Source organism: Paenibacillus beijingensis, assembly GCF_000961095.1.
Taxonomy (GTDB): domain Bacteria; phylum Bacillota; class Bacilli; order Paenibacillales; family Paenibacillaceae; genus Paenibacillus_O; species Paenibacillus_O beijingensis.
On the sequence record NZ_CP011058.1, the window covers coordinates 4,790,001 to 5,020,686 of the forward strand.

The following is a 230,686-nucleotide window of genomic DNA, read 5'->3' on the forward strand; positions in this document are numbered from 1 at the left end:
CAGTAAACGGCGGCCGTAACTATAACGGTCCTAAGGTAGCGAAATTCCTTGTCAGGTAAATTCTGACCCGCACGAATGGCGTAACGACTTGGGCGCTGTCTCAACGAGAGATCCGGTGAAATTTTAATACCTGTGAAGATGCAGGTTACCCGCGACAAGACGGAAAGACCCCATGGAGCTTTACTGCAGCTTGATATTGGACTTGGGTACGATCTGTACAGGATAGGTGGGAGCCTAGGAAGCCGGAGCGCCAGCTTCGGTGGAGGCGCCGTTGGGATACCACCCTGATCGTACTTGAGTTCTAACCCGCTACCGTGAAACCGGTAGGGGGACCGTGTCAGGCGGGCAGTTTGACTGGGGCGGTCGCCTCCTAAAATGTAACGGAGGCGCCCCAAGGTTCCCTCAGAATGGTTGGAAATCATTCGCAGAGTGCAAAGGCATAAGGGAGCTTGACTGCGAGACCTACAAGTCGAGCAGGGACGAAAGTCGGGCTTAGTGATCCGGTGGTACCGAATGGAAGGGCCATCGCTCAACGGATAAAAGCTACCCTGGGGATAACAGGCTTATCTCCCCCAAGAGTCCACATCGACGGGGAGGTTTGGCACCTCGATGTCGGCTCATCGCATCCTGGGGCTGAAGTAGGTCCCAAGGGTTGGGCTGTTCGCCCATTAAAGCGGTACGCGAGCTGGGTTCAGAACGTCGTGAGACAGTTCGGTCCCTATCTGTCGTGGGCGTAGGAAATTTGAGAGGAGCTGTCCTTAGTACGAGAGGACCGGGATGGACGTACCGCTGGTGTACCAGTTGTTCCGCCAGGAGCACCGCTGGGTAGCCAAGTACGGACGGGATAAGCGCTGAAAGCATCTAAGCGTGAAGCCCCCCTCAAGATGAGATTTCCCAGTATGTAAGACCCCTGGAAGACGACCAGGTGGATAGGTTCGAGGTGGAAGCACGGCAACGTGTGCAGCTGACGAATACTAATCGGTCGAGGGCTTATCCTAAATGGTTTTCCAAGTGAGGGAAACCGCAAGGCATATGAATCAGCTAAGGTAACACAAGCAATCTTTCGCATCCGGTTTTCAAGGTGTAAACCTTCATGTTCCGAAGAGGAACCCGTTTGGTGGCGATGGCGGAAGGGAACCACGCGTACCCATCCCGAACACGACCGTTAAGCCTTCCAGCGCCGATGGTACTTGGACCGCAGGGTCCTGGGAGAGTAGGACGTCGCCAAGCACGAGGAACCCGCTGCATTCGCAGCGGGTTTTTTGTTGTATAGGAAGTTATGCGAATCTAAGAATTGTGGATAGAGCGCATCGCTGGCAGCGGTCGAGTCGAAGGTACAGCCTGCGCGGACGGAATGGATGAATGTCCTTTGAGAGCTAACGACTAGTTAGAACTTCAATAGGGTCATTTTCATTAAAATAGCGGCAATGGCAGCCATTAAGAATTAACCCGGCATCGATCGACTCCCTCATCCAGAACGAATCGAACCGGGGAGTCCAACTGAGCCTAGCTTTACGTCGTAATAAATGGGGGAGGGATAGCAGAAAAGAAGGCAATTCGATGTGGCAGATAAGTCATGGTGGATGCCCGTGCGGACGACCTCGGGGAGTGCTCCTTTGCAGCTTGCCGAAGCAACTGCCGGAAGCTCTCACCCGACGCGGCGCGCCCTTGCTGCCGAGCGGATTACCTGCCGGTATGACGCGCAGCAAATGCATTTTGCCTCGTGCAGGATGCTTATTTTTGTTCTTGTTCGTTTTTTAATGCACGACAATGGTACAATCCAGTAATTTTGGTCGCATTTGCTTTACAAAGCGGACCTTTTTATCGCTAATACTACCTCCATAAACAAGCAAAGGGGTGGAAAGGATTCGAAAAACTTAAAGGATTAACGATGCAGATTGTACCGATTCAAACGGCTGAGCCGACGAATCTCCAACAATTCGTTGTCGGTTAACGGCTGGACATCTGCAGCGGCGAGATTCTCGAGCAATTGCTCCCGCGAGCTTGCGCCAGGTACCGCCGCGGCTACTGCGGGATGAGATAGCGAATAGCGGATCGCCAGCTGGGACAAGCTGCGTCCGTCTTGCACGAAGCGCTGCATTTCACTGTGAAGGCGAAGCAGTTCCTCCGGGTCATAATCCAAGTATCCTTTTGCCGCTTTCCTGCTATCCGTTAGCGCTCCGCTTGCTACAGGACCACGGGCGATCACGCTGATTCCGTGCTGTTCAAGCAAAGGGAGCACTTCTTCTTCCGCACGCCGGTCCACAATGCTGTATTGATTCATGACGCTCACCATCGAAGAGCGTTTGACATATTCGCGGATGACGTTTGGCCGAATCGATGAAATGCCGTAGTAACGGATTAAACCTTCTTGTTTTAGCTCCTCGAACGCTTCGATTGTTTCATCGATAGGATCATCTATCGTGCCTCCGTGCAGCTGATACAGGTCAATGTAGTCCGTTCCCAGTCTCGCAAGGCTTCCTTTTACCGACGACTTAATATACGCCTTGCTGGGATCCCAAATCCAGCCTTCTTTGCCGGGGATGCGGCGGTTTCCCACTTTCGTCGCAATGACAACATCCTCACGGCGTCCCTGGATCGCTTTGCCGACGAGTTCCTCATTCCGGCCCTCGTCGTATAGATCGGACGTATCAAGCAGGTTTACACCCCTATGAAGTGCTTCATGGATGATGGAAACGGCTTTGCTTTCTTCCGTTCCTATCGACAAACAGCCAAGACCGATCTCACTAACAAACAACTCCGATGAGCCTAACCGGTTCATTCTCAAGCGAGAAGCATCCCCTCTCTTATCATGCAGTCCTTTCTCTATTATGGTTACTGCGGGGGGGAAATGCAAATGTGCGGCATAAGGACGATCATCAAAAGAAGCCAAAGCTGTCTTTCCTTTCAAAGGAAAAGGCAGCTTTTTACATGAAACGAACAGATCAGGGAGGAATAAGGGCATTCTGCAAAGAATGTAATTCTGAGCAATGATTACAATGGTTTGCAGGAAGTATAACGTTCATCGAAAAGGAGTCAGTTATGGATCAACTTCGTTTTCCGATCGGTCATTATGAGCCGGCCCGGCATTTGTCGAACGAATTGAAGGAGCAGTGGATAACGGATATCGAAACGCTGCCGATGAAGCTTCTCGAGGCGCTGGACGGGTTGTCGGAGGAACAATTGAATACGCCTTATAGAGAAGGGGGCTGGACTGTAAGACAGGTCGTGCATCATATGGCGGACAGCCATATGAACAGCTTTACCCGTTTCAAGCTGGCATTGACGGAAGACAACCCTGTTATTAAGCCATACTATGAGGACCGCTGGGCGGAGCTGGACGATACGGTCAAAGCGCCGATCGCGATTTCGCTCCGTCTGCTAGAGAGTCTTCACGCCAGATGGGGCATCTTGCTGCGGTCGTTGAGCACAGCGGATTTTGCCAGGACATTCGTCCACCCGCAAAGCGGGGAAACGAATTCGCTCGAGTATTATTTAGGTATGTACTCCTGGCACGGAAGGCATCATATGGCGCATATTACATCGTTGCGCAGACGGAAAGGCTGGATATAATTCTGTACGATTCGTTTTGACTTTCGGCTGGCGGAGATGATATATTTATTTGGCTAATTTTTAATTTTGTCTCCCGTGGGAAAGGAACGTGTAATTTGTCGACATCAGAGGAAACGAAACCAAAGCTGCTGCCAACGAAAATCTGGAAATGCCGTAATGCGGAATGTAAAGCATGGGTCCGGGAAGAATTTGCTGTTGAATCGCAAGTATGCCCCCTCTGCAAAGGGCCGATGCTTCGCAGCATGCGTCATCTGCCGGCTGTACAAAACAAAGCAAAATCACAGCCGAGAAAGAAAAAAGACGAGTTTTGAGCGCGCAATCGGATGTGCAGCTGCAACGACCCCGTTTCCGGGGTTTTTTTATTTTTTGGCATCATCATTCGCTTCTGGTCGGCTGACACATATTAAACATTCATGAAGCGCTGTTCGAGCTTCATTTTCTTCCAGACGAGGATTGAAACGATCCATGCCAGGATGAACAATCCAACGAGCACATACCCCATCATACTGAAATCAATGTCGCTTATCCATCGGAAAAACGGCGACTGCAAGTTGAGCTTGTCTGCGGCAACCTGAATCAGCTCCACGACTCCAATGACTAAAGCGGCAGCCACCGAAATCGCCGTAACGGTAATGTTGTAGTACATTTTGCGCAGCGGTGTCATAAACGCCCAGTCATACGCTTTGGACATCAAGAAGCCGTCTGCCGTATCCATTAAGCTCATACCGGCCGCAAATAAGATCGGCAGCGATAATATACCGGCAAGGGGGACGGATGCCTGAGCGGCTGTGGCGGAAACTGCGAGCAGACCGATTTCGGTCGCCGTATCAAAGCCCAGGCCGAACAGAAAGCCGAGCGGGTAAACGTGCCAGCTGCGTCCGATGAAACGAAACAGCGGACGGAACAGCCTCGCAAACAAACCTCGTGATTCCAGCAAATGATTTAATTGCTCCGTATCCAGCTTCTCGACCCGCATCTGACGGAACATCCGCAGAAGTTGAATCAAAATCGCCAAATTTAACAGCCCGATCAAGATCAAGAACAGTCCGGATACGCTCATTCCGATCACGCCTCCGATATCCTGCATGAGAGGCATTTCGTTTTGAATCCACTTAATCGACAGCGCGATGCCGAGCACGAGCAGAAAAACGACCGATGAATGACCGAGCGAGAAATAAAAGCCGACGCCGAGCGGATTGCGTTTCTGCTCCGTAAGCTTGCGCACCGTATTATCGATTGCCGCAATATGATCGGCGTCGAAGGCGTGCCGAAGGCCGTATGTATAAGCAAGCAGCCCAAGTCCCCAAAAAGCGGCGCTGCTTGAGGCGGCATATGCAAGTCCGGCAACACCGATCACATGCAGCATGACAATGACGATCGGATAACCGATCCAAGACGAACGGGGATAAGACGGCTTTTTTTCCATAAAATAAAAATCCTCCTCAACAATATGAACATCGAAATCATGGTTGTTACGATCTTATAAAAATGTAGCACCATAATTTGATCTGGTCAATTGGTATGTCAATTATGAGCGGTTCACTGTTTTTTGCAGCCGTATTTTGATATAATGATTCAATATCTTTTACAAAAACTTATCAATTCCTGTATTGACTAACGAAGAAGGAGTCTAATATGATCCGCTCATTTAGCAAGCCGTCTTATAACCGGACCCTTTATTATGCCGCCTTTATTGTGCTGCTGCTGAAGCTGACGCTATTGCGGTATTTTTTATTTAAGGGCGTACTTCCGCTGCCTTTATTGGCGGACGCTTTATCGATTCTGATTCCGCTCAGTCTGCTGGAGCTGATTGTTCCTTCCAAATGGAAAGGACCGGTATATTGGGTTTTCAATGCTATTTTCTCGCTGCTGCTCTTTGCGATTACGCTTTATTTCCACCATTTTTCTTCCGTCCCAACCTATACGGCTTTGGGGGAAATCAAGCAAGTGTTCGCCATCCGGGCGAGTGTCAAATCGACCATTTCGCCGACGGATTTTCTGTTTTTTGTGGATATCGTCCTTATTGCAATGTATTGGATCATACGTAAAATCCGCGGCATCCGCGTTCCGGGCCGCAGACCGATTCGAAAATCGGCAGTTGCCGCAACGGTTGTCGTCGCTTTGCTCGGGTCAGGCTGGCTGATTATGCGGAACCAGTCCATTACGAACGAGCTGGCGCTCGCGGAAACGATCGGCGTCTTCGATTATCAGGTCACTGCCGTAATCAAAGCGAAGCAGGAAGCGAAGGAAATCGCATCCGGTAACATTAACGAGACGATTGGAGAAATCAATCAGCTGAGGTCTTCGTATGCTTATCAGAACGCTTCCAACAAAGCTCCTCTTTTTTTCGGCGCAACAAAGGGGAAAAATTTAATCATTGTCCAATTGGAAGCATTTCAAAACTTCCCGGTTCACTTGAAGCTGGATGGCAAAGAGATTACGCCAAATTTGAACAAGCTTGCGGACGAAGGCTTTTACTTCCCGCATATTTTCCAGCAGATCGGGCAGGGCAATACATCGGATGCCGAATTTATGTCGAATACATCCATTTATCCGACCGGAACGATTGCCATGTCTACGGGATACGGAAATCGGAATCTGCCCAGTTTGCCGAAATTGCTGGAGCAGGAAAACTATGTGACGAACACGTTTCATATTAACAGTGTCGGGTTCTGGGACCGGATCAAGATGTATCCTGCGCTCGGATTTAACAAATACTACGATAAGCCTTATTACAACAATGATCACTTTAACGATTTTGGCGCTTCGGACGAGGAGCTGTATCGCGTTGCGGTGGAGAAGATGTCGGAGCATAAACGTCAAAACCAATCCTTCTACGCCCAGATCGTTACAACCTCCGGCCATTTTCCGTTCCAAGTGCCGGAAGACCGCAAGCAAATTACGATCCCCGATTCGCTTGAGGGAACGGAGCTTGGCAATTATTTTACCGCGGTAAATTATACGGATTATGCGGTAGGCAAGCTGATTGAACGGTTAAAAGCAGCGAATTTGTGGGAGGATACGACGCTTGTATTATACGGGGACCATTTCGGTCTTCAGCCGCAGGACATCGATCCTCAAGAAGCGAAACGAACGCTTGGCATCACGTACGATCCCCGCATCACCCGCTTTAATATCCCGCTAATTATTCATACGGCGGGATCGAAGAGCGGCCAAGTGGTCAACCAGGTTGGAGGGCAGGTCGATATTATGCCTACAGTGGCCAATCTGATGGGCATTTCGCTTAAGGAAAAGCAATATACCGCATTCGGGCAAGACCTGCTGAATATCGACCGCAATGTAATCGGCATGCGGTATTATTTGCCGACAGGTTCGTTTTTTAACAACGACATTTTGTTTGTGCCCGGCAACGGCTTCGAAGACGGATCGGCGATTTCGCTGAAGACGCTTCAGCCGGTTGCGGACTTTTCCAAATACCGGTCGGATTACGACTACGTGCTCAAATTAATGAATCTATCCGACAAATATGTTAAGCTTCTGCCCAAACGGTGAGAGGCTGTAAGTGTACGATAAACCCCCGGATTCCTAACACGGAAGCCGGGGGTTTTGCGTTTAGCCGGGCATCGGGATTCGAATGCAGTAACGATCGATTTACGTTTACAATTTGTTTGGACTCGCCGCTAGGCGATGAACTAATTTTGTCCGCTGGTCTCTTAGCCGCCCTTACCATTTGGCAGCAACAAAATTACTATAGTAAGAAGAAATATTAAGTTGAGGTGAACCCATGACGAAAATCGTACGTTATGCGGCATTAACTTTTGATGACGGCCCATCTCCTTACACGTCAAAAATATTGAAAATTTTAAAAAAGTATGATATTCGGGCCACTTTTTTTGTAGTGGGCCAAGAGCTTCATAAGTATCCCAAGACGATAGCGCGAATGTTCCGGGAGGGGCATGTCATCGGCAACCATACGTGGGACCATCCCAATCTTACGAAGCTGCATCGAAGCGAAATGGAAAGTCAAATGATCGCCGCCGATGCCGAGATCGCAAAGTTGACTGGATATAGGCCCGGATTGTTCCGTCCGCCAAGCGGTTACAGCAATGAAGAGGTACTGGCTGTCGTTCATGCTTTGGGAATGACAAGCGTCCTTTGGAACGTGGACTCCCGGGATTGGGATTTATCGGACTATGTACCGATCCATGCGCGTATCCTGGACCAATTGAAGCCGCAAAGTCTAATCCTGCTGCATGACGGGGATGCGTTCGGCTGCGGACCGCGCGAAGCCGTACTCGAATCGCTGCCGGTTCTGATCGAATCGCTTTTCAGCCTTGAGTATCGATTTGTAACCGTGCCCGAGTTTCACAAACTCGTTTGTACGATTGAACGCCACGAAGTTTAATCCGGAATAAAAATATGAACGCAACGGATGCGAAAGGGTGAACAGCATGATTGATATAACTCCGGAGCTGCTTGCTTTTGCAGGAGAGCTGGGCCGAAATTCAGACTGCCGCTATTTGATCTGTCCGGAATGCGATGACGCACAGCAAATGATCGCGAGGCAGCACTCCGGCTTGGAAATCATGAATACGAGTCTAAAAGAGGCTAGCTCATCAATGGGACCGGAGCTGATGAACGAATCTGTAATTCTCTGTTCCGGCTTGATCACGATGCCCGGGAAGCTTTTCCACCTGAAAAAATTGATGGATAAGGTGCCTCTATGCATCGTTACCGAACCGGACAGCAATAAATCGCCGAAGCAGTTCGAACGATGGCTTTTATCCGAACGGCTCAACGTGGAATTTACCGGATATACCGGTCCGAATACGTTGACGGCGGTCATTGGAAACTCCCGCTTCGACAAAGGCTCCGGCAATTCCCATTTCAAGGTCGTCGCCTTGTTATGCGCCTACAACGAAGCCGACATCATTGAACATACCCTCCGGTATTTGCTCCATCAAGGGATTTATGTTTATGTGCTGGAAAATTGGTCACTCGACTCAACCTGGGAAAAGATTCAACCTTTTATAAACTATCCTCACTTCATCGGGTGTGAAAGATTTCCGCAAAAGGGTCCGGATCCTACCTTTAACTGGTTGAAAATTTTGGAAAGAAAAAAAGAATTGAGCCAATCTCTGCGTGCCGACTGGTTTATTCACTATGATATCGATGAAATCCGCATGTCGCCTTGGCCTCAGCTCAATCTGATGGAAGCGATCCGTTACGTGGATCAAATGGGTTTTAACGCGATCGATCATACCGTTTTGGAATTTCAACCGGTAGATAACGGGTTCACGGGTGTAGTCGATTTCGGAACGTATTTTAAATACTTTGAATTCGGTAAAAGGACCGACCATTTTCAACAAGTCAAAGCGTGGAAGAACACAGGGAAAGAAATCGAGCTTGTATGGGGGGGGCACAACGTTTCCTTCGATGACCGCAAGGTTTGTCCTTACAAATTCATAATGAGGCATTATCCGGTTCGCTCGCAGGCGCATGGAGAACGTAAAGTGTTTATCGACCGCCAGCCGAGATGGAATCCGGAAGAGCGGGCCACGAACCATCACACCCATTATGACCATATTGATATTGGGCATTCTTTTGTGCGCAGTCCGGAGGAGTTGAAAATTTTTCATCCGAAAACATTTTTTACGAAATACTTGGCAGAGCGCTTAACCGGCATCAATATTTCGACCTGAATGTACAACAAACGGATGATGCTGCTGGAACGAAGATAATTACCAAAATAATGCAGCGAAAAGAAGGCCGAAGGAATGAATCGATTCCAACGGCCTTTTCAATGCGACCGCAGATCCCGGCATCCGGCAGTTTCTGAACATCATGATCCAGAAAAGGTCGGTTTCCAGGAGGCTGCGGCATCTATCCCCTCACACTATGCTGCTGTATATTCGCGAATACGAATAGATTTCCTGTTCGATGGTGGGAATCATGAAATTGGATAAATTGGCTTTGAAGTGGTTCAACAACGAAGGATCCGACACCAACTGCTTCATTCGAGCAGCCAAAGCGTTGGCATCTCCTAATCGGAACGTATAACCGTTATAGCCATCCTTTATTTTTTCAGCCATCCCCCCGACATTGGAAACCAAAGCGGGAATGCCGCTTGCGAGCGCTTCGTGGAGGGTCAGCGGATAATTCTCGTACCAGATGGAGGGGACGATGGCTGCATCCACCTGCTGATAGATTTCACTTAGATCGTTTTCGGTGTACTTGCCGCAAAATTCGATCCTGGAATCGGCGGCAGCCATGCGGTGAATATGTTCGGTATAACCCGGATCCCCGGTCCCGTATATTTTGATTCTCATTCGGTTTGAATCGATTTGTTTGGCAGCTTCGATAATCAAGTGAACACCCTTATGAGAAGTCAGAGAACCTCCATAGAAAAAGGTGATCGTGTCATTGTGACCGTACACTCTATGATTTCGTTTAATTTTTCGGTAGCTCATGCCGTGATGGATGACTTGTACGGGAATCTGAAACTCCTTCTGCAGCATAGCCGCTACAAATTCCGAAGGAGCCAGAAGAAAACGGGCTGACGCCATGATGCTTCTCGCGGCCGCGAGCCGCTCCCGAACTCCGGGAATATGGCAATGTGTTTCGCAGGCTCTTCCTTCTTCAGGGCCTTCACAAAGAAGCTGATTCGGCCGTAACATGATGCCCCTAACGCATTGCAAGTAAAAATCGGTTATCGTCACGATATAAGGGATATTTAATTTCATGCAGGCTTGCACGAAGCCCGCAACCCTCATCGGATGACCAACATGCACCAAATCGGGGTTTTCACGGGCAAGAATGGTCTGAGCGAATGCAAATACTTGCTCGTCTTGGAGATGAACATGGCTGTCGGGAGGGACGTTCCGGTGACGGAAAGCGAGTACCGGCACTCCTTCATACACATATTCCTTGGATAAAATCTCCGCATCAGCAGTGGGGAAGGTATCCGGATTGTGTAAGCTGTACGTGATGACTTTGACCTTATTGCCGTTTTTTTGAACCATTTTTACCGTGTTCAATATAAACTTTTCCGTGCCGTAATATCCTTCCGGAAAAAACTGATGCACCAAATACAGTATTTTCATCTTTCACCCCTCACTGACCGATTTGATCATATGGTGGATACCGTTACTCTTATACGGGATCGTTCGTCAAATAATTGGAAACCAAGTGGCGGCCAATGTTCTCGGCGAACGCTTTAAATAAACAATACTTGACTTCCTCTAACAGAAACGGGTTGACCGTTTCGTACACATTGTTTAAATAATTGGACATCATTAACATAAACTCTTTTATCGAGATCAGCAGGTCATGATGTTTGGGAACATTTGCAGTTTCCTGAATGGAACCCACATAGGAGTAGAAGGGATCATCCGCATATGGATGTTTAAACAGCTCAAAATCAGCATGCCGATTTTCAATCGCACGATCTATAAAACCCAAGGTCTCATGCAGTAAATCCCTAACTGTGCAGTAGGGATAAAGGGTGCCGTATAATTCATCCGCAAGTGCGGATAGAATGCAGTAGCTCTTCACGATTTGGCCTGCAAGCTCTCGATCGTCAAGCGGCTCAGCAAGGGGATAATTGTCAAATATTTTCGCCAGCGCCAATGTGTTAGCGCATCCGCGCTTTAAATAGTAGGATGCCGGGCGGTTGTGAGAGTGAATGATCCGGGTTTTGCCGAGCAGGGCAAGCTTATGGCCGTCCTTAATTAAGCGTAATCCGAGATCCAGGTCCTCTGCGTAATCAAGTTGAAATTGATATTGCATAAAGATGTCTTTACGGATTAAGCACCCGTTGTTCATCAACTGCGCGTTTACCCGCAGGTTATCGTAAGTCTGATGTTCCGGCAGCATCAAGATTTTGTCCGTCTCGAGTATGCCCAAATAATTAAAGTGGTGCCAGGATATGATTCTGTAATAGAGATCAGCGTCTTCCCTCATGGTCTCGGCGCAGGAAACAGCAGCGGCGCCATGAATTTCAGATTCCTCATACAACTGGTAGATCCATTGATCGGTCGGCGGAAGAGCGTCCTGAGTCATAAAGAGCAAATAATCCGCGTCCGTGCTGTGTCCGGCACCAACATTTCTGGCAAAGCTATGACTAAACTGATCGGGAGGGATGCTGATGACTTTGGCGTTATAATCGAGTGCAATCGGTATCGTTTCGTCCGTGCTTCCGGAATCGACAACAACGATCTCAATCCGCCTGAAAGGCTTTTGCTTGACTAGCATTTGCATCAGCTGGCGAAATTCAGCTCCGGCGTTTAAGGTCGGGATGACGACGGTTATCGCTCTATCCCATGCGGAGCTTATATATTTCCAATCTGAGCCGAAATGGCCGACCTCGGGCAATTGTAAGTCAGGGATAGTGCTCACTGTATTTTCCTGCGAAGGGACCGGCTGCTGCGGGATCACGACGGATTCCGTGTTTGAGAGCGCTTTTCGCTTTTTCAAACGCGATCGAATTCTCTTTCGTCTTCGAATCCCCAACATTTTTCCTCGTCCGTACTTCTTTGCCTTTCCCTTTGCTCTCCTCGTTCCCTTTCGTTTAACTCTTAGTAACTTTAATTTAGAGGATCGTCGTGTTTTCTTTTTTAACGTTTTCGAACGATTCCGCATTGGCCGCTTCAACGATATCCTCCTCCTTCTTGCGTCTTACTGCGCCTTTGATCGCTCGGCGAACCTTAAGTCATAACTAAGGATATGTAACGGGTGGCATAAACACACGGGCGCATACCGCTGCCGGCGAAAAATTGGCGTTTGTACCAGGGGCAGGCAAAATGGTTAGGGGTCCAGAACGGGGGCATGAAAAAAGAATAATATAAGAATAGACAAGATCATGGAGAGGAAATGGCGGTGAATCATTGGAACCGGTCGGTTTAATTCCTTGCGCGGGAAAAGGGAGCAGACTGTCGCTGCCCTTCTCCAAAGAGTTATTTCCAAATGTCCACACAACTTCTTACAGCCCCATTCTGATGTATACCATTAACGCAATGAAAGAAGCAGGCATCCGGCATCTTGTCATCACGGTTAATCCTGACAAGTCGGATATCATCAAGTTTTTGGGAAACGGAAGCAAATGGGGGGTCACACTATCCTATTGCGTTCATGCGCAGCCGCGTTCCCTTCCGGAGTCGATTGATGAAGCCTATCATTTGATCGTGGATAAAACGGTTGCGTTTGCCATGCCGGATACGTATGTTCAGCCGGCAAATTTTCTGCGGAAATTGGTAATATCTCACCGGGAAGATCCGACTCGTGAAGTAACGCTGGGATGTTTTCAGACCGATAATCCGTCCAAGTTCGGAATGGTGGATTTTGTTGAAGACAGCGGGAAGGTACTCGCGGTTTATGATAAGCCGGCATCGTCAACCTTGCAATGGATGTGGGGAGCAATGGTTTGGAATCCTTCCTTCGCAGAGTCCATCCATCAATTTGTTAAACAAAAAAACGCCGGAAACAGCAGCTCAAAGGAACTGATTTTAAGCGATGCGCTGGCATCCCTGATCGAGCAAAGAAAAGTGAATGCTCATCGTTTCCATCATGGCAGGTACCGGGATTTGGGGACGTACGATGAAATCCGGTTATGGAGCAAGAACGAGTAACATAAGGGAGGGAGAGCAATGGGGGTGGACGGATACTATGTCCGCACTTTGGATTGGGCGATCGAAACGGGCGTGGCGAATCATTATAAGGAAATCTACCCGGAGCATACGATGCGATTATTGAAGCCGAAATCGGTTGAGCCGTTGCATCAAGCTTTTACTTATAACGATCTCGGCAATTTTCCGCCGTCCTTTGCTGCACTCATCCCTAACGGCCGTCTATGGGGACAGCACGCCGCTGTAATCACTCCGAATAATAAGCTGTTAAATGACGTCTCTCTCGAATGGCAATCGGTTGTTGACCCGCAGCGACATCCCGTATTTCAGCAAGGGCAGCTGCCGCCTGCAACCTACACCGGGGGAACCGTCGCCGCATTGGCTTTTGTCGGAGCTCAAAGCTATTATCACTGGTTTGTCGATGTATTGCCCCGGATTCATTTACTTAGAGAGAGCGGAGTATACGTAGACAAATATGTCATTAACACGCATTTGCCGTTTCAATATGAAACGTTGGCCAAGATGGGCATAACGAGAGATAAAATCATCGAAACGACCGGAAATCACAACTTTCATTTACAAGCGGAAAAGTTGATTGTCACCTCGATCCCGAATCATTTGCGGTACCCGAAGTGGGTGGTCAATTTTATAAGAGGAGAGTTTTTTGAAAATCATCCGATCCAAACCTCATCCGAGTTTGAGCGGATTTACGTCAGCCGCGACGATGCCAATTACCGGAAAGTTGTCAATGAAGACGAGGTCATGAATGTGCTCGCCGGATACGGCTTCCGAAAGGTCGTGCTGTCTCATTTGTCGCTGGATGAGAAAAGAAACATATTCGCCTCGGCCAAATACGTCGTTTCGGCACTCGGTTCCGGCCTGATCCATCTTCTTTTCTGCAGTCCGAAGACGAAAGTAATCGAATTTTTGCCGCCTAACTTCGTTGATATTTGTTTTTGGAGAATGAGCAACTTTTTGAAGCTCGACTATTATTATTTAATGGCAGAAGGCGCGGGATTCCACGGTGTTCCGAACTTTAATGAAATGATGGAAATGGGAGCACTCGGAGTCGTGGAGAATCTGGCCGTTGATATTCATAAATTCACCCGGTTATTGGAACGGGCCGGGCTGTAGCTCAGCCGGCCGGCAGGGGCTGTCTCGGAAGGCATTGGGCCTTGGGGGGACAGTCTCTTTCTTTGCGTTGTTTTCATGTTCCTTTTAACAACGTTAAGTTGAAAAAGCGGGTGAAATCTTTTATAGTCAAATGTAGTCCGAACATGCAGTTGAACAGGATGCAGCATGAATGATGACAAGGAATCCGAAGGAGGAAATACAGTGGCAAACCAACAACAACTGCTCGTATTCGCCGGCTCGTATGCCGAAAGGGAGAACAGCGGCGTTTATGTATACCGTTTAAACGAGGAGACGCTGGAACTGGATTTATTGGACGAGGTATCGGGATTGAAAAATCCTACGTTTCTGAATGTGGATGCTTCCTCAGGCTACCTGTATTCGATCGCGGAAGGCACGTCGGCCGAGGGCGGAAAGACAGGAGAAGCGGTAGCGTTCCTCTTCGATGCGGCGCAGGGGAAACTGACCCGTGTGAATGAAAACACGACGACAGCTTCACCGACCTGCCACATTCAGCGCGACCCGTTGGATCGTTATCTGATTGTAGTCAGCTACCATGGCGGCATGGTCGGCCTTATGGAGATCGAAGAAGGCGGGCGTATCGGACGTCAGCTCGATGTGCAGCAGCACGAAGGTCACAGCGTACATAAACGACAGGATTGTCCTCACCCTCATTCCACTTTTTTCAGCCCCGACGGGCGCTACTTGTTCGTTCAGGACTTGGGACTGGATATTATCCGCACGTATACGCTTGATAGGGAAAATAATAAACTAGTGCCGCATCGCGATAACCGAATCCATGCGGGCGCAGGTCCGCGCCATCTTACGTTTCATCCGAACGGCCAGTTTGCATTTGTAATCAATGAGCTTGATAGTACAATATCTTCACTCCGTTTCGATGCCGATACCGGCGCGCTGAACGAAATCGGCTCGGTTTCCACACTTCCCGACGGCTTCGACGGTGAAAATACGTGCGCCGAAGTGGTCATAAGCAAAGACGGCAGGTTTCTGTACGGCTCCAACCGCGGCCATGACAGCCTGGTCGTGTTCGCCGTCGACGGGGATACCGGGGCGCTGTCGCCCATTCAGCATGTCACGTCCGGAGGCGGTCATCCGCGTCATTTCGCGCTTGCGCCAAGCGGCCGCCTGATCGTTGCGGCAAACAAAGATACGAATAATATTGCTTTGTTCCGGGTTGATCCGGAAAGCGGCCGTCTTGAATATACGGGCCGCAGCACCGAAGTCTCCCAGCCGGTATGCGTTCAGCCTGTTTATGTGCCGGTATCGTAATCGAAAGCTTGAATCATCCGAAACAATCGGCAGCTCCCGTAAGTGGGGGCTGCCGATTGTTTTTTATTTTTTGTGAATAAAGATGACAGTATTTTTATGCACAAAAACTTTTATTTTGACATAATGACATAATTTTGGACGATCCGTTTGTCTTCATGTCTAATGCCTGCAAGCAGATAAAAGTGTAATATGTTAACAAAAGAGACATGAACAGCACTTTATATTAGAATACCTGCCATGAATCATACATAAAGAAACGGATGAATGGCGCAATGTTGCGAAAATTCGGATGAAACGGCAATGGGGGAATGATGATGGCTCTGGCAGCAAGATCGGTTTCCGAAATCGTATTGGAAGATATCAGTATGAAATATGAAACGGCTTCTTCGGATGTGCTGGCCGTTCAGCAGGTAAGCATGAATATCGCAAAAGGAGAATTCATTTCGCTGCTGGGACCGTCCGGTTGCGGCAAAACGACGCTGCTGCGGTTAATGGCAGACCTGCTGGCGCCAAGCAGCGGAAAGTTGAGTGTGGCGGGAGGAACGGCCAAAGAGGCGCGGCTGGCCCAAAAATACGGCATCGTGTTTCAAAGTCCGGTGCTGTACGACTGGCGCAAGGTCAAACATAACGTCACTCTGCCGCTTGAGCTGAAAGGCGTGAGTAAGAAACAGCGTGACAAACGGGCCGATGAACTGCTTGAGCTGGTCGGGCTGAAGGCGTTCGGCGATAAATATCCGTGGCAGCTTAGCGGAGGCATGCAGCAGCGGGTTTCGATTGCAAGAGCGCTTGCAATGGAGCCGGAAATACTATTGATGGACGAGCCTTTCTCCGCTTTGGATGAATTTTCGCGGGAACGGCTCAATGAAGAATTGCTGACGGTTTGGAGCAAAGTAGGAAGCACTGTCGTTTTCGTAACGCACAGTATTTCGGAGGCCGTTTTTCTCTCCGACCGCGTATTCGTTCTCTCGCCCCATCCCGGAAGATTATCCGCCGTTGTGGACATTCCGCTTCCGCGTCCCCGCAACAAAGAAATGCGCAATACTCCTCAATTTTTCGAGCTGATCGCGGATATCCGCAGCCGGTTTGAAGGGGTGTAGCCAATGAGGGGACAACGAGTATTGGCAAACAGCAGATTGCTTTCAGCGGCGCTATGGATCGTTGGTCTGTTCCTGTTGTGGGAGCTCATCTCGTGGATATTGCTTCACGTGGTGCATGCGACGCTAGCCCAGTCCAAGCTGCCTTATCTTCATGAAGTGCTGCGCGCTTTCGGAATGAACGGGCAAACGCTCCTTAAGGAAGGGGGCGTCACCTTTATGAATGCCGGTATGGGCTTCTTGCTCGGCGCCGCCGCCGGCGTGCTGCTCGCGGTATTAATGAGCGTCTCGAACTGGATCGAACAGCTGGCGTTTCCTTATGCCGTAGCTTCTCAAATGATCCCGATTTTAGGACTGGCACCGATATTGTACGGCATCGTGCGGGATGAACAAATCGCCCGCATTCTTATCGCCGCTTATATTACGTTCTTTCCGGTATCGCTCAACATGCTCCGCGGGCTCCGGAGCGTACATCCATCCGCTTATGAGCTTATGCGCGCGCATGCGGCTAAGCCGTGGGAAGTATATTTAAAACTTAAGCTTCCGGCCGCTTTGCCCGGATTGTTCGGCGGCTTGAAAATCGCGGCGCCTCTTGCCGTGACGGGAGCCATATTGGTGGAGTTAATGGGCGCCCAGCATGGAATCGGCGTCATGATGCTCCGCAATCTGTATTATGGCCCGTCGCACGCCTACCTGTTCTGGTGCACCGTTCTGCTCGGCGCGCTGCTTGGCCTGCTCAGCTACGGTCTGATCGGAATGGCAGAAAGGCTGTTAACGCCGTGGCAGCCCGCTTTCCGACGCAAAGGAGGTGAACGCTGATGAAAGGCAACAGCGTTACCAGCGCCGATATCCGTACAGCTTCCGGAGCCGGCGGGGTCGGTTCAAGCCCTATGCCTGCCAAAAGCGCGGCAGACCGGAGTATGAAGCCTGAACGAAGGCAGCGGCGTTCCTTCAAAGCCGCACTGCGGATCGCGCTACCGGTGCTTGCGGGTCTGCTGTTCGTGGCGTTATGGGAGTTGAAATTGTTCCATTCGTTGTTCAATTTGAGAACCTACCAGCTTCCGCTCCCTTCGGCGATTGCACAAGCGATGGCGGACAACCGCAGTCTGCTTGCTTCTTACACGGGTTATACGCTTTCGGAAGCGGTGCTCGGCATGCTTGCGGGATCCGCCATCGGCTTCATTGTCGCCTTGTGCGCTACCGCTTGGCCCCGTTGGGGGGCGGGAAGCTTACTCATCGTCGCTTCATTCAACGCCGTACCGATTGTGGCGCTTGCACCGATTATGAATCTGTGGTTTGGAGACGGCATCGGTTCTAGGATTGCGATTGTCACGGTTGCCACGATGGCCGCAATGGCCGTCAATGCTCATAAAGGAATGACGATGGTCGATCCGCTTGCGCTTGATTTCATGAAATCATGTGCGGCTACCAAGCTCGAGGTGTTCCGGTATTTGCGGATACCGGCCAGCCTTCCTTATGTATTCACAGCGCTGAAAATCAATACGACCGCCGGAATGATCGGAGCGATTGTCGGAGAGTTTTTCTACTCGTCGCGAGGACTCGGCTACTTGCTCTCCAACTCAATCAAAGTAGCGAAAATGCCGATCGGCTGGTCCTGTATTACGACGGCTGCGATTGTTGGAATTTTGTTTTATTTGTTCATGGAATTTCTTGAACGTCGGCTCGTAAAGCGCCATGTTTAAGACCATTCCAATCTGACTGCGCCACAGCCGGCTCAAGCGAACAGACGAATGATTCGTTTCGCTGCTGCCGTTTGCATACCCGCCTCATGAATGTAACATACGCTGTGTTTATTTTTTGTACCCACCAATCTGTGAGGGAGAGAGAGAAGCGATGGAGAAAAAGAATAAGCGTTACCGCGGGGGTTTGCTGCTTGCAGCCGGAATGCTCTTGATGAGCACGCTGGCTGCATGCTCGGGAGGGAACAACGGTAATGCCGGAGGAGCGACGAGTAACACTGCCGGTACGGAACAGAGCTCAGGCACTACGCAAACAGCCGAGCCGGTCAAAATCAAGCTGCAGTTAAAGTGGGTGCCGCAGGCACAGTTCGCGGGATATTATGTCGCGATGGATAAAGGGTATTACAAGGACGAAGGTTTGGATGTGGAGATTGTTCCCGGAGGTCCGGATATCGTACCGGAGCAGCAGGTTGCAAACGGCGCGGCAGACATCGGAATCGATTGGGTGGCAAGCTTGCTTGCCCATCAGGAGCAAGGGCTCCCGCTGATCGAAATTGCGCAAATCTATCAGAAGAGCGGTCTGGTGCTCGTATCGAAGAAGGAGGCTGGAATCAACACTCCAGCCGATTTGAAAGGCAAGAAGGTGGGCAACTGGATGGGCGGCAACGAATTCGAGGCGCTCGCTCTATTCGACAAGTACAAGCTGGACCAAAATAAAGATTTGAGCTTCGTCAAGCAAGGGTTCACGATGGACCAGTTCCTGAACGGCGAACTCGATGCCGCTTCCGCCATGACGTACAACGAATATCAGGTTGTGCTGGAGCAAGGTATTCCGGCAAGCGATTTGTCGGTGATCGACATGAACAATGAAGGAGTTGCAATGCTTGAAGATAACTTGTTTGCCAATAAGGATTGGCTGGCGAACAACAAAGAAACAGCGGCCAAATTTGTTCGGGCATCGCTCAAGGGCTGGAAAGATGCCATTGCGGATCATGAAGCCGCAGTCGACAGCGTGATGAAGGTTGCCGAACAAGGCAGCACAACCCGAGATCATCAGGTGAAGATGATGGAGGAAGTAGCCAAACTCGTCGCACCGGAAGGATTCGACACCTCCAAGCTCGGTATGATCGACGACGCAAAGTTCAAGCAGACGGCGGATATCGCGCTTCAATTCGGGGTCATTAAGGAAGCGGCCAATCTGAGCGAAGCCTATACGAACGAAATTGTAGAAATGGCCGCTAAGTAGCGGAATGCAGAATTGGGGCGGTCGGGAGTCGACGAAGGCGGTAATGAGCCGATTCGTCTTCCCGTACTGCCCCTTTATACTCGGAAACTTTGGCAAGAAGGATTGGACAAGCATACGGTAAGCGAACGATGATGTGAAGCGTACAATGATGAGAGCGAATCATGATAAGAACGGCGATTAGACACCCGAAATTTTGACGCTGTCGATGAACGGTGCCGGCTGCAGCAGTTGATAAGCGCGCAACGCTACTCCGAGGGCGAGCCGTTTCTCCGGCGTCATATAGTCCTCGCCCAGCAGCTCCGCGATTTTATCCAGCCGGTAGTAGAGAGACTGGCGCACGATGAACAGCCTCTGGGCTGCCGCCTGTTTCGAACCGTCGCAATCGAGCAGCGCTTTCAGCGTCAACAGCAGTTCGCTGCCCCGGGTTTCATCATGGTCGATCAGCGGGCCCAGATGCTGCCGGACGAACTGCTGCAGCAGTTTTCCATCATTTAGTCCGGCCAGCAGCTGATATACGCCTAACTCATCGTACAGTAGAACCGGTTCGCCGAAGCTTGGAAACAGGGACAACGCCTGTTCGGCCTCCAAATAGCTTTGCCGTGCGTTATTCAGGCCGATCGTGAAACCGCCGGCTCCGATTAGCAGCTTGAACTGCTTCGGCAGCTCGCCCGAATGGGAATGTTGGAATGAACCTAGCGCGCTTTTCAACCGGGGTGCGGAACCGCTGCTGGCCTTCGTGTCAAACGCAATGATAGCAATCCTGTTTTGGTGAAGTGTCATAAAGGGCTGGAAAAAATGCTTCTCCAGGTCCGACCGCACCATGTGCGATAAGTGAAGGCGGAGGGAGTCCCAATCCGAATCGGCCGTATCGGGCTTCCCTTCGAACCGGTTGGCGATTTCGATGATACACGTGTAATAATGTGTTGAATCCCAACGTTTGTAATCCGTCCCCGTCAGCGCCCGAATACTCTTTTCATCCTGAGCTCTGCCTCCGATCAGCTCTCCAACCCAGGCGTGCTCGGAAAACAGCTTCCTCTCTTCCATGTAGCGGGTGCGCAGCAGCTCTTGGGCAATCGACAAGGAAGCGGAGTCGGCTAGCATCAGGTCGTATTCAGTGGGCTGCTGGTCGGTGATCATGAGCAATAATGCCCATGTTTGATCATACGCGCCGATTGGTTTCGTAACGGCGTAACGGCCGTCATCGATTTGAGTACACCATATTTGAGCGTTTCCATCCTCCTCTTGAGAGTTGTACCGCTCATCGGCATATGCGCTCCATACCGACTGTTCTTGCGGATATAGCGGCGGGTAACTGATCGTTTTTCCCGTTAACGGACGAAAGAGCAGCTGCGCCCCGGTGCTCTCATGCAGCAGTTTCAGGACGTTCAACGTTCCGTGGAGACCGAGGGTATGGCGATGAAATTCACGGGATAAGCTTTCGAGCTCCCGCAGACGGAGATGCTGGCGGTTAACGAGAAGCGAATGCAAATCGTGTGTAATATCGACATAACGGACGGTAGAGGGGAACAAGATGACGGGAAAGCCGTGTTCGTCAGCCAGCTGCTTCAATTCATTTTCAACCGCATTGAAATAAGGGCCGACCTCGATGCAAAGGCAGGAAGCGTTCTGACGGATCAGCTTTTCCGCAAATGCCGACCATAATTCAGGACTAGAGCGGAGACCGATGCCGGTCGTCAATATCATTTCACCGCCGTGAATAAGCGTTTCGAAATCGGTAACTTCCAAAATATGAACCCAGCGAATAGGGCGGATCAAGCCGCTTTCACCCGCAACTACGACAGCATTGCGGAATAAAGGCCTGGACAGCGCCTCCTGTACGGTTAAATTATATTCCGTATCGATACGAATCCCTCGCTTTCTAGATAACACGCCGAAATGAAGACAGCGAAGACAAACTCTTTGTTAGTTAATATATCATAGATTGCGGGTAAGCTTCACTCTTTAAACTTGGGATTCCAAACAAATTTTCCAGAAAGTATTCATATTAGTTAAAAAATTTAGTATTATACGTTATGTAATCTGACATTGGCCTCGGAATGCAAGGGGCTTGCGTCATCGCAAACGTTCAGATTTCATCGGTCGGGACGGAGATGCTACAGCAGACCAGTGCGATAACTTGGTCATAACGGCTGCGTTGTTAATGTCTAGCGATACGAAAGGGAGGTTGTGTAACGATGTCCAAAATCATCCGAAACGGAACGGTTGTGACAGCGACGGATACGTTTGCCGCCGATATTATCATTGAAAACGGGGTTATTTCGAGCATTGGCACCGGGCTGGAAACGCCGGCGGGAGCCGAAGTGATCGATGCTTCGGGCTGTTACGTCTTTCCCGGCGGTATCGATCCTCATACTCATTTGGATATGCCGTTTGGCGGAACCGTTACAGCCGACGATTTCGAGAGCGGCACGATCGCGGCCGCGTTCGGCGGGACAACGACGATCATCGATTTCTGTTTGACCAGCCGCGGCAAACCGCTCTCCACTGCAGTGGAGACCTGGCATGCGAAAGCCGAAGGCAAAGCGGTTATCGATTATGGTTTCCATCTTATGGTCAGCGAGATAACCGAAGACGTGCTGGAAGAACTGCCGGATATTATGGATGAGGAAGGCATTACTTCCCTTAAGGTGTTCATGGCATACAAAAATGTATTTCAAGCGGATGACGGCACTTTGTTCAAAACGCTGCTTTTGGCCAAAGAGCAGGGAGCACTTGTCATGGTCCATGCGGAGAATGGAGACGTCATCGATTTTCTGGTTGAAAAAGCGCTCGAGGAAGGCAATACCGATCCGATCTACCACGCGCTGACCCGGCCGCCTGAACTGGAAGGCGAAGCGACGGGAAGAGCCGCCTATTTGACGGAGCTTGCCGACTCCCAGCTGTACGTCGTCCATGTGACGTGCGCCGAGGCGGTTCGCAAAATCGAGGAAGCGCGCCGGAAAGGCGTGCGGGTCTATGGGGAAACGTGTCCGCAGTACTTGACGCTCGACCAGTCTTATTTGGATAAGCCGAATTTCGAAGGAGCCAAATACGTCTGGTCCCCGCCGCTGCGGGAAAAGTGGAATCAGGACGCGCTTTGGGGCGCCCTGTGGAACGGACAGCTGCAGACGATCGGCTCCGATCAATGCTCCTTCAATTTTAAGGGACAAAAAGAACTCGGAAGAGGGGACTTCTCGAAAATTCCGAACGGCGGTCCGACAATTGAAGACCGCTTCACCATTTTGTACTCGGAAGGCGTTGCGAAAGGAAAGATATCGTTGAACAAATTTGTGGATATCATATCTACGACGAGCGCGAAACTGTTCGGGCTTTATCCCCGCAAAGGAACGATTGCGGTCGGCTGCGACGCGGATATCGTCATCTTTGATCCCCATATTAAACGAACGCTGTCTGCTGGTACGCATCATATGAAAGTGGATTACAACGCGTTCGAAGGGATGTCCGTTACCGGAGAACCGGTATCGGTGCTCATACGCGGCGAATTTGTCATTCGCGACAAGCAGTTTGTCGGCTCGCCGGGCTCCGGACAATATCTACACCGCGGAAGATTTCCGCAAAGCGGCAAGCTGCCGGGCAAAAAGCCTGCGGCCAACAGTTTGATTTAACGATAACCCGAGACAAAAATCGGCTGCATACGTGCAAGCGGCCTCCGGCATTTTCGATGCCGGAGGCCGCTTGTTTACGTTCACGGGTTGAGTTTTTTGCCGGAATCATTCGGAAGTTTCCGTTAGAAAGCGGCCGCTCCGGAAGCCGGTAACGAGCTTTTGACAATGAAATTCCGTGACATTCAATTATTTGTTATAATGATGCTAATAATTCTGGCTTGCCCCAAACGGGAAGGTGAAATGATGGAACAGCCGGTTCGTACGATTGAAGATTGTGAACTAAGCTGCAACGGTTCGGAGACGGATTTGAATCAAATTAGAGCCGCGATGATCGATGATCAGTCAGCGGTGCAGGTCGCGGATTGGTTCAAAGCATTCAGCGATCCGACTCGTGTCAAGCTGATCGGCGCATTGCTGCAAAAAGAGCTTTGCGTTCACGATCTTACCGTATTGCTCGATATGGGACAATCCGCAGTTTCCCATCAGCTGCGTTACTTGCGCAATATGCGGATCGTAAAACGAAGGAAAGCGGGCAAGACGGTTTACTATTCGCTGGACGATACGCATATTGAACAAATTTTTGTCCAAACGCTGCAGCATACGAAACATGATTGAGGAATCGTTTGAAAGATATCCGACATGACAAAGAATGGACTAAACTGCTGAGCGCTGCGCTTTGCAGTTTTTTTTATATCGGTTTCTCATGCAGTTTGGTACAGTGCCGCCGCCGGGAAGCAAGACGTATATAACGGAACTGTTCATGCGTGATTCTTAACAATCTCTTAGTTACTTTTTTTCATTTAACTGGGGTATAGTAAGTATAAATGATTGCATAGGCGAATCAATCATCCATGAGAGAAGCGGTGAGCATGTACAGAGACCCTAAAATAATCATTTTGTATGCGAGCTACGGCGACGGGCACCTCCAGGTTGCTAAAGCGTTGAAGCGACGGCTCGAGCTGACGGGATGCCGACAAGTTCAAATGATTGATTTGATGGCGGCTGCGCATCCGGTGCTGGATGCGTTAACGAAATTTACGTATTTGAAATGCTCCGTTTTCTTTCCAAGTCTGTATGGGTGGAGCTACCAGTTGTCTAACAAACCGGGGATGGCCGGATGGCTGACGAGTCGGCTTCATTCCTTATGCATACGTGCAATGCGGCAAATCGTTAAACGGGAAATGCCGGATGCGGTCATTCAGACTTACCCCATGCTTGCAATGTCCGAGCTGCGGGGCAGATCCGGCGCAGCCGTTCCGACGTTTACGGTCGTAACCGATTTTGTTTATCACGGGAACTGGATTCATCCTGAAACGGACCGGTATTTCGTCGCGACGTCCGATCTGAAAGCAGCGATGGTTCAAGGCGGAGTCCGGAGCGAGCGTATCGAAGTGACAGGCATTCCGATCCGCGACTCCTTCAAATATCGCGTTCCGAACGAGTCGATATATGCCCGCTACAACTTGCAGCCGAGCCGCAGCTATGTGCTTATTATGGCGGGAGCTTACGGCGTGTTTACAAATATAAAAAAAATGGTACATCAATTATCGGCAATCGAAGGTACGGAATTGCTGCTCGTATGCGGGAGAAACGAAACGCTGCTGCGGCGGATGCAAACCGACTGCGCGCCGCTGCCAAACGTCCGGGTGTTCGGTTATGTCGAGCAAATCCAGGAGCTGATGTCGGTCGCTTCCTGTATCGTAACGAAAGCGGGCGGCGTCACGTTGTCGGAATCGCTGGCCATGCTGCTGCCGGTTATTATTTACCGCCCGGTGCCGGGCCAGGAGAAAGGGAATGCCGATTATTTACGGCAGGAAGGGAGCGCCTTAATCGTTAACGATTTGCCCGCTCTTAAAGAATCGGTAGCAACGATCGTTTCGCAGCGAAGCAGAAATAAGCAGGACCCATTCGCGGAATCGGCACCTGCAACCCGTGCGGCTGAGCGGGTTGTCAGCGAAGTACTGCGTTTTGTAAGGAACCGTGTCTCCCAGCAGAGCGATATGACATCATTTCATAGAAAAGAAAGGCATACCTGGCATGAAACATACGAGTAACCTTTATTCACCTGAATTTATACGGAACGGTATCGTTCTATTTCTTACGGAATTTGTGAAAGGCGCTTTTCTCGTTTCTTTCTTCCCCGTATATGCCGTCAATTCGCTCGGCTTGTCGCTCGCTGAAGTCGGGACGGTCGTGTCCGTGTTTTATTTGGCAGACAATCTGTTCAAATGTATTGCGGGATACTTGGTCAACCGGTTTTCCGTCTCATTGATCGTAAACGGCGGTTTTTTCCTCTCCATGTTCGGTATAGCCGCCCTGATGAACGTGCACAGCTTGCCGCTGCTCATTATTGCATCCGCTTTAATCGGCATCGGAGGCTCACCTGTTTGGATTGTCCTTCTCAGTCAAGTGCAGGATGGACAGCGCGCTTCACAAATGGGAGTTCTATATTTGTTCTGGATAGCGGGGCTTGGCGCGGGGCCGGTTCTTATCAATTTTGTCATGGACAGAAGCATGAACTTATCGACTCTGCTCCTTTTTGTGATCTGGGGAGCGGGATGGCTGCTTGCCTCCAGGATCAGAAATGCGGACATGATCAGCCCGGTTTCATTGCCCGTCCAAGCGGCGATATTATGGAAAAGATTGCGGAAGATGCGTTTTCTTCTTCCGGGTATGATCATTCAAACGACGGCCGCCGGGATGCTGGTGCCGGTCATTTCCGGATTTGCAACCCGGCATATCGGGCTCACTCATTCCGAGTTTTCACTCCTGATGATTGTCGGCGGAGCCTGCATCGGAATTTGTCTGATTCCATTCGGGAAATGGTCGGACAGACGCGGAGGAAAGTGGTTTTTGGTGGGCGGCAGCGCCATCTTCTCGATCGTATTGTTGTCTTTGACGTTTGTTTCCACCTTGAAATCAGCCATTGCCGCCTCTGCTTTGCTCGGCATATCTTATGCCGCGGTATTGCCGGCATGGAATGCGCTGCTCGCCGGTTATGTACCGAAAAGACTGACGGGAACGGCGTGGGGATTGTTTTCGGCAATTGAAGGGCTCGGGGTTATGATCGGCCCCATTATCGGGGGAATACTGGCTGACAGGTATAATGAGAAATTCCCTTTTTTTGCAAGCTCGCTGTTGTTTATCGTTCTAAGCGTCATTTACATGATGTCGCCGTCGACTCGCTTTGCTCACAATCGAAGGCTTAATATTTGAAAGCCAATAATGAAGGCAGACCATCATAATAGGATCTATAATAATGCGGCGATCGCTACCCTATATATAAGGGGGGCGGTCTTTTTTTTACCACAGATAGAATTTATAAATTTCGCACTTGCGAAAATCAAATTCTATCTTGGCGATAAAACCTACCTTTAAACGCGGTCGCTCATCCCTGAGAGGCCTCGAAAGAGGTTTTCTCATGATCCCATGTGGATGAATCCGATCGTAGTCCTTATTGGATATAGTCTATAATACCCAAACTTTATATTACTATTGTAGTATTATTTTTTTACTGGTATTATCTTATTCGATAATCCAAAAGAACTATAAGGAACAAGATTCGTCGAGCATTAATCGGTTTCTGTCATTGAAGCGGTTGTCAGCGTCTGCACGATCTGCTCCCTTTGGATCAATCAACATACGATAATGGGGGGTTACTGAAAAATGAAACTAAACGTTCGCTTAGTCAAATGGAATTTCCGATCGGTCAGAAGCAGATTGATTCTGACGTTTGCGGTCATTTTAATCGTGCCGAGTTTGAGCATCGGTTTATTTTCTTACAATTCGGCGAAACAAACCGTGGATAACCAAATGAAACGGGCGGCTGTTGAAAATGTTCACCTGCTCAATCAAATGATCACGGGAATGATGGAAATTCATATGAAACAGGTCGATTTCTTGTCCCAAACCGTAACAGCCGAAGCGATCGGGCTCAAACAAGGGGACGAGGATCCGAATTTAAGAGAATTGCTGGATCGGTATAAACGACTTCACCCGGAGCTGGAAAATGTTTTTATCGGAGCCGATAACGGGGGAATTATGACGTCTCCGATCGTTAAGCTCCCGCCTGATTTTGATTCCAGAAAAAGATCCTGGTATATCGAAGCGATGGAAAACAAAGGTCAGGTCATTATTTCCGAACCGTACATATCGCAGTCGACAAACAATGTCGTCGTATCCGTTGCAAAGGTTGTCAATGACGGTCATGGCGTCGTCGCATTTAATATTAACCTGAAGGCGCTCAGCGACTTGGTAAAAGAAGTGAAAATAGGGAAACAGGGGTATGTTGCTTTAATTGACGCACAGCGCAAATATTTGGCTCATCCAACTTTGAAGCCGGGCGAACCGGCTCCCGCAGGAACAGTCATTGACGGAATTTTCGCTTCCGCTTCAGGAGCCCTTGATTTTGTAAATCCATATACCGGCTTAAAAAATAAAAATGTATTTACAACAAATGAGCTTACCGGCTGGAAGCTGTCGGCCGTGTGGTTAATGGATGAAGTAACGCAGGAAGCAGCCCCTATTTATAAACGTACCGTTCTCGTAATTGGAGTCGCTCTGCTAGCAGGGGCAGTCTTTGTATTTTTTATTATTCGTTCCATCATTGTCCCGCTGCGTAAATTAATTGACATGTCGCGCAAAATTAGCGAAGGTTATTTAAATGAAAGGGTGAACGTCCGCTCGAAAGACGAATTTGGTGACCTTGGCGCAAGCTTCAATCAGATGACGGAATCGCTCCGAACCGTGTTGCTTGAAGTAAGCGATACATCCAATCAATTGGCCGCTTCTTCGCAGCAGCTGACAGCAAGCGCGGATCAATCGTCCAAAGCGACTGAACATATTGCGGATAGCATGGAAAAGATCGCGGACGGAGCGAATGAACAGGCTCAAACGGTCGAGCAAAGCGCCGAAACGATCCAAGTCATGTCGGCGAAAATCAAGGACATTGCATTACGGGCACAATCGGTTGCCGATACCTCATCGATAGCTTCGGAAAAATCGTCGGAAGGCGCCCGCGCAATTCAGAACGCGATTGGACAAATGAGTTCGATAAACGGTTCTGTCAACGGGCTTGCTCAAGTGATTACACAGTTGGCCGCTGCATCTCAAGAGATTGGGCAAATTACGACCGCGATTACGCAAATCGCTCAGCAAACGAATTTGCTCTCGCTTAACGCCTCGATAGAAGCTGCCAGAGCGGGTGAGCAGGGCCGCGGATTTGCGATTGTAGCCAATGAAGTGAAGAAGCTCTCCGAGCAATCCTCTAATTCGGCCGAACAAATTGCGGAATTAATTGAATCGATTCGCGATGAGATCGATAAAGCCCAGCAATCGATGCAAACGGCAGCAAAGGAGGTCGGCGTTGGAATGGAAGTCGTTCATTCGGCAGGCAGTTTATTTTCGGAGATTGAACGTTTCGTTGATGATGTTGGCAGTCAAGTGCGGGAGGTTTCGGAAGCGACACAGCACATCTCGGACGGTACGCAACAAGTGGTGCAATCCATTCAAGCCATCTCTGCCGTTGCACAAACATCGGCGTCCGGAACCCAAAATGTATCCGCCGCCGCAGAAGAGCAGCTCGCCTCAATGGAAGAAATTACAGCCTCCTCCTCAGCCCTTACCCAAATGGCAGGAGAATTGCAAGAAATCGTCGACAAATTCAAGCTGTAGCACTTTATTGATATTGACCGGAGTGACCTGGATCCGACTATTGATTTCAAGCGCCCGAATGGGCGCTTTTTTTTCACGGTTAACTTTACACATACGTAATGGTTGTCATGATAACGTCGATTCCCTAATAACATTGAAGAATGAAGCGGCCCGGATGATCCGGCAATGATCATTTCTTTATTTGGGAGGCTGTGACTGCGATGCTATACGATTGTATTATTGTCGGAGGGGGGCCAGCGGGCTTAAACGCGGCTCTCGTGCTAGGCAGGGCGAAGCGGCAGGTGCTTCTGTTCGATGACAATAAGCCGCGAAATGCCGTAACGAAGCATTCTCACGGATTTATTACCCGTGACGGCATCAGTCCGGCGGGCTTTCGGGATATCGCCCATTCGGAAATCGGCAGTTACCCGTCCGTACATATCCGGAATGAACGGATTACGCGCATTCGATCGTCGAATAAAAACTTTTTTGAGGCGTACACCGGGGCGGGGGAGACGTTCACCGCCCGCAAGATTATGCTGGCGACGGGACTTAAAGAAATTTTACCGGATGTAAACGGCATTCATCATTTCTATGGCCGAAGCTTGTTTAATTGCGCTTATTGCGACGGCTGGGAGCTGCGGGACAAACCGCTCGTTGTGATCGGGGAGAACGCGCATCTGTTTCATTTGGCCAAAACGGTTTCGAACTGGAGCCGGGATGTCGTTGCCTGTTCGAACGGATACCGGCCGCTGACATCCGAACAGAGCAGCATGCTGCTGCGAAAAGGGATACGGGTGATCGAGCATCGAATTGCGGCACTGGAAGGGAAAGACGGACGATTGAAACGGATCGTATTTTTCAATAACGAGAAGCTGGAACGTGAAGGCGGGTTCGTGTCTCCGCAATGGACGCAGGCTTCTTCCTTGGGAGAGGAGCTTGGATGTTCCCTGAGCGCCAGAGGCGGAATTCAGACCGATGAATTCGGGAGAACAACGGTACAAGGCGTCTATGCTAGCGGAGATACTTCGATTATCGCTCCATCGCAGCTCATTATCGCAGCGGCGGAAGGAAGCAGGGCGGCGATGGGCGTCAATGCCGATTTGATTCAGGACGAATTCGAACCGGAAGGTTATTTGTAAACCGGTCGAAGTCGTCTTTTTCTTTAGCTGATTATATTGCGTTATTTACAAACCGATGGTCGGTTTGTATAATAGTGATAACCGACAGAAATCAGCAATGATTTGATCCACCAAATAAGGAGCCATTATGAAAAGAGAACAAAAACGGGAGCAGACGCTGCAATTGTTGCTCGATACGACCAAAACGCTCATCAGCGAAAAAGGATGTACGCAAACGACGCTCAGCGATATTATGCAGCAGTCGGGGCTGTCTAAAGGCGCAATATTCCATTATGTCAGCAGCAAGGACGAACTGTTCTCCCTCGTTCTCAAAGCTGCAGTGGACGAGACAAACAACCGGTTTTTCGATGCGGTGCATCTCGGGGAGAAGGAATTTGACGCCCCGATGCAGGAGATTGCCAAGGGCATCTCCATTCTGGGCGATGCGGGCGATGTCACCAATCTCATCCTGATGTATTTGATCAGCAAGAGCGACCAGCCGGCAGTTAAAGAAGTATTGAATCATTTTTATGAGCATTCGGTTCGTACGTCGAAGAAGTGGATTGCAACCGGCCAACAGCACGGAATCATTCCGCCTCATATAAATGCCGACCAAACGGCAGAGCTGTTCGTTCTGCTGTCTTACGGCCTGCGGGTACGGGCGGCAATGAATTCCGAGTCCGCCTTTGGCATTTCCGACTTTGTCGGATTTATTACCGGAATACTGCAGCCAGGCGGCAAGGACAAGGAAAACAGCGCGAATAGCTGAATGCTGTACAAATGGATTGAACAAGAGGAGATGTGATTTCGATGGCCCCGTTTATTATGCTGGCCGGTTCGTTTTTGCTGTTCCGGTCGCTTGGATGGATTGGCTTGCCGTTTTTCGATCGTTGGATATTCGATCTGCAGCTTGCGGTTGCGTGCATGTTTGTGCTGACAGCGTCGGCCCACTGGGGAAAAAGACGTCCGGACTTGATCAGGATGGTGCCGCGGTCGTTTCCGAAGCCGGGTTTGATCGTCACGCTGACAGGGTGGCTGGAGCTGATCGGCGCCGCCGGCATTGTAATTCCTGCTGTTTCGCAGCTAGCCGCCATTGGTCTTTCGCTCTTGCTTCTCGCCATGTTTCCCGCGAACATTCGGGCCGCCCGGGAAGGAATCGCGATTGCCGGCAAGCCTGCTACGCCGATTGGACTCCGCACCATTCTGCAAATTGTTTTTTTGACCGCGATATTGCTTGCGGGTTTTTCATCGAACGTTTAATCGAATAAGCATAGGAAAAACAATTAGTTTACATAACTATAGGAATGTTAACTTATTTTCTTAAATCGCTAAAAAATCGACGTGCGCCATACGGATGAGATCAACTGCATCCCGGATGGCGTCTTTTTGTTTCTAAAACTTAGTCACACCTCGCCCGGCAAGTTCTTTTGTCAATATCATGTGAGATATTTGGGCTAAAATCACCCTTTTTCACGGGTTGAGACTATTATTCCAATTAAATGTAAGAAAAATTATCTTCATTTGTTATTAAAAAATGTCGGATTTTCTAATTCCGCGTAGGATGCCTGTTATCTTGAATCTAGTAGTTCAAGCGGCAGGAGGGGGCCACACCATGATCTCATTTAAAAATGTGGACAAGCATTACGGCAGTTTTCACGTGTTGCAAAATATTAATCTCACGATTGAACAGGGAGAAGTCGTTGTTGTCATCGGTCCTTCCGGTTCCGGCAAAAGTACGATGCTTCGCTGCATTAACCGATTGGAAACGATCACCAGCGGTTCGTTATCGGTAGGCGGGGTTGAAGTCAATGACAAGAAAACGGACATTAACCGGCTGCGGGCGGACATTGGAATGGTTTTTCAACATTTTAACTTGTATCCGCACATGAAAGTGATCGACAATATTACGCTTGCGCCGGTTAAAGTGCTTGGCAAATCGAAACTTGAAGCGGTCGAAACGGCGGAGTTCTATTTGAACAAAGTCGGCATCGGCAATAAAGCGAACGCTTATCCGTCCGAGCTCTCCGGAGGCCAGCAGCAGCGCGTCGCGATCGCACGCGGGCTGGCGATGAAGCCGAAGGTAATGCTCTTTGACGAACCGACTTCCGCGCTCGATCCGGAAATGGTCGGCGAAGTGCTGGACGTCATGAAGACGCTGGCGCGGGAAGGGATGACGATGGTTGTTGTCACCCACGAGATGGGCTTTGCCCGCGAAGTGGCCGACCGGGTCATCTTTATGGATCACGGTCAAATCGTAGAGGAAGCAGCACCGGCTGAGTTTTTTGCGAATCCGCGTGAAGAGCGGGCCCGCACATTCTTAAGCCGTCTGTTATAAAAAAATCATTTTATTGGAGAGGGGTATTACGAATGGTAAAAAGATCGAAATGGTGGATCACAGGATTAGTCGGATTGATGTTCATTCTGGCATTGGCCGGATGCGGGGCGAAAGAATCGAATTCCGGTTCGACTGCATCGGAGGCGACAAACTCAACGTCGGGAGCAGGAAGCGAAGGGGAATCCTCCGGAAGCCAAACGCTTGATGCGATTAAAAAGCGGGATAAACTGGTTGTCGGCGTGAAGTACGATACCCGCCTCTTTGGTCTGAAAGATCCGGCCTCCGGCAACGTGGAAGGCTTCGATATTGACATTGCCAAAGCGCTTGCGAAGAAGGTTCTGGGCGATGAAACCAAGCTTGAGCTGAAGGAAGTGACGTCCAAGACGCGGATCCCGATGCTGAAAAACGGCGACATCGACGCCATCATCGCGACGATGACCATTACCGAAGAGCGCAAGGAGCAGGTCGAGTTCTCCGATGTTTATTTTAAAGCCGGACAATCTCTGCTCGTTAAAAAAGGAAGCCCGATTACCGGACTGCCGGACGTGAAGAAAGGCGTCAAAGTACTGGCGGTTAAAGGTTCCACGTCTGTCGACAACATTAAAGAAAAAGCACCTGAAGCGACGGTTCTTCAATTCGAAACGTATCTCGATGCATTCAACGCGCTCAAAGCCGGTCAAGGCGAAGTGCTGACGACCGATAACGCCATCCTGCTCGGACTGAGCAGCCAGGATTCGAACTACGTGCTTGTTGGTGATACTTTCACCGACGAACCGTACGGCATTGCCGTCGTTAAAGGCGATACGGGCTTTGCGAAAACGATCAACGATTTGCTGGCTGAAATGAAAGCGGACGGTTCCTATGCCGAAATCTACAAAAAATGGTTCAATGAGGAACCAAAAATTTAAGCCATAAAGGAAGCTAACCGACGGGATGAGCCGTGTATGCGGCTCATCTTCGTCCATATAAGGGGATAAGTTAAGGCAAGGGGGCGTAGGCCATGTTGGATTTCTCGATACTTACGGATTATTGGGGCACGTTCATGTTGGGGTTCTGGAATACCGTTAAGGCTAGCGTCATTGCGCTTGCGGCAAGTCTGCTGCTCGGTACGATCGTTGCCGTGTGCCGGATTTCGGTCTTTGCTCCGCTTCGTTGGATCAGTACGGCATTTACGGAATTTGTCCGCAACATTCCGCTATTGTTAATCGTTCTTCTGATGTATTTGGGTTTTAGGCTGCCGGGCTTTGCGGCCGGAGTGACGGGACTGAGCATTTATACCGCTGCCTTTATCGCCGAGGCGATTCGCGCCGGCATTCAGTCGATCCCGAAAGGGCAGAGCGAAGCGGCGCGCGCGACGGGGCTGACTTATTTGCAGACGATGCGTTTCGTCGTGCTTCCGCAAGCGTTCAAAATCGTCATTCCCCCGCTCGGCAACCAGTTTTTGAACCTGGTGAAAAACTCTTCGATTCTTGCTGTTGTCGCCGGCATGGACATTATGTACTACGCCGATATTATTTCAACGGATACCTTTGTCGTGTTCAGCGTTTATATTTTTGTCGCCTGCTTCTATCTGCTGCTGACGATCCCGCTTAGTGCAGCGATCAGCTACTTGGAACGCCGGCTGCATACAAGCCGATAAGCTTATGCTTACGAAGTGGTTTTGCCTCCGGCAAAGCCTAAGTCGATGCTTACGAAGTGGTTTTGCCTCCGGCAAAACTTTAGGAGGGGTCAACAGATGAATTTTAGCGATGCTTTTTCACCGTCGAATTTGAAATTTCTGGCTGAAGGCTTCCTGGTGACGCTGGAAGTCGCATTTATTGCCATTATACTCAGTTTTATTGTCGGTTGCGTCGTCGGCACGCTCCGTTATACGAAGTTGAAAGTGGTATCGCCGATTCTCGGCGTATGTGTACAGATTATCCGCAATTTGCCGCTGCTGCTTGTTTTGTTCTTTACCTTTTTTGCATTGCCGGAAATCGGAATTAAGATGGGCGTCTTTACGTCCGCCGTTGTGGCGCTTACCATTTTCGAGGGGGCGATGATCGCCGAAATCGTCCGCAGCGGACTGAACTCGATCCCAAAGGGCCAGATTGAAGCGGGCCGCGCATCCGGCCTCAGTTATACGCAAACGTTATGGCACATTGTTCTCCCGCAAGCGTTAAGACGAATGGTGCCTCCGCTCGTCAGCCAGTTCATCTCGTTGCTGAAAGACACGTCGCTTGCCGTAATCATCTCGCTGCCGGAGCTGATGCACAATGTGCAGATTGTCAGCGCACAGCACCCGAATATCGTTTTCCCGATCCTCATACTGGCAGCAGTTGCTTATTTCACGGTGAACTACATCCTTTCGATCATTTCCAAACGGTTTGAATCGAAGTTTGTTTAAGCGGTGCCATTGTAATGGATAGGCCCGCTTGGATGAGAAGAAGTTGCAAAGTTACCGGAAATCATTAGACTTGAATCTAAGCCTGTATAGGCTGGGCTTCCTTCTAAAAATATGATCCGGAGTGGAGACGCCGTGCAGCGACTGCATAAGTACAAATTCATCCAGATTCTCATCGTTGGCCTGTGCACAGCAGTAGCCGGCGAGGTGAAAATAACGCCGTTTGGCGCAGAGTTGTTTCGCATCGGACTTGGAGCCCCCGTTTTTTTGCTGTTTTTGCTCTACAGACGCAGCTTGAATGTAGTCGTGACCGGAATCGTGACCGGAGCCGCGGTCATCCTGTACCGGATGCTCTTGCTCTGGCTGAATCAACCCGAAGCTTTTTCATTGCTTGATGGGTTCCGTATTCATGCCGCCGGAGGATTGTATTATGTCGTTTACGGCTCGCTCTTTTTTTTCATTAAGAACAGACTGAATGATTATCAGCCGCTTGTGCTCGGCTTTGTTGTCGCAGCGATCGATTGCCTGGCAAACATTGCCGAATTGTCCGGTCGTGCATTTATTTATCAGGCAGGCTATTCACACCGGTCTGCGGGCATCATGATCGCGCTTGTCGCCATCGTCCGCAGTTTCTTCATCATCGGTCTCTTCAGCAGCATCTCCATCAGTCGGATGAGAACGATACAGGCGGAGCAGGAGAAACGGATGGAGCAAATGCTGCAAATTTTTGCCGGATTGTACGGCGAGGCGTTTTATTTGCGGAAATCGATGGATACGATCGAACGGGTTACCGCAAACAGCTATGAGCTGTATGAGCAGCTGAAGAGCGACCAGCTGAACGGATATGGGCAGACGGCGCTGCGCATCACTCAACAATTCCATGAAGTGAAAAAAGATTCGCAGCGGATTCTTGCCGGTCTGCTCAAGCTGTTCGACACGGAAGTTGTAACCGAAATGAGTCTGAAGGAAATTATCCACTATGTCGTGAAAGCGAACAGCGAATATGGTAATATGCTTAACAAGGATGTCTCGATCTTCAAAGACATTGACGTCAATTATGAAACCTCATCCTACATTCCGCTCTTGACGGTGCTTAATAATTTGGTCGCCAATGCAATTGAAGCGATTAAGATTAAAGGCTTTGTCAGTCTTAAAGTGTATGAAAAGGATGACCTGACGTTCTTCATCGTCACCGATAACGGGCGGGGAATCGCCGAACAGGACGCGGAGCTTGTGTTTGAGCCGGGTTTTACGACGAAGTTTAATGACAAAGGTATCGCATCGACCGGCATCGGGTTGTCCCATGTAAAGGATATTGTCCGGTCCTTTGAAGGAAGCATTCAACTGACCACGCAGAAGTCGGGGATTAACTCGACCGAATTTACGGTTAGCTTACCCACGAATAAGATTAGAAAGAGAGGGTAGGCCATTGGCGATCTCGTTTTGTATTGTGGATGACGACGCGGCCAGCAGAAGGATGCTGGAAAATATTATCGAGGACAGTGGCATCGGCAAAGTGACCGGCGTCGCATCTGGCGGGGTGGAAGGTGCGGAAGTCATCTTTTACTTGAAACCGGATGTCGTGCTGATCGACCTGCTGATGCCCGATCAAGACGGAATCGAGACGATCGCGCAACTAAACCAGCGCGGTTTTATTGGCAAGTATGTCATGATTTCGCAAATTGAAAACAAAGAGATGGTTGCAAGAGCTTATCAGCAGGGAATCGAATATTTCATCCAGAAGCCGATAAATAGGGTCGAGGTTGAAGCCGTGCTGCGGAAAGTGTGCGAGCGCTGGAAGCTGGACCGCTACATATCGGAAATTAAGATGTCATTTGCCAAGCTGGACATGATCCAGGAACAACCGCCGGAGCCCGAACAGAAAAAGGATGTCCGCGATATCGTTAACGTGATTTTGATGGATATGGGCATTGTCGGTGAAACCGGGAGCAAAGACATTTTGTTTATGATGGAATATTTGATCAAAGAGAAAGGGACTTTTCTCCCGTTGAAAGAATTGTACGAGGTTGCGGCTCAATCGTACAAATCGGTGCCAAACGAGATTCAGAAGGAATCGAGAGCGATCGAGCAGCGGATCAGGCGGACCGTTATGGTCGCGCTGACGAATCTTGCTTCAATCGGACTGACGGATTACAGCAATCCTAAATTTGAATATTATGCGCCGCTGTACTTTGATTTTCAGGACGTCAGGCTGAAGATGAAAGAAATGGAAGATGAAGATCAGACGGGGAAAGGCAAGGTAAACATTAAGAAATTTTTGCAAGTGCTCTATTTTGAAACGTTGAACAAGTTTAATAATTAATATTAATGATGCAGATACGGGCCGGAAGGCTCTTTTTTGTGCATAGGGGAGCAGTCGGATGGACGCTGTAAATGAATCTTAGAGTCCTCCCATTTTCATCCATAATGAATTGGGAGGAGGGGTACGATGAATATTGTTAGGCTGCGTTTTAGCGCTTTTGGGCTAACGGTGCTGTTGGGGCTTGCTTTTTTAATGGTTGGATTTTATGTTGAATTTGGACAAATAAGACGATTCGATGCTGCTGGAAGTGCTTTTGTCGCCCGTTTTGAATGTCCTGTCATGACAGCGGTTATGAAAGGGCTCACGTTTATCGGTTCGCCTGCGATGACTCTCCTATTGACGGTTGCTGCTTCGTTGTTCCTTTATTTTGCGGCAGGTCACCGCAGGGAAACGATTTTCTTTATTACCGTGGTAGCTGGAGCTTTATTATTAAATCCGTTTATGAAAAATTTGTTTCACCGGGAAAGGCCCAATACGAATCGTCTAATCGAGGTAACCGGCTTGAGCTTCCCGAGCGGGCATTCGATGGCGGCGTTTGCGCTGTACGGAACGCTTTGCTATCTGCTGTGGCGTAACGTGAGCCATGCGGCGGGAAGAACGCTGCTGATCGCTTCCGGACTATTTATGACCGCAGGAATCGGGATCAGCCGGATTTATTTGGGCGTCCATTATCCGAGCGATGTGCTCGGCGGCTATTTGGCGACAGCTGCCTGGTTATGTCTTTCGATTTGCATGTTCAATAAAAGGCTTAGCCGCCCGTAATGAATACGAAGACGGCTTCCCTGTTCGATCAGGGAAGCCGTCTTTTTACTTACGCGTCTTTCGGAATAAGATCGAAAATTTTGCCTGTTTCCAATGCTTCAATAAATTTGAGCAGCCACCGGTAATAGCTTATCGCCTGGTTGATTTTCGACTCATCGGCTTCGATCATGGCAAGAAACTTTTCATGGCCTTCATATTCCGTTTTCAATCGATTGATTTCCTTAAGCGATTTTGACAGCTCGCTCATATTTCCGTCCACTGCTTTGCGCCATTTAATCGAGAAATAATCTTTAAAGTTTTGATACCAGTCGGGCTCTACCTCGTATAAATCTTTCCGCGAACCTTTTCCCCAAACTTTATCGATCATTTTCAAATCCATTAACGTCCGGACGCCGGTGCTCATCGACGTTTTGCTCATGCCCATTGATTTACTGAGCTCATCGAGCGTTACCGGGCCGTCACTAAAGTACATATAACCATATAAATGTCCGATAGATAGCGTAATTCCGTATAAATCCATATTTTTGCTTATCGAATCGATAACACGATCACGGTTTTTTTGTATTTTCGCAATTTCTTCTTCGGCTAAGCCTTCGAAATCGTTCATAATTTCCCTCCTGAGGAATATCGGCTGCTTCAGTCCTAACCTTCAACCCGTATTGTAAACAATTCAACCAGTGGAGTAAAGAAGTTGAATGAACTGAATTATGGAGGAAAACGGAGTATTCTATTCATAAAGTACGTAAAGTAAAAACTTTATAAACGTTTTGTACGGATTATGGTCTTTGACTCCTAAATAAGGAAAAGGTTAAACTGTTTCAAGCGAGTCGGCCGGGACAAGATAGCAGAAAAAGTTGGATATCAAAAGCAAATAAAGAAGGAGGTCACAATGACAATTATCGAGGTTAAACAACTGACGAAAGTTTTCGGTCATGACCCCAAGCGTGCAATCCCGCTGTTGAATCAAGGGATGTCGAAAGAGAACATATTTAAAGATATGAAATTGACTGTCGGTGTCAATAAAGCCGATTTCACAATTGAACAAGGTGAGATCTTTGTTATTATGGGCTTGTCCGGGAGCGGAAAATCAACGCTTGTCCGCTTGCTTAACCGTCTCATTGAACCTACTGCCGGCCAAGTGCTGTTTAAAGGCAAGGATGTATTGAAAATGAACCAGGAGCAGCTGCGGCAGTTCAGACGGAAAAATATTGGGATGGTGTTCCAAAAGTTTGCGCTGTTCCCGCATCGTACGGTGTTGGAAAATGCCGCATACGGTCTTGAGGTTCAAGGGATGGGTAAGAAAGAAAGAACTGAAATGGCCATGAACGCCCTTAAGCTTGTCGGCTTGGATGGCTGGGAAAACAGCCGCCCCGATCAGCTAAGCGGCGGGATGCAGCAGCGGGTCGGCATCGCAAGAGGCCTTGCCAACGATCCGGACATTCTGCTCATGGATGAAGCGTTTAGCGCCCTTGACCCGCTAATCCGCAAAGATATGCAGTCGGAGCTGCTTGAAATGCAATCAACAATGAAAAAAACGATCGTATTCATTACGCATGATTTGGACGAAGCGCTGCGAATCGGCGACCGTATTGCGCTGATGAAAGACGGGGCCATCGTGCAAATCGGCACGCCCGAAGAAATCTTGATTCAGCCGGCAAACAAATATGTGGAACGTTTCGTCGAGGACGTGGACTTGTCCAAGGTGCTCACGGCGGCTCATATTATGCGGAAGCCTGAAACGATAACGCCGGAGCGCGGTCCGAGGGTTGCGCTGTCGCTTATGCGCGCAAGCGGCGTATCAAGTCTGTACGTCACCAATAAAGAAAAGAAGCTGCTTGGCGTCGTGACGGCGGAAGGGGCATCCGAAGCGATTAAACACGATCAGCCGCTTGAGGCTGTTATTCAGCGCGATGTGCCGCAGGTACAGCAAGGCACTTTGCTGAACGAACTGTTCGAGATGATGTCCGAAACGAAGCTTCCGGTAGCCGTCGTCGATGAAAGCGGCAAGCTTAAAGGAATCATTATTAAAGGTGCCGTACTGTCCGCGCTTGCGGGCAATACGGAGTTGGAAGCAGGTGCTCAGCGATGAATATACCGAAGCTGCCGTTAGGAGATTGGATTGAATCGGTTGAAGCGTGGTTAACAAGTCACTTTGGAGGCTTGTTTGATATTATACGCACGATCATCGGATCGATGGTAAACGGAATCGAGGACATTTTGACCGCTGCCCCGGCGATTGTAGTCATGGTCATCATTGCGGCATTGGCGTATTGGGTCGGCCGCTGGAGAATCGCGCTGTTCGCGTTTATCGGACTGTTTTTGATCGATAATTTAGGGTTTTGGGATCCGTCTATGCAATCGCTGGCGCTTGTGCTGACGGCGTCCATTCTTGCCATTGTGATCGGTGTGCCGACCGGAATCTGGTGCGCACGCAACAATGCCGTACGCAATGTCGTAACGGTCGTGCTTGATTTCATGCAGACGATGCCGGCATTCGTTTATTTGCTGCCGGCGGTCTCGTTCTTTTCGCTTGGCGTCGTGCCGGGTGTCATCGCTTCTATTATTTTCGCGATTCCGCCGACGATCCGCTTAACCAATCTCGGTATCCGGCAGGTGCCGGAAGAGCTGGTGGAAGCGGCCGATTCCTTCGGCTCCACGCCGCGTCAGAAGCTGTTTAAGCTGCAGCTTCCGATTGCGATGCCGACGATTATGGCCGGCATTAACCAGACGATTATGTTATCGCTGTCCATGGTTGTCATCTCTTCGATGATCGGGGCGCAAGGTGTTGGTGCTTATGTATACAGGGCCGTGACGCAAGCCAAAACGGGCATCGGCTTTGAAGCCGGCCTGGCCATAGTTGTGCTGGCGATCTTGTTGGATCGCTTGACGCAGCATGCATTCAAGAAAAAACATCAATAGAGGGGTGCACCTATTTTGAAAAAGTGGATGTTGTTATTCAGTATCGTATTGATTGCCGTAATGGCGGGTTGTTCGAACGGAGGCGGCAACAAGTCGGTTAAGCTGGCTTATGTCGCCTGGGATTCGGAAATTGCCAGTACGAATGTCGTGAAGGAAGTATTGGAATCGAAGCTCGGCTATCAAGTGGAAATGCTGCAGGTTGACGCCGGGCCGATGTGGGCGGGTATTGCCGACGGAAGCGCCGATGGGATGGTAGCGGCTTGGCTTCCAAGCACTCATGCGTCTTATTTGCAAAAATATCAGTCGAAAGTAGAAGATTTAGGTGCCAATCTGGAAGGGACAAAGATCGGCCTTACCGTACCTGCTTATATGAATATCAGCTCGATTGACGATTTGAACAAGCCGGACGTCGCAAAATCGCTCCAAAACCAAATTATAGGCATTGAGCCGGGCGCCGGTATTATGATGGCATCGGAAAAAGCGCTCAATGATTACGCTCTGAAAGGTTATACACTGTTGGAGAGTTCTTCGGCCGCCATGGCGCAGGAAATGCAAAAGGCTTATGACGCCAAGAAGCCGATCGTTGTAACAGGGTGGACCCCGCATTGGATGTTCGCCAAGATGGATCTGAAATATTTGGCCGATCCGAAGGGCGTTTATGGCGGCGACGAGCAAATCCACACGATCGTTCGTAAAGGACTCGAAGAAGACGAAGCGGCTGCTTATCAATTTTTGGATCAGTTCAGATGGACTGCAGCCGATATGCAAAGCGTAATGTCGGCCATCCAAGACGGAAAGACGCCGGAAGATGCGGCTAAAGATTGGGTAAACAGCAATCCGGACAAAGTGAACGAATGGATTAAAGGAATCAAGAGCGAATAGCAAATTCGCTTTAAAAAGGCAAGAGATCAAGCAGTCTGGCACCCGCCAAAAGGTGTCGGGCTGTTTTGTTTTTTGCTGAACCGAATTTTCGTCGTATTTAAGTTAACATAACTATAAAGATGTAAACTTAAAAATCAAATTCCGCGATAATTGAGAGCAAAAAAAACAGCCGATCAAACCCTAAAGGTTCTGACGGCCGTTTCATTCACCCAACTATCGATTTAATATACTTTTCTCTAATACGGCATTTTTATCTCCGTATACTTTGACGATATGTGTTTCTCCCCAGGCGCATAATGAATCTAAAATGCTTTTAAGGCTCCATCCATATTCGCTAAGCTCATATTCGACTTTAGGAGGGACCTGATTATAGGTAATCCGGTTAATGACACCGTCATTTTCGAGTTCCCGCAGCTGCTGTGTTAACATTTTTTGCGTGATGCCGGGCATGACGCGTTTTAGCTCGCTCGTACGTTTTTTGCCGTGAGTCAAATGGCACAGAATAACGCATTTCCACTTGCCGCCGATCACTTCCAAAGTCGCCTCGACCGAAATATTGTACTTTTTCACCATGATGCCCCTTTCAAATTCATTATAGGAACGATTATGCGCATATAGAACTTTGAAGCCTGTACTTTCAAAACGAATTTATAACATCCATCATAACATGTACCCGCCAGTTTGACGATCATTATTGCTCACAACATGTGGCTCCAATCAGTTAACATAACAATAATAATGTAAACTAAAATAACGAAACCTGCTGAAAACGAAGAGTGGCAAACAAGTGTTCTGGTGTGGGAAATAACTTTTTCTTTTTATTAAAAAAAGCTAACAATCCGGCTCAAAAGGAGGCTGGCTTGTTAGCTTCAATAACTTTTCATACTATCCGCAGCGGTAAACGGGTCCATTATGTTACGCCTTCCGGACCATGGAGTAAACGGAATGCGGGATGAAACATGCTTCCGGTACACGATGAGCGGCAAAGATCGATATTGGCTGCGGATATACGGAAAGTAGGAAGCTGTTTTTTTGTATTTTCCGCCAGTCAGCAGTTGGTGGGATTTCACATTATCCTTCAACTGAAGAGTTAAGAGCAGCGTAATGATTTGTCTAATTGCAGGATCCGATACCGGACACATCACTTCGATCCGGCGGGATAAATTCCGGGTCATCCAATCCGCGCTTGAGAGCCAGACCTCGTCATTTCCGCCGTTTTTGAAATAATAAAGGCGTGAATGTTCCAGAAAACGATCGACGATGCTTCGTACCTTAATGTTTTCGCTTTGTCCGGGAATTCCGGGGCATAAACAGCAGATGCCGCGTACAATCAGCTCAATTTGAACGCCGGCGCCCGATGCTTCATAAAGCTTATCGATCATAGCCGGATCGGAGAGCGAATTCATTTTGGCGATGATTTTAGCGGGAAGACCGGCGGCGGCGTTCTTCATTTCACGCTCGATGAGACTGTAAACCGTATCCCGCAAATCGGTTGGCGAAACGGCTAACATTTTCGATTTAAGGTGCGTTCTGAAATCCGATATTTCATTGAACAGATTGGCGACGTCGTCGGCAATGACGGCATGCGCTGTAAACAAGCCTATATCCGTGTAAAGCTTTGCGGATTGTCCGTTATAATTGCCGGTTGAAAGATGAGCATACTTTTTCAACCCGTCCGGTTCACGGCGCTCGATAAGCGTCATTTTCGCATGAATTTTTAACCCGATCCATCCATGAATGACACGGCATCCCGCTTTTTCCAATTTTTTGGCCCACGCGATGTTACGCTCTTCATCAAACCTGGCTTTAAGTTCAACGATAACGGTCACATCTTTTCCGTTCCCGGCGGCAAGAACCAATGAGCGGACGATTCTCGATTGCTTGCTGACGCGGTAAAGCGTCATTTTGATACTGGAAACGGCCGGGTCGCCGGCCGCTTGTTCGATAAAATCATCAAATGCGTCAAACGATTCAAAAGGGTGAAACACGGCGACATCCCGCTGCTGCAAAACGGAGAAAATAGATTGCTTCTTTAGCTCCACCGGATAAACCGCTTTATGCTTCGGATATTTGAAATGGTCAAATCCCGGTAACGATTGCGAAAATTTCATTAAAAAGCTCAGATCGACGGGTCCGTTGATCACTGCAATGTTGCCCTCAACGTTCAAGTGCTCTGTCAATAAGCGATATGCGTGCGGATGAATATCTTGTTCCACCTCGAGCCGCACCGGCGCACCGCGTTTTCTGCGCCGCAATTTCCGTTCCACTTCTACGAGTAAATCTTCCGCATCCTGTTCTTCCAATGATAGTTCGGAATCCCGTATAATCCGAAACAGCCGCACGTCCGCAACCGTTTGTTCGTTGAAAAAGACCGAAATATGCGCTTTTATTAACGTCTCTAGCATCAGGAACGTATGGCCAAGCGTGCTGCTAACGGGTGACAGTTCAAAATAACGCCCTAATTCGTCCGGAAATTCAATTAAAGCCATCTTAAATTCATCTGGTGACTCCGTATTCGCCGGCCTCAGAACGACCGAAAAATATAAGCGGTTGGATAAAAGAAGCGGCAACGACTCTTTTTCCGTAATTAGAACGGGTTGAATAGCGGGAAACACTTTGCGATAAAAAAAAGTGTCCGCTTCTTGCTTCTGAGCATCCGTCAAATCTTCGTATGACGCAAATGTGACTCTATAGGAAGCCAGCCGGTCCAAAACTTGACGAAGCGTTGCATATTGCTGGTTCACAAGCCGTTCCGTTCTGCGGATGATTCTCTTTAACACTCCGGCAGGCGAATAGCCGCTGAAATCCATTGCAGTGATGCCGTTTATCATGTCATTGCGGATCCCGGCGACGCGCACGCTCATAAATTCATCCAGATTGCTCGATACGATGGCCAAAAATTTCGCCCGTTCCAATAGCGGGGTGTGTTCATTTTGCGCTTCACCAAGAACCCGCCGGTTAAATTCAAGCCAGCTTAAATCGCGGTTGATATATTTGCAGCTTGCCATTATTTTCGAAACAATAAACGCCCGAATTTTTTAAACAAATTAAACGTCACGCTTGGACGGAAGCTAATCGTTTCGACAGGCTTGTCTTTCTCTGGTATTTCCATAGCTAAGTTCCTCCTTCATCGAAAAACACTCGCCTTCACCCTCGTGAAAGCGAGGTTAATGGCTTCGTTACAGAGCCTCTTCGACTGCTTTCGTTACTCCTTGCGTCATCCGGTTTTTTACGATCATTTCTCCGGCCTGATGCCCAACTTTACGGCCAACGGAATCGCCAAGCATTCCGCCTACAATGGAACCGATAATCGTACCGACACCGGGCATGATCGATGTTCCCAAAATGGCACCGTACTCGATACCGGCCATAACGCCGAGTGCGCCCGTCACATTTTCCGACGTGTTGACCGCATATTGCGATTTATCCATTTGTCCGCTTCTTAAACTTTGGGTGTCTTTGAATTGGGAGACGCCTCCGGAAATGAGTCCGCCCCAAAGAGAACCTCCTTGGAACATTCCTTGAATCATGCTTGTTCACCGCCTTATCGGATTGATATGAGTTGTTCCCTTATCAAGTATGCCCTTGTTCGCTGCAGATTTATCTTTCGTCTCTTCTGTTAATTTTTACCGTTTGTACGACTTGATTCCAGACTTTAACCTGTCGTTCACATCAAATATGCACGCTGTCCCTTTGACGGCCAATGTTCGCAGCGCCTTTCTTGCTTCCGGTGATAAGGCAATAATGGCACCCGCAACAGCTGCAATAATGCCGATCCGAGATTTAAACATCATTTGACCTCCATGATTTTGGTAGTTGCTGCCTATTTCGTTAGTTACATTATTTAAAAATAACGGAGATTTATTCATTGATCTGCATTTGCTTATTCGTTTAGTGCAACGTGCCATTTCGCGCATAAAAAAGATGCGTATGAAGAATAGTAATTGCATTGAACTGATTTGGAGGAGCTGTCATATGATGCTGCAGGAAAAGCAAAGATTCCTCCGAGTATTGCCGGGTCGAATACGCATCGAAATTTCCGGATTAAAGGGGAATCCAAATACGGCCCGAATGGTGCGGGATCGTCTGTCATCTGTCGCTGGGATACGCCGTATTGTTCCTTGCAGCGTGACGGGGCGCGTTTTGATCGAATACGATGAGAGCACGGTTGAAATTCAGGCTATCATCCACACGATTCAAAAGGTAGAAAGATTCGTTCAGGAAGGCGATCCCGATTCTCAAGCCGGACAAACAGCCGCCGCTCCCGCAGCTCATGTCCCTGCAGCAGCAGCAGTAAAAGAAGCTGCAGCCGCCTCAGAGTGGTTAGAGGAGCAGGATTTGAGGGATCAATTGGGTCCGGTAGTTTCTTTGGATACCCGACCCCCGAGAGAGAAAGTGCCGCTTCCGCTTGCGGCAGCGATGGGCGGGGTTGCCTTTTTAGGGGCAAAACGGCTGTTTTACGGTCCATCATCTTTGGCTGCCAGTCCGGTACCTTTTTATATGTCGGGCTTGCTGTCGGTTGTTACCGGCTATCCATTTTTAAGACGGGGCTTTGAATCCTTTTCACAGACAAAAAAATGGAATTCGGATTTGGTGCTCGGAACGTCGGCTTTAGCGCTTGCTTTAGTAAGGGAAAATTTGGTTGTTCTTGCGGGACTTAGCATTCTTCAATATATGAACTGGAAACGAAGCCGGCTGGCGATTGGACCGGGAGACGAAAATATGCTTTCTCCGGAAATACAGAGCTACAGCGAGAAAGCGGCCAAATGGGGACTGATCGGAGGAGCCGCAACGTGGGCAATTACCCGCAACCCGCTTAAAGGCATTGCGGTATTGCTTGCCGCGAATCCCCGTCCGGCTACAATACCTGCACAGTACGCGTGGCGGCAGGCCGAAGTCGTCTCCCATGAACGAAACTTGGCTGTCCCTTCGAACGGCTCGCTGCCGCAATTGGCCAGGACAAATACGATCCTCATTGAAGATGCGTCAATGCTGCTTCATGAAGAGGATAGCACGGATTCTCTTACCTGTATCACTAAAGAAGAGGATGAAGAGAGGTTAATCTGTTGTGCCGCTTCATTAATGAAGAACACCGATCATCCGTGGAAGAATGAAGTATGGGATCATGCGGTTCGGACATGCCGAACAATTCGGTCGGCCTTTCATGTTACTGAGGTAGAGGACGGACTAACGGGCGAAATTAACGAAATGCCCGTATTCGTCGGAAGTGCCGCTTGTCTCCAGCGGAACGGCATCTCTTGCGATACCTATTTAATCGATGCCAAGCGGTTGGAACGGAAAGGGTTCAAAGTGCTGTTTGTCGCCAAAGCGGGTCACAAACCTGAACCGTGCTTTGGTTTTATTGCGCGAAAAGAGGCATCCGTTTTAAACGACCTGGGGAAAAAGCTGTCTTTGTTTGTGGAGAAAGGTTACCGCATTGGCGTGCTGCAAAACGAAAACGAAGTTAGTAAGGCGTGCTTGGAGAAGAACGGGTTTGAGACAAGCTGGCTGGAGCTTCAGCCGGGTGAAATGATCGAACGGCTTGCCGGGATGAGGCAGCAGGGGGAAGGAGCGCTTATCGTTGCCGGCTTTGAGCGAAGCCCTTTAAACGAGTATTTGGCGGAAGCGGGCATTCCTTCCATCCATGAGGATCAAATCCCGGATATATTGGAAACAAAGCAATATGCGATGCAAGTGGACCGAACCGTCAACGAGCATTTCCAAATTACGAAAGGATGGAACTTAATCGGTTCCGCATTGGCATCGATCGGTACGTTAAGCGCACCGGTAGTCAATTTGGCTGCGGATGCGTTATCGCTCGTTTTTCTGACCAGATCCAAAAAGGCAGCCGAAACGGCTTGCCCGGCCATCCCGGCAACAAGCTTGCAGGAGGTGGCCGCTTCGAGCGACAAACCGGCATGGCATGCCTTTACCGGCGAACAGCTGGCCAGCCGCTTTCAGGTTGACGCGCTGGGTGGAATTCCGGTATCCCGGATCTCCCAGCTTCAAAGCGTTCACGGTAAGAACGTATTGGAAGGCAAAAAGCCTGTCCCATGGCTCGTGACATATCTCGGCCAGTTTAAGGAATTTACAACCCTTATTCTGCTAGGGACAACTTCGTTAGCGTTATTTACCGGCGGTATTTTTGATGGCATCGCAATGGGGGCAATCTTGCTTGCCAACGCCGCGATTAGCACGATTCAAGAGCGGAAAGCGGAGAAGGTCGTCCAGTCTTTAAATCAATTTCAACCGCCATTCTGCAGAGTCGTGCGCGATGGCGCTGAATATGAAATTTCCGCAGCGGAGCTCGTTCCCGGCGATCTTGTCCGTTTCGAGGCGGGCGACCGAGTGCCGGCCGACATCCGGATTGTGCAGGCTTGGAACCTTCGCGCCAGCGAAGCGGCCTTAACCGGGGAATCGCTCCCGATTGAGAAAAACGCGGCGTCGCTCGAAGAGCATTGCCCGCTTTCGGATCGGACGAACATGCTTTATATGGGCACCGATATCTGCGGCGGCAAAGGCGAAGGTATCGTTGTTAACACCGGGATGACGACCGAAATGGGTCATCTTGTTTCGCTGTTGAAACAGGAGGAAAAAGAGGTCACACCTCTGCAAGAAAAGGTAACCTCCATAAGCAAAACGTTTGTAAAAGGCGCTTTGGCCGCCGGAGCGATCGTTTTTGTTACCGGCTTGCTTCGCGGCGTTCCGATAAACCAAATGGTATCGACTTCGATTGCACTCGCGGCTTCTGCCATTCCGGAAGGGCTTCCGGTGACGATTACAATTGCGCTGAGCGCAGGTATTTTCCGTATGGCCAAAAAGAAAACGCTTGTCCGGAAACTGTCCGCACTTGAAACGCTGGGGAGAACAACAATCATCTGCACGGATAAGACCGGAACGCTCACTCAAAACGAGATGATGGTCCGGACCGTCGCTACCGTCAATAGAGCATGGACGGTTACCGGCAATGGGTACGAGCCTGTCGGAGAAATTCAAGAGGTAACACCGGAAGCAGCTGCAGCACTGGCCGCGGAGTTACAACCGGAAGCCGGAAGTGACGATCCGCTGTTTAATCGCGATTTGAAACGGATGCTCGAAATAGGCGCACTCTGCAACAACAGCAAGCTCGAGCAGGAAGACGGAAGATGGATCATCAAAGGGGATCCGACGGAAGGGGCACTGCTGACGCTTGCAGCCAAAAACGGGATCTGGCTGCAAAACTTGACCGGTTGGCACAGAAGCAAGGAAGTGCCGTTCGACTCCAGTACCGGAAAAATGAGCGTTGTTTGTCACGATCAAGCGGCCGACAGCAGCTGTTACATGTTTACGAAAGGCGGGGTGGAGGCCGTACTTCGCCGCTGCAGCCGCTATCAGGCGAATGGCGAGCTGTTCGAATTGACTGAAGAGCATAAAAAGCAAATATTGCTGCAAAACGAGCAATTTTCTTCCGAAGCGCTGCGGGTGCTTGCATTCGCCTACCGTCCCGTGGATAGGGGAGATGCCGAAAGCTGCATTGACGAAGAGGATCTGATTTACGTCGGAATGGTAGGAATGGCCGATCCGCCGAAACCGGCGGTTGAAGAAGGGATCCGGAGTGCGCTTGCGCTGGGGGTAAAGCCGGTCATGATTACCGGAGATCACCCAATTACGGCCATTGCGATCGGTAAACAAATCGGCATCTACGATGGTACGCAGCAAGTATTATCCGGTCATGAACTCGACCGGATAAGTGACGAAGAACTGATTGATATCGTGGAGAGCGTATCGATCTTTGCGAGGGTAACGCCTGAGCATAAGCTGCGCATCGTGAATGCTTTTCAGAAGCGGGGTCATGTCGTCGCGATGACCGGGGACGGCGTAAACGATACGCCGGCGATCAAACAGGCCGATGTCGGCATCGCAATGGGCAAAACGGGAACAGAAGTGACCAAAGAAGCGGCGGATATGGTGCTGCAGCACGATCATTTCGGCTCCATTGTGGATGGGGTTAAAGAGGGCCGCACGATCATCGGCAACATCCGCAAAGCGCTTGGATGCTTGCTCACCGGCAACCTTGCCGAAATTATCGTGACCAGCGCGGCCGTAATGATCGGCCTGCCGATCCCGCTTGTGCCCGTGCAAATCTTATTGATGAATTTGTTGACCGATGCGCTGCCGGCGATGGTTCTCGCCGTCAATCCCGGTAACAAGAGCGGCATCACGGAAAAGACCGATATCGTGGACAGCGGTTTGTACCGAAAGGTCGTCGTACGCGGCGTCATGCTTGGACTCGGTTCGCTCGGACTGTTTGCGGCCAGCCTGGCGGCCGGAGCTCCTGTCCAAGTCGCGCAAAGTGTCGCTTTCGCCACTCTTGTTGCGGGCCAGCTGATTCAAACTTTTTCATGGAGGCAGGAGGGGAATGGACAAAGCGCGCGCGAATGGACCAAGGACCGCTTCTTGATCGGCGCGCTCAGCCTGTCATGGCTTGCGCTGCTCTCGGCTCTTTATGTTCCGCCGTTAGCAACGTTCTTCCACACGGCGCCGTTGTCGCTTGTCCATTGGGTTCCGGTATTGGCGGTAGCCGGCTCGGTCTCCTTGTTTTCCAAACCGGTTCTGGCATTTCTGTCACGAAAAAAGGTTACGGCTCCAAAATTGCAACTTACCGGGGCAGCGGCATAAGCCGCTGTTCCGGTCCCATATCGTATGCGGCTGGAGGCTGATTCCATGATCGTCAAACATTTCGAAAAAATTATTGTAGGCGCTGCACTTGCGGCAGCGGCTACGACACTGCTGCCAATTGCAAAATCAACGATGCGTCCATTGCTGGCAGCCGGATGGGAAGCGGGGGAAGGGCTTATGAACCGCACCCGGTCAATCGTTCAAATTGCAAAAGAAGAAATCGAAGATATTGTGGCAGAGGCGCAGTTCGAACGAATGAAAAAACAGCTCGATCAAGACATTGCATCATCAGAGCAAGGAGATCGATAGAATGGAAGAGAAGTCCGTAGATTATCATCTGCAGCAGGCAACCGTTCACCTCGAAGCTGCATTGTCAAAAAGCATCAGCCATGTGATTGATCATCAGCAAGATAAAAAAATGATCGGCGGCAAATGGGAGCAGTTTTTGGGCCAATTTATCGGATTGGTCCGTGAAAAAGGGAAGCAATCCAAGGTGAACGTCCTATCATGGATTACATTTCCGCGTTTACGGTAAGCATGTTCAGAGACAGTCGATTTCCAGGCTGTCTTTTTTCGCGTTCCTGGATTTAAGTTGACATAACTATATTAATGTAAACTTAAAACATAAAAAATTGGCTTAAACCGAGTCCTGGGAAAATAATAAGCAAGAGAATTTCGGAAAGCAAAGAACCCCGCACAAACAAGAGGAGAATGACGGCTGTAAAATCATCATTTGATAATCGTCGTTTCCTTTTCTTGTTAGTCGCTTGAGATATGCCCAAATTAATTCGTTCCGCAAGAGCATACCGTGCCCCGAATTGGTGCGGCTTAAATGCGCTTTCGATACGAGTCGCGCCGATTGCCGTAAGTTGATATCACAACTACTATAATAAACTGGGAGGCTGATTCATTTGCTGCCTTCCACGAGCAATTGAGGAACCCTCTTTGACGCAAAACCAAAGGAAAATAAAGGGGATTTAGATACTTTCGTGAATACTTCAATAATGAAATGATTTGTGAAGTTCGTAAAAAAGACGTTATCTGAAACATCCGCTTTTTTTAAAATCCATATATTCAGTCACCTAAAACTTAGTTGGTGGTGTATTTAAATGAAGAAGATCGCTGTTGTTGATCTCTATTTTCCAAGTGAAAATGAAGGTGGACAAAAGAAAATACCAGTAAGTGACTTTTCAACACCAATTAAGTTCGAAGATGATCCAGAGTATGAATTTGGTGCATGGAGTATGGTAATCGAATTACATAATAAACCTAACTATTCAAGAGAAACTACTGCAGACATGTATTTTCTTTTTTGTGATTCTAAAGAAGTACCTAATCATTTATTAGAAGTAGGCAAAGATTTTATATTATTAAATAGTAAAACAGTAGCTAAAGGGAAAATAATATCTATTAAAGAATAAAGAGACTATTTTTTTAGTTAACTCGAAGAAGGAGGATGCATCAGATAACACCGTATTCCCGCTGCGGGCTGACGCCCTTGGTCCGGCCGAAGTTGAAAAGCAGGGAAGCGGAATCAGCCGGACAACCCTGTGAGCCTAAGTCTGAAGACCCGTTCCCGTTGGTCACTTAAGGCTCTCGGGTTCGTGAATACAAGAACGTTATGCGAAATTATTGCATTGGAGAAAAAGAAATGAAAACAGTACCTGGTAACAAGAAGAAAATTCGAGGATGGAAAAGACAACTTAGAAGTGTAGAACAGTGGAAGCAACAAAATCTTGAGTTAGATATTGAACATCTTCTTAAGCATAATCGCGATTACGTTAAGATTTGGATTGATCCTTGGTACAGATTAATAAGAAGGAACCCACCGGTATGGCTCTCAAGAATAATGCTAAAAGCATTAGTTGAGATATATCATAGTTGGAATAAAACACTTATTAGTCTTGGAGAACCTTATTACCTGAGAATATGGCTTTTTGACCCTAACTTTATTAATTCTCAAGTTGTTGTTGCAATTAGAGATTGTCTGGATTTTTATAAATTCAATGAGGGTATAAACGCTAAATCGTTTCCCCAAGAAAAATATCAACTAGAACAGTTAACAGATTTTCATTGGAAGCAGTGTATTGATGAGACAATATATTTTAAGAACATTGATGAATTAGAAGAGGAGTTTATCACCAAGTTAACAAAGAAGGCATATGCAATCGAAGAAACTACCATTGATAATAAACCCGACACAATGTACAAGATATATGAAGGTGAAATATGGGAAGGAAGCATAAAGACTTTGTAAGTAAATTCGTGATGGCAATAACATCGCATAACACCGTATTCACGCTGCGGAGCTGACGCTCCTTGGTCTGCAGAGGTAATAAGCAGAGAAGATAATTCAGCAGACAACCCTGCACTGGCTAAGTCCGTCGGACCCGGCGCTATCGCGCCTTAAGCCAGTGAGGGTTCGTGAATACAAAACGTTATGTGAAACCGCCAATAAAAGGAGAAACAAATGACAAGAGAACAATTTAATCTCATGAGTTTTTTAGAGGGTTATGTTAGAAATTATAGAAAATTAAATCTCCATCAAGCAACTAATCGCTCAATGTTTACCAAAAGAGAGATTGATTATTTTGCGAATTTAGGAGAAATGCTTGGTCTATTTTCATTTGTAGAAGATACAAAACCTAATTTGGATTATGGTAGATCACGGCCGATGGACTTGTCGTGGTGGAAATGGGATGAAAGAATTGACAAAGAGAATTATTTATATGTTGTTTTACATCTTGAACGAGAGAATCTATCTAGGAAAGATATTGAAACAATTGATAAATTATTTTGTGCGACAGAAGAGTATTATCTACCACATTATGTAATAGGAATTCAAAATGTTGAAACTAAAGAGAGAATAAATTATCTCAATAAATTGGTAGAAGAAAGAAATTTGAAACAAGGATCTGAAGTTCTTATGATCTATCGCTATTATGATGAAGTGAATAGTTTAGATAGGATAGAAGCTTATCATTTCAATGAACTAAGTAAGATCATAAATAATAGAAATGCCATATCGATAGTTGATAATACTGGATATTGGTGCATGGCTTTTGAAGAAGAATATGAAACATGGAAGTGATTTTAAGGAATATTCGAAGATGTAGCGGCATCACATAACACTGTATTCCCGCTGCGTCGCTGACGCTCCTTGGTCTGCCCGAAGATAAATCGGAGAGGTTGGGTCAGGCAGATAATCCTGCGAGGCTAAGTCTGACGACCCGTTCGCTAACGCTCACTTAAGCCTCTCGGATTCGGGAATACAAGAACGTTATACGCAATACCCCATAACAAATAAAAACCATAATTCTCTTGGGGGAATATAAATGAAGATTTTGAAAGCCATTAAGTACATAAAAAATAAGAGTACTCTAAAGGATGGATTTCAGTTAGAAGAACCAAATTTGTTTGTCCAATGGGAGTTGGTCCCTGAGGAATTGGTTCAATTATTTAAAAGTATGCCATTAAAGAAAGTCACCAATGAATATTTTACTATTGAATGTATCTCGCTTGGTGGGCTACCTCATAAGCTTGGTTTTCATTTTTACAGTCAATCCCCAAATAGATTATACATGCTGGAGTTTTTTAGGGAATCATACCCTGATTATATAGAGTCTTTCAGGGAATTTCAGGAGCATTTTGAAAACACATTTGGTAAACCAACTAAACAATATCCTATAAATTCAGAAGGATTTCCTTCATTTGAATGGAGAATTGGGAAGAGTATACAAATTCGGCATTATATTATGGATCGGTTTGGATTAGAAGAACGATTATTCATACAGCGGGCGATATAGGGTATCTTGAGGCAATCTCAGAGAAGCGGGGTACTGCGTATAACACCGTATTCACGCTGCGGAGCTGACGCTCCTTGGTTCGCCCGAAGCAATGGCAGAGATGTTAGATCAGGCGAACAACCCTGCACCACCTAACCGCATCGCGGCCGGGACTAACGTCCCTTAAGGTGGTGAGGGTTCGTGAATACAACAACGTTATCTGAAATACTCGCAAGAGACATAAAAATTATAAGAAACAGGTGGGTAAAGCTGGATATACGTGAGCTTATTCCAAAACATAAGAAAGACTTTGAAAGCATTGAAAAACTAAAGACACTTGACTTAGAAGAACTGAAACTAATTTTACCTGAGCTCTTGGAATGGTTACAGGATATGAACTGGCCAATCGCACGTGAGATACAAACAATACTACTTCATTTTCCTGAAGACTTAACCCCTCATATTAGGAGAATATTCAGAACTAGCGATGGGGAATGGAAGTATTGGATATTGTATTCCCTATTAACGGATCTACCAAAACATATATTAATTGATCTTAAACCTGACTTAGAAAGAATTAATAATTATCCAACAGAGGATGAAAAAAGTTCAGATCTAAAATATATAGTAGAAGACTTATTACAAAGACTTGAGTAGGATAAATCGATGAAGGCGAGTACTTCAGATAACACCGTATTCCCGCTGCGTCGCTGACGCTCCTTGGTCTGCCGGTAGATAATTCGGGGAGGTGAAGTCAGACAGACAATCCTGCGAGGCTAAGTCTGTCGACTCGTTCGCTGACGCTCACTTAAGCCTCTCGGATTTGGGAATACAAGAACGTTATATGAAATCACACAATAGAATAGAAAGGAAGCTAAAAACAAATGAATACATTTCCTATCGTACACCTTACACTACAAAAATTAAAAGAAAGACAAAGCGAGAAGAACTTTTTAAGAGTTCAAGTAGATCAAGGTAATGAACTAAATACCATTTGTAAATTTAATGAGCCTGCTGAAGAGTCTGAATTTAGTTTGTTTACTAAGGAAACTAATCTAGTACTTCCACCAGACTATATTGATTTTTTGAAGCTACATAATGGTGGAATTCTCTACTCTTTAGACGACGATTTGGGTGGGGGAATAGAACTGTTTTCTATTGAAGAAATTATTGAGAATTATGAAGACTATAGAGATGATTTATTAGAATCGTTTTATCCTATAGGTATTGAGAATGGAGAAGAATTACTTTTAATCAACTCTGCAGAGTGTGATCCTTTGTGTAGAAACAAGAATTATTTGTATTGGTCAGATGTGTTGGATTTGGAGGATCCAATTAATTTGAATAGTAATTTTGAAATATGGTTAGATCGATTAGTGATGGCTCAAGGAAACAAGTTTTGGTATTGGAATATTTATACGGCTGAGACTTACTATAAGACACATAAGGGCGTTTGATTGTTATTCAAAGAAGAGTGTGACTTCATATAACACCGTATTCACGCTGCGTCGCTAACGCTCCTTGGTTCGCCCGAGGCAATTGCAGTGATGTAAGATCAGGCGAACAACCCTCCTGCACTGGCTAAGTCTAACGACCCGGTCGCTATCACTCCCTTAAGCCAGTGAGGGTTCGTGAATACAACAACGTTATGTGAAATTCCCGAATTACCGATAATAGATGTAATAAATCTTAAAAGAAAGTGATGGTGTTCGTACATGGGAGCCTGGGGATATGGAAACTTCGAAAACGATATAGTATTAGATTGGGTAGAAGACCTCTTAGATACTCAAGATTTGAGATTAATTTCTGAATCGATCAATACAGTACTTGACGATAGTTATTTAGATGCAGCTACTGCATCAATAGCTGTTGGAGCAATAGAAATATTGGCTGCAATGCAAAATAGACCGGGAACAGAAGATTATGATGATGAACTTGAAGATTGGATAAACCAACATAAAGGGCAGGGGACTAATCTCCTAGTAACAGCTAATGAAGCACTTGGAAAAATACTAACAATATCAGAACTTAAAGAATTATGGCAGGAATCTGAAAATTATGAGGACTGGGTAAAGACTATTAAGGAATTAGAAGAAAGATTAATTTTGTGAGGTAATCATTAATTTCTTAAGGAGCAATTATATGAACTCTCAATCACTTCTTGAACTTAAAAGATTATCACAGTTTGTAAATAAACTAAGAGATTTCAAAATAATTATTAATGATTCGGAAGTAGGCATAATAAAAGATGGAAATATAAAAGAGATCCGTTTAGAACCAGGTGAATACGAGATATATTTAAAAATTGATTGGTGTCGAAGTAATAAATATAGATTTACAATAAGTGAGAATGAAAAAATTAAATTGGAATGTGGAAGTCCATTAACAGGATCAAGAATTATTATTCCATTTTTGATTTTCTTTTATATTTCTATTGGAAAGAACCGATATCTATATATTAAAAAGAATAATGATTAACATTTCTTAGAGGGTTCGAAGAAGAGGTGGCATCAGCTAACACCGTATTCACGCTGCGGCGCATTCGCGCCTTGGTCCGCCAGGAAATGGGGGTACCTGTATGGAAAGAAGGCATGAAGTCTTGTTTGAGCAGTTGAATACATACCGGGGAGAGCTACTGGAAATTGTTGAAAATTTATCCGAGGCGGATGCAGAGACGAAGAAAGCAGTATTGATCAGATTGATGATGATAGTTCTAAAATACATTATGGTTCATATGACTTAACTGGTGAGTTTACAGAAATGATTCAATCAAATCAGATTGATCGGGATTATAGTAAAGACTTCAACGATTTTGATAACTCACGAATTTTTCAACGAATGGATGGATTCAATTGGAAGCAAAATATGCAGATATATGGGACAAAGAACGGATGATACGCATAATATAGGATCACAAGGATTAGTTAACATGGAGATAGCGATTAAGAATAGATTAAGAGTTCGAACAATTCAATTATATGGTGGAGAAGAGAAATTTTTAAATAACGGTAATAGAGAAACTTTTAGTGATTGAAGATTCGAAGAAGGCAGTAACTGCGCATAACACCGTATTAACGCTGCGTCGCTAACGCTCCTTAGATCAGGCGAACAACCCTGCACCACCTAACCGCATCGCGGCCGGCACTGACGTGCCTTAAGGTGGTAAGGGTTCTAACTGACACATCTCGTAGCTAACCGAGTCGGCTCGCCTTTAAGTCATGGGTGTCAAAGATACGAAACCGTTAGGCGAAAAAAATTGAACTGTAAGAAAAGTGCTTAGTAAGTGGTGTGAATATGTTTGTATTAATATCAGCAATAATATTCTCTACTTTAATTGGAATTGTAATTCTTTTTCAACTTGCGTTAGCAGCAGGAATGCCTTGGGGAAGTTATGCAATGGGGGGGAAGTTTCCCGGAAAATATCCGCCAGCTATGCGTTTAGCCTCTATAATTCAGGTCCTTATTCTGACATTAATAGCCTCAATAGTGCTAAGTAAATCAGGTCTAATATTTTCTGATTGGTATTCGTTTACAAAATTAGCTATCTGGTTTGTTGTTTCTTTTTCGGTGATTGCTACAATACTGAACTTAATTACAAGGAGCGTATTAGAAAGAAGAATTTGGGCACCTGTATCTTTGTTGCTGCTCATTACAAGTATTATTGTAGCTATCGGATAGTTTGAGGAAGCATATTCAGACAAACTGAGCTGGTATTTTCGGTTCAAAAAACTGCGTGAAATACATATTTCACGCAGTTTGCGTTTTAACCGCATTTTTCATATGATAGAAGGACAAATGCCCAAGCTTTTTGAAGCGATTTGGGGAGGAATTGGATGACAGGCTACAATCATGACATTCTCGAGCACTATGAAACGGAGCTGCAGCTGTTTACGATTTGGATGAAAAACCAGGGAATGACGAAATCGACGGAGCAGGCTTATTTGGCGGATACGTGCCAATATTTACGGAGCATCTATCCAACCGAGCTGAGTCAGACGGGAAAAATACATATGATGCGGTTTTTGTCGCTCATGCGTGAGAACGGTTCGGGCGATGAAGCGCGGAACCGGAAGCTGTCGTCGCTGAGAGCTTTTTATAAATCGCTCATTGAAATGGAGCACTTGAACGTAAATCCCGCCGCTTTGACGGCCAAGTCAAAGATGACCAAAAACCGGATTCCCGTATACTTGGAAGATCACGAACTGGAATTATTGTTTCAGTCGATTGAAGGAAAATATAAGTACCGGAACATGACCATTTTGCTGCTAATGGCGTATGCCGGCCTGCGGGTGGGGGAAGTGCACCGGCTGAACGTACAGGACTTCCAGCCCAGTGGTTCGATTCATGTGCTCGGAAAAGGGCGAAAGTGGCGCATCATACCGCTGCCTGCACCGTTAAGCGCCATTTTGCGCCAAGCGCTGGAAGAACGCATCGTCCCGAAACAGAGCAAGGAGCATGCGTTCTTCGTTTCCCAATTCGGACGGAGACTGTCGATCCGGATGATTCAGACGATTGCCGATGAAACACTGGCTCGTCTGAAAGATAAGGTTCCGACACTTGCTTTGAAGAAATTGTCCAGCCATAAGCTGCGGCACTCGTTCGCCACCATGCAAATCCGCAGCGGTACCGACATCCGTACGCTGCAGGAGCTGCTCGGCCATGCGAGCATCGAGACGACGCAAATTTACACGCATGTGGACAATAAGCAGCTTCAAGGAGCGATGAACAATATTTCAGACAAAATCCCGAGCGGTTTGGAGAGATAGGAAATATGCCAATCTCACTTATATTCGATATGCAAAATGCCAACCAATTCTTCCAGGAGAAGTTAATTGCTAATATTAATAATGGTAAAGGTGCCCTCTATCCTCATGTCATCGAGGTTTTCAGTGGGTTGAAACAAGCGGGTCATTCTATCTTTATCGCAAGTAATGGGGAAATCGAGTACCTGCAAGCCATCGTAAGATATTTCCGTTTGGATGGTTGGGTGGTAGAAACCTTTAGCATCCAACAAATACATAGTCAAAATAAGGCAGATTTAGTTTGCCATATTCTACAAAAATATAATATCAAAAATGCTGCAGTTATTGGCGACAGGTTGTCTGATATAAATGCAGCAAAGAACAATGGTTTGATGGCAATTGGCTGTCGCTTTAATTTTGCACAAGAAAACGAGCTTATGATTCGCCCGAGTGTTAACTCTCAGCAGCTATCCGATCGATCTCGTCGGAGGGATAAACGTGTGCTCCACTTTTGTTAGATTTTGCAATTGCAGCCATCGCTAATGCTACTTTTTTGGCTTCGATCGCTCTATAAGGACGTAACTTTCCAACCATAAATAGATTTAGTACACGTGCGGCCTTTATCATCAACTTTTCTCCCAAACGGAATTGCTGCCGCTCCCCTAACAACAGCGAAGGACGAAAAATATGAAGGGCAGGAAGCCGCAGCTTTTTAATGGATTCTTCCACTTCGCCTTTGACACGGTTATAAAATATAGCAGAGTCAGGATTGGAGCCTAATGCCGTGACAATAAGATATTGTTCCGAATGAAATTGCTCAGCCAATTTACCCGCTTCAACAGGGTATACATAGTCCACTTTTCGGAATGCCTCTTTTGTCTTTGCTTGCTTCATCGTGGTACCTAAACAGCAAAATACGTCCGATCCATGAAATAAATGCGAATGCTGATCTAAACGATCAAAATCCGCGATGTGCTCTTCGCACTTCGGATCATGGAGACCTGAAGAACGGCGTACCAATAAATGAATCTTTTCATAGTTATTTTGTTGAAATAGTACTTTTGCCAATTCTTTCCCGATCAGACCGGTAGCTCCTATCAAGACGGCGGACTTTTTGCGCATTTCTATTATTGAGCCCCTTTCTTATGAATGCGTTAAAATCGATGCTTAAAAATAAATATCATACAAAGTATTTCGAAGTCATACGTAATCGAATCCGATACAAGTGAAGGGAGACGCGGTTGCCTGCGTCTCCCTTGCAAGTTCAATTTCCTTTACATGTGATGAACCGGCCACATCAGCTTGGCAGGTTCAACTTTCGGCACTAGCCCTTCCTCTGCAGCCCTGTTAAGCAGCGCGCTGATCGCCGCATAACCGCTGTCCCCGAGATTGGCCGTAAACTCGTTTACATACAGATTGATATGAGCTTGCGCCACTTCGGGCGATAGCTCCTGTGCATGGTTCATAATATACGCCTGTGACGCTTCGGGATGCTTCCAAGCGTATTCGACGGACGCGGTAGTCCACTTGGCGATGCTCGCCAGATCAAGCGTGCGGCGTGCAATGATCGCTCCGAGCGGAATCGGCAGCCCGGTATCCGATTCCCACCAGCTGCCTAAATCCGTCAGCATATGAAGTCCATAAGCAGGATATGTGAATCGCGCCTCGTGAATGACAAGTCCGGCATCGATCGATCCGTCGCGGACAGCGGGCATGATTTGATGAAACGGCATGACTACAATGTCTCCGACGCCTCCGGGAACGTTGCGTGCCGCCCACAGTCGGAACAGTAAATAGGCGGTCGAACGCTCGCTAGGTACGGCTACCCTTTTTCCTGAAAGAGCTGACGGGTCCATGTTGCTAGTAGCGTTCCCCGATGTAAGCACGAGGGGGCCGCAGCCTCTGCCAAGCGCGCCTCCGCAAGGCAGCAGCGCATAATCGTCCAATACCCACGGCAAGGCGGCGTACGATATTTTGAGCACGTCAAAATCGTTGTGACTGACGGCCATATGGTTCGTCTTGTCAATATCGGCATACGTAACGTTAAGCTCCGGCGCACCGGGGAGCAGCCCGTTGACCCAGGCGTGAAATACAAACGTGTCGTTCGGGCAAGGAGAAAAAGCGATGTTCATTACAGCACCTCCGTTAGTACGGCGCTGGCGGCCTCAAGTGCTTCCAGCGCTTCTTTAATCCGCCATGCGGAGCGGTCGCGCGGCCCGATTGCATTTGAAATCGTCCGGATCTCCAACACCGGCAATCCGAACAACAAAGCAGCCGAAGCGACGCCGAATCCTTCCATCGCTTCCGCTGCCGCTCCGGGAACTAAAGCGGCCAATCGTTCCGCCGTCTCGCTTGTACCGGTCACCGTCGACAAGGTGAGGACCGGCCCGGTATGAACGGACATGCCGGCTGCTTCCAGTGCTCCAGCCAGGCGGGATAGCCGCAAATGATCGGTTTCAATTTGGGAGAAACCGAATCCGAGCTTGTCCACACTTGTGAAGCCTTCCGGCGTCTCCGCGCCAAGATCGGCCGCAACGATCGCGTCTGCGACAACGATCGACCCGATTTCCGCAATACCGGGAAATCCGCCGGCGATGCCCGCGCTTATGACGAGATCATACCGGGAGCCGGCGAGTGCCGCAGCCGTTCGGGCTGCAGCCGCAGCCGGTCCGACTCCGGCAATCCGAACGTCAAACCGATCGCTGCCGCGAAGGCCGCGCAATACGGCGTTTTGTTCCGCCTCGACGGCGGTCATGATAAGCATGCGCGGCTTATCCGGCGACGCGGGCGAAGAATTGGCTGCTATGTTCGCTTCTTCATTGAAGGTTTCATTCCTGATCATCATCTGCTACCGCCGTTTCATTTATTTTCCCTATTAATGTTATCCAGTATATCACTCATTATGGCTTCTGCTCCAGTACACGATAGGATCGGCCGCGATGAAACGAAATTTCAGACATGAATCTCCGATTTCTCTCATATCCTTCATAAGCAAGGTTGATAGAACGAGCAGGAGGGATTGATAGAATGAAGGACAAACCTTACCGGCCGTCGCCCAAAATAAGTGTGTCTAAGCTGTTTTGGTTTCATTTCGTATTTGCGTTCAGCTCGACGATTATCGTTTTGCATTTGCTGCATGCGCAGCTTTCGCCGCTCGGGACTTCGAATCCGCCTGCCCAATCGTTAACGGACGAAACGAATTTGTCCCCGGCAGGTTTAAAAGAACCCGTTGTGTATCCCCCCGTGAAAAAGGACAAGCCCCCCGGTTCAGCAGCTTTTACCTCGAAAAGTGTTACGGAGGGCAAGAGGCCGAATGCCAGGTCCGTTCAAAACAAAGCCGCTTCATCATCTATCCACACGGCTAAACACCTGTTTCTTCGTGTGAAAGCATCTGCTTCAGTGATCCGCTTTGAACCGAGACGCTCTTCACCGGAGCTGCTGCATACGGAAGCCGGCGATTGGTTCCCTGTTGTAACGCAGCAGAAAGGATGGATCAAAGTCAGACTGAATGCGAAGCAGTTTGGATGGATCGCAGCGGGAAGCGCCGAAACCGTCCAACTTGAGGAGAAAAGCCAGTCTTTATCCGTACCTGCAGGAGCCACCCTCTATTCAGGTCCCGATCTAACTTTTAGCTGTACGAAAGCGCTTGAGGCTTCCTTGTATGTGCCGGAACAAGTGAGCGGACAATGGATCAAGCTGTATAATCGCGACGGCCGCAGTTTATGGGTGCAAGCCGAAGATGTCCATTGGAGGTACGGAAAACCATCGCAGCAAGTTGGATCAAGGGAGAGGGCTGGCGGCGAAATTAGACTTGTGAGCACCGCTGCCGTGAAACCGTTGACCGGCAAAACGATCGTCGTTGATGCCGGTCACGGCGGCAAAGACTCGGGTGCAAAAGGCAAAAAAATTGAAGTCTACGAGAGCAAGGTGAATTTGGCAGCGGCGGTGGCGTTAAAGAACAAACTGAAAGCAGCCGGCGCAAATGTAATCATGACGCGAACCTCCAATGACGAATCGATTTCGCTGGCCAAAAGAGTCGATATTTCCAACCGGAATAGGGCGGACCTGTTCGTCAGCATTCACCAAAATATGTTCGCAAATGACCCTGATATATCTGGAACGAGAACCTTTTACAGCGATCCAGCGGATAAAAGACTGGCAGAAACGATTGAGCACTCCATACTGAAATCTCTTCAGAGTGAAGAGAAAGCGAATGTGAAAAAGGATCCGCTCTATGTGCTGCGTAATAACCTCCGACCGGCCGTTTTAATCGAGGGCTGCTTTCTTTCCAACCCTGCGGAGCTTACCGCCAGCTTAACAACCGCTTATCATGACAAGCTGGCCAGCGGTATTTATGAAGGCATTAAGGCGTATTATCAAAAGCAGACAAGGAATACGTTATAAAGAGGGCAGTTTTCTGACCTGATTTTGGATATTTTTCTTGTTATAAACCGAAATCATCAAAACCAAGCAGCCATTAAATGCGGAAACAAGCCAAAAATCGGAGTAATCAGGAGAAAAATTAAGAATGGCGATGAAATAGAGGTCCTTATCTCTTGTCAGTCATAAAAATAAATGATTACGCCCATCTTAGGCCTGACATATCCCTTTACAAAGTATGGCGGTCGGCGTAATATTCAACATGAATCGAATGCGATTCGCCGCTGAATTTCCATTAGGAAAGCGGGGGAACCAACGATGAAAGGCTTCTGACATGTTGCCGTTTCATCCGGGGTGAATCCTGAAGGAACAACGTATCGGTCGTTGGTTCTTCGGGTAGGGCGACTCTCACCGTCCGAATCCGGCAGCTAACCTCGCAAGCGTAGAGAATGCCGTTATGCTGTTCGGGCAAGGCGTTCTGCAGGAGAGAGGATGATGCAGCTTGTGATGATGACGGCCGCTGGGAAATCCTCTGCGGTCTTTTTTTGTGCTCTCATTTGGCTATGCAAATCCAATAAATCTGTCTTTATCGCTGAATCCTTTTTGCAACGCAGGAGCGGGGGAACCGAGCGGATTTTCCGTGTGAGCGGAATCCATGGGGTGAATCCTTAGGGCTGCATTGACCTTGACGAAAGTAGGTTTATGCAGCTCCAAGGAAGGGCGACTCTGACGCCCGAATCCGGCAGCTAACCTCGTAAGCGTATTTTAGAGAGGCAACTATTGATCGTGAACGTTCGACACGGTTTGTTTTCACTGTGCCTGGAAGCCGCGAGAAGAGTTCCTCTTCCGTCGCGGCTTCTTTTTTGCGGCTTGTTTTCAGACCAGAATTGGAAGGGGTAACAGTGTGAACCAACAGGATTATATATTGGTGTCGGCTCCTAATGCTGCAGGGGAAGAATTCCTCAAACAATTGAGCCGAAGAGGAATTCCGACGGCCGTGATGGTAAATAACCAGACCGAGTATGAGCGGATATGCAGTCTAGGCGCAGACCGTGTTATTAGGGTGAATACGGCCGACAAAGATTCGTGGAAGGAGTTCGCTCCGATTGCGGTCGCAAAAATATATTTATTCGAAAAAAGCTTGAACTTGTGCTGCCGCTATGCTCAGATGTGCCGGAGCTGGACGAAAAAACCGATCTATGTCATTACCGGCAGTCACGATCCCCGCCTTCATTATAAGAAAGCGGGCGTGAACAAAGTAATTCATACGATCAAAAACGATATTTCAACGCTCATTGCCGATCATTTTCCGCCCAAACCGTAAACGGAACCCGTTAACGTCTTGTAATCCCTCGGTCAATTAAGGTCGTTATCCAACATAGACGGCATCGTGCCGATGTAAATCGACTCGGGACGGAAAATCCGGTTGATTGCCGCTTGTTCGAGCAAGTGGGCCGTCCAGCCGACCGTTCTGCCTGCTGTAAATGTAGGCGTGAACAGATCCGGACTTAGATTGATTGCACGCATAATCGCCGCCGCATAAAACTCTACATTCGTGAATAACCGGCGGCCTGGCTTATATTCTTCGAGCAAGCGAATGGCCGTATCTTCCACATAGATTGCCAGATCGAAGGATGGATCGTCGCCGGTCAGCTCCATCGTGACGGCCCGCAGCGCCTGCGCGCGCGGATCCTTCGTTTTGTATATGCGGTGTCCGAAGCCCATCAGGCGGCCGCCGTTATCGAGCACATTCCTCATCCACGGCTCCGCATTGCTCTTGCTGCCGATCGACTCCAGCATGGCAATGACTTCATAGGGGGCGCCTCCATGCAAAGGGCCTTTCATCGCTCCGATCGCTCCGCTCACAGCCGCACACATATCCGATTGAGTGGACACGATGACACGGGAAGCAAACGTCGAAGCGTTCATGCCATGTTCCATCCCCAAAATAAGATACGCTTCAAGCGCCTTCGCATGTGAACGCTCCGGCTTCCGGCCGTTGAGCATATAAAGATAATTCGCCGCATGATCAAGATTCGCATCAGGCTGCAGCGCCGGCAAACCGGCTATACGCCGCGCCCGGTAAGCGATCATCGTCGGCAGCATCGCCGTTAACCGTTCCGCTTGCGCAAGCGAAGGCGGCCATGCGCTGCCTTCGGCTTCTGCAAGCGCCGCTACCGCCGTTTGCAGCGCGCTCATTACCGGAATTGAAGCCGGAAGAAGCTCCAGAATCCGGCAAATATAGTCCGGCAAGTTTCGATAGTGTGACATCCGTTTTTTTAACGCCGTCAGTTCGTCTTCTTGCGGAAAGCGGCCATGCCAAAGCAAAAATGCCGTTTCTTCAAAACTCTTCGAAACCGCAAGCTCCTGCGCCGGATAACCGCGATACACCAGATGCCCCAATTCGCCGTCCACCAATCCAATTTCCGTATAAGCCGCTATTACGCCTTCCAAACCCGTTACGCTTGCCATATATATTCACTCCTCAATCGAGATCGGTCTCACAAGAGCCTAGATATGAGTATAGTTCGAAACAATGATATTGTTAATTTATTGTTTTTATTCAAGGCTATAAATATTTATTATCACCTTGAATGTTGCGATTCCACGCGATTATGATATAGTAGCAAAAGGTATTTTAATTGCGAAGAAACTGGTGACCGGTATGTATCATTTATCGCAACTAAAAATTGAAACTGTTAAACCGTGACCTTAACCGTCACGGTTTTTTTGTTTCCTTTGACCAATTTTTCTGTAGGAGGCAATCTTTCATGGGGGCATCAAACAAACAATCGGCATTGGCGATCTGGATCAGCCTGATCAGCAATATTGTGCTGACTGTGCTGAAACTGAGCGTAGGTCTGCTTCTCGGAAGCCAGGTGCTGATTGCGGACGGGGTACATAACGCAGGAGATATTTTTGCAACGGCAACCGCACTTATATCGATGAATATATCCAAACGACCGGCGGATGAAGACCATCCATACGGCCATGGCAAGGCGGAAGTGATCGGGGCTGCAATAGTCGCAATCGTATTGGTACTGGCCGGCGTTTATATGGGATATCATTCGGTCATGGCTTTGATGGAAGAACCGCATCACGCAACGCTTCCCGTCCTGATTGCGGCCGCGGTTTCCCTGATTTGGAAGCAGGTGCTGTATGTGTATACGATGCGTATCGGCAAACGGACGGGGAGCAGCGGCCTGATCGCAACGGCATACGATCATCTTGCCGACGTATATGCGTCGCTGGCGGCAGTCATCGGGATCGGACTTGCGATGATCGGCGACCGCTACGATATCCATCTATTAAAGTACGGCGATCCGATTGCCGGCATTCTAGTTGCTTACTTTGTCATCAAACTGGCGGTTCATATGGGCCGCAATTCGATCGACGTACTGATGGAGAAAAATATCGATGATGAACAAATGAACGAGATTGTGAATCTCGTCCTTTCCGTTCCGCAAGTCAAGCGGATCGACCGGATCCGCGCGCGCGAACACGGCTTTTATATTATGGTGGATGTAAGGGTGGGCATCCCGGCGGTGCTGAGCATCCAGCAGGGCCACGATATTTCCCGTCAGATCAAACAGAAGGTTATGGATCGAATCGGAAACGTGGAAGAAGTGCTGGTGCATTTAAATCCATGGTATCCGGATGAAGCAACCTGACTTAAGTTGCAATCGCAGCCTGCTTCATCCGGAGCCGCTGCCGGCTTCGGACGGATGGATTTGTTCCACGCCCGTTCATCCTTCGAATGAACCTGGCAGTGAGTTTCTCATTGGAACCGGGAATCCTCCTCTTCTGTTCGATAAAATTCTTTCGTAAAACGGATCCATTCCCGCGCAGCAAACGATAAATAACCGTCCTTCGGCCAAATCATCGCAATATGCCACAGAATGACGGGATCGGTTAACGGCACCGTACAGACGCGGGCCGGATTAAGCGATTTGCAAATGGATTCCGGAAGCAGCGAGATCCCCACGTTTGCCGCCGTCATTTCATAGATAAAATCCCATTGGGCGCTTTCCAGCAGCACCTTCGGTTTAAAGCCGAGACGTGCGCATTCTTCGGAAATTTTAACATGGAGCGCGAAATCTTCCCGGTACATAATGAACGATTCATGCTCGAGCTCGGCAAGCGTCAGCTTGCTTTTGTCCGCCAGCGGATGGGTAGGATGCAGGACAACACGCAAGCTTTCTTTAATTACGGGAAAGAAATTAAAGCGGTCATCGCGTGTCGGCAGCAGTACGATTCCGACATCAACTTCGCCGCTCGCCACCTCGCTTTCCACTTTTAGTGCACCTTCTTCAACAAGCCGTATCGTCAAATTCGGATAGCTGGCCATAAAGCGGCCCATCACTCTCGGGAATACGGCCGAACTGATCATCGGCGGCAGTCCGATGCGAACCAATCCTTTGCGGAAGTTTGTAACGTCCTCAAGCTCCGACTGCAAATTTTTGAACAACCGGACAATATCCTGCGATTGCGATACAATCGCCTGCCCGGCATCGGTCAGCTTCACTTTTTTTCCGGAACGGACAAATAACGTCGTGCCCAGCTCGTCCTCCAAATTTTTGATCATCTTGCTGATCGTCGGCTGAGTAATGTGCAGCGCTTCAGCCGCTTTCGTAAAACTTTCATGCCTGACCACTTCCAATACATACTCGAGATGCCGGATTTCCATCAGAGATCTCCTTTCCATAGATAACTGGAATGTGCGTGATTCTAATTATTCATTTTACCTATGATAACATACAGGTGTAAAATAGATGTAGAAAGGAGTCACGTTTCATGCTGAAAACATTTCTGAAAGGCGTTTTACAGGTCATTTTTTTCATCGTTGTATTCTGGCTGATGAACGGACTATCGGAATTGCTTCATTTGAAAGTCCCCGGCAGTATTCTCGGCTTGGTCCTCGTGTTCCTCTTGCTGCAATTTAAAATCATTAAAGTGGAATGGATCGATTTGGGCGCCACATGGCTGCTCGCCGAAATGCTGCTGTTCTTCATACCCCCGGCAACGGGCCTGATCCAGTTTCAAGATTTGCTGCTGCAGAATGGTCTCAGCATACTGCTCGTTATCGTTTCGACGACGCTTATCGTCATGCTGGCCGCCGGCATTTTGTCACAGCTTATTTCACACCAGAGGGAGCGGAAAAACGGATGATGACCGGAATACTGTTTGTACTGCTCACCGTGGCCATTTATTGGGGTTCGAAAAAATTGTACCGTTACAAACCAAATGTGCTTCTGTCGCCGCTGCTTATTACGCCGGCCGTCGTTATCTGCATACTTGGCTTCGGACATATCCCTTATTCCAGCTATGACGCAGGCGGTCGCTGGCTTGGAAAAATGATCGGCCCGGCGACGATCGCACTGGCTGTGCCCATGTACAAAAATGCCGCCATGCTGAAAAAGTATGCGCTGGAAATTGTTGCAGGCGTGCTTGGAGGATGGATAATCGGCGTTGCCTCGGCATTAATCATCAGCCGCTTGTTGAATTTGGACACCAGCCTGATCGATTCGCTGCTGCTTCGCTCTACGACGACTCCAATCGCCATTGCGATTACGAATATGATCGGCGGAATATCGACCTTGACGGCTGTTTTTGTTATTGTGACCGGCATTCTCGGCTCGATCCTCGGCCCGATGATGATCCGTGCGGCCCGCATCCGCAGCGATGTGGCCAAAGGCATTCTTATGGGAAGCAGCGCGCATGCGGCCGGCACGCATAAAGCGTTTGAATTTGGCGCGATATCGGGCGCCATAGCCAGCATCGCGATGATATTGACGGCATTCGTCTCGCTAGCGTTCGTGCCGTGGGTGATGACGCACTTCTAGGCAAAAGGAACACCTTCTTGAATCGGTTATTCATCCGATTTAAGAAGGTGTTTTTTTGTCCTATCCCGAATACATTAAGTCATGTCAGGGAGAAGATAAGGAGAGCAGACGATGAAACGTATAGGGAATGAATGGAGTCCGCAAGTACAAGCCTATTTGGAACGAATCGGATTCGACGGCGCTTTGGACGGCAGCGCTGAAACCCTTGCCCTTCTTCAGGAAAGGCATCTTTATTCCGTTCCATATGAAAATCTCGATATTTTGCGACGTATACCGCTCTCTTTGGAGGTTGACCATCTTCTCGACAAAATCGTGATGCGTCGCCGGGGCGGCTACTGCTTCGAGTTGAACGCCTTGTTCGGCTGGCTGCTGCGCGAGCTTGGGTTTCCCGTTACCGATTTGTTCGCCCGGTTCTGGCGTGATGAGCCCGATACCCCGCCTAAGAGGCGCCATCATGTGCTGAAGGTGAAAGCCGGAGATCACGACTATTTGTGCGACGTGGGCGTGGGCGGCGTAATTCCGCGGCGGCCGGTCTTGATTACCGTAAACACGGAGCAGCAGCAGGGGAGCGAGCGGTACCGGCTCGAACGCGACCCGATGTTCGGACTGATGCTGTGCGAGTGGAAGCGCGGCGTTTGGAGCCGGATCTATTCCTTTACTGATGAACCGCAGCTGGCCAAAGACTTCCTGATGGCGACATACTGGTGCGAGAACGCTCCTGATTCTATTTTTATGAAAGACCTCATGGTATCGCTTCTTACCCCTGAAGGACGAAAAACGATTGCCGGACGCGAATTCCGCACCTTCAGCCCCGAAGGCGTACATACGTTTACTCCGCGAACCGAAGATGAATATGAGAATGCCCTGCAATCCTATTTCGGCATCAGCCTGCGTATCGGATCGTGAGTCTGAGCGATCCGGTTCCAAGCTCAGTCGGAACCCGGGTCATTTTTGCTTGTTCTTTAATCGATATGCGCGGCGTTGAATGCTTAAATAATCATTTTCAATACTCGTATCATACCACTTCTCGTGATACAGATATCCTCCGATCGGCTCATTTTCACACAACGCATTCATCGCATCGGTGAGCTGGATTTCCTGGCCTTCTCCGGGATTGATTTCGTTCAAATAATCAAATATAGCCGGCGTAAAAATATATCTGCCCATGACGACCAAATTGGACGGCGGATTCGTCTTCGGTTTTTCGACAATGCGGTTTATTTGCACCGTACGCGAAGAAGAGTAACCGCCGATATCCGCAACACCGTAATGGGAAAGCCTCTCCTCAGGGACGACCTGCAATCCGACAACGGAAGTTCGGCATTTCTCATACAGCGAAATGAGCGGCAGCAGGGGCGAGGGCTGCTCTAAACTTACCTGATCCGGAAGCAGAACGGCAAAAGCATCGCCGGCCGCAAATGTGCTGGCAAGATGAACCGCGCTGCCGAGCCCAAGCGCCTCTGATTGACGTACATAATGGATTTGCACGGGCGGTGGAGCGATTTTTGGCAGCCAATACGTTTTATTGTGCTTGGTCAAAAACGATTCCAGTTCCATCGAGCGGTCGAAATAATCCATAATGCTCGTTTTGCTGCGGGATAAAATAATCAGTATTTCTTTTATCCCTGCCCCGATCGCCTCTTGTACGACATAATCGATTACAGGACGGCCGCTAATCGGGAACATTTCTTTAGGAACCGCTTTAGTTACGGGCAAATTGCGTGTTCCGTATCCGGCGGCTGGAATAATCGCTTTCGTAATCAAAGGTCCACCTTCTTCGAAAGATTTGATTTCTTATTTGGTAGTATATGAAACGAATGTCGCCCGAAGATTGTACTCTATTCATATTTTCGAACGAAAAAAGCCCGTTTTTATTCGCCTTTCTATTATAGGGATTTGGATTAGGATAGTCGCACTGACCCTTCTCTTCTCTTGTTCATACACTAGATAATAGAATCGATGGAGGGTGATTGATCTATGAAACTATGTGTAGTGGGCGCGGGTTATGTGGGACTTACGACTGCTGCCGTATTATCCGAGCTTGGCCATACGGTCTATTGTATGGACTTGGATGATGGAAAGGTGCAGCGGCTGAACCGGGGGATTGTGCCGATCTATGAACCGGGTCTGGATGAGATGATCCGAAGAAACGCGGAACGAAATTCGCTTTTTTTCGATACGGATATTATCGGGGCGATGAAGCAATGTCCCGTCATTATCATCGCCGTCGGTACGCCATCAGCGAAAGACGGAAGGGCGGATATGGTTTATTTGAACGGTGTTCTCGACGAACTTTGTCAAGCGATTGAAAGCCACAAAACGATTATCGTGAAAAGCACCGTACCGCCGGGAACATCCGATTGGCTTGAGAGGGTGCTGATCGAGAGAGGTGTGCCCGAAGGCCGGTTCGACATCGTTATGAATCCAGAATTTTTGCGGGAAGGGACGGCAATTCACGATACGATTCATCCGGATCGGATCGTGATCGGGGCAAAGAGCGAAGCCGCCGCGTTAACGGTGAAAAACTTGTACGCATCCATTCAAACCGTCTTCCTGCTGACGGACCGCACGGGAGCAGAGATGATCAAATATGCTTCCAACGCCTTCCTGGCTACAAAAATCTCCTTTATCAACGAAATCTCCCGGATATGCGAAGCTTACGGTACGGACGTAATGAACGTTGCCGCAGGCATCGGGCTGGACACCCGGATCGGATCAAGGTTTTTGCAGGCGGGACTTGGCTACGGTGGTTCTTGTCTGCCGAAAGATGTACGGGCCCTAAACCATGCCGCAGACACGAAAAAGGTCAAACTCAAGCTGTTGGAAGCTGTGGAGCAGATCAACCGGTCACAAGTGGACGTTTATATGAATAAGTTATTCCAAACGTTAGGCAATTCCTCCGATAAACGGACGATTGCCGTTCTAGGAGCAACTTTCAAAGAGAACACCGACGATATCCGGTATTCCCAAGCGATAGCGCTTATGGACAAATTGGTCCGTAAAGGCTGCCATGTGCATGCATATGACCCGATCGTATCGCCTAAACTGCTGTCGGTTGACTGGTACGAAACGCCGTACGATGCCGTTAATGGCGCCGATGCGGTCGTGATCGCCACGAATTGGGGAGAATTCGCCCAACTGGATTGGAACAAGATTCGCGATTTGATGGCCGGGGATATCGTGCTTGACGGGCGCAACGGGATCGACAAATCCTCGATTGAAATGACGGGACTTCGGTATGTTGGAGTTGGTCGGGGATGAACATTCTCGTTACAGGAGCAGGCGGCTTTATCGGCTCGCATTTGTGCGAGCATTTGCTGATTGATCCCCGGAACACCGTCATCGGACTCGATGACTTCGTTCGTGAAGAGCTGAAAACGATCGGTACACGAAATATTGCGCTTCTACTCGGTCACCCTCGTTTCCGGCTGATCAAAGCCAATATGCTGAGTACGGATTGGTTGTCTATATTGCAGCATGTGGATGCGGTTTATCATTTGGCCGGCATCCCTGGCGTCCGGGCCAGTTGGGGAAGCGACTTTAAACATTATGTTGGGTCCAATATTATGGCAACCCAGCAGCTGCTTGAAGCGTGCCGTATGGTGAAAATCCGAACGTTTGTATATGCTTCCACATCGTCGGTCTACGGCGAACAAAAGGGGAAAGTGTCGGAAGATGCTTCTTTAACACCGCTTTCACCTTACGGCGTAAGCAAACTGACGGGCGAGTATTTATGCCATGTGTATCGGAAAAATTATCAGGTTCCTGTGATCATTTTGCGTTACTTCACCGTCTACGGTCCGCGTCAGCGGTCGGATATGGCCTTTCATCGCTTTATTAAGCAGCTGCTGGCTTCGCAGCCCGTCACCTTGATCGGAGACGGCTCGCAAACAAGAGACTTTACGTATGTCAGCGATTGCGCCTCGGCAACCGCTTCTGTTCTCGGCCGCAGCGATCTCGTCGGTGAAACGATCAATATCGGAGGCAAAGAACGGGCATCTATTTCCAAAGTCATTGAAACGTTGGAAACTATTGCAGGCTTGAAAGCGGATATCGTCAAAGCCGGTGAAATGCACGGTGAGCCGATGCATACGTGGGCGGACATCTCGAAAGCGCAGCGGCTGCTCGGCTATTCGCCGAAAGTCGGATTAACAGAAGGTTTGCAACGGCAGCTTCAGCACTTTTCCGAGTTTATCTAGGGTTTGTACTGAACCGCATGGGATCAGATCGTGAAACGGGGCTTTAAAATAACAGTTTTCTATTTCCGCGCAATGCGCGGATTTTTTTATGCCAAAACAACAATCGCCGTATTTTCCGCAAGAAGTGCATCCACTGCCTTCGAAGCGGATGCGGCGCCGCTTAGTTGACAGCGGCGACATACTTGCGATACCGTAGACAACAGAAAGCGCAGCGGCAGCATGCCGCTGCCGGCAAAACCATTTGTTATCGTGCATTCATGATGAGTGCCGATTCTTTGGTCATTCGAATTGGCTACGACAGAAAGAGAGGGATTGTATTGATCCGATTTGGTGTTATCGGAACGAACCGCATTACGGATGAATTTATTTCGGCCGGTAAGCACATTGCCGATTTCGCTGTGACGGCCGTTTATTCCCGAACGGCAGAGAGAGCCGCCGAGTTTGCTGCCAAGCACGATATCGCCCATACGTATTCAAGTATCGAAGAGATGGCGGGCAGCGGCGAAATCGATGCCGTCTATATCGCCAGTCCGAATTCCTTTCACGCACAGCAAGCCGTTATCTGCATGAATTACGGCCTGCACGTATTATGTGAAAAACCGATCGCGTCTAACATGGCCGAACTTCAGTCGATGATTGAAGCCGCGCAAACAAACGGCGTCCTGCTCATGGAAGCGATGAAAAACACGTATCTCCCGGGTCTTATCAACCTGCGTGAGCATTTGCCCAAGATCGGAACCGTGCGTCGTTACTTCGCGAGCTACTGTCAATATTCCTCCCGCTATGATGCCTATAAAGCCGGAACTGTGTTGAATGCGTTCAATCCTGTTTTCTCCAACGGAGCATTGATGGATATCGGCATTTACTGCCTGTACCCGCTGATCTACTTGTTCGGGAATCCGTCCCGGGTTCAAGCAACCGGGCTTATGCTGGAATCCGGCGTGGACGGACAGGGCAGCATATTGGCGTCTTACCCGGATATGGATGCCCTCATCATCTATTCAAAAATTACCGATTCCCATCTTCCGTCCGAAATTCAGGGAGAGGAAGGAAGCATTGTCATAAACCGTATCAACAATCCGACTGCAATCGAAATCCGTTACCGGGACGGACGCGTCGAAGATATTTCGGAACCGGCGGACAAGCCGGCGATGTTTTACGAGATTGAAGGCTTCATGGAACTGATCCGTAGCGGCAAGCTGCAATCGCCTGTCAACTCGCATCCGAATTCGCTTGGGTCGATGGAAATGATGGTCGAGGCACGCAAGCAATTCGGACTTGTCTATCCGGCCGATACTAAAGCGGAGGAAACTGCTGCGAATTGAATATTTAAGCGCAGCAGCTTCCCGGCGTATGCCGGGAAGCTTTTTTTGCTGCGGAATGAATGGAATTCCAAAGACATATTGGAACAAGCCCGTTCATATGACAAAATAGAAGCGTCTATTTAATTGCTGATGCCGAATCTTGACCGGGTAAGGAGGCCGTCATGTTCCGCTACGTTCCCGTGTGGATCAGTTCGATTCATCATCTGAAGCGTTGGAATAATCTGATTGTCAACCGGATTGATGTCCGGCGAGCGTCCGTACCGAAGATCCGGACTTTCCTCCGCTACAAGCCGCTTCCATATTATTCGAGAGGAGATCTGACCTTGAACGAACGGGAGCTCAAGTATAAAGCTGAAGTTCTAGCAGAAGGGACTTTAATGTGCTGCTATAATTTGGATGAAAAACTGGCATTCTCTATCCCCTATAAGGATATTAAAGCTTTGGAACGTTACCCGTATGGGGACATCGACTGGATTCGAATCAAGAGCGGCAAAGCGACGATGACATACGATTTATTAATGGCGTTCGGCGGCAGCGGACTTGCACCCGCTAACCGGGCTGTTCGAACAGATGAAATGTATGACATCTTAAAGAGAGGGGGCAATTAGATGGATTGCAGAATCGGTTGCGCAGCTTGCTGCATCGCCATTTCGATTTCATCTCCCATTCCGGGAATGCCGGAGGGCAAGCCCGCCGGAGTCCGCTGTATTCAGCTGACCGAACATAACAGCTGCAAGCTGTTCGGAAGGCCGGAAAGGCCGGCTGTCTGCAGCGCTCTTTCAGCTTCAGAAGAAATGTGCGGCCAAACGAACGAACAAGCGTTGAAGATTTTGACGGAGATGGAGCGAATGACAAATCCGAACAAATAAATGACAGATTCAACAAAAACATTATGCCTATGAATGTGCAACAAAGATCATGTTTCTGAAACTGGAAACATGATCTTTTTTTAACGACGGCTGAAAGCGTATTCTCAATTCTTTTTAGAAATTAACCCTATTTTTACATATCAATTAGGTGAGAATTGTCTTTTATTATGCTGGTTTATTCTGTAAAATAAATGATGAACGAGGACGAATGTCCCGGTTCAAAAGTGACATAAGGACATGAAGCATTAAAAACGGATTTTTTTGCAATAGCAGCAGAGCAAATATGACAAAAGTTGATTAATCATTACAAATTTTTCGGATTTGGAGGAATTATATGATAGACGTAGAACTATTGAATATAGAATATACATAATAGCTTGATTTATAAAGAATAAGAGGGACGCATCAATGCAAAACTCGATGTTTTTTAAAAGTGTCATTAGTTCCGACTCGATTTATGATTCAATCGAACTATTAGGTAGATTTTTGAAAATGTCGATCGGATGCGAGCATATTTGCCTGCTGCTAATGAATGACACCCAATCGCACAAGCCGGCTTCTTATTCGTTTAATATCCACGAAACGGATGTCTCCCGGTTCAAGCAAATTGCAAGCAAAACGGATTTTTTTTCGAACGTGCCGGAAGGAATATGCTTTGATGTCGGAAAGACCGTCGAACCTGTGAGATCCGTCCTGTCCTTGACAGCGTTCCATTCGATTTATCCTTTCCATATCAATCGAAATTCCGCCTACGGCGCGCTCATTTTCTGTTTCCGTTCAGAAAGGAGACTGACAGAAGATCAGCTGCGGATATGCCGGATCATTAAAATCCATATGGAGCAATTAATCGAAAAGATTCATTTTCGAAAACAAGTATTGAAGCAGCAGTCCTATGAAACGTTATTTAATACGCTTCGAATGAAAGACAGCTTCACCGTCAGTCATTGTTACAATGTCGCTTTTTACTCGGCTTTGCTCGGATCGAAAGCCGGCGTCAGCGAAACCGAGCTGGAACAGTTAAAACTGGCTGCATTGCTGCACGATATCGGCAAAATTGCGATTCCCGATTCGATTCTGCTCAAGCCGGACCGATTGACGGATGAAGAGTTTGATGTTATTCGGCAGCATCCGATCGTCGGATATGAACTGTTGAAGGATTTGCCGGATGTAAAGTCGATTCTTCCCATCGTAAGATGGCATCATGAACGAATTGACGGTCTCGGTTATCCCGACGGGCTTAGCGGAGATTCCATTCCGCTGCTGGTCCGCATCGTTAGTTTGGCCGACGCGTTTGATGCGATGACATCGACACGGGTATACCGTGATTCATTGTCCGTCCATGAGGTTCGCAAACAACTTCTCATCAACGCAAACAAGCAATTTGATGAACATCTGGTTCGGATCTTTCTCGATACCATCGATGAATATATGATTATGGACAGGTTCAATCGAGATGACTGAAAGAGGGTTGAAAACAGAATTGGGTAAGAGAATTCTCATCGTTGACGACGAACCAGACAACATACACATTCTTCGAATTTTTTTGGCTTCATTGCAGTATGAGATCTTTGTTGCCGAATCGGGAACGGAAGCGCTGGCAGCTGTCAAGGTAATCACACCGGATCTCATCTTATTGGATGTGATGATGCCGGACATGTCGGGGTTTGATATCTGCAAGCAATTGATAAGCATGGCTGATTTCGATATTCCTATCATTTTTCTGTCCGCTAACGTGCAAAAGAAAGATATTATGAAGGGCCTGCAGCTGGGAGCTTTCGATTATCTCACCAAGCCTTATGACCTTGATTTGCTTGAAATGAAAGTGTCGATTGCGCTGAATCAACAGAAGAAGCTGGCGAACTTGCAGCAGGATAATAAGCTTCTTGCGGAATTGGCTTATGTAGATGCCTTAACAGGCTTATATAACCGTACCTACTTGGATGTTATGATTCAAAAAATTAACGAAGGCGACAAAACCTTTAAATCCGCGATGATGATTGATATGGATCATTTTAAAGCGATTAACGACACGTTCGGCCATATCATCGGAGATCAGGTGCTGAAAGATATAGCCAACATCATTTTTTCTCAAATATCGGTCAATCAGGATATGGCTTTCCGGTATGGAGGAGACGAATTTTTAGTATTGCTGCACGATGAACAAACTTCCGTTGAAGTAGCCCATTCCATTATTAAAGCGGTCGATGAGATAAAGGTTGGCAGCGAGCCCGGCAAACAATTACACGTTTCCGTAAGTATCGGCGTGACCCATAATGTGAACCGCCAGACTTTACTACAGATGATATCGCAGGCAGATTGTGCGCTGCTTGGGGCCAAAAACAACGGCCGAAATCGGGTAACGGTTTACTAAATTATGACGAATGGGTGATGAGGACGATGATGGAGTTGAAAAGTTTCAAGAAGTTGTTTCAAATGACGAAAGTGATCAACTCACAATTTGAGCTATCCGAAATTTTGCAGGTTTTTGTCGATGCGATTGCAAGCGAAATTACGCAGGCCGATTTGGTCGGTTTTTTTCTGGAACAGCCGGATGGAACGTTCAAAGGCTATAAGGGCAACAAGCTGCCGGTTGATATTACGGAGCTGCTCATTGATCCCTCGAAGGATCCTTTCGTCCGCGACATTTTACAGAGAAGAGCCAGCGATTATATTGCAGACACGAATGTCGACACACGGCTTGATGCGGAGAAGAAAAATTTACTCAAAATTAAATCGATCCTTGGTATACCGGTTATCGTGAACGATCAAATTTTCGGTCTTGTGTTCGTTCATGATTTCGGCAAACCGATGAATTTGACGCTAGAGCAAATCGAAGTGACGGAAGCATTCGTTAATATGGCAAGCGTCGCGATCCGCAATATTCAAATGTTCGAGCATTCGCAGCAGCTTCTGGAGAAGCAGCAGCTGCTGCTGGACGCGACGAATGCCATGTCCAAAACGTTGTCGGTGCGCGATGTTTTGGAAACGTCCTTTCATTTTTTGCAGAGGGCGAGCGGAGCAGAAGATATTGGCATTCATTTATACAATGAAAATGAACGCACTCTTGAACCGTTTCATCTATCCTCCATCAATTTAAGGGAGGAAGATTGGAAACAAAAGCATCGCGATGAGATTAAATTAAAGATCGACGATGACAGACTCCTTTACGAAGTGATCACGGAGAAAAAGGCGGTTGCCGTTCCGGACGTTTATGCCGATCCCCGTCCGAATCATGCCGCTCTTGCCAAGTTTGATATCCAAAGCATGATGGTTATTCCTTTGGTAGCTAAAAGCAGCGTTTTTGGCATCATCGTCATCCCCTCCATGCATAAGCGGGCGGTATATGAAGAGGGCAAAATCGAATTTTGTAAATCTTTTGCCGACGTAACGGCGACCGCACTCTCGAATGCCATGCATACCGAAAATTTAGATCATTCAGTCAACGAGCGTTCCATGGAACTGCAGCAGGCCAATTTCAAGCTGGAAGGCTTGGTGAAAGAGCTTGAATATTTAAACGAGCTTAAGAACGATTTCATCGCGACTCTTTCCCATGAACTTCGTACCCCGATTACTGCGGTGAAAGGTTCGGTCGATATTTTACGCAAAGAAGTGATCGGCGAACTGAACCAGCCGCAGAAGGACCTGCTGGATACGGCGGTAAAGTCTATTGAACGGCTGCTGAATCAGGTGAATGAACTGCTTGATTTCGCCAAGATGGAAACCGGGAAATTTGAATTGAGTTACACCGAAGTCGATTTCAAAGATCTTATTACGGAAGCGGAGCATATCGTTCATTCTCTAATCAATAAAAAGAAGCTGGAATTAACGGTTGAAGTGGATCCGTCTTCGGAAACGGTGCTGAAAGTCGACCGGGAACGGATTTTGCAAATATTGCTCAATTTGCTGTCCAATTCCATTAAGTTCACGCCTCAAAAAGGGAATATCATCATTAAAGCTCATTCTACCGACAAGGAATTGACCATAGAAGTGTGCGACAACGGAATCGGAATTCCGGTGGAAAAACAAAAACATATTTTCACGAAATTTTATCAGGTTAACAACCAAATCAACGGGACTGGGCTTGGGCTGGCCATTTCCAAGCAGCTCATCGAAATGCATGGAGGCCGCATCTGGTTCGAGAGCGGCGAAGGGCAAGGTTCGACATTCAAATTCACTTTACCTAAAGGAGGAAGTGTGTAATGAGAGCGATTGAAGCCGGCTTGCGTTTTTTAGTCCAAGAGGGGGTAAGTTATATATTCGGCATTCCAGCCGGATCCATCAATGCTCTTTACGATTGTTTAAATGATATGCCCCAGCTGCAGCCGATCGTGGCGAAACACGAAAATAGCTCCGGCTATGCGGCAACGGCTTATACAAGAATAACCGGTATTCCGTCCGTTTGTGTCGCCTCCAGCGGACCCGGCGCAACCAATCTGGTCACTCCGTGCGCCAATGCCTGGAAAGAAAAGCTTCCCGTTCTATTTATTACCGGCTCGGTACCGTCCACGAAAGTTGGAAGAGGCGGAGCGCAAGAGCTTCAAGCCGATGCGATCTTCGCTCCGATCACAAAGCTGAGCAAAACGGTTCAGCACGCATCCGAGCTCCCGGCCGTTTTTGCCGAAGCATTTGCCACGGCGATCAGCGGCGTTCCCGGTCCGGTTCACTTGACGATTCCGATCGATATTCAAATGACCGATATCGGAGATCCCGAAATTCCTGTTTTACCCGAAATCCAGCCGATTGAACCGAACGCAGAGCAGGTGCAGGCAGCTGGCGAGCGGATTATAACTGCGGGCCAAAGAGGTGCTCTACTGCTCGGACACGGCGCGAAATCTTCACCCGAGACCATTTTGCGCTTTGCGGAGCAAACCGGTTGGATGGTTGCGACAACGCCGCGCGGAAAAGGGGCTTTTCCGGAAGATCATCCGCTTTCGTTAGGCGTATACGGACTGTCGGCCAATGAAAAAGCGATCTCGTATTTACACGGCGACCAGCACGATGTGCTTATGGTTGTCGGCTCGACTCTTGGTGAATTGGCGACAAGCAACTGGGATTCAAGACTCGTGGCAGGTAAACAGCTGATCCATATCGATTACGATCAGCGGGAGCTTGGCAAGTGCTATCCAACCGAATTCCCTGTTCATGGAGACATTGAACTTGTCCTGAGCCAGTTGCTGGCGCAGCTTTCGGACGCAAGCAGCAACGGCAAGGTTACGGAGGGGATTTCGTTACCGAACGATGCGGCACTCGGCCACACAGAAGTTGCGGCAACGAAGGAACCAAGCGCTGTAGAGTGGAATACCCTCGCGGCGATTCGGCAATTAAGCGCAAGCGCGCCGGACAACACACGATTTTATATCGATATCGGCGAATTTATGACCTATTCCATTCAAAATCTCGTGATCAAAAAAGACCAAAAATTTGATATCGATATTAATTTCGGCGGCATGGGGTCCGGAATCGGAGGGGCGATCGGTGCCAAGTTGGCGGAGCCGTCCAGACCGCTGTTGTGCATCACCGGCGACGGATGCTTCTTCATGCATGGAATGGAAGTGCTGTCGGCGAAGGAATACGGATTGCCAATCGTATTTGCCGTCATTAACAACGCCCGTCTCGGCATGGTTTATCATGGACATATGCTGCAGTATAAAAGGTGTCTCTCCGACTTCGAACAGAAGCGGGTAAGCATTGCCGGCATGGCCGGCGCTCTTGGAATCCGCCACGTTGAGGTCAAGTCGGTCGATCAACTGCAGCCGGAGCAAATGAACGAATGGTTCTCTTATGGGGAGCCTGTCGTCGTCGAGATCATTGTCGACGGCAATGAAGTGCCGCCGATGGGGGAAAGGGTCAAATTTTTGCAAGGCGCGACGTATTAAAAACGTTTTAGAGTTTATAGTTTACAAATATGTAACTTTATTGTTAGAATAAGTTACATAAACTGCATCCTCAAGACGGTTGGTCGTCAGAAGTATCCCTTCTCCCATCCCGGCATGTCGATATGAAGGATGCAGCAAGAGGTGAGACAAGCTTTGATTTACGACAAAGACACGATTTACGTCATCGGCGATGCGCAGACTTCCGTCAACAATCCGATCACGCAGCAATACAGCGCATTTTTTATCGGTCTCGTCGTGGATACAACGAATCATAAGATTGTGGACGCGGGCTGCGCGTCGACAATACCGCTGACATCCGAGTTTGTTCGCTCTATTTTTACCGGACAAAGCATCCTGTCATTCGAACAGGTAGCCGGGGAAATTAGACGAAGGTATCACGGTTCGTCTCAGAAGGCGCTTATCGTCGCTTTTAAAGACGCGTTAAAAAAATATAAACAAGTCCTGAACACCCGCGAAGATTGCGAAACCGACACTCCGCGGACAGGATAAAGCTGCTTTGTTTATCAGTATGGAAACATACGCGTAAATAAAACCCAGCAAATGATTACTATGGCGGCCGCCTGCGGCTGCAAAGTATCGTTTGCTGGGTTTTTTGCGTTACCAATCAGACGAATGGAGGATTTGTCATGAAGCTTTACATTTCCGTTGACATGGAAGGGATTACCGGACTGATCGATTCTACTTTTGTCGACTCCAACAAATACAATTATACCCGCGGTCAGCGAATTATGACGGCCGAGGCCAACCATGTCATTGAGACGGCGTTTTGGGAAGGGTGCAAAGAGGTGGTCGTAAACGACAGCCATTCCAAAATGAACAATCTCATCATCGAGGAGCTGCATCCGGAAACGCAGCTGATTTCGGGTGACGTGAAACCTTTGTCGATGGTGCAGGGACTCGATTCAAGCTTTGCCGGAGCGGCTTTCCTCGGCTACCATTCACGGGCGGCCAGAAAGGGCGTGCTCAGCCATACGATGATCTTCGGGGTGCGCAATATGTATATCAACGATACGGCCGTCGGCGAGCTCGGGTTCAATGCATTCGTGGCCGGATATTACGGCGTGCCCGTTCTGTTAGTAGCGGGGGACGACGAGACTGCTGCGGAAGCCGAGGAATTGATCCCGGGCGTAACGACAGCCATCGTCAAAAAAGCGATCTCCCGCACTTCGGCGCTCTGCCTGACACCGGAGAAAAGTGGACAGCTGCTGCGGGAGAAAGCGAAAGAGGCACTTGCTTCCCGCCTGAAGGTCAAGCCTCTTACACCCCCGGATAATCCGGTGCTTACGATTGAATTTGCCAACTATGGACAAGCCGAATGGGCGCATTTGATGCCGGGCACGGAGATTGAACAAGGCGCCCCAATTGTTTCATTCCAAGCCAAAAACATTGTTGAAGCGTATCAAGCGATGCTGGTCATGACAGAGCTGGCGATGAGAACTTCATTTTGTTAAAAGGGTGATGGGATGGCACAGTACATATTGAAACGATTTTTCTCCATGCTTGTGACATTGTGGCTCATCGTAACGATCACCTTCGTCCTGATGCACGCCGTACCGGGCTCCCCGTTCGATCGCGACGGCAAGGAAGCCAGTCAGGCTGTAATCCAGAACATGATGGCTTTTTATCATTTGGACCAACCGCTGTACGTGCAGTATTTGCTTTACTTAAAATCGCTGTTGACGTTCGATCTCGGTCCTTCGATCGCCCACTACCCTGACAGCGTGGGCAGCATGATCGAACGCGGTTTCCCGGTATCGTTTCAGCTCGGAATCGTTTCGGTCCTGATCGCCATCATAACGGGAATTGCGCTCGGAACGGTGGCGGCGCTGCGCCAAAACGGCTTGATCGATTATGTCGCCATGGTGCTGGCGGTGATCGGAATTGCCGTCCCAAGCTTTGTGATCGCGCCTCTGTTGATCAAATACGTCGCGGTCGAATGGAAGCTGCTGCCGGTCGCCACCTGGGGAACATGGAAGCATGTTATTTTGCCGGCGGTCGCTTTGTCTACCGGACCGATCGCTACGATCGCCCGCTTGACGCGCGCCAACCTGATCGAGGTTCTGACGCAGGATTATATCGAAACGGCGAGGGCGAAGGGCTTGTCGCCGGCAACGATCGTGTTCAAGCATGCGCTGCGCAACGCGGTGCTGCCGGTCGTCACGCTGCTCGGCGCCTTGCTCGCCAATGTGCTGACAGGCAGCTTTGTCATTGAGAAGATTTTCGCGATTCCCGGGATGGGAAAATATTTTGTGGACGGCATCAACAACCGCGATTATGCGGTCATTATGGGAACGACCGTATTTTACAGCGCACTGCTCGTCTTCATGATGTTCCTAGTCGATATCGTCTACGGCCTGATTGATCCGCGCATCAAGCTGCACAGGAAGGAGGCGTGATCATGTCTGTTCCCGATCATTTGTTTGTTCCCATGGCGAAAAGTCCGGGACATTCGGAACAGATTGTCCGTCCGCGTTTGTCATTATGGCAGCAGGCGCGAATTCATCTGTTCAGAAACAAACTGGCGATGGCGGGGCTTGTTATTATTATCGCGCTTGCGCTTCTTGCGATATTCGGGCCATTGCTTACCACCCAAAGTTTCGCTAAGCAGGAGCTGCTGAACGGTAACCAAGCGCCGTCGGCCAACCACTGGTTCGGCACCGATGAGCTCGGCCGCGACGTGTTTGCCCGGATCCTGTTCGGCTCGCGCATCTCGCTCACCGTTGGGGTCGTCGCCGCGCTCATCGATTTTTTGATCGGCGTCATGTACGGAGGCATTGCCGGATATTTCGGTGGCCGGATCGACAACATCATGATGCGGTTTGTCGATATTTTGTACGGCATTCCGTATTTGCTCGTCGTCATCCTGCTGATGGTTGTCATGGGCCCCGGACTATTTACCATCATCGTCGCTTTGATCGCGACCGGCTGGATCGGCATGGCCCGCCTCGTCCGCGGTCAGGTGCTTCAGCTCAAATCATCCGAGTACGTCATGGCCGCGCGAACGCTTGGTGCAAGCTCCTGGTATATTATCCGCAAGCATATGCTGCCAAACGCAATCGGCGTCATTATTGTACAGGTTACGTTCTCCGTTCCGTCGGCGATATTCGCGGAAGCGTTTCTCAGTTTTCTCGGTCTCGGCATTCAGCCGCCGCTGGCGAGCTGGGGAACGATGGCGAACGATGCGCTGCCGACGATCCTTTCCGGCAAGTGGTGGCGGCTGTTTTTTCCGGCCCTGTTTATTTCGCTCACGATGCTGGCGTTTAACCTGCTCGGCGACGGTCTGCTGAATGCGTTTAATCCGAAACAGAGGAGGTAAAGCGATGACGGTTCCTAATGAGCGGCAATCATCGGACATTCTGCTGGACGTTAGCGACCTGCATGTTTCATTTGCCGCTTACGCCGGCGAAGTCCAGGCGGTGCGCGGCGCCGGCTTTACGCTGCGGCGGGGCGAAACGATTGCGATCGTAGGCGAATCCGGCAGCGGCAAAAGCGTTACCGCGCGCAGTGTGATGCGGCTGCTGCCCCCGTCCATCGCGAAGATCAAGAAGGGGAGCATCCGCTATAAAGAAAAGGAGCTGACGGCTTTATCGGAAAAAGAGATGCGGAAGCTGAGAGGGTCTGAAATTTCGATTATTTTTCAGGATGCGATGACGGCGCTTAACCCGACGGTCACGATCGGCGAACAACTGATAGAAGGTATCGTCCGTCATGAAAACATTACACGGGCGGATGCCCGCAAGCGGGCGGTCGACATGCTTCAGCTCGTCGGCATTCGCGACCCCGAGACCCGGCTGAAGCAGCATCTGCATCAATTCAGCGGCGGAATGAGGCAGCGGATCATGATTGCGATTGCGGCAATCGGCAATCCGTCCGTAATCATTGCCGACGAACCGACGACCGCGCTCGACGTCACGATACAGGCGCAAATTCTCGATCTGTTCAAATTGCTGCAGCAAAAAACCGGCGTCTCCATCATTATGATCACCCATGATCTTGGAGTTGTCGCCAGCATTGCGGACCGGGTCAACGTCATGTATGCCGGCAAAATTGTGGAATCCGGACCCGTGAGGGACATATTCCGCAACCCGCAGCATTCCTATACGAGAGCTCTACTGGCCGCGATGCCGCGTCTTGACCGGGACCGCAGCATCCCGCTGCAGGCGATACCGGGTACGCCGCCGGATCTGTTCGCGCCGCCCCAGGGGTGCGCTTTTGCGGCAAGATGCCCGAATGCGATGGAAGTATGCGGCGTTGCGCAACCGGAAACGACGCAATTGCCGGGAGGTCACGAAGTGGATTGCTGGCTTCAAGACCCGCGCGCCAAGCAGGTGATTCCGCCGCTCATCAAGACGATCAGCGAGACGGCTGTTTCAATAGACAAATAATCGATAGAAGAGGGAGAGGGTTTTATGAAAAGATGGTCGGCTTTGCTACTGGTCTGTATCGTGTTGACCGTAATGGCGCTCGCCGGGTGCAGCAGTTCCGGAACGGACGGCGCCAAGAAGGAAGAAGGGTCCAAAATTCTGCTCTACAACAACACGCGGGAGCCTACTTCCCTCGATCCGCCGATCGGGTTTGACATGGTCTCCTATGACATTCTAAACAACGCGATGGAAGGCTTGACGCGCCTTGGCAAAGATCAGTCGCCGGAACCCGCAATGGCGAAAGAATGGAAAGTGTCCGATGACGGAAAAACCTATACGTTTACGCTGCGGGACGGCATTAAATGGTCGAACGGCGACCCTGTAACGGCATCCGATTTCGAGTTCGCATGGAAACGGATGCTCGATCCGAAAACGGCATCGCCTGCCGCTTCGCTCGCATACGTCATCGAAGGTTCCGAAGCATTTAACTCCGACAAAGGCAATGCGGATGGCGTAAAAGTGAAAGCCGTCGACGACAAAACGTTCGAAGTCACCTTGGCGAAGCCGGCTCCGTGGCTGCTCAGCATGATTGCCAACCCGCCATTTTTCCCGGTACCGAAAGCGACCGTTGAGAAAAACGACAAATGGGCCAGCGAAGCATCCACGTTTCTAAGCAACGGCCCTTTCAAAATTACCGAGTGGAACCACGACTCCGATGTGAAGATGGTCAAGAACGATCAGTATTGGGATGCAGCGAATGTGAAGCTTGACGGCGTTACGTTCAAAATGATCAACGACAGCAATACGGAATACCAGCTGTTCCAAAGCGGAGAGCTGCACATTCAAGGCGTCATTCCTCCTGAGATGAGCGAACAGCTGTTTGCGGACGGCAAAGTTACGGTAGAGGACTCGGCAGGAACGTATTTCTACCGCTTTAACACGACGATGCCTCCGTTTGACAATGCCAACATCCGCAAAGCATTTTCGATGGCCGTAGACAGACAGAAACTGGTCGATCTCGTTGTCAAACAGAAACAAAAAATTGCCGACGGATTTGTTTCGTACGGCTTGAAAGATGCTGCAGGCGACGATTTCCGAAGCGCAGGGGGCGAGCTCGTGACGTTTGATGCAGCCGGGGCGAAGAGCTTGCTGGAGAAGGGAATGGCCGAAGCCGGTTATTCGACGCTTCCGCAAGTCACATTAACGTATAACACGAACGACCTGCACCAAAAAATTGCCGAGACTCTGCAAGCGATGTTTAAGGACAACCTCGGGGTTGACGTGAAATTGTCCGGTATCGAAGGGAAGGTGCTGACCGCCGAGCAGAAGAAGCTGCAACTGCAATTCTCCCGTTCCTCATGGCTGCCGGATTTTGCCGACCCGATCAACTTCCTTGACATCTTCGAAAGCGGCAGCCCGAACAACCGGACAGGCTGGAGCAATAAAGAGTACGACAAGCTGATTAACGACGCTTATTCGGAACCGGATGAAACGAAACGTTTCCAATTGTTGCACGATGCCGAAAAAATATTACTGGATGAAGCGCCGATTATGCCTCTCTATTTCTATAACTCCGCTTATTTGCAAAGCGACAAATTGGAAGGGGTCGTCCGTCATCCGTATGGATACATTGACTTCAAATGGGCTGACTTGAAATAATCATGTTGTTCAAAGGGGGGCATGCATTCGACTCTGAGAATGCTCCTCCCCTTTTTTCCTTTACAAAGGAGGGGGCTCGTTGCCAACCGGTATTAGTATGGATAGCGTCAAACCGCATGCGTTAGTTCCGGGCGATACGATCGGCATAACGGCTCCAGCCAGCTGGGGCGACCGGGAAAAAACGGAGGCTGCGGCGGCCTATTTGGAACAGTTGGGCTTATCGGTCAAATTTGGCGAAACGCTTTCCAGGCGGTACGGTTATTTGGCCGGAACAGACGAGGAGCGGGCGCAGGAGTTAAATGCCATGTTTGCCGACCCCGACATCAAAGCGATTATTTGCGCTCGCGGCGGCTACGGAACCGGACGGATCGCGGATCTGCTCGATTATGACTGCATTCGGGCCAATCCGAAAATATTTTGGGGCTACAGCGACATTACATTTCTGCATACCGCAATCCGGAGCCGGACCGGACTCGTTACGTTTCACGGCCCGATGATCATTTGCCTTACGGACAAAGATATCCATCCGCTTACGCTTAAAAGCTTCGACCAGCTTATTCGGCCGGATAGGATGGTTTATACAGAAAAGATCTCGCCGCTGCATACGCTTGTTGAAGGGGAAGCCCGCGGCCCGATCGTCGGCGGAAATCTTTCACTGCTCGTAAGCACGCTCGGAACGCCGTATGAACTCGACACAAAGGACGCACTTCTGTTTATTGAAGACATCGATGAAGAACCGTACCGCGTGGACCGGATGTTAAACCAGCTGCGTCAGGCCGGAAAACTGTCCGATGCGGCGGGCATTCTCGTCTGCGACTTTCATAACTGCGAGCCGAAGAAGCGAGAAGCTTCCTTGACGCTCACACAGGTGCTGGAGCATCATATCGCTGCAGCCGGCAAGCCGGCGCTCGCAGGATTCAAAATCGGCCACGGTTCGCCCAATATAACCATACCGATCGGCGTCATGGCCGACATGAACACGAATGAAAAGAAGCTGGAGTGTCTTGAACTTGCAGTAGCAGATTAAGGAGGCATCATGAATGAGAATTCAACATATCGAAGCGATGCGACAATCGACTCCGCTGACGAAGGCTTTCAAAACGGCGCTGCGGACCGTTCATCAAACCGAGTCGATCATAGTACGGATAACAACGGATGACGGCAGGGTTGGATTTGGCGAAGCGCCCGCTACCGTCGTTATAACGGGAGACAGTCTGGACAGCATTCAGTCCGCTATCGTCAATATCTTTACGCCGCTGTTAATCGGCCAAAACCTGCTCGCTTACGAACAGATCATTCAGTCCGTTCATCTCGCGATGTTCGGCAGCAGCAGCGCAAAAGCGGCGGTCGATATGGCCGTTTACGATTTGGTGGCGCAGTACAGCGGGATGCCGCTGTATCAATTCTTAGGCGGCTACCGCGATCAGATTGAAACGGACTTTACCGTCAGCATCAATTCTCCGAAAGAGATGGGGGAAGATGCCGTCCGGTTTGTGGAAGCGGGATTCAATGTACTGAAGATCAAAGTCGGAAAGGATCCGATCGACGAAGATATCCGGCGGATTCAAGAGATTCGCCGCCGCGTCGGAGACGAGGTGAAAATCAGGCTGGATGCCAACCAGGGCTGGCAGGTTAAGGAAGCCGTAAAATCGATCCGGCGCATGGAGGATATGGGACTCAATATCGAGCTGGTGGAACAGCCGGTCAAAGCGGAGGATCTGGAAGGATTGAAGGCCGTTACGGATGCGGTCGAAACGCTTATCATGGCGGACGAAAGCGTATTTTCTCCAAGACATGCGCTGCAATTGCTGCAGCTGCGAGCGGCCGATTTGATCAATATTAAGCTGATGAAGTCAGGCGGCATTTACAAAGCGCAGCTCATTAATCAGATGGCGGAAGAGTACGGTGTCGAGTGCATGGTCGGGAGCATGATCGAATCCCGTGTTGCCGTAACGGCTGCCGCTCACTTTGCCGCAAGCAAAAAAAACATTACGCGATTTGATTTTGACGCCCCGTTAATGATGCTCCACGATATCGTCGTCGGCGGCGTGAAATACGACGGTCGGATCATGACATTTCCGCAGGAAGCAGGTCTTGGCATTCAAGACGTGCACTGTGAAGGCGGAGTGGGGGCGTTATCATGAACAGACTCCGACAAATGACGGTTGCAGTCTCGGTCGCCACGGTGTGGACGGAACCGGATTCCCCGCGCCGGTTGGATGAACCCGCTCTTGGACAGCCTGCACAGATCGCCGAATGGCTGAGCGCCATGACCATCGATGATAAACTGGATTTGTATAACGGAAATCGGGTCCAGACGCAAATTCTTTATGGAACCGATGTGCTGGCAGCAGGCGAACGAGACGGCTGGGTAAAGGTATTTGTGCCGGAGCAAGCAACCCGCAAACAATCGTCAGGTTATCCCGGCTGGGTGCCAAAGCGGCAGCTTATGGAAAGGAATGATGGGCCGGCCACTGAGACATGGGCGGTGGTCGTCTCAAATCGGGCGCCGCTGTCGTTTCAAAAATCACCGAATCGGGGATTCGAGCTCAGTTTCCTGACCCGGCTTCCCGTCCTGAAAATATCGGGGGATAAGGTTATCGTCCATACTCCGCACGGTGCGGCATTTTTGAATAAAGAACATGTCCGGATCCACGACAAAGAGCGTGCCTCAATTGATCCGCCTCAGGGTCATCCGGGGATACAGATCGTGCGGCAAGGACTTCGTTTTCTCGGTCTTCCATACCTATGGGGAGGGATGTCATCATTCGGTTATGACTGCTCGGGTTTTGCATACAACATGCTGAAATCGCAAGGAATTGTCATCCCCCGTGACGCTTCCGATCAAGCTGAGCAGGGAAATCTCGTTGAACGAAGCCGCCTTGAACCGGGAGATCTGCTCTTTTTCGCCTACGAAGAAGGAAAAGGCCGCGTGCATCACGTCGGAATTTATGCGGGCGACAACCGGATGCTGCATTCTCCCGATTCAAAGGGCTGCGTCGAAATCGTCGAATTAAACGGTTATAAGCTGGAGCGCGAGCATTGCGTTTCACGAAGATATTGGACTCCACAAAAAGCTTGAGCAATCAGGCTTTTTGTCTATTGGTTCAACCTCGCACCCACCCGTCGGGTGTATTCAGTTCCCGGATCACTTTTGCGGGAGCTCCGGCCACAACGACGTTTTCCGGGACGTCTTTTATAACAATGCTGCCTGCGGCTACAACCGAATTTTTCCCGATCGTCACGCCCGCCAAAATGGTGCATCTCGTCCCAATCCATACGTTATCGCCGATGATGACGGGCTTCTTGAGATCATGGTACATTACATCTGCATCCAGTCGATGATAGTCGCTGTCCATAATACTCGTTCGCGGGCCGATCCTCACATCGTTGCCGATCCGGATTTCTGTCGTAGCCGCGATGCCGCAGCCCGCATTAATGAACACGTTGTGGCCAAACAGCAGCTTCGCTCCTTTATCGACTGTAAGCTGACTTGCCCATGGCCTTCCGATCATCGAAAATTGCCTGCCGATGACAAGCTCTCCATAATCGTTCACGTACACTTTTCCTCGGACCGAAGGGGCATCCTTCAGCGAATATCCGCGTTTGCCGAATGTCGACAACCCTTTTATTTTCGATGTTAAGTGTAAAAGTTTCTTTTTTGCGCTCATCCGGCAAGCCTCCTCGATATTGTTGATGTTCCTTTGCTGCAGAAGCGATGCATCGATGCTTTCAAGCCATAAAGAGAATCGTCAAAGTTTCCTATGTATCTAACGATTGCAATAAGTCCAGGTGTCTTATAAGCAATTCGATAAGAGCAATATAACACATATATTATTCGTTTTGAATAATAAAATTCGGGGATATAATACCTATATTGACAAAAAGCGAACTTTTTACTTCTCTTTTAATCGCGGTAAAATTGCCCTATACTAAAATTGTCAATCTATTCATTCGTTCATAGCAGCTTAACTTACGAAGTGGTTTTGCTGAAACAAACCTTTAGGAGGCTGAACATGAACTACCGTACGCTTGGCAAAACAGGGCTTCAAGTGTCCGAGATCGGCTACGGCGCTTGGGGGATTGGAAAAACGGCTTGGATCGGCGCGACTGATGATGAATCGATCAGAGCTCTGAACCGGTCCATTGAGCTTGGACTTAATTTTATCGACACGGCACTCGGATATGGAGACGGTCACAGCGAGAGGCTTGTCGGACAAGTTGTTCGCGAACATTCGGAGCCGATCTATGTCGCCACGAAAATTCCGCCCAAAAACATGCAGTGGCCGGCCCGAGCCGGCGTTCCGGCCGAAGAGACGTTCCCTCAGGAACATATCATTCGCTGCACCGAGCAAAGTCTGCGCAATCTTGGACTTGAGACGATTGACGTTCAGCAGTTTCATGTCTGGTCTGATGAATGGATGGACAGCGGCGATTGGCTGGAAGGAGTCCGCAAGCTGAAGGAGCAGGGGAAAATACGTCATTTCGGTGTATCCATCAACGATCATCAGCCGGAGAGCGCAATCAAGCTGGTCGAGAGCGGCCTGGTTGATTCCGTACAAGTCATTTACAACATTTTTGATCAAAGCCCTGAAGATGCGCTGCTTCCGGCTTGCGAGAAACATAACGTAGGCGTCATCGTGCGCGTTGCGCTCGATGAAGGCGGATTGACGGGCCGGATCACCCCCGAGACGACTTTTGATGCTAACGACTTCCGCAACAACTACTTCCGTGGAGACCGGAAGAGAGAAGTATTCGAACGTGTCCAGCGTATCGTAGCGGATCTGGATTCCGATATTAAGAATGCTCCGGAAATCGCTCTCCGATATGTGCTTAGCCATCCGGCCGTCACAACGGTTATTCCGGGCATGCGCTCGGTACAAAATGTGGAGCGGAACATGGCGGTAGGGGACGGCAAAGGATTGCCGTCCGAACAAACAGCCAAGCTGAAACAGCACCGTTGGATACGGGATTATTATCGGGGCTAAGATTGTCTTCTCCCGCATGCTAATCAATACTCGCTGTTCCATAAATGGCCGCATCGCTGCGGCTTTTTTCTTGTTTATTTCAGATATCGATCAAAGAAAGCGACTGTATTTTCATTGATGATCCGGTGATGCTTTAGAGGGGATACTTTGTCAATGAAAGCAAGGTAAGGACTCCATAAATAGTAGTCAGAGAAGCTCATATGCCGTGCCTTGTGCACGGTAACGATTTGCGCATGCTCGTAAATTTTCTTTCTTCTATCGGAAATGACTAATGTCAGCTCGTTAAACTGTTCCTGCGTCATGCCTAATTGATTAAGAACCTCCATGGGAGGCGGCGGCTCGGTGAGTCCCTCTTCCCATCGGTCGTTGTCCGTGTTCATATACAGAAGCGGCTTGCGAAGGCCATCCATTGGAAATTGGCTGCCGAACAGCGTCCCGTCCATATTGATGCCGGCTTTGATCCGGTCTTCAAGAAGCAGCAATTGCACCGCTTCCGCTCCGCCGAATGAATGACCCATAACTCCCATCCGAGAAAGATCCAGCTTGCCGGTTAACAGCCCGTTAGGATCCAGTTGATTGATCATCAGCAATTGGCTGATGACAAACCTGGAATCGGGAACCCAAATGTCCCGAATCATACGATCGGAACTTGCCACATCGATCATGTTCGGGATACTGCTTGCGCTAAGAGCAACGCGTCCATCCGGAAACACGGTTGCAATGGCACTGTACGAATGGTCGATCCCGACGACGATATAGCCATGGCTGGCCAATTCTTCCACCTGAAACGTGCCCGTTTCACGCATTCCCGGAAAGCCATGCAGAAATAAAACAACGGGGTACTTGCTTTCCTGCCCGGAAACGGCTGGACCGATATAGGCATTCGTTTTTACAAGCTGCAGATAGGAAAATAAAAAATCAGGGATCCCATACTGTTTCGATAACGCCTTGGCCATTTCAGGCAATCCGTTAATGTAAGGTGCACGCTGCGCGTTCTGTTGGGATATGACAGCCGGATACCAGATCGTAATCATCAATTCTCTCCGATCATTCGGAGAGTCTGTCTCTATCTCTTGCCTAGAGTCGTCAATAAGGTGGTACGATATCTTCCCGACTGAATAAGGACCCGAGGGAGAAACAAAACCGAAAACGGGAAGAGCGAACGGAATCAGTAGGGCTACAATAAGATACAATCCCGCTATCAGGCCTATCAACACTTTGGCGATCGCAAAGCGAGTGAATCTTCTGACTGCGGAGGCTCTGCGAAGAAATAGGATAATTAGATTCAATAAAGGAAGCCCATACACGGGCATCATCTGCCACCGTGCTCCTTCGAAAATCAGATGGAAGAGCAGTGAACCCGCGGAACAGGCAGCCAATATCCAAGCCAACCATTTGAGAAGCTTTTGATGCAGCATTGTGTACACAAACGTAAAAGCACTAATGACAACGAAAATGATTTCTCCCGATCTCATCGATCACCTTCCGTTCTGCCCATGATCCAGCAAGCGCTCCTATTTTTCAACTTCTTGTTTTCGTTTATTATTGTAAACGACCAATATTAACGTGAACGCAGAAAAATGTTAATTTTTCCAAATTTCTTTATAACGAACGATGAGCAATCAACTAAAGTTACCTTAGGAATAGGCGTCTATTGGCATCTAATCAAGACTCAGTGATTTGGAAGGAAAAGCTTCGATTGAAATCTTTAATTATTTTACCTAACGATGACTGCAACCTTCCATCTTCTGCATTAAGACGAGCGAAGCTGTATTTCATTGCTGACTGGGAACCGCAAGAGCCGATTCTGGCTTCTTGCGGTTTATCTATTTGGCGCCGCAGGGATTCCCTGCGGTTTTTTTATGTTTCATTTACGATGATAAGGAGAGTTGGAATGACACAAGTAAACACAAGCTTTCTTGCGAATGGGCAGCATTCACGTTGACGATTGGGAAGGATAAGCTGGCTGCTGATCCCCTCTGTTCCATAAGTCAAAGTCGCGTAAACCGCGGCTTTGACTAAGTCTTCCGATCAAGCATGATGCATTCATCATTGACAAAGTCGACATTCCGCGGATTCGACTATTTGGTCGTGCACAAGAACAAAAGAAACACTTCAAAGCGCGTCAGATTAAAGACACCAATAAATGATATATTTGTTGACATAATAAGATTATAAAAATATTATATATTTAACGTCTATATAAAGACATTACGCTATATGGATATTAAAGTTTTGACTCTTTTAAAGGTCAGGAGTGGTAACGTGCATCACGTTCAGTTTTTTTTCAATGGAAAATCAAGAAGAAGTGCCAGCGGGGAGACGTTTTTTACATATAGCCCAAGTACCGGAGAGGTTGTTGCGGAGGTAGCTAAAGGAGCAAGGGAAGACGCACGATTGGCCGTTGAAGGGGCCGTTCAATGCAAAGAGGCCATGGCCAGGCTATCCGTGTGGGATCGTTCTTTATTGTTAAAGAGGATTGCGGATCAATTGGAGAAGAGAAAAGAAGAAGTCGCGTATGCCGTCGCTCTCGAACAAGGGAAGCCTTACAATACGGAGGCGCTTGGCGAGGTAACCAGGGCTGTCGAGGGGTTTGCCAACGCTTCGGAACATATCAAATGGTTTGAAACCTCGGTGATCAATGTGAAAGATCCGACAAAACGGGTGTTTAGCATTCGGCAGCCCAAAGGAGTCTACGGGGTGATCACGCCTTGGAATTTTCCGATAAACATCCCTGTTGAATACATAGCACCTGCGTTAGCTGCGGGAAATGCTGTCGTATGGCTCCCTGCTCCTTCCGTTTCATACTCCGCATGGAAGCTGATGGAGTGCATCATTGATGCAGATCTTCCTTCGGGTGCTGTCAATTTTATTACCGGACCGGGAAGCGAAGCGGGAGATGGAATTGTCATTCATCCCGAAGTAAATGGCATCGGTTTCACCGGTAGCACCAAAACCGGGAACATCATTTCCCAAAGAGGCGCCGGCAAACATATGATCTTGGAGCTTGGAGGGAACGGCCCGACGATTATTGCTGACGATGCCGAGCTTAATGAACAAAATCTGACGGCGATCGCCTCGTCCTGCTTTTCCAATGCCGGCCAAATTTGTACGGCTGCCGGCAGAATTATTGTCCATCAAGCTCGTGAGTATGAGGTGGTATCATTTTTAGCCCGCTATGCGCAATCCCTTATCGTCGGCGAATCATTTGATCAGAAGATTAATATGGGCCCTATGCATAATGAAGATAATTGCAGCAAACTTGATACTCACATTGCCGATGCTGTGAATAGGGGGGCGGAAGTCGTTTTTGGAGGAAGGAGATTGGAAAATTTCAAGACCCGGTTATTTTATCAGCCTACGGTTCTTCGAAATGTCCATCCCGATTCTCTGGCAAATTGCGAGGAATCGTTCGGCCCCCTTGCTCCGGTAGTCTCTTTCTCCAATGACAGGGAATTGAAAGAAATCGTCAGCAAAAGCAGCTTAGGGTTAAGTTCAGCCATCTTTACGTCAAATATCAACAAGGCCTTTAATCTGGCTGAATCGATGAAAACAGGCATCGTTAATATTAATGACCGCAGCAATTACTGGGAGCTGCATATCCCTTTCGGCGGGATTTCCGGCGGCAGCAGCGGAAGAGGAAGACTGGGGGGGATGAAGGTTCTAGAAGAGATGACAGATTTAAAAACGATTACTTTTACTATACAGAACTAGAGGATGGATTACACAAAAAATGTGGAGGTATTTCAAATGAGACTTCAAGAAAAAGTTGCCGTTATTACCGGAGCGGGTTCAGGAATTGGGCGCAGTACATCGGTGCTCTTCGCACAACAAGGCGCAAAAGTTGCCGTTGCGGATGTCAATTCTCAAGCAGCGGAAGAGACGGTTGGAATAATAAGAGAAGCGGGTGGGGAAGCGGTACCTGTTCGTGTTGATGTCAGCAAGGAAGACTCGGTCAAGGAAATGTTCAATACCGCCGTCCAACATTTTGGCAAGCTGGATATTGTGTTTAACAATGCCGGCGTTCCAATGACTCCGCATCCGATAGAGGAAATTACGGAGGAATTATACGACCGGATTTTCAATGTCAATGTGAAAGGCGTTATCTTTGGCTGCAAACACGCTGTTCCTTTTTTTAAGAAACAAGGCTACGGCGGCGTCATCATAAATACGGCTTCGACAGTAGCGAGCAGTCCGAAACCCGGATTAAATGTGTATGCCGCTTCAAAAAATGCGGTCATCACATTAACCAAGTCCTTCGCGCTGGATTTGGCGGACAGCCAAATTCGTGTAGTCGGAATTAGCCCCGCAGCTGTAGATTCCCCGATGTTTGCCGGATTTATCGGCGATCGCGATGAAGCAGAAGCGAAAAAAAGCTATATTTCTACCATTCCGTTAGGCAGACTTGTTCAACCGGACGACATTGCAAACGCCGCCCTTTATCTGGCCTCCGATGAAGCTTCGCTCGTTACCGGCATTGTGCTGAACGTTTGCGGAGGAAGAAGCGTATAACTAATTGCAATTTTCTCAAGGGAAGGAAGAAAAATATGAAAGTGAGCGAATTGCCTACCCCGGCTTTTATAATTGACCTTGATCGCTTGCAGTTTAATATTGGTCTTATGGCCGATATCGCCAAGAAGAATGGGATAAAACTAAGGCCACACATTAAGACGCACAAGATGCCCGTTATCGCAAAAATGCAGATGGATATGGGAGCCGTTGGTGTAACGTGCGCAAAAGTGACCGAGGCTGAGGTGATGGTAAGAGCGGGAATAAAAGATATATTAATTGCTTTTCCGGTAGTCGGGGATTATCAAGTACGAAAAATCGGAGAGCTGATCGATGCAGGGTGCACAATAACGGTTGCTTTCGACAGCGCATACGGCGCTCAAAAGCTTCATAAACAGGCGATACGGAAAGGGAAGATGATCGATTTATATATGATTATAAATACGGGAGCAGATCGCGACGGTGTGAAGCCTGGTGAAGCGGCGCTGCATTTGGCCGAGCAAACGAGGGATTTGAGCAACGTTCGTATAAAGGGAATTATGACCCATGAGGGACATGTCTACAAGGCCAATGATTTAAATCAACTACGAGAGATCGTCCTAAATGCAGGACATCAGATGGTGGAAACCGCAGCGTTATTAAGAATGCATGGATATCCGGTACAGGAAGTAAGCATGGGGTCAACGCCCGCCTGCCGTGCGGGCATCGCCGCTAAGGGGATAACCGAATGGCGGCCCGGCACCTATGTCTTTAATGACATCCATGAGCTGGTAGCTACGCCGATCGAGGAATGTGCCCTTTCCATTCTTGCCACTGTCGTAAGCCATCCTGCACCCAACCGGTTCATTCTCGATTCCGGAAGCAAAACGTTAACGGCCGACAAACCGGGAGGGACAAAAGGATACGGCTATATCAAGCAAGCGCCGAACGCCGTCATTGATCGGCTAAGCGAAGAGCATGGAGTCGTCCTGTCAGAGCAGGAAGATGCTTTATCTATTGGCCAGCGCGTAGAGATTATTCCCAATCATGTATGCCCGACGATTAATTTGACGAACAACGTCTATGTGACTCGCGGGGAGAACGTCATAGAGGAGTGGAAGGTGGAGGCACGGGGCAAGATTCAGTGAAAGAGAGGTGTGGAATGTACGATTTGATCATTCAAAGCGGCTGCATTGTCGATGGCAGCGGCGCTCCATGGTACCGGGCCGATATTGCCGTAAAGGATGGGATCATTGCAAAGGTTGGAAATTTAAAGGATGAGGCAGCCAACCGGTACATAATTGCCACAGGATTAATCGTTGCGCCGGGATTCATCGATATCCATAGCCATGACGATCTTCATATTCTGGAAAATCCGTTTATGGAAACTAAGGTTCGTCAAGGTGTAACGACAACGGTCATCGGGAATTGCGGGTTTGGACTTTATCCCGTACTTCCGGTAAATGAGAAGCTGTTCCGCGAATATGCCATCGGTCTTTTCGGGGAACCGGAAAGGAAGCCGTTCGGATTTGCGCAATTCGACGGCTTTATAGAAGCATTGAATCGCCGAGGCGCTGCTGTCAATGTCTCGTCCTTCGTTGCTCATGGCGTTTTACGAGTTTCGGTGATGGGATTTGACAACCGCAAACCGACAAATGCAGAGCTGGATAAAATGAAAAGTTTGCTGCGTCAAGCGCTTCGCAGCGGGTCTGTCGGAATGTCGCTCGGTCTTGTCTACCCGCCCGGTTCGTACGCGGATACGGAAGAATTAATCGAGCTGAGTAAAGTCGTAGCAGTGGAAGGAGGAATCGTCTCATCCCACATTCGAAATGAAGCGGGGTATTTGCTTGATTCCTTGGATGAAATGCTGACCCTGGCAAAAGAAGCGAACGTGCCGCTGGAGATCTCCCATTTAAAGGCCATCGGATTCAGCAATTTTGGAAAAGCAAAGGAAGCTTTGCGGAAGATATCAACAGCGAAAAATGAAGGAGTGGACGTAACTTTCGATCAGTATCCATATCCTTCAGGAAGTACGACTGCAACCCGATTTATGCCGCCATGGGCATTAGAAGGCGGAATAAAGGAGATGCTGCAGCGTATTCGATATCAGCCTACAAGAGAACGAATCATTCGAGACATTAAGGATGGAATTCCGAATTCACGTTGGGAACCGATGTGGAAGGTTAACGGCTGGAAAAATATGATGATTTGTTCGGTAGAGAAACCGGAAAATAAAACGTTCGAAGGCCGTAATGTCGAGGAGCTTGCAAATCAACTCAATCAAGATCCGATCACGTTCATGCTGAATTTGCTGGATGACGAAGAAGGACGGGTAATGATGATTAATTTTCAGCAGGACAAGAATGATCTGGAAGCCATCATGACAAGCGACTTGCAAATGTTCGGTTCCGACGGTTTGCCGTTGAGAGGGAAAAAGGCCCACCCACGCTTGTACGGATCCTTCGCTAGAGTACTTGGAACATACGTCAGAGAGCATGGACTGCTGACCTTGGAGAGAGCCGTCATGAAGATGACGTATATGCCGGCAAACCGGCTTGGGCTGTTTGATCGTGGATTAATCAGACCGGGTATGGCGGCTGATCTTACGATTTTTAATCGGCAAACGATCACCGACTTGGCGTCGTATACGAACCCTGCAGTCCATCCGAAAGGAATTGAAACCGTTATTGTTAATGGGGCACTCGTACTGGAAAACGGTTCGATAACGGGCGAATTGCCAGGCAAGGCTTTGCGAAGCATGTGCCGTAATTGAAACGAAAAAGGTAAGTTACATCATATACTTGCTAATACGAACACTACGATACGATGACAAGTTTCGGTTTGATTTGTGGCAGCAAGCAGTTAGAGGTATACTTAATGCTGATAGCAGATACACGACGTGACTTCTAGTCTTTGAGGAGTATGGTTGACTATATGAAAGCTAATGTGGGACTAATAGGCGGACAACAAATGGTAAGCAAATTACAGGATATCGCCGAAGATTATCCCCAAATAAATATCATTGCCGCTACTTTTGACAATGAAAATCAGTCTGAAAGCTTATTGAGCGAAATCGCAAATCGTATCGATATTGTCGTATTTTCCGGGCCTGTTCCTTATATGTTGGCAAAAGATTTGGTTGATCAATTGAACGTTCCTTTTTTTTATGTTCCATATGATGAATTGGCGATTTTGACCATGCTCATGTCCCTGTCCGTACAAGAACAGAAAAAGCTGGAACGCTTTAGCATCGATGTTCCCGACAAGCGTCACGTAGTTGAAGTATTCAACGAAATCCGCCTTCCGATGAATCAGGTTTATATGATCGATTATGAACAGGAATTCGATGGGGATCAGCTTTTTGAATTCCATCGCGATCTCTATGCATCCGGAAAAATCGAATATGCCGTCACGAGCCGTTTTAATGTCCACCGGAAGCTTTTGAAGCATGGCGTTCCTTGCTACAGATTGATTCCGCCTCATAAATCAATGAGGGATGTGATCGATTTGGTGAACTTGAAATGCGAAGCTCTTCTATTGAATGTGGCCAGGTTTGTCGTAATCAATATTGGAAAGAACAAACACAATACCCAATGGATTACTGAAGATGACGAAGAAATAAACTTGAGGCTGTACCAGGATTTAACTGGATTTGCAAAAATGCTCGGAGGATCGATCACCCACAAGCAGGGGTTTATTTCCATTTATACGGATCGAAAAAAATTAGATCATTTTACAAATGATCTTACTCAATTTCCCTTTTTTGAGGAATTAAAAAATGATTTTACGATTGATTTATCAGTTGGTATTGGATTTGGATGGTCAAATCACGATGCAGAAAAACATGCGATGATTGCTTTACAGGAGGCCAGTTCACAAAGAGGAGACCATATTTATGTGGTAACCGAAAATAAGGAAGTTAAAGCTCCGGTTTATACCCCAAACCGTTACCTATTAAAAACGGATAATAAAAATTTGCTGAAAATAGCAGACGAAACCAATTTGAGCATAACAACGATTAGTAAAATTAAAACTTTTTGGGATATGACAGAAAAAAACAGTATCCATTCTGAAGAACTTGCCAATGGCTTGGAGATTACTCGACGTTCGGCTCAAAGAATTTTAAGAATACTTGCTGATTGTAATTTTGCCAAAATAATAGGGGAAGAACAGCCGTATAAAAAGGGCAGACCGATCCCGCTATATCAAATTTTATTAGAAACTGCGGAGGAAAAACCATGATTGAACAAAGAATCAGAGAACTGGGTTATGAACTTCCCGTTGCCGCAACCCCAACCTTTCAATACGTTCCCGTTGTTGTTCACCATGATCTCATTTTTGTGAGCGGACAACTGCCGAAGGTGGACGGGGAAGTGAAGGTTATCGGCAAGGTAGGAGATAACGTGACCTTGGAACAAGCCCAAGAGGCTTCACGCATCTGTATCTTGCAGGGACTTAGCTGCATTAAACAGGAAATCGGTTCATTAGACAAAATCTCAAGAATTGTCAAGATCACTGGTTTCGTAAATTCTGCTCCGGGATTTAATCAACAACCAAAGGTTATCGACGCCGCTTCAGATCTGCTGGAGAAAATTTTCGGGGAAAAAGGAAGGCATTCCAGATCGGCGATCGGAGCCGCTGAACTCCCGCGAAGCGCAACGGTGGAAATTGAAATGATTGTGGCGTTTCAATCATAAATCTGATTATAGATCATTGACAATGGGCTTGAGTAAGGGGGATCGCCAACGACAAATTAAATCCTGTCTATATTGACAAGAGATTTACAAAAACATATTATCGATTTAACGGACAATTTTAGGAAGTTAGACAATCAACACATTTTTTTTGAAATATAAACGGAAACACTTTCCGAATAACGGAATTTACTGAATTCAACTAAGACTAATTTTTTAAAGGATGTGGGAACGTGATTGAGCTTAACATGTATATCGACGGACAATGGGTCGGGGCTCGGAATGGGAGCACAAGGGAAATCTTAAACCCGGCAAATGGTGAAATCATCGCAGTGGCGGCTGAAGGGGAAGCGGAAGATGCGCGCCTGGCCATCTCAAGCGCTCGCAGGGCATTCGATGCCGGCGCATGGTCCGAGTTACCTCCGACAGAACGTGCCAGGTTATTGTTTGCGGTAGCGGATCGATTAGAGCAGCGTACGGAAGAGTTTGCATTGCTCGAGACGACAAGTATGGGCAAACCGCTCCGCGAATCAAGGTTTGACGTCGCGGATGCCGTCGCCTGTTTCCGTTATTATGCAGGGCTGATTACAAAACCAATGGGTCAGGTTTATAGCGTAGCGGATCCGGTACAGGGCTTGGTCGTAAAGGAGCCGGTCGGGGTTTGCGGACTGATCGTGCCATGGAATTATCCGCTGCTCATGTCGGTATGGAAAATTGCTCCGGCTTTAGCCGCGGGCAACAGCATTGTGCTCAAACCATCTGAAATAACACCGGTTACGGCAGTAAGTCTGTTTGAGATTTTCGAGGAGGCAGGCATTCCGCAAGGAGTCGCCAACTTGGTGCTGGGAGCAGGCGCAACGGTCGGACAAGAGCTTGCGGAAAGCGAACATGTCGATATGATTGCCTTCACCGGCGGAACGGCTACAGGGCGGACGATCATGAAGGCGGCGGCCGGTAACATGAAGAATATTTCACTGGAGCTCGGCGGCAAATCGCCCAACATTGTGTTTGCCGATGCGGACTTTGAGATGGCGGTTGACTATGCGCTATTTGCGATTTTCGCCAATCAGGGCCAAGTTTGCGCAGCGGGATCAAGACTGCTGCTCGAGGAAAGCATACACGACCGCTTTGTGGAAAGGCTCGTCGAGCGAGCGCGTCAAATCCGAATCGGAGCGGGGGATGCAGAGGGAACTGAGATGGGGCCTCTCGTCAGCGAAAAGCATATGGAAAAAGTGCTTCATTACATAGAACTCGGCAAGCGCGAAGGGGGACGTCTCCTATTGGGAGGGCAAAGGTTGAAGCTCAAAGGGTTGGAAAACGGCTATTTTGTCGAGCCGACTATTTTTACCGATACAACCGCAGATATGAGCATTGTACGCGAAGAAATTTTCGGTCCCGTGCTGGCAATTCAGACCTTCAAGGATGAATCCGACGCGATCCGGGTAGCGAACGACTCTGATTACGGCTTAGCTGCAGGCGTATTCACAAGCGATGGGGCCAAGGCACTGCGCGTCGTGAAAAAGCTGCGCGCTGGAATCACCTGGATCAACACCTACCATAATACGTATAACGAAGCGCCGTGGGGCGGCTACAAGCAAAGCGGCATTGGCCGCGCACTCGGAACATTCGGACTGGACGCATATACGGAAACGAAGCAAATTAACATTAATCTGCAGATGGAGCCGATCGGCTGGTTTAAAAACTGATTCTGACCCGTCAGGAGGAAACCATGACAAATTTTACAGAAGAGCAAAAAAAACAGGAAACAACGATGGAAAAGTACGTCGAAGTGTACAATTATACGAATAAAATACTGGATTTGATTGAAAAACAGGAGATCAGCACAGAGGAAGCGGAGTGGGTGACACGCCAAACGGTTGATAACTTCCGCGATCATGTGAACCCCGGTTTTCTTTCTTACCGAAAATCGGTCACGAAGGACGGGCAATTCGCAGCTGTAGAGTGGAAGGACTCCGGACTGAATTGTTTCATGGATGTGAACGGCAAAGAATATATCGACTGTCTCGGCGGATTCGGGATCTACAATGTGGGTCACGGTCATCCGAAGGTCAAGCAGGCGGTCTTCAACCAGATGAACCGTCAGGCGCTGCATAGTCAGGATCTGCTCGATCCGCTGCGTGCGATGCTGGCCAAGATACTGGCCGACATTACTCCGGGCGACTTGAAGTACGCCTTTTTCGCCAACAGCGGAACGGAGGCGGTCGAAGCAGCCCTCAAACTGGCGAAAATGCACAGCGACCGCACGACGTTTATCGCGACGACGCGCGCATTCCACGGTAAAAGCCTCGGTTCCTTGTCCGGAACGGCAAAGGGCGTATTCCGCAAGCCGTTTCTGCCTATGATTCCCGGCTTCCGCCACGTGCATTTCGGCGATATCGAGATGATGCGAAAAACGATGGAAGTCTGTGCCATGGTTGGCGAGGACGTCGCAGCTGTAATCATCGAGCCAATTCAAGGTGAAGGCGGGGTTAATCTGCCGCCGGAAGCCTATTTGAAACAGCTTCGCGAGCTTTGTGACCAATACGGTGCGCTTCTCATCTTCGATGAAGTGCAGACAGGAATGGGCCGTACAGGAAAAATGTTCTGCTGCGAGCATTACGGCGTCGTGCCCGACATTCTGTGCTTGGCTAAAGCTTTCGGCGGGGGCATAATGCCGGCGGGCGCTATTGTAGCGACTGAAGAAGTATTCAAGAGCTTCTTCCCGAATCCGTTCATGCATACGACGACATTTGGAGGGAATCCGCTTGCTTGCGCCGCGGCCATCGCGACGTTCAACGTCTTGATCGAGGAAAATTTGCCGGCGCGCGCGGCCGAAATGGGCGAGTTCATGCTAAAGGGTCTTCGCGAGGCCGCAGATGAGCATGGGGATAAGGTTCTGGAAATTCGCGGCATGGGTTTGTTGATCGGCATTGAGTTTCACAACGATGAAATCGGATACGAGGTATCCAAGGGACTATTTGACAAGGGAATTCTTGTAGCCGGAACATTGATCAATGCAAAAACGATTCGGATCGAGCCGCCGCTTACGATTACAATTGAGCAGGCGGAGCGGGTCATTGCAGAGTTCCGCAACGTGCTGGCGCAAATCCGGGTATAGTTTAAAAACGTTCATGATCAACGACAACGCTATCCCGGCGTTAATGACGACAACATTCGACTGCGGGATCACATTATTGAAATATCGAGGTGGCACAATTCGATGCAGTTAAGACAATTGATTGCGGATGAATTCGAAGCGAACATAGAGCTGCTCCAGTACGCGTTCCAGTTAAAGCTTGATGCGGAGCGGCTCGCAAATAAGAGAAGGAATTTTAAGGCAGAACAGTTTTGGGGCGCTTTCGAGGAAGGCAGTCTGAAAGCGCAGCTGCAGCTGATTCCATTGCAGTTGTACGTACAGGGACGGGCGCTTGCAATGGGCGGCATCGCAAACGTCTCCACGTGGCCCGAGTATCGTAGACACGGTCACGTAACGCAACTGCTGGTCCGCGTGCTGCGGCATATGCGGGAGAATGGGCAGAGTGTCTCCTGCTTGCACCCATTCTCGGTTGGATTTTACCGGAAATTCGGTTGGGAGCTCTACACGGATTACAAAAAATATACCATCGAGACAGCGAACTTCCCGCCGCGCGTCGCCACGGAAGGGTATGTTGTCCGGGTAGGGGCCGATATTCCGCTGCTCGCGCGTGTTTACAATAACTATGCTTCCCGGTATAACGGAACGCTTGCCCGCGACGAGGCATGGTGGGGCAAGGTATTAAAGTTAGGCAGCGTCGTCGTCTATTTCCGACCGGACGGAGAGCCCGCCGGATATATATTGTACGAGATCGAGAAGCGGGTGATGACCGTGCACGAAATGGTGCACGAAGACGAACGCGCCCGTCGAGCGCTGTGGACATTTATCGCGAACCACGACTCCATGATCGACAAAGCGGTTCTGGAGGCGCCGATGGACGATATCCTTCCATTTCTGCTGCCGAACCCACGAATCAGCCAGGAGATCATGCCGTACTTCATGGCGAGGATCGTTGATGCGCCGGCATTCGTGCAGCAATACGCGTTTGGTGCGACCGGCGAGCGTACGCAGATATCGGTGCAGTTAATTGATCCACACGCCCCGTGGAACGAAGGGGTATGGCATTTGACGGTCGCGGAGGACGGCAGAGGCACGCTAGCTCCCGGTGACCCCGATGAGAACGGGTCTGCCGATCTGGCATGCGACATTGGATCTTGGACCGCGATGCTTATGGGCTACCGCCGGCCGGAGGAGCTGTACGGCTGCGGCCGAATGGACGGCACAGAAGATGCAGTCCGCCGGCTGGAGGCGATTCTCCCGAAGTGCCAAACCTATTTACTCGACTACTTCTAATGAAGGTGTCCGAACATAGGCGTGCGCTGCTGTTGATTGCTCTAGCAACCTCCGTGTATTGACAAAAGATTTTCGAAAGCATATCATCGAGTTATCTATGCAGCCTATTTTCTAATGAGGGATACTAACAATGGTTCAATCGATTGACCGGGCTATTCAGATCGTACATCTTCTTATATCCGAGGAGAATCGGTCAGACTGGCCTATATCTGATATTGCCGTCCAGGTAGGATTGCCGATAAGCACGACTCACCGGTTGATTTCTACGCTTATGAAGCATGATCTGGTCGTGCAGGTTCCGGAGACGAAGCAGTACAAGGTAGGTCCCAAATGGATGGAGATCGGACTTCGTCAACTAGAGCAGATGGATATGCGCACCGCCGCTAGACCGGTCATGGAGCGTCTGGCGAATGAAGTGAAAGAAAGCGTCTATTTAAGTCTTCCGAACAAGTATGACGCTTTTATTATCGACAGGGTCGACAGTCCGGGAACAGTCCGGGTTATCGACAATCTGGGCGAGCGCATCCCGATGCATATCGGCGCACCCAACAAATCCATGCTGGCGAATATGGATCCGAAAGTGGCGGAAGCGATACTCGTTCGTCTGATTGACGAGAAAGAGAAGAGGCTCGAATTGTTACATAAGCTTCCCGAAATCCGGAAAGCGGGCTACTGCATCAGTTATGGGGAAAAGACGGAAGGTACGGCATCCGTTGCATCTCCCATTATCGGCTTCGGCCGGAAAGTTGTAGGGGCGCTCAGTATCGGAATCATCAGCTATCAAATTTCCGAGGACAGGCTTTCGTATTTGGTCGAGCAAACGATCCGGAATGCCGCAGAGATATCAAAGAAGCTAGGTGGTTAGCTATAACCGCCTTACTTCTTGACAGAAAAACGGAAACAAATTCCGTTATACGGAATTTTAGTCGTAATGAATGCTCCGCTTTGGCAGGATTCATATCGTAAAATAATGAGGTGGGACGATGCTGAAATGGCAGACGAAAGAACAATTGACGCAGTTGCTTTGTGAATTGGTTCAAATTCCCAGCATTACCGGTACAGACGGTGAAAAAGAGGTTCCGCCGTTTTTGGCCGGCCAACTTGGACTCCTCCCTTATTTCCAGCTGCATCCCGAACTCCTGCAAGTTCATCCAACGGAGGACGGACGCAGCTTCATTACAGCGCTTGTACGCTCCGAGCCGAAAGTACGGCAAACGATTGTGCTGCTCAGCCATTTCGATGTCGTAGGAGTGGAGGATTATGCGGATTGGAAGCCGAACGCATTCGACCCCAAATCGTTAACAGGTATGCTTCTTGCTCAGAAGGACCGTCTGCCGGCTGAGGTGCAGCGCGACATAGAAGATGGCAGCTGGCTGTTCGGCCGCGGCGTCATGGATATGAAATGCGGATTGGCGCTCCACATGTCCATGATCGAGAGGGCTTGCCACGGCGAATTCGACGGCAATGTGCTGCTGTTGTCGGTTCCGGACGAGGAAGTGGGCTCGGTCGGCATGAGAGCGGCTGTTCCGGTTCTGCTCGAAATCGCCGATCGCCATGGGCTTGATTTCAAGACGGTGTTGAACTCCGAACCGATGTTTTCCCGTCATCCGGGTGACAGCAACCACTATATATATAAAGGAACGATTGGAAAAGTCCTCCCCGGATTTCTGTGTTACGGTAAAGAAACGCATGTCGGAGAACCTTTGGCCGGATTAAACGGCAACTATATGGCTTCCCGAATCACCTGTGAAATGGAACTCGATCCCTCTTTCTGTGAAACGGTCGGAAGTGAAGTAACACCTCCTCCCACCAATTTGATCCAATATGGTCTGAAAAAAAATTACTCCGTACAAACGCCTCATCGGGCGGTAGCAATGTTCAATCTGTTCTTGTTTGAGAAAACGGCGGAACAGCTGGTTGAGCCTTTGCTTTCGGCGGCAAGCAGAGCATCTTTGCGGATGGAAGAAGATTACCGCACACGTGCGAAATATTTTCTCGATAAAGGGATGCAAGCGGTACCGGAACTGAAAATTCGGGTAATGACGTATAAAGAATTGCACCAATATGCTTCTCGTACATACGGTAAAGACAAAGTGGAGCAGGTTATGGATACCGCACTGCATGGACAAAAAGACTTTGACGATCGCGAATCGACGATCGCGCTGGTCGATAGTTTGGCCGCTTTGTGCCATGAGCTGGCGCCAATGATCGTACTTTTCTTCGCCCCTCCTTATTATCCCGCCGTAACCTGGAAAGACGATCCCTTTACCGGCAAAGTGACGGATGAGATTACGTCTTATGCGCATAAGCATCATCATATCGACTTGGCGCATCAGAATTTTTTCGCGGCAATTTCAGATCTCAGTTATGTCGGCATGCCCAATCAATCCTCTTCCCATCGCGCGTTTGCGGATCTGATGCCGTTATGGGAGAAAGGATATTCGATTCCGCTCAAGGAGCTGGAACGGTTCGTCGTTCCTGTGCTGAATCTCGGTCCGGTCGGCCGGGACGCCCACAAGTGGACGGAACGGCTTGACATCGATTATGCGTTCGGAACGTTGGTCGATCTTCTGCAAACGTGTATCAGGAGCATTTTTGCCGCATCGGACTCAATAGAAGGCGATCTACGTTCGCTGCAATCGTTTCATCTTGATGAACTCGAACAACGAACAGGGGGGTGACCCGTATGCCGGTCATGCGCAGCATTTTGCTACAATTGTCCAAGAACAGGGCCGCTACGCGGGCGGCGCGAAGGTACGGTTTGCGAATGGGAGCCGAGCGATTCGTAGCAGGAGAGACGCTGGAAGCCGCTTTAAAGAAGGTGCGTGAATTGAACGGACTCGGCCTGATGGCGACGCTCGATCATCTTGGCGAGTTCGTATCCGGCGCGGAGGAAGCAAGCGCTGCGGCCGAAGAAATCGTCCAAGCGCTTGAAACGATTCAAGCAACCGACGTGGACGCCAACGTCTCGGTTAAGCTGACGCAGCTTGGACTCGATCTTTCGTACGAATTGTGCAAGGACAATATGCGATCCATTGTGGCGAAAGCGAAGCAGCTCGGAAATTTTATCCGCATCGACATGGAGGATTATGCCCGCAATGAGCCTGCGATCGCCATGTTCAAGGAGCTTCGCGCCGAGTTCGGACGCCACGTCGGGATCGTGCTGCAGGCGTACTTGTACAAGACGGAATCGGATATGGATCGGCTCCATTCGTTTGCGCCGAATTACCGGCTCGTCAAAGGAGCGTATCAGGAACCGCCGGATATTGCTTTTCCATTCAAAGCTGACGTCGACCGCAATTTTGTCCATATTATTGAAAAGCAGCTGCAAAGCGCTCATTATGCGGCTATTGCGACACACGACGAGCAGATCATCGAACATGTCAAAGCGTATACGGCGAATCTCGACATCCCGGTTACACAGTTCGAATTTCAAATGTTATATGGCATCCGTTCCCAGCTTCAGCAGCAGTTGGCCGGTGAAGGATACGCGGTCCGCGTGTACGTCCCGTACGGCACGGATTGGTACGGATATTTTATGCGCAGACTGGCGGAGCGGCCCGAAAACTTGAATTTTGTATTAAAGTCGATGTTCAAGCGATAATGCGTTGTTTGTTCCGATGACAGAAGACGAGAAGAGGGATGAACATGAAGCAGATAGACCAAACGATCGAACAAACGGAGCGGCTCGGCGCTCACAACTATCATCCGCTCCCGATTGTAATCGCCAAGGCGGAAGGCGTCTGGGTCGAGGATCCCGAAGGAAGACGATACATGGATATGTTGAGCGGCTATTCCGCCCTAAATCAGGGGCACCGGCATCCGCGCATCATTCAGGCGCTCGTCCAGCAAGCGGAGCGCGTGACATTGACTTCCAGGGCTTTCTACAATAAGCCGTTCGCAGAACTGCTCGAATTGTTAACCGGCTTAACGGGCAAAGAGATGGTTTTGCCGATGAACACCGGTGTAGAAGCGGTTGAAACGGCGGTGAAAGCGGCTCGCCGCTGGGGTTACCGCGTTAAGGGCATTCCGGCCGGGCAGGCGGATATTATCGTTTGCGCCGGCAATTTCCACGGTCGGACGGTAACCGTAACCTCGTTTTCGTCAGAGCCATCTTACAGAGACGATTTCGGACCGTTTACGCCCGGATTTACGATCGTGCCGTACGGCGATATAGAAGCACTGGAGCGTGCAATTACACCGAACACCGCCGCGTTCCTGGTTGAGCCGATTCAAGGCGAAGCCGGCATCGTCATCCCTCCGGACGGCTATTTGCGGCAGGCATCCGCGCTTTGCGGGGAACGGAATGTTCTTCTCATGGCCGATGAAATTCAGACCGGCTTTGGTCGCACCGGCAAACGGTTCGCATGCGATTGGGAAGAAGTGATCCCCGATGTCTACATTTTGGGCAAAGCGCTCGGGGGCGGTGTTTTGCCGGTTTCGGCAGTGGCCGCCGACAGCGGGATTCTCGGCTTGTTCGAGCCCGGATCGCACGGTTCCACCTTCGGAGGCAATCCGCTGGCGAGCGCCGTGGCGGTAGCCGCATTGCGGGTAACCGAGGAAGAGAAGCTGGCCGAACGCTCTCTCATGCTGGGCGGCAAATTGCTGACGATGCTGAGCGAAATCCGGCATCCGGACATTGTCGACATTCGGGGCAGAGGTCTGTTCGTTGCAATCGAAACGCGCAGGCCCGCGCGGCCTTACTGCGAACAATTGAAAGAAGCCGGGCTGCTGTGCAAGGAAACGCATGAGCGGGTCATTCGTCTCGCGCCGCCGCTCGTCATTTCGGAGACCGATTTGCAGTGGGCAGTCGAACGTATTGCACAAGTTTTCACACATTCTAAATGAAGAAAGGTGGAAATCCAGTTGATCCCTTATCGTCCCGAGCCGTTAACCGACTTTCGAGTCAATGCGAACCATGAAGCGCTGCTTGCAGCCATCCGCCAAGTGCAAGGCGAACTGGGGCGCGACTACCCGTTAATTATAAATGGGGACAGAATGATAACTGACGATATGCAAAGCTCGATCAACCCGTCAAACAAGAGCCAAGTGATTGGCCGAATGTCCAAAGCAAATGCGGAGCAGGCGGAGCAGGCGATTCAAGGCGCGTTCGATACGTTTCAAGTCTGGTCCCATGTGCCTGCCGGACAGCGCGCCCGGCTGTTGTTCAGAGCCGCCGCCGACTTGCGCCGCCGCAAACACGAATTCAACGCGTGGCTTATGCTGGAATCCGGCAAGACTCGAGCGGAGGCGGACGCCGATACGGCGGAAGCGATCGATTTCATGGAATATTACGCGCGGCAAATGATCGAGATGAGCGAGACAGCCGCGAAGAAGCTCGTTTGGATGGATGGCGAAGACAACGACTTGCAGTACATTCCGCTTGGAGTCGGCATCGTCATTCCGCCATGGAATTTCCCTCTGGCCATTATGGCAGGCATGACAACTGCGGCGATCGTGGCCGGCAATACCGTCGTGCTGAAACCGGCGAGTCCGACTCCGGTCATCGCCTTCAAATTCGTTCAGCTGCTTGAGGAAGCGGGAATGCCGGCCGGCGTCGTACAGTTTCTGCCGGGCAGTGGTTCCGAAATCGGGGATTTGCTCGTATCGCATCGTCTTTCGCGATTTATCTCATTTACGGGCTCGCGCGAAGTGGGACTGCGCATTTTCGAGCTTGCGGCCAAGACGGCACCCGGTCAAATTTGGCTGAAGCGGTTCATCGGCGAGCTTGGCGGCAAAGACGGCATCGTCGTTGACAAGGATGCAGATCTGGAAGCGGCGGCGCAGGCGATTGTTGCGTCCGCATTCGGCTATTCCGGGCAGAAATGCTCCGCATGCTCGCGGGCGATTGTGCACGAGGCGGTCTATGACACCGTGCTGAACCGCTGCGTCGAGCTGACCCGGGCATTGAAAGTTGGCGATGTGCTCGATTTCGGTAGCGATACGGGGCCGGTAATCGATCAGAGCGCATTCCGGAAAATTTTCGAATACATTGAAGTCGGAAACAAGGAAGGGCGTCTCGTTGCCGGTGGCGGGAAAGCGGAGGGCGACGGTTATTTCATTGAGCCAACTATTATCGCCGATGTGAAGCCGGATGCGATCTTGATGCAAGAGGAGATATTCGGACCGGTGCTCGCTTTCTGCAAAGCGGCATCGTTTGACGAGGCGCTTGATATCGCGAACAATACCGAATACGGATTAACAGGCGCCGTGTTCTCGACCAACCTTTCGCATTTAGAACTGGCGCGCGAACGGTTCCATGTCGGTAATCTATACTTTAACCGGAAATGTACGGGCGCCATCGTCGGCGTTCATCCGTTTGGCGGTTTTAACATGTCGGGTACGGATTCCAAAGCGGGCGGCCCCGATTATTTGCAGCAGTTTATGCAATTGAAGCTCATTTCGGAGAAATTATAGGACTTAGACTGACGGCATTTATCTATCCATCAAGATCTATCCATGCGAAGGAGGATTTCGATGCGCCCAGAGCGAAACCGCAACATCTCCCTTATTGGGGTTCCGATCGATTTGGGAGCAGACCGGCGCGGCGTCGATATGGGACCTGACGCGATCCGCAGCGCAGGCGTACTGCACAAGTTGGAACAGCTCGGTTACGTTGTTCACGATCAAGGAAATTTGACCGTTAGTCGTAAAGCTTTGGAGCAGGCAGCCACAGGAGAGAAGCTGAAGTATTTGGCGGAAACGATCACGGTTAATGCCAAATTGGCTAAGATGACAGCGGACGAGATGGGGCGCGGCCGCTTTCCGCTTGCCTTGGGAGGCGACCACAGCATGGCGATCGGTACGGTGAAGGGCGTTTTGCACCATATCGACCGGCTCGGCCTTCTTTGGTTCGACGCCCATTGTGACGCAAATACGGCAGAAACGACGCCTTCCGGAAACATCCACGGTATGCCGCTTGCGGTCTGTCTCGGATACGGCCATGAGCTGCTGACCGGTATCGGAGGCAGAAAGAGGAAGATCCGTCCGGAAAATGTCGTCATTATCGGGGCAAGATCCGTCGATCCGGGGGAAAGATCGCTGCTTAAAGAGCTTGGGATCCGCGTATTTACGATGCACGACATCGACCGCCGCGGAATGGAACGGGTCATGGAGGAAGCGCTGGAAAGGCTTGCGAAATCGGACGGGGTGCATTTGAGCTTCGATGTCGACGGGATGGACCCGAACGATGCTCCCGGCGTCGGCACGCCGGTCATGGGCGGGGTGACTTACCGCGAGAGCCATCTGGCCATGGAATTGCTGTCGGATTCGGGCTTGCTCGTCTCCGCCGAATTCGTTGAAATTAATCCGGTGCTCGATGATCGCAACAAAACCGCCAAAGCGGCAGTCGAAATGATCGGCTCCGTGTTTGGCGAACAAATTATGTAGCGGAATCTTACCTCATGCGCCGCAGACGAAGAGAAAACAGTTTACATTAAAATAAACTTATTATAATATAATAATTACTATAATTTAATACTTATTTGGGGAAACACAAGCGTTTCGTTCTTTCGTTTTTCCTTATCCATGCTGCTCCTAATGGAGCAGCATGTGTCATTTTAAGGGAGCTAACAATGAAACTCATTATCAGAATTGGAGTGATGTTCATGATGTCAACAATGCAAACGGCAGAGAAGGGTTTAAAGGAAGAGGAGCTGCTTCAGTCGAAGACGAAACTTTCGCAGGCGAGGAATTGGTTCGCCCGATATGGCGAAGCTTTGGGAGCATTGGCGAGCGGAATATTGATGGCAGCCGCTTGGGGAATTGAAGGCGTGAATTATCCGCTCGCGGTTGTGCTGTATTTGACCGCTTTCATTGCGGGCGGGTTCGTGAAGGCGAAGGAAGGTCTGCAAACGTTAATTGAGGAAAGGGATCTGGATGTCAATTTGCTTATGATCTTTGCGGCAATCGGGGCGGCAAGCATCGGTTACTGGACGGAAGGCGCGATCTTGATCTTTATCTTCTCGGTGAGCGGCGTCCTGGAAAGCTATACGATGGACCGCAGCCGCCGTGATATTTCTGCGCTCATGGGATTGAAGCCGGAGACGGCCGTTCTGTACAAGGACGGGGTCGAAACGGTTGTGTCGATTGAACAACTGGCGAAGGGCGACACGGTTGTGGTCAAACCGGGAGAGCGCATCCCGGCTGACGGTATCGTTATCGAAGGAGCATCCGCCGTCAACCAGGCATCAATTACCGGCGAATCGGTTCCGGTCGACAAAGAAGCCGGCGATGAAGTGTTTGCCGGGACGTTGAACGGTCAAGGCGCTCTTTTTCTCGAAGTCAGCCGCCCTGGAGAATCAACCCTGTTTGCCAAAATCATTCGTCTCGTTCAGGAAGCGCAAAGCGAAAAACCGGCTTCGCAGATGTTTATGGAAAAATTTGAACGCATTTACGCGCGGCTCATTATCCTGATTTCCATGCTGCTGATTGCGGTTCCTCCGATTCTGCTGCAATGGTCGTGGGAGCAGGCCTTTTACAAGGCAATGGTCTTTCTGGTCGTTGCCTCGCCTTGTGCTTTGGTCGCTTCCATCATGCCGGCGATGCTGTCCGCTATTTCGAGCAGCGCCAGAAAAGGTCTGCTTTTTAAAGGCGGAGCTCATCTGGACAACCTGTCGCGCACGAAAGTCGTCGCTTTTGATAAAACGGGAACGCTGACGATCGGCCGGCCGGTCGTAACGGACTTGATTGCTTATCAAGGGTATACCGAGACCGAAATGCTGCGGATTGCTGCCTCCTTGGAAAGCTTGTCCGAGCATCCGCTTGCCAAATCGATTGTAGTTAAAGCGCAAGAGTCGGGTTTGAAGCTCGAGCGGCCTTCGGAGTTCACGACGAGGACGGGCTGGGGGATTGAAGCGCAATGGGAAGGGGATACGTGGAAGATCGGCAAGCCGGCTTTCATGGATCAAAGCTACGCGACCGAAGAGCTGCTGAAGACCGTTGACCGCTTGGAGCAAGAAGGGAAAACCGTAACGGTCATGCACAATTCACTTGGCGCTGTCGGGATCATTGCACTCCAGGACACGATTCGGCCGAATGCAAGACAAGCGGTTGATTTGCTTAAAAAACAAGGCGTCAAAGTCGCCATGTTAACGGGTGATCAGAAACAAACCGCCAACGCGATTGCCAGGGAAGCGGGGATCGACCTGGTCTTCGCCGAACTGCTGCCCGAAGATAAAGTGAATAAAGTCAAGGAACTGAAACAGAGTTACGGATCCGTTGCGATGGTTGGCGACGGCGTCAATGATGCACCGGCACTGGCGACTGCGACGGTGGGAATCGCCATGGGAGCGGATGGAAGCGATGCGGCGCTTGAAACGGCGAATCTGGTGCTGCTCAATGACGATATCGGAAAAATTGCGGATGCAATTGCGCTTGGGAAACGAACGGTAACGATCATCAAACAAAATATTGTATTTGCACTCTGCGTTATTTTGATCTTGATCGTATCGAATTTCAGCACTGGCATTGCGCTGCCGCTCGGCGTTGTCGGACACGAAGGCAGCACGATTCTGGTCATTCTGAACGGGCTTCGCTTGCTGCGCCATTCCTATCAATCATAAACAGACAATAAATGTATAAATAGAGCCTGCATAATCGAACGTTATGCAGGCAGTTTTTGTCCTGCCTCAATTCGCGTGTTCGTTTGTGCAGGAGTCTGGGAATCAGAAGGTTTGGAAACTACCGATCTATTGGTACAGTATTGTTTCAGATCTTATTCGTGGGGTACTGCTCCTTTACTATCGGTAATTTAGAAAAACGATACATGTCATATGCATGTCATATTACAGTTTTGATAGTGAGAGATGATAAATAAATTGACATCTATTGTTGGTATATTTATAATTAATATAAAGCGAATTACATGGAATTACTTTCCGTATATCGGAAAGTAATGAACGCCTATTCCATCTTGCAATGTGAAAGCTGACGATTGTGAATTGATTTGCTGTATGTTCTCATTTCTTTTATCTTGAATAAGCCAAGAGGGGGATTGGAAATGAATCAACTGCATACGAAACAATTGAATATCTCTTATGCTGACCGGCTAATTGTGAATAACTTGAATTTGTCCATTCCGATGGGGAAAATCACTGCACTTGTTGGCGCCAACGGATCCGGGAAATCAACGATACTGAAAACGATGGCCCGCATTATGAAACCAACAGGCGGAGGCGTATTTCTTAACGGCAAGTCGATCCACAGCCAGTCAACGAAAGAAATTGCCAAGCAGCTTGCAATATTGCCGCAAAGCCCGACTGCGCCTGATGGATTGACCGTATCAGAGCTCGTTTCCTACGGACGGTTCCCGCACCAGAAAGGTATGGGTTCACTAAAGAAGGAAGACAAGGAGATTATCAACTGGGCGGTACAGGCAACAGGGTTGGAGGCATTCTCCGACAGGCCTGTCGATCAACTGTCCGGCGGACAACGGCAGCGGGCCTGGATTGCGATGGCGCTTGCCCAGGAAACGGATCTGCTGTTTCTGGATGAACCGACGACGTACCTCGATATGACTCATCAGTTAGAGGTGCTGAAGCTGCTGCAGCGATTGAATGCGGAACAAGGCCGAACAATCGTAATGGTCGTTCATGACCTGAATCATGCAACCCGCTTTGCACAGCATATGGTGGCGATCAAACATGGGGTTGTCGTTAGCGAAGGAACGCCGCAAGAGGTGATGACACACGACGTACTGCGGAATGTATTCGGCATTGAAGCGGATGTCGTCTACTGTTCGAGGTCGGGAGTGCCGCTTTGCCTGCCTTATGAGCTTGCGAACAAGGAAGCGGATACAACATTCAGCAAAGAACAAACTCACTCCGAAGGGCTCCTCAAAGAAGCATCGGCATAATAGAAGGTTTGATACGAGAAATGAAGTAGGGATCGGGGGCTGATGACCGGCCCCCGATGTGTTCAATAGAAACAGCTTTAAAAAGCCCAAATAAACACGCCGAGCGCAATAAATTGTGTTTGCTGGAGTGATGCGATTGAGTACTCATTACGAACAATTTTTGCAGAACAATCGAAATCGGCACCTGGAGGAATTAAAGCAATTTCTATCCATTCCCAGCATCAGCGCTTTATCCGAGCATAAACCGAATATGGTCCAGGCGGCCGAATGGACAGCCGAGGCGCTTCGTCAAATTGGCATCGAAAATGTGCAAGTCATCCCGACCGAGGGTAATCCTGTCGTATATGGTGATTGGCTCAAAGCTGAAGGGAAGCCGACTTCCTTGATTTACGGACATTATGATGTGCAGCCGGTCGATCCCCTTCATCTGTGGGAAACTCCTCCATTCGAACCTGAAATTATTGAGAATAAGATTTTTGCCCGCGGAGCCAGCGATAACAAAGGTCAGATGTTTATCCATATCAAAGCATTGGAAGCGCTGCTCGCATCGGACGGAACTCTGCCCGTCAATGTAAAGCTCTGTTTTGAGGGAGAGGAAGAAATCGGAAGCGTACATTTTGATGCGTTTATCAAAGCGCACAAGGAACGCCTGGCAGCCGATGTGCTGGTCATTTCGGATTCTGTGATGTACGCCAAAGGGAAACCGGCCATTATTTACGGTCTGCGAGGATTGTGCGGCATGCAAATCGACGTAAAAGGACCCAAAGGGGATCTGCATTCGGGCCTGTATGGCGGAGCTGTACAAAATCCAATTCATGCACTTGTTCAAATCCTTGATTCAATGCGAAATAAACAGGGTGAAATCACGATCGACGGCTTTTATGATCAAGTGCGGAATGTATCGGAAGAGGAACGTGAACAGTTTCGTTCACTGCAATTTAATGAAGAGCAAATGTCTCAAGAGTTACAGGTGACGGAACTTTTTGGCGAAAAAGATTACTCTGTCCTGGAACGCACCTGGGTACGGCCAACGCTGGAAATTAACGGGATCTATGGCGGTTTTAAAGGTGAGGGGAATAAAACGGTTCTTCCTTCGGAAGCGCACGCGAAAATTACGTGCCGCCTGGTACCCGATCAGGATCCTGACGACATCGTTGAACGGATTCAACGCCATATTGACAGGCATACTCCGCCAGGGGCAGTGGTGACGACTACACGTTTTGACTCGGGAAAGCCTTTCGTTACGCCGTTTGATCATCCGGCTATCCAAGCAGCGGGACGCGCTTATCGTTACGCTTACGGAGTAGAAGCGGTATATATTCGAAGCGGTGGATCGATCCCTATTGTTGAAACGTTCGCTACTGTCTTAAACATACCTGTCGTTATGATGGGATTTGGGTTGAACGATGAGAACATCCACGCCCCTAACGAGCATTTCCATTTGGATAACTTTGATAAAGGGATAATCACAGTATGCCAGTATTGGTTTGAACTCGAGGATTCTCTGTAAATTTAATAGCAATTATTAGTGACGCCATATTTTAGACTTCTATATTGGAAACAGATTTCACAATTCGGAATATCTAGTGATGAGTACTTCATATCCCCGGGCCGACTCTTCGCGGTAATGGTAACTATAGGAGGCAAGTACTGCAGCTATCTACTATTCTCTTCATCATAAGAGGAGACCGCTTCAACGATAGAATTAGATCCTAAATGAAAGACTCTGTTAATGTAACTATTATGTGAGTAAAATTCATGCAATGTAAAATACATGACATTTTAATTGACATCTTTCGTGCGTGCATTTTATAATAAAAATGAAATAAAACTTCGATGAAGTTGGGGGCATTATTGTCGGCGGTTATTTGATAACCGTCAATTATTTAACCGAATTATCGGAAACCAATTCCACGATGTGGAATAACGGGAGGGGGTGATAAACAGGACAACGTAACGATGATTGGATACCGCATAGTTGATCAATGGGTTGAAAACATGAATTGCGGGGGAGTGTTCAGCGATGGAAATAACGGATACAAGCATTGCCCGTACAATTAGGGAACGGCGGACGATCCGAGATTTTAACGGTGAACCAATGAGCCGGGAGACGGTGAACGAACTGTTAAATGATGCGGTATGGGCTCCGTTTCACTCCTCAAAGGAACCGTGGCGGTTTATTTTGTTTACGGGGGAAGGTCGAAAAGTTTTTGCGGATGCGGTCATCAATGCCTATACCAAGGATGAATCGGCCGAGTGGATCGATTGGGCGATCAAGACTTACTTGCATCTGTCACAGGCTCATCTCCTGGTCGTGATCAAAGCCGATCCGCGTCAGAAGTATTTTGAGGATGCTTTCCTTGCAGCGGGGGCGCTGATCCAAAATTTGCAACTGCTCGCCTGGGAAAGGAAAGTCGGCGTCGTCTGGAAGACGAGCGATTACATCTTGCTTCCGAAATTTTTGAATGCCGTCGGTGTGAAGCCCGGCGAGAGAGTGGTCGGCGCGCTGCATCTTGGCTACTTTAACGACGACAAGATTCCGCGGCCGAAGAAGAGGGCTCCGGTCAGCGAACTGTTGACTGAATGTCAAGAGTATAAAAATTGAGAAAACCTCTATCGAGGCCTCTCAGGGATGACATTTACCATGAAACCTCTTGACAAAAGAGATTCAGTTATAACAAGATAATGATAATCATTATCAACGTAATGGTTGTCCTACAAATTAGAAATATGGAGGGATTATCATGCTGTTTCGTTCGCGTTATGCTGTTCTCATCTTGACTGTGTTTGTATTTCTTCTTGCCGCTTGCGGCAACAACGGAGGGGCGTCATCCGAAAATTCTGCTTCATCTTCGACGAATACCGCTTCAAGCACATCGGCTAATTCATCAACAACCACATCCACCGAGGCTGCTTCAGAGGTTCGAACGTTCAAAGACGCCTTTGGTGATGTGGAAATCAAAGGCGTTCCGCAACGAGTCGTCGCTCTCGATTGGGTATACATTGAAGATGTGCTGGCGACAGGAATTCAGCCGGTAGGAGCTGCCGATATTGAAGGTTACAAGACATGGGTAAAGGTGAAGGTGCCTCTCGGGGACGATGTACAGGACGTTGGCGCACGTTTCGAACCGAATCTGGAGCAAATCACTGCTTTGAAACCGGACCTCATTATCGGGGTTAAGTTTCGTCATGAAAAAATCGCCGACCAGCTGAGAGCGATTGCGCCGACGCTCATTTTCGATCCGATATCGGAAGAGGCGCTCAAGGATGGCTATAAAGAAATGGAAGACACGTTCATGACGATTGCCGACGTATTGGGGAAAAAGGACGAAGGGCAAAAAATGCTCGACAACCTGGAGGTAATATACAGCAATGCAAAGGAGAAGTTGAGAGAGAATAAAGCCGGAACCAGCTATGTTCTGACACAGGCGTATTCGTACCAAAACGCGGCAAGCTTCCGGCTTTTTACAGATACTTCGTTCCCTGTGCACATCTTGTCCAAACTTGGCATGACTAACGCTTATAAAGCCGATAAGTTAGAAGAGTTCGGTATGTCGGAGACGACCGTCGAGACGCTTACGAAGGTGCAGGATGCGAGCTTGATTACGATGATCCAGACGGATGACGAATTCCTCAACAATTTCATGAAGGACAACCCGGTTTGGACAAATTTGAAATTTGTCAAGGAGAGCCGTATCTATCCGCTTGGAGGCGATACATGGCCGTTCGGCGGTCCATTGTCCGCTGAAACGTTCACAGAGCGTGTCGTTTCGGTACTCGGTCAATGAATGCCGTAATGAAAAACGGCGCAACTGTCTTAAGATCCAGCCGCTCTCCTTTGTTGAGCCGCTATTTACTGGTGTTCGGCGGGGGGGTTATCCTACTCGTCGGCATGCTCTTCCTGAACATTACCCAGGGAGATGCAGGTCTCGGCATTCAAACCGTGATTGAGGCAATCGTTGCTCCTCAGGACGTAACGGAGCATCACATTATTCGTACACTCCGCCTCTCCCGGGCAACGATGGGGATGATTGCCGGATCCTCCTTGGCCGCAGCCGGAGTGCTGCTGCAAACCATAACACGAAACCCGTTGTCTTCGGCCCAAACGCTCGGCATCAACTCAGGCGCATTTCTGGCCATTACGGTCGTGGTTGTCTTTTTTCCCTCCCTTTCTTCATACTCGCTCGTGATCGCGTTTATCGGAGGCTTCGCCGCCATTGCTCTTGTTTATGCCATGGCCGGAGGCATAACGGCTTCCCCGCTGCGGCTCACGCTTGCCGGTATTGCCGTAGCCATGGCCATCGGGGCCGTAACCGGAACACTGCAATTGATGTACGAGGAGGATGCGGGCAAGTTGCTCGCGTGGGGGTCGGGCTCGCTTGAGCAAAACAATTGGGACGGTGTCCGTTTTGCATCCCCCTGGATATTTCCGGCAGCTCTGATTGCCCTTGGATTATCCAAATCGCTCGACTTGTTCGAACTTGGTGATGAAATGGCGCAATCGCTCGGGCAGCGGGTACGTTTCGTGCGCGTGACGGCCCTTCTGCTCGCTGTCCTCCTGGCGGCAGCGACCGTCAGCGTAGTTGGCGGGATCGGATTTATCGGGCTGATTGCTCCCCACTTGATGCGTATGATGGGGATCAAGCGTCATTTGCCGCTTCTCATTTCCTCCATGATTTGGGGAGCCGTCGTATTGCTTGGCGCCGATACACTCGCACGGATGGTTGCGGTTGGTGTTGAAGAAATGCCGGTCGGAGCCGTAACCGCGATCATCGGAGGACCGTGGATGATCTGGCTTGCGATACGTGCGCGCAGAGGGGGCGGTCGCTTTCAGAGCTCTTCGGATTCTTCATCGCTGGCTGCTCTGTCGTCGCGACGTATCCCTTACCCTGTTCTGCTCGCGATACTGTCGGTTCTTGCCGTCGTGATCTTGCTTGCTGGCATCTCCCTGGGAAGCTTGAGGCTGCAAATTGCGGATATCTTAGCAGCCATGGCGACTGGAGGCGGCGAAGATATGACCCGTAACATTATATTCAATATGCGGCTTCCGCGCATGGCAGTCGCGGCAGTTTCCGGAGCGGCGCTCGCGGCCAGCGGTCTGCTGCTGCAAGGCGTTGTGAAAAATCCGCTGGCCGATCCCTCGATCATCGGGGTAAGCTCGGGGGCAGGTGTGGGCGCGCTTATTCTTTTGATTGCGCTGCCGCAGATTAACATCTCGTGGCTTCCGCTCGCCGCTTTTGCAGGTGCTTTCGTAAGCACGGCAATCGTCTATGCCGTTTCCAGACGAAGCGGCATGAATCCTGGAATACTGGTATTGGTCGGCATTGCGGTTTCGGCAATGGGAACGGGTATTATTCAGGCGCTTGTCATTAAAGCCCAGTTGCGGGCGAGCTCGGCGCTTGCCTGGTTGGCAGGCAGCACATACGCCCGTACGTGGGAGCAATTGTGGCCGCTTATGATCTGGCCCGCAGTGCTGCTGCCGTTCGCCTGGTGGCTCTGCCGCAAGCTGGATTTGCTTGCGATGAGTGAGGAGGTTCCGACAGGGCTCGGCGTTCATGTCGTTCGGACACGGATTTGGGCAGGATTTATCGGGGTCGCTTTGGCTGCAGCAGCGGTAGCGACGGTTGGGACGATCGGTTTTGTCGGCCTGATCGCACCGCATGCGGCCCGCATTCTCATCGGTCATAACCACCGGCGACTGCTGCCTGCGACGTTGTTGATCGGTGCTTTGCTTCTCATGGCCGCGGATTTAGCCGGCCGTCTCTTGCTCAGCCCGAAGGAGATCCCTTCCGGACTTGTCGTGGCGTTATTGGGAGCACCGTATTTTATTGCATTGATGAGAAAAAGTGCCGCGCGGAAATGATATGACTGGCGACTAAGGATTTGCATAAAGGATGGCGGCTGCAAATTGCCGCCATCCTAATCGTTGTCAAGGCAAACCCGGAAATCAGGTCGTTTACCCCTCAAGACGAAGAACGCTTCTCATTAACTGGCCGTTGGAACTGTGAGCATTCTATGAGTTGGCGTAGGTGGTTATCATAAATAGGAGTGTGATCCGATATGGAATTGCAATGGAAGGATGGTATTGTAACCTCGAAAGATCAACTGGTTGAGATGGTGGGGGTTCCTCATAAAACGGTCGTACATAAGAACATTTCGTTTATCGACGCGCATATCGAGAATTATTTGGCGATGTCGTCGCTTTTCTTCATCTCCTCGTCCTCTGCCGATGGGCGGGCCGATGTTTCTCCGCGTGGAGACGAGCCCGGCTTTGTGAAAGTGATGGACGAGAAGAAGCTCATCTTTCCGGACCGTCCGGGGAACCGGCGCCTGGACTCCTTGAACAATATTCTGGAAAACCCACAAGTGGGCATGATTTTTATCATCCCCGGTTTAAACGACGTACTGCGAATTAACGGAAAGGCGTGGATTACGCGCAACGAGGAATTGTTGAATGAATATCAGTGGAAGGGCAAGACAACCCGTATGGGTGTGATCGTCGAAGTGGAAGAGTGCTTTATCCATTGTCCGAGAGCGTTTAATAAAGCCGATCTTTGGAAATCGGAAACATGGCCGCCCAAGGAGCAATTGCCGAATCTGATCGAGATGTGGAAGGCGCATGTGGCGTTGAACGGCATTTCGGCCGACTAGCTTGCACAGATATAGGAGCTCATCACCGAAGAGATAACCGCATAGGCAGCCTCAAACGTTGAAGATGACGGGAGGACGAACAAGATGCTGGGGAAAAGAAAGGTACAAGCTGAGGATCTGTACAAATTGAAATCAATCGTAGATCCGCAAGTCGCCCCTGACGGGAAGCAATGTCTGTTTGTCGTGACCGAAATCTACCCGGACAAAGATACATACCGGTCGAATATTTATTGGACAACTATCGGCCAAATGATTGAGCCTCTGCCATGGACATTTGGCGACAACCGCAATTTCTCTCCACGCTGGTCGCCGGATGGCCAGTCCGTTTGCTTCATCTCCGATCGAAGCGGGACGAACCAATTATTTATTATCAATAGTAACGGAGGGGAAGCACGGCAGTTGACCTTCCATCCGAATGGCGCAGGCAATCCGGTATGGTCGCCTGATGGTACCCGGATTGCGTTTCAGATCGCCCTGGGACAAGGGGAGTCTTTGCAAGAGAGGGAGGACAGGAAGCGGAAGCAGATGAGGTCTGTGCCAATCGAAGTCGACCGAATGAAGTACAAATTGGATGGAACAGGTTTATGGGAAGGCCGATACACACACATTGCCGTCTTGGAAATCGCGTCCGGTGACATCGTGCAAATGACAAATGGAAAACACGATTATCAGCTCCTTGGTTGGTCTCCGAACGGCCAACATTTAACGATCGCGGCGGATCTGAGCGATGATCCGGATTTTTCATTTATACAGGATATATTGCTGTATCATCTGGAAACCAAAACATTCACGAATCTGACCCGTCGAAGAGGCATCTTCAGCAGCGCCGCCTGGTCTCCCGACGGAAAGAAGATCACGATCATCGGCCATGAGAAAGAATACGAAGAGTATGCGACATTCAACAAAATTTGGATGTATGAAGTTGCGGAAAAGAAATTGGCCTGTCTGACAGCGGACTGGGATATCACGGTTGGAGACAGCGGGTTTGGAGATATTCAGCAAGGCGTTGTGAAGCCTGGTATTCTTTGGTGCGAGGACAGCCGCAGCTTTTATTTTACAGCGACGAATCGCGGAAGCGTGCTTGTCTATCGCGGAACGGTTGAAGGTCACATAGATCCCGTTCTTTCTGGCCGCCAGCATGTTTACGGCTTGTCGATGGGCGGGAAATCGGATCGTGCCGTTGTTGCCGTAAGCAAGCCCGCTTTTCCCGGCGAATTGTTTGTGCTGGATACGGGAACGGGCAAGCTTGAGCAGATAACCCGGATGAACGAAACGTTTATGGAACAGGTTGAGCTGGCGGATGCGGAGCCGATTCAGTTTTCGTCAAGAGACGGATGGGAGCTGAACGGCTGGATCATGAAACCGGCTGCTTGTCAAGAAGGGCAAAAGGTTCCGCTTATCGTTGAAATTCACGGCGGTCCTCATTTATTGTTTTCCGATACTTACTTGCATCAGTTTCAAACACTTGCTTCCAAAGGCTATGCGGTCCTCTATATGAATCCGAGAGGCAGCATCGGCTATGGCCAGCAGTTTGCTGATGCCGTCCGCGGCGATTACGGGGGCAAGGATTATGAGGACATTCTGGATGCTGTCGATTATGCGCTTGACCGTTATAATTTCATCGATCCTGCCCGGCTTGGGGTGACGGGCGACAGCTACGGAGGTTATATGACGAACTGGGCGATCGGGCATACGAACCGCTTTAAAGCTGCGGTTGCCGTGGGCTCCATCTCGAACTGGATCAGTGAATACGGGGTTAGCGATTTAGGTTACTATTTGATCGAAACGCATATGAAAGCGAGCCTTCAAGACGTTGAGCTATTATGGGAGAAATCGCCGCTAGCTTATGCGGATCGCATCGAGACTCCGCTGCTCATCCTGCACGGCGAACACGATTTGCGCTGCACAATCGAGCAAGCAGAGCAAATGTTTATCGCGTTAAAAAGACAGCGAAAAACGGTGAAGCTCGTCCGCTTTCCCGAATCCGATCATTATTATCCGGAACATGGGAGACCTTCGCTGCGAATAAAACATTTACATTATATATCCGGCTGGTTTGATCAATATTTGAAAACGGCAAGCGAGCAGATATAAGGAGGACCCTCGGATGACAGACGTTCGGATCGGCGGAAAAAAATCGGTGAATGGGAAGCGGAAATAAACAAATGTCGATCAATGAATCGGATATACGGAATTTATTCGCCCGTTACTCCATCTCGGTAGGCTCGATCGGCAATTGGGGTCTCTGAATCACCATGCTCTCGGGGACAAATTGAAGAACGCGACGCACCTTGCTTGGGCTACCGGCGGAGGAATGGTTCCTGAGGCGATCATGGACGAATACTACCGAAAAGGATCTGATCCCGAATAAAGGAATAGGGAAGGAAGAGATTTAGGATGTCGGCGAAAACCAGACTACAGGCTGAGGACTTGTACAAATTGAAGTCAGTGGTTGATCCGCAAGTATCCCTTGACGGGAAGCGGTGCTTGTTTGTCGTTACTGAAATCGACGAGGAGCAAGATACGTACAGGTCGAATCTTTATTGTGCAGCTATCGATCCGAAGAGCGAGCCCATACCGTGGACGTTTACTCATGATCGCAATTTCTCGCCGCGCTGGTCGCCGGATGGCCGGTCGGCTTGTTTTATCTCCAACCGAAGCGGGAATGATCAGCTATATATCATTAATCATGACGAAGGGGAAGCGCGGCAGCTGACTTTCCATCCCAGCGGTGTCGATAGCCCAGTATGGTCGCCGGATGGGACCCGGATTGCGTTTCAGATCGCGCTGGGACAAGGGGAGTCTTTGCAAGACCGGGAAGAAAGGAAACAGAAGCAAGAGAAGCTTGTTCCGCTGGAAGTAGACCGAATGAAGTATAAATTCGACGGAAAAGGTTTATGGGACGGCCGATATACGCACATAGCCGTCATGGACATCACATCCGGCGACATGGTGCAAATTACAAATGGAGATTACGATTATCAGCTCCAAGGCTGGTCACCGGACGGCCAACATTTAACGATCGCAGCAGATCTGAGCGATGAACCGGATTTTTCGTTTGTTCAAGATATTTGGCTGTGTCATCTGGAGACAAAAGCAATCACGAATCTCACCCATCGAAGAGGCATCTTCGGCAGCGCTGTCTGGTCTCCGGACGGAAAGAAGATCGCAATGATCGGCCATGAAAAAGAATGTGAATATGCTACGTTCTCGAAAATTTGGATATATGACATTCTTGAAAAGAAATTGGCCTGTTTGACAGCGGATTGGGATGTAACGGTTGGAGACTATGGACTGGGAGATATCCAGCAAGGTATAGTAAAGCCTGGTATTCTTTGGTGTGAAGACAGCTGCAGCTTTTATTTTACAGCGACGAACCGAGGAAACGTCCTCGTCTACCGCGGAACGGTTGAAGGCCAAATAAATCCTGTCCTTTCAGGCCGCCAGCATGTTTACGGCTTTTCGACGGGCATGAAAGCGGAGCGCGCCGTTGTCGCCGTAAGCAAGCCTGATTTTCCCGGCGAATTATTTGTACTGGATACGGAAACGGGCAAACTGGAACAGCTTACCCATGTGAACGAAGCGTTTCTGGAACAAGTTGAGCTGACGGATGCGGAACCGATTCAGCTTCAAACCAGAGACGACCGGGAGCTGAACGGCTGGATCTTGAAGCCGGCTTTGCCGGATGAAGGACAAAAGGTTCCGCTTATTGTTGAAATTCACGGCGGTCCTCATTTAATGTATTCCAATACTTACGTCCATCAATTTCAATTGCATGCTTCGAAAGGATATGCGGTTCTTTATATCAATCCGAGGGGAAGCGTTGGTTACGGTCAGAAGTTTGCCGACGCCGCTCGAGGCGATTACGGGGGTAAGGATTATGAGGACATTATGGATGCCGTCGACTATGTGCTTGACCGTTATGATTTTCTCGATCCTGCCCGGATAGGGGTGACGGGAAACAGCTACGGCGGCTTTATGACGAACTGGATGATCGGTCATACGAACCGCTTTAAAGCCGCTGTTACGGTGGGTACCGTCTCAAACTGGATCAGCGAATATGGAGTAAGCGATATCAGTTACGATTTAATCGAAACGGGAATGAAAGCGAGCCTTCAAGACTTTGATATCTTATGGGAAAAATCGCCGTTAGCCTATGCGGATCGAATCGAAACTCCACTGCTCATCCTGCACGGCGAACAGGATTTGCGCTGTACCATCGAGCAAGGCGAGCAATTGTTTATCGCATTAAAAAGACAGCGAAAAACGGTAAAGTTCATCCGCTTTCCAAAATCCGATCATTTATTCCTGAAAAGAGGAAAGCCTTCTCTTCGGTTAAGCTATTTAAAACATTTATACGGTTGGTTTGATCAATACTTGTGAATCTCGAAACGGTAGAATAGGAGATGGAATCCATATGCTGGCGAAATGGCAGGAACAATTAGAAAACATGTATGATCAAATGGTCGCGTGGAGACGGCATTTGCATCAGCATCCTGAGCTTTCCTTTCAAGAAGTCGTAACTCCAAAAATGATCGCTTCAATATTGGAAAGCTATGGTATTGAAGTTCGCAGAAATGTTGGAGGAAGAGGCGTCGTAGGTAAAATAGCAGGAGGTAGGCCAGGAAAAACGATCGCATTGCGCGCTGATTTCGATGCTCTGCCGATTCAGGATGAGAAGGACGTTCCTTATAAATCGACGGTGCCGGGCGTGATGCATGCATGCGGCCATGATGGTCATACCGCAACCTTGCTGGCGGTGGCAAAGGTATTGAGCGAACATCGGGAGCAGTTGGCCGGGAACGTTGTGCTGCTGCATCAGCACGCCGAGGAAGTTGCACCGGGCGGGGCAATCGCGATGATTGAGGACGGCTGTCTGGATGGAGTGGATGTTGTTTTCGGTTCTCATTTAAACTCTAAAACTCCGCTCGGCACTTATGAATATAATAGCGGAGCATTTGCGGCTGCAGCCGATATATTTGAAATTAAAGTTCAAGGCCGCGGCGGACATGGCGCATCGCCGCATGAAACCGTTGATGCCGTTGTGGTAGGAGCGCAAATCGTCAACCATCTTCAAACGATCGTCAGCAGACACGTGAATCCGATGAAACCGGCTGTCGTTACGATCGGCTCCTTCCATGCCGGCAACGCGGAAAACGTAATTGCAGATACTGCCGTTCTGAAAGGAATCGTCAGAACCTTTGATCCGGACGTGCGGGATGATATCGAACAGGAGTTCAAACATATTGTGGAGAGTGTTTGTGCGAGTTTTCGCGCAAGCTGTGAGATCGAATATACGAAAGGTTACCCGGCACTTGTGAATCACGAAGAAGAAGCGAATGTATTTGCGAATGTGATCCGAAATACCGTTCATGACGGCATCCTGGAGGTTGCGAGCCCGACAATGGGCAGCGAGGATTTTGCCTATTTTCTGCACCATAAGCCGGGAATGTTCTTTAATACAGGCGCAGGAAATGCCGATGGCGCTCACTATCCGCACCATCATCCCAAATTTGATTTTGATGAAAAAGCGATGATTTATGCCGGGAAAGCGATGCTGAGCCTGGTGCATCACTACACGATTGCATAATTACAATTGATTGCAGCTTTATGAAATAGTTGTTGACACCAATCCATTAATTAAGCTAACATGAAGTTTGAAGATAAATTGGAAACAATTTTCATAATACGGAAAATAGTAAAGGTGTTCCGCGTGGACAGGTCATTCAACCGAAACAATCGATGCTTTTAAAGGAGATTTTGATGGATGTTTCGATTTCATGAGGTGAAAGCAGGGGTATTGCAGGTTTCGGAATTGACCATACCGGCGAAGGCGATCACTTGCATCATAGGGGAAAGCGGAAGCGGAAAGACGACGCTGCTAAGACTGCTCAACGTTTTGGACAGTCCTGAAGAAGGCGAGATTTGGTTCGACGGGGTTTCCTTGAATGAGGTCAATCCTGTTGAATGGCGGCGTAAAGCCGTAATGGTGCCCCAGTCTCCGGTGATGTTCAAGGGAACGGTTGAGGACAATTTGCAAGTCGGACGGCGCTTTGCAGGCCAGTCGGCCGCAACCCGGGAACAGATGATGCAGGCCTTGTTTCTGTTCAGTCTCGACAAGGAGCTGTCCCAAGCTGCGGACAATCTCTCGGGAGGAGAAAAACAGCGTTTGGCGCTGGCGAGGGCGGTTCTGATGGAACCGTTCGTCCTGCTGCTGGATGAACCGACATCCGCACTCGATGAAGCGACAGCCGATACGCTGATGCAGCGATTATCCGCTTATACCCGCGAGAGGAACGTCACGGTTATCATGATTACGCATTCCCGTACAATCGCTCAAACTTACGCCGATTTCATCGTAGAGGTGAAGAATGGAATTCCGCACATGAATGGAGGTCTGCAGCGTGCAAGAAACGGTTGACCTGGCGTTCTGGCAATTAGGCGTGGCGTACTTGTTCGTGCTTCTGCTCATTGCGATTGTGCGCATGAAAGGAATTCCGCGCGAAAAAGAAATAGGGATTGCTTCGATTCGAATGGTCCTGCAGTTGATTCTTGTCGGATACCTGCTGGAATATGTGTTTCGATTCTCGCATCCGGCATTAACGGTCTTGCTCGTGGCCGTTATGCTGACTTTCGCCATCCGTACCGTGTTCAAACGGGAGAAAGGCAAATTGTCCCGGCAAATGAAACGCATCATTGCCATCTCGATGAGTTCCGGCATCATTGCAAGTCTCGCCGTCTTTATTCTTGTCGTGGTTGGAATGAAGCCTTGGTACGACCCCAGATATGTCATTCCGATCACCGGGATGATCATCGGCAATTCGATGACCGGCATCGCGCTCGGTCTCCACTCGATGATCGAAAATATGCAGGCTCAGAAAGCAAAGGTTGAAGCGGCGCTTATGCTGGGCGCAACGCCGGGAACGGCGGCTCGCGATATCGTCAATCAAGCGTTTGATGCGGCCATGCTGCCGACCATCAATTCCATGGTCGGAATGGGCATCATTTCATTGCCTGGCATGATGACCGGCCAAATTTTGTCGGGCACCTCTCCGATTGTCGCGGTGGAATACCAGATTGCCATTATGCTCGGCATCGTCGGCAGTGTTTCGTTATCTGTTCTTCTGTTTTTGCAGCTTGGCTACCGGACGTTCTTTAATCATCGCAGCCAGTTGCGAAAATGATAAACTCGAAATTCGCTTAGCATGAGCTTTCTAATACGATTATACGAGGTGGCTAGCATGACGATTCAAGTCGACATCAGCATGAATGAGCTACAGCAATTAGACAAACAGCATTTTTTGCATCCTTCATCTTCCATCAAACAACAACAAGAGCACGGACCCGCTTTTATTTTTACGGAAGGAAACGGAATTTATTTAAAAGATATAAGCGGGAAAAAAGTCATCGATGGTTTGTCCTCGCTTTGGAATGTGAATATCGGACACGGAAGAAAAGAAATGGGGCAAGCCGCATTCGATCAAATGTCAAAGCTTGCCTACAGCTCTTGCTTTGCTACGTTCAGCCACGAGCCTGCCATCCTGCTTGCCGCCAAGCTGGCCGAACTGACGCCGGGCGATTTAAATGCCACTTTCTTTACTTCGGGCGGATCCGAATCCAACGATACGGCGATCAAACTCGTTCGGCATTACTGGATCTTAAAAAATCAACCGCAAAAAAAGAAAATCATTTCACGGACAAAATCTTATCACGGATTAACAATAGGAGCGACAAGTGCAACAGGAATTAAGGTTTTTCGGGACTTTACCCAGTCACTGGCCCCGGATTTTTATTATGCGGATCATTTTTCTCCAGAATCGCTGAGGGAATTGATCGAAGTAGAAGGACCGGATACGATAGCCGCCTTTATATCAGAGCCAGTGCAAGGAACCGGCGGCGTCTTGATCGCACCAGACGGATATTTTCAAGAAATCAGAAAAATTTGCGACGAATATCATATTCTTTTTATCTCGGATGAAGTCATTACCGGATTTGGCAGGACAGGAAAATATTTTGGTATCGAGCATTATGGTGTGATTCCCGATATGATGACGGTTGCGAAAGGAATAACGAGCGGATATGCCCCGCTTGGAGGAGTCATTCTCTCGCAAAAAATTCATCACGAATTCATCGAGCTGTCAACCGAAACGCTGTTCCATGGATATACATACAGCGGACACCCTGTTTCATGTGCAGTCGCACTCAAAAACATTGAAATCTTGGAAAGAGAGAAGCTTGTAGAAAATGCAAGGGTTATGGGGGAAGAGCTCCTAAAAGGATTTCAATGGCTGCAGAAGGAGCATGAGATTGTTGGAGAGGTAAGAGGATTAGGATTAATGGCAGCGATCGAATTGGTACAAGATAAAGCGACACATACAAGGTTTGCCAAGCCTCTGGCGCCGACAATCGCAACTGAATTAATGAAACGAGGTCTCAACTGCCGGGCCGTCGTACTTGAAGGTGCGGACACGCTTGTTTTTGCACCGCCATTTATTATTACTCCTAAGGTAGTAAATCGCATGATTGAAATTCTCCACGATACTTTGTCTATTGTTGAATCATCGAGCCATTCGGGCTGAAGTGAACCTTTCTTATTCTAAACAGTCACTCGCGCCGCAACTAGATGTTAAATTGGTTATATCCAAAAAGTACCCAATATTACAATATTAGAGTGAATTTTTTTAGACTACCTTTTATTTATGACTTGTTATTTATCGGGGTGAGTTAATTGGAAAAACAAGAACTATATGAACTATGGGATTATTTAAATAAACATCCGGAAGTAAGCTGGAAGGAAGTTAATACAACAAAAAAGCTAATGGCGGTTTTTGAAAAGGGCGGATTCAAGCCGATCCCTTTTCAAAACATGACAGGATTTTATGTAGAAATTGGGGAAGGAAAGCCAGTAATTGGCCTTCGTGCTGATATGGATGCTCTTTACCAGGATGTAGATGGGGTAATGCAAGCGAATCATTCCTGTGGTCATGATGCCCATATGACAATTGTTACGGGAGCTATGCATCGCTTAAAAAAACTTGAAGATCAATTTACTGGGACAGTTAGAGCTATTTTTCAACCTGCTGAGGAAGTGGGAAATGGTGCAGTTCGTGTTGCAGATGAAGGAGTTGTGGACGATGTAGATTATTTATTTGGCGTGCATGTTCGGCCGGTTAATGAGCTTAATTATCCATCATGCGCACCTGGCATGCAGCATGGAGCCTGTGTTTTCGTTAAAGGGAAAATTAATGGTGAGGACCATCATGGGGCACGCCCACATGAAGGAGTCAGCGCGATTGAAGTTGGGCATGCGATTGTGAGCCACCTTCAACAAATTCATACTTCTCCTCAAGTTCCTGCGACTGTTAAGATGACGAATATCATTGCAGGTACTGAGAATTTAAATATCATTCCTGGGAAGGCAACCTTTGGTCTCGATATTCGAGCTCAAACGAATGATGTAATTGATGAAATAATGAAACGGGTTAATCATATTTTGACGAGTCTTTCTGAACTTTACGGTGTGTCGATTGAATTTGAATTTGAAGGTTATAACCCGGCTGCTGTAATTAATCCTGAAGCCGAGGCCATTTTACAGGCTGGTATCGTGAACGTTCTAGGTGAGGAACTGTTGAAACCGAGAATCATCACGCCAGGATCTGAAGATTTTCATTTTTACACGCTCAAGCGTCCACAAATCAAAGCGACCATGCTCGCCTTAGGGGCTGATGTCACACCCGGTCTTCATCACCCGAAAATGACATTTCAAAAGCAAGCAATCGAGAACGGTGTCAATATTTTGGTAGAAGCATGTTTAGAAGCCTGCAGGATTAAAAAGAACGATGTTTGAGGAAATTTAATTCATTGTAATTTTCACTATTGTGTTTGTTTTCCGTTGGAGGCGATGGATATCCCGCAAGGCAGTCGCATCAGCGCAGATATGATCGTGCGTGTCGGATCACTGCAGAAACAGGTGAAGCATAACCTGCGAATCATTATGTTAAACAACTGATCCGAGAAGATATTTTTTTATTAAGGAGGAGTCAAAAATGTTAATGTTACCATTTACCAATGAGGAATATCAGGAAAGACTAAAAAAAGTAAAGGCTGCCATGAGCGACAAAGGCATTGATGTTTTACTGATCACAGATCCATGCAATATGTATTATCTGACCGGGTACAATTTGAAGTCCTATTATGTTAATCAAACTGTCTTAGTTGCGTTGGACGATGAAATGCCGCGGTTCATTGGCCGTTACATGGATGCGACCGTCGGCGTACTCATAACAACTTGGCTGTCAAAAGATCATGTTCATGGGTACAGCGATGACTACGTGGATAACACGACTAAGCATGCAGCGGACTACATATCGGGACTGATTAAAGAATTCGGATACGGCAAGAAGACGATTGGTATCGAAATGGAACATGACTTTATCACGCCGATGGCATACGAAAGGTATAAGATGGGTTTGCCTGAAGCGAAAATTGTGAATGGCAGCAAAATAGTTAACTGGGTGAGACTTATAAAATCCGATAACGAGATTGAAATGATGAGGCGCGCCGGTAAGATAACCAGAAAAATCTGGGAGGCCTGCGTCCAAGCATTCGAACCAGGCGCCAGGCAGTGCGATGTAGCTGCTGCGGTACTTGAGGCTGCCACTCGGGGAACCGAGGAATACGGCGGGGATTATCAATCAGGGCCTCCATTGTTTCCCGGCGGCGAGCATGCCGGAGCTTGTCACCTTACGTGGGATGACAGCAGGTATCCGGACAGATACGATATGTATATGGAAACAGGGGGTGCTTATAAACGCTATCATTGTCCGGTAACACGTACAATGTGCCTCGGGCAGCCTTCCGAAAAATTCGTTTACACAGCAAATGCTGCCATCGAAGGTTTGCAAGAGGCGCTTGCAGTTGTCAAGGAGGGTGTGACCTGTGAGGAAGTTGAAGCCGCTTGGAGAAAAACAGTAGCCAAATACGGCATTGAAAAAGAATCGCGCATTGGCTATTCCGTGGGTATTGCTTATCCTCCAACCTGGGGAGAGAAGACTGTCAGCCTTCGCCCCGGAGATAAGACCGTCCTGAAGCAAAACATGACCTTACACTGCATTCCCGGATTGTACTACGAAGATTTCGGCATTACAATCAGTGAGACTTTTAGGGTGACGAAAACAGGCCACGAAAAGTTTTATGACATCCCGTTTGATTTGCTAATCAAGAAATAAAAGCGCAACGTTTTAAGAAAGGAAATCAGTGTTAGAGAGGAAGGATCGTAGTGCAAAACAATTATTCTCGTGCACTCGGAGTGCTTGCGCTAGATATCGAACAGAATCTTATGCGGGGGTCTTTAATACATAAGGATACTCACGATTACCCGATCCTCATCGAACGAGTGCCAGGCGCATTTGTTAAAAACGTGGTCGCCGGCGATGAAACCGTCATTAGCAATTATATCAAAACGGGTGAGAAATTAATCAAACAGGGCGTGAGCGCGCTAACTACCACTTGCGGCTTTACCATACGATTCCAGAAGCAATTATCCTCCGCCCTTAATGTTCCGATAGCAGCGTCAAGTTTGTTGCTGGCTCCGTATCTGGCAGCAACATACAAAGACACTATTGGCATAATTACTTATGATTCACGGTCGTTAAAGCCCAGTGATCTTCGATACGCCGGAATAGAAGAAGGAGATTGGTCCCGTTTTCCGATTATTGGATTGGAAAATACACAAACATGGTCCGCGATGGCATTACCGGAAAACAACTTCGAATTCGAGATAATGAAGGCAGATCTTTCTAACGCAGTCGTCCGGTTACTTGACAAATACCCGAATGTAAAATGTATCCTGTTTGAGTGTCATGGTTTCCCTCCCGCTGCCGAACATATACGTAAAACTTTTAAACTGCCTGTTTACGATGCTGTGTCAAACGCAAAATTGCTTATGACTTGAGTGTTGCGATTTCCTGTGTGTCTCCTAATAACAAATGCCTTCATTAGGAAATCCCTTACAACTTATGAAAAAGTAGTTGACATCGATACATTCCATAAGCTACCTTGAAGTTCAAGGGTATTATTGGAAACATATTTCACAATACAGAAAAGTGAAATCGAGTGCTGTGTTGAACGGCTATGCAACCGAGTTACTTGTTGCTGCTGAAAAGGGGACTTAGATGGATGTTTCAGCCGTGGAATATCAAATCGAAATCATGCCCGGTATTGTTAAAGCGCTATGCAGGACGGTGAGAGATGATGAGTTACCAGCGGGTGCGCACACAATTTGCATTCGGAGCAGCGGATAAGCTCAGAGAAGAGGTCGATGCCCTCATCGTGTTTGTCCGTGAGGAAGAGTTGTTATCATCACAGCCGGAAGGCTGGCTCCACCCTCAAGTGGATCATTTGTTGCGCAGCTATTACGCCAAGTCGATATTTAAAGCAAAACCGCAAGAGACACAGGTGATTCCGACGTTCGGCTTCACTGCCGGCAGCCATGCCGTATTTATCGGCATAGGGAACCCGCCTTATAACACGGACCATTTGCGCAATGCGGGAGCTGCCGCTGCGAAAGCAGTGGAACGGCTGAAGGCCGAGCATGTTCAAATCAGGCTGCCGCAAGATATCGTTGCCGGGGCATGCGGGTGCGATGCCGGGCAAGCGGCTCAAGCGATTACGGAAGGGTTTCTGTTATGGCTCCACAAGCGGCTGCCGAGAAAAAGAGAGCATAACCGGCGTCACGCCGTTCAATCCGTCACTCTGCTTCCGGGATCGGGCGAACCGAAGGACAGCGAGACGTTCAGGGACGCTTGGACGAGCGGAGTGGCTCGCGGCATTCTGTTTGCGGAAGCAACCGGATATGCCCGGGATTTGACTAACATGCCAGGGAACAGCTTGAATCCGCAAGGGTTAGCCGAGGAAGCCATCCGGCTGGCAAAACGGCTCGGCCTTGAATGCGAAATTATAGACGAATCGGCAGCGGCCGAGCAGGGGATGGGAAGTCTGCTTGCCGTCGGTCAGGGAAGCAAAAATCCGCCGCGCATGATCGTTATGGAATATCAGGGCGCTCCGGAACGAGAAGAAGTATGGGGCTTGATCGGCAAAGGCATCACCTTCGATTCCGGAGGGTTATCGATAAAGAAATCCGATGAAATGGAAAACATGATGCTCGATATGGGCGGCGCCGCCGCAGTGCTTGGTGCGATGCATATCATCGGAGCAGAGCGTCCGGCCGTGAATGTCGTAGCGGTCATTCCCGCCGCCGAGAATATGCCTTCGGATCGTTCCTACAAACCGGGAGACGTCCTGACAACGATGAGCGGACGAACAATTGAAGTCATCGATACAGATGCAGAAGGCCGTATCGTACTGGCCGACGCAATGACAACGGCAATCCGGCGGGGAGCAACGAAGCTGATTGACGTGGCCACGTTGACCTATGCGGTAATTGTCGCTTTTGACGATCACATTACGGGTGCGGTAAGCAATAACGAAGTGCTGCAGCAACAGGTATTGGAGGCGGGACGCCGGACAGGTGAACGGATTTGGGCGCTGCCGACGGACGATTACTACTTCAAGAAGCTCGAAAGCGACGCGGCCGATTTGAAAAATTTCGATAAGTCAAGCGGAGACGCGATCGTTGCCGGTCTTTTCATCGGTGTGTTCGCCGAAGGAATGCCTTGGGTACATCTGGATATCGGAGGAACCGGTTGGCTGAGCGAGGATCGCGGCTGCGTGCGTAAAGGAGGTACGGGCGTCATGGTTCGGACATTGGCCGAACTGATCGTTTCCGGCCAATGACACATGATTTTCCGTATAAAAATTTATTTCAATCTCTCCTCATATATAATAATTTATACTTCGATGGAGGAATCCTAGGCTATTTTCTGGTGAAATGAGGCATTTCCCATCCAAAAATGGACATCCGGGTCTGAAAATGAAGAATAAATTATACTTTATCTCGAAATATTTATTGTCATATGTATAATATTTGTAAATAGAGAATTTTATAACAGGAAATAGAAGTAAAGATGGGGGAAATAGGGAGTGGAAAAAATGGCAAAGGTATTGGTAATTAATCAGGATTTGTTTCAGCAGCTTGTTACTTTTGAAGAAACCATAGCAATCGTCGAGCAGGCGTTTACCCGGTTTTATCAACAAAGAAGCATTGTTTTTCCTGCCGTCCGGCATCCGATCGAAGAGCATAACGGCATTTTCAGCATCAAATCGTCGTATCTGATCGATGACAGTTCGGTTGGTCTCAAAACCGGGGGATTCTGGAAAAACAACAGCAAGATCGGCAAGACCAATCATCAATCGACCATGCTTCTGTTAAACCCGGAAACGGGAGAACCGGTCTGTTTGATGGATGCCAACTATTTGACGGGAATACGCACAGGAGCCGCCGGAGCTGTAGCGGCAAAATACTTGGCACGCCAGAATAGCAGAACTGTCAGCCTGATCGGCGCGGGCGTACAAGCACGCACTCAGCTTGAAGGGCTGACTCACCTGTTCTCCATTGAGAAAGTCACCGTTGTTTCACACACGGAAGAATCCTCCAGGAAGCTCGCAGAGGAGATTCGGCAAAAGGGGATTGCTGCCGAACACTCCGTTTCGCCCCGACAAGCAGTGGAGCAATCCGATATCGTCATCACCACTACCCCTTCATTCTCTCCTGTAATCAAAACCTCTTGGCTCACGGATGGGACCCACATTAATGCGATAGGAAGCGATACAAAAGGAAAGCGTGAAATCGAGATGGACCGAATGCCGGACAAAGTGGTATGCGACTATTGGGAACAGTCCTCCAGTTTGGGCGAGCTTCAGAATCAGGTAACAAGAAAAGTTCTTTATGGGGAGCTCGGCGAAATTACAAGCGGTGAGAAACCGGGACGGCAGTCCGCAAGCGAAATGACGTTGTTTGATTCAACCGGGATCTCTGTACAAGACCTCAGCGTTGCGGCATTTGCCTACCGAAAAGCGATGGACTTGAAGAAAGGCGTTTATGTAGAACTTTAATACTATTTCTCTCTCTTGATTTGAATTCGGAGTACTCCTCTTTAAATTCCGTTTGCTTGATATGAAAGTTCAATTATTCACCAAATAGATTTGGAGTTGATCGAAATGAGAATGAAATCTTTCCTTGGGTCCATCATGGCGCTGGTTATCGGCTTCACCGTGCTAACCGGCTGTAATTTTGGTTCGTCGGGCAAAAATACGAGTTCCACAAGTACTAGCAATGAAACCGGTTCGAGCGCCGCTCCAACACTTCCAAAACAGATTTTGAATATGATCGAAGGCGATGAAATCTCGACGCTGGATACCGCGAAGGATATGAATGCGATCTCAGCGAACGCCATGAACAGCCTCTACGAGGGACTGTTCCGATACAATGACAAGGATCAGCCGGAGCTGGCCCTTGCCGAGAAGCATGAAGCGAGCGAGGACGGATTAACCCACACCTTTACACTGCGCGATGCCAAATGGTCGAACGGCGATCCGGTCACGGCGCACGATTTTGAATATGGCTGGAAACGGGTGGCGAAAGAGAACGGGCCATATATATCGCTATTCGAATTGGCCGCTTTGCTAAACGTGACTAAAATCATGAACGGTGAAATGAAGCCTGACGATCTGGGCGTTAAAGCGATTGACGACAAGACGCTGGAGGTAAAACTTTCCGCGCCTAGTCCGATGTTGGAAATGCTGATGGCACTGCCGATTTTCGCCCCGCAAAACGAGAAGTTCGTTACACAGGCCGGCGAAAAATACGGGCTTGAGTACGATAAAGTGTTGTCCAACGGACCGTTTGTGATGACCGAATGGAAGCATAACCAGAGCTGGCAGTACAAAAAAAATGAACAGTACTGGGACGCCGAACATGTCAAACTGGAAGAGGTCAACGTCTTTGTCGTAAAAGAAGGTTCGGCTGCGGTCAACTTGTTTGAGACGGAAAAGGTGGATCGGGCGGTTTATTTGAGTCCGTCTGATGTGGCCGGCTACGAGGGATCGGAACATCTCATCAAGATGGCGACAACTTCCAACAGCTTCATACGGCTCAATCCTGATTTTGCTCCGTTCAAGAATGAAAATATCAGACGTGCGATCAGTATGGCTATGGATCGGGAAAGTTTGACGAGCATCATATTGAATGACGGAACCATTCCATCCTATGGCATCGTGCCGGCTCATTTTTCCTTATCGCCGGATAACAAATATTTCCGTGAAGCAAACGGCGAATTGAGCAAAGGCACGAAGGAAGAGGCTCAAGCGTTATGGCAAAAAGGTTTGGCGGAAATCGGGCAAACGAAAGTGGAACCGACCTTGATCTTCTCGGACGAAGATTGGTCCAAAAAAACGGCGGAATTTTTGAAGGCGCAGCTTGAGAAAGATTTGCCGGGATTCACCTTGAAATTGGAGACGGTCCCGTTCGATCAACGGATCACTCGGGAAAAAGCGTTTGATTATGAAATGACGTTATCCACATGGGGGGCCGACTATAACGATCCGACGGCTTTCTTGGATATGTGGGTCACAGGCAGGGCGGCCAATCGAATGAAGTATTCCAATCCGGCCTACGATGAGCTGCTTGCGAAGTCCAACGTCGAAACGGATCCGAAAAAACGTTATGACATGCTGCTTGAACTGGAAAAGATGCTCATTAAAGATGATGCGGCGTTCGTGCCGTTGATGCAATTCGGCAATTTAATCTTAAAGCGCAGCAATGTCAAAGGGATGATTGAGCATTACAGCGGGATCGAGTATTCCTTGAAGTGGGCCTATATCGAATAGGACGTGCACCAAGGAGCGAAATGTTGGAGGTATCCGGATGATACGGTTTTTATTGAAACGATTTGTGATCATGGCGACAACGCTGTTCATCATCGCGACGGTAACCTTTTTTCTGATGAAATTGTTGCCTGGTACGCCTTACAGCAGACCCGATAAACTTACTGAGCAGCAAATCGCCATGATGAACAAAAAATACGGACTCGATCAGCCGGTGCCGATTCAATATGCCCGCTATATGGGAAATCTGATTCAGGGCGATTTGGGCGTCTCCTTCCATTACAAGGGACGCCCCGTCTCCCAAATCATATTGGAGCGGATCGGACCCTCGGCCCTGATCGGGTTTCAAGCGTTGATCTTCGGGTCGATGATTGGCCTGGGGTTAGGCATCATTTCGGCATTAAAGCCAAATACACTGTTAGATTACGGATCGGTAACATTGGCTGTACTGGGCATGTCCATCCCTTCATTCGTATTGGCCTCACTCTTGCAGTATTACATCGGGGTAAAACTGAAGTGGCTGCCTCCAGGATTGTGGGAAAGCTACTCCTCTTCGCTGCTTCCTTCGCTAGCGCTGTCGGTTATCGTCATCGCGACCGTGGCCCGTTTTATCCGGGGTGAAATGCTGGAAGTGTTGGGTCAGGAATATATTATGACCGCCCGGGCGAAAGGAATTACCGAAGGGGGAGTCATGATCAGGCATGTGCTTCGCAACTCTTTGATTCCCGTCGTCACTATGATGGGTCCGCTTGCGGTCGGGATCATAACCGGGACGCTCGTGATTGAGAAAATTTTCTCCGTTCCGGGATTGGGAGAACAATTTGTTCTCTCCATTATGTCGAAAGATTACAGCGTCATCATGGGCGTCACGCTCTTTTACAGCGCGTTGTTTATCCTGACCGTCTTTCTGGTTGACGTTTTTTACGGCATACTGGATCCGCGTATTCGTGAATCAAAGGGGGAAGGCGCATGAGCAGGCTGAAATTAGCCGAGTCGGTTCCGGCCGATATCGGGGAAGACCTGTTTGTACCGGAGCCGGCTGACGAAAATCGAAGCAACGAAGCTTCCGCCCCTTCAAATTCTCCCTGGAGAGATGCGTTCAGACGATTGCGGGCAAGCAAGGGAGTTGTTCTATCCGCCATTCTGCTCCTGATCATAACGTCGATTGCCATCGTCGGGCCGGCCGTAAGCAAATACGCGTACGATGAACAGAATGTAGCTCATTCCAATCTGCCGCCCAAAATTCCCGGTTTGCAATGGCTCGGATTTGACGGCAAGGACCGCCAGGGCACAGACGTGTATGGGCAGCGGAACATCGATACGGCCTACTGGTTCGGCACCGATGAGTTCGGCCGGGATCTGTGGACGAGGGTGTGGAAAGGGACGCAAATCTCGCTGTTCATCGCCCTGATTGCCGCCATGCTGGATTTATTTATCGGCGTTTTGTATGGCGGACTGTCGGCTTATTATGGCGGAAAAGTGGACAATGCGATGGAACGGGTCATTGAAATTTTGATGGGAATTCCGAGCCTGATTGTGATCGTCCTGTTCACGATCATCTTGGAACCGGGGATCTTGTCGATCATATTGGCCATGATCATTACTGGATGGGTCGGCATGGCGCGGATTGTTCGCGGTCAGATCCTGAAATTAAAGGTGCAGGAGTTTGTGCTGGCTGCAAGAACGCTGGGCGTTTCGAACAGACGCATTATTTGGAAGCATTTGATGCCAAATGCAATGGGGCCGATTATCGTCAACGTCATGTTTGACCTTCCGACGGCAATCTTCTTTGAGGCATTTTTAAGTTTCATCGGTTTGGGCTTACAAGCTCCGCTTTCGTCATTGGGGGTTCTCATTAACGACGGGTTTAAACAGATGCGCATGTTTCCCTATAAACTGGTGATTCCGGCTGTGATGATCAGTTTGATCCTGATCTGTTTCAACCTGCTCGCGGACGGGCTCCGTGATGCGCTGGACCCGAAAACGAAGAAATGATAAGGAGACTTTAATGAATAGACCGATCCTTGCCGTTGAAAACCTGGAGGTTTCTTTTCATACGCAAAGCGGAATCGTTGATGCCGTAAGAGGGGTCAGCTTTTCCTTGCAAAAGGGCGAAACGCTGGCCATCGTGGGCGAGTCCGGCTCAGGCAAATCCGTAACGGCGAAATCGATCATGGGTCTGTTGCCAAAGCAAATCGCGAGCAAGCGCGCGGGAAAGATCATGTACGAAGGAAAGAACATCCTGGAATTTTCCCGCCGGAAGATGCAGGATTTGCGCGGTGCGGAAATTTCGATGGTATTCCAGGACCCGATGACCTCATTAAACCCCACGATGACAATCGGAAAACAACTGAGAGAAGGTCTGTACCGGCATCGGAAAATATCAAGAGCGAAAGCCGCGCAAAAAGCGGTTGAAATGCTGAAAATGGTCGGGATTCCAAATGCGGAAGAGCGGGTGGACGCTTATCCGCACCAATTTTCCGGCGGAATGAGACAGCGGGTCGTCATTGCGATGGCGCTAGCATGCGATCCTAAAGTACTGATTGCGGATGAACCGACAACGGCGCTCGATGTGACCATTCAAGCGCAAATTATGGATCTGATGCGGGAGCTGCAGAGGAAGACGGGAACCGCGATTATTCTGATTACCCACGATTTGGGCGTTGTCGCCAAGATGGCGAAAAAAGTGGCCGTCATGTACGCTGGAGAGATAGTTGAGATGGGACCGGTTGAAGACATCTTCTACCGACCCATGCATCCTTATACGCGGGGACTGCTGCAATCGATGCCCAGGCTGGATGCGCTGCGGAGCGAACCGCTCGTCCCGATTCCCGGCTCCCCGCCCGATTTATCCCAGCTGCAGCAGGGCTGTCCGTTTGCGCCTAGGTGCGCTCATGTCATGAAGGTGTGCAAAACGTATACCCCACTGACGAAAGAAACGCACAACGGGCATATGGCCAAATGCTGGCTTCTTGATGAAAGGGCGCGCCGTGCGGACTGGCTTGTCGGAGAGCGCGGGGAGGTGGCCGTTCATGGATAAAAGCAGCGTTCTCATTGAGGTCAATCATCTCATAAAGCATTTTCCGGCCGGCAAAAACAAAATGCTGCGCGCCGTTGACGATATCAGTTTTCACATCCATAAAGGGGAAACGCTCGGTTTGGTGGGCGAGTCGGGCTGCGGAAAATCGACGGTGGGTCGCACACTGCTTCAGCTCTACACCCCCGATGGCGGAGAAATCATCTTCGATGGGCAGAAGCTTAAGTCTGGAGCAAGTGCCGCAGTGCGGAGAGAGCATACGAGGAAGATGCAAATGATTTTTCAAGATCCGTATTCTTCATTAAATGCTAGAATGACGGTGATGGAAATCATCTCAGAAGGAATTATTGTCCATAGACCCGACCTCTCGAAGGAGGAACGCCGAAGAAGGGTGTTCGAGCTGCTGGATCTGGTTGGTTTAAGCCCGAAGCACGTGAACCGTTATCCGCATGAATTCAGCGGCGGCCAGCGCCAACGGATCGGCATTGCCCGCGCCCTGGCGGTAGAACCGCAGTTCATTGTGGCCGATGAACCGATTGCGGCGCTCGATGTTTCGATCCAGGCGCAAATTGTCAATTTGCTGAAGCAATTGCAACGAGAAAAGCAATTGACCTATTTGTTTATCGCGCATGATCTATCGATGGTCAAATATATCAGCGACAGGATTGCCGTTATGTATCTGGGACAGTTGATCGAGCTTGTCGACAGCGAAGAGCTGTACAGACGGCCCCTCCATCCGTATACGGAGGCGCTTTTGTCCGCCATTCCGATTCCCGATCCGCGGCTGGAGCATGCGAGAGAACGAATTGTTCTGCAAGGGGACGTTCCAAATCCGGTCCATCCTCCAAGCGGCTGCCGCTTTCATACGCGATGTCCGAAAGCGATGGACATTTGCCGCATGGTGCCTCCCCAGTTTACGGAAGCGGCTCCGGACCATTACGTGCGGTGCCATTTATATGAATCGAAGGAGGTTATCGCATAGCATGTCAGAATTGAACTGGTCGGCCTTTGAAGATTATGTAGCGGCAAAAATGGAAGAAGAGCAGATTCCGGGACTGGCTATTGCAATTTCCAGGGGCGGGAGCGTCATCTATGAGAAGGGGTTTGGCGTTCGCGATGTGAAGACGAAGGAACCGGTTACCCCCGATACGATCATCGGCGTCGGGTCCGTAACGAAATCGTTCACGGCCATGGCGATCATGAAGCTCGCCGGGGAGGGAAAGCTGTCTCTGAACGATCCCGTAGTCAAGTACCTTCCGGAGTTCACGCTGCCCGGGCTGAAAGATCCGCATAGCGTGAAAATCATCCATCTGCTAACGCATACGACCGGTATGCCGCCGATGCTTCGCAGGGAGGAGTTAAATCAATTTGACGAACATCTTTCGTATATTTCAAATGAAGAGGTCGATCTGCTCGGCAATCCGGGAGAGTATTTCAGCTACTGCAACGATACGTTTCTGCTGCTCGGTGCGATCATTGAACGATTGACCGGCCGTCTTTACCGAAGATATGTGACGGACAGCATTTTGGAGCCGCTGCAAATGCATCGATCCACCTTTAACCTGGAAGAAGTGGCGAAATATAAGAATGTGTCGGTACCCTATATTAAAAACAGCCAGACCAAGAGCCTGGAAGAAGTGCCATGGCCACGAATCGGAAATTACGAAGTCGGAGGAGGACTGCGCTCCAATGTGCGGGATCTGCTGCGATACGGTCAAGTGTTTGTCGGCGGAGGCGCCGGCCCGAACCGATTCGATGTGAGCACAGACTCCCTGTCAAAAATGTGGCAGCCTGTCATTCAGACAAAACGAAATAAGTACTACGGACTGGCTTTGGAGAGCGTCCCCAATTATTCCGGCGTAACCTTGGTCGGACATTCAGGCGGGATGTGGGGCGTATCTGCCCATATTGGTTTTGTACCGGAAAAGGGAATTGCAGCGGCTGTTTTAATGAACGTTTACGGGGCTTCTGCCGATGAAATCTGGCTGGCGGCTGTCAATACCGTTCTCGGGCTCCCAATGGAACAGAAAAGCGCCATCGAACCGAATTACGAGGCTGCATCGGAAGAACTGCAGAAACTGGCCGGCACTTATACATCGGCAGAAGGCGGATATTTGCGCATTTACCTCGAGGACGGCAGGCCGAAAGCGGATTGGGAGGGCGAATATTTCGAGCTCAGGGCGAGCGACAGCCATACGCTTGTCACCGACAAAGGCGGATATTCGCTTCGTTTCTTTTTCAAAGATGAGGACAATGCCTGGGCGGTACTTGCCGGCTACCGAATGCTGATTAGGATATAGGGGGTAGAAACGCATGTCATGGAAAAGAAAAGCGCAGGCTGACGATCTGTTCCAATTGAAGTCGGTTGTTGATCCGCAAATGGACCCTGACGGAAAGCGGTGCTTGTTTGTTGTTACCGAAACCGATGAAGAAAATGATACGTACAGGTCGAATCTGTACTGTGCAGCTATTGATCCGAAGGGTGAACCTACACCGTGGACGTTTGGCGATACGGCCAATTTCACACCGCGCTGGTCGCCGGACGGCCGTTCCGTTTGTTTTATTTCCAACCGGAGCGGGAATAATCAGCTGTTCATTATCAATCCCGGCGGAGGGGAAGCGCGTCAGCTGACCTTTCACCCGAGCGGCGCCGGCAACCCGGTATGGTCGCCGGACGGGACGCGAATTGCTTTTCAGATCGCGCTGGGACCAGGGGAGTCCTTGCAAGACCGGGAAAACGGGAAGAAGAAGCGGGAGAAGCTTGTTCCGCTTGAAATCGACCGGATGAAGTATAAATTTGAGGGAAAAGGTTTATGGGACAGTCGATACACTCACATTGCCGTCGTGAATATCGCAACCGGCGAAATGGAACAGTTGACAAACGGCGAACACGATTACCAGCTACTCAGCTGGTCTCCGGACGGAAAGCAGCTGGCGATCGCGGCGGATCTGAGCGATGATCCGGATTTTTCATTTGTTCAGGATATTTTGCTGTATCATCTGGAGACGAAAGCATTCGCCAATCTAACCGATCGAAGAGGCATCTTCAGCAGTGCTGAATGGTCTCCGGACGGTAAGAAGATTGCCATTATCGGCCATGAAAAAGAATGCGAATACGGTACGTTCACGAAAATATGGATGTATGACGTTACTGAAAAGAAATTGACATGTCTGACGACGGACTGGGATGTAGCGGTTGGAGATTATGGACTGGGAGATTTACAGCAAGGTGTCGTGCGCCCCGGTATTATTTGGTGCGATGACAGCTGCAGCTTTTATTTTGCGGGGACAAACCTAGGAAGCATTCACGTCTGCCGTGGAACGGTTGATGGACAAATCGATGCTGTACTTTCAGGTCGCCAGCATGTTTACGGCTTGTCGACGGGCGGGAAATCGGGTCGGGTCGTTGTCGCCGTCAGCAAGCCCGCATTTCCCGGCGAATTGTTTGTTCTGGAAACGGAAACGGGCGAGTTGGACCAGATTACTTATTTTAACGAAACGTATAGGGAACAGGTTGTGCTGACGGATGCGGAGCCGATCCCCTTTCAATCCAGAGACGGCTGGGAACTGCACGGCTGGTACATGAAACCGGCTGCTGTTCTTGAAGGACAACAGGTACCGCTTATCGTTGAAATCCATGGCGGCCCTCATTCCATGTATTCAAATACGTATTACCATGAGTTTCAAACCCTTGTGTCAAAGGGATATGCGCTCCTGTTCATCAATCCGAGAGGAAGCCTCGGCTATGGTCAGAAATTTGCCAATGCCGTTCGGGGCGATAACGGGGGCAAGGATTATGAGGATATTATGGATGCCGTCGATTATGCGCTTGAACAATTCGATTTTATTGATCCTAACCGGCTGGGGGTGACGGGCGGAAGCTATGGAGGCTTTATGACGAGCTGGATTGTCGGTCATACGAACCGCTTTAAAGCAGCGGTTGCCCAGCGCCCTATCACCAATTGGATCAGTCAGCATGGAGTCAGCGATGAAGGTTACTATTTAATCGAAACGCAATTGAAAGCGAGCCTTCAAGACTTTGATCATTTATGGAAAAAGTCGCCGTTAGCCTATGCGGATCGTATCGAGACGCCGCTCTTGCTCCTGCACGGCGAACAGGATTTGCGTTGTCCGATCGATCATTCAGAACAATTGTTTATCGCTTTGAAGAGACAGCGAAAAACGGTGAAGCTCGTCCGCTTTCCTGACTCGAATCATCAATACTGGAGGAGCGGGAAGCCTTCTCTTCGGATAAGCCATATCAATTATATATCCGGTTGGTTCGATCAATATTTGTGATTTTCATCCGGCAATTATTCATCTTAGAGGGAGGAAAAAGAATGGCTAAACAATTTGATGCCGTCCAGGCATCGACGAAAGCGGTATGGGCGGGCGAAGAAGCGTATCTTGTTCACGGGGCCACCCAGGTGCCGGTTATGGTGAGCGTGGCATACGGCTACGACGATATGGACGAGTGGTATGATGTGGCCACCGAAAAGAAGAAAGGCCATATATATGGCCGAAATACGAACCCGACTGTGCAGGCTTTCGAGGACAAGGTGAAAATCCTTGAGGGAGCAGAGGCGGCAACCAGCTTTTCGACCGGCATGGCGGCAATCAGCAACACGCTTTACACGTTTCTGAAGCCAGGGGATCGAGTTGTATCCATCAAGGATACCTACGGCGGAACAAACAAGATTTTTACCGAGTTTTTGCCGCGCATGGGAATTGACGTTGCACTGTGCGAAACCGGCGATCATGAGGGCATCGAGTCGGCATTAAAGGAACCGTGCAAAATTCTGTATCTGGAAACGCCCACCAATCCAACGGTCAAAATAACGGACATTCGAAGGATGGCTGAGGCAGGCCATACCGCAGGAGCTCTTGTCGTTGTCGACAACACCTTCGCCACCCCGATTAACCAGAACCCGCTTCAGCTCGGCGCCGATCTGGTGCTTCACAGCGCCACCAAGTTTCTCGGCGGTCATGCCGACGCACTTGGTGGAGTCGTCTGCGGTTCCAGTGAGCTGGTCAAGCGCATTTATCACTATCGCGAAATTAACGGAGCGACCATGGATCCATGGGCGGCTTATTTGCTTCTCCGCGGGATGAAGACGCTGAAGCTTCGCGTCCGGCAGCAGGAAATCAATGCCATGGCAATTGCGAAGTACCTCCAAACCCGGGAAGAAGTGGAAGATGTCTACTATCCGGGACTGCCCACGCATAAACACCATGATATCGCCAGGCAGCAAATGAAAGGCTTCGGCGGAATGCTTAGCTTCTCTCTGAAAGGCGGCATGGATGCCGTAAAGATCATGTTGCCGAAACTGCAGTATGCGAACCGGGCAGCGAACCTCGGTGCTGTCGAGACCACGTATGGTCCGGCCAGAACGACCAGTCACGTGGAATGCACAGCTGAGGAGAGACAGGCGATGGGCATACCGGACGGCTTGGTGCGGATTTCTTGCGGCATTGAGGACACGGAGGATTTGATCGCCGATTTGGAGCAGGCGTTCGCTTTTCTTTCGGCATAAGACAGCGCGTGCTTAAGTCTGCTACGAAGACTGGCATACGGACAATAGAACGGAGTGAACTAGAGTCCGCGTCAACTTTACCATAGGGAAGAGAATATCGGAGGGACAGGCGAGTTATAAATAACATAGAGACGAGAGGACTCCGCGCATTGCGCGGATTTTCATTTAACCAACAAAACGGATAAGTTTCAAACGCATACTTTTCTAATATATTTCTAAGAGAAGAAACTCGCTTCGCTGCTTATAACGGGTCAGAACCGCGCGCCTTCTCGCGCAATTGGTTTGTGCGAAGCGAATGCCTTTTTTTCATGGTCGACAATTTGAGTGCAGGGAGGCGGTTATGTTGAAAGGCATTGTAACCGTACTGGGGAAAGACAAGATCGGCATTATTGCCAAAGTATGCACGTATCTCGCCGAGCATCAGGTGAACATTCTCGATATTTCCCAAACGATCGTTCAGGGCTATTTTAATATGATGATGATCGTGGATCTTTCAGGCGCAAACAAAACGTTTGAGGCGCTTGTCGAGGATTTGCGGCAAGTGGGACAATCGATCGGCGTGGAGATCAAGCTTCAGCACGAGGACATTTTCAACATTATGCACCGCATTTAACAGCAATGCGAATTGCAAGGAGGGGATTGCTGTGATTTCGCTCGTTGAAGCACAGGAAACGAACAAGATGATCCGCGAAATGAATCTGGATGTGCGTACGATCACGATGGGAATCAGCCTCATGGATTGCGCTCATTCGGATTTGCGTGTTTTCAGCCGAAAAGTATATGACAAGATTACGAAGACAGCCGAGAAATTGGTGAAAACCGGCGAGGATCTGGAAAAGCAATTCGGCGTTCCCATCGTCAACAAACGAATCTCCGTCACACCGATTTCCATTGCGGCCGGCGGTTTGAAGACCGATACGTATGTGCCGGTGGCGGAATTGCTGGATAAGGCGGCGAAGGAAGTCGGGGTCAACTTTATCGGCGGATTTTCCGCCCTCGTGCACAAAGGCTTCACTAAAGGGGACCGTATTCTGATCGACAGCATTCCGGAAGCGCTGAGCGTAACGGAGCGGGTATGCGCCTCCGTCAACGTTGGCTCATCCCGCAGCGGGATCAATATGGATGCCGTCAAGCTGATGGGCGATATTATTGTGCAGACGGCCGAGCGGACCCGGGACAGGGACTCGATCGGCTGTGCGAAGTTGGTGGTATTCTGCAATTCGGTGGAGGACAACCCGTTTATGGCGGGCGCTTACCACGGCGTTGGGGAACAGGAATGCGTCATCAATGTCGGGGTCAGCGGTCCGGGCGTTGTCAAGCGGGCCTTGGAAGAAGTCAGAGGCCGGGAATTCGAAGTGCTGTGCGAGACGATCAAACGAACCGCCTTCAAGATTACCCGGGTCGGTCAGCTCGTAGCCCAGGAAGCCTCCAAGCGATTGGGCGTTCCCTTCGGCATTATCGATCTGTCCCTAGCCCCCACTCCGGAGATCGGTGATTCCATTGCCGAAATTCTTCAGGTCATGGGGCTGGAACATGCCGGCGCTCCGGGAACGACCGCCGCTCTCGCCATTCTGAACGACAATGTGAAAAAGGGCGGCATCATGGCCTCTTCCTATGTAGGCGGTTTAAGCGGAGCGTTTATACCGGTCAGCGAAGACCACGGCATGATCGAGGCCGTTCAGCGCGGCGCGCTGACATTGGAGAAGCTTGAAGCGATGACGTGCGTATGCTCCGTCGGGCTCGACATGATTGCCATACCAGGCACTACGTCCAAAGAAACCATCTCCGGCATTATTGCAGACGAAGCCGCCATCGGCATGGTCAACAACAAGACAACCGCTGTACGGCTCATTCCGGTCATCGGCAAAGAGGTGGGGGATATGGTCGAATTCGGCGGCTTGCTCGGTTATGCGCCGGTCATGGCCGTCAATTCATTCGGATGCGGCAGCTTTATTGGCAGAGGAGGCCGTATTCCTGCCCCGGTCCACAGCTTTAAGAATTAAGTCGCATGGAAGGAACTGCTTCTTCCGTCATAACCAACCCCGATAACCGTCAGGTGAACTTCCCTGACGGATTTGTGCATTGCAGGGAATCTCACTAATGAAGGCAGTCCGATGCTAAGATAACACCAAATACAAGAGTTGACAGGACCAAACCATATAGTATACTTTTCCTTAAATGATATGTGATCAAATATATTCAATGTATTTCTCTTCTAAAGATGAAATACATTCAAGGAGAAGACTATGGAACAGACACGAAGGTTTTCATCCATCACGGAACAGGTTTACGATCAGCTGCATCGTGATATTATGCACGCAACACTGGCCCCGGGCCAGCGCATGACCATTCGGAAATTGGCGGAAATGTATGAAGTCAGCACGATGCCGATCCGTGAGGCGCTTCATAAATTATCATCCGAAGGTCTTGTCAAGTATGATCGCCGAGGGCTAACGGTTAATGCTCTTACGGAGGAAGAAATTAAACAAATTTATGAGGCCCGCATGCGGTTGGAATCTCTTTTACTCGTATGGGCGTCTGATCGGGCGACTGCAGAGGACATTGATAAGCTGGAACAACTCGTTCATGACATGGATCTTCATTCGAAAAACGATCGTGCCCGCTGGATGGAGTCGAATTATCACTTTCACATGGGGATGTATCAACTTGCAGGTTCGGAGCGTTTGCTTAACATGATTAGAAGTTTGTATACTTCAATCGAACCGTATTTATTTATGATTGAAACAACCCAGGATGTAGTAGATGCTTCACAAAACGAACATCACCTGATCGTGGATGCTCTAAAATCACATGATCATGCAAGGCTTGATCAGTTGATTCGATCCCATTTACAAGATGCGGCAGACACCGTTCTGAATGCGGATTCATCTGCGGGAGCCGAGAAACAAAACGAGACTGGGATGTAAGGGAGCTTCAACGTGCAGATCCAACGAATATTTCTCTCAATGCGCGCCTATCCCGGGCGCGCTCGTTGCGTTGCATTGGGGAATTCGTTGGTTTCTGTTCGTCTAAGTGTATATGTATTGTCAAGATTTTATTTATAGACGTGATATGTAATATATTATTACATATCACGTCTATTTTTTCTAACAAAATTGAAAAGGAATATTGACAAATTGTTTTGTGATCACGTATCATAAATATCATAAATAATCGATTTAGTCCTCCGATGAGGATGCGGCAAACGCTCCTGTATAGGAATTTACGAATCAGATCCTGGCGGACTTTAGATATCGAAATATCTAAATTGTGAGTAGAGTGAAATATTATCTTTAGGAGGAAGCAAATGGGTGAGAACGCGATAAACAAGGTGGCAATTATCGGCGCAGGAGTACAAGGCTCAATGCTTATTTTTCGTTCTGCAATCTATAACAAAGAAGTCTATGTGTTCGATCAAAAACAGGAGTTGATCGAACATGCCGTTCAAAAAGTTGGAGGCTGGGTTGACACCTATATCGAGCGGGGAAGATTGACCCAAAACCAGGCGGATGCGGCGCTTCAAAGAATCAACATCGCGGAAAGTTTAGAGCAAGCGGTAAAGCAGGCTGATATTGTCATCGAAACGGTTCCTGAAAACATTGAGTTAAAAACAAAGGTCTGGACAGCAATCGATTCGCTTGCCCCGGCAAAGGCGCTGTTGACTTCCAATAGTTCATCGATCCGGAGCTCTCAAATTAATGTCAATACAACAAGGAAGGATCGTACCTTCAGCGTAAATTTTGTTGTACCGATCCAAGATGATTTAGTCGAAGTGATGTGGAATTCCGATACCTCCGAAGAAACGAAAGATGCTGCCCTTCGATTCCTGAATTCCCAAAATCATCTTCCGATTGTGACGAAACATGAAATAAACGGATTTTCGCTGAACAGGGTATGGAGGGCGATCAAAAAAGAATGTCTGTTTCTCTGGTCGAATGGATATATCGATCCTGAAGATTTGGACAGAGCCTTTATGCTGGAATGGAGAACGTCAATCGGGCCTTTTGGCATAATGGACAAGGTAGGTCTTGATGTCGTTAGGGATATTGAGCTCAGGTACTATTATGAAACGGGAGATGCATCCGATCAACCGCATCAAGCATTGAATGAAATGGTAGAAAGAGGGCATTTAGGGGAAAAAAGCGGCAAAGGATTTTACCAGTATCCGGATCCGGCATATGCAAATCCGGAATGGCTTGACAATAAACAAGACAAAAGTGTAAATCAATATCAATCTTAATAGCGAAAAGTGCGATGTACTCCGGCCGGATCATTGGGCTTTTCAGTACAGCAATGGAGGTTAAGCGGAATGAGCAGCTGGAATTATACGAACTCTTATGAATGGATGGATCGGGTTACATCGATGGAGCCCTTGATTATTACTTGCTGCTGCAACGGGGGAATGCAGGGAAAGGAAACGCATCCCGATCTTCCGGAGACACCCGAGGAAATTGCCGACTCCGTATACGAAGCATACATAGCCGGGGCTTCCGTCGTTCACGTACATGGCAGAAACCCGCATAACCTTGGTGAGGTCACGATGGACCCGGAAGTACTGTATCGCATTAATGCGCTCATTCGCGAGCGATGCCCGGATATCATCATCAATAATACGACTGGCGGCGGTCCGACTACAACAATGGAGGATCGGATTCGCTGTCTGGAGGCGCTGCCCGAGATGGCGTCGTTGAACATGGGGCCAGATATGTCCCGTTTCGTCGTCAAAGCAAGGGAAGAGCCGCTGGATCATCCCCATCCCGCCCAGGAATACGATTTATGCATTCCGTTTACGTACGGCTTCATCGAACAACTGGCAGAGAGCATGCTGGAGAAAAGGATTATCCCCGAGATGGAGATGTACCATTCCGGCCAGTATTGGGTGGCGCAAAGCCTGATCGCCAAAGGACTGGTCAAGACGCCGTACTTGTTTCAGTTTGTGATGGGCTATCAGACGTCGACGTACCCGACGCCTGAGAATCTGATCCATATGGCTCGAGAATTGCCGGCCGGAGCGCATTTCGCCGTTGCCGGCATCGGCAAGTATCAATGGGCCATGACCACGCAGAGCATCTTGCTGGGAGGGCATGTGCGCGTAGGCTTGGAAGACAATCTATACTTGAAGCGAGGACTGAAGCTGAAGAATAATGCGGAAGCCGTCGCCAAGATCGCCCACATCTCGTGGGAGCTCAACCGCGATATAGCGACACCGCAGCAAGCGAGGGAAATGCTGGGTCTATCCGCCGTGCCGAGCCGCTATTGAGACAGAGGACACTTCCCGGCCGATTAAGGAGACAAGAAAACGATGAATATTTATGAATTCAACGGAAAAAAACCAGTAATCGCCGAAGGCGTGTTTATTGCCCCTACCGCAACCATTATCGGCGATGTCGTCATTGAGGAAGGCAGCAGCATCTGGTTCGGCGCCGTGCTGCGGGGAGATGCGGGACCGATCAGAATCGGGAAGTTCAACAACATTCAAGACAACTGCGTCATTCACATGACCGACTCCGGCACGACGATCGGCGACAGCAATACGGTCGGACACGGCGCAATCCTGCATAATTGCACAATCGGCCATCACAATGTGATCGGAATGAATGCGGTTGTTCTCGACGGCGCCGTTATCGAGAACGAAAGCGTTGTGGCGGCGGGCAGCGTCATTACGGGCGAAAGCCGTGTCTTGAGCCGTCAGCTTTATGCGGGTTCCCCCGGCCAATTCAAGAAGGAACTGTCAGGCAATTCCCTTTTGTGGGTGCAGCAAAGCGCCAAAGAATATGTAAAGCTGGTTGAACGCTATGGACTTCCGGGGAAGAAATACAGTAAAGGAATGAATCGTTATGACATTAAATGAAATCGAAATGGATCAACAAACATCATTTCAAGAAGATACGAAGAAGTTTAAATCGCGTCCGGTTGTAGCGACTTTTATCTTATTTGTAGGTTTCTTAGTACTTGTGCTTGGAATTGCAGGATCCATATCGTTTGGTGCTGCCGATATCGGCTTGAAAACAGTTTGGGCTGGGGTGTTTGAATTTAATCCCGACTTAACGACCCATCAAATTATTCAAGAACTAAGGCTGCCGCGGGTTATCGCAGCTGCGTTAGTAGGCGCATTTTTAGCCGTTTCTGGCGCCATTATGCAAGGGATGACACGAAATCCGCTTGCATCGCCGGACATAATGGGAGTAACAGCCGGATCTGCCTTTATGATTGCGATTGCCTTTGCCTTTTTTCCAGGCACATCTTATCTTGGTCTGCTGATGTGGTCTTTTGCCGGTGCAGGGATGGGGGTATGCCTCGTTTTTGCAATCGGCAGCTTTTCCAAAGGGGGATTAACTCCTGTAAAGATGGCATTGGCAGGAGCAGCTGTTACTGCGCTGTTGGATTCAATTTCCACTGCCATCGCCATCCATTTTCGCGTTGCACAGGATATTAGTTTTTGGTACGCAGGAGGTGTGGCAGGGACAAAGTGGATAAGCGTTCAGTTAATGATACCGGTAGCGGTCATTGGCTTATGTTTAGCTTTTATTCTCGCCCGATCCATCACCGTACTCAGCTTAGGAGATGATGTCGCAAAGGGATTAGGACAGAGCACCATCGTTGTAAAAGTAATCGGAACCATCGTGATCTTATTATTAACAGGAGCCGCCGTTTCGGTTGCTGGCACGATCGGCTTTCTTGGTCTGGTGATTCCTCATATTACACGTTTTTTAGTTGGAGTCGATTATCGCTGGATCATTCCATGTTCGGCCATTTTAGGGGCATTGCTCCTTGTTTTGGCGGATTTGGGAGCACGAATGATCAATCCTCCTTTTGAAACGCCTGTTGGTGCAATTACCGCGATGATCGGGGTACCGTTTTTTCTATACCTTGCTCGTCAGGAAAGGAGAGGATTGTGATGGAAGCAGTCAAGAAAACAATCAAAAAACCAATGTTTGTGATGGGGTTTCTTGCTGCCATTATTGTCCTTTCTTTTTTTATCAGCTTAAACACGGGTTATATAAGAATTTCCCCCCTTGATGTAATAAAAACTTTAGTCGGTGCCGGAACAGAAAAGGATCAGCTCGTTCTATTTGATTTCCGTCTGCCGCGGATGATCATTGCGTTATTAATTGGTGCCGGTCTCGCGATATCCGGTGCCATTTTGCAAGGGGTCTCGCAAAATGGTTTGGCGGATCCAGGGATATTAGGCATTAATGCAGGATCCGGGTTAGCGGTTGTTCTATTTATTTTTTTCTATCAAGGCTCTACCTACGGGCTTGGATCCTTTTCCATTTTTGTGATGCCGATTGCCGCTTTGGCAGGCGGCGCTTTGGCCGCATTTCTCATTTATATTTTTGCTTGGAAAAATGGAGTAACGCCAATCAGACTGATTCTAGTCGGAATTGGGATAAACGCAGCTTTTGGCGCAGCGCTCATTATTTTTCAGTTAAAAATGAATCCGAAGGATTTCATGAAAGCAACGATTTGGCTTTCCGGCAGCATTTGGGGAGCAAATTGGGAATTTGTCTTGGCCGTGTTGCCTTGGATTTGCATCCTGATTCCCTTCACGATCTACAAGGCTCGTTATTTGAATGTTTTGAATCTTGGAGATCAAATTGCCACTCAACTAGGAGCTGCAGTGGAGCGTGAAAGAAGAACCTTGCTGTTATTGGCTGTTGCTTTAGCAGGAGCATCCGTTGCGGTCGGTGGCGGAATTGCCTTCTTGGGCCTAGTAGCTCCTCATTTGGCAAGAAAGGTTGTAGGTCCGAAGCATCAGGTGCTGCTGCCAACATCGGCTTTGATGGGAGCCTTGCTGCTGCTAGTTTCAGATACAATCGGGCGCAATATTCTGGCTCCATCTGAAATACCTGTCGGACTTGTCGTTTCAGCATTAGGCGCTCCATACTTTATCTACCTATTAATCAAAGTCAACTAAGAAGGAGGTGTTCAATTGATCAATGAAATGGACGCCCAAAAGGAAGGCGCAACGATTGCGAAGGTTATTCGAGAGCGCCGTTCGATAAGAGACTTTAAACCAGATCCAATTTCTGTCGAGCTTGTGATTGAATTGCTTAACGATGCAGTATGGGCACCCAATCATGGTCTGAGGGAACCTTGGCGATTTATCCTATTTCAAGGCGAAGGCAAAAAGAAATTTGCCCATGCTGTTATTGAAACGTATACAGCCGAAAATAAAGCGAAATGGGAACAGCAAATGCTGAAGTATTATCTGGATGTACCGCTTCACTTGGTTGTTGTGATGAAGGAGGATCCTAGGCAGAAGAAATGGGAGGAAGATTTCTCGGCCACTTCAGCGCTCATTCAGAACTTTCAACTGCTAGCTTGGGAAAAAGGCGTTGGTGTTGTATGGAAAACGAATGACTACAATTTGGAGCCTAGTTTTCATAAGGCAGCTGGAATTAAGCCAGGGGAGAAGATAGTAGGCACACTACACATTGGATATTTTGAAAAAGCACCAAAACCGGCGCCGCGAACAAAAGCGGAAGAGAGATTGACAATCATCAGTGGTAATTGAGAAATACTTCATAAATCTAACCAATAAAAATGAAGGAGAAATGAAAATGAAAATGAAACAAAATGGGAAGAAACTATCGTTCTATCTGTTACTTTGTCTCACATTACTATTAAGTGCGTGCTCTGGAACCTCAAACAAACAAGAGGAACCTGCTGCTCAATCGACAAATTCATCAAGTGCCAACAAAGAACCTCTTGTACAACAGCATAAATATGGAGAGACTATCGTCCCTGAAAATCCTCAAAGAATTGTGTCAATAGCTCTTGATGATATGTTGCTTTCTTTAGATTTGCCAATTGTATATGCCAGCACTTGGGGTGAAAATCATTATCTTGCAAATAAGTTGAAAGAGAAAAATGTTGAGGTTGATAATGTACTGGACAACATCATTAATTTCGAAAGGATACTTGCTGCGGCACCGGATTTGATTATTGCAGCAGATTGGATAGAACAAGCAGATTACGACAAACTAAGTAAGATTGCTCCGACATTATTATTTGTAAGAGATGAGTGGCAATTAGAGATTGTAAAGATTGCACAGTATACAAACAAAGAAGAGCAGGCGCAGACTGTATTAGAAGCCAATCTAAAGCAAGCTGAGCAAGCTAGAGAAATGATCAAGCAGGCATCTAAAGAGAACGCGACTGTCGCATTTTTGCGTACAAATGACAAGACCGCCTTTTTGTGGTTTCCATTTCCAAAGGAATCTGCGGAAAAGAATTATATTGATGTTTTGTATAATGAATTAGGTATGGAACCAGATCGTTTAACGGGTGAATTAATGAAACAAAATCCAAATGAACAGTATGGTGTAGAATTGTCTCTTGAAAAACTGCCTGAAATAGACGCTGATTATTTGTTTGTAACCGCAGGATCGTCTGGTAAATCGGAGGAATCAAATAAGAAGATGCTGGATAGACTTGCTGAAATCGAAAAGCTGAAAGTATGGCAAGAGATCCCTGCAGTTAAAAATGGACATGTCTATAAAGTGTCGGCTAGACACTGGATGACAAATGGTCCTTACGCAGATGAAATGAAGATCAATGATGTCGTTCAATCATTGACAAAATAAACGATTTGATGCTTTCGTGAACATGCGGATCCTGTAGCTGCTGCCGGTAAGCTTGTGCGATCGCGGGCAGGCGAAGATGGCGCAAGTTGTCGAAGGTGCCACTCCGTCGCTGTCCGATTAACCGGCAGCAGCTTACGAAGGAAATGTTACGATTTGAGAGGGGTTCACAAATGGAATTTATTTATATTGACGGGGCAAAGGAAGTACAAGGACATTATGCTCCAGCTACAAAAGCAGGAAATTTGATCTGTATTTCTGGTCAACTGCCTATTAATCCTTATACAGGGGAAAAGTGCATTGACGGAATTAAGGAACAAACCCAACAAGTACTCCTTAACATTGATGCAGTATTAAAAGCCGCAGGCGCAAACAAAAATGATGTCATGAAAATGACCATCTATATTGCGGATATCTCTTATTGGAGTGAAGTAAACGAGATGTATGCAAAGTTTTTTGGTGAGCATAAACCTGCAAGAGCAATTGTTCCTACAACTGATCTGCACTATGGTTTTCAAATCGAAATAGAAGCGATTGCCTACAAAGAAAGTTAAAAAAGGAGGATTAAGAATAATACTTAAAGGAGAAGAAACAATGAACTATATTTGCGAAACATGCGGCTCATTATTCGATATAAAGAGCAACGTTTGGAAATGTAATTGCGGCGGATTGTTGCGTTTAGAATATAAAAAAAAACCATTAGATTTTAATTCTACAGCTCTGTCGAGGAATCATTCTTTATGGAAATACATCAATGCTCTTCCTTTTGATGAAAAGGATCCTTGGAATGAGGTAACGATGGGAGAAGGTGGCACTCCGTTAATTTTAGTGGAACCCCATTTATATGCAAAAGCCGATTACTATATGCCTACGCTTTCTTTCAAGGATAGAGGAGCAGTTGTCGTTATTGCGATGGCAAAAAAATGGGGTGTGAAAAAGGTGGTTGTCGATAGCAGCGGGAATGCGGGCACCTCAATTTCAGCTTACAGTGCACGAGCAGGGATGGAGTGTGAAGTATTCGTACCTTCTTCGACTTCGGATAAAAAATTGAAGCAAATCGAAGCGCATGGAGCAACCATTCATAAAATACAAGGAAGCCGGGAGGATACTGCGGAAGCAGCCATTCATAAAGTGGAAAGTGAACATTTATTTTATGCTAGTCACATTTACAACCCCTTATTTTGGGAGGGAACGAAAACCTACTTTTACGAGGCGTTTGAACAACTCGACGGAAATATGCCTGAGGCTTTTGTTGTACCCGTCGGGAACGGTACTTTGCTGATGGGGGCATATATAGCTTTTCAGGAAATGGTGGCTTGGGGTGTCATTGATAAAATGCCAAAGATATTAGCTGTACAAGCAGAAAATTGTGCTCCTATTGTAAATGCTTTTGCAAGAGGGGAGAAAACAGTAGAACCATGCAGAAATATCGGCACCATAGCTGAAGGAATTGCGATCGCCGCCCCTGCAAGAGGCAGAGAAATCATGGAGGCGATTCAAAAAACAAACGGTGACATCATTGGGGTATCTGAGGAAAAGATATTAGACGCAAGACAAAAATTAGCATCGAAGGGCATTTATGTGGAAATTACATCTGCGGCGAATTATGCAGGTTATTTAGATTATGTTAAGAAATATCCCGAACTGAAAAACAAGAACATCGTTCTACCTTTATGTGGAGCTGGAATTAAAACATGAAGATCAAAGAAAAACACAATCTCAGAAAACCTACCGGCCCTTATATCGTAGGATGTACGTACTTAACTTATGAATATAATCCAGATGAAAATGACGATCATAAACGAATGATTCCATGCCTATGTTTTTATCCTGCTAAAGGGATCGGCGAAGGGGAACTGAAAAAATATGTCAGTGAGAGTATCCTTCCGGGAACGAGCGGCATTGTAACGAATTCATATATGAACGCTCCTATAGGTGATGGCAAGCACCCTCTTCTCCTTTTTAGCCATGGATTAGGCCTTTTTTGTGAAGCCAATACCGTTCAATTCGAGGAACTCGCATCCCACGGTTATATTGTATTGAGCATTGGTCATCCAGGTGGAGGTTTATATGAGTTGCCGAATAGCGGGATTTTAATGCTTGATATGGAAAAGCTTGATGCAGATTTAAAAGCTGACGATGAAAAAGCTATGAACATTCTTCCTGATTACACCACATGGGTCACCCATGGAGCTGGCAAAACAGCGAACATCAAGGAACACCGCGAATACTATAACAGAATCATCGACCATCTACCCGGACGTGTGGCTCACACTGAAATATGGATAAAAGACAGTCTTGTTGCCCTTGACATGGTTCTGAATGAAGCTGAGCAGGGAAGTTCTATGCTATATAACCGTGTCGATAAAGAAAATGTCGGCGCTTTTGGAATGTCTTTCGGCGGCTCTACTGCCCTTAACCTGACACATTATTCTGACATCATTAAAGCTAGCGCGAATCTTGACGGTCTTTACTATAGCCCCATCTGGCAAGAACCTATAAAAAAACCGATCATGCTCCTGCAAAAAGATGTGAGGCAGCTTCTAACCTTTCCTTTTTTAAACGCTGAAAGTAACGCCTATTTGGTAACGGTTAAAAACAGCACACATATGAACTTTACAGATTACAACGAATTGTTGGCTGAAAACTATATTTCTAAAACAACAGTATGGAATAAGGAAGTCGAGCTCGCGATGCTTGGAGAAATAAACCCTGATCGAATGGAAAGCATTCTCAATATATTGCTGCTTGATTTTTTTAATAAATACCTTAAGGGTGTAGATTCTCAAGTAATAGACAAAGATGATGATTTATCAGAAGATGTGATTGTAAATAGAAAAGGAGTTCTAAGAAATGATAAAATCTGAATATTCATTTATTGATACGCCTGCGCTTTTAATTGATGAAAAAATAATGTTGGAAAATTTAAGGTTTATGCAAGAAAAAGCGAATCAATACAATGTGAATCTGCGTCCTCATACAAAAACCCATAGAATGCCGGAACTGGCTAAACTTCAATTAAAGTTAGGCGCCTCCGGAATCACAGTTGCCAAAGTAGGAGAGGCGGAAGTGATGGCTGAAAATGGTATCAAAGATATATTTATAGCAAATGAAATCGTCGGTATTTCGAAATTAGAGAGAATCAAAGATTTAAATAGGGAAATAAAGATAAGAATCGGAGTAGACAGCGAATATCAAATCGATCAGTTAGAAACCGTATTTAAAGACGAAGAAAAACCGATCGAAGTGCTGATTGAAATTGAGGTTGGTGAAAACAGATCCGGGGTCATTACGGACGACCAGATTATTCATCTTAGCAAGTATATTCAGACAAAAAATAAAGTCGTGCTCAAAGGTGTTTTTTCACATGAAGGACATACGTATAAAGCGAAAAATGTTGAAGAATGTATACATCTTTCATTAGAAAGTCAAGAAAGGACTCTGCGAGCTGGACAAATCGTTCGGGATTTAGGAATAGATATCGATACAATCAGCATAGGCGCCACTCCTGCGTTGATGCATTCGAAAATACTGGAAGGAATTACGGAAATCAGAACGGGAACCTATATTTTTATGGATGTTGGACAAGGAAGCGCAATTCAAGATTATAGCAGATGTGCGGCTACTGTATTGGCTACGGTTATAAGTAAACCAACGGAGGAAAGAGTTGTTTTGGATGCTGGCGCAAAAGCGTTAACCTCTCAAAATCGAACGGAAGGAATATGTTCCACTCATGGATTCGGACTCATAAAAGGATCAGATAACGTTAGATTAAGCGGTGTATTTGATGAGCATGGCTTGATTTATGATAAGGGATTCAGAAGGATGATTGAAATTGGAGATAAAGTAGAAGTGATTCCAAATCATATCTGTCCAACCTGTAATTTATATGAAAAAGCGTATCTGGTATCAAACGGAACCATATTAGAGGAAATACCCGTATTAGGGAGAGGGAAATCGCAATAAACATGTCTATTCCAACGAAAATCGGGAGGATCATGAATGTCAAAGGGAAAAGAAACGAGTAACGTCAAATTGTTGACGGCGGATCGCTTAATAACTGGCGACGGGGAGAGTGTGATTCACGGAGCGGCTATATGCCTTGATGAGCAAGGTGAAATCGTTGAGGCGGGAACAGAAGAGGAACTATTGCAACGCTATCCCGAAGCTTCGATTACTCGTTACGAAGGCAGTACCATTCTGCCCGGTTTGATCGATCTGCACCTTCATATCGGATATTACTGGGACCAACCTGATTTCTTAAAGTATAACGATGGGCTCATTGCCCTGATGGCAGCGGCTAATTTGAAAGAGGCGCTTTCTCATGGCGTGACAACCATTCGTGATGCGAATGACCCGGGTGGACTGTGCGAAACAATGAAACATGCCCAAAGAAAAAAGTTTATCGTAGCTCCGCGAATCTATCACGTGAACAAGGGAATTATTATGACGGGGGGGCATGCTTGGCAATTAGAGGCGGCAATGCGGGAGGCGAACGGTCCATGGGAGGTACGTACTGCCGTACGTGAACAGGTGAAGGCCGGAGCGGATTGGATTAAAATCTTAACCAGTCATCGAACCCCGACACCGGAGTTTACTCAGGAAGAACTGGATGCGGCTGTGGATGAAGCCCGTCGCTTAGGAAGGAAGTCCTGTGTTCACGCATCCTTGCCGTTGTCTATCGACATGGCCATTAAAGCCGGATTTGACACGATAGAACACGGAACGTTTATGTCAGTAGAACAAGCGAAAAAAATGGCGGATAAAGGCATCGTTTGGGTACCTACTTTGATTACTTTCTTTCAAATCGCAGAACACTATCGACGATTTATTGTGAACACGGAGAAGGATATCGAGTGGGATGGGGATTTCTATATAGCGTCCGAAAAGGCGTATCGGGAAAACTTCGCCCACCTGTTGGAGACAGGTGTAAAGGTTGCAACCGGTACGGACATCGTTTTGCCAGGATACCCGCTCGCTCCTGTGGCTGATGAGATTGCGCTAATGGTTGAACTGGGCATGAACCCGATTCAAGCTATTCAAGCGGCAACGCAGACAGCTGCGGAGGTTCTGGATCAAGGTCATCGGATTGGTTTGCTTGAAACGGGCTATCTTGCTGATATTTTGGTGGTAAAAGGCGACCCGTTGATTGATATTAAAGCCCTTCAAGAAGTGCAGGAAGTATTTATGGAGGGCAAATCCGTGTTTGCAAGAGAATAATCGATTGATGTTTCATGGGGAGATTGACGATATGAAAAAGCTTCCGACGAGAACGGAGATTCAATTAGAGGATACATGGAGATTAGAGGATATTTTTTCTACTGACGAAGAGTGGGAAAATGAATACGAAGCGGTTAAAGAATTCATACCGGAAGTAACGGAGTTTAAAGGAAAACTTGCTGATGGGGCCGAACTCCTTGCTCGTGCTTTACAAAGACAGGATCAATTATTAGTGCGTCTTGGAAAGCTCTATACCTATGCGCAAATGCGCAATTTTCAAGATACGGCAAATGCATTTTATCAAGGGTTATATGATCGTATCAAAAGTCTCTATTCTCAAGCAGAAAGCACCCTTTCCTATATTGTACCGGAAATCCTTTCTATTGATGAAGAACGCATTAAAGGGTATTTAAAAGAAAGTAAAGAGCTTTCTTTATATAAGCATGCGCTTGAAGAAATGAATTTGCAAAGACCCCATGTACTTTCGGCAGAGCAGGAAGCCTTATTGGCTCAAGCTTCCGAAGTATTTGACGCTTCAAGTCATACATTTGGAATGATCAACAATGCCGACCTGGAATTTCCATCGATTAAAGATGAAGATGGGAAGGAGGTAGAAGTTACGCATGGCCGCTATAAAAGCTTTCTTGAAAGCGAAGATCGAAGAGTTCGTCATGAGGTCTTTAAAGCTGTTTATGATACATACGGCAAGTTTCGCAATACCTTTGCGAGTACATTGGCTGGAAACGTCAAAAAAAATAATTTTCATGCACAGGTTCGAAACTATCAATCAGCTCGCCATGCAGCGTTAGCCGCAAATCATATCCCGGAAAGTGTCTATGTCAACCTTGTCGAAACGATTCAGAAATACTTGCCATTATTACACAGGTATGTAAAGCTGCGCAAAAAGGTGCTGGGTGTAAACGAACTCCATGTCTATGATTTATATGCGCCGTTAATGAAAAATATAAAAATGAAGATTGGCTATCATGAAGCAAAGGATTTCATTATAAAGGGGCTCGCTCCTCTTGGTGAGGAATATAATCAAGTATTAAATGAAGGGTTTGCCAACCGTTGGGTAGATGTACATGAAAATAAAGGGAAAAGAAGCGGCGCTTTCTCATTGGGAGCGTATGGAACAAATCCATACGTATTAATGAATTGGCAGGATAATTTGAAAAGCCTTTTTACTTTAGCACATGAATTCGGACATTCTGTGCATAGCTACTACACTAGTAAAACACAACCATTCCGTTATGGAGATTACTCGACCTTTGTTGCGGAGGTTGCCTCTACATGTAATGAATCGCTTTTAAATGATTATTTATTAAAAACGATTCAGGATGAGCAGATCAGATTGTATTTATTAAATCATTTCTTAGACGCATTTCAAAAAACAGTATTCCGTCAAACGATGTTTGCTGAATTCGAGCATTTCATCCATATAAAGTCTCAAAATCATGAAGCGTTAACAGCAGATTTATTTACGAAAGAATACGATGCCTTAAATAAAAAGTATTTCGGTGCAGAAGACATTGTTGTTGATGAAGAAATCGGATTAGAATGGGCGCGTATCCCACACTTTTACATGAACTATTATGTGTACCAATATGCAACAGGCTTTAGTGCGGCAACGGCCTTAAGCAAACAAATTTTAGAAGAGGGAGCGCCGGCTGTAGAAAGATATATCGAATTTTTGAAATCAGGAAACTCCGATTATCCGATTGAAGTGTTGAAGAAAGCTGGGGTAGATATGACAACTGCAAAACCTATCGAAGAAGCATGTAAAGTTTTTGAGGAAAAGTTGGCTGAAATGGAAAGCTTACTATCGTAATGAAACAACATGTCATAAACGAATAGCAAAAAGGAGAAAAAAATGAATCAACAGACCTTGCAGATGTTCAAAACACTGACAGAGCTTCCCGGTACTTCAGGAAATGAGCATTTGATACGTCAATATATGCGAGAGAAACTCGGCTTATATGCGGACGCGATCGTTCAAGATCGTCTGGGAAGCATATTCGGAGTTAGAAATGGTCCGGAAAAGGGTCCAACGATTATGGTTGCAGGACATATGGATGAAGTAGGGTTCATGGTGACTTCGATTACTGAAAATGGAATGATCCGCTTTCAAACGCTTGGCGGCTGGTGGAACCAAGTGTTATTAGCTCAGCGGGTACAAATTATTACGGACAAGGGGCCTATTATAGGGGTGATTGGGTCTATTCCGCCTCATTTATTAGATGAAGTAAAGAGAAGCAAACCGATGGAAATAAAAGAGATGTTAATCGATGTAGGTGCCGACAACAAAGAAGAGGTTCAACAAATGGGAATTAAGCCAGGTCAACAAATTACCCCCATCTGCCCATTTACACCTATGGCGAATCCGAAAAAAATTTTAGCGAAAGCGTGGGACAATCGCTATGGATGCGGTTTAGCGATTGAATTGCTTGAAAGTGTTAAAGATGAAACGCTTCCCAATATTCTTTATTCAGGTGCAACAGTCCAGGAAGAGGTAGGGTTTAGAGGAGCACAAACGGCAGCAAACATGATTAAACCAGATCTCTTTTTTGCATTAGATGCAAGTCCCGCCAATGATATGGCCGGTGATAAAAACGAATTTGGCCAATTAGGAAAAGGTGTTCTGCTAAGAATATTGGATCGTACTATGGTAACGCATAGAGGGATGAGGGAATTTGTGTTGGACACAGCGGAACAAAATGATATCCCTTATCAATATTTTGTTTCTCCAGGCGGGACAGATGCAGGAAGCGTTCATCTTTCGAATGAAGGAGTTCCAAGTGCTGTTATCGGAATTTGTTCTCGTTATATTCATACCCACGCATCGATTATTCATGTGGATGACTATGCAGCCGCAAAGGAATTATTAATTCAATTGGTGAAATCGTGCGATCAATCGACTGTAAATACCATTTGCGAAAATGGTTGAATTTCTAAGATGTCGATTGGAGAGGAAGGAATGAAAAACGATGAGAATTGCAATTGGGCAATTGGCTCATGAAACGAACACTTTTTCAAATCAGATTACAACGAAAGAAATGTTTGAAAGTTTCGAATGGGATCATGGGCAACAGATTTTGGAAAGAAATTCTGGGGTTAGGACTTACTTAGGCGGAATGATCGATCAATGTTTGCATTCGAAAATAGAGCTGGTCCCATCATTTTCTACTGCTGCATATCCATCGGGCATCATAACTAGAGAGACTTATGAGATGATAAAGGATGAACTACTATCTAACATCAAAGCAGCCGGACAGTTAGATGGAATTTGTCTGGTTCTTCATGGAGCGGGAGTTGCTGAAGGAATAGATGATTTAGAAGGAGAGTTTTTGAAGGAATTACGAAAGGTCGTTGGCTATGATATACCTATCGTCTGCACGCTGGATTTACATGCTACCATGACGGATCAAATGATCCAAGAAGCAGATGCGCTTCTTGGATGCAATTTGTATCCGCATACGGACATGTATGACCGCGGAGTCGAAGCGATTCAACTGCTTGAGAAGATTCTGAATGGCGAAGTTACGCCTGTCATGCACCTAACCAAACTGCCTCTATTGATATCCCCGGCGACCACCGATCAGTCTCCGGCAAAAGAGATTAATGAGTATTGTTGGGAGTGGGAGAAAGAAGTCGATATCCTTGATTGCACGTTTTTCCATGGATTTCCCGCTTCGGACGTTCCGGATTCCGGTGCTGCAATTCTAACCATTTCGAATGATAACCTTTCGTTAGCGAAACAGGCAAGTGAAGATATCGCAACAAAGGTATGGCTGAATAAGGAAAGATTTGTTCCGGAAGCGCTGACACCTGAAGAGGGGATCAAGCTCGCGCTTTCCCATAAGGACTATCCTATTGTAATCAATGAAACTTCAGATAATCCAGGGGGGGAGCACCGGGTGATGGGACCTATTTATTAAGGGCATTACTTAAAGAAAACGCTCCTCAGACATGCTTCGGCTTCATATGCGATGCTGAAGTAGCGGAATTGGCGCATCTGTCAGGGTCGGGTACTTATATTGATGTAGAAATAGGCGGGAAAACAGATCCTTTGCATGGAAGTCCCCTTACGATTCGAGCTTATGTGAAGACCTTAACCGATGGCAGATTTATACTGTCTACGCCGATGGGACAAGGTTATCAGACGGATTTGGGTAAATCTGTCCGTTTAAAAGTAGGGAATGTTGATCTTATTGTCTGCTCTGCAAGGTCTCAAACGTATGATGAACAAATTTTTGTCCTTCATGGGATTGATGTAACGAAGTATAAGATTGTGGCTTTAAAGTCTGCGCAGCATTTCCGCGCCGCTTTTCAACCGATTGCAAAAGAGATTATTACCGTAGATTCGCCAGGATTAACGACAGCAAAACTAGATACATTACCGTATAAAAGAATCATGAGGCCTATTTATCCATTAGACAGGATGGAGAGGAATTAGAACTTCCTTTCGGTATCTGTGAAGAGCGTGCCTTCGCCGTAGAGGTTTGGTTTCAAAAATTAATTGACTGTAAGCAAATAGATATAAGGAGCAACTCTCGATGAAAGACGTTCGTTTCGGCAGAAAAACGGTCGGTGAATGGGAAGCGGAATACCCATTGCTGCAGGAGCTTATTTCAACCCGGGAGGTAATGTGACTTAATTCCAAGCATGAAGCGTTCGAAAGCGGGATAAAACAAATTTCGTTAAATGAAACGGACATACGAGATGCTGAGGAGAGGTTGCGGCGATTCGCGCCGTACATTCGCAAAGCGTTTCCCGAAACCGAACGCTCAGGAGGAATCATTGAATCCCATGTCGTCCCGATCCCGTCCATGAAACAAGCTTTGGAAGCGATGGCCGCTCAATCCATGGACGGACGTTTCCTCCTGAAATGCGACAGCCATCTCCCGATATCAGGCTCCATTAAAGCAAGAGGCGGTATCTATGAGGTTCTGAAACATGCGGAGGATTTATTGCTCCAGCATCAATTGCTAACGGTGAATGACGATTACTCGGTTCTGGATCGCGATAATTTCCGGAATTTCTTCGCCCGTTACTCCATCTCGGTAGGCTCGACCGGCAATTTGGGTCTGAGTATCGGAATCGAAACCAAGCGTAGGACGTAAATGTTGGGATATCATGAATTTGAATTCAATAAGTCCGCTCATTATCGGCTTCAGAGACAATATCTAGGGTATTGCTAAAGTGAATTTGATGCAATAGAGCTGATATTTGGAATTTTAAGTTGTTCATGGAATTTTATTTCGTGACGGAGGGTTGAAAATGAATCAACTGCATACAAAACAACTGGATATCTCTTATGCTGACAGAATGATTGTGAACAACTTGAACTTGTCCATTCCAATGGGGAAAATTACGGCACTTGTTGGCGCCAACGGATCCGGGAAATCAACGATATTGAAAACGATGGCCCGTATTATGAAACCATCAGGCGGTGGCGTATTTCTTAACGGCAAGTCGATCCATAGCCAGTCAACGAAAGAAATTTCAAAGCAGCTTGCTATATTGCCGCAAAGCCCAACTGCCCCTGATGGGTTGACAGTGTCAGAGCTCGTTTCCTACGGACGGTTTCCGCACCAGAAAGGTTTCGGTTCTCTAAAGAAGGAAGACAAGGAGATTGTCAACTGGGCGGTACAGGCAACGGGTTTGGAGACTTTCTCCAACAGGCCTATCGATCAGTTGTCCGGGGGACAACGGCAACGGGCATGGATTGCGATGGCGCTGGCTCAGGAAACGGATATGTTGTTTCTCGATGAACCGACGACGTACCTCGACATGACCCATCAGTTAGAGGTACTGAAGTTGCTGCAACGATTGAATGCGGAACAAGGACGTACAATTGTAATGGTCGTACATGACCTGAATCACGCAACCCGATTTGCACAGCATATGGTAGCGATCAAACAAGGGGTCGTCGTCAGCGAAGGAACGCCGCAAGAGGTAATAACACACGACGTGCTGCGGAATGTATTCGGCATTGAAGCGGATGTCGTCTATTGTTCGAGGTCGGGAGTACCACTTTGCTTGCCTTATGAGTTGGCCGGCATGCAATCCGAATCTGACAAAGTAACCGGACAAGTCAAACAGCATAGTCCCCTTGAAGAGACGTCGGCATAGAGGAAGAGGTTGGGGTGATGCAATTTGGCTCCTTATGAGAGATTTTTGCGACAGGAATTGGTGATGGATGCAGACAGTCGCATCCGCGAGTTTGATTCCCCCGAGTTAATTTAGACAAGCTGCTTGTTCTGTGTGGTTCAGCAGGCAGAGGATCATCTACGGTAATGGGTGGCGTTATTGTCTCCTGTCTTGAATGGGGGAGAACAAATTAATGATATTATTGGAATAAATATGAAGTTAAAGACGGTTCGTTTTACAAAGTCTATCAAACTTCACTTCAACAAATGACGGATTTGAGATTGGCTGCCTATATGGTCGGTTTGAAGCGTGTAGTTGAAGCGGTCAAATTGCGCGGATGGTTATAAATGGAGAGATGAAAAATGGTTCAATCGATTGACCGCGTCATGCAAATCGTTCAGATCCTGTTGTCTGATGATAATCGTTCGGGCTGGTCTCTCTCCGATATCGCCATGTGGTTTGGAATACCGAGGAGCACGACATATCGTTTGATCCGTTCGTTATTGAGAAACGATCTCGTGGCGCAAATTCCCGAAACCTAGCGTTACAAAGCCGGACCCAAATGGATGGAAATCGGACTCCGTCAGCTGGAGCAGATAGATCTGCGCGCCGTTGCGAGACCTGTCATGGAACGTTTTGCGAGTGAAGTAAAGGAAAGTGTTTATTTAAGTCTTCCCGGCAACAATGACGCCTTCATGATCGACAGGGTCGAAAGTCCGGGGTCTGTTCGGGTGATCGACAATCTGGGCGAGCGGATCCCGCTATATATCGGAGCTCCGAACAAGTCGATGCTGGCGAATATGGATCCGAAAGTAGCGGAAGCCATACTTGTCGAGTTGATCGAGGATAACGAGAAACGGCTCGAATTGTTCATTGAGCTTCACGAGATCAGAAAGGCGCGATATTGTATCAGCTACGGGGAAAAGTCGGAAGGAACGGCTTCCGTGGCCTCCCCCATTATCGGGTTTGGTCAAAAAGTAATCGGCGCGCTCAGTGTCGGGATCATCAGCTATCAGATTTCCGAAGACCGGCTCTCCTATTTGGCCAATCAAGTCATTCGGAATGCGGATGAGATTTCAAAGAAGTTGGGCGGATAATGCAACCGATTGATGTGATTGGATTAATGACGGAAATTTGTTCTGTAATACGGAAAATAGTTTTAAATAACAGGAGGCGATCCGAATGTCGGTCATGCGCAGTATATTGCTGCAAATGTCCCAAAACAAGACAGCAACGCGGGCGGCGCGAAAGTACGGTTTGCGAATGGGCGCCGAGCGATTCGTAGCGGGAGAGACGCTGGAAGCCGCTATTAAGAAGGTGCGCGAATTGAACGGACTCGGACTGATGGCAACGCTCGACCATCTCGGGGAGTTCGTCTCCAGCGAAAGCGAAGCGAACGCTGCAGCCAAAGACGTAGTGCGCGCAATAGAAGACATCGGCTCGACCGGCGTGAATTCTAACGTTTCGGTCAAGCTGACGCAACTTGGACTCGATATTTCGTACGAATTGTGCAGAAACAATATGCGGACGATTGTGTCGAAAGCGAAGCAGCTTGGCAATTTTATCCGCATCGACATGGAGGACTATACCCGCAATGAACCTGCCATCACCATGTTCAAGGAGCTTCGCGCCGAATTTGGATGCCACGTCGGTATCGTGCTGCAGGCGTACTTGTACAAGACGGAGTCGGATATGGAGCGGCTCCATCCGCTCGCACCGAATTACCGGCTCGTCAAAGGCGCGTACCAGGAATCGTCGGATGTTGCCTTTCCCTTCAAGGTCGACGTCGACCACAATTTTATCCATATCATTGAAAAACAGCTGCAAAGCGGGCACTACGCGGCCATTGCGACGCACGACGAACAGATCATCAATCATGTCAAGGCATATGCTTCGAAAAACGGCATTCCGAATTCGCAGTTCGAATTTCAGATGCTGTTCGGCATCCGCACCCAGCTTCAGCAGCAGCTGGCGGGGGAAGGCTACGCGGTCCGCGTCTATGTGCCGTACGGCATGGACTGGTACGGGTACTTTATGCGCAGGCTGGCGGAGCGGCCGGAGAACTTGAACTTTGTATTGAAGTCGATGTTCAGGCGTTAACGCACCCATGTCGTCCCGACGAAACAAGAAGAGAAGAGAGGGAAAAAGCATGAAGAATCTGGCGGATCAAACGATCGAACAAACGGAGCGTCTCGGCGCCCATAACTATCATCCGCTTCCGATTGTCATCGCCAAGGCGGAAGGCGTCTGGGTCGAGGACTCCGAAGGAAAGCGCTATATGGATATGCTGAGCGGTTATTCCGCTCTGAATCAGGGACACCGGCATCCGCGCATCATTCAGGCGCTTGTGCAGCAAGCGGAGCGCGTCACGCTGACTTCCCGGGCGTTCTACAATGAACCGTTCGCGGAGCTGCTCGAATTATTGACCGGCTTAACCGGCAAAGATATGGTGCTGCCGATGAACACCGGTGTGGAGGCGGTCGAAACGGCGGTGAAAGCGGCTCGCCGCTGGGGATACCGCGTGAAGGGCATCCCGGCCGGTCAGGCGGACATTATCGTGTGTGCCGGCAATTTCCACGGCCGCACGGTCACCGTGACCTCTTTCTCGTCGGAACCTGATTACAGGGACGATTTCGGACCGTTTACCCCCGGATTTACGATCGTGCCGTATGGCGACCTGGAGGCGCTGGAGAGGGCGATTACGCCGAACACGGCGGCGTTCCTTGTCGAGCCGATTCAAGGGGAAGCGGGCATTGCCATCCCTCCGGACGGTTATCTGCGCAAGGCCACGGCTCTCTGCCGCAAGCGCAACGTTCTTCTGATGGCCGATGAAATTCAGACCGGCTTCGGACGTACCGGCAAACGGTTCGCCTGCGACTGGGAGGAAGTCGTTCCCGACGTCTACATTATGGGCAAAGCGCTCGGCGGCGGAGTTCTGCCGGTGTCGGCCGTGGCTGCGGACAGCGGCATCCTAGGCTTGTTCGAGCCGGGGTCGCACGGTTCCACCTTCGGCGGAAACCCGCTGGCGAGCGCGGTGGCGGCAGCCGCCCTGCGCGTTACCGAGGACGAGAAGCTGGCCGAGCGGTCGCTCCGCCTTGGCGGCGAGCTCATCGCAATGCTGCGCGAGATCCGTCATCCGGAAATCGTCGACATCAGGGGCAGAGGCTTGTTCGTGGCGATTGAAACGCGCGGCCCTGCGCGGCCTTACTGCGAACAACTGAAAGAAGCGGGGCTGCTGTGCAAGGAAACGCACGAGCGGGTCATTCGGCTAGCGCCGCCGCTCGTCATTTCGGAGTCCGATTTGCGATGGGCCGCCGAACGAATCGCGGCCGTATTTCAACTAATCTAAAGAAAGCGAGGCAACAAGAAATGATTCCTTATCGTCCAGAACCATTAACTAATTTTCAAACCGAAACAAACCATGAGGCGCTGTTTGAAGCGATTCGTCAAGCGCAAGACGCGCTAGGCCGCGAGTATCCCCTCATCATCGGGGGGGAAAGAGTTCTAACCGGCGACATGCAAATTTCGATCAACCCTTCAAACAAAATGCAAGTGATTGGCCGCGTGTCCAAAGCGAATGCGGAACATGCGGAGCAAGCGATTCAGGGCGCGCACTGCGCGTTTCTGACGTGGTCGCGCGTTCCGGCCGGGCAGCGCGCCCGGCTCCTGTTCAGAGCGGCTGCTGCCTTGCGCCGCCGCAAGCATGAATTTAACGCCTGGCTGATGCTGGAGGCGGGCAAAACGCGCGCGGAGGCAGATGCCGATACGGCGGAAGCGATCGATTTCATGGAATATTACGGGCGGCAAATGATCGAGATGAGCGAGACCGCGGCGAAGAAACTCGTCTGGATGGATGGCGAGGACAACGATCTTCAGTACGTTCCGCTCGGAGTCGGCATCGTCATTCCGCCGTGGAATTTCCCGCTGGCCATTATGGCGGGCATGACGACCGCGGCGGTTGTTGCCGGCAACACGGTTGTACTGAAACCTGCGAGCGCGACGCCGGTCATCGCCTTCAAGTTCGTCGAGCTGCTGGAGGAAGCAGGCGTGCCGGCCGGCGTCGTGCAGTTTCTGCCGGGCAGCGGCTCCGAGATCGGCGATCTCCTCGTCTCGCATCCGCTTACGCGATTTATATCGTTCACCGGCTCGCGCGAAGTGGGACTGCGCATCTTCGAGCTGTCGGCCAAGACGGCGCCGGGGCAAATATGGCTGAAGCGGTTCGTCGGCGAACTGGGCGGCAAAGACGGCATCGTCGTCGACAAGGACGCCGACCTGGAAGCGGCGGCACAGGCGATCGTGGCATCGGCGTTTGGATTCTCCGGGCAGAAATGCTCCGCCTGCTCGCGGGCGATCGTGCACGAAGCGGTCTATGACGCGGTGCTGAACCGGTGCGTCGAACTGACCCGGGAGCTGAAAGTCGGAGACGCCATCGATCCCGGGAGCGATACGGGGCCTGTTATTGACGAGAGCGCGTATCGTAAAATTTTCGAATCCATCGAGACCGGAAGCAAGGAAGGCCGTCTCGTTGCCGGAGGCGGAAAGGCGGAGGGAGACGGCTATTATATTGAGCCGACCATTATTGCCGATGTGAAGCCGGATGCGGTCATCATGCAGGAGGAAATATTCGGACCGGTGCTCGCCTTCTGCAAAGCGGCGTCGTTCAACGAGGCGCTCGATATCGCGAACAACACCGAATACGGCTTGACCGGCGCGGTGTTCTCGACTAATCTTGCGCATTTGGAGCTGGCGCGGGAGCGGTTCCACGTCGGCAACCTGTATTTCAACCGGAAATGCACCGGCGCGATCGTCGGCGTTCATCCGTTCGGCGGATTCAATATGTCGGGAACCGATTCGAAAGCGGGAGGCCCCGATTATATGCAGCAGTTTATGCAATTGAAGCTCATTTCGGAGAAGCTGTAACGTTTGCCCCGAGTCGGCAATCGGACACCATTCGTCTATGAGAAGGATTGCTGCGTGCCCGGAGCGAAACCGTAACATACTCGTAATCGGGGTACCGCTCGAATACGAAACGAACCGTGAACAAAAAGAACTGCATCGGGGTGGATGATGTTGCAGAACGAAGTCGAGTGGAAAAGAAGCTTTGAAGAAAACGCTAAAATAACGATTGACAGAAGCCAGGTGCCGTCAGTGTCATTGGGTTTGGCCAAAGAGGGCAGGATCGTGTTCGAACAAGGCTATGGATATCGCGGCGGGAACCATGTCGATCATGCATCTGCAGGATACAGGCAAGCTGCGTGTTGAAGATCCGGTGATCCGATATTTGCCGGAATTTCGTCTTCGATAAGCTGATGCTGCGGACAAGATGACGATTCACCATTTTATGACCCATACGTCCGGAATTCCGCCGCTATCGATGGACTCGTTACTCGTCAATAGCTACGAGAAGGATCCGGATCCCAGAATTCAATTGTGGCTGCAAGAAAATAGCGCGATCCAGCCTGTAAATAATGCGGAACTGTAATTGGAGCACCTCGCGCAGGAGAAGTTTGAACTTTTGGGGCCGCCGGGGACGCAGTTCAGCTACTCCAACGCCTGTTACGCCTTGCTCGGGACGATCATTGAGCGGGTCAGCGGCAAAAGTTACGAGTCGTATGTCAGAGAAGCCATCCTGGAGCCGGCCGGCATGAAGCGCACATTCTTTCAATTTGACGAATGGAACCAGGATGACAATATCGCCATGCTTTATAACAACAAGGCAATAAACGGTCGGGACGTTGCCACCTTCGAGAATCCGCATCAATATTCGGAAGGCATTGATTCTGTTTATGTCAATGGAGTCAAGGCTTACGATAACGGGAAATTTCTTGATCCCCGAAGCGGATGCGTCGTCAGACCGAAGATAAGTGCCAGCAAAGGATGATGGTGACAGGATGAGCAAGTTACGGGTGGGGTTATCGGACTGGGCGGAGTAGCAGAACTTCATCTGACAGCCTATCGAGATATTGACGGTGTCGAAGTGGTGGCAGGAGTGGAGATGCGCAAGGAACGGCTTGAGCAGATGGTTAACGCATATGCCATCAGAGGTTATCAGGATGATGAAGAAATGCTGAAGCATGAAAATCTGGATTTCGTCAGTGTTTGTGTTCCTGCAGCGGCTCACCGGGAAGTTGTAGAGAAAGCGGCAACTTACGGGGTTCATATCTTATGTGAGAAACCGCTCGCGGTAACAAGAGAAGATGCTGCAGCCATGATAGCCGCCTGTCAGGAAGCCGGGGTTAAATTGTTTTATGGCGCTTCCTACCGGTATTTGCCTGCCATTATGAAAGCCAAGGAAATGATTGACAAGGGGATGCTCGGCAATATCAGCTTAATGATGGAGCATGTCATTGGCGGAAACGGACTGGAAGGATTCCGCGACCTCGGACCGCATCATTACCCGGCAGGAGGGCCTGGCGGGGGAGGGCTTGGATTGATGGATCATGGCATCCATCTTGTCGATCTATTCCGTTGGTTTACGGGAAGTGAAATTGTTACTGTCGCAGGAAGGGGCAATATCTCAGGCGCAAAGCCGTCAACGGAATATTTGACGGCTACAACAGCCACGGGAGCAACAGGAATCCTGATTTATAATGAAGCTACTTTTAGCTCCGATATCCCAACGGAAGGGATATTTAGCGAAGGACAAAGTTGGGATGCATCGGGACCTCAACCGGCCCATGCATGGCACAAACATCCCCAAAATATCCGTGTGCACGGAGAAAAGGGCTCGCTTCGTATCTTTCATTACGCTAATAAAATTTATTTCACGGATAAGGATAAGACCATTGAAGTACCGGGTATCGAACAATGTGCGAATCCGTTTCATTTTTCCAGTCAAATGAGAGCCATTGTGAGATGTATCCGGAACCAACAAGAGCCTGAAGTGACGGGAAATGATGGCCTGAAAGCTTTAGAGGTTGTTCTTGCGGCTTATGAAAGTTACGAAACGCAATCTATGATCAGGATAAACCATTCATAATGCTTGCTGCGATAGCCCGGAAAAAAAGGATAATGAGGTGCATTCATGCTGAAGTGGCAGACGAAAGATCAGTTAACAGATTTGCTTTGTGATCTAGTGCAGATCCCCAGTATTACGGGATCGAATGAAGAGAAAGAGATTCCGTCCTATATTGCCGGACAACTTCAGACATTGTCTTACTTTCAGGAGTTTCCCGATCATTTGCAATTGCATCCGACGCCTGACGGCCGATCTTTCCTTACGGCACTGGTGCGCAGTCATTCCAAATCATCCGACACGATCATCCTGGTCAGCCATTTCGATGTCGTGAGTGTAGAGGACTATGCGGAGTGGAAGCCGAAAGCGTTTGATCCCAGAGCGTTAACGGATTTGTTTCTGTCGCAGACGGATCGTTTGCCGGAAGCGGTTCGGCGCGATCTTGAAGAAAGCAATTGGATGTTCGGGCGGGGTGTCATGGATATGAAATCTGGTCTGGCGCTTCACATGTCCGTGATCGAGAAGGCTTGCTGCGGGGAATTCGATGGCAATTTGCTGCTGCTTATGGTCCCCGACGAGGAAGTGGACTCGGTCGGCATGAGAGCTGCGGTTCCCGTCATGCTCGACATTGCCGATCGATTTGGGCTTGATTTCACGTTGGTTGTAAACTCCGAGCCGATGTGCGCGCGTCATCCTGACGACCGCAATCAGTATATTTATAAAGGATCGATCGGAAAAGTTCTTCCCGGCTTTCTATGTTTCGGGAAAGAAACGCACGTCGGACAACCATTCGCCGGATTAAACGCCAACTATATGGCCTCCCGGGTCACGTGTGAACTGGAGCTCGATATTTCGTTCTGTGAAACCGTAGGCAGCGAAGTAACGCCTCCGCCGACCAATCTGATTCAGCGAGACCTTAAAACGAACTATTCGGTGCAAACAACCCATCGGGCTGTGACCATGTTCAACCTGTTCTTGTTAGAAAAATCGGCGGAACAATTGATCGAACCTTTGCTCGGGGTTGCAAAGAGGGCGGCGCAAAAAATGGAAGGGGTTTACCGGGAGCGTGCGAATATCGTATTAGATCATCATCTTCAAACGGTGCCGGAACTGAAGATCCGGGTATTGACCTATAAGGAACTGCAGCAATATGCTTGCCATACCTACGGTATTGACAAAGTCGATCAGGTCATCAATGCTTCATTATCCAGTGCCGAAGACTCCGACGACCGCGAGACAACGATCGCACTGGTGGATGGATTGGCAACCTTATGCCATGAATTGGCGCCGATGATTGTACTTTTCTTCGCACCTCCTTATTACCCGGCCGTTACATGGAAGAATGATCCGTTTACCGAAAGAGTAGCGGATGAGATTACGGCTTATGCTTCCGTGCAACACGGCATCGAACTCATCCACCAAAACTTTTTCCCTGCGATTTCCGATCTCAGCTATGTCGGCATGCCGGCACAATCAATGAAGCATCAGGCTTTTGCCGATCATATGCCGTTATGGGAGAAAGGATATTCGATTCCGTACAAGGACTTGGAACATTTTGCCGTTCCCGTTCTCAATCTGGGTCCGATTGGTAAAGACCCCCACAAGTGGACGGAACGGCTGGATCTCGATCATGCTTTCGTGACGTTGGCGGATCTGCTGCCGGTGTGCATCAAGAACATCTTTTCGGCTTCGAATGAGATGAACGACGCCAAGCAATTACTGCCTCTCGATACCAAGATTAATCCATAACCAGAAAAGCAGACGGCAACACCCGCCCATAATTGATATCCTTTCGGAATACATTTTACAATGAAACTGAAATAAAGCAACAGTGGAGCAGTAGTTCCAAGGCGGTTAGCAGATAACCGTCATTAATAATGTATTATGATCGGAAATAAATTCCGCAATTCGGAAAAATAAGCGGTGAAAAAAATTTTACTCGGGATTCGCCTCCCGGAAATTACCATGTTGAAGCAAAGAGGGCGGAAACAAGAAATGGCTCAACAAGTCATGGAAAATACAAATGTGTTGGAAAGAACGCAAGAGGTTATCAAGACCGCTCTTCAAAAAATGGGATACTCCGAAGCATTCTATGAGTTGCTCAAGGAGCCTTTGCGACTGTTGACAGTGCGAATTCCGCTAAAGATGGACGATGGCTCGGTACAAATCTTCACAGGTTATCGAGCGCAGCATAATGATGCCGTCGGTCCTACTAAAGGGGGGATCCGGTTTCATCCGAATGTGACGGCAGAAGAAGTGACGGCGCTGTTGCTCTGGATGACAATGAAGTGCGGCATTGCGGACCTTCCTTACGGCGGGGGCAAGGGCGGCATACAGTGCGACCCGCGCTCCTTGTCATTGCCGGAGCTTGAACGCCTGAGCCGGGGGTATGTCCGGGCCATCAGTCAGGTCGTTGGATCGAACAAGGACATCCCTGCTCCGGATGTCTATACGCATGCACAGATTATGGCATGGATGATGGATGAATACAGCCGAATTCGCGAATTCGATTCTCCCGGGTTCATTACCGGGAAACCGCTTGTTCTGGGCGGTTCTGCAGGAAGGGAATCGGCAACGGCAATGGGCGTTGTCATATCGATGAAAGAAGCGGCCCGGGTGACGGGTATCCGGCTGGAAGACGCGAGAATCATCGTCCAAGGATTCGGCAATGCAGGCAGCTTTCTGGCCAAATTCCCAACGGAGCTTTATACGATTCGTACGGATTGGATATCGCGGCGCTGCTGGACAAACGGGACTCATTTGGTATGGTGACGAACCGCTTTTCCCGTACGATTTCGAATCGGGAGTTGCTGGTCAAGGAATGCGATATTCTGGTGCCGGCCGCAATTGAAAATCAGATTACGGAAGACAACGCCCCTCAGCTCAAGGCGAGAATCGTCGTCGAAGCGGCGAATGGCCCCACCACCTTGAAGGCAACGGAAATATTGTCGGAATGAGGCGTGCTGCTCGTACCGGATGTGCTTGCCAGCTCGGGCGGCGTAATTGTCTCCTATTTTGAGTGGGTGCAGAACAATCAAGGCTACTATTGGCCGGAAGAAGAAGTGAATGCGAAGCTTGAACGAATTCTGGTGAAATCTTTGATAAAGTTTACCAAACCTCCCTTCAAATGAAAGTGGATATGCGATTGGCCGCCTATATGGTGGGTCTGAAGCGGGTTGCGGAAGCGGTTCGCTGGCGCGGTTGGTTATCATAAACTGGAGGGTGATCCGTAATGGAACAATGGAAAGATGGTATTGTAACCTCGAAAGATCAACTGGTCGAGATGGTGGGGGTTCCTCATAAAACAGTCGTGCATAAGAACATTTCGTTTATCGACGCGCATATCGAGAATTATTTGGCGATGTCGACGCTCTTCTTTATTTCTTCATCTTCATTAAGCGGTCAGGCTGATGTTTCCCCGCGCGGAGACGAGCCCGGCTTTGTGAAAGTGATGGACAAGAAAAAGCTCATCTTTCCGGACCGTCCGGGGAACCGGCGCCTGGATTCTTTGAACAACATTGTGGAAAACCCGCAAGTCGGCATGATTTTTATTATTCCCGGCTTAAACGACGTGCTCCGGATTAACGGAAAGGCGTGGATTACGCGCAACGAGGAATTGTTGAACCAATTCCAGTGGAAGGGAAAAACAACCCGCATGGGTGTGATCGTCGAAGTGGATGAGTGTTTTATCCATTGTCCGAGAGCGTTTAATAAGGCTGATCTTTGGAAATCGGAAGCATGGCCGTCCAAGGAGCAAATGCCGAACCTGATCGAGATGTGGAAGGCGCATGTGGCGTTGAACGGCATTACAGCCGACGAGTAGATAGAAGGAGCGACCCTCGATGACAGACATTCGAATCGGCGGGAAAACGGCAGGTGAGTGGGAAGCGGAATTCCCTTTGCTGCAGGAACTTATTTCAACCCGGGAGGTATTGTGGCTTAATTCCAGGTATGAAGCGTTCGAAAGCGGAAATAAGCAAATGTCGATCAATGAATCGGATATACGAGATGCTGAAGAGAGGTTGCGGCGATTCGCCCGATACATTCGCAAAGCGTTTCCCGAAACCGAACGATCCGAAGGAATTATTGAATCCCGTGTCGTCCCGATCCCGTCCATGAAACAAGCTTTGGAAGCGATGGCCGATCAAACCATGGACGGACGTTTCCTCCTGAAATGCGACAGCCATCTCCCTATATCAGGCTCTATTAAAGCAAGAGGCGGTATCTATGAGGTTCTGAAACACGCGGAGGATTTATTGCTCCAGCATCGACTGCTGACGGTGAATGACGATTACTCGGTTTTGGCTCGCGACTATTTCCGGAATTTCTTCGCCCGTTACTCTATCTCGGTAGGCTCGACCGGCAATTTGGGTCTGAGTATCGGAATCATCAGCGCCAAGCTGGGCTTTCAAGTGACCGTGCATATGTCAAGCGATGCAAAACAGTGGAAAAAAGATTTGCTGCGTAGCAAAGGAGCCCGGGTCGTCGAACATTCATCGGACTATAGCGCGGCTGTTGAGCAGGGAAGGCGTCAAGCTGAGTCGGATCCGGATTGCTATTTCATTGACGATGAGAACTCCCGCCATTTGTTCCTGGGTTATTCCGTTGCTGCGCTGCGGCTCCAAAAACAATTGGAGGATCTGAATATCACAGTGGATGAGGATCATCCCCTATTTGTCTATTTGCCGTGCGGAGTAGGCGGAGGTCCCGGAGGCGTCGCCTTCGGACTGAAATGGGTGTACGGGAACCATGTCCATTGTTTTTTTGCCGAACCGACCCATTCCCCGTGCATGCTGCTCGGAATGATGACGGGTCTTCATGACAACGTATCGGTTCAGGATTTTGGAATCGATAATGTGACAGAAGCGGACGGACTCGCGGTCGGCAGACCTTCCGGGTTTGTCGGACGAACGATTGAGCCGTTCTTGAGCGGCATTTACACCGTAAACGACGACAACTTGCATCAGTTGCTGCGAGGAATGGCCGATACGGAGAACATTCGTCTGGAGCCCTCTGCGCTGGCCGGTGTTTACGGGCCGATTCAACTGTTGACTGCCCCTGCAGGGAAACAATATCTGAATCGCCATGCTCTTGAGGACAAATTGAAGAACGCGACCCACCTTGCTTGGGCTACCGGCGGAGGCATGGTGCCTGAGGTGATCATGGACGAATACTACCGTAAAGGATTGGAGCTGTCTTTGTGAATCTTGAAACGGTATGGCAGGAAATGAAATCCGTATGCTGGCGAAATGGCATGAACAATTAGAGAACATGTTTGACCAGATGGTCGCGTGGAGACGACATTTGCTTCAGTATCCCGAGCTTTCCTTTCAAGAAGTTGAAACTCCAAGAATGATCGCTTCAATATTAGAAAGCTATGGTATTGAAGTTCGCAGAAATGTTGGAGGAAGAGGCGTCGTAGGTAAAATAGTAGGTGGTAGGCCAGGAAAAACGATCGCCTTGCGCGCCGACTTCGATGCTCTGCCGATTCAGGACGAGAAGGACGTTCCCTATAAATCGACGGTGCCAGGCGTGATGCATGCATGCAGCCATGACGGCCATACCGCAATCTTGCTGGCGGTGGCAAAGGTATTGAGCGAACATCTGGAGCAACTGGCCGGGAACGTTGTGCTGCTGCATCAGCATGCCGAGGAGGTTGCTCCGGGCGGGGCCATCGCGATGATTGAGGACGGTTGTCTCGAAGGCGTGGATGTCGTTTTCGGCACTCCTTTGGACTCCCAACCCCCCTTGGCATTTATGAATACAAAAGCGGGCCTTCTGCGGCTGCAGCCGACGTGTTTGAAATCAAAGTTCAAGGGCGCGGCGGACATGGCGCTTCACCGCACGAAACCGTCGATGCCGTTGTGGCAGGAGCGCAAATCGTTGGCCGCCTTCAAACGATCATCAGCAGACACGTGAATCTGATGAAACCGGCTGTCGTTACAATCGGTTCTTTCAATGCCGGCAACGCAGTGAACGTAATTGCAGATACTGCCGTTCTGAAAGGAATCGTCAGAACCTTTGATCCGGACGTGCGGGATGATATTGAACAGGAGTTCAAACATATTGTCGCGAGTGTTTGCACCAGTTTCCGTGTAAGCTGTGAGATCGAATATACGAAAGGTTACCCGGCACTTGTGAATCACGAAGAAGAAGCGGACGTGTTTGCGAATTTGATCCGAAATACCGTTAAAGAAGGAATTCTGGAGACAGCGAGCCCGACAATGGGCAGCGAGGATTTTGCTTATTATCTGCTTCATAAGCCGGGAATGTTCTTTAATACCGGCGCCGGAAATGCCGACGATGCAAGTTACGCGCATCATCATCCCAAATTTGATATTGATGAAAAAGCGATGATTTATGCCGGGAAAGCGATGCTGAGCCTGGTGCATCATTACACGTCAGCGTAATTACAACAGTTATTCAACCGAATCGCTTGTTTCTGATGAAAAGGGGATAATCTTGTATGTTTCGATTTCATGAGGTGAAAGCAGGGGTATTGCAGGTTTCGGAATTGAGCATACCGGCGAAGGCGATCACTTGCATCATAGGGGAAAGCGGAAGCGGAAAGACGACGCTGCTGAGGCTGCTCAACGTTCTGGACAATCCTGAAGAAGGCGAGATCTGGTTCGACGGCGTTTCCTTGAATGAGGTTAATCCTGTCGAATGGCGGCGTAAAGCCGTAATGGTGCCCCAGTCTCCGGTGATGTTCAAGGGAACGGTTGAGGACAATTTGCAAGTCGGACGGCGCTTTGCAGGCCAGCCGGCCGCAACCCAGGAACAGATGATGCAGGCCTTGTTTCTGTTCAGTCTCGACAAGGAGCTGTCCCAAGCTGCGGACAATCTCTCGGGAGGAGAAAAACAGCGTTTGGCGCTGGCGAGGGCGGTTCTGATGGAACCGTTCGTCCTGCTGCTGGATGAACCGACATCCGCACTCGATGAAGCGACAGCCGATACGCTAATGCAGCGATTATCCGCCTATACCCGCGAGAGGAACGTCACAGTCGTCATGATTACACACTCCCGCACAATCGCTCAAACTTACGCCGATTTCACCGTAGAGGTGAAAAATGGAATTCCGCACATGAACGGAGGTCTCCAACATGCAAGAAACGGTTGACCTGGCGTTCTGGCAATTAGGCGTGGCGTACTTGTTCGTGCTTCTGCTCATTGCGATTGTGCGCATTAAAGGAATTCCGCGCGAGAAAGAAATAGGGATCGCTTCGATTCGAATGGTCCTGCAGTTGATTCTTGTCGGATACCTGCTGGAATATGTGTTTCGATTCTCGCATCCGTCATTAACGATCTTGCTCGTGGCCGTTATGCTGACTTTCGCCATCCGTACCGTGTTCAAACGGGAGAAAGGCAAATTGTCCCTGCAAATGAAACGCATCATTGCCATCTCGATGAGTTCCGGCATCATTGCAAGTCTCGCCGTCTTTATTCTTGTCGTGGTTGGAATGAAGCCTTGGTACGACCCCAGATATGTCATTCCGATCGCCGGGATGATCATCGGCAATTCGATGACCGGCATCGCGCTCGGTCTCCACTCGATGATCGAAAATATGCAGGCTCAGAAAGCAAAGGTTGAAGCGGCGCTTATGCTGGGCGCAACGCCGGGAACGGCGGCTCGCGATATCGTCAATCAAGCATTTGATGCCGCCATGCTGCCGACCATCAATTCCATGGTCGGAATGGGCATCATTTCATTGCCTGGCATGATGACCGGCCAAATTTTGTCGGGCACCTCTCCAATTGTCGCGGTGGAATACCAAATTGCCATTATGCTCGGCATCGTCGGCAGTGTTTCGTTATCTGTTCTTCTGTTTTTGCAGCTTGGCTACCGGACGTTCTTTAATCATCGCAGCCAGTTGCGTAAACATCAATGAACGGATCGTTTCCAGTCACGATCACGATGATTGAAAATTCACTTCAGCTTCTGTGGTCAAGGTGAATGGGGCGCTGCTCGATTTGCCGAAGAACGTAAACGCGGATCCTTACGGAGATGGCTGGATCGCCGAGGTCCAGAAAGCGGGACGCCGCGAAACCAGTGGCGGCGCTGTTTACCCCCGAACAATACGAAGCCAAAGTAATAAGGATTGCTGGAGGAGGAGCATTCGATGCGGTTCAAGCATGTGTTTTCCATTATCGGTCCGGTTATGGTCGGGCCGTCGAGCTCGCATACTGCCGGGGCGGTGCGCATCGGCCGTGTTGCCCGTCAACTGCTCGGACAAAAGCCGGAGCAGGCGGTCGTTACGTTGTATGGCTCTTTTGCGGAGACTTATTCGGGCCACGGCACGGATCTCGCGATCGTCGGGGGGCTGCTCGATTTCGGCACCGACGATGAACGAATTCCGGACGCTTATGTGGAGGCGGATAAGGCAGGGTTGCGAGTTGAGTTTCGTCAGGGTGAGGAATTCCGTCCCCATCCCAATTTCGCCGAAATTGCGGTGTTCGCCGGCGGTCGGGAGGTAAAAGTAAGCGGAGCTTCGATCGGCGGAGGCAATATCGAGATTCATTCGATGAACGGCTTCGCCGCCAACTGCTCGGGCTATTACCCGACACTCGTTATATCCCACGACGACCGGGTAGGGGTGCTGGCCTCGATTACAGGAGCGGTAAGCGGTGCCAGATTGAATATCGGCTTTATGAACGTCGACCGCAAAGAAAGAAGCGGTGCGGCGATGACGGTGATCGAATGCGACCGAAGACCGGATGGGGAACTGCTCGACGCAATCTCCCGTCTGCCGCATATCAACGAGGTGACCGTCATCGATCTGACTTAGCGGACTCGTGGATAACTTGTATTCAATACGGCAGCCTGGCTGCCGTATTAGAAACGCGGCTTTTTTGCCATATACTTTTACACAAAACCCGTATTTTATACATATGTCCATAAAGAGCTTCAAAGCCTTACTAAGACTGGATTTGTATATGGTGTCATACACCATATACGCTCCCTTTTTAATTGTTTAGATGTTCATATAGTCTCTCCAAGCTAGCTAAAGCCTCTTCATGTGATTTTTTCTGAAATAAAGCAGCTAATTGGGTCAACTGTTCTTTACGCTGAGCTAATCCACTTGGAGTTAGTAAAGATAAGTTTCGTTCAGCTACTTGAAGAACCTCACGATCAACATCGGAAGCATAAATATTATTAATTCGATGACCGTGCATTAGCCCAATTACAGTTAACATATAGGCTCCTCCACAGCAGGGATCATATAAGGAATAAGGACCTTTATTGCCTTTTATTTCGAGTAATCTGAAGCATCTTTGAATGATTTCACTGGCTAATCTTACTGGAAACGAGGTTGTGCCATAGGCATTGTACAGTACCCTTCCACTTGCGAAGTCTTCATAATTTTGGTCGTATTTCTCATACAAGTATTCCATTATTAAAACTCCGTTGGAAGGGCTAGCAAGCTATCACGAAGTTCGGCATAGGCATCCGTATAGCCCATTTTGGCATAGAATCGCATGCCATCCAGACCCTTGAAGTATCTGGCCCCGGTAAGCCTCGCTTCAAAGTTATGAATCGGTTTACCTATCTGCTCAGCATGAATACGGAATGCCTCTGCCACATCTCTCCCTGGAATAGCATCTTCAATCGTCGCTATATCAATGAGAAAATCACCGTATAACGGATTGGAATCGATAATGCCCGTGATCCTTCTACCATCTGATAGAATGTTCCAAGCATGACAATCGTTATGAACAAAGTGGCGGTAAGGTGCATTGTATTTGCTAAACGTTAGCAGCCGGCCGAAGCATTCATTGAAGACGTCTCGTTCCAAGCAGGTGGTATGAAAGAGATCGTGCCAGTTTTCCCAGAATGTTCCTGTCTGATCTTCAGCAAAAAATGTCTGGATATAGTCTAGCCATGAGGGAAAATCGCCGTTGCCATCCTCCCTCACTGCCCCGAATCCGGTTGTTGTTTCAGGCAATCGAACCTGATTCATTACAGTAATTGATTGAACTAAATCTGAAAGCATATTAACCTTCTGTTCGGGTAAACAATCAGCCAGCACATTACCTGGTATACGCTCTGAAATGCAGTAACGATATCTCCCCACAGTACCTTGCCCTATCATTTTTGGATAGCGTACACCTTGAGTGGAGAGTAAGTCAGCAATGTACTGCTCCCTTAGGTAACCTCCCTCCTCGGCTTGATTAAACAGAATGACATACTCAGACCCTTTCATTGTAAAGTAATAGACGGTACTAAAATTTCCATTTTCGCCAACTGCGGATACTTCCTGAGCAGGACACCCCCAGTGTTGCTGCAATACAGTTTGAACAGTTGTAATAGATATATCGGGCTTGTTAGGTCCCATGTTACTGCCTCCTTAGTGCTTTTAGTTTTCTCCACGCATAACTTCCTTTTATTACGTGTGTTTACATGTTGGGAAGGCTTCTTCCCAAATCTATGTCTTAGACAGATGCAGCTTTTTGGAATGTTTGTATGAAACCTTTCATTCAAGAGGTTTCAATTGAAATAAAATAGTAAATGGAAATAGAAAAGCCGTGGATGAACAATTCGTTCACCCACGGCTTTCTTTCCGTAGACATGCCTAAGAAGAACCAGCTGTCGCCGTCCTAAAGCATTCCATACGGATGCAGTGATGATGATTTGTTTCATAACGGAGTACACGAACGACGACATGTCAAAGCATACCCTACCTAGTTAAGTAGTGTGCCTCGGTCACGCTCATGTAATATTAGGTTAGATTAACCTTTAATTTCCGTCAGAAACACCATCATCATCATCATCACTGCACGTATCCCACCATTCAACTATTTTGACACAATTATAAAACATATATTGGAATAGTCAACAATTATATTTTTTGATGAGATAATCATCGTTTTCATCTCAGCTAGCTTAGTGAATTACAACTAAGCTGCCTGCTTACATGTTTGTCATATATGCGTCTTCAAAAATGTCACTCAATGTTATAACTTTCAAATTGACTTTTTAACCAATGCTGATTCTGAGTTGCAATATATTGCTCCATTTCTATCAGTAACTCCACTAAATCGGCCTTAGTAAGCTGCATATATCGTTGCCTAAGGAGATACTTTTATTACTGTAACAGTAAAACTGTTACCCTTCTGTTTTACAACACTCAACAACTCACCAGTGAATTTTGTAAATTTGTTATTCACTACATGTTCGTTTTTTGAAGCACAGCCACAACATAAACAAAGAATGAGAGCAATCAATATAATTTTAGTTTTCATTTGATCCCCCCCTTTGCTCTTCTTCAATTTATCAACCGGACTTCAATCTTTTAACCACTATCTACATTTTACCACATACTGGAACTATCCTGCCCTTTACTTCAACAATAAACCGGCAGCAGATAAGTGATCTGCTGCCGGTTCTTGTTTTGAACTATTGTTTCACGTTAACTTAAAGATAAAGAGGCTTTATTATCATCCGGTAGACTCCTGCCTCACCGAGAAAATCATTCCTTGTTAATCCTTTTTCTCCAAGCATTATCCGATAATTCGTTATAGTACCATCATGCGAGATAATAAATACTCTCTTATAACTTTCCGGGATCCAATCTGGCTAAAGTATACCACGATGAAAAAACAGCTCGATTTCATATGAGATCGAGCTGTCAGCCTGTTGACGAACTGTTACGAGATTTACGTTCCCGCACTCGAAAGCTCGCTTTCTGTGACCCATTGATGATTCTTCACCATTTCCCCGCCCGTAGTCGGCATATAGTCAACCATGTATACCGTTGTTTGTTCGGCCGAATCAATGGAAGCCGTTGCGCCATTCATTCCTTTCATATGATCAGCCTGCAAAACAACTTTATCCCCAGGTTTAAATGGTTTTTCACCGGCGTTCTTCATTTCCTCATGAATCACCCATTTATGATTAGTCACCTTTTTGCCGCCGGTAGTCGGGGTATACGACACGGCATAAACTGTTGTAATATAGGCCCTTACGATCGTTGCCTTGGCTCCCTTCATCCCTTCCATGTGATCTGCTTTAATTGTCGCCTGGCTTCCCACCTTAAAGGTTGGATTTTCTGCCTCTTTCAGACCTGAAGGAACTTCACCGGAACTGGAGTGGTTCATACCGCTCATATCCGAATTGGACATGGAATTGCTGCCATTCTGACTCATGTTCGCCGGATTCTCATTGCTTGTTTTTTTTCCGCATCCACTTAAAGCAAAAACGACCAGGACAGCGATACCGATTAAAACCAATTGCTTTTTCATTTTCTATAACAACTCCTCAGCATGTTCAATTTGACTTCCAAAATCCAGTCTTATTTTCTAACCCCTTTGCTGGCGACCCTATGCCACGCAGCGCCGCTATCTTTCGTAATGTAGACATCTTTTTTTTCCGTAACAATAGCTAGCTCCTCTGGACTCACCGGATTTTGCGCGATAAAAGCAATCCCACCCTGACTTGGCGTTATGATCATTGCCATTTGCTTGGTCACGGCGTTGACTTTAAAAAGTTTTGCATCCCGACCGGAAGTAGCTACCAAAATGTCGCCGGAATTCAAAACAGTAATAGCCGAAACCGGATGTTGTATTTGAAAGGCGGTAAACGTCTGCCCATTGTCCTTTGAAAAATAAGCGCCTTCTGTCGTGCCTACAACAACCACCGATTTCTCTGTAGGATGAGCTGCAATCGCCGTAATTTGGCCTTGGAGACCTGCCATAGGGCTGTTTGTCCAGGTCTGCCCCTCATCCTGACTGTAATAGAGTCCGGACCGTTTCATTTTCGAGTTGGGCTGCGGATTCAGCACGTATAACGTATGCGTTTGATAACCTACGGCCATACCATGGAGATCAACCTCTCCCTCCAACGCCAAAACCGTGATCGATTTACCTTCATTCGTACTTTTGATGAGACCGAGCGGATTTTTATAAGTCGAACCTGGTGCTGGATGTCCACTACTATAGAATCCGTTATCTGCCGCGGCGAACCCCATATAATCGTGCTTGTCTCCGGGACCATCGCTCCACTTGCCATCTGCATAAACACTTAATCCGTTGTGAACGGGAATTAACAGACGTTTTCCGTCCGGGGAATACCCTAAGCCGTGAACATGCATAAAAGCCGAATCAGTATGGGATGTATGATCCGGTTCCTCGCTCGTCTTTTTCGAGCATGCTACAGTCCCGAAGGAGAGGACAACAAACAGTGTCAACACCAATATTTTCTTCAAAAAACATTCCCCCTGAACGCCCTAAAAAAGATATTCCAAGTGTCCCCTACTTATTTCCAAACGATACGATTGGCTTGAATATGTTAAGTGTAACTCCCACTTATATAGAACTTGTGTAGAAAGTTTAAATTACACTTAGAGGCCGGATATAAAACGTAGTAAGATGCAGACTTTCTACCCCTATTTGCCCCTTGAGGGTAGCTAACTTCTACTTCAAGCATTGTTTTAAGTTTCTAGGAAATTACTTATCGAAAAGAAAGAGCCAAGGGATAACCCTTCGCTCTTATTCATTTCGAACTGTTAATTCGGAGTGGTTGATGTTTTGAGTCTTGACAGGCGATACATCTGCCCGATTCCTGATATTTGTTCCCCTATGGCTTTTGACCCGTTGAGTCATGGGAGTGAAAATCTAAAGTCGAGCAGTTCCGCCGCCCGACTCCAGACGGGATGTTCCGCCTTTATTCATTTAATAAGCCACTCTTCTTGCGGTAAGAAATTTCCTCGACCAATATCCTTTATTTACGTTTGTGATATGAACACCTTTTTTATTGGAAAAGGTATTGATCATTTTTCCGCCGCCAATATAAATTCCTACATGACCAACCGTTTTATCCGATTTAAATCGGCCTGGAACCGAGAAAAAAACCAGATCACCTTTTCTTAACTTTTTCCTGCTTACATAAACACCTTGTTTCGCTTGATTTCGAGAAATTCTTTTTAGTTTAACTCCATACTTTCCAAATATATACTGCGTATAAGAAGAACAATCAAACACTTTGCTAATCGGATACGGCTTTGCACCAAATACATATCGTACCCCCAAATATTTTTTTGATGTTCTTATTAAAGCATTTATGTCAATGTTTTTTATAGCTGCCGGGATACTCACTTCTTCATTCATTTGTTTCCAAACACTTTGATTTTCTTCATTTCGAAACGGATCTTCAGGATCGTCCTGAAAAAAAGGCTCTACACCAGTTGAGGATTGATCTTCAGACTCCATTTCATCCAAATTGGACTCATCTGCGTTTATAGGATGCAGGAACAATTCATTTCCCTCGACCGTATAGTGGATGTCTTGCTGAAAGAGATCCGTCAACAATGCGACAGGCGCATAGGGTTTTCCATTCCACATAATGGGTGCATCCGAAAGCTTAATTTCTTCCTCTTCTTTCTCTGCTTTAGTGGAATTCATCGTTAATTTATAAAATACATCAATATCTCCAATATCAAATGTTTTTGTTTTTGGTTCGAACATTGATTTATAACCTATTGAGTGAATCACTTCCTGTAAAGGGAAATATTCCTTCTGTCCAATAGTCACTAAAGAAATTCGAACAACATTTGAAGAGAAATCCAATGACCTTAAATTATTTCCTGTGGCTGAGCCCTTTATATTTTGCTGTTCAAAATTGTTGCCTGGTTTATTGTTTTGATTGTTGTTCCCTGTACAACCGCTTTGCAAAAGTAAAGCGGCTATAAATGTTCCTGATATTAGGATCCGTATATTTTTATTCATCATCCTCTACTCCTTTGTTGAATTAGTTTCTGAGCATAGGATGTGTAAACAACATAAAAAATATGTGTAATTTCCTTGGTTTGAGTTTGTTGCGGCTGTAATATTCTTAACTCCGCTGACGTTGGGAAAAGACGGAGTATGGCCAAGGAACCGGCACACAATCCTTCAAGACCTGACGTCGCTCAGGAAAATCAACGTCAACCCAGCAATGAATTTGGTTTTTGGCACTTATGACTTACTTAACTACAAAGTCCCGGTTTGAGAGTAAGACACGCAGCTCTTCAAAAGCCTCAGGTGTGGTACGTGTGAAGGAGTAATACCCGTTGTTTATGTCGGCAATGACCAGCGCATCCTTTTTGTCGCTTTTTGAGGGCACGTTGTCGCGGTTTTCTTTGTTCTTTTTCACGAAATGTGGATTCACCAAGACGACTTCAAACTGCGATTCTGCAAGCCAGCTGGATACGTTGATTCGTCATTGGACTCACTCAATGCCTCGTACACATGCCGAGTACCACGGGTGAGCGCTTCCGAGCACACCCTTTCAATCACATCGATGGTCGGTATAATGATGTGCTGGTGACGTAACATATCTAGCAAAGCTGTCGCCAAAATCATACCTCGGTCAGTCTGCTGTGCGAGTTCGGATAGATGATGGACAAAATTACGAATATGTCGATTATGTCCACCGCGGTGCTGTTTGATAACTGATATATCCGGCTCACTCAAGGTGTAGTGCCGGATAAGCTCAATCCAACGTCTTTAAGCTGGTGTGGCTTGGGCGACCATTTTATATTAGACATTTATATAAGTTTATAATATAGTTTTATCCATGGAACCTAAAAATAACCCTAATGAGTTGAACGTTAGCGACTTTGCTCTGGTATTCGAAGATTTAACGAGGATTTTCATTCGGTTGCCGTCAATTGAAAAACTAAGCTTCACTACACTTTCCGTCCTGCACACATTGTCTCGCAAGAGCCCCATGAGGCTGACTGAGTTGACGGCTAATGAACAAATTACGCAGTCGGCAATCACACAGTTGGTGACCAGACTTGAACGAGACGGACTCGTCGAGCGCCGACCAGATCCGAATGATGGCCGGGTGGTTCAGGTGCATATTACCGCACTTGGCGCAAATGTTATTAATTCACGTCGGTTGGATCGCATGGTGCAGCTCACGAAATTCATTGAAGGACTCACTCTGGAGGAGAAAAGGGCAATTGCATCTGCAATACCCGCATTGAGACATCTGGTCGAACTAGGAAACAATTCGTAGTCTCAGTCGGGTTGCATTTCCGTTGATCTTTCCCGGGTGACGGAGGAAACAAACAAATCCAAGGAAGTGCATTCCATTCGTACAAGGAGGACCACTTATGACCACCTCTCATTTCGTGCTTGAACCCTATCCGATCAACGTATCGGATGAGTTACTTGCTGATCTTCAAAATCGTCTAAAGTCCACTAGATGGCCTCTCGATGCCGGAAATGATGACTGGTTTTACGGCGTTAGTCGGAACTATCTTGAGGGACTCATCGATTACTGGATTAACGAATTTGACTGGCGCAAATCCGAGAAGGCGATCAACGCCTACGAACACTATAAAGTAGATGTTGACGGAGTTCCTGTGCACTTTATGCGTAAACCTGGCGTGGGGCCCAACCCTGTACCATTGATCCTGTCCCATGGCTGGCCCTGGACGTTCTGGCATTGGTCCAAGGTCATTGATCCACTAGCGGACCCTGGCGCATTCGGGGGCGATCCGGCTGAAGCCTTCGACGTAATCGTGCCCTCACTTCCTGGTTTTGGATTCTCGACGCCACTGCCAAACAACCCGGACATGAACTTTTGGAAAATCGCCGATCTCTGGCATAAGCTAATGACCGATACTCTCGGCTATGCGAAATACGCGGCAGGGGGGTGCGATGTAGGTGCTCTCGTGACCGGTCAACTGGGGCACAAATATAGTGACGAGCTCTACGCAATACATATCGGGTCTGCTCTAAAACTGAGCTTTTTTAATGGAGATTGCGCTTGGGATTTCTCCCGAGGCCGTTCCATTCCCGACAACATCCCTGAGAAAATCCGATCGCAGATTTTGGAGTTTGATCGCCGTTTCGCATCGCATCTCGCCGTTCACGTTCTTGATCCCAGCACACTCGCCTACGGACTGAGCGACTCGCCAGTTGGAATGCTCGCATGGATCTTGGAACGATGGGTAAGATGGAGCGATAATCACGGTAACATCGAGAATGTCTTCTCGAAGGACGACATCCTTACTCATGCAACTATCTACTGGGTCACGAACTCCATCGAAACCTCCATTCGAGTCTACGCGAACAATAACCGATATCCATGGACACCCTCTCATAATCGCTGGCCTGTCATTGAGGCGCCAACCGGTATCACTTTTGTAGGTTATGAGAATCCGCCGGGTGTCACGACCGAAAATCGAGTACAGAATTTTCTCGACAGTGATCGCGCACAATGGTACTACCACGTCAATATTACGGCTCATGACCATGGCGGACACTTCATCCCCTGGGAAATTCCGGACAAATGGGTGGAGGACTTGCACCGTACGTTCCGAGGACACCGATAAGAGGTTCAGGATCAAGCCTTCAGGAAAGGATCACGATTCTTTGGTCGTTTAGTATTGAATTAACGGAGTATGATAGCATTCCAATTAAGCTGCGATTGCGAAAACCGGATTCCCTTTCGAGTAAAGGGGCCGGTTTTTTCATGCAATGAATTGCTTGGCGTACGATTATTTCCGATTCGTGAAGTGATTCCGTCTTTGACCATTGCTGCATAATTTTATCCTGTCACAACACGCCGTGCAGTTACATAACGTTTCTCATAATATGATTCTGACAATTTACTGATTCTGACACCTTTGCTGCTAGAAGAATGAGCAAATCTCCCCCCACCTATGTAGATACCGGCATGAGAAATCCCAATTCCATTCGTGTTAAAGAAAACAAGGTCGCCCGGACGCAGAATGTATTTCTCTACTTTCGTTCCATACTGTGCTTGTGACTTGGATGTCCGGGGAAGCTTAGTTTCAAATTGATTAAGATGTAACGAATGAACCCGGAACAATCGAACGTCTCTGCGGTCAAATATGTTTTAAACCGGGGATTACATCGTTCCACACAAGTTCTTTCGTAGTAAAGTTCCTTCCGTCTTTAGTGTCCCGATGTGGATTTGAATGGCGCCTCAAATCGCTTTTCTACTTTCCCGGATATTCGGTACCCGCATCTTTGGGTAAATGTCGAGACTAAAGGCTTAACTATCAAGCAGATAGAACGAAGGTGAGGACATTCTTTTCCATATCGAACTGTGCTAATATTATGAGTGTCTCTTCCGCGTGCCGGAGATCCTTCAAATTGAATATATTCTACGATGATGATTCCGTTAAAGTTCAATAAGCTTGTAACAAACTTGAATGTCTAGCTTCCGCTATGACCGTTAACGTCCGAAGCGATGAAAGTGCCATCGGTTGAGGTGGTCGGCGGTATCGCAAAAAAGAGGAGGATAATAATGAGAAAATTATTACTACGACGTGTGATAAAGGAGGACAAGCACATGGTTGACATGCGCCCTTACCCCGACTCAAACAATGACTCCAGCGACGATACCCGCGTGAGGTCTGACCGCGGGTCGACGCCCAGTACACCACGCTGGGTGAAAGTGTTTGGCATCATCGGCCTCGTCCTGATCCTCCTGTTTATTATCCTGCACCTCACTGGGAATAGCTTTAGTGGCCATGGGGGCCACAGACCTCCCTCCAGCGTCATAGAACAAGGATTGAAAAAACTATGACCTTAACTACCCGCTTCCGGAAGTTCGCGCTTGCCGCACATATCACTTCCTCGGTCGGTTGGCTTGGCGCAGTCGCTGGTTTCATAGCTCTTGCCGTCGCTGGTCTGAGTAGCAAGGATGCACAGATGGTGCGTGCAGCCTATCTCGGTATGGAGTTAATAGCCCGGTTTGTCATCGTCCCGTTGTGTCTCGCTGTGCCTTGATCTCTTTTTCTCTCTGATCAGGCGCAACCAAAAAAAATTGGCTTTTCCCACTATTAATTGAAAGGGAAAGATCGTTAAGCCTTAGAATACCGGATTGAACCTCCCACCGCCTATGCATCCGCTTTGAGGCGGGGGATTCCTGGGTAATCCCTTCTATCGAAAGGAAATTGACCAGGCGATCCCTGCCGTCCCGGCAGTTCAACTTCCTTCATTCCAACAAACGAAGTCCTTCCCGTTCGATGTTGATCGCCGCATTATGGTCACGGTCATGTTCGGCGCCGCACATCGGACACGTCCATTCGCGTACCTTTAAATCTTTCACATCCGGGTTTCGCTGGCCGCATACCGAGCATATCTGGCTTGACGGGAAGCTCTTGTTTACCGTGATGACGTTCCGCCCATGCCACTCGGCTTTGTAGGCGAGCATTTCGCCGAACCTGGACCATGACGCGTCCGCGATGGACCGCGCAAGCTTATGATTCTTGAGCATGTTTTCTACTTGCAGGTCTTCCAGGCAGATCGTTTGGTTTTCACGAATCAGCCGGATCGACAGTTTGTGCAGGAAATCCTCGCGGCAGTTTGCGATTTTCTCATGCAGCCGGGCGAGTTTCATTCGGGCCTTGGCACGGTTTTGACCGCCCTTTTGCCGGCGGGATAATCTCCGCTACCAACAGGCCAGTTTCGTCTCATACTTACGTAGATACTTCGGATTGTCGATGGTTTCTCCCGTAGAAAGGTTCGCAAAATGCTTCAGACCCAGATCGATGCCCACGCTTTTCGTCTTGTCCACCCGCACATAGGGGCAGTAGAGCATGTTGCATAATACCGAGACAAAATATTTACCGCTCGAGTTCCGGCGTACGGTGGCGGATAAGATGCGGCCTTCGATCTCGCGGCTTTTTGCAAATCGCACGAGACCAAGCTTGGGCAGCTGAATCCGGTTTCCTTCCACGCGAATCGCGTTCTTATTGTTCTTGGTCGTATAGCTCTGCCCGGGCGTATGCTTTCGCTTGAACTGCGGATAATCGTTCTGTTTACAGAAAAACCGCTTAAACGCATCATCGAGTGACTTTAGCGCGCTTTGAAGGGCGGTACATCCACTTTCCGTAGCCAGTCGAATCCCGATTCGCGCTTAAGCAGCGTAAGCTTTCGGGAACAAGCTTTGTAGGTTAATGTTTTCCGCTCGTTCTCATACACTTGGGTACGAAGGGCGAGAAAACGGTTGTAGACGAATCGGGAGCATCCGAGAGTTTGATTGATGAGCGTTTGTTGTTCTCGATCGGGATAGATCCGAAACCGGAACGCTTTGTGCAAGAAGAGTCACCACCTTTCACGGGTAGTCACCTTCATTATAGAACATATGTTCGTATTTGTCGCGGGTGGGGCAACAAATATCGGGTACACCCGAAGCGGATTCATCCCGCCACCTACGCTTCGCTTAGAGCTGGGGGTCTTCTCCGTTACTTATGATAAATAGAAGTGCTCTTTTCGACTTCAAAGCCACTGACAATGTTATTGTCTTGATCCAGCCATAGAACATCAATTAACGAGACAGTATCCAATACGGTATCCGATATGTTTTCCAGCTTCAAATTCTTTAACGACCATTCGCCAAGAATTTGATCCTCCCATGCCCTCTTGTGATCATTTCGGGCGATCCAAACATTATACCCTAGAGATTTTCCAAGCTTCGCCAGATAAAATTGCATTTCCGTATGGCAATCGCGCCTAAGTCTTTTGATAACAGAGTACGGTGTGTTTGGCATTAATACTACGTTTTTGTATCGTTCCTTAACAATTCACTTGGTCAAGCTAAACAGAACTTTCCTTATTTCCGAAAGTTCTGTTAAAGAATTCTATGGGTCATAGAAACAAGTATTATCCTGATTTGAGTCCTTTGGGTTCCCCACCAACTAAATATCGAATGAATCACGCATTAACCGGGGCAGGCGTTTCAATCCCGGCAACCGCCCCAATTAATTTTCGTGCCATTTCCAGACCCGCCTCTTCCGCCCTTTGCAAAAATTGCAAGCAATCAGGCTTTTGGTCACAAACCCAGCCGGATACACTTCAAGTCCTGAACTCCGGAGATCCTTCTTGACTGCATCAAGCTGATCGGTCGGGACTTCCACGTAGAGCTGTTTGAACGGTGTCATCTCGATTTGACCATCCATAGCTGCAACGGAACCGATCTTGGCTAGCTGTTGCGGTGTAAACAGACTAATGACGAATATTTACCCGCTGCAGCCGAAGCGCATTGAGGACGACCGATACCGAGCTTAATGCCATCGCCGCACCTGCTACCCAGGGTGCCAATAATCCGATCGCGGCAATCGGAATCCCGAGCGTGTTATAACCGAGCGCCCAGAACAGATTTTGCTTGATGTTACTCATCGTCTTGCGGCTCATATAGATCGCATCCGATATGCTCGAAAGGTCACCGCGCATGAGCGTCACATCTGCCGCTTCCATTGCCACATCCGTGCCCGTACCGATCGCCATCCCGATGTCCGCCGTCGCTAGAGCCGGAGCATCGTTGATGCCGTCCCCAACCATGGCGACTTTCTTGCCTTGTGCCTGCAGCTTTTTCACTTCTTCCGCCTTTCCTTCCGGAAGCACTTCCGCACGCACATGATGAATGCCGACCTGATTGGCGATCGCATTCGCCGTCCGTTCGTTATCGCCCGTGATCATAATAACTTCAATGCCCATTTCTTTCAGCCGGCTGACTGCTGCCTTCGACGTTTCTTTAATCGTATCCGCTACCGCCACCAGACCTGCGTACCGGTTATCGATTGCGACCAGCATCGCCGTCTTGCCGGCTTCCTCCAAACGGGCCATCGTTTCGTAGGCGTCACTTGCATCCACTTTGTAGGTTTCCATCAACCGGCGCGTACCTATCAGCAGTTGTTTACCCTCGACTACTGCTTTAATGCCAAACCCGGGGATTGCTTCAAACGATTCGGTTCCCGGCAGCTCGATGTTTCTTGTCTTAATGCCAGCAACAATCGCTTCCGCGAGCGGGTGCTCCGAATTTCTCTCCGCCGAACCGACAAGTCTGAGAAATTCCGTTTCATCGCCTTCCGTCCAGACATCCGTCAACTCCGGTTTCCCTTTCGTAACCGTGCCTGTTTTGTCCAAAATAATTGCGTCGATCTTATGGGTTTGTTCCAAATGTTCGCCGCCCTTGAACAAGATGCCAAGCTCGGCCGCGCGTCCGGATCCCGCCATGATGGAAGTCGGAGTTGCAAGGCCGAGCGCGCATGGGCACGCAATGACTAGAATTGCAATCGCGATTTCCAGAGCGTGCGCGAATTGCCCCGGCGTAACGAAGAAATACCAGACCAGGAATGCTGCAACCGCGATACCGACAACAATCGGAACAAAGATTCCGGAGATAACGTCCGCTACGCGCTGAATCGGCGCTTTGGAGCCCTGCGCTTCTTCGACGACTTTAATGATCTGTGCAAGAGCCGTTTCTTTACCAACCTTCGTCGCTTTAATCCGCAGCATGCCATTTTTGTTGATTGTCGCTCCGATGACGGCATCGCCTGCTTTCTTTTCTACAGGCAAGCTCTCGCCTGTCAGCATCGATTCATCCACCGACGATACACCTTCCAGCACTTCCCCGTCCACCGGCACTTTATCTCCGGGACGGACGAGTACGATGTCGCCTGCGATGACCTCATCTACCGGAACGGTAAGCTCCTGTCCGTCACGGACGACCCAAGCCGTTTTCGCCTGCAGACCCATCAAAGACTTGATCGCTTCCGAAGTCCGACCTTTGGCGAGTGCTTCGAATAATTTCCCCATGATGACGAGCGTAATCAGAATCGCACTCGTCTCAAAGTACAAGGACGGACCATGATGGATGCTTCCGCCTCCAATATACCAATCGATCGTCAAATATAAGCTGTAGAAATAAGCAGCCGAAGTTCCGAGCGATACCAGCACATCCATGTTGGCACTGCCATTGCGCAGAGCTTTATAAGCACCTACATAAAACTGCCTTCCGACATAAAATTGAACCGGTGTGGCCAAAAGGAGCTGAAACCAAGGATTCATGAGAATTTCCGGCATGTAAATCCATGAGGTGAATGAAAAATGGGCGACCATGCTCCACAACAGCGGAAACGATAGAATCGCAGAAAGGAGCAGTTTCCGTTGTTGCTTCCGGACTTCCCTTTTGCGGCGGTCATCCGTGTCTTTATTTTCCTGTTCGGTGACCGCTTTATAGCCGAGTTGTTTGACCTTATTTTGCATATCGGCAATCGAAACTTCCACCGGCGAATATTCTACACGTGCTGTTTCCATCGCAAAGTTGACGGATGCATTCGAGACTCCGGGTAATTTGTTCAGCCCCTTCTCGATTCGGTTCGCGCAAGCGGCGCATGTCATGCCTTCCAGTTTAAAGTTGGCCACTTCTTTGGCGGTACCATAACCCAGCTTTTTGATCGTTTCTTCCAACTTCACGACGCCTATTTTCTCAGGATCATAACTCACACTTGCTTTTTCCAAAGCAAAGTTTACATTGGCGTTCGTTACACCTTCGAGTTTATTTAATCCTTTCTCAATCCGGTTCGCGCATGCGGCACAAGTCATACCGGTGATTTGCAGGGTCGTCTGCTTATTTTCGTTCATTTCGGTTGCTTGCATGAACCATCAACTCCTTGCTATCTGTAGGCGATATTATAGAACATCGTACCCTTGTTCCTCGATCGCTTCCTTGATCTGTCCCATTGTGATCAGATTCTCGTCATACGATACATCGACCGTATTGCTTTTGAGATCGACTTTGCCGATTGCCCCGATTTCTTTGAGCGCTCCTTCGATTGAATTGACGCAGTGTTGGCAGCTCATACCTTCGACTTGCATTGTGATGTTTTTCATATTTCATCTCTCCTCATTTTGATTAATATTTGTATCGTTACCCGATTGCTTAACATTCATTACCATCGCCTTCCTTGTTTTTAATATACCCCTCCACCCTATATTTTGTCAAGATTTTTTTACTATACCCATCTACCCTATAATGCTTTCAACAAGAACAGGCAGCACTTGCTGCTTGCTCTTGAAGGAAGGTGTTATTTCGTCAACTTATTGATGGTTGTCATCAGTTCCGTTAAAACTTCCGAATCGCCTTCTTGAATTCGTTCGATGATACAGCTCTTCATATGATGTTCGAGCAAAAGCTTTCCGACACCATTTAACGCAGCTTGAACGGAGGCGATTTGATTCAAAACATCGTCGCAATAAGTGTCTTTCTCAATCAACCCTTTAATGCCTCGAACCTGGCCTTCGATTCGGTTCAATCGGCTGATCAAACTGCTTTTTACTTTATGCGAATGATGGCTCTTTCGTTCTGCATCTTCGGGTTGTGAACAACAGCCCACATCTTTTTCCTCTGTCTGGTTTGCCATTTCCGTTTGCAAACTCATTTTAATCGCCTCCTTTACTAAATATTGTACCATACCCCCTGACCCTATACAAACAAATGCAAATAGGTAAGAATAAATAATTGGACCCCACTGCAGCTAACAAATTTTATCTCCCAGATTCGCTTTTCGTTCAGGCTGTATAAGGATTATTGTTCAGCGATTGCACCGTTTAGTTCAACAAACCTTTATTTTTCACTAGATTGTCTGTTTCATGAATCAGATTACTTAACATGGCTAGAGCCTTCTCCAAACCGCCTTGATCTTCTGTGACTAAAGTCAATATGTTATTTATTCTATTGGAGTATTTGCTTGGGACCATGCTAACTGAATCAGCGATGGCAGCAGCTCCTTTCTCGTTCATCCAGTAAGTTTCGTTAAGTGCAAATAAAACCTGATTCATGCAAGAGATTGACCTAAAACAACACCCAGCAATGTAAGATAAATCTTTTTTATAGATACCTTTTTTCCCAATCTCAAGGGAGAAATTTGCTTCCCATAGAAATTTTTGAATGATCGATTTTTGCAAAACGTGCGAGTATGGATTTGTTCTGGACTTCATTTCTCCAACAAGACCTGACGGATCCCATAACACCTTACACAACGCTATTTCAGCTAAATACATTGAATTGATAAATCCATGAGGATGCCCCGGTTGGTAGTCGATTGTGATATCCCCGATGAGGCATTGTTTAATTACTTTTGACACTTTATTAAGATCACGGTATAAAAAATCGACCGGTTTTTGATACACTTTTAGCCAGCCACCACCATTAATCCATGGTCCCCAGCCACCGATTTCTGTTATTAAGTTGTCTCTATTATCGTCATCCAAGATGGAGGCTACCCGACGAAGTTGGGCAATGTCTAACCCACTGTTGGCGCTATAATAAATTCCAATATCAATATCGGAGTTGGGATTTTCAGTCCCCCTTGCCCTTGAACCGCCTAGAACCAGAGCATGCACACCATTGACTTGCTTAAGACTGTCAATAATTATTGAAATAATATATTGCACATCCATACCTCTTACTCCGTTCCGAATATTACTAAGCTTGCCGGATGTATTCTCGCGCAGGTTGAAGCCGGCCAGCTTGCTGATCTTGCCCGCTAGCGGAGCGAACAGACTAAAAAAATAATTCATAACAACTGATACAAATGAACCCCCGATTATGCGCATATGTTTGTGTCGTAAACGATTATCCAACTATGTTTATGTCGCCGGACAACTCTTTGCTCATGCAAATCGCACACCCATAATCCCAGTGATCAAACCGAGAATAGTGCCGAAAATGCAAGCCGCAAGCCAGATTTTTCTGTTGCGGGCTTTTTTCAAAAAACACCACCCTAATATGCCTAACAAAATCCCCTCGATTAAAAACCACGGTTCAAAGAGCACTAGATCCCACAACACATAGGCATCTTCATGGCTGTAAAATGATCCCGACTCCAAAGCGACTGCCCCCCTGATTTGAAGCACTCGATAGATAATTCCATATATGCCGTGCGAAGTGGATAACGAGCATCCTGCCAAGGATATAAATAGCAGTATAAAACTAGAAACTCTGCTCTTATTCCAATAAATAAATGCAAGTCCAATGAGTCCGGCGAAGGTTAAAAATACGGATGCAATCCAATTAATCAATTCAAAGTGGATCAATTGTATTGTATGAGGTTTTAGTAAAACCTCCCCCATCCTGCCTCCTAAAGCCCAATAAAGGTGTGGAACCATGTAGACGATGGACCAAATAAAAACTGCATAACCCGACCAAACCTGCGATTTTGTTATCGATTTTTGAGTTTGCGAATACATATCTATCAGACCTCGCTTAATTATTCGTTCTTTTGCCCTCTTCAAACAATGGGGGCTGTCTGCTGAATGCCTCTCCCCCAAAAAAACCGCCGGTTAGCTCAATAAGCGGTAGTCATGGACCTAGGTTCAAATAAGTAAGAAGTTATCATGCTGTCAATCTTAATCTGCGCCGTGCACGCCATGCGGTGAGACCAAACAAGACCGCTCCAATCAGGGACCATGGACCCGGCCCTAGTATGTGAAGGAAAATCATGAAGTCTTTGCGTTGCACCGCGAGAATCAGATGCCAGATATCGTGCAAGCTCATAATTCCAAAGGCGGTCCATGTAAGGGCTAGCGCTGCCCGGAACCATCTTCTTCCTCCCCAGAAGCGGACAAGCGCCAATGCAGCTGAGCCGAACACGAAACAGATGAGGCTGGGAAGCACACCCCATGCCATAAACAGTCCTATCTTCTGTTCTGCAGCAGGAGCGTTAATGAAGCCGATGAGGTTGGCGATAAAATGGATAGTGCCAAGCCCGAACGCCGAGGCGCATGCGCCGTATCCCGTCCATTTCTCACCCATTGTTTGCATCCTTTCATTTCGTTCGTTCATAATCGCATCACTCCTTTTTTTCCTTGCACTGCATCCTATACATCCCCGCGCTTTCGCTGAACGACGCCTTGTTCCCAAGCATAGACAGCCGCCTGGGTCCGATCCGCCAGTTGCAATTTGCCAAGCATATTGCTGACATGGCCTTTCACTGTTTGCTCGCTGATGCCCAATGCTTGCGCGATAACTGCATTGGCGTTTCCTTGGGCAATAAGGCGCAATACTTCAAGCTCACGATCGGTAAGATCGTTAAAAACGTTCGGAATATCCTTTCGTTCCTCACGAAGCTCCTGCACTACCCGCGTAGCCACGCGCGGATGGAGAAATGCTTCGCCGCCGCGCGCTTTTCGGATAATATCAGCAAGATCGCCCGCCTGGACGTTCTTTAGCACGTAAGAAAGAGCTCCCGCCCGTAAAGCAGGAAAAATATAGTCATCCTCCTGAAAAGAGGTCAACACGACTATATGGGAATGGGGGCTGCTTTTCTTTACCCGGCGTATCGCTTCAATCCCGCCAATTCCCGGCATCGACAAATCCATCAGGACGACATCGGGCACCAGATCGGCAACAAGACGTTCTGCTTCCTCTCCTGAAGCCGCTTCCCCCACGATGCGTAAATCGGATTGCGTTTCGAGAAATGAACGAACACCCTGGCGCACCAGGCTATGATCATCAACCAGTAAAATGTGAATTTCATCCGCCACCGGAATTCACGCTCCTTTTCTTATAGGACCCCAGAAAATGCTCTCCATCATGCTTCATCGTCCTGCTGCTCCTGGCCTGGCACCGTTGCCGTCACGACAAAGCCTTGCTCCGGCTTGCTCTGGTAGCGAACCTCTCCTCCGAATGGAAGGAGTCGCTCAGACATGGAAAGGAGACCGATCCCTTTTCCTATTTTGCTTAAGACATGACACCCTCGGCCGTTATCGGCAATCTCCAGTGTCGTTCTATCCGGTTCCAAAATGAGTTGAATACGAACAGTACGCGCCTCGCTGTGACGGGCAACATTCGACAACGCTTCTTGCGTCAGACGGTATAAGGCTTCTTCCAACTGCAGCGGGATCGGTTTCATCCCTTGGACTTGATAAACAGCATCGATCCCTGTAAGCTCTTCCCATTGCTCAATTTGCTCACGCAGCGCTTGCGGAAATCTTTTGCCTTCCAGCATGGCGGGACGCAGCTCATGGATCAGATTAGTGAGATCGTCTTGCACGTGCCCCAGCAAATCCTCTGCTCGTTCCAGACGGGGGAGTGCACCTTCTTTCCCCTGCAGCAGAAGTGCTTTCGCTCCGCTGATCTGCATGAAAAGCGCGAACAACTGCTGCTTGATACTGTCATGCAAATCGCGCGCCATTCTTCCCCTCTCATCCAAGGCGGCTTGCTCTTGACGTACCTGTACAAGGTGCTGAAGCTGCTCAGCCATATGATTCAAGCGGCGTGTGAGCCGTCCGATCTCGTCTCCTCCTGGATCATGCACCAAGACGGAGAAATTGCCGTGGCTCCAATGGTCGGCGGCATCCGCCAATGTGCCGAATCGCCGGATGAGCGGCCGGGAGGTGACAGCGCCAAATACGGCTCCTGCCGCTCCGACACATAGAACAATGACAACTGAGGCTGGAAGCAAGAAGGTCCCTCCGATTCCAAGCCATAATGAGGCGTTAATCTTGAGGTTTTTCGCTTGCATTACAAGAATTCCGTCTGCCTGCGCATCCGTTGCCTCAAGCGGAACGAGTGCAACAACTCCTGTTGATGCGCTCTCATGCGTAATCGGCTTGATATCGCCCTGGCTGTCAAGATAAGTATGCAAAAGATCCGCTGACTGATTTGGGAGCTGAGCCGATAGCAACGTTCCTTGTGACGGAGGGCGGGTACCGGTCCCTGTCGAGGCGATAACCCTCCCTTCCCGGTTAACGATAGCAAGTAGGCCTGTGTAAGAAAACACTTTGTCAACGGTTCGTTGTTGTTGCTGGAGCCAAAAATTCAAACCTGCATGATCGGGTCCATGATCGCCTGAGAGCAAAGAGCCGGCCACATTTGCATTGCTTTTTAAGGCAGTAATCAGCAAAAAAGAGCGAGACACATGCATTCCCAATCCGAGCACCAAGAGAAGCAGAAGCTCTACAAGGAGCCAGGCCAAAATGCTGATCAGCATATAGGAACGTGTCAGTCGCCAATGCAGCAGACGAGATGACTTGAGAAAACATTTCCGCACACTACTCTCTCCTCTGGCTAACTTTTAACGTTAATGCCCAAGCGCACGTCGCGTAACCGCTCCCCTTTACCCACCACGATTTATCGGCGCTTTTTGCAGATGCCCGCGATGTTGTTTGTGCAATCATGATTTCTCCTTTCATAAATGTGATCGTTCAATGTTATTATGAATACCGTTTTGGCACGACACGAAGTCTTTACTTCTACAGAAAAGTGTACATCAGAACCATCGATATGGGATGCCTCCATAGGAGTGTTTTAGACGATACTCCGGATGTATAACGGGGGCTGTCAAGAAGTGGCCGTCCTTTCTTCCGCGCTATAGGTGGTTCCAAGAGGATTATGGTATCTTGACATGTGCCGCCATATGAGCGATGCCATACGTTGAAAAGGGATGTTCGGCTGAGAGATATGTATCTTCATTACCGCCAAAGCAAAAAGCTCATAGAACCCGGCTGCGGGCTCCAAGAGCTTTTGTTCGCTTAAGTCATTTCCATTAGCAAATAATCATTGATCGCATATTGAGACGGATTTCCGATACAGCTTCCGCAACTCACAAGGCGTCGTCGACGCCGAAGAAGACGATCGCCGCGTCCGCGTCCGTGAAGGAAGCTTCGATCACCGCGCGGCCTTTGGAATCGAATCTCACTTCCACATTGGACGGATGCCATATCTTCTTATCGACGGGATTGCTCGTGACATACGTGATCTTGACCGGGCGCGGCCGGTCGAACGGCTGTCCGAACGAGCTGGCGAACAGCACCGCGACGCCGCGTCCGTTCTCCGCGTTGATTTTCTCATAGGTCTCCGGAGTACGGCCCGCTCCCCCGCCCGTCACCGGATAGCTGGCCGTGATATCCTCCCTGACTTGCTTATACAGCCCCAGCAAACGGCCGATTCTTTCCACGCCTTTCTCCGAAACCCCAAGCAAATCTCCCCATATCCCATTATGTCCGAGAATCAGGGAAGCGACGCTGATGTTCTGATTAGGCGCGAAGTCGTCCGGAAAGTAATGAACGAGGAACAGCACGGACGGAATCCACTTGTCATATGCGTAAGCTGATCGACAGAGCATGCTGCGCGCCGGACCCGGCTGGAAAAACACGTTGTAATTATAGAACTCGCCGGGATCCGTTCTCGGCAAATCGAAATTCGGATAATAAGGTCCGTTGTTGATCAGGAAATACTTTCCCGCTTCCAGGAAGGACAGCCCGACGCACCGGTATCCTTCGGTCACGTCGAAGTCGATGATCGCTTCGGGGATCGCCTCCGAGACCTTCTTCGCGATTTCGACCAGCTTCAGGGGGAGTTGGAACGCGAACCGATGGCCTCTTTCCTCCGCCGTGGCGTTCCCGTCGCCATGGTCGTGGCCCGGATCGTTGCAGCCGTACTGGCTAATCGCGTCCCACTTGAAATACACGACCCCGAGACGTTTCGCCAACTCGATGAGCTTATCCGCGAACGCCATGCCGAACGGGCTGACGAGGCACATCCTGACGCTCTCCTCCGTCTCCCAGATCGGATGGGGAGCTTCGCGGACGCCGTCCCAAGAAACGATGCAATGCTCAAACGTCCGATACAACCGGCTGGACAGCGCGACGGCTTTCGGATCGAACCACAGACCCAGCTTCATGCCATATCCATCGAGCTTTTCCTTCACGAGATCCAGCCCGTCCGGGAACCGCTCCAAGCTGATGTCCCAATCGCCCGACTTGATGAACCATCCCATATCGATGACGTAGACCTCGATCCCCATCCGGTAAGCGACGTCGATTTCGCTTAAGATATGACCGAGATTCATGGAAGCCAGGTAAGTCTGTTTGTTCCAATACCGGTTGCGCTCCTGAAAGTTCCAAGTGTTGTAGAAAATATACGGGCTTCGCGAGGAAGCATTGTCGCTGAAATGGCGAAGCGCGAACGCACGATACACCTCGGCCAAATCAGCGGCATCCCCTTGAACGGCCGCGAACTGCATCCAGAGGGTGCGGTAACCCTGATCCGTATCGATTCGGTCCCCGTCGCAATAATTCCCTTTCACTGCCAGGAGGGTGAGCTGCCGGGAAGCGTCTGCTTGGAAGCCGACGTAGAGATCGGTGGATTGCGAACCGTGCTCGTATGCCAGCAATGCGGCATGCCTGTCGCCCAGCGCAACGGTCAGCGGTCCCGTGAATATCTTCCCGTTATCAAAATGTGCTTCGCCCAGCTCATTCTCCGTCAATCCGTATTGGTGGGTGAACTCATCGAAATCCGCCAGCCGGATCTCCCGGAATCGTCCATATCCCCCGAAGCTGATCCGCGCATACACGATGTTGTCTTCTCCCGCCTGCTTCGTAAGGCGGTGCGCCTCGCGGGCAAGCAACCGATAATGGAACCGCATGACCGGATTTCCCGGCGCGACGCGAAAGACGATTTCCAACTGCAGCCGTTCATCCTCTTGAAAGGAACCTCGCAGCCGGTATTCCCGGGACCCGTTTTTCAATTCCAGCATGACGGTTTCCTTGATTTCCGAAATGGCCGCCGCGCAAATCCGACCGTCGATCTCGAAGACCGGCGGACTCACGGCGCAGGTTTCTCCGGATGACTCCAGCCGGTAGGACCAGAGAGTATCCTGGCTCCCTTCGATCTGAATGCGGTAGAGCTCGTTGCCGATATGGCTTTCCGTGTTCATTTTCAAACGCCCCTTTTCCTTCGCTTACCGTACGATCGACGGGGGCGGGGAGGCGAGAAAAGCGTCGATCTGCCGCTGCAATTCGACCTGTATGGATTTGACATACGTCCCGGCTTCGGCTTTGAACTCGTTCCAGATACGGTCCGGGTCCGCGGCGCCGTTCATGAGCACGCCGTAATAACGGGCTTCCAGCATCAGGTATTGGGTCAATTCGCCCTCGACCGGACTGCTGTCGAATGAGAAACCCGTGAGCTTGTCGCGCCGGAAGTTGCCGCTGTCCATGATGAACCGGTTGGCTCGCAGCGCCTCTTCTCCCTGGGTCGCGTCAAGACGATCATGCTCGGGATTCCATATCCAGGCGAACGGAAACCAAGGATACCCGTCGCCAAGCGGCCGATACAGCCCTTCTCCCGCATCCTCCCAATCTTCCCCTTCGATCCCGTACGCGAGCAATTCGTAGTTTTCCTTCCGGTTGGCCCAATCGAGAAACCGAATGGCCAATTCCTTGTTCTTACTTGAGGCAGGCACGGCGATGAAATTGCCCTGCACGAAATTGGAGAGATGGATCCCGGGCGAGAAACGGTAGAAAGTAACCGCTTCCAGCTTTGCTCCCGGGACCCGTTTGGCCAGCTCGAACTGCAGATCGCCGGAGACGCCGAAGTCGTTCGACGTGCCTACGGCCTGCTTCCCCGATTTCAACAAGTTGTAGCTGCCTTTGGCCGCCATGATATCGGGATCGATGATCCCGTCGAGGTAGAGCTTTCGGGCATAGAGAACGTATTCCCAGAATACCGGTTCCATCCGCTCGAACAGGTTGTAGACGCGGCCGTCGTCGTTCTTGTAATAGAGCACAACGCTCTGGCCGAGCGCGGGCGTGGACCGAATGTACGCATCATAATGGAATCGGAACCGGAAACTCGCTTCCCCGGTATCGCCAGCCGTGTTCGTCGAGAAAGGAACGATCCCGGGCATGTGTTCCTTCACGCCGTATTCGAACGCCACAAGCTCTTCATAAGTCCTGATCGGAGGGATCCCCAGCTTCTCGCGTATATCCTGCCTGACCAGATACGTATGGTTGTTCGAAGGCGTTCCCGACTGGTAGGCGCCGAGCGGAATCGCCATGATGCGCCCGCCCACGGTATTGGCTTCCCACATGTTCCTGGGTCTTGTCCGGATGATTTCCGGGCCATACCTCTTCAGCAGGTCGTCCAGCGGTTCGTAGTATCCGGCGCTCGCCATCTGATTCAGATGCAGCCACGGAGCATCGAAGATCAGATCGACGGGTTGGCCCGTCTTCAGGAGAAGCTGCGTTCTCTGCGCCAAGTCCGACCAAGGTACGAATTCCACGTCCAGCCTGACGTTTAAGCCGCCCTTCATCCTTCTCTCGGCTTCCTCAATGACCGCGTCCATCCTCTGCGGGCGTTCTCCCGGAATGACGATCCTCAGGGTCGCCCGGTCCGGCGCTTCGGGGGCCGGCGCGCACCCCGTTACCGCGATGAGGAGGAAAATGGAGGCCGCAGCCAGCACCCGCTTCATCCGCGCTTTCATCCGTTTCCTCCGTTCGAGTCCGGCTGCCGGACTTTCACGTATTTGCGATACTCGTTCGGAGTGACGCCGGTCACTTTCTTGAATACGGTGAAGAAATGGCTCTTGGTCAGAAACCCTGCCATTTCGGCGATTTCCGTGATCGAGGAACCGGTTGTCTCCATCAGTTCTTTGACGTAGTTGATCCTCGACATCAGGATGTAATCGGCAACCGTCACTTGGAGATGGTCTTTGAACAGCTGACGGAGATAACCGACGGACAAGGAAACGTGGTCCGCGATATCGTTCACGGACAGGTTCGGATCGTGCAGATGGGTGTGAATGTAAGTCACGATTTCCTTCACGTGTTCTTCCTTGACTCCGCTTGACCGATTCATGCTCTGGCTGAGCTGCCGGATGATCGAATCCGACTCCCGGACAAGCCAGTCCTCCAGCTCCGAGAGATCGCCGAACCGGTCGATGAAGCCTTGAATTCCCGCCTTCGAATCCAAATCCAAGGAAGTCAAATGGCCGAAAGACCGATACAACCGGTAGAAGAGCAGGTTCAATTGGAATCGGCAATCCTCGTAGGCAAGACCCTGCAGATGCCGGACCAGCTCCGAAATCCGCTTTTCCGCCTGCTCCTTCCTGCCGAACCGAATGGCCTCCAGGAACTGATTCAGCAGCGCGTCTTTGTCCGAAGAATGCACAAGCGCCGAATACGCGCCTAAATCCTTCTCCTCGTATACTTTTCTCTCCCCGGTCAGGAATTTCAGCAGCGTCAGCTCCAACACCTGCTTATACGCCTGGTGGAAATCGTCATTGATATCGAGCGTCCCGCTGATGGAGGCGATCGTCTCGATCTTCAGGTAATAAAGGACCTGGTTAGCCGCTTCCTGAACGGACGGGACAAGCTCGTTCGCGGCCCTCTCGTTGCTGCCGATCACGAATGCGAGATGGTCCGAGCCGAAGTCGACCCCCACTGCGCTTCTGCCGCCCCGGCCGACCACCTCCGTCGCGATATTGACGATGGCGAACTTGAGCAGGTTGCGGGAATCGAAGCTGTAATTCTCACAGAACTTCCCGTAATGATCGATCCGGAGTACGGCGACATAATAGCGGTCGTGCGTCAGCAGGCTCGTTCCCGCGGCCAACTCCTGCTTGTTGATGGATTTCAGCTTGCCTTGGAGCAGCCATTGCCGGACGGCCTCCATGCGGATAATCTCCTTGTGGCTGTGGACGAATTGACGCAATTCCGACATCCGGTTCTCCAGCAATTGAAACTTGCGATGGGTGAACCGGGCGTTCCAGAACAGAATGACCAGAAGCAGGAGAAACATCAGCGCGGAACACCACAGCAGCGTCCGCTGCACCTTGCCGGTTTCCTTCGTGAGATTGCTCATGCGGGTCAAGTAATAGACGGTCCAATCTTCCAAGGGCACCTTCGCATGGTTCACGGACCACTTCTGCCCGTCGACGGACGTTTCGTATCGGCCGAGTTCCCCTGCGGGCATCCGCTTCAATTTGTCCGCAAGCTCCGGACGGACGTTGCCGAGAACGATTCCTCCGTCCGCGCCGACGACGAACGTCTCGATTCCCTCGATTTCGCTGTTCTGAAGCAAATACTCCTCAAGAGAAACACGGTCTAGCAGCAGGACCAAATATCCGTTGTACTGGACTCCTTGGCGGGAAGACGGCACGATCAAGGCTTGATACGTTTGCCCATCGACCTCGTGCGGAATGTATTGGAGAAACCTGTCCGACCTCTCCCTGATGATCCGGAGAATAGCCGCGTCGTGGAACTCCTTGAACGTGTATTTACGGGACCTGTAGTCGATGACGCTGCTCGTTCGCGTATTTACCAGATAAGCCGAGCGAATGAAAGGTTCGTTTGTCATGTACTTGGTCAAGGCGATCAACGCGTCGTTCTGCAGCATGCCTTTATTCTCGTCTTCGCTTGCTTGAAACCATTTCTGGATATGGGCGTCCTGATAGATGTTCAGGCTGTAGTTCTTCAACTGGTCGGCCAGAAATTCGATGTTCCGTTGCGTATGCATCAGCATCTGCTCGTTGAAACGGTCGATTTCCTGATAAGCATGGTCGGAAAAGAGATAGGATAAATAGAGGGAAAACGGAGTCACGAGCAGCATAAACGATATGGCGATCAAGAGGAAGATTCGCAAAAAGGATTGCTTCGGCCACAGTTGATGCATGGGTGTACCTCCAGTCGGGGCAATACCTCACCCTTCCCAAGGGCGATTGCCGTCGTCATTCGCTCCTCCATTATACCAAATTTATCCTGATTGCGAGTTCCGAAAAATCACGGCGGACCGCCGCCAAATACGCGACTAAGTCCGCCGCTCCCCCTTGCTTACTTGCCTTTAGCCGCCAAAAAATCGTTGATTTGCTTCTGCAGCTCCGCGACGATCTTGTCGGTGCCGGCCTCGTTCATCTTGGCGATGTAGGCGTTCACATCCTTCTCGACATCCCGGGTAATGCCGAACAGAAGCTTCCTGCCGTATTCGTCGTACACGGCCTGTCTGGCGGCCAGCTCCATCTTGACGGGCTCCGTGTTGAAATTGAAGCCGGCGACAGGCGGCATGACGTTATTCGGATATTCGACGTCCGCCTTCGTTCCTTCGGTTAACGCTTGGTTCGTGTCGAACGTGGACGGCAGTCTCCATTGCGATCTCCAGAGCGCCCAGCGGCCGTTCCATTCCAAATACCCGTTATTGGCATCCATTCCTTCCGGATAGGCCACCGTATCGACGCCGTCAATCTGCTTGATGACGTAGGTTTTGTCTTTGATTCCGTACATGACTGAATTGTAGTTTTCTTGGCTTGCGTTCATCCATTCGAGGAACATCATCGCTCTCTCGGGATTGGCCGCGTTTTTGTTGATGCCCATGATGTTGCCCATCGCCCCTGACAACGAGGACTTGCTGTCGGGATACATCATATTGCCTTTCTTTTCGCCCGGCCCGTTCAGTGCGCGGTAAGCGTCCTCCGTGCCCCTGATCGCCGCGGCGTATTTGCCCGAATCGACTCCATTAACCGCTTCTTTCGGTGCGTTCATCGCATTTTTCGGAATCCAGCCCTTGTCATACCACGTCTTGCGAATCTTGGATGCTTCCAGGAAAGCCGGCGTTCTTTCGAGCGGCACGATCGTCACCTTGGGGTCGTTCAGATCGTAGGTCAAGTCGAAGTTGCCCTGGCCGAACTCCCTGTCAAAGCTGTACTTTGTCGCCAGCGCATTCATGGCGTTATCCCAGTTGTTGATCCCTTGCGTAACATTGTTCAGCGCAAGAATACCGGTCTCGTTCTTCATCACGATGTCGAGGTAGTTTTCCAGATCTTCCATCGTTGTCATCTTTTCCGGAATGTTGTATTTCTTGCGCAGGTCCTCCCGGATTGTCAGGTAAGCCCGCTGCGTGGACGGGTTGTCGGTCGGAATCGCCATTATTTTTCCGTTCACCTTGGCCCATTCCAGGTTGCGGGTGTCCGTCAAATATTTCTTGAGATTCGGCGCGTATTGATCCATGAGGTCATCCAGCGGCAGCAGCGAATTGTTCTTCAGCATCGTCGGGAAAATGAACCAGTTGGCGTCGAAATACAGATCGAAGTCGTCGCCCGAGGCCGCCAGAAGCTTCAGCTTATCCTGATAGTCCGTCCACGGAATGAAGCTGACGTTGAACTTCGCGTTCAGGACACTTTTGCTTAATTGCTCCACGTTCGCCCACACCTCTTTGGCTTGCGGCGGCTCGGTTCCGACGAAATGAATTTTGAGCGTCACTTCTTCAAGCGGCGCTTTGGCATCGCCGCTCGCCGATTCGTTTTCTTTCGACGGGGCGGAAGACGATGCCGTTGGGGAAGGCTCTTCTTTACTGGAGCCCATGCAACCCGAGATTACGGTTGCAAGCACGAAGACGGACAGCAGCCATAGCGATAACCCCCTAAACTTCTTCTTCAATGGAATTCCTCCCTTTTCGTATATGCCAACCTGCTTGGAACAGGGTATGGCCTAGCCTTTAACCGCGCCTACCATCAAGCCCTTAACGAAATACTTCTGAAGGAACGGATACAGAAAGATGATCGGGCCGATCGTAATGATGGTGGCCGCGTACTTGATGCCTTCCGTCGGCAGCGTTTCGTTGCCGATCAGTCTCGTCGCGTTCTCTCCTTGCGCGAATTGGGCGTTGGATACGATTTCCCGCAGGAGCAGCTGCAAGGGCATCAAGCTCTTCTCCTCGTTCAGCATGATGCCGAGCCACCAATCGTTCCAATAATAGAGCGAGATAAACAACGTGACCGAAGCGAGAGCGGGGATGGACAGCGGAAGAATGATCCGGAAGAAAATCCTCCATTCCCCCGCTCCGTCGATCGAGGCGGATTCTCCGATTTCATCCGGCAAAGACTTGAAATAGTTGCGGATCAGGAACATGTACCAAGCATTCGCCGTGTAAGGCACGATCAGGGCCAGCAGGTTATTGTGCAGGCCGAGGTATTTGGTCGTGATGATGTACCACGGCACAATCCCTCCGCTGAACAGCATGGTGAAGAAGCAATAGAAAGCCAGAATATGGCGGTACTTGAGCGATTTCTTCGACAACGGATACGCTAGCATGGCGTTTACGAGCAGGCTCAGCGCGGTGCCGAAAACCGTGACCAGGATGGTGATTTTGTAGCCGTTCACGACTTTCCCCGCGTCCGAGAACAGCAGCTTGTAAGCATTAAGATTGATCAGTTCGGGAAAGAAGCCGATGCCTTCCGTGATTAACTCGCTTTCGTCCGTGAACGAAGCGATGAGCACGAGGACGAAGGGAACGACGCAAGCCAAAGCGATCAGCACGAGCGCTGCGATTAGCAAGACTTGCATCCCACTGCGGGCAGCCGATTGTGTGCGCATGAAGATCCCTCCTTAGAAAATGCTTCCTTCGTTCTGGTATTTGCGGGCGACGCGGTTGCTGATCAGGACGAGGAAGAAGCCGATGACGGATTGATAGAGTCCGACCGCCGATGACATGCCAACGTCTCCCAGCTTCCGGAGCGCCCGGTAGACGTAAGTGTCGATAACGTCAGCCGAGGGGTACAGGATCGAATTTTCTCCGACGATCGCGTAGAACATCCCGAAATCCGCGTACATGATTCTTCCGATCGCCAGCAGCGTCAAAATGGTGGCGGTCGGCATCAGATGGGGAATCGTAATATGACGGATCTTGCTCCATTTGCCGGCGCCGTCTATGTCCGCGGCTTCGTAATACGTATGGTCGATTCCGGCCAGCACCGCGAGGAAGATAATGCTCGTATATCCGGCGGTCTTCCAAACGCTGATCGCCGTCATGATAATCGGCCAAGCTTCGTACGTGTTGTACCATTCCACAGAGGGAATGCCGAACAGCTGCAGAAGCTTGTTGACCATCCCGTAATCGAAATTGAACAACGCGTAAGCGAACACGCCGACAACAATCCAGGAGATGAAGTACGGAAGCAGGATACCGGATTGGATCGCCTTCTTGACTTTGAGGAATCGGACCTCGTTCAGCAGGATGGAGATCGCCAGGGCGAGCAGCGTGCCGAAAAAGATAAATGAAAAATTCAACGCCAGCGTATTGCGGGTCACTCTCCAAAAAGCGTCGGAAGAGAAGAAAAACTCGAAATTGCCGAGCAGTGGCTTCGCCCACGGACTCCCGAACAGTCCCGAGGAAAAGTTATAGTTTTTGAAAGCGACGACGACACCCGCCATGGGCAGATAATTAAAGAGAAAAAACAGCGCAAGACCCGGAAAAGCCATCAGGTACAACGTTCGGTTCTTGCCGATTTCTTTGAGAACATTCATTCGCTCAACTCCTTCCGTCATTTTATAAAGCGCTTACATTTCCGACGATCTCACTTTACTGAATCCGGCCTCCGCCGGCAACAACGATTCCTCCTCATCGACTTCGAATGCTAATCAACCCGGTTCATATATCCAACGATCCACATCGATTAGGCGCGATGATGCGGAAATCGGCTGCGGGGGCAGAAGAAAATCCCGCCGGGGGACTGCGGGATTCATCGGCTACACACTATTCAATTCCCGGTAAGAGAGCGGCGTCATGCCCGTATCCTTCTTGAAGGCGTAGAAAAAGTAGTTTTTGTTGAGATAACCGGTCAGTTCGGCGATTTCGTTCACGGCAAGTTTCGTTTCCTTCAGCAGGTTTTTGGCCCGGCCGATCTTGATGCCGCGAATATGGTCATTGATGTACGCCCCGGTCGTTTCCTTGAACAGCTTGGCGAAGTAATTGGCGGAGTACCCGAACTTCTCGGCGATCGAATCCACGTTCAAATTAGGATCGGAATAATGAACCTCGATATATTCCAGCGCTTCCTGAATCATCTTCGTCGCTTTGCCGCTGTTTCTTTGCGCGTTCATCTCTTCGATCCGGATACGGTAACGGGCGAAGAGCGCTTGAAACCATTCCTTCCAATCCCGCATCACCTCAAGCCGGTCGATTTCCCGGTAGTAATCCTGCATCTCGAAGCCTCCCCGGCTCGCTCCGATGATGCCGTTGAACGTTCGGATGCAGACCACCGCCAATTGCAGCAAAATCAGGTGGGCACCGTTGTACGTATAATGACGCAGCTCATCTTCCAACCGTTCCAGCGTTTCGGTCCATTCGGTCTCCTTGTTCAGTTTGATGCAGTCGATCAGCGCATTCTCGACCTCAAGAGGATAAGGATGCTGCCTTACGAATTCCCGGTTCACGCCTTCTTCGTCGAAAATCCGTCCATATCCGGCGGTTAATCGTTGGTTGCTTAAGTTCATGGCATCCTCATATGAACAGGCAAGCTCCCGCAGCGTCTCCGCCCGCTGGCCGATGCCGACCGTCAGGCTGCGGCCGAGCGCCTTGAACACGGTGCGCTGGACTTCGGTCAGCAAGCTTCGCAAGAGGACCGGATCCGACGGCTCTTCGGCGCTTGCGATGACAGCGACATTTCCGCCCGGCATCGTCACGGATTCCGCTTCGAGCCTGCCGTGGAACGTATCCTTAACGATCTGATCAACCGTCGCTTCGTAAAGATGCTTGTGCTCGTCTTTCACCTTGCCGTATTCGTCGATCCGCAGCAAAGCTACTCTTCGGATCACGGGATCGTCCTGAAGTCCGAGCTCCGACGCCTTGGCCCGAACGTAGCTCTCATTCCATGATCCCGAGAGAATCTGCTGAAGTAATTTCGTCTTCAGCTCTTTCCTGCTCGTCTCGTGATGGTCGGAGAGCTCCTTCATGCGATCGAGCATGTCGACGACTCCATCCATGATATAGTCCAATTCGTTTTTGCCGTTGGCGTTTTTCTTTCTTACCAGTTCGGACTTCGTCATCCGCTTGATGAAGCGGTCAATGGGAGAATAAATCGTTCTGGCCATGAAGGCGATCAGAATTGCGCTGAGCAGCAGAACCCCGCAGCCGATATAGAGAATCTGGTTCGTCTGCTCCCGGACGAATCCCGTGATTTCGTCATGGTCCTGAATCGTGACCAGCGACCAATTCGAATCCTCCAGGGCCAAGCGGTTTACGATATATTCGCGCCCTCCCTCACGCACCTTCGTGCTTTCCGGCGATTGCCGCGATCCGAGCAGCGTTTGACGGCGCGATGGATCGCGAGTTATGGAGGCGACCGGTTCTTGCGCGTCCGTAGAGACGATGCCGCCGTCCTGATCTATGAGCAGAACTTTCAGGTTCTCTCCGGAGCCCAACATATTCAATTCCGAAAAGTCGAGTACGTTGATGACGATGCTGTTCTCGACCGTCTTGCCGTCCGCCCCGAATTTCGTATAAACGTAAGACACCACCTTGCGGCCCGCTTCCGTACCGCCGGCGATTTCTCTCGACACGACGAGCTTGCGCTTGAGGCCGGCATGGATGATTTCCCGGTCAGGAAAGCCCGCATAATCCATTCCGCCCGTCTGGGTGGAGACGAAATAGTTGATTTTGCCGCTGTAGATATACATCGAATGGATTTTGGAGTGGATGTACTTGAAGCGCGAGAACTCCGATCTCATTTTATATTCCTCATAAGGATCCCACGTCTTCCGGTTCAGGAAGTTTTCCACCGCGGGATTGGAAATGACGGAAATGTAAATGTAATCCACTTCTTCATTCAGTTTCCCGATGTCCATGGATATTCGGTTCAAGCTGTTCCGCGTTTCCCGGGTCACTTCCTGGTAAGTCGCATCCATATAGATGTTCCTGAAAATAATCGTCAGCAGGATCACGGTCACGAACGATAGCATGACGAAGAACGCGATCAGCTTCCAAAAGATGATTCTCCGGCTCGAACGGTTTCCCATGATGATTCCCCCTCATTTCTCCTGTTGTGCTTCTTATTTTAAAAGTGGAGGTGTGCGCGTGATAGTTCTGAAACCTCAGCAATCGGTATTCATTGCTCAGGTTTGGCGCCGAAATGCGGTATCAACACCGAAATCTTCAGGATCCGCACTATGAACGGCGCTTTATATTCACTACGATGGTCACGTGCTTTCCAAATAAGCGAAAGAGGTGGACAGGTACCATGTTCTTCAAGCATCGCAAGACGGACCGAATGAGGTTCGGCAAGTTGCTTCTTCTGACTTTGGCTTTGACGCTTCCTATCGCCGCAATTCTTCCGTCTCCCGCCGCCCGGGCGGCGACGGACACTTTCGAAGAACGGGCCGAGCAGTTGCTGTCAGTCTTCGCCTCCACGACGCCGACCAACATGAACAACCATTGGTTCTTCTACGCGCAGGCCCGTTTTGCCACGAACACGAACGTCAGCACCGCGCTCTCCTGGGTAGATTCGCTGAATAACGGAAGCCATCCCGGCTCCATGTTCTACTATGTGAACAATATCGAAACGTACCTGAAATTTGGGCACCTGTATTCAGGCGCCCTGAAGGCCAAAGTGAAAACCGATCTGACGACGGGCGCCAACGTGACCTATTACACATCCAATGGTTCCACCGAGAATCACAAGCTCATGTTTAAGACGGCGGGATACTTGGTGGCGCAGACATGGCCGGACTGGTCCAACGCTTCGGTCGAATTGGCCGGCAACAAGTCGGAGCTGGAAGCGATCATGGACCAATACGTGCACAAGGGGCTCGCGGAATACGACTCTCCCTCCTACAATGCCGTGACCGTCAACTGCCTGATGCTGCTGGCCGAATTCGTACAGGATCCGGCGTTTCGGATGAAAGCGAAAATGACACTGGAATGGATGCTCGCCAATATCGGCGCGGAGTGGACGAACGGCTATTACGTATCTTCGACTTTGCGCGTATATCCCGTCAGCGTGACACCCCAGGAAGGAGCAGCTTCCACGATTCAGAACTGGCTGCTTTGGGGAGGCAGAACGCCCAGCTATCCAACGTCCTTGAGCGATCATGCCACGGAAGCCCATTATGCCGTGTCGAACGCGACGAGTACGTACCGGATGCCCGCCATCCTGGAACGTATCGGCCAGGACAGAAGCGTGCCTTACGTCCAGAAGGAGAACGGAAATTGGAATACGCGCACGAGCAAATACAGCTATATCACCGACAAATTCGGCCTGGCCAGCCAAGTCGAAGTGCAGAATCTCGCATGGGCGGATCAAGCCCGGCGCTGGTTCGCCCGTTGGGATTCCGAGGAACCAGGCAGCACCTTCTTCATGACGCATCCCCGATTGGCCGGCGATTACAAAGGCGCCACCATCTATGAGCAGGTCATGCAGCATAACGGAGCGTTGATCGGCGTCTATAAGATCCCGACCAGCGGCACTATCGACGGCACGAATCCGATCCTGCAGTATATCGAAGGACCGATTTCCACGGAAGCCGCGAAGCAAATCGCGGAGCATTCCGGATGGGTATTCATCCACGGCGGCGGCACGATGCTTGCGGTCAAACCGGTCAAAGGCTATACGTGGGCCGCGGACCGCACGATCAATTCGCAGACGTTCAAGACGCTGCGCAGCGAGTACAACAAGAACGGCGTCGTTCTGGAGGTCGTCCCCGCAAGCGATTACGCTCTCGCCGGGGAGGCGTCGCTGCCGGAGGAAGATCGGCTGGCGAATGAGCTGTCCAGCTTCAAAGACGACATTCTGGCGAATACCGCGATCGACGCTTCACACTTGGACGAAACGAACCCTCGTCTGATCTACACGACGTTATCCGGCGATCAGATGGACATCACCTATCAATATACCGGAGTTTACAACAATAACCGCAAGCTGAACGGTCAGGCGGTCGCCTACGGCAGCTGGCCGCTCATGGACAGCCCCTATATGCATCAAGACTACAACGGAAACACGCTGACGTTGAACCATGGCGGAGAAAGCTACGCTTACGATTTCGGCAACTGGACCGTCACCTCCGTGAACGCTCCTCTCATCCGGTGGAAGTTCGACGAGGTTTCCGGCGTTGCTGCGAGCGATTCCAGCGGCAATGGGCTGAGCGGCTCCTTGCTGAACGGCCTGTCGTTCGGTTCGAACGCCGTGGCGGGGCCGGTCGGAGGCGGCGCGCTGCAATTTGACGGCATGGACGACGTCGTGCGAAGGGACACCGCGTCCGTATCCGGGTATCCGTTCACATTGTCCGCATGGGTGAAGACGACCTCTTCCGCCAATTCGACCATCCAGTTTCTCGGAAATGGAACAGCGTTCGACCAGTACGTCCGGATCGGCATGAACTCGGTCGGCAAGGCTTTCCTTGACCTGCGCAACGGATCGTCGACCACGATATTCTCCAGCGGACCCGTCAACAATGGCCAGTGGCATCTGATAACCGGCGTGTTCGAGAACGCAACAAGCTCGAAGCTGTATGTCGACGGCGTTCTTCAGGCTGCTCTCACGAACGCGGTCGCGCTGCCCGCTTTGAACCGAATGTCCGCGGGAGCGTTGGACCGCTCGGTGCCCTCCGACCGTTTCGCCGGCGCGATCGACGACGTAAAACTCTACACTTCGGCGCTTAACGCTTCTCAAATCATGGCCTTGTATAACGGCAATTAAATAAATAAGCCCTCAAGCAGCGATCGCTTGAGGGCTTACGGAATGCCCGTCATTTCAGGAACGGCCGTGTGAACGACGATCGGTAGATTTTGTGCAGCAGATGCATTTTCAATCGCCTTTAGGCTCTTCGCGACGTGCTGAATCATCATCGGTGTTTCAAAGAGCGTGTTGTCCGTAACTACATGAACCCGTTTCGACCTTTCTTCCGGACTCAAGCTCAAAAGCATCTGCGAAACGCAAGTAACAATCCAGTAATCTAATTTTGTTTGTTTCAATAATAGGATCTTGACTTTACTATGGCCGGAATTAAATTCACCATTATTATTAATTTGAATTTATTTGAAATGAATTTCATCCCCCACTATTAAACCCAGAAATTAATCAACTTTAACCTAACCGCCATAATAGTCCGCGTGACATATCGTCGGGCGTTTACCCAATATATGAGGCATACATCGTCTTGGTTTGGATATTTGCCCAACAAAATCGATTCGGACTTCGGCTGGGTTTCTTAAAGCGAGTCAGCGCCGGTGATCAAGGTGAAAGGGCAGTATTTCCGTAGTCTAAGTATTGCCCTTTCTATAATTGGATTTGGCTTTGTTCTTTGCGTAATTGGACTCATGTCGGTTTCGCAACCAGCACCTGTAGCGTAACCTATTTCGACTACAAGTGATAGAGGGATACGCTCATGGCAATAAGCCCGCTTTGCCGACAATTTGCTTCCATTCTAAGAGCACAGCCTATGATAATTAACGGGGTTTGTACAGCTTCTACAGTGAGGAACAACATTCGGCCACGAATTCTGGGCAAAAGATCAAGATCTTTTCTGACCATTCCGCAAGCATTTTCTTTCGAAAGTATCGGTCGTGATGGGAGAGCGCTCTGTTTAGGAGAAACCGTTATTTTAACAGCGGAAATCAATCCTTTTATTTCACGGCTGCGCAGCCATGGCATTAAAGTGACAGCCTTGCATAATCACTGGTTATTTACAAATCCAAATCTTTGGTACATTCATTTTGAAAAAAACGCCCGTCCATTGGAATTTGCACGTGATGTTCGGGATGCCTTGAATGTACTGACAACAAGGATCGTAAAGCCTGTCAGTGGCAAAAAGTAGCGTTAATGCATGCTTAGCATAATAAACCGTATATTGACCTGTCGGTCAATATACGGTTTAAGTCAGACGCCTTTTCCTTTAGTGGAAGATTTCGAGTACGGTTATGGATACATACCGAAATGATTTCCCTGAATGAATGTTAATTGTTTCTTGGTATATAGTCGGATGTAATTCCCAACAAATTAAATCCTATTCCTTAACTTCGATGGCTTATTTGGAGTTGAGCCGGCTGCTGCAGCACGGCACTCAGCGAGAATCAGCTCAGAGTGGCAAGAGCCTCCCTCGTGAATGGCTGCAGTTCTTCAGTGCGGTCGTCGCGGATCTTGGCCGCCCATGCCGGGTCGGTCAGCAGTGCGCGACCGACGGCGACAAGGTCGAACTCCCCACGCTCCAGACGCTCGATCAGGTTGTCGATTCCGGCAGTCTGCCCGCCTTTGCCCTCCTCGAACAGGCTGGTGAAGTCGGAGTCCAGACCGACGGAGCCGACGGTAATTGCCGACTTGCCGGTCAGCTTGCGCGTCCAGCCCGCCACATTGAGGTCTGAACCCTCGAACTCCGGCTCCCAGAAGCGGCGCGTGGAAGCATGGAATACATCGACGCCTGCCGCAGAGAGCGGTGCGAGGAAGCGCTCCAGCTCCTCTGGATTTGCTGCCAGCTTTGCGCTGTAATTAACCGGCTTCCATTGGGAGAAGCGGAATATAATCGGGAAGTCGGGGCCGACCGCGGCTCGCACCGCCTCAATAACTTCCACTGCGAATCGGGTGCGGCCAACCAGGTCGCCGCCATACTCATCCGTGCGCTTGTTGGTGACGTCCCAGAAGAATTGGTCAATAAGGTAGCCGTGCGCGCCGTGGATCTCCACCGCGTCAAAGCCGATGCTCTTCGCGTCGGCAGCGGCCTGGGCATAAGCCTGAACGAGACTGCCAATCTCCTCGAGCGTCAGCGGCTCGGATACCGGCTCGCCGGTCAAGCTAAGGCCCGATGGTCCAATCGGGTCGACATTCGAATCCGGGAATTTCTCCCTCTCGCGGGCCGTGCCGGTGTGCCAGATCTGCGGAGCGATTTTTCCGCCGGCTTTATGCACTTCGCGGACGACGGCCGCCCATCCTTCCAGAGCTTTCTCCCCGTAAAAATGCGGAACGCCGTGGTCAGCAGCCGCAGCCGGATGGTTAATGACTGTTCCTTCGGTGATGATGAGTCCGACACCGTTTTCCGCCCTTCGGCGGTAATATCCGGCTACGTTGGGACCTGGAACGCCTGTCGGCGAAAAGGCGCGGGTCATCGGGGCCATGACAATACGATTTTCAAGCTTCAGTCGTCCGCCTTCAAAAGGGTTGAACAGAGCCGCTGCTGTTTTGGATAAGGTCATCTTATTCTCTCCTCCTAATAATGAAAAAGTTTTTATTTTAATCTATATATTCAAATATATAGATGAACAGATGAAAATTCAAGCCCTTCGGAGAAAACTTTTGGGGGCTACTTCTTCTTCGCCTGCAGCCCGTTCGCAAAGTCCTCCAAAAAAGCGGCGATCGCCTCTTCATTGCGCCTGTAATAGGTCCATTGGCCATACCGGCGGGACTCCAGCAATCCGGTCTTCTGCATAGAGGATAGGTACGAAGAGATGACCGACTGCGTCAGACCGGATTTTTCCTGAATGCTTCCCACGCAGACACCGCCCGGGAACTCTTCTTTAATGACGTTCGGCAAATTCTCATTCATCTTTTCCGGCTCCCGCAGCCAGCAAAGGATGTTAAGACGGGTCTCATTTGACAGAGCCTTCAGCACCGCAAGCATATCTTCATTTTTCATTACTCGACACCCATTCCTGGTTGGTTTGTTCCCAGTATACCAAAAGTTCCGCTCATGAGAAAAATGATAATCAAATTTGTATTTGTTCAGTATATTTGGATAAAAAAAAGCCGTAAATAAGCGGCGTTCACTTGCCCACCCAAAAATACCTTAAGCCACGTCAGTATGCCGTTTGGTTATCGGTTTGGCTTTGTCTCTTCCCGCCCGGGCCATCAGGTTAGCCGACAGCAGCATGCCCGCAATGACGATAACGCCGCCAACGATCTGGGAGACCAGCAATTCCTGACCTATCATCACAGACAGGATAGCGGTGAAAATCGGCATCAAATTCATCGTTATGCTGGCTTTGCCCGGTCCAAGTTCCTTGACGCCCTGGTTCCAGAACAGGAATGACCCGATGGAAGGAAACAAACCCAAATAGATGATACCTGTAATGCTGAAAGCAGTGATGTGCTCTGTATGCACCGGCTGAATAAACAGCAGCGGAACCATGCAAACGACGCCAATAAAAGCTGTAAATGCAACGAACGTAATCGGAGGAAGATGCTGCGCTCTTTTGCCGATAATCGAATAGATGGCCCACAAAAAAACCGCCAACAGCATAATGCCGTCTCCTTGGTTATAATGCGTGCTAAATACGCCAAGCAGATGTCCTTTAGTCAATACCGTCAGTACACCCAGGAAAGATAATACCACTCCCGCTCCCTGCCACACGGTAATTTTGTCTTTCAGGAAAAGCAGGGACAACACAATCATGACCGCCGGAGTCAAGCTGTTAATCAGACTGCCGTTTGTAGATGAGGTGTGCTGGAGTGCCGTGTAAGTGAGAAGCGTGTAGAACACGACACCCACCAGCGACAAGAATAGAAAAATTCCCCAGTTGTTTTTCCATACCTTCAGCCAGTTCGGTTTCTCCACCAGTTGCGCCATCGGAATCAACACCACGGCTGCAATCGTCCACCGCAAGAAGGAGGCCCAGATCGGCGGGAAATCGGACGTAACCGATTTGCCGAAAATCAGGTTCCCCGCCCAAAACAAATTCGCCAATACTAGAAAAAGCCATGCTTTCGCTTTCATAATCATACTCCTCTCCCCACTGTATTCCAGGTCCCAGGTCACTACAACGCCTCGTTTAAGGCCTGGTTAAGTTCTCTACTGTTCTTTTTCTTGTTCTATAAACATGTTACAATAAACTTGGTCATAAATAAAATGAATATATGTCATGAAGGAGATATCAAATCTGGTATGAATAAGTCTCTTCTGCAGTTGATCGTCGCTATTTCGGAGACCCGAAGCTTTACGACTGCCGGGGAAAAAATGAATATGACGCAGCCGGCTGTCAGCCGTGCAGTCACTTCCCTGGAACGCGAGCTTGGGGTAACGCTGCTTATTAGAGACCGTCGTCACGGCGTTGCCCTCACACCAGTCGGAGAGCGAATCGTTCGGATCTTCCGGGAGATTCTTCAAGGGTATGATAAAATTGACCAGGAAATCGCCAGCGAAAATGGAATGGAAACCGGCTGCGTACGCATCGGCGCTTTCCCGGTCGCTGCGTCTTATTTTGTTCCGAAACTGATCAGCCATATCAAACAACACTATCCAAAGCTGGAATTTAGCATCGTGGAAGGTACCATTGCAGATGTACAGGAATGGCTGGATAACCGGCAAATCGATGTTGGCCTGCTCATCCCCTCGGATAAAACCACCCATTCTTCCCCTCTTTACCGGGAAGGCATATATGCGGTCATGAGAGACGATCACCCGCTAAATGAGAAGAGCGATATTAGCCCCAAAGATTTGCGTGAGGAACCCATGCTGATTTGCAAAGCTGGTTACGAACCTCCTGTCCTGAAGTGGTTTGAAAGTGCCGGGGAGGCGCCAAAGGTAGAGTACATTCTCTACAACTACAGAACCGCGCTCCAAATGGTTCTTGAAGGCGAAGGTTTGGCTGTAATGTCCGAGCTATCCCTTTTGGACCTTCCTCAAGGCATCGCGCTGAAGCGTCTGTCTCCTGAGGCCTACCGGGATATTCACATCGCCTCCGGTCCCGTGGAGGACTGTACCATTGCGGTAAAAACATTTATCGAGACGGCTCAGAAATTGTTCCCATTTCAAGCTAAACATGAGCCCTTGATTGAAATTTAAGCTTTTTCCTTCCCCTAAGTGCGGCTCTACTAGAGTAAAGGGCAGAAAATTCTGCCCCTCCTCATCAAACCGTACGTGAGGCAAGTGATCCATATTGAGAAGATCTCTCAATCACTGAAAACGACATATGTTCTTGTCCCAAATCGGCAAACGATATATGTTCTTGTCATTGACTCTTGACAAGAACATATATCGTTAAAACAAAAAAAGCCGCAGTTATGCTACTGTTAAGCGTATATGCTCTTGTCCTCGACATATATGTACCTCGGCGGTCGGTTCGAACCCGTAGCCACTCACATACCCTTCGTCTCGGGAGAAGTCGCTTTTTGGAAGTGCGAAACAAAAAATGAGATTTATTTCGAAGATCCATTGCATCACATTTACGCCATCTTGAAGCAGGGCTAACCCTACAACTAATAAAACCCTGTTTAATCAAACCCCTCAACGTACTTCACTAAAGTGGATTTGTTGATTACATCAAGTATCTTCCCGTGATCGACTGCTCCGCATGGATGATCTGCGGAGGTGTGCCCTCGAACACCACCTGGCCGCCCTTGCTGCCTCCGTCCGGTCCCATATCGATGATCCAATCCGCTTGGCTGATCACATCGAGGTTGTGCTCGATGACGATCACCGTATTGCCGGCATCGACGAGGCGGTTCATGATTCCCAAAAGTTGACCGATATCCGACATATGCAGGCCGGTCGTCGGCTCGTCCATCACGTAGATGCTGCCCTTTTTATGTAGCTCGCTTGCCAGCTTGATGCGCTGGCATTCCCCTCCCGAGAGCGTGCTGAGCGGCTGGCCAAGCGTAATATAGTTCAGTCCCACATCACACATCGCCTGGAGCTTGCGCACAACCTCTTTTAGCTGAAAAAAATCCAGTGCCTGCTCCACCGTCATCTCCAGCACCTCTGCAATTGACTTGCCGTTCAGCTTGTAATCAAGCACCTCTTCCTTGAACCGTCTACCTCCGCATACATCGCATGGCAGCTTCACGCTGTCGAGGAATGCAAGGTCTGTATACACAACACCCAGCCCTTGGCAGTTCTCGCAAGCCCCCTTGGAGTTGAAGCTGAACAAACCTTGGTTCACCTTATTCGCGGAAGCAAACGCCTTGCGCACATCATCCATAATGCCCGTATAGGTCGCGGGATTCGAGCGTGTTGACACGCCTATCGCCGATTGGTCGATGACGATCGCATCCGGATGCTGGCTAAGGAATACTTCGTTAATCAGCGTACTCTTGCCCGAGCCGGCGACACCTGTAACGACTGTCAGCACTCCGGTTGGAATATCTACACTCACGTTCCGCAGGTTGTGCAGTTTGGCTTCCTTGATGGACAGCTTGCCGGATGGCTGCCTGCATTCGTGCTTCAGCTGGAGCGGCCTCTTCATATGGGTGCCCGTCAGCGTGTCTGCCTCCAGCAGTCCTTGGAAGCTGCCTTCATAGACGATGGTACCGCCGCGGCTGCCGGCATGAGGTCCGACGTCGACGATATGATCCGCCACTTTGATCACATCGGGATCATGTTCGACGACAATCACGGTATTGCCCTTGTCGCGCAGCTTCTGAAGCAATTCATTCAACCGGTGCACATCACGGGGGTGCAGGCCAACGCTGGGCTCATCGAAAATGTAAGTAACATCCACCAGACTGCCGCTCAGATGCTTCACCATCTTGACGCGCTGCGACTCGCCGCCGGACAAAGTATCCGTCTCGCGGTCCAGCGTCAAGTAGTCAAGTCCGATGTCCACCAGGTGCTGCAGCCGGTCCGTCAGCGACTTAACGACCGGCGTGGCGATCGCGTCGTCAATCTCCCGAACGACGCGAATGAGCTGACCGACCTCCATGGAGGACATCTCTGCAATGTTAAGTCCATTGATTCTGCAGCTGAGCGCTGCCTGACTGAGTCTCGCGCCGCGGCAGCTGGAGCATGAACCTTCGGTGATGAAGGGTGCAACCGCTTTTTGCGTGCGCTCGGACTTTGTCTTCACATCCTGCTTGATGTATTTGTTGGTGAATTTCTCTATGACGCCTTCCACTGTAATATTTGTTGCCTTGCCGGCAAAATCCATCTGGACTTTCCTTGCTTTGGCGTACAGTAGTTGTTCCAGTTCTTCATCGGAATAATCGTTCAGCTTCTTGTCGAGATCGAAGTCCCCCGACTGCACGATCATGTTCCATTCCCAGCCGCTCACCGAATAGTCCGGCAGCATAATGGCCCCTTCATTCAACGACTTCGACATGTCCAGTGCCTTGCTCATGTCGACGCCCAGCCTGCGACCGATCCCATTGCACTCGGGACACATGCCTTGCGGATCGTTAAAAGAGAACATATGCGCTTGTCCAACATAGGGCTGGCCCACTCGGGAGAAGAGAAGACGGAGAATAGGAGAAATATCGGTAATCGTGCCCATCGTGGAATGGGAACCGCCGCCAAGCCGCTTCTGATCGACAATAACAGCCATGCTCAGGTTCTCGATCGCGTCCGTATCCGGCTGAGGAACGCGGGGCAGGAAATTGCGCACGAACATGCTGAAGTTCTCATTCAGCAATCGCGTGGATTCTGCGGCGATCGTATCGAAGACGATCGATGACTTGCCGGATCCGGATACCCCGGTGAAAATCGTAATCTTCCGCTTGGGAATGCGCAAGGATACGTTTTTGAGATTGTTTTCCCGCGCACCCGAGATTACGATATACTCCTGATTAGATTCGCTCATGCTTAACATCCTTCCTATAATTTTCTCGAATATTCAGGGTGTGTCCGTAAATAGCTTTATCCATACGCACTTAGTTCGAACTTGACCCGAAACGACTAGAACTTGTCAGATAGTCCGAATTAACATAAACCGACTGCATGTAGTTTGCAGCCGGTTTATATTAATTCGGGTCAAGCAGGGCTAAACTATAGTACCCACTAAATTAGCATTGGGGAAGGAGATGTTTTAGTACCGTATGCGGTTATTGTTCCAACACCTTTTCAAACTCGCCGAACCAATTACCCCAGCCATACCTAGCGCCTTCGAGTCCTTGAGCATTTGAGAATCCGGTTTGTTCGAGATGAAGGTTAACCTTTCCGTCCCCTAAATCCTGCAGCGTTCAGGTGACCGTGTGCTTCTCCCCTCCGCTGGCCCAAGTATAGGACAACCGGTTTGGTGCGTCCACGATAAGCACTTCGCCGTCAATAATTCCATCCCACCATTCGGACGGCTGAGTGCGAAACTGAAAACGGTGTCCTACGACGGGCTTAAAATCATTTTCCATGATCCACCTGGCAAGCTTGCTTGAATCGGTTAAGGCGGACCAAGCCTTCTCGATTGATGTCGTGTATTGAAAATCCAGGGATAATGTTAAACTCATTCTTCTTTCTCCTCTAATAGTTGATTCAAGCGCAACATATTCGTGCTCCAGAACTTGCTATAGAAAGACAACCAATCTTGAATTTCTCTCAGTGGAGAGGCGTTTAGCCTAAATCGCGTTTCTCTGCCGACTTTTCGATCAAGTACCAGTCCGGCCTCTTTAAGGATTGTCAAGTGCTTGGATACCGCTGTACGGCCCATTTGAAACTGTGTCGTTAACTCATGAAGCGGTATCTCCTCTGCCTCTGCTAACAGACGAATCAGTCGGCGCCTAGTTGGATCTGCAATCGCGTGAAACGCATCCCGCAACTGGTTGTTCTCGCTCACAACACCCTCTCCTAGATATTTTGTAGATTTCCTAATTGGACACCATTTGGTGACGATTTAATTATAGGACACCATTTGGTGTCGTGTCAATAACATGCCCACCTGAGCGTTGGTATGACTGAAAAATGAAACAGCGGCGGACTAGGACTTGAAAATAAAGTCTTAGTCTGCCGCTGCTTTTGGAATCGCAGATTATGGAGAATGAGTGACTACACCTTTCGTTACATTCATTTGCGGATATTTCCCCATCACTTCCGGAATATCATCTAGTGTGAAATAATGGCTGATTAATGGCTCAATCCGTACTATGTTTTGCCGAATGAAAGAAATTGCTTCCTCATGAGTGTAAGGATTAATAAAGGTTCCCTTTATGCTTAGTTCTTTTGAAAAAATGGTAAACGGCGAAACATGAATCAGAATGTCTGGCGAGGATACGCCGAACAAAAGGATTTGACCTCCTTTTCGAGCTGCTTGGATTGCAAGCTCCATCGATTCTTTGCGTCCCACACATTCGATTACGACATCTGCAATATTCATCAGATGTCGAACCGTTTCTGGATTCATTGGTTGCACCACCTCGTGCGCACCCAATTCAAGAAGTCGTCTTTGCTTCTCTATCGCCGGTTCGCTGACGATGATTTTCGCAGCCGCTTGTTTATTTACAAGCTGTAGGAACAATTGACCGATGAATCCGCCACCGAGAATGAGTACCGTATGAACGGGTCGTATATCAATCTTTTTTAAACCGTGCAAGACGCATCCAAGCGGTTCGACCATCGCTCCTTCTAAAAAGCTCATCTCGTCTGGAATAAGGTAAGCGTTTACCGCAGGAACAATACAATATTCCGCCATGCCTCCGTCCCGCGTTACACCAACCGCTTGAAGATTTTCGCATAAGTGGGGTCGTCCGTTCCGACAAAAATCGCATCCTCCGCAATAAATATTCGGATCAATGGATACTCTGTCTCCTCGCTTCAAGTTCGTAACCCTAGAACCCAATTCAATCACTTCGCCAGCAAGCTCATGGCCGAGCACGATCGGCGGGTTTACCAACGCAGAACCGGGGTGACCATGATAAATATGCTGATCCGTACCACAAATGCCGCAACTTTTGACCCGAATCCGCACCTCGTGAGGTTCGAGATCTTTCGTTTTCCAACTTAACACTTCCATTTGATGCTTTGCTTTGAATACCGCTGCCCGCATACTTACCCACTCCCAGTTATTAAACTGATTTTCCCCAGCTTCATCCCGCGG

General features: G+C 48.9%; 189 protein-coding genes, 2 rRNA genes, 13 pseudogenes and 2 riboswitches (2 of these 206 only partly in view). Of the genes and pseudogenes, 153 read left to right on the forward strand and 51 right to left on the reverse strand.

The window, feature by feature from the left end; translation table 11 throughout:
• Both VN24_RS21675 and rrf read left to right on the forward strand, forming a co-directional pair.
• Positions 1-998: ribosomal RNA gene (locus VN24_RS21675) — 23S ribosomal RNA — on the forward strand; it begins 1,934 nt to the left of the window's first position.
• Positions 999-1,113: 115 nt separating this feature from the next.
• Positions 1,114-1,230, forward strand: a 5S ribosomal RNA gene (gene rrf / locus VN24_RS21680).
• Positions 1,231-1,885: 655 nt separating this feature from the next.
• Here the strand turns inward: rrf and VN24_RS21685 are convergent.
• The gene (locus VN24_RS21685; RefSeq protein ID WP_045672127.1) at positions 1,886-2,788 is read right to left on the reverse strand and encodes an aldo/keto reductase; all 903 of its coding nucleotides are present in this window, start codon (positions 2,786-2,788) and stop codon (positions 1,886-1,888) included.
• A 254-nt stretch (positions 2,789-3,042) separates the two neighbouring features.
• Between VN24_RS21685 and VN24_RS21690 the strand changes: the two genes are divergently transcribed.
• A complete protein-coding gene (locus VN24_RS21690; RefSeq protein WP_045672128.1) occupies positions 3,043-3,573 on the forward strand; it encodes a YfiT family bacillithiol transferase in 531 nt (176 codons plus the stop codon).
• A 95-nt stretch (positions 3,574-3,668) separates the two neighbouring features.
• Complete coding sequence (locus VN24_RS21695; RefSeq protein ID WP_045672129.1) at positions 3,669-3,884, forward strand: cold-inducible protein YdjO-related protein; 216 nt, start codon at positions 3,669-3,671, stop codon at positions 3,882-3,884.
• A gap of 92 nt (positions 3,885-3,976) precedes the next feature.
• On the opposite strand, the gene VN24_RS21700 is transcribed toward VN24_RS21695, so the two are convergent.
• On the reverse strand, positions 3,977-4,999 hold the full coding sequence (locus tag VN24_RS21700) for a HoxN/HupN/NixA family nickel/cobalt transporter (protein ID WP_045672130.1): 1,023 nt from the start codon (positions 4,997-4,999) through the stop codon (positions 3,977-3,979).
• 209 nt (positions 5,000-5,208) lie between these two features.
• Between VN24_RS21700 and VN24_RS21705 the strand changes: the two genes are divergently transcribed.
• From VN24_RS21705 to VN24_RS21715, 3 genes are all read left to right on the forward strand, one after another.
• Positions 5,209-7,086: an LTA synthase family protein gene (locus VN24_RS21705; RefSeq protein WP_045672131.1), complete on the forward strand. Its 1,878-nt coding sequence runs from the start codon at positions 5,209-5,211 to the stop codon at positions 7,084-7,086.
• A 232-nt stretch (positions 7,087-7,318) separates the two neighbouring features.
• Positions 7,319-7,939, forward strand: coding sequence for a polysaccharide deacetylase family protein (locus VN24_RS21710; protein WP_045672132.1), 621 nt, complete (start codon positions 7,319-7,321; stop codon positions 7,937-7,939).
• Positions 7,940-7,985: 46 nt separating this feature from the next.
• Entirely contained in the window at positions 7,986-9,236 is a 1,251-nt protein-coding gene (locus VN24_RS21715) for a glycosyltransferase family protein (protein WP_045672133.1), read from the forward strand.
• A gap of 189 nt (positions 9,237-9,425) precedes the next feature.
• Here the strand turns inward: VN24_RS21715 and VN24_RS21720 are convergent, their stop codons facing one another.
• Positions 9,426-10,637 carry a glycosyltransferase family 4 protein gene (locus tag VN24_RS21720; RefSeq protein WP_045672134.1) on the reverse strand — a complete coding sequence of 404 codons (1,212 nt, stop codon included), beginning with the start codon at positions 10,635-10,637 and terminating at the stop codon, positions 9,426-9,428.
• A 49-nt stretch (positions 10,638-10,686) separates the two neighbouring features.
• Positions 10,687-12,009 carry a glycosyltransferase family 2 protein gene (locus VN24_RS26550; protein WP_052703075.1) on the reverse strand — a complete coding sequence of 441 codons (1,323 nt, stop codon included), beginning with the start codon at positions 12,007-12,009 and terminating at the stop codon, positions 10,687-10,689.
• Positions 12,010-12,419: 410 nt separating this feature from the next.
• Here VN24_RS26550 and VN24_RS21730 point away from each other — a divergent pair, with 410 nt between their 5' ends.
• From VN24_RS21730 to VN24_RS21760, 7 genes are all read left to right on the forward strand, one after another.
• Positions 12,420-13,160 (forward strand): sugar phosphate nucleotidyltransferase, encoded by a 741-nt coding sequence (locus VN24_RS21730; RefSeq protein ID WP_045672135.1) that lies wholly within the window; start codon positions 12,420-12,422, stop codon positions 13,158-13,160.
• 18 nt (positions 13,161-13,178) lie between these two features.
• Entirely contained in the window at positions 13,179-14,291 is a 1,113-nt protein-coding gene (locus VN24_RS21735; RefSeq protein ID WP_052703076.1) for a glycosyltransferase family 61 protein, read from the forward strand.
• Positions 14,292-14,492: 201 nt separating this feature from the next.
• Complete coding sequence (locus tag VN24_RS21740) at positions 14,493-15,578, forward strand: lactonase family protein (RefSeq protein WP_148505286.1); 1,086 nt, start codon at positions 14,493-14,495, stop codon at positions 15,576-15,578.
• A gap of 314 nt (positions 15,579-15,892) precedes the next feature.
• The gene (locus VN24_RS21745; protein WP_045672137.1) at positions 15,893-16,675 is read left to right on the forward strand and encodes an ABC transporter ATP-binding protein; all 783 of its coding nucleotides are present in this window, start codon (positions 15,893-15,895) and stop codon (positions 16,673-16,675) included.
• 3 nt (positions 16,676-16,678) lie between these two features.
• A complete protein-coding gene (locus VN24_RS21750; RefSeq protein ID WP_045672138.1) occupies positions 16,679-17,491 on the forward strand; it encodes an ABC transporter permease in 813 nt (270 codons plus the stop codon).
• A complete protein-coding gene (locus VN24_RS21755; protein ID WP_238590751.1) occupies positions 17,491-18,375 on the forward strand; it encodes an ABC transporter permease in 885 nt (294 codons plus the stop codon). Before VN24_RS21750 ends, VN24_RS21755 begins: the two co-directional genes overlap by 1 nt.
• Before the next feature lie 151 nt (positions 18,376-18,526).
• On the forward strand, positions 18,527-19,618 hold the full coding sequence (locus tag VN24_RS21760) for an ABC transporter substrate-binding protein (RefSeq protein ID WP_045672139.1): 1,092 nt from the start codon (positions 18,527-18,529) through the stop codon (positions 19,616-19,618).
• Between the two features lie 177 nt (positions 19,619-19,795).
• On the opposite strand, the gene VN24_RS21765 is transcribed toward VN24_RS21760, so the two are convergent.
• Complete coding sequence (locus VN24_RS21765; protein ID WP_274520395.1) at positions 19,796-21,508, reverse strand: PucR family transcriptional regulator; 1,713 nt, start codon at positions 21,506-21,508, stop codon at positions 19,796-19,798.
• Between the two features lie 305 nt (positions 21,509-21,813).
• Between VN24_RS21765 and hydA the strand changes: the two genes are divergently transcribed.
• From hydA to VN24_RS21840, 15 genes are all read left to right on the forward strand, one after another.
• The gene (hydA, locus tag VN24_RS21770; protein ID WP_045672140.1) at positions 21,814-23,244 is read left to right on the forward strand and encodes a dihydropyrimidinase; all 1,431 of its coding nucleotides are present in this window, start codon (positions 21,814-21,816) and stop codon (positions 23,242-23,244) included.
• A gap of 243 nt (positions 23,245-23,487) precedes the next feature.
• Positions 23,488-23,859: an ArsR/SmtB family transcription factor gene (locus tag VN24_RS21775; protein WP_045672141.1), complete on the forward strand. Its 372-nt coding sequence runs from the start codon at positions 23,488-23,490 to the stop codon at positions 23,857-23,859.
• Positions 23,860-24,095: 236 nt separating this feature from the next.
• The gene (locus VN24_RS21780) at positions 24,096-25,298 is read left to right on the forward strand and encodes an MGDG synthase family glycosyltransferase (protein WP_052703077.1); all 1,203 of its coding nucleotides are present in this window, start codon (positions 24,096-24,098) and stop codon (positions 25,296-25,298) included.
• Complete coding sequence (locus VN24_RS21785; RefSeq protein WP_045672142.1) at positions 25,282-26,460, forward strand: MFS transporter; 1,179 nt, start codon at positions 25,282-25,284, stop codon at positions 26,458-26,460. The genes VN24_RS21780 and VN24_RS21785 overlap by 17 nt, the downstream gene beginning before the upstream one ends.
• A gap of 450 nt (positions 26,461-26,910) precedes the next feature.
• A complete protein-coding gene (locus VN24_RS21790; protein WP_045672143.1) occupies positions 26,911-28,917 on the forward strand; it encodes a methyl-accepting chemotaxis protein in 2,007 nt (668 codons plus the stop codon).
• A 200-nt stretch (positions 28,918-29,117) separates the two neighbouring features.
• A complete protein-coding gene (locus VN24_RS21795; protein ID WP_045672144.1) occupies positions 29,118-30,038 on the forward strand; it encodes an NAD(P)/FAD-dependent oxidoreductase in 921 nt (306 codons plus the stop codon).
• Between the two features lie 127 nt (positions 30,039-30,165).
• A complete protein-coding gene (locus VN24_RS21800) occupies positions 30,166-30,786 on the forward strand; it encodes a TetR/AcrR family transcriptional regulator (protein ID WP_045672145.1) in 621 nt (206 codons plus the stop codon).
• 41 nt (positions 30,787-30,827) lie between these two features.
• Entirely contained in the window at positions 30,828-31,277 is a 450-nt protein-coding gene (locus VN24_RS21805) for a DoxX family protein (RefSeq protein ID WP_045672146.1), read from the forward strand.
• Positions 31,278-31,629: 352 nt separating this feature from the next.
• Entirely contained in the window at positions 31,630-32,352 is a 723-nt protein-coding gene (locus VN24_RS21810; protein WP_045672147.1) for an amino acid ABC transporter ATP-binding protein, read from the forward strand.
• A 32-nt stretch (positions 32,353-32,384) separates the two neighbouring features.
• Entirely contained in the window at positions 32,385-33,260 is an 876-nt protein-coding gene (locus VN24_RS21815) for a transporter substrate-binding domain-containing protein (protein ID WP_045672148.1), read from the forward strand.
• Between the two features lie 92 nt (positions 33,261-33,352).
• Complete coding sequence (locus VN24_RS21820; protein WP_045672149.1) at positions 33,353-33,991, forward strand: amino acid ABC transporter permease; 639 nt, start codon at positions 33,353-33,355, stop codon at positions 33,989-33,991.
• Between the two features lie 96 nt (positions 33,992-34,087).
• Positions 34,088-34,738 carry an amino acid ABC transporter permease gene (locus VN24_RS21825; RefSeq protein WP_045672150.1) on the forward strand — a complete coding sequence of 217 codons (651 nt, stop codon included), beginning with the start codon at positions 34,088-34,090 and terminating at the stop codon, positions 34,736-34,738.
• 132 nt (positions 34,739-34,870) lie between these two features.
• A complete protein-coding gene (locus VN24_RS21830) occupies positions 34,871-36,160 on the forward strand; it encodes a sensor histidine kinase (protein ID WP_158453697.1) in 1,290 nt (429 codons plus the stop codon).
• Positions 36,161-36,164: 4 nt separating this feature from the next.
• Positions 36,165-37,058, forward strand: coding sequence for a response regulator (locus VN24_RS21835; RefSeq protein WP_274520396.1), 894 nt, complete (start codon positions 36,165-36,167; stop codon positions 37,056-37,058).
• Between the two features lie 126 nt (positions 37,059-37,184).
• Positions 37,185-37,820, forward strand: coding sequence for a phosphatase PAP2 family protein (locus VN24_RS21840; RefSeq protein ID WP_045672152.1), 636 nt, complete (start codon positions 37,185-37,187; stop codon positions 37,818-37,820).
• Between the two features lie 49 nt (positions 37,821-37,869).
• Here VN24_RS21840 and VN24_RS21845 read toward each other — a convergent pair whose 3' ends face one another.
• Positions 37,870-38,427 (reverse strand): GbsR/MarR family transcriptional regulator, encoded by a 558-nt coding sequence (locus tag VN24_RS21845; RefSeq protein WP_045672153.1) that lies wholly within the window; start codon positions 38,425-38,427, stop codon positions 37,870-37,872.
• 282 nt (positions 38,428-38,709) lie between these two features.
• On the opposite strand from VN24_RS21845, the gene VN24_RS21850 reads away from it, so the two are divergent.
• The 3 genes from VN24_RS21850 to VN24_RS21860 are packed head-to-tail and all read left to right on the forward strand — an operon-like array spanning position 38,710 to position 41,621.
• Positions 38,710-39,909 (forward strand): quaternary amine ABC transporter ATP-binding protein, encoded by a 1,200-nt coding sequence (locus VN24_RS21850; protein ID WP_045672154.1) that lies wholly within the window; start codon positions 38,710-38,712, stop codon positions 39,907-39,909.
• Positions 39,906-40,739 carry an ABC transporter permease gene (locus VN24_RS21855; RefSeq protein WP_045672155.1) on the forward strand — a complete coding sequence of 278 codons (834 nt, stop codon included), beginning with the start codon at positions 39,906-39,908 and terminating at the stop codon, positions 40,737-40,739. Before VN24_RS21850 ends, VN24_RS21855 begins: the two co-directional genes overlap by 4 nt.
• Before the next feature lie 27 nt (positions 40,740-40,766).
• Positions 40,767-41,621: a glycine betaine ABC transporter substrate-binding protein gene (locus tag VN24_RS21860; RefSeq protein WP_045673564.1), complete on the forward strand. Its 855-nt coding sequence runs from the start codon at positions 40,767-40,769 to the stop codon at positions 41,619-41,621.
• A gap of 213 nt (positions 41,622-41,834) precedes the next feature.
• Here the strand turns inward: VN24_RS21860 and VN24_RS21865 are convergent, their stop codons facing one another.
• From VN24_RS21865 to VN24_RS27750, 4 genes are all read right to left on the reverse strand, one after another.
• A complete protein-coding gene (locus VN24_RS21865; protein WP_148505287.1) occupies positions 41,835-42,197 on the reverse strand; it encodes a winged helix-turn-helix transcriptional regulator in 363 nt (120 codons plus the stop codon).
• Between the two features lie 293 nt (positions 42,198-42,490).
• Positions 42,491-44,629 carry a polyphosphate kinase 1 gene (gene ppk1, locus VN24_RS21870; RefSeq protein WP_082084007.1) on the reverse strand — a complete coding sequence of 713 codons (2,139 nt, stop codon included), beginning with the start codon at positions 44,627-44,629 and terminating at the stop codon, positions 42,491-42,493.
• A gap of 171 nt (positions 44,630-44,800) precedes the next feature.
• Positions 44,801-45,151: a hypothetical protein gene (locus VN24_RS21875; protein ID WP_238590753.1), complete on the reverse strand. Its 351-nt coding sequence runs from the start codon at positions 45,149-45,151 to the stop codon at positions 44,801-44,803.
• Between the two features lie 96 nt (positions 45,152-45,247).
• Complete coding sequence (locus VN24_RS27750) at positions 45,248-45,412, reverse strand: hypothetical protein (RefSeq protein ID WP_158453698.1); 165 nt, start codon at positions 45,410-45,412, stop codon at positions 45,248-45,250.
• Positions 45,413-45,596: 184 nt separating this feature from the next.
• Between VN24_RS27750 and VN24_RS21880 the strand changes: the two genes are divergently transcribed.
• The 14 genes and pseudogenes from VN24_RS21880 to VN24_RS21940 form a co-directional block, all read left to right on the forward strand.
• The gene (locus VN24_RS21880; RefSeq protein ID WP_052703078.1) at positions 45,597-50,279 is read left to right on the forward strand and encodes a cation-translocating P-type ATPase; all 4,683 of its coding nucleotides are present in this window, start codon (positions 45,597-45,599) and stop codon (positions 50,277-50,279) included.
• 45 nt (positions 50,280-50,324) lie between these two features.
• Entirely contained in the window at positions 50,325-50,588 is a 264-nt protein-coding gene (locus VN24_RS21885) for a hypothetical protein (RefSeq protein WP_045672157.1), read from the forward strand.
• Between the two features lies 1 nt (position 50,589).
• Positions 50,590-50,814, forward strand: a complete 225-nt coding sequence (locus tag VN24_RS21890) for a hypothetical protein (RefSeq protein WP_045672158.1) — start codon at positions 50,590-50,592, stop codon at positions 50,812-50,814.
• A 574-nt stretch (positions 50,815-51,388) separates the two neighbouring features.
• The gene (locus VN24_RS21895) at positions 51,389-51,700 is read left to right on the forward strand and encodes a hypothetical protein (protein ID WP_045672159.1); all 312 of its coding nucleotides are present in this window, start codon (positions 51,389-51,391) and stop codon (positions 51,698-51,700) included.
• 230 nt (positions 51,701-51,930) lie between these two features.
• A complete protein-coding gene (locus tag VN24_RS21900; protein ID WP_052703079.1) occupies positions 51,931-52,536 on the forward strand; it encodes a hypothetical protein in 606 nt (201 codons plus the stop codon).
• A gap of 213 nt (positions 52,537-52,749) precedes the next feature.
• Positions 52,750-53,370, forward strand: coding sequence for a hypothetical protein (locus tag VN24_RS21905; RefSeq protein WP_045672160.1), 621 nt, complete (start codon positions 52,750-52,752; stop codon positions 53,368-53,370).
• A gap of 244 nt (positions 53,371-53,614) precedes the next feature.
• Positions 53,615-54,085, forward strand: a complete 471-nt coding sequence (locus VN24_RS21910; RefSeq protein WP_045672161.1) for a hypothetical protein — start codon at positions 53,615-53,617, stop codon at positions 54,083-54,085.
• Positions 54,086-54,265: 180 nt separating this feature from the next.
• The gene (locus VN24_RS21915; RefSeq protein WP_052703080.1) at positions 54,266-54,721 is read left to right on the forward strand and encodes a DUF5071 domain-containing protein; all 456 of its coding nucleotides are present in this window, start codon (positions 54,266-54,268) and stop codon (positions 54,719-54,721) included.
• Between the two features lie 227 nt (positions 54,722-54,948).
• Positions 54,949-55,521, forward strand: a complete 573-nt coding sequence (locus tag VN24_RS21920) for an SMI1/KNR4 family protein (protein WP_045672162.1) — start codon at positions 54,949-54,951, stop codon at positions 55,519-55,521.
• A 258-nt stretch (positions 55,522-55,779) separates the two neighbouring features.
• Positions 55,780-56,175: a DUF4259 domain-containing protein gene (locus VN24_RS21925; RefSeq protein WP_045672163.1), complete on the forward strand. Its 396-nt coding sequence runs from the start codon at positions 55,780-55,782 to the stop codon at positions 56,173-56,175.
• Between the two features lie 31 nt (positions 56,176-56,206).
• Positions 56,207-56,542 carry a hypothetical protein gene (locus VN24_RS21930; protein ID WP_045672164.1) on the forward strand — a complete coding sequence of 112 codons (336 nt, stop codon included), beginning with the start codon at positions 56,207-56,209 and terminating at the stop codon, positions 56,540-56,542.
• Positions 56,543-57,358: 816 nt separating this feature from the next.
• Positions 57,359-57,742: a hypothetical protein gene (locus VN24_RS27115; protein WP_082084008.1), complete on the forward strand. Its 384-nt coding sequence runs from the start codon at positions 57,359-57,361 to the stop codon at positions 57,740-57,742.
• Positions 57,743-57,897: 155 nt separating this feature from the next.
• The gene (locus VN24_RS21935; RefSeq protein WP_045672165.1) at positions 57,898-58,830 is read left to right on the forward strand and encodes a tyrosine-type recombinase/integrase; all 933 of its coding nucleotides are present in this window, start codon (positions 57,898-57,900) and stop codon (positions 58,828-58,830) included.
• A 50-nt stretch (positions 58,831-58,880) separates the two neighbouring features.
• Positions 58,881-59,324 (forward strand): annotated as a pseudogene (locus tag VN24_RS21940) (HAD family hydrolase); the annotation flags it as partial.
• On the opposite strand, the gene VN24_RS21945 reads toward VN24_RS21940, so the two are convergent.
• From VN24_RS21945 to VN24_RS21955, 3 genes are all read right to left on the reverse strand, one after another.
• Positions 59,260-59,928, reverse strand: coding sequence for an NAD-dependent epimerase/dehydratase family protein (locus tag VN24_RS21945; RefSeq protein ID WP_045672167.1), 669 nt, complete (start codon positions 59,926-59,928; stop codon positions 59,260-59,262). The pseudogene VN24_RS21940 and the gene VN24_RS21945 overlap by 65 nt on opposite strands.
• Positions 59,929-60,080: 152 nt before the next feature.
• On the reverse strand, positions 60,081-60,938 hold the full coding sequence (locus VN24_RS21950) for a 1,4-dihydroxy-6-naphtoate synthase (RefSeq protein ID WP_045672168.1): 858 nt from the start codon (positions 60,936-60,938) through the stop codon (positions 60,081-60,083).
• The gene (locus VN24_RS21955) at positions 60,938-61,570 is read right to left on the reverse strand and encodes a futalosine hydrolase (RefSeq protein WP_045673570.1); all 633 of its coding nucleotides are present in this window, start codon (positions 61,568-61,570) and stop codon (positions 60,938-60,940) included. Before VN24_RS21955 ends, VN24_RS21950 begins: the two co-directional genes overlap by 1 nt.
• Before the next feature lie 263 nt (positions 61,571-61,833).
• Between VN24_RS21955 and VN24_RS26555 the strand changes: the two genes are divergently transcribed.
• Together VN24_RS26555 and VN24_RS21965 are read left to right on the forward strand one after the other, a co-directional pair.
• Positions 61,834-63,210, forward strand: a complete 1,377-nt coding sequence (locus VN24_RS26555; protein WP_052703081.1) for an N-acetylmuramoyl-L-alanine amidase — start codon at positions 61,834-61,836, stop codon at positions 63,208-63,210.
• A gap of 248 nt (positions 63,211-63,458) precedes the next feature.
• A riboswitch (cyclic di-AMP (ydaO/yuaA leader) is annotated at positions 63,459-63,643 on the forward strand.
• Between the two features lie 123 nt (positions 63,644-63,766).
• A riboswitch (cyclic di-AMP (ydaO/yuaA leader) is annotated at positions 63,767-63,962 on the forward strand.
• A 128-nt stretch (positions 63,963-64,090) separates the two neighbouring features.
• Positions 64,091-64,510: a hypothetical protein gene (locus VN24_RS21965; RefSeq protein ID WP_045672169.1), complete on the forward strand. Its 420-nt coding sequence runs from the start codon at positions 64,091-64,093 to the stop codon at positions 64,508-64,510.
• A 32-nt stretch (positions 64,511-64,542) separates the two neighbouring features.
• Here the strand turns inward: VN24_RS21965 and VN24_RS21970 are convergent, their stop codons facing one another.
• The gene (locus VN24_RS21970; RefSeq protein WP_045672170.1) at positions 64,543-65,658 is read right to left on the reverse strand and encodes a citrate synthase/methylcitrate synthase; all 1,116 of its coding nucleotides are present in this window, start codon (positions 65,656-65,658) and stop codon (positions 64,543-64,545) included.
• A 299-nt stretch (positions 65,659-65,957) separates the two neighbouring features.
• Between VN24_RS21970 and VN24_RS21975 the strand changes: the two genes are divergently transcribed.
• Positions 65,958-66,857, forward strand: a complete 900-nt coding sequence (locus VN24_RS21975) for a cation diffusion facilitator family transporter (RefSeq protein ID WP_045672171.1) — start codon at positions 65,958-65,960, stop codon at positions 66,855-66,857.
• 107 nt (positions 66,858-66,964) lie between these two features.
• On the opposite strand, the gene VN24_RS21980 is transcribed toward VN24_RS21975, so the two are convergent.
• Positions 66,965-67,873 carry a LysR family transcriptional regulator gene (locus VN24_RS21980; RefSeq protein ID WP_045672172.1) on the reverse strand — a complete coding sequence of 303 codons (909 nt, stop codon included), beginning with the start codon at positions 67,871-67,873 and terminating at the stop codon, positions 66,965-66,967.
• Positions 67,874-67,983: 110 nt separating this feature from the next.
• Between VN24_RS21980 and VN24_RS21985 the strand changes: the two genes are divergently transcribed.
• From VN24_RS21985 to VN24_RS21995, 3 genes are all read left to right on the forward strand, one after another.
• Positions 67,984-68,355 (forward strand): CidA/LrgA family holin-like protein, encoded by a 372-nt coding sequence (locus tag VN24_RS21985; protein WP_045673572.1) that lies wholly within the window; start codon positions 67,984-67,986, stop codon positions 68,353-68,355.
• A complete protein-coding gene (locus VN24_RS21990) occupies positions 68,352-69,029 on the forward strand; it encodes an LrgB family protein (protein WP_045672173.1) in 678 nt (225 codons plus the stop codon). Before VN24_RS21985 ends, VN24_RS21990 begins: the two co-directional genes overlap by 4 nt.
• A 111-nt stretch (positions 69,030-69,140) precedes the next feature.
• Positions 69,141-69,935: an arylamine N-acetyltransferase family protein gene (locus VN24_RS21995; RefSeq protein WP_045672174.1), complete on the forward strand. Its 795-nt coding sequence runs from the start codon at positions 69,141-69,143 to the stop codon at positions 69,933-69,935.
• Positions 69,936-69,974: 39 nt separating this feature from the next.
• On the opposite strand, the gene VN24_RS22000 is transcribed toward VN24_RS21995, so the two are convergent.
• Complete coding sequence (locus VN24_RS22000) at positions 69,975-70,793, reverse strand: UTP--glucose-1-phosphate uridylyltransferase (protein ID WP_045672175.1); 819 nt, start codon at positions 70,791-70,793, stop codon at positions 69,975-69,977.
• A gap of 213 nt (positions 70,794-71,006) precedes the next feature.
• Here VN24_RS22000 and VN24_RS22005 point away from each other — a divergent pair, with 213 nt between their 5' ends.
• From VN24_RS22005 to VN24_RS22090, 18 genes are all read left to right on the forward strand, one after another.
• A complete protein-coding gene (locus tag VN24_RS22005) occupies positions 71,007-72,290 on the forward strand; it encodes a UDP-glucose dehydrogenase family protein (protein WP_045672176.1) in 1,284 nt (427 codons plus the stop codon).
• Positions 72,287-73,228, forward strand: a complete 942-nt coding sequence (locus VN24_RS22010) for an NAD-dependent epimerase/dehydratase family protein (RefSeq protein ID WP_045672177.1) — start codon at positions 72,287-72,289, stop codon at positions 73,226-73,228. Before VN24_RS22005 ends, VN24_RS22010 begins: the two co-directional genes overlap by 4 nt.
• Positions 73,229-73,545: 317 nt before the next feature.
• Complete coding sequence (locus VN24_RS22015) at positions 73,546-74,553, forward strand: Gfo/Idh/MocA family protein (RefSeq protein ID WP_045672178.1); 1,008 nt, start codon at positions 73,546-73,548, stop codon at positions 74,551-74,553.
• A 161-nt stretch (positions 74,554-74,714) separates the two neighbouring features.
• A complete protein-coding gene (locus tag VN24_RS22020; RefSeq protein ID WP_045672179.1) occupies positions 74,715-75,161 on the forward strand; it encodes a hypothetical protein in 447 nt (148 codons plus the stop codon).
• Positions 75,162-75,422: a YkgJ family cysteine cluster protein gene (locus tag VN24_RS22025; protein ID WP_045672180.1), complete on the forward strand. Its 261-nt coding sequence runs from the start codon at positions 75,162-75,164 to the stop codon at positions 75,420-75,422.
• 492 nt (positions 75,423-75,914) lie between these two features.
• Complete coding sequence (locus VN24_RS26560; RefSeq protein ID WP_158453699.1) at positions 75,915-76,883, forward strand: HD-GYP domain-containing protein; 969 nt, start codon at positions 75,915-75,917, stop codon at positions 76,881-76,883.
• A 19-nt stretch (positions 76,884-76,902) separates the two neighbouring features.
• Positions 76,903-77,793: a diguanylate cyclase gene (locus VN24_RS22035; RefSeq protein WP_045672181.1), complete on the forward strand. Its 891-nt coding sequence runs from the start codon at positions 76,903-76,905 to the stop codon at positions 77,791-77,793.
• A gap of 26 nt (positions 77,794-77,819) precedes the next feature.
• Complete coding sequence (locus VN24_RS22040; RefSeq protein ID WP_158453700.1) at positions 77,820-79,622, forward strand: sensor histidine kinase; 1,803 nt, start codon at positions 77,820-77,822, stop codon at positions 79,620-79,622.
• Positions 79,622-81,298, forward strand: a complete 1,677-nt coding sequence (locus VN24_RS22045; protein ID WP_045672183.1) for a thiamine pyrophosphate-binding protein — start codon at positions 79,622-79,624, stop codon at positions 81,296-81,298. The genes VN24_RS22040 and VN24_RS22045 overlap by 1 nt, the downstream gene beginning before the upstream one ends.
• 156 nt (positions 81,299-81,454) lie before the next feature.
• Entirely contained in the window at positions 81,455-81,808 is a 354-nt protein-coding gene (locus VN24_RS22050; protein ID WP_045673574.1) for a DUF3870 domain-containing protein, read from the forward strand.
• A gap of 137 nt (positions 81,809-81,945) precedes the next feature.
• Entirely contained in the window at positions 81,946-82,770 is an 825-nt protein-coding gene (locus tag VN24_RS22055) for a M55 family metallopeptidase (protein WP_045672184.1), read from the forward strand.
• Between the two features lie 12 nt (positions 82,771-82,782).
• Positions 82,783-83,715, forward strand: a complete 933-nt coding sequence (locus tag VN24_RS22060; RefSeq protein WP_045672185.1) for an ABC transporter permease — start codon at positions 82,783-82,785, stop codon at positions 83,713-83,715.
• Positions 83,716-83,717: 2 nt separating this feature from the next.
• Complete coding sequence (locus VN24_RS22065; protein ID WP_045672186.1) at positions 83,718-84,635, forward strand: ABC transporter permease; 918 nt, start codon at positions 83,718-83,720, stop codon at positions 84,633-84,635.
• A 4-nt stretch (positions 84,636-84,639) separates the two neighbouring features.
• Positions 84,640-85,704, forward strand: a complete 1,065-nt coding sequence (locus tag VN24_RS22070) for an ABC transporter ATP-binding protein (protein WP_045672187.1) — start codon at positions 84,640-84,642, stop codon at positions 85,702-85,704.
• 24 nt (positions 85,705-85,728) lie between these two features.
• The gene (locus VN24_RS22075) at positions 85,729-87,342 is read left to right on the forward strand and encodes a peptide ABC transporter substrate-binding protein (RefSeq protein ID WP_045672188.1); all 1,614 of its coding nucleotides are present in this window, start codon (positions 85,729-85,731) and stop codon (positions 87,340-87,342) included.
• 97 nt (positions 87,343-87,439) lie between these two features.
• Positions 87,440-88,369: a S66 peptidase family protein gene (locus tag VN24_RS22080; RefSeq protein ID WP_045672189.1), complete on the forward strand. Its 930-nt coding sequence runs from the start codon at positions 87,440-87,442 to the stop codon at positions 88,367-88,369.
• Positions 88,370-88,382: 13 nt separating this feature from the next.
• A complete protein-coding gene (locus tag VN24_RS22085; protein WP_045672190.1) occupies positions 88,383-89,486 on the forward strand; it encodes a mandelate racemase/muconate lactonizing enzyme family protein in 1,104 nt (367 codons plus the stop codon).
• Positions 89,483-90,424 carry a C40 family peptidase gene (locus tag VN24_RS22090; protein ID WP_045672191.1) on the forward strand — a complete coding sequence of 314 codons (942 nt, stop codon included), beginning with the start codon at positions 89,483-89,485 and terminating at the stop codon, positions 90,422-90,424. The genes VN24_RS22085 and VN24_RS22090 overlap by 4 nt, the downstream gene beginning before the upstream one ends.
• Positions 90,425-90,449: 25 nt before the next feature.
• Here VN24_RS22090 and VN24_RS22095 read toward each other — a convergent pair whose 3' ends face one another.
• The gene (locus tag VN24_RS22095) at positions 90,450-91,013 is read right to left on the reverse strand and encodes an acyltransferase (protein ID WP_052703083.1); all 564 of its coding nucleotides are present in this window, start codon (positions 91,011-91,013) and stop codon (positions 90,450-90,452) included.
• Positions 91,014-91,358: 345 nt separating this feature from the next.
• On the opposite strand from VN24_RS22095, the gene VN24_RS22100 reads away from it, so the two are divergent.
• Positions 91,359-92,330 (forward strand): aldo/keto reductase, encoded by a 972-nt coding sequence (locus VN24_RS22100; protein ID WP_045672192.1) that lies wholly within the window; start codon positions 91,359-91,361, stop codon positions 92,328-92,330.
• A 74-nt stretch (positions 92,331-92,404) separates the two neighbouring features.
• Here VN24_RS22100 and VN24_RS22105 read toward each other — a convergent pair whose 3' ends face one another.
• Positions 92,405-93,805, reverse strand: a complete 1,401-nt coding sequence (locus VN24_RS22105; RefSeq protein WP_082084016.1) for an alpha/beta hydrolase — start codon at positions 93,803-93,805, stop codon at positions 92,405-92,407.
• A 790-nt stretch (positions 93,806-94,595) separates the two neighbouring features.
• On the opposite strand from VN24_RS22105, the gene VN24_RS22110 reads away from it, so the two are divergent.
• The 76 genes and pseudogenes from VN24_RS22110 (at position 94,596) to sdaAB (ending at position 185,459) form a co-directional block, all read left to right on the forward strand.
• Positions 94,596-96,044 (forward strand): aldehyde dehydrogenase family protein, encoded by a 1,449-nt coding sequence (locus tag VN24_RS22110; RefSeq protein WP_202967400.1) that lies wholly within the window; start codon positions 94,596-94,598, stop codon positions 96,042-96,044.
• A 36-nt stretch (positions 96,045-96,080) separates the two neighbouring features.
• Positions 96,081-96,842 carry a glucose 1-dehydrogenase gene (locus VN24_RS22115; protein WP_045672193.1) on the forward strand — a complete coding sequence of 254 codons (762 nt, stop codon included), beginning with the start codon at positions 96,081-96,083 and terminating at the stop codon, positions 96,840-96,842.
• Positions 96,843-96,877: 35 nt separating this feature from the next.
• Positions 96,878-97,966 carry an alanine racemase gene (locus tag VN24_RS22120; RefSeq protein ID WP_045672194.1) on the forward strand — a complete coding sequence of 363 codons (1,089 nt, stop codon included), beginning with the start codon at positions 96,878-96,880 and terminating at the stop codon, positions 97,964-97,966.
• Positions 97,967-97,980: 14 nt separating this feature from the next.
• On the forward strand, positions 97,981-99,591 hold the full coding sequence (locus tag VN24_RS22125; RefSeq protein ID WP_045672195.1) for an N-acyl-D-amino-acid deacylase family protein: 1,611 nt from the start codon (positions 97,981-97,983) through the stop codon (positions 99,589-99,591).
• Between the two features lie 161 nt (positions 99,592-99,752).
• Positions 99,753-101,060 (forward strand): hypothetical protein, encoded by a 1,308-nt coding sequence (locus tag VN24_RS22130; RefSeq protein ID WP_148505288.1) that lies wholly within the window; start codon positions 99,753-99,755, stop codon positions 101,058-101,060.
• Positions 101,057-101,515: a RidA family protein gene (locus VN24_RS22135; RefSeq protein WP_045672197.1), complete on the forward strand. Its 459-nt coding sequence runs from the start codon at positions 101,057-101,059 to the stop codon at positions 101,513-101,515. The genes VN24_RS22130 and VN24_RS22135 overlap by 4 nt, the downstream gene beginning before the upstream one ends.
• Before the next feature lie 230 nt (positions 101,516-101,745).
• Positions 101,746-103,218 (forward strand): aldehyde dehydrogenase family protein, encoded by a 1,473-nt coding sequence (locus tag VN24_RS22140; protein ID WP_148505289.1) that lies wholly within the window; start codon positions 101,746-101,748, stop codon positions 103,216-103,218.
• 23 nt (positions 103,219-103,241) lie between these two features.
• Positions 103,242-104,630 (forward strand): putrescine aminotransferase, encoded by a 1,389-nt coding sequence (locus tag VN24_RS22145; RefSeq protein ID WP_045672198.1) that lies wholly within the window; start codon positions 103,242-103,244, stop codon positions 104,628-104,630.
• Positions 104,631-104,732: 102 nt separating this feature from the next.
• Positions 104,733-105,899 (forward strand): GNAT family N-acetyltransferase, encoded by a 1,167-nt coding sequence (locus VN24_RS22150; RefSeq protein ID WP_045672199.1) that lies wholly within the window; start codon positions 104,733-104,735, stop codon positions 105,897-105,899.
• 130 nt (positions 105,900-106,029) lie between these two features.
• Positions 106,030-106,764, forward strand: a complete 735-nt coding sequence (locus VN24_RS22155; RefSeq protein WP_045672200.1) for an IclR family transcriptional regulator — start codon at positions 106,030-106,032, stop codon at positions 106,762-106,764.
• Positions 106,765-106,882: 118 nt separating this feature from the next.
• Positions 106,883-108,580 (forward strand): M20/M25/M40 family metallo-hydrolase, encoded by a 1,698-nt coding sequence (locus tag VN24_RS22160; RefSeq protein WP_082084021.1) that lies wholly within the window; start codon positions 106,883-106,885, stop codon positions 108,578-108,580.
• A 5-nt stretch (positions 108,581-108,585) separates the two neighbouring features.
• A complete protein-coding gene (locus VN24_RS22165) occupies positions 108,586-109,503 on the forward strand; it encodes a proline dehydrogenase family protein (RefSeq protein WP_045672201.1) in 918 nt (305 codons plus the stop codon).
• 44 nt (positions 109,504-109,547) lie between these two features.
• Positions 109,548-110,747: an ornithine--oxo-acid transaminase gene (locus VN24_RS22170; RefSeq protein WP_045672202.1), complete on the forward strand. Its 1,200-nt coding sequence runs from the start codon at positions 109,548-109,550 to the stop codon at positions 110,745-110,747.
• An 18-nt stretch (positions 110,748-110,765) separates the two neighbouring features.
• A complete protein-coding gene (gene pruA, locus VN24_RS22175; RefSeq protein ID WP_045672203.1) occupies positions 110,766-112,316 on the forward strand; it encodes an L-glutamate gamma-semialdehyde dehydrogenase in 1,551 nt (516 codons plus the stop codon).
• 60 nt (positions 112,317-112,376) lie between these two features.
• Positions 112,377-113,288, forward strand: coding sequence for an arginase (rocF, locus tag VN24_RS22180; protein WP_045672204.1), 912 nt, complete (start codon positions 112,377-112,379; stop codon positions 113,286-113,288).
• A gap of 218 nt (positions 113,289-113,506) precedes the next feature.
• Positions 113,507-115,462, forward strand: coding sequence for a heavy metal translocating P-type ATPase (locus tag VN24_RS22185; RefSeq protein WP_045673580.1), 1,956 nt, complete (start codon positions 113,507-113,509; stop codon positions 115,460-115,462).
• A gap of 437 nt (positions 115,463-115,899) precedes the next feature.
• Positions 115,900-116,754: an ABC transporter ATP-binding protein gene (locus VN24_RS22190; protein ID WP_045672205.1), complete on the forward strand. Its 855-nt coding sequence runs from the start codon at positions 115,900-115,902 to the stop codon at positions 116,752-116,754.
• Between the two features lie 130 nt (positions 116,755-116,884).
• A complete protein-coding gene (locus tag VN24_RS22195; RefSeq protein ID WP_045672206.1) occupies positions 116,885-118,264 on the forward strand; it encodes a dipeptidase in 1,380 nt (459 codons plus the stop codon).
• Positions 118,265-118,777: 513 nt separating this feature from the next.
• Complete coding sequence (locus VN24_RS22200) at positions 118,778-119,359, forward strand: nitroreductase family protein (RefSeq protein ID WP_052703085.1); 582 nt, start codon at positions 118,778-118,780, stop codon at positions 119,357-119,359.
• Positions 119,360-119,498: 139 nt separating this feature from the next.
• Positions 119,499-120,542: an ABC transporter substrate-binding protein gene (locus tag VN24_RS22205; RefSeq protein WP_045672207.1), complete on the forward strand. Its 1,044-nt coding sequence runs from the start codon at positions 119,499-119,501 to the stop codon at positions 120,540-120,542.
• Positions 120,543-120,595: 53 nt separating this feature from the next.
• Complete coding sequence (locus VN24_RS22210) at positions 120,596-122,617, forward strand: iron ABC transporter permease (RefSeq protein WP_238590754.1); 2,022 nt, start codon at positions 120,596-120,598, stop codon at positions 122,615-122,617.
• 197 nt (positions 122,618-122,814) lie between these two features.
• Entirely contained in the window at positions 122,815-123,405 is a 591-nt protein-coding gene (locus VN24_RS22215) for an MSMEG_1061 family FMN-dependent PPOX-type flavoprotein (protein WP_045672208.1), read from the forward strand.
• An 84-nt stretch (positions 123,406-123,489) separates the two neighbouring features.
• Positions 123,490-125,499: a S9 family peptidase gene (locus VN24_RS22220; protein WP_045672209.1), complete on the forward strand. Its 2,010-nt coding sequence runs from the start codon at positions 123,490-123,492 to the stop codon at positions 125,497-125,499.
• A gap of 303 nt (positions 125,500-125,802) precedes the next feature.
• The gene (locus VN24_RS22225) at positions 125,803-127,788 is read left to right on the forward strand and encodes a S9 family peptidase (RefSeq protein WP_045672210.1); all 1,986 of its coding nucleotides are present in this window, start codon (positions 125,803-125,805) and stop codon (positions 127,786-127,788) included.
• A gap of 34 nt (positions 127,789-127,822) precedes the next feature.
• Complete coding sequence (locus VN24_RS22230; RefSeq protein ID WP_045672211.1) at positions 127,823-128,995, forward strand: M20 metallopeptidase family protein; 1,173 nt, start codon at positions 127,823-127,825, stop codon at positions 128,993-128,995.
• A 177-nt stretch (positions 128,996-129,172) separates the two neighbouring features.
• Positions 129,173-129,826 carry an ABC transporter ATP-binding protein gene (locus tag VN24_RS22235; protein WP_045672212.1) on the forward strand — a complete coding sequence of 218 codons (654 nt, stop codon included), beginning with the start codon at positions 129,173-129,175 and terminating at the stop codon, positions 129,824-129,826.
• The gene (locus VN24_RS22240; protein ID WP_193790081.1) at positions 129,810-130,589 is read left to right on the forward strand and encodes an ABC transporter permease; all 780 of its coding nucleotides are present in this window, start codon (positions 129,810-129,812) and stop codon (positions 130,587-130,589) included. The genes VN24_RS22235 and VN24_RS22240 overlap by 17 nt, the downstream gene beginning before the upstream one ends.
• 57 nt (positions 130,590-130,646) lie before the next feature.
• Complete coding sequence (locus VN24_RS22245) at positions 130,647-131,984, forward strand: aminotransferase family protein (protein WP_045672214.1); 1,338 nt, start codon at positions 130,647-130,649, stop codon at positions 131,982-131,984.
• 149 nt (positions 131,985-132,133) lie between these two features.
• The gene (locus VN24_RS22250) at positions 132,134-133,252 is read left to right on the forward strand and encodes an amidohydrolase (RefSeq protein WP_045672215.1); all 1,119 of its coding nucleotides are present in this window, start codon (positions 132,134-132,136) and stop codon (positions 133,250-133,252) included.
• A 199-nt stretch (positions 133,253-133,451) separates the two neighbouring features.
• Positions 133,452-134,633, forward strand: a complete 1,182-nt coding sequence (locus tag VN24_RS22255) for a M24 family metallopeptidase (RefSeq protein WP_238590755.1) — start codon at positions 133,452-133,454, stop codon at positions 134,631-134,633.
• A 50-nt stretch (positions 134,634-134,683) separates the two neighbouring features.
• Positions 134,684-135,358: an aspartate/glutamate racemase family protein gene (locus VN24_RS26565; protein WP_052703086.1), complete on the forward strand. Its 675-nt coding sequence runs from the start codon at positions 134,684-134,686 to the stop codon at positions 135,356-135,358.
• A 296-nt stretch (positions 135,359-135,654) separates the two neighbouring features.
• Positions 135,655-137,199 carry a leucyl aminopeptidase gene (locus VN24_RS22265; RefSeq protein WP_238590756.1) on the forward strand — a complete coding sequence of 515 codons (1,545 nt, stop codon included), beginning with the start codon at positions 135,655-135,657 and terminating at the stop codon, positions 137,197-137,199.
• A gap of 255 nt (positions 137,200-137,454) precedes the next feature.
• Positions 137,455-138,417: an ornithine cyclodeaminase family protein gene (locus tag VN24_RS22270; protein WP_045672216.1), complete on the forward strand. Its 963-nt coding sequence runs from the start codon at positions 137,455-137,457 to the stop codon at positions 138,415-138,417.
• A 105-nt stretch (positions 138,418-138,522) separates the two neighbouring features.
• Positions 138,523-140,190, forward strand: coding sequence for a peptide ABC transporter substrate-binding protein (locus VN24_RS22275; RefSeq protein WP_052703087.1), 1,668 nt, complete (start codon positions 138,523-138,525; stop codon positions 140,188-140,190).
• Between the two features lie 37 nt (positions 140,191-140,227).
• Positions 140,228-141,160: an ABC transporter permease gene (locus VN24_RS22280; protein ID WP_045672217.1), complete on the forward strand. Its 933-nt coding sequence runs from the start codon at positions 140,228-140,230 to the stop codon at positions 141,158-141,160.
• Entirely contained in the window at positions 141,157-142,182 is a 1,026-nt protein-coding gene (gene opp3C, locus VN24_RS22285; protein ID WP_045672218.1) for an oligopeptide ABC transporter permease, read from the forward strand. The genes VN24_RS22280 and opp3C overlap by 4 nt, the downstream gene beginning before the upstream one ends.
• A gap of 13 nt (positions 142,183-142,195) precedes the next feature.
• Positions 142,196-143,227 (forward strand): ABC transporter ATP-binding protein, encoded by a 1,032-nt coding sequence (locus tag VN24_RS22290; RefSeq protein WP_045672219.1) that lies wholly within the window; start codon positions 142,196-142,198, stop codon positions 143,225-143,227.
• Positions 143,220-144,206 carry an ABC transporter ATP-binding protein gene (locus VN24_RS22295; RefSeq protein WP_045672220.1) on the forward strand — a complete coding sequence of 329 codons (987 nt, stop codon included), beginning with the start codon at positions 143,220-143,222 and terminating at the stop codon, positions 144,204-144,206. Before VN24_RS22290 ends, VN24_RS22295 begins: the two co-directional genes overlap by 8 nt.
• 1 nt (position 144,207) lies before the next feature.
• Positions 144,208-145,524 (forward strand): serine hydrolase domain-containing protein, encoded by a 1,317-nt coding sequence (locus tag VN24_RS22300; RefSeq protein WP_045672221.1) that lies wholly within the window; start codon positions 144,208-144,210, stop codon positions 145,522-145,524.
• A gap of 13 nt (positions 145,525-145,537) precedes the next feature.
• Positions 145,538-147,523 carry a S9 family peptidase gene (locus VN24_RS22305; RefSeq protein WP_045672222.1) on the forward strand — a complete coding sequence of 662 codons (1,986 nt, stop codon included), beginning with the start codon at positions 145,538-145,540 and terminating at the stop codon, positions 147,521-147,523.
• Between the two features lie 41 nt (positions 147,524-147,564).
• Positions 147,565-148,758: a cystathionine gamma-synthase family protein gene (locus VN24_RS22310; RefSeq protein ID WP_045672223.1), complete on the forward strand. Its 1,194-nt coding sequence runs from the start codon at positions 147,565-147,567 to the stop codon at positions 148,756-148,758.
• Between the two features lie 343 nt (positions 148,759-149,101).
• Complete coding sequence (locus VN24_RS22315) at positions 149,102-149,371, forward strand: ACT domain-containing protein (RefSeq protein WP_274520457.1); 270 nt, start codon at positions 149,102-149,104, stop codon at positions 149,369-149,371.
• Between the two features lie 31 nt (positions 149,372-149,402).
• Complete coding sequence (locus VN24_RS22320) at positions 149,403-150,761, forward strand: PFL family protein (protein ID WP_045672225.1); 1,359 nt, start codon at positions 149,403-149,405, stop codon at positions 150,759-150,761.
• 243 nt (positions 150,762-151,004) lie between these two features.
• On the forward strand, positions 151,005-151,685 hold the full coding sequence (locus tag VN24_RS22325) for a GntR family transcriptional regulator (RefSeq protein ID WP_045672226.1): 681 nt from the start codon (positions 151,005-151,007) through the stop codon (positions 151,683-151,685).
• A 380-nt stretch (positions 151,686-152,065) separates the two neighbouring features.
• Positions 152,066-152,998 (forward strand): 3-hydroxyacyl-CoA dehydrogenase family protein, encoded by a 933-nt coding sequence (locus VN24_RS22330; protein WP_045672227.1) that lies wholly within the window; start codon positions 152,066-152,068, stop codon positions 152,996-152,998.
• A gap of 69 nt (positions 152,999-153,067) precedes the next feature.
• Entirely contained in the window at positions 153,068-154,018 is a 951-nt protein-coding gene (locus VN24_RS22335) for a beta-keto acid cleavage family enzyme (protein WP_052703088.1), read from the forward strand.
• Between the two features lie 42 nt (positions 154,019-154,060).
• Entirely contained in the window at positions 154,061-154,609 is a 549-nt protein-coding gene (locus VN24_RS22340) for a gamma carbonic anhydrase family protein (RefSeq protein ID WP_045672228.1), read from the forward strand.
• 7 nt (positions 154,610-154,616) lie between these two features.
• On the forward strand, positions 154,617-155,657 hold the full coding sequence (locus VN24_RS22345; RefSeq protein ID WP_420798636.1) for a FecCD family ABC transporter permease: 1,041 nt from the start codon (positions 154,617-154,619) through the stop codon (positions 155,655-155,657).
• Entirely contained in the window at positions 155,657-156,676 is a 1,020-nt protein-coding gene (locus VN24_RS22350) for a FecCD family ABC transporter permease (protein ID WP_045672230.1), read from the forward strand. The genes VN24_RS22345 and VN24_RS22350 overlap by 1 nt, the downstream gene beginning before the upstream one ends.
• Before the next feature lie 27 nt (positions 156,677-156,703).
• Positions 156,704-157,276, forward strand: coding sequence for a nitroreductase family protein (locus VN24_RS22355; RefSeq protein WP_045673588.1), 573 nt, complete (start codon positions 156,704-156,706; stop codon positions 157,274-157,276).
• Positions 157,277-157,322: 46 nt separating this feature from the next.
• Positions 157,323-158,348, forward strand: coding sequence for an ABC transporter substrate-binding protein (locus tag VN24_RS22360; RefSeq protein ID WP_045672231.1), 1,026 nt, complete (start codon positions 157,323-157,325; stop codon positions 158,346-158,348).
• Between the two features lie 170 nt (positions 158,349-158,518).
• On the forward strand, positions 158,519-158,899 hold the full coding sequence (locus VN24_RS22365; protein WP_045672232.1) for a RidA family protein: 381 nt from the start codon (positions 158,519-158,521) through the stop codon (positions 158,897-158,899).
• Between the two features lie 40 nt (positions 158,900-158,939).
• A complete protein-coding gene (locus tag VN24_RS22370) occupies positions 158,940-160,043 on the forward strand; it encodes a threonine synthase (RefSeq protein ID WP_045672233.1) in 1,104 nt (367 codons plus the stop codon).
• Entirely contained in the window at positions 160,040-161,212 is a 1,173-nt protein-coding gene (locus VN24_RS22375) for an alpha/beta hydrolase family protein (RefSeq protein ID WP_045672234.1), read from the forward strand. Before VN24_RS22370 ends, VN24_RS22375 begins: the two co-directional genes overlap by 4 nt.
• Positions 161,199-162,311 (forward strand): alanine racemase, encoded by a 1,113-nt coding sequence (locus VN24_RS22380; RefSeq protein WP_045672235.1) that lies wholly within the window; start codon positions 161,199-161,201, stop codon positions 162,309-162,311. The genes VN24_RS22375 and VN24_RS22380 overlap by 14 nt, the downstream gene beginning before the upstream one ends.
• Positions 162,312-162,347: 36 nt before the next feature.
• Positions 162,348-163,565, forward strand: a complete 1,218-nt coding sequence (locus VN24_RS22385; RefSeq protein ID WP_045672236.1) for an amidohydrolase family protein — start codon at positions 162,348-162,350, stop codon at positions 163,563-163,565.
• Between the two features lie 31 nt (positions 163,566-163,596).
• Positions 163,597-165,396, forward strand: coding sequence for an oligoendopeptidase F (gene pepF / locus VN24_RS22390; RefSeq protein WP_045673589.1), 1,800 nt, complete (start codon positions 163,597-163,599; stop codon positions 165,394-165,396).
• 42 nt (positions 165,397-165,438) lie between these two features.
• Positions 165,439-166,512, forward strand: a complete 1,074-nt coding sequence (locus VN24_RS22395) for a M42 family metallopeptidase (RefSeq protein ID WP_045672237.1) — start codon at positions 165,439-165,441, stop codon at positions 166,510-166,512.
• 40 nt (positions 166,513-166,552) lie between these two features.
• Positions 166,553-168,021, forward strand: a pseudogene (locus VN24_RS22400) (M81 family metallopeptidase).
• A gap of 100 nt (positions 168,022-168,121) precedes the next feature.
• Positions 168,122-168,667 (forward strand): annotated as a pseudogene (locus VN24_RS22405) (D-serine ammonia-lyase); the annotation flags it as partial.
• Positions 168,668-168,845: 178 nt separating this feature from the next.
• Positions 168,846-169,700 carry an ABC transporter ATP-binding protein gene (locus VN24_RS22410; RefSeq protein ID WP_045672238.1) on the forward strand — a complete coding sequence of 285 codons (855 nt, stop codon included), beginning with the start codon at positions 168,846-168,848 and terminating at the stop codon, positions 169,698-169,700.
• A gap of 380 nt (positions 169,701-170,080) precedes the next feature.
• Positions 170,081-170,815, forward strand: a pseudogene (locus tag VN24_RS22415) (IclR family transcriptional regulator).
• Between the two features lie 85 nt (positions 170,816-170,900).
• Positions 170,901-171,818 carry a proline dehydrogenase family protein gene (locus VN24_RS22420; RefSeq protein WP_045672239.1) on the forward strand — a complete coding sequence of 306 codons (918 nt, stop codon included), beginning with the start codon at positions 170,901-170,903 and terminating at the stop codon, positions 171,816-171,818.
• Positions 171,819-171,867: 49 nt separating this feature from the next.
• Complete coding sequence (locus tag VN24_RS22425) at positions 171,868-173,067, forward strand: ornithine--oxo-acid transaminase (RefSeq protein WP_045672240.1); 1,200 nt, start codon at positions 171,868-171,870, stop codon at positions 173,065-173,067.
• Between the two features lie 20 nt (positions 173,068-173,087).
• Positions 173,088-174,638, forward strand: coding sequence for an L-glutamate gamma-semialdehyde dehydrogenase (gene pruA / locus VN24_RS22430; protein WP_045672241.1), 1,551 nt, complete (start codon positions 173,088-173,090; stop codon positions 174,636-174,638).
• Positions 174,639-175,233: 595 nt separating this feature from the next.
• Positions 175,234-175,599: a serine hydrolase domain-containing protein gene (locus VN24_RS26570; RefSeq protein WP_052703090.1), complete on the forward strand. Its 366-nt coding sequence runs from the start codon at positions 175,234-175,236 to the stop codon at positions 175,597-175,599.
• A 39-nt stretch (positions 175,600-175,638) separates the two neighbouring features.
• Entirely contained in the window at positions 175,639-176,697 is a 1,059-nt protein-coding gene (locus VN24_RS22440) for a Gfo/Idh/MocA family protein (protein ID WP_274520458.1), read from the forward strand.
• 45 nt (positions 176,698-176,742) lie between these two features.
• Positions 176,743-178,422 carry a M20/M25/M40 family metallo-hydrolase gene (locus VN24_RS22445; RefSeq protein WP_045672243.1) on the forward strand — a complete coding sequence of 560 codons (1,680 nt, stop codon included), beginning with the start codon at positions 176,743-176,745 and terminating at the stop codon, positions 178,420-178,422.
• Between the two features lie 216 nt (positions 178,423-178,638).
• Positions 178,639-179,887: pseudogene (locus VN24_RS22450) on the forward strand (Glu/Leu/Phe/Val family dehydrogenase).
• Positions 179,888-179,905: 18 nt separating this feature from the next.
• Positions 179,906-180,496: an MSMEG_1061 family FMN-dependent PPOX-type flavoprotein gene (locus VN24_RS22455; protein WP_045672244.1), complete on the forward strand. Its 591-nt coding sequence runs from the start codon at positions 179,906-179,908 to the stop codon at positions 180,494-180,496.
• Between the two features lie 19 nt (positions 180,497-180,515).
• Positions 180,516-181,877: a D-serine ammonia-lyase gene (locus VN24_RS22460; protein ID WP_045672245.1), complete on the forward strand. Its 1,362-nt coding sequence runs from the start codon at positions 180,516-180,518 to the stop codon at positions 181,875-181,877.
• Between the two features lie 79 nt (positions 181,878-181,956).
• Positions 181,957-183,083 (forward strand): annotated as a pseudogene (locus VN24_RS22465) (M20 metallopeptidase family protein).
• 56 nt (positions 183,084-183,139) lie between these two features.
• Positions 183,140-183,793, forward strand: a complete 654-nt coding sequence (locus tag VN24_RS22470; RefSeq protein WP_045672246.1) for an ABC transporter ATP-binding protein — start codon at positions 183,140-183,142, stop codon at positions 183,791-183,793.
• The gene (locus VN24_RS22475; protein ID WP_045672247.1) at positions 183,777-184,562 is read left to right on the forward strand and encodes an ABC transporter permease; all 786 of its coding nucleotides are present in this window, start codon (positions 183,777-183,779) and stop codon (positions 184,560-184,562) included. Before VN24_RS22470 ends, VN24_RS22475 begins: the two co-directional genes overlap by 17 nt.
• A gap of 52 nt (positions 184,563-184,614) precedes the next feature.
• Positions 184,615-184,698, forward strand: a pseudogene (locus tag VN24_RS28735) (glycine cleavage system protein GcvH); the annotation flags it as partial.
• A gap of 95 nt (positions 184,699-184,793) precedes the next feature.
• A complete protein-coding gene (sdaAB, locus tag VN24_RS22480) occupies positions 184,794-185,459 on the forward strand; it encodes an L-serine ammonia-lyase, iron-sulfur-dependent subunit beta (protein ID WP_045672248.1) in 666 nt (221 codons plus the stop codon).
• A gap of 178 nt (positions 185,460-185,637) precedes the next feature.
• Here sdaAB and VN24_RS22485 read toward each other — a convergent pair whose 3' ends face one another.
• The 8 genes and pseudogenes from VN24_RS22485 to VN24_RS27130 form a co-directional block, all read right to left on the reverse strand.
• Positions 185,638-186,066 carry a hypothetical protein gene (locus VN24_RS22485; protein WP_052703091.1) on the reverse strand — a complete coding sequence of 143 codons (429 nt, stop codon included), beginning with the start codon at positions 186,064-186,066 and terminating at the stop codon, positions 185,638-185,640.
• A 2-nt stretch (positions 186,067-186,068) separates the two neighbouring features.
• A complete protein-coding gene (locus tag VN24_RS22490; protein WP_045672249.1) occupies positions 186,069-187,007 on the reverse strand; it encodes a phosphotransferase family protein in 939 nt (312 codons plus the stop codon).
• A gap of 733 nt (positions 187,008-187,740) precedes the next feature.
• Complete coding sequence (locus VN24_RS27755; RefSeq protein ID WP_158453702.1) at positions 187,741-187,914, reverse strand: hypothetical protein; 174 nt, start codon at positions 187,912-187,914, stop codon at positions 187,741-187,743.
• A gap of 414 nt (positions 187,915-188,328) precedes the next feature.
• Positions 188,329-188,913 (reverse strand): YdhK family protein, encoded by a 585-nt coding sequence (locus VN24_RS22495; protein ID WP_045672250.1) that lies wholly within the window; start codon positions 188,911-188,913, stop codon positions 188,329-188,331.
• 50 nt (positions 188,914-188,963) lie between these two features.
• Positions 188,964-189,875, reverse strand: a complete 912-nt coding sequence (locus tag VN24_RS22500; protein ID WP_148505292.1) for a F510_1955 family glycosylhydrolase — start codon at positions 189,873-189,875, stop codon at positions 188,964-188,966.
• A 466-nt stretch (positions 189,876-190,341) separates the two neighbouring features.
• On the reverse strand, positions 190,342-191,397 hold the full coding sequence (locus VN24_RS26575) for a C40 family peptidase (protein ID WP_082084030.1): 1,056 nt from the start codon (positions 191,395-191,397) through the stop codon (positions 190,342-190,344).
• Between the two features lie 86 nt (positions 191,398-191,483).
• Positions 191,484-191,863: pseudogene (locus tag VN24_RS27125) on the reverse strand (IS110 family transposase); the annotation flags it as partial.
• Positions 191,864-191,874: 11 nt separating this feature from the next.
• Positions 191,875-192,141: pseudogene (locus VN24_RS27130) on the reverse strand (DUF4158 domain-containing protein); the annotation flags it as partial.
• Between the two features lie 82 nt (positions 192,142-192,223).
• Between VN24_RS27130 and VN24_RS22510 the strand changes: the two are divergent.
• Both VN24_RS22510 and VN24_RS22515 read left to right on the forward strand, forming a co-directional pair.
• Positions 192,224-192,670, forward strand: a complete 447-nt coding sequence (locus tag VN24_RS22510; protein ID WP_045672251.1) for a MarR family winged helix-turn-helix transcriptional regulator — start codon at positions 192,224-192,226, stop codon at positions 192,668-192,670.
• A gap of 97 nt (positions 192,671-192,767) precedes the next feature.
• Positions 192,768-193,994, forward strand: a complete 1,227-nt coding sequence (locus tag VN24_RS22515) for an epoxide hydrolase family protein (RefSeq protein WP_045672252.1) — start codon at positions 192,768-192,770, stop codon at positions 193,992-193,994.
• Between the two features lie 215 nt (positions 193,995-194,209).
• On the opposite strand, the pseudogene VN24_RS27135 reads toward VN24_RS22515, so the two are convergent.
• Positions 194,210-194,511, reverse strand: a pseudogene (locus VN24_RS27135) (C40 family peptidase); the annotation flags it as partial.
• Positions 194,512-194,935: 424 nt separating this feature from the next.
• Here VN24_RS27135 and VN24_RS22520 point away from each other — a divergent pair.
• Positions 194,936-195,217 carry a hypothetical protein gene (locus VN24_RS22520; RefSeq protein ID WP_045672253.1) on the forward strand — a complete coding sequence of 94 codons (282 nt, stop codon included), beginning with the start codon at positions 194,936-194,938 and terminating at the stop codon, positions 195,215-195,217.
• A gap of 411 nt (positions 195,218-195,628) precedes the next feature.
• Here the strand turns inward: VN24_RS22520 and tnpB are convergent.
• The 16 genes and pseudogenes from tnpB to VN24_RS22625 form a co-directional block, all read right to left on the reverse strand.
• Positions 195,629-196,734 (reverse strand): annotated as a pseudogene (gene tnpB, locus VN24_RS27140) (IS200/IS605 family element RNA-guided endonuclease TnpB).
• Positions 196,735-197,640: 906 nt separating this feature from the next.
• Positions 197,641-200,076, reverse strand: a complete 2,436-nt coding sequence (locus VN24_RS22555; RefSeq protein WP_045672258.1) for a heavy metal translocating P-type ATPase — start codon at positions 200,074-200,076, stop codon at positions 197,641-197,643.
• Positions 200,077-200,109: 33 nt separating this feature from the next.
• The gene (locus VN24_RS22560; protein WP_045672259.1) at positions 200,110-200,310 is read right to left on the reverse strand and encodes a copper ion binding protein; all 201 of its coding nucleotides are present in this window, start codon (positions 200,308-200,310) and stop codon (positions 200,110-200,112) included.
• Between the two features lie 194 nt (positions 200,311-200,504).
• Positions 200,505-200,840 (reverse strand): metal-sensitive transcriptional regulator, encoded by a 336-nt coding sequence (locus VN24_RS22565; RefSeq protein WP_045673594.1) that lies wholly within the window; start codon positions 200,838-200,840, stop codon positions 200,505-200,507.
• Between the two features lie 187 nt (positions 200,841-201,027).
• Positions 201,028-201,879, reverse strand: coding sequence for a nucleotidyltransferase family protein (locus VN24_RS22570; RefSeq protein ID WP_045673595.1), 852 nt, complete (start codon positions 201,877-201,879; stop codon positions 201,028-201,030).
• A gap of 213 nt (positions 201,880-202,092) precedes the next feature.
• The gene (locus VN24_RS22575; RefSeq protein ID WP_045673596.1) at positions 202,093-202,668 is read right to left on the reverse strand and encodes a DUF3995 domain-containing protein; all 576 of its coding nucleotides are present in this window, start codon (positions 202,666-202,668) and stop codon (positions 202,093-202,095) included.
• Positions 202,669-202,813: 145 nt separating this feature from the next.
• A complete protein-coding gene (locus tag VN24_RS22580) occupies positions 202,814-203,263 on the reverse strand; it encodes a hypothetical protein (protein ID WP_045672260.1) in 450 nt (149 codons plus the stop codon).
• Between the two features lie 35 nt (positions 203,264-203,298).
• On the reverse strand, positions 203,299-203,970 hold the full coding sequence (locus tag VN24_RS22585) for a response regulator (RefSeq protein WP_169751059.1): 672 nt from the start codon (positions 203,968-203,970) through the stop codon (positions 203,299-203,301).
• A gap of 41 nt (positions 203,971-204,011) precedes the next feature.
• Positions 204,012-205,472: a sensor histidine kinase gene (locus tag VN24_RS22590; RefSeq protein WP_052703094.1), complete on the reverse strand. Its 1,461-nt coding sequence runs from the start codon at positions 205,470-205,472 to the stop codon at positions 204,012-204,014.
• 552 nt (positions 205,473-206,024) lie between these two features.
• On the reverse strand, positions 206,025-208,139 hold the full coding sequence (locus VN24_RS22595; RefSeq protein WP_045672262.1) for an alpha-galactosidase: 2,115 nt from the start codon (positions 208,137-208,139) through the stop codon (positions 206,025-206,027).
• Positions 208,140-208,163: 24 nt separating this feature from the next.
• A complete protein-coding gene (locus VN24_RS22600) occupies positions 208,164-209,687 on the reverse strand; it encodes an ABC transporter substrate-binding protein (RefSeq protein ID WP_052703095.1) in 1,524 nt (507 codons plus the stop codon).
• Complete coding sequence (locus tag VN24_RS22605; RefSeq protein WP_045672263.1) at positions 209,684-211,876, reverse strand: helix-turn-helix domain-containing protein; 2,193 nt, start codon at positions 211,874-211,876, stop codon at positions 209,684-209,686. Before VN24_RS22605 ends, VN24_RS22600 begins: the two co-directional genes overlap by 4 nt.
• A gap of 158 nt (positions 211,877-212,034) precedes the next feature.
• Positions 212,035-213,633, reverse strand: a complete 1,599-nt coding sequence (locus tag VN24_RS22610; RefSeq protein WP_045672264.1) for an extracellular solute-binding protein — start codon at positions 213,631-213,633, stop codon at positions 212,035-212,037.
• A gap of 51 nt (positions 213,634-213,684) precedes the next feature.
• Positions 213,685-214,569 carry a carbohydrate ABC transporter permease gene (locus tag VN24_RS22615; RefSeq protein ID WP_045672265.1) on the reverse strand — a complete coding sequence of 295 codons (885 nt, stop codon included), beginning with the start codon at positions 214,567-214,569 and terminating at the stop codon, positions 213,685-213,687.
• A gap of 12 nt (positions 214,570-214,581) precedes the next feature.
• A complete protein-coding gene (locus tag VN24_RS22620; RefSeq protein ID WP_045672266.1) occupies positions 214,582-215,499 on the reverse strand; it encodes an ABC transporter permease in 918 nt (305 codons plus the stop codon).
• 222 nt (positions 215,500-215,721) lie between these two features.
• Complete coding sequence (locus tag VN24_RS22625; RefSeq protein ID WP_045672267.1) at positions 215,722-217,989, reverse strand: helix-turn-helix domain-containing protein; 2,268 nt, start codon at positions 217,987-217,989, stop codon at positions 215,722-215,724.
• A 221-nt stretch (positions 217,990-218,210) separates the two neighbouring features.
• Here VN24_RS22625 and VN24_RS22630 point away from each other — a divergent pair, with 221 nt between their 5' ends.
• Positions 218,211-220,664, forward strand: coding sequence for a LamG domain-containing protein (locus VN24_RS22630; protein ID WP_045672268.1), 2,454 nt, complete (start codon positions 218,211-218,213; stop codon positions 220,662-220,664).
• A 688-nt stretch (positions 220,665-221,352) separates the two neighbouring features.
• Positions 221,353-221,781: a DUF1259 domain-containing protein gene (locus VN24_RS27145; protein ID WP_082084036.1), complete on the forward strand. Its 429-nt coding sequence runs from the start codon at positions 221,353-221,355 to the stop codon at positions 221,779-221,781.
• A gap of 256 nt (positions 221,782-222,037) precedes the next feature.
• Here VN24_RS27145 and VN24_RS22640 read toward each other — a convergent pair whose 3' ends face one another.
• From VN24_RS22640 to VN24_RS22650, 3 genes are all read right to left on the reverse strand, one after another.
• On the reverse strand, positions 222,038-223,150 hold the full coding sequence (locus VN24_RS22640; RefSeq protein WP_045672270.1) for an NADH:flavin oxidoreductase: 1,113 nt from the start codon (positions 223,148-223,150) through the stop codon (positions 222,038-222,040).
• Positions 223,151-223,257: 107 nt separating this feature from the next.
• Positions 223,258-223,590: an ArsR/SmtB family transcription factor gene (locus tag VN24_RS22645; protein WP_045672271.1), complete on the reverse strand. Its 333-nt coding sequence runs from the start codon at positions 223,588-223,590 to the stop codon at positions 223,258-223,260.
• 150 nt (positions 223,591-223,740) lie between these two features.
• On the reverse strand, positions 223,741-224,667 hold the full coding sequence (locus VN24_RS22650) for a DMT family transporter (RefSeq protein ID WP_045672272.1): 927 nt from the start codon (positions 224,665-224,667) through the stop codon (positions 223,741-223,743).
• 168 nt (positions 224,668-224,835) lie between these two features.
• On the opposite strand from VN24_RS22650, the gene VN24_RS22655 reads away from it, so the two are divergent.
• Positions 224,836-225,735: a LysR family transcriptional regulator gene (locus VN24_RS22655; protein WP_045672273.1), complete on the forward strand. Its 900-nt coding sequence runs from the start codon at positions 224,836-224,838 to the stop codon at positions 225,733-225,735.
• Positions 225,736-226,207: 472 nt separating this feature from the next.
• Here VN24_RS22655 and VN24_RS22660 read toward each other — a convergent pair whose 3' ends face one another.
• From VN24_RS22660 to VN24_RS22680, 5 genes and pseudogenes are all read right to left on the reverse strand, one after another.
• Positions 226,208-228,463: an ATP-binding cassette domain-containing protein gene (locus VN24_RS22660; protein WP_045672274.1), complete on the reverse strand. Its 2,256-nt coding sequence runs from the start codon at positions 228,461-228,463 to the stop codon at positions 226,208-226,210.
• A gap of 241 nt (positions 228,464-228,704) precedes the next feature.
• Positions 228,705-229,103, reverse strand: a pseudogene (locus tag VN24_RS22665) (SRPBCC family protein).
• On the reverse strand, positions 229,100-229,429 hold the full coding sequence (locus tag VN24_RS22670) for an ArsR/SmtB family transcription factor (RefSeq protein ID WP_045672275.1): 330 nt from the start codon (positions 229,427-229,429) through the stop codon (positions 229,100-229,102). Before VN24_RS22670 ends, VN24_RS22665 begins: the two are co-directional and overlap by 4 nt.
• 192 nt (positions 229,430-229,621) lie before the next feature.
• Complete coding sequence (locus tag VN24_RS22675) at positions 229,622-230,635, reverse strand: zinc-dependent alcohol dehydrogenase family protein (protein WP_045672276.1); 1,014 nt, start codon at positions 230,633-230,635, stop codon at positions 229,622-229,624.
• Positions 230,636-230,670: 35 nt separating this feature from the next.
• Positions 230,671-230,686: pseudogene (locus tag VN24_RS22680) on the reverse strand (alpha-amylase family glycosyl hydrolase) (its annotated part continues 122 nt past the right edge of the window); the annotation flags it as partial.

Coding starts and splice junctions, on each gene's coding strand:
- VN24_RS22325 (WP_045672226.1), top strand. CDS start 151,005: ATGGAACAGACACGAAGGTTTTCATCCATCACGGAACAGGTTTACGAT.
- VN24_RS22270 (WP_045672216.1), top strand. CDS start 137,455: ATGGCAAAGGTATTGGTAATTAATCAGGATTTGTTTCAGCAGCTTGTT.
- VN24_RS22045 (WP_045672183.1), top strand. CDS start 79,622: ATGAGAGCGATTGAAGCCGGCTTGCGTTTTTTAGTCCAAGAGGGGGTA.
- VN24_RS22380 (WP_045672235.1), top strand. CDS start 161,199: ATGATAAAATCTGAATATTCATTTATTGATACGCCTGCGCTTTTAATT.
- VN24_RS22185 (WP_045673580.1), top strand. CDS start 113,507: ATGATGTCAACAATGCAAACGGCAGAGAAGGGTTTAAAGGAAGAGGAG.
- VN24_RS22600 (WP_052703095.1), bottom strand. CDS start 209,687: ATGAAAGCGCGGATGAAGCGGGTGCTGGCTGCGGCCTCCATTTTCCTC.
- VN24_RS22620 (WP_045672266.1), bottom strand. CDS start 215,499: ATGAATGTTCTCAAAGAAATCGGCAAGAACCGAACGTTGTACCTGATG.
- VN24_RS21875 (WP_238590753.1), bottom strand. CDS start 45,151: ATGATTCAAGGAATGTTCCAAGGAGGTTCTCTTTGGGGCGGACTCATT.
- VN24_RS22265 (WP_238590756.1), top strand. CDS start 135,655: ATGATGAGTTACCAGCGGGTGCGCACACAATTTGCATTCGGAGCAGCG.
- VN24_RS21750 (WP_045672138.1), top strand. CDS start 16,679: ATGAGGGGACAACGAGTATTGGCAAACAGCAGATTGCTTTCAGCGGCG.
- VN24_RS22350 (WP_045672230.1), top strand. CDS start 155,657: ATGGAAGCAGTCAAGAAAACAATCAAAAAACCAATGTTTGTGATGGGG.
- VN24_RS22150 (WP_045672199.1), top strand. CDS start 104,733: ATGCAGTTAAGACAATTGATTGCGGATGAATTCGAAGCGAACATAGAG.
- VN24_RS22655 (WP_045672273.1), top strand. CDS start 224,836: ATGAATAAGTCTCTTCTGCAGTTGATCGTCGCTATTTCGGAGACCCGA.
- VN24_RS22605 (WP_045672263.1), bottom strand. CDS start 211,876: ATGCATCAACTGTGGCCGAAGCAATCCTTTTTGCGAATCTTCCTCTTG.
- VN24_RS21975 (WP_045672171.1), top strand. CDS start 65,958: ATGGGGGCATCAAACAAACAATCGGCATTGGCGATCTGGATCAGCCTG.
- VN24_RS22010 (WP_045672177.1), top strand. CDS start 72,287: ATGAACATTCTCGTTACAGGAGCAGGCGGCTTTATCGGCTCGCATTTG.
- VN24_RS26555 (WP_052703081.1), top strand. CDS start 61,834: ATGAAGGACAAACCTTACCGGCCGTCGCCCAAAATAAGTGTGTCTAAG.
- VN24_RS22520 (WP_045672253.1), top strand. CDS start 194,936: ATGAGAAAATTATTACTACGACGTGTGATAAAGGAGGACAAGCACATG.
- opp3C (WP_045672218.1), top strand. CDS start 141,157: ATGAGCAGGCTGAAATTAGCCGAGTCGGTTCCGGCCGATATCGGGGAA.
- VN24_RS22090 (WP_045672191.1), top strand. CDS start 89,483: ATGAACAGACTCCGACAAATGACGGTTGCAGTCTCGGTCGCCACGGTG.
- VN24_RS22660 (WP_045672274.1), bottom strand. CDS start 228,463: ATGAGCGAATCTAATCAGGAGTATATCGTAATCTCGGGTGCGCGGGAA.
- VN24_RS22295 (WP_045672220.1), top strand. CDS start 143,220: ATGGATAAAAGCAGCGTTCTCATTGAGGTCAATCATCTCATAAAGCAT.
- VN24_RS22005 (WP_045672176.1), top strand. CDS start 71,007: ATGAAACTATGTGTAGTGGGCGCGGGTTATGTGGGACTTACGACTGCT.
- VN24_RS22080 (WP_045672189.1), top strand. CDS start 87,440: ATGGATAGCGTCAAACCGCATGCGTTAGTTCCGGGCGATACGATCGGC.
- VN24_RS21810 (WP_045672147.1), top strand. CDS start 31,630: ATGATCTCATTTAAAAATGTGGACAAGCATTACGGCAGTTTTCACGTG.
- VN24_RS22115 (WP_045672193.1), top strand. CDS start 96,081: ATGAGACTTCAAGAAAAAGTTGCCGTTATTACCGGAGCGGGTTCAGGA.
- VN24_RS22060 (WP_045672185.1), top strand. CDS start 82,783: ATGGCACAGTACATATTGAAACGATTTTTCTCCATGCTTGTGACATTG.
- VN24_RS27115 (WP_082084008.1), top strand. CDS start 57,359: ATGTTTGTATTAATATCAGCAATAATATTCTCTACTTTAATTGGAATT.
- VN24_RS21690 (WP_045672128.1), top strand. CDS start 3,043: ATGGATCAACTTCGTTTTCCGATCGGTCATTATGAGCCGGCCCGGCAT.
- VN24_RS22100 (WP_045672192.1), top strand. CDS start 91,359: ATGAACTACCGTACGCTTGGCAAAACAGGGCTTCAAGTGTCCGAGATC.
- VN24_RS21790 (WP_045672143.1), top strand. CDS start 26,911: ATGAAACTAAACGTTCGCTTAGTCAAATGGAATTTCCGATCGGTCAGA.
- VN24_RS22360 (WP_045672231.1), top strand. CDS start 157,323: ATGAAAATGAAACAAAATGGGAAGAAACTATCGTTCTATCTGTTACTT.
- VN24_RS22495 (WP_045672250.1), bottom strand. CDS start 188,913: ATGAAAAAGCAATTGGTTTTAATCGGTATCGCTGTCCTGGTCGTTTTT.
- VN24_RS22195 (WP_045672206.1), top strand. CDS start 116,885: ATGCGATTGAGTACTCATTACGAACAATTTTTGCAGAACAATCGAAAT.
- VN24_RS22145 (WP_045672198.1), top strand. CDS start 103,242: ATGACAAATTTTACAGAAGAGCAAAAAAAACAGGAAACAACGATGGAA.
- ppk1 (WP_082084007.1), bottom strand. CDS start 44,629: ATGGCAAGCTGCAAATATATCAACCGCGATTTAAGCTGGCTTGAATTT.
- VN24_RS22065 (WP_045672186.1), top strand. CDS start 83,718: ATGTCTGTTCCCGATCATTTGTTTGTTCCCATGGCGAAAAGTCCGGGA.
- VN24_RS22395 (WP_045672237.1), top strand. CDS start 165,439: ATGAATCAACAGACCTTGCAGATGTTCAAAACACTGACAGAGCTTCCC.
- VN24_RS21845 (WP_045672153.1), bottom strand. CDS start 38,427: ATGAACGATTTCGAAGGCTTAGCCGAAGAAGAAATTGCGAAAATACAA.
- VN24_RS21710 (WP_045672132.1), top strand. CDS start 7,319: ATGACGAAAATCGTACGTTATGCGGCATTAACTTTTGATGACGGCCCA.
- VN24_RS21910 (WP_045672161.1), top strand. CDS start 53,615: ATGAAGATTTTGAAAGCCATTAAGTACATAAAAAATAAGAGTACTCTA.
- VN24_RS22095 (WP_052703083.1), bottom strand. CDS start 91,013: ATGAGCGCAAAAAAGAAACTTTTACACTTAACATCGAAAATAAAAGGG.
- VN24_RS22200 (WP_052703085.1), top strand. CDS start 118,778: ATGGAAATAACGGATACAAGCATTGCCCGTACAATTAGGGAACGGCGG.
- VN24_RS21945 (WP_045672167.1), bottom strand. CDS start 59,928: ATGCGCAAAAAGTCCGCCGTCTTGATAGGAGCTACCGGTCTGATCGGG.
- VN24_RS27145 (WP_082084036.1), top strand. CDS start 221,353: ATGGCAATAAGCCCGCTTTGCCGACAATTTGCTTCCATTCTAAGAGCA.
- VN24_RS21955 (WP_045673570.1), bottom strand. CDS start 61,570: ATGCTTATCATGACCGCCGTCGAGGCGGAACAAAACGCCGTATTGCGC.
- VN24_RS22230 (WP_045672211.1), top strand. CDS start 127,823: ATGCTGGCGAAATGGCAGGAACAATTAGAAAACATGTATGATCAAATG.
- VN24_RS21925 (WP_045672163.1), top strand. CDS start 55,780: ATGGGAGCCTGGGGATATGGAAACTTCGAAAACGATATAGTATTAGAT.
- VN24_RS21930 (WP_045672164.1), top strand. CDS start 56,207: ATGAACTCTCAATCACTTCTTGAACTTAAAAGATTATCACAGTTTGTA.
- VN24_RS22105 (WP_082084016.1), bottom strand. CDS start 93,805: ATGAGATCGGGAGAAATCATTTTCGTTGTCATTAGTGCTTTTACGTTT.
- VN24_RS22560 (WP_045672259.1), bottom strand. CDS start 200,310: ATGAAAAACATCACAATGCAAGTCGAAGGTATGAGCTGCCAACACTGC.
- VN24_RS21980 (WP_045672172.1), bottom strand. CDS start 67,873: ATGGAAATCCGGCATCTCGAGTATGTATTGGAAGTGGTCAGGCATGAA.
- VN24_RS21840 (WP_045672152.1), top strand. CDS start 37,185: ATGAATATTGTTAGGCTGCGTTTTAGCGCTTTTGGGCTAACGGTGCTG.
- VN24_RS22280 (WP_045672217.1), top strand. CDS start 140,228: ATGATACGGTTTTTATTGAAACGATTTGTGATCATGGCGACAACGCTG.
- VN24_RS22125 (WP_045672195.1), top strand. CDS start 97,981: ATGTACGATTTGATCATTCAAAGCGGCTGCATTGTCGATGGCAGCGGC.
- VN24_RS22160 (WP_082084021.1), top strand. CDS start 106,883: ATGCTGAAATGGCAGACGAAAGAACAATTGACGCAGTTGCTTTGTGAA.
- VN24_RS21780 (WP_052703077.1), top strand. CDS start 24,096: ATGAGAGAAGCGGTGAGCATGTACAGAGACCCTAAAATAATCATTTTG.
- VN24_RS21700 (WP_045672130.1), bottom strand. CDS start 4,999: ATGGAAAAAAAGCCGTCTTATCCCCGTTCGTCTTGGATCGGTTATCCG.
- VN24_RS22375 (WP_045672234.1), top strand. CDS start 160,040: ATGAAGATCAAAGAAAAACACAATCTCAGAAAACCTACCGGCCCTTAT.
- VN24_RS22575 (WP_045673596.1), bottom strand. CDS start 202,668: ATGTATTCGCAAACTCAAAAATCGATAACAAAATCGCAGGTTTGGTCG.
- VN24_RS22305 (WP_045672222.1), top strand. CDS start 145,538: ATGTCATGGAAAAGAAAAGCGCAGGCTGACGATCTGTTCCAATTGAAG.
- VN24_RS21970 (WP_045672170.1), bottom strand. CDS start 65,658: ATGGCAAGCGTAACGGGTTTGGAAGGCGTAATAGCGGCTTATACGGAA.
- VN24_RS22025 (WP_045672180.1), top strand. CDS start 75,162: ATGGATTGCAGAATCGGTTGCGCAGCTTGCTGCATCGCCATTTCGATT.
- VN24_RS22170 (WP_045672202.1), top strand. CDS start 109,548: ATGAAGCAGATAGACCAAACGATCGAACAAACGGAGCGGCTCGGCGCT.
- VN24_RS21755 (WP_238590751.1), top strand. CDS start 17,491: ATGAAAGGCAACAGCGTTACCAGCGCCGATATCCGTACAGCTTCCGGA.
- VN24_RS22205 (WP_045672207.1), top strand. CDS start 119,499: ATGCTGTTTCGTTCGCGTTATGCTGTTCTCATCTTGACTGTGTTTGTA.
- VN24_RS21775 (WP_045672141.1), top strand. CDS start 23,488: ATGGAACAGCCGGTTCGTACGATTGAAGATTGTGAACTAAGCTGCAAC.
- VN24_RS22245 (WP_045672214.1), top strand. CDS start 130,647: ATGACGATTCAAGTCGACATCAGCATGAATGAGCTACAGCAATTAGAC.
- VN24_RS22355 (WP_045673588.1), top strand. CDS start 156,704: ATGGACGCCCAAAAGGAAGGCGCAACGATTGCGAAGGTTATTCGAGAG.
- VN24_RS21995 (WP_045672174.1), top strand. CDS start 69,141: ATGAAACGTATAGGGAATGAATGGAGTCCGCAAGTACAAGCCTATTTG.
- VN24_RS22675 (WP_045672276.1), bottom strand. CDS start 230,635: ATGCGGGCAGCGGTATTCAAAGCAAAGCATCAAATGGAAGTGTTAAGT.
- VN24_RS21895 (WP_045672159.1), top strand. CDS start 51,389: ATGAAGAAGATCGCTGTTGTTGATCTCTATTTTCCAAGTGAAAATGAA.
- VN24_RS22345 (WP_420798636.1), top strand. CDS start 154,617: ATGGATCAACAAACATCATTTCAAGAAGATACGAAGAAGTTTAAATCG.
- VN24_RS22650 (WP_045672272.1), bottom strand. CDS start 224,667: ATGAAAGCGAAAGCATGGCTTTTTCTAGTATTGGCGAATTTGTTTTGG.
- VN24_RS21850 (WP_045672154.1), top strand. CDS start 38,710: ATGACAATTATCGAGGTTAAACAACTGACGAAAGTTTTCGGTCATGAC.
- VN24_RS21950 (WP_045672168.1), bottom strand. CDS start 60,938: ATGAACATCGCTTTTTCTCCTTGCCCGAACGACACGTTTGTATTTCAC.
- VN24_RS22455 (WP_045672244.1), top strand. CDS start 179,906: ATGGAACAATGGAAAGATGGTATTGTAACCTCGAAAGATCAACTGGTC.
- VN24_RS22570 (WP_045673595.1), bottom strand. CDS start 201,879: ATGGATGTGCAATATATTATTTCAATAATTATTGACAGTCTTAAGCAA.
- VN24_RS27750 (WP_158453698.1), bottom strand. CDS start 45,412: ATGTTTAAATCTCGGATCGGCATTATTGCAGCTGTTGCGGGTGCCATT.
- VN24_RS22555 (WP_045672258.1), bottom strand. CDS start 200,076: ATGCAAGCAACCGAAATGAACGAAAATAAGCAGACGACCCTGCAAATC.
- VN24_RS22490 (WP_045672249.1), bottom strand. CDS start 187,007: ATGGGACCTAACAAGCCCGATATATCTATTACAACTGTTCAAACTGTA.
- VN24_RS22165 (WP_045672201.1), top strand. CDS start 108,586: ATGCCGGTCATGCGCAGCATTTTGCTACAATTGTCCAAGAACAGGGCC.
- VN24_RS21860 (WP_045673564.1), top strand. CDS start 40,767: ATGTTGTTATTCAGTATCGTATTGATTGCCGTAATGGCGGGTTGTTCG.
- VN24_RS22075 (WP_045672188.1), top strand. CDS start 85,729: ATGAAAAGATGGTCGGCTTTGCTACTGGTCTGTATCGTGTTGACCGTA.
- VN24_RS21795 (WP_045672144.1), top strand. CDS start 29,118: ATGCTATACGATTGTATTATTGTCGGAGGGGGGCCAGCGGGCTTAAAC.
- VN24_RS21935 (WP_045672165.1), top strand. CDS start 57,898: ATGACAGGCTACAATCATGACATTCTCGAGCACTATGAAACGGAGCTG.
- rocF (WP_045672204.1), top strand. CDS start 112,377: ATGCGCCCAGAGCGAAACCGCAACATCTCCCTTATTGGGGTTCCGATC.
- VN24_RS22580 (WP_045672260.1), bottom strand. CDS start 203,263: ATGAACGAACGAAATGAAAGGATGCAAACAATGGGTGAGAAATGGACG.
- VN24_RS21885 (WP_045672157.1), top strand. CDS start 50,325: ATGATCGTCAAACATTTCGAAAAAATTATTGTAGGCGCTGCACTTGCG.
- VN24_RS21820 (WP_045672149.1), top strand. CDS start 33,353: ATGTTGGATTTCTCGATACTTACGGATTATTGGGGCACGTTCATGTTG.
- VN24_RS22510 (WP_045672251.1), top strand. CDS start 192,224: ATGGAACCTAAAAATAACCCTAATGAGTTGAACGTTAGCGACTTTGCT.
- VN24_RS22460 (WP_045672245.1), top strand. CDS start 180,516: ATGACAGACATTCGAATCGGCGGGAAAACGGCAGGTGAGTGGGAAGCG.
- VN24_RS22630 (WP_045672268.1), top strand. CDS start 218,211: ATGTTCTTCAAGCATCGCAAGACGGACCGAATGAGGTTCGGCAAGTTG.
- VN24_RS21880 (WP_052703078.1), top strand. CDS start 45,597: ATGATGCTGCAGGAAAAGCAAAGATTCCTCCGAGTATTGCCGGGTCGA.
- VN24_RS21900 (WP_052703079.1), top strand. CDS start 51,931: ATGAAAACAGTACCTGGTAACAAGAAGAAAATTCGAGGATGGAAAAGA.
- VN24_RS22130 (WP_148505288.1), top strand. CDS start 99,753: ATGAAAGCTAATGTGGGACTAATAGGCGGACAACAAATGGTAAGCAAA.
- VN24_RS22330 (WP_045672227.1), top strand. CDS start 152,066: ATGGGTGAGAACGCGATAAACAAGGTGGCAATTATCGGCGCAGGAGTA.
- VN24_RS22290 (WP_045672219.1), top strand. CDS start 142,196: ATGAATAGACCGATCCTTGCCGTTGAAAACCTGGAGGTTTCTTTTCAT.
- VN24_RS22155 (WP_045672200.1), top strand. CDS start 106,030: ATGGTTCAATCGATTGACCGGGCTATTCAGATCGTACATCTTCTTATA.
- VN24_RS22235 (WP_045672212.1), top strand. CDS start 129,173: ATGTTTCGATTTCATGAGGTGAAAGCAGGGGTATTGCAGGTTTCGGAA.
- VN24_RS22565 (WP_045673594.1), bottom strand. CDS start 200,840: ATGGCAAACCAGACAGAGGAAAAAGATGTGGGCTGTTGTTCACAACCC.
- VN24_RS22275 (WP_052703087.1), top strand. CDS start 138,523: ATGAGAATGAAATCTTTCCTTGGGTCCATCATGGCGCTGGTTATCGGC.
- VN24_RS27755 (WP_158453702.1), bottom strand. CDS start 187,914: ATGAAAACTAAAATTATATTGATTGCTCTCATTCTTTGTTTATGTTGT.
- VN24_RS22040 (WP_158453700.1), top strand. CDS start 77,820: ATGATGGAGTTGAAAAGTTTCAAGAAGTTGTTTCAAATGACGAAAGTG.
- VN24_RS21825 (WP_045672150.1), top strand. CDS start 34,088: ATGAATTTTAGCGATGCTTTTTCACCGTCGAATTTGAAATTTCTGGCT.
- VN24_RS21720 (WP_045672134.1), bottom strand. CDS start 10,637: ATGAAAATACTGTATTTGGTGCATCAGTTTTTTCCGGAAGGATATTAC.
- VN24_RS21855 (WP_045672155.1), top strand. CDS start 39,906: ATGAATATACCGAAGCTGCCGTTAGGAGATTGGATTGAATCGGTTGAA.
- VN24_RS21745 (WP_045672137.1), top strand. CDS start 15,893: ATGGCTCTGGCAGCAAGATCGGTTTCCGAAATCGTATTGGAAGATATC.
- VN24_RS22410 (WP_045672238.1), top strand. CDS start 168,846: ATGAATCAACTGCATACAAAACAACTGGATATCTCTTATGCTGACAGA.
- VN24_RS22085 (WP_045672190.1), top strand. CDS start 88,383: ATGAGAATTCAACATATCGAAGCGATGCGACAATCGACTCCGCTGACG.
- VN24_RS21890 (WP_045672158.1), top strand. CDS start 50,590: ATGGAAGAGAAGTCCGTAGATTATCATCTGCAGCAGGCAACCGTTCAC.
- VN24_RS21735 (WP_052703076.1), top strand. CDS start 13,179: ATGGGGGTGGACGGATACTATGTCCGCACTTTGGATTGGGCGATCGAA.
- VN24_RS22190 (WP_045672205.1), top strand. CDS start 115,900: ATGAATCAACTGCATACGAAACAATTGAATATCTCTTATGCTGACCGG.
- VN24_RS22445 (WP_045672243.1), top strand. CDS start 176,743: ATGCTGAAGTGGCAGACGAAAGATCAGTTAACAGATTTGCTTTGTGAT.
- VN24_RS22135 (WP_045672197.1), top strand. CDS start 101,057: ATGATTGAACAAAGAATCAGAGAACTGGGTTATGAACTTCCCGTTGCC.
- VN24_RS22470 (WP_045672246.1), top strand. CDS start 183,140: ATGTTTCGATTTCATGAGGTGAAAGCAGGGGTATTGCAGGTTTCGGAA.
- VN24_RS22425 (WP_045672240.1), top strand. CDS start 171,868: ATGAAGAATCTGGCGGATCAAACGATCGAACAAACGGAGCGTCTCGGC.
- VN24_RS22385 (WP_045672236.1), top strand. CDS start 162,348: ATGTCAAAGGGAAAAGAAACGAGTAACGTCAAATTGTTGACGGCGGAT.
- pepF (WP_045673589.1), top strand. CDS start 163,597: ATGAAAAAGCTTCCGACGAGAACGGAGATTCAATTAGAGGATACATGG.
- VN24_RS22365 (WP_045672232.1), top strand. CDS start 158,519: ATGGAATTTATTTATATTGACGGGGCAAAGGAAGTACAAGGACATTAT.
- VN24_RS22595 (WP_045672262.1), bottom strand. CDS start 208,139: ATGAACACGGAAAGCCATATCGGCAACGAGCTCTACCGCATTCAGATC.
- VN24_RS21800 (WP_045672145.1), top strand. CDS start 30,166: ATGAAAAGAGAACAAAAACGGGAGCAGACGCTGCAATTGTTGCTCGAT.
- VN24_RS22020 (WP_045672179.1), top strand. CDS start 74,715: ATGTTCCGCTACGTTCCCGTGTGGATCAGTTCGATTCATCATCTGAAG.
- VN24_RS22335 (WP_052703088.1), top strand. CDS start 153,068: ATGAGCAGCTGGAATTATACGAACTCTTATGAATGGATGGATCGGGTT.
- VN24_RS22215 (WP_045672208.1), top strand. CDS start 122,815: ATGGAATTGCAATGGAAGGATGGTATTGTAACCTCGAAAGATCAACTG.
- VN24_RS21905 (WP_045672160.1), top strand. CDS start 52,750: ATGACAAGAGAACAATTTAATCTCATGAGTTTTTTAGAGGGTTATGTT.
- VN24_RS22475 (WP_045672247.1), top strand. CDS start 183,777: ATGCAAGAAACGGTTGACCTGGCGTTCTGGCAATTAGGCGTGGCGTAC.
- VN24_RS22640 (WP_045672270.1), bottom strand. CDS start 223,150: ATGACCTTATCCAAAACAGCAGCGGCTCTGTTCAACCCTTTTGAAGGC.
- VN24_RS26560 (WP_158453699.1), top strand. CDS start 75,915: ATGTCGATCGGATGCGAGCATATTTGCCTGCTGCTAATGAATGACACC.
- VN24_RS21815 (WP_045672148.1), top strand. CDS start 32,385: ATGGTAAAAAGATCGAAATGGTGGATCACAGGATTAGTCGGATTGATG.
- VN24_RS22300 (WP_045672221.1), top strand. CDS start 144,208: ATGTCAGAATTGAACTGGTCGGCCTTTGAAGATTATGTAGCGGCAAAA.
- VN24_RS22055 (WP_045672184.1), top strand. CDS start 81,946: ATGAAGCTTTACATTTCCGTTGACATGGAAGGGATTACCGGACTGATC.
- VN24_RS22340 (WP_045672228.1), top strand. CDS start 154,061: ATGAATATTTATGAATTCAACGGAAAAAAACCAGTAATCGCCGAAGGC.
- VN24_RS22420 (WP_045672239.1), top strand. CDS start 170,901: ATGTCGGTCATGCGCAGTATATTGCTGCAAATGTCCCAAAACAAGACA.
- VN24_RS22370 (WP_045672233.1), top strand. CDS start 158,940: ATGAACTATATTTGCGAAACATGCGGCTCATTATTCGATATAAAGAGC.
- VN24_RS22615 (WP_045672265.1), bottom strand. CDS start 214,569: ATGCGCACACAATCGGCTGCCCGCAGTGGGATGCAAGTCTTGCTAATC.
- VN24_RS21990 (WP_045672173.1), top strand. CDS start 68,352: ATGATGACCGGAATACTGTTTGTACTGCTCACCGTGGCCATTTATTGG.
- VN24_RS22220 (WP_045672209.1), top strand. CDS start 123,490: ATGCTGGGGAAAAGAAAGGTACAAGCTGAGGATCTGTACAAATTGAAA.
- sdaAB (WP_045672248.1), top strand. CDS start 184,794: ATGCGGTTCAAGCATGTGTTTTCCATTATCGGTCCGGTTATGGTCGGG.
- VN24_RS22515 (WP_045672252.1), top strand. CDS start 192,768: ATGACCACCTCTCATTTCGTGCTTGAACCCTATCCGATCAACGTATCG.
- VN24_RS21705 (WP_045672131.1), top strand. CDS start 5,209: ATGATCCGCTCATTTAGCAAGCCGTCTTATAACCGGACCCTTTATTAT.
- VN24_RS22225 (WP_045672210.1), top strand. CDS start 125,803: ATGTCGGCGAAAACCAGACTACAGGCTGAGGACTTGTACAAATTGAAG.
- VN24_RS22485 (WP_052703091.1), bottom strand. CDS start 186,066: ATGGAATACTTGTATGAGAAATACGACCAAAATTATGAAGACTTCGCA.
- hydA (WP_045672140.1), top strand. CDS start 21,814: ATGTCCAAAATCATCCGAAACGGAACGGTTGTGACAGCGACGGATACG.
- VN24_RS21805 (WP_045672146.1), top strand. CDS start 30,828: ATGGCCCCGTTTATTATGCTGGCCGGTTCGTTTTTGCTGTTCCGGTCG.
- VN24_RS22310 (WP_045672223.1), top strand. CDS start 147,565: ATGGCTAAACAATTTGATGCCGTCCAGGCATCGACGAAAGCGGTATGG.
- pruA (WP_045672241.1), top strand. CDS start 173,088: ATGATTCCTTATCGTCCAGAACCATTAACTAATTTTCAAACCGAAACA.
- VN24_RS21785 (WP_045672142.1), top strand. CDS start 25,282: ATGAAACATACGAGTAACCTTTATTCACCTGAATTTATACGGAACGGT.
- VN24_RS21760 (WP_045672139.1), top strand. CDS start 18,527: ATGGAGAAAAAGAATAAGCGTTACCGCGGGGGTTTGCTGCTTGCAGCC.
- VN24_RS21715 (WP_045672133.1), top strand. CDS start 7,986: ATGATTGATATAACTCCGGAGCTGCTTGCTTTTGCAGGAGAGCTGGGC.
- VN24_RS22070 (WP_045672187.1), top strand. CDS start 84,640: ATGACGGTTCCTAATGAGCGGCAATCATCGGACATTCTGCTGGACGTT.
- VN24_RS26575 (WP_082084030.1), bottom strand. CDS start 191,397: ATGATGAATAAAAATATACGGATCCTAATATCAGGAACATTTATAGCC.
- VN24_RS22625 (WP_045672267.1), bottom strand. CDS start 217,989: ATGGGAAACCGTTCGAGCCGGAGAATCATCTTTTGGAAGCTGATCGCG.
- VN24_RS22255 (WP_238590755.1), top strand. CDS start 133,452: ATGTTAATGTTACCATTTACCAATGAGGAATATCAGGAAAGACTAAAA.
- VN24_RS21920 (WP_045672162.1), top strand. CDS start 54,949: ATGAATACATTTCCTATCGTACACCTTACACTACAAAAATTAAAAGAA.
- VN24_RS22120 (WP_045672194.1), top strand. CDS start 96,878: ATGAAAGTGAGCGAATTGCCTACCCCGGCTTTTATAATTGACCTTGAT.
- VN24_RS22645 (WP_045672271.1), bottom strand. CDS start 223,590: ATGAAAAATGAAGATATGCTTGCGGTGCTGAAGGCTCTGTCAAATGAG.